This is a genomic window from Pedobacter frigiditerrae (genome assembly GCF_004331645.1).
GTDB lineage: Bacteria > Bacteroidota > Bacteroidia > Sphingobacteriales > Sphingobacteriaceae > Pedobacter > Pedobacter frigiditerrae.
In genome coordinates this window covers 230,685-410,715 of record NZ_SJSK01000006.1, presented here as the reverse complement: position 1 = coordinate 410,715, position 180,031 = coordinate 230,685, and the positions used below count along the sequence as shown (strand labels likewise).

The 180,031-nt window shown below is 35.7% G+C and carries 201 protein-coding genes and 2 pseudogenes (1 of these 203 running past the window's edge); 98 read left to right on the top strand and 105 right to left on the bottom strand.

Annotated features, from left to right (window positions below; genetic code table 11):
• The 19 genes from EZ428_RS24050 to EZ428_RS21125 all read left to right on the top strand — a co-directional run.
• A partial coding sequence (locus tag EZ428_RS24050; protein ID WP_165501728.1) for a hypothetical protein occupies positions 1 to 456 on the top strand: 456 nt, incomplete at its 5' end.
• Between the two features lie 109 nt (positions 457 to 565).
• Positions 566 to 1,567 carry a hypothetical protein gene (locus tag EZ428_RS21210; protein WP_131555282.1) on the top strand — a complete coding sequence of 334 codons (1,002 nt, stop codon included), beginning with the start codon at positions 566 to 568 and terminating at the stop codon, positions 1,565 to 1,567.
• A 228-nt stretch (positions 1,568 to 1,795) separates the two neighbouring features.
• Positions 1,796 to 2,257 carry a hypothetical protein gene (locus EZ428_RS21205; RefSeq protein WP_131555280.1) on the top strand — a complete coding sequence of 154 codons (462 nt, stop codon included), beginning with the start codon at positions 1,796 to 1,798 and terminating at the stop codon, positions 2,255 to 2,257.
• A gap of 177 nt (positions 2,258 to 2,434) precedes the next feature.
• A complete protein-coding gene (locus EZ428_RS21200; protein ID WP_131555279.1) occupies positions 2,435 to 2,950 on the top strand; it encodes a hypothetical protein in 516 nt (171 codons plus the stop codon).
• 110 nt (positions 2,951 to 3,060) lie between these two features.
• Positions 3,061 to 3,969: a leucine-rich repeat domain-containing protein gene (locus EZ428_RS21195; RefSeq protein ID WP_131555277.1), complete on the top strand. Its 909-nt coding sequence runs from the start codon at positions 3,061 to 3,063 to the stop codon at positions 3,967 to 3,969.
• Between the two features lie 150 nt (positions 3,970 to 4,119).
• Entirely contained in the window at positions 4,120 to 4,416 is a 297-nt protein-coding gene (locus EZ428_RS21190; protein ID WP_131555275.1) for a hypothetical protein, read from the top strand.
• A gap of 3 nt (positions 4,417 to 4,419) precedes the next feature.
• Complete coding sequence (locus tag EZ428_RS21185) at positions 4,420 to 4,875, top strand: hypothetical protein (protein WP_131555273.1); 456 nt, start codon at positions 4,420 to 4,422, stop codon at positions 4,873 to 4,875.
• 784 nt (positions 4,876 to 5,659) lie between these two features.
• Positions 5,660 to 6,049, top strand: a complete 390-nt coding sequence (locus EZ428_RS21180; RefSeq protein ID WP_131555271.1) for a hypothetical protein — start codon at positions 5,660 to 5,662, stop codon at positions 6,047 to 6,049.
• 212 nt (positions 6,050 to 6,261) lie between these two features.
• On the top strand, positions 6,262 to 7,116 hold the full coding sequence (locus tag EZ428_RS21175; protein WP_131555269.1) for a helix-turn-helix domain-containing protein: 855 nt from the start codon (positions 6,262 to 6,264) through the stop codon (positions 7,114 to 7,116).
• An 86-nt stretch (positions 7,117 to 7,202) separates the two neighbouring features.
• On the top strand, positions 7,203 to 7,619 hold the full coding sequence (locus tag EZ428_RS21170; RefSeq protein WP_131555267.1) for an OsmC family peroxiredoxin: 417 nt from the start codon (positions 7,203 to 7,205) through the stop codon (positions 7,617 to 7,619).
• 18 nt (positions 7,620 to 7,637) lie between these two features.
• Positions 7,638 to 8,129, top strand: coding sequence for a DUF2306 domain-containing protein (locus EZ428_RS21165; protein WP_131555265.1), 492 nt, complete (start codon positions 7,638 to 7,640; stop codon positions 8,127 to 8,129).
• Positions 8,130 to 8,297: 168 nt separating this feature from the next.
• Positions 8,298 to 9,563: a hypothetical protein gene (locus EZ428_RS21160; RefSeq protein ID WP_131555263.1), complete on the top strand. Its 1,266-nt coding sequence runs from the start codon at positions 8,298 to 8,300 to the stop codon at positions 9,561 to 9,563.
• Between the two features lie 209 nt (positions 9,564 to 9,772).
• Entirely contained in the window at positions 9,773 to 10,774 is a 1,002-nt protein-coding gene (locus EZ428_RS21155) for a metallophosphoesterase (protein ID WP_131555261.1), read from the top strand.
• Positions 10,775 to 10,846: 72 nt separating this feature from the next.
• Positions 10,847 to 11,254: a GNAT family N-acetyltransferase gene (locus tag EZ428_RS21150; protein ID WP_131555259.1), complete on the top strand. Its 408-nt coding sequence runs from the start codon at positions 10,847 to 10,849 to the stop codon at positions 11,252 to 11,254.
• Positions 11,255 to 11,422: 168 nt separating this feature from the next.
• The gene (locus EZ428_RS21145) at positions 11,423 to 12,529 is read left to right on the top strand and encodes a sensor histidine kinase (RefSeq protein WP_131555257.1); all 1,107 of its coding nucleotides are present in this window, start codon (positions 11,423 to 11,425) and stop codon (positions 12,527 to 12,529) included.
• An 86-nt stretch (positions 12,530 to 12,615) separates the two neighbouring features.
• Positions 12,616 to 13,239, top strand: coding sequence for a hypothetical protein (locus EZ428_RS21140; protein WP_131555255.1), 624 nt, complete (start codon positions 12,616 to 12,618; stop codon positions 13,237 to 13,239).
• A 61-nt stretch (positions 13,240 to 13,300) separates the two neighbouring features.
• Positions 13,301 to 13,999, top strand: a complete 699-nt coding sequence (locus tag EZ428_RS21135; protein WP_131555253.1) for a helix-turn-helix transcriptional regulator — start codon at positions 13,301 to 13,303, stop codon at positions 13,997 to 13,999.
• A 71-nt stretch (positions 14,000 to 14,070) separates the two neighbouring features.
• Positions 14,071 to 14,493 (top strand): VOC family protein, encoded by a 423-nt coding sequence (locus EZ428_RS21130; RefSeq protein ID WP_131555251.1) that lies wholly within the window; start codon positions 14,071 to 14,073, stop codon positions 14,491 to 14,493.
• A 4-nt stretch (positions 14,494 to 14,497) separates the two neighbouring features.
• Positions 14,498 to 14,872 carry a YdeI/OmpD-associated family protein gene (locus tag EZ428_RS21125; RefSeq protein ID WP_131555249.1) on the top strand — a complete coding sequence of 125 codons (375 nt, stop codon included), beginning with the start codon at positions 14,498 to 14,500 and terminating at the stop codon, positions 14,870 to 14,872.
• Here the strand turns inward: EZ428_RS21125 and EZ428_RS24145 are convergent.
• Positions 14,865 to 15,095, bottom strand: a complete 231-nt coding sequence (locus tag EZ428_RS24145; protein ID WP_205945776.1) for a hypothetical protein — start codon at positions 15,093 to 15,095, stop codon at positions 14,865 to 14,867. The genes EZ428_RS21125 and EZ428_RS24145 overlap by 8 nt on opposite strands.
• A 10-nt stretch (positions 15,096 to 15,105) precedes the next feature.
• Positions 15,106 to 15,567, bottom strand: coding sequence for a hypothetical protein (locus tag EZ428_RS21120; RefSeq protein WP_205945775.1), 462 nt, complete (start codon positions 15,565 to 15,567; stop codon positions 15,106 to 15,108).
• Between the two features lie 127 nt (positions 15,568 to 15,694).
• Between EZ428_RS21120 and EZ428_RS21115 the strand changes: the two genes are divergently transcribed.
• The 7 genes from EZ428_RS21115 (at position 15,695) to EZ428_RS21085 (ending at position 19,285) form a co-directional block, all read left to right on the top strand.
• Positions 15,695 to 16,285: a class I SAM-dependent methyltransferase gene (locus EZ428_RS21115; RefSeq protein ID WP_131555247.1), complete on the top strand. Its 591-nt coding sequence runs from the start codon at positions 15,695 to 15,697 to the stop codon at positions 16,283 to 16,285.
• Positions 16,282 to 16,785 carry a hypothetical protein gene (locus tag EZ428_RS21110; RefSeq protein WP_131555245.1) on the top strand — a complete coding sequence of 168 codons (504 nt, stop codon included), beginning with the start codon at positions 16,282 to 16,284 and terminating at the stop codon, positions 16,783 to 16,785. Before EZ428_RS21115 ends, EZ428_RS21110 begins: the two co-directional genes overlap by 4 nt.
• A gap of 155 nt (positions 16,786 to 16,940) precedes the next feature.
• Positions 16,941 to 17,267 carry an ArsR/SmtB family transcription factor gene (locus EZ428_RS21105; protein WP_131555243.1) on the top strand — a complete coding sequence of 109 codons (327 nt, stop codon included), beginning with the start codon at positions 16,941 to 16,943 and terminating at the stop codon, positions 17,265 to 17,267.
• A complete protein-coding gene (locus EZ428_RS21100; RefSeq protein ID WP_131555241.1) occupies positions 17,257 to 17,760 on the top strand; it encodes an SRPBCC family protein in 504 nt (167 codons plus the stop codon). The genes EZ428_RS21105 and EZ428_RS21100 overlap by 11 nt, the downstream gene beginning before the upstream one ends.
• A gap of 43 nt (positions 17,761 to 17,803) precedes the next feature.
• A complete protein-coding gene (locus tag EZ428_RS21095) occupies positions 17,804 to 18,223 on the top strand; it encodes a VOC family protein (RefSeq protein ID WP_131555239.1) in 420 nt (139 codons plus the stop codon).
• 40 nt (positions 18,224 to 18,263) lie between these two features.
• Complete coding sequence (locus EZ428_RS21090) at positions 18,264 to 18,764, top strand: SRPBCC family protein (RefSeq protein ID WP_131555238.1); 501 nt, start codon at positions 18,264 to 18,266, stop codon at positions 18,762 to 18,764.
• Positions 18,765 to 18,904: 140 nt separating this feature from the next.
• Complete coding sequence (locus EZ428_RS21085; protein ID WP_131555236.1) at positions 18,905 to 19,285, top strand: DoxX family protein; 381 nt, start codon at positions 18,905 to 18,907, stop codon at positions 19,283 to 19,285.
• 440 nt (positions 19,286 to 19,725) lie between these two features.
• Here the strand turns inward: EZ428_RS21085 and EZ428_RS21080 are convergent, their stop codons facing one another.
• Positions 19,726 to 20,229 (bottom strand): protease, encoded by a 504-nt coding sequence (locus EZ428_RS21080; RefSeq protein WP_131555235.1) that lies wholly within the window; start codon positions 20,227 to 20,229, stop codon positions 19,726 to 19,728.
• Positions 20,230 to 20,486: 257 nt separating this feature from the next.
• Between EZ428_RS21080 and EZ428_RS21075 the strand changes: the two genes are divergently transcribed.
• The 14 genes from EZ428_RS21075 (at position 20,487) to EZ428_RS21010 (ending at position 32,855) form a co-directional block, all read left to right on the top strand.
• Complete coding sequence (locus EZ428_RS21075) at positions 20,487 to 21,416, top strand: helix-turn-helix domain-containing protein (protein ID WP_205945774.1); 930 nt, start codon at positions 20,487 to 20,489, stop codon at positions 21,414 to 21,416.
• Positions 21,417 to 21,505: 89 nt separating this feature from the next.
• The gene (locus EZ428_RS21070; RefSeq protein ID WP_131555233.1) at positions 21,506 to 22,270 is read left to right on the top strand and encodes an SDR family NAD(P)-dependent oxidoreductase; all 765 of its coding nucleotides are present in this window, start codon (positions 21,506 to 21,508) and stop codon (positions 22,268 to 22,270) included.
• Positions 22,271 to 22,400: 130 nt separating this feature from the next.
• Entirely contained in the window at positions 22,401 to 22,577 is a 177-nt protein-coding gene (locus tag EZ428_RS21065) for a KOW motif-containing protein (protein ID WP_131555231.1), read from the top strand.
• A gap of 92 nt (positions 22,578 to 22,669) precedes the next feature.
• The gene (locus EZ428_RS21060) at positions 22,670 to 24,766 is read left to right on the top strand and encodes a tetratricopeptide repeat protein (protein ID WP_131555229.1); all 2,097 of its coding nucleotides are present in this window, start codon (positions 22,670 to 22,672) and stop codon (positions 24,764 to 24,766) included.
• Positions 24,767 to 25,001: 235 nt separating this feature from the next.
• Positions 25,002 to 25,364 (top strand): bleomycin resistance protein, encoded by a 363-nt coding sequence (locus tag EZ428_RS21055; RefSeq protein WP_131555227.1) that lies wholly within the window; start codon positions 25,002 to 25,004, stop codon positions 25,362 to 25,364.
• A 156-nt stretch (positions 25,365 to 25,520) separates the two neighbouring features.
• Positions 25,521 to 25,955, top strand: coding sequence for a DUF1801 domain-containing protein (locus tag EZ428_RS21050; protein WP_131555225.1), 435 nt, complete (start codon positions 25,521 to 25,523; stop codon positions 25,953 to 25,955).
• A 38-nt stretch (positions 25,956 to 25,993) separates the two neighbouring features.
• A complete protein-coding gene (locus tag EZ428_RS21045; RefSeq protein ID WP_131555223.1) occupies positions 25,994 to 26,920 on the top strand; it encodes a GNAT family N-acetyltransferase in 927 nt (308 codons plus the stop codon).
• A 19-nt stretch (positions 26,921 to 26,939) separates the two neighbouring features.
• Entirely contained in the window at positions 26,940 to 27,623 is a 684-nt protein-coding gene (locus EZ428_RS21040) for a CPBP family intramembrane glutamic endopeptidase (protein ID WP_131555221.1), read from the top strand.
• A 9-nt stretch (positions 27,624 to 27,632) separates the two neighbouring features.
• The gene (locus tag EZ428_RS21035; RefSeq protein ID WP_131555219.1) at positions 27,633 to 28,355 is read left to right on the top strand and encodes an SDR family NAD(P)-dependent oxidoreductase; all 723 of its coding nucleotides are present in this window, start codon (positions 27,633 to 27,635) and stop codon (positions 28,353 to 28,355) included.
• A 313-nt stretch (positions 28,356 to 28,668) separates the two neighbouring features.
• Positions 28,669 to 29,235 (top strand): DUF1572 domain-containing protein, encoded by a 567-nt coding sequence (locus tag EZ428_RS21030; RefSeq protein WP_131555217.1) that lies wholly within the window; start codon positions 28,669 to 28,671, stop codon positions 29,233 to 29,235.
• 1 nt (position 29,236) lies between these two features.
• The gene (locus EZ428_RS21025; protein ID WP_131555215.1) at positions 29,237 to 29,962 is read left to right on the top strand and encodes a DNA alkylation repair protein; all 726 of its coding nucleotides are present in this window, start codon (positions 29,237 to 29,239) and stop codon (positions 29,960 to 29,962) included.
• Positions 29,959 to 30,408: a DinB family protein gene (locus EZ428_RS21020; RefSeq protein WP_205945773.1), complete on the top strand. Its 450-nt coding sequence runs from the start codon at positions 29,959 to 29,961 to the stop codon at positions 30,406 to 30,408. Before EZ428_RS21025 ends, EZ428_RS21020 begins: the two co-directional genes overlap by 4 nt.
• A gap of 11 nt (positions 30,409 to 30,419) precedes the next feature.
• Positions 30,420 to 31,160: a hypothetical protein gene (locus tag EZ428_RS21015; RefSeq protein ID WP_131555213.1), complete on the top strand. Its 741-nt coding sequence runs from the start codon at positions 30,420 to 30,422 to the stop codon at positions 31,158 to 31,160.
• 243 nt (positions 31,161 to 31,403) lie between these two features.
• Positions 31,404 to 32,855: a glycoside hydrolase family 30 protein gene (locus EZ428_RS21010; RefSeq protein ID WP_131555212.1), complete on the top strand. Its 1,452-nt coding sequence runs from the start codon at positions 31,404 to 31,406 to the stop codon at positions 32,853 to 32,855.
• 52 nt (positions 32,856 to 32,907) lie between these two features.
• Here EZ428_RS21010 and EZ428_RS21005 read toward each other — a convergent pair whose 3' ends face one another.
• The gene (locus tag EZ428_RS21005; RefSeq protein WP_131555210.1) at positions 32,908 to 33,741 is read right to left on the bottom strand and encodes a DUF3667 domain-containing protein; all 834 of its coding nucleotides are present in this window, start codon (positions 33,739 to 33,741) and stop codon (positions 32,908 to 32,910) included.
• Positions 33,742 to 33,861: 120 nt separating this feature from the next.
• Between EZ428_RS21005 and EZ428_RS21000 the strand changes: the two genes are divergently transcribed.
• The gene (locus EZ428_RS21000) at positions 33,862 to 34,329 is read left to right on the top strand and encodes a hypothetical protein (RefSeq protein WP_131555208.1); all 468 of its coding nucleotides are present in this window, start codon (positions 33,862 to 33,864) and stop codon (positions 34,327 to 34,329) included.
• 62 nt (positions 34,330 to 34,391) lie between these two features.
• On the opposite strand, the gene EZ428_RS20995 is transcribed toward EZ428_RS21000, so the two are convergent.
• On the bottom strand, positions 34,392 to 35,090 hold the full coding sequence (locus EZ428_RS20995) for an RluA family pseudouridine synthase (RefSeq protein WP_131555206.1): 699 nt from the start codon (positions 35,088 to 35,090) through the stop codon (positions 34,392 to 34,394).
• Between the two features lie 228 nt (positions 35,091 to 35,318).
• On the bottom strand, positions 35,319 to 36,134 hold the full coding sequence (gene panB / locus EZ428_RS20990) for a 3-methyl-2-oxobutanoate hydroxymethyltransferase (RefSeq protein ID WP_131555204.1): 816 nt from the start codon (positions 36,132 to 36,134) through the stop codon (positions 35,319 to 35,321).
• A 326-nt stretch (positions 36,135 to 36,460) separates the two neighbouring features.
• Between panB and carA the strand changes: the two genes are divergently transcribed.
• From carA to EZ428_RS20945, 9 genes are all read left to right on the top strand, one after another.
• Positions 36,461 to 37,573, top strand: coding sequence for a glutamine-hydrolyzing carbamoyl-phosphate synthase small subunit (gene carA, locus EZ428_RS20985; RefSeq protein WP_131555202.1), 1,113 nt, complete (start codon positions 36,461 to 36,463; stop codon positions 37,571 to 37,573).
• A 294-nt stretch (positions 37,574 to 37,867) separates the two neighbouring features.
• Positions 37,868 to 38,632: an ABC transporter ATP-binding protein gene (locus tag EZ428_RS20980; protein ID WP_131555200.1), complete on the top strand. Its 765-nt coding sequence runs from the start codon at positions 37,868 to 37,870 to the stop codon at positions 38,630 to 38,632.
• A 57-nt stretch (positions 38,633 to 38,689) separates the two neighbouring features.
• Positions 38,690 to 39,823, top strand: a complete 1,134-nt coding sequence (locus tag EZ428_RS20975) for an ABC transporter permease (RefSeq protein ID WP_131555198.1) — start codon at positions 38,690 to 38,692, stop codon at positions 39,821 to 39,823.
• A 219-nt stretch (positions 39,824 to 40,042) separates the two neighbouring features.
• Positions 40,043 to 40,603 carry an NADPH-dependent FMN reductase gene (locus tag EZ428_RS20970; protein ID WP_131555196.1) on the top strand — a complete coding sequence of 187 codons (561 nt, stop codon included), beginning with the start codon at positions 40,043 to 40,045 and terminating at the stop codon, positions 40,601 to 40,603.
• Between the two features lie 66 nt (positions 40,604 to 40,669).
• A complete protein-coding gene (aqpZ, locus tag EZ428_RS20965; RefSeq protein WP_131555194.1) occupies positions 40,670 to 41,353 on the top strand; it encodes an aquaporin Z in 684 nt (227 codons plus the stop codon).
• Between the two features lie 26 nt (positions 41,354 to 41,379).
• On the top strand, positions 41,380 to 41,820 hold the full coding sequence (locus tag EZ428_RS20960) for a VOC family protein (protein WP_131555192.1): 441 nt from the start codon (positions 41,380 to 41,382) through the stop codon (positions 41,818 to 41,820).
• A gap of 210 nt (positions 41,821 to 42,030) precedes the next feature.
• Complete coding sequence (eno, locus tag EZ428_RS20955; RefSeq protein ID WP_131555190.1) at positions 42,031 to 43,326, top strand: phosphopyruvate hydratase; 1,296 nt, start codon at positions 42,031 to 42,033, stop codon at positions 43,324 to 43,326.
• A gap of 188 nt (positions 43,327 to 43,514) precedes the next feature.
• Positions 43,515 to 43,817: an FtsB family cell division protein gene (locus tag EZ428_RS20950; protein ID WP_131555189.1), complete on the top strand. Its 303-nt coding sequence runs from the start codon at positions 43,515 to 43,517 to the stop codon at positions 43,815 to 43,817.
• Positions 43,818 to 43,898: 81 nt separating this feature from the next.
• Positions 43,899 to 44,408, top strand: coding sequence for a hypothetical protein (locus tag EZ428_RS20945; RefSeq protein WP_131555187.1), 510 nt, complete (start codon positions 43,899 to 43,901; stop codon positions 44,406 to 44,408).
• Between the two features lie 83 nt (positions 44,409 to 44,491).
• Here the strand turns inward: EZ428_RS20945 and EZ428_RS20940 are convergent, their stop codons facing one another.
• Positions 44,492 to 45,106, bottom strand: coding sequence for a trimeric intracellular cation channel family protein (locus EZ428_RS20940; protein WP_131555185.1), 615 nt, complete (start codon positions 45,104 to 45,106; stop codon positions 44,492 to 44,494).
• The gene (locus tag EZ428_RS20935; RefSeq protein WP_131555183.1) at positions 45,106 to 47,190 is read right to left on the bottom strand and encodes a hypothetical protein; all 2,085 of its coding nucleotides are present in this window, start codon (positions 47,188 to 47,190) and stop codon (positions 45,106 to 45,108) included. Before EZ428_RS20935 ends, EZ428_RS20940 begins: the two co-directional genes overlap by 1 nt.
• A gap of 189 nt (positions 47,191 to 47,379) precedes the next feature.
• On the opposite strand from EZ428_RS20935, the gene EZ428_RS20930 reads away from it, so the two are divergent.
• Positions 47,380 to 48,081 (top strand): L,D-transpeptidase family protein, encoded by a 702-nt coding sequence (locus tag EZ428_RS20930; RefSeq protein WP_225871110.1) that lies wholly within the window; start codon positions 47,380 to 47,382, stop codon positions 48,079 to 48,081.
• A gap of 183 nt (positions 48,082 to 48,264) precedes the next feature.
• On the opposite strand, the gene fabG is transcribed toward EZ428_RS20930, so the two are convergent.
• The 4 genes from fabG to EZ428_RS20910 form a co-directional block, all read right to left on the bottom strand.
• A complete protein-coding gene (fabG, locus tag EZ428_RS20925) occupies positions 48,265 to 49,008 on the bottom strand; it encodes a 3-oxoacyl-[acyl-carrier-protein] reductase (RefSeq protein WP_131555180.1) in 744 nt (247 codons plus the stop codon).
• 103 nt (positions 49,009 to 49,111) lie between these two features.
• Positions 49,112 to 50,194: an agmatine deiminase family protein gene (locus EZ428_RS20920; protein ID WP_131555178.1), complete on the bottom strand. Its 1,083-nt coding sequence runs from the start codon at positions 50,192 to 50,194 to the stop codon at positions 49,112 to 49,114.
• A 151-nt stretch (positions 50,195 to 50,345) separates the two neighbouring features.
• Positions 50,346 to 51,221: a carbon-nitrogen hydrolase gene (locus tag EZ428_RS20915; protein ID WP_131555177.1), complete on the bottom strand. Its 876-nt coding sequence runs from the start codon at positions 51,219 to 51,221 to the stop codon at positions 50,346 to 50,348.
• A 372-nt stretch (positions 51,222 to 51,593) separates the two neighbouring features.
• Entirely contained in the window at positions 51,594 to 53,555 is a 1,962-nt protein-coding gene (locus EZ428_RS20910) for an SPFH domain-containing protein (RefSeq protein ID WP_131555175.1), read from the bottom strand.
• Positions 53,556 to 54,090: 535 nt separating this feature from the next.
• Between EZ428_RS20910 and EZ428_RS20905 the strand changes: the two genes are divergently transcribed.
• A complete protein-coding gene (locus tag EZ428_RS20905; protein WP_131555173.1) occupies positions 54,091 to 54,477 on the top strand; it encodes a hypothetical protein in 387 nt (128 codons plus the stop codon).
• Here the strand turns inward: EZ428_RS20905 and EZ428_RS20900 are convergent.
• The 6 genes from EZ428_RS20900 to sucD form a co-directional block, all read right to left on the bottom strand.
• Positions 54,474 to 54,692, bottom strand: coding sequence for a cysteine-rich CWC family protein (locus EZ428_RS20900; protein WP_131555171.1), 219 nt, complete (start codon positions 54,690 to 54,692; stop codon positions 54,474 to 54,476). The two genes, EZ428_RS20905 and EZ428_RS20900, sit on opposite strands and share 4 nt — an antisense overlap.
• A gap of 160 nt (positions 54,693 to 54,852) precedes the next feature.
• Positions 54,853 to 57,237, bottom strand: coding sequence for a ribonucleoside-diphosphate reductase subunit alpha (locus tag EZ428_RS20895; protein WP_131555169.1), 2,385 nt, complete (start codon positions 57,235 to 57,237; stop codon positions 54,853 to 54,855).
• Positions 57,238 to 57,396: 159 nt separating this feature from the next.
• Positions 57,397 to 58,368, bottom strand: coding sequence for a ribonucleoside-diphosphate reductase small subunit (locus EZ428_RS20890; RefSeq protein ID WP_131555166.1), 972 nt, complete (start codon positions 58,366 to 58,368; stop codon positions 57,397 to 57,399).
• Between the two features lie 376 nt (positions 58,369 to 58,744).
• Positions 58,745 to 59,122, bottom strand: a complete 378-nt coding sequence (locus tag EZ428_RS20885) for a septal ring lytic transglycosylase RlpA family protein (RefSeq protein WP_131555164.1) — start codon at positions 59,120 to 59,122, stop codon at positions 58,745 to 58,747.
• Positions 59,123 to 59,321: 199 nt separating this feature from the next.
• Positions 59,322 to 59,798 carry a methionine-R-sulfoxide reductase gene (locus EZ428_RS20880; RefSeq protein ID WP_131555162.1) on the bottom strand — a complete coding sequence of 159 codons (477 nt, stop codon included), beginning with the start codon at positions 59,796 to 59,798 and terminating at the stop codon, positions 59,322 to 59,324.
• Between the two features lie 420 nt (positions 59,799 to 60,218).
• Positions 60,219 to 61,091: a succinate--CoA ligase subunit alpha gene (sucD, locus tag EZ428_RS20875; protein WP_131555160.1), complete on the bottom strand. Its 873-nt coding sequence runs from the start codon at positions 61,089 to 61,091 to the stop codon at positions 60,219 to 60,221.
• A gap of 700 nt (positions 61,092 to 61,791) precedes the next feature.
• Here sucD and EZ428_RS20870 point away from each other — a divergent pair.
• Entirely contained in the window at positions 61,792 to 62,229 is a 438-nt protein-coding gene (locus EZ428_RS20870) for a cupin domain-containing protein (RefSeq protein ID WP_131555158.1), read from the top strand.
• 323 nt (positions 62,230 to 62,552) lie between these two features.
• Here the strand turns inward: EZ428_RS20870 and EZ428_RS20865 are convergent, their stop codons facing one another.
• Complete coding sequence (locus EZ428_RS20865; RefSeq protein WP_131555157.1) at positions 62,553 to 63,827, bottom strand: dicarboxylate/amino acid:cation symporter; 1,275 nt, start codon at positions 63,825 to 63,827, stop codon at positions 62,553 to 62,555.
• A gap of 283 nt (positions 63,828 to 64,110) precedes the next feature.
• Between EZ428_RS20865 and EZ428_RS20860 the strand changes: the two genes are divergently transcribed.
• Positions 64,111 to 64,545, top strand: coding sequence for a hypothetical protein (locus EZ428_RS20860; RefSeq protein WP_131555155.1), 435 nt, complete (start codon positions 64,111 to 64,113; stop codon positions 64,543 to 64,545).
• Position 64,546: 1 nt separating this feature from the next.
• Here EZ428_RS20860 and EZ428_RS20855 read toward each other — a convergent pair whose 3' ends face one another.
• From EZ428_RS20855 to truA, 3 genes are all read right to left on the bottom strand, one after another.
• Entirely contained in the window at positions 64,547 to 65,383 is an 837-nt protein-coding gene (locus EZ428_RS20855; RefSeq protein ID WP_131555153.1) for a cyanophycinase, read from the bottom strand.
• A 7-nt stretch (positions 65,384 to 65,390) separates the two neighbouring features.
• On the bottom strand, positions 65,391 to 67,181 hold the full coding sequence (locus EZ428_RS20850) for an ABC transporter ATP-binding protein (RefSeq protein ID WP_131555151.1): 1,791 nt from the start codon (positions 67,179 to 67,181) through the stop codon (positions 65,391 to 65,393).
• Between the two features lie 121 nt (positions 67,182 to 67,302).
• Complete coding sequence (gene truA, locus EZ428_RS20845) at positions 67,303 to 68,058, bottom strand: tRNA pseudouridine(38-40) synthase TruA (RefSeq protein ID WP_131555149.1); 756 nt, start codon at positions 68,056 to 68,058, stop codon at positions 67,303 to 67,305.
• Positions 68,059 to 68,190: 132 nt separating this feature from the next.
• On the opposite strand from truA, the gene EZ428_RS20840 reads away from it, so the two are divergent.
• The 10 genes from EZ428_RS20840 (at position 68,191) to EZ428_RS20795 (ending at position 77,465) form a co-directional block, all read left to right on the top strand.
• On the top strand, positions 68,191 to 68,649 hold the full coding sequence (locus EZ428_RS20840) for a DUF4293 domain-containing protein (protein ID WP_131555147.1): 459 nt from the start codon (positions 68,191 to 68,193) through the stop codon (positions 68,647 to 68,649).
• 111 nt (positions 68,650 to 68,760) lie between these two features.
• Positions 68,761 to 69,375 (top strand): hypothetical protein, encoded by a 615-nt coding sequence (locus EZ428_RS20835; RefSeq protein WP_131555146.1) that lies wholly within the window; start codon positions 68,761 to 68,763, stop codon positions 69,373 to 69,375.
• A 634-nt stretch (positions 69,376 to 70,009) separates the two neighbouring features.
• Complete coding sequence (locus tag EZ428_RS20830; RefSeq protein ID WP_131555144.1) at positions 70,010 to 71,515, top strand: YfcC family protein; 1,506 nt, start codon at positions 70,010 to 70,012, stop codon at positions 71,513 to 71,515.
• Between the two features lie 60 nt (positions 71,516 to 71,575).
• Entirely contained in the window at positions 71,576 to 71,908 is a 333-nt protein-coding gene (locus EZ428_RS20825; protein ID WP_131555142.1) for a 1-deoxy-D-xylulose-5-phosphate synthase, read from the top strand.
• Between the two features lie 147 nt (positions 71,909 to 72,055).
• Complete coding sequence (locus EZ428_RS20820) at positions 72,056 to 72,538, top strand: SRPBCC family protein (RefSeq protein ID WP_131555140.1); 483 nt, start codon at positions 72,056 to 72,058, stop codon at positions 72,536 to 72,538.
• 52 nt (positions 72,539 to 72,590) lie between these two features.
• Positions 72,591 to 72,995 carry a DUF3703 domain-containing protein gene (locus EZ428_RS20815; protein ID WP_131555139.1) on the top strand — a complete coding sequence of 135 codons (405 nt, stop codon included), beginning with the start codon at positions 72,591 to 72,593 and terminating at the stop codon, positions 72,993 to 72,995.
• 113 nt (positions 72,996 to 73,108) lie between these two features.
• Positions 73,109 to 73,888, top strand: coding sequence for a nucleotidyltransferase domain-containing protein (locus tag EZ428_RS20810; protein ID WP_131555137.1), 780 nt, complete (start codon positions 73,109 to 73,111; stop codon positions 73,886 to 73,888).
• A gap of 71 nt (positions 73,889 to 73,959) precedes the next feature.
• The gene (locus EZ428_RS20805) at positions 73,960 to 74,745 is read left to right on the top strand and encodes a hypothetical protein (RefSeq protein WP_205945771.1); all 786 of its coding nucleotides are present in this window, start codon (positions 73,960 to 73,962) and stop codon (positions 74,743 to 74,745) included.
• A 3-nt stretch (positions 74,746 to 74,748) separates the two neighbouring features.
• Positions 74,749 to 75,369 (top strand): hypothetical protein, encoded by a 621-nt coding sequence (locus EZ428_RS20800; protein WP_131555134.1) that lies wholly within the window; start codon positions 74,749 to 74,751, stop codon positions 75,367 to 75,369.
• 149 nt (positions 75,370 to 75,518) lie between these two features.
• Complete coding sequence (locus EZ428_RS20795; protein ID WP_205945770.1) at positions 75,519 to 77,465, top strand: DEAD/DEAH box helicase; 1,947 nt, start codon at positions 75,519 to 75,521, stop codon at positions 77,463 to 77,465.
• A 186-nt stretch (positions 77,466 to 77,651) separates the two neighbouring features.
• Here the strand turns inward: EZ428_RS20795 and EZ428_RS20790 are convergent, their stop codons facing one another.
• The 4 genes from EZ428_RS20790 to EZ428_RS20775 form a co-directional block, all read right to left on the bottom strand.
• Entirely contained in the window at positions 77,652 to 77,981 is a 330-nt protein-coding gene (locus EZ428_RS20790; RefSeq protein ID WP_131555132.1) for a hypothetical protein, read from the bottom strand.
• 404 nt (positions 77,982 to 78,385) lie between these two features.
• Positions 78,386 to 79,384: an NAD(P)H-dependent glycerol-3-phosphate dehydrogenase gene (locus EZ428_RS20785; RefSeq protein ID WP_131555130.1), complete on the bottom strand. Its 999-nt coding sequence runs from the start codon at positions 79,382 to 79,384 to the stop codon at positions 78,386 to 78,388.
• A 124-nt stretch (positions 79,385 to 79,508) separates the two neighbouring features.
• A complete protein-coding gene (locus EZ428_RS20780; protein WP_131555128.1) occupies positions 79,509 to 80,876 on the bottom strand; it encodes an efflux RND transporter periplasmic adaptor subunit in 1,368 nt (455 codons plus the stop codon).
• A gap of 30 nt (positions 80,877 to 80,906) precedes the next feature.
• The gene (locus tag EZ428_RS20775) at positions 80,907 to 82,268 is read right to left on the bottom strand and encodes a TolC family protein (protein ID WP_131555126.1); all 1,362 of its coding nucleotides are present in this window, start codon (positions 82,266 to 82,268) and stop codon (positions 80,907 to 80,909) included.
• An 82-nt stretch (positions 82,269 to 82,350) separates the two neighbouring features.
• On the opposite strand from EZ428_RS20775, the gene EZ428_RS20770 reads away from it, so the two are divergent.
• From EZ428_RS20770 to EZ428_RS20750, 5 genes are all read left to right on the top strand, one after another.
• The gene (locus tag EZ428_RS20770) at positions 82,351 to 82,995 is read left to right on the top strand and encodes a polysaccharide deacetylase family protein (protein WP_131555124.1); all 645 of its coding nucleotides are present in this window, start codon (positions 82,351 to 82,353) and stop codon (positions 82,993 to 82,995) included.
• A gap of 1,255 nt (positions 82,996 to 84,250) precedes the next feature.
• Positions 84,251 to 87,016, top strand: coding sequence for a bifunctional aconitate hydratase 2/2-methylisocitrate dehydratase (locus EZ428_RS20765; RefSeq protein ID WP_131555122.1), 2,766 nt, complete (start codon positions 84,251 to 84,253; stop codon positions 87,014 to 87,016).
• Between the two features lie 181 nt (positions 87,017 to 87,197).
• Positions 87,198 to 89,480, top strand: a complete 2,283-nt coding sequence (locus tag EZ428_RS20760; protein WP_131555120.1) for an aconitate hydratase — start codon at positions 87,198 to 87,200, stop codon at positions 89,478 to 89,480.
• 143 nt (positions 89,481 to 89,623) lie between these two features.
• Entirely contained in the window at positions 89,624 to 90,472 is an 849-nt protein-coding gene (locus EZ428_RS20755; protein ID WP_131555118.1) for an AraC family transcriptional regulator, read from the top strand.
• Between the two features lie 64 nt (positions 90,473 to 90,536).
• The gene (locus tag EZ428_RS20750; RefSeq protein ID WP_165501845.1) at positions 90,537 to 92,204 is read left to right on the top strand and encodes an alpha/beta hydrolase-fold protein; all 1,668 of its coding nucleotides are present in this window, start codon (positions 90,537 to 90,539) and stop codon (positions 92,202 to 92,204) included.
• Between the two features lie 72 nt (positions 92,205 to 92,276).
• Here the strand turns inward: EZ428_RS20750 and EZ428_RS20745 are convergent, their stop codons facing one another.
• From EZ428_RS20745 to EZ428_RS20735, 3 genes are read right to left on the bottom strand one after another with little or no spacing between them, the layout of a single operon-like run.
• A complete protein-coding gene (locus EZ428_RS20745; protein WP_131555115.1) occupies positions 92,277 to 92,510 on the bottom strand; it encodes a putative signal transducing protein in 234 nt (77 codons plus the stop codon).
• Positions 92,511 to 92,519: 9 nt separating this feature from the next.
• Complete coding sequence (locus EZ428_RS20740) at positions 92,520 to 92,915, bottom strand: hypothetical protein (protein ID WP_131555114.1); 396 nt, start codon at positions 92,913 to 92,915, stop codon at positions 92,520 to 92,522.
• A 37-nt stretch (positions 92,916 to 92,952) separates the two neighbouring features.
• Positions 92,953 to 94,287, bottom strand: coding sequence for a GH1 family beta-glucosidase (locus tag EZ428_RS20735; RefSeq protein ID WP_131555113.1), 1,335 nt, complete (start codon positions 94,285 to 94,287; stop codon positions 92,953 to 92,955).
• A 91-nt stretch (positions 94,288 to 94,378) separates the two neighbouring features.
• On the opposite strand from EZ428_RS20735, the gene EZ428_RS20730 reads away from it, so the two are divergent.
• The 3 genes from EZ428_RS20730 to EZ428_RS24045 all read left to right on the top strand — a co-directional run bounded on the left by EZ428_RS20730 (position 94,379) and on the right by EZ428_RS24045 (position 98,133).
• On the top strand, positions 94,379 to 97,423 hold the full coding sequence (locus tag EZ428_RS20730; protein ID WP_131555112.1) for a gliding motility-associated C-terminal domain-containing protein: 3,045 nt from the start codon (positions 94,379 to 94,381) through the stop codon (positions 97,421 to 97,423).
• Positions 97,424 to 97,448: 25 nt separating this feature from the next.
• On the top strand, positions 97,449 to 97,922 hold the full coding sequence (gene rlmH, locus EZ428_RS20725) for a 23S rRNA (pseudouridine(1915)-N(3))-methyltransferase RlmH (RefSeq protein WP_131555111.1): 474 nt from the start codon (positions 97,449 to 97,451) through the stop codon (positions 97,920 to 97,922).
• Between the two features lie 70 nt (positions 97,923 to 97,992).
• Positions 97,993 to 98,133, top strand: coding sequence for a hypothetical protein (locus EZ428_RS24045; protein ID WP_165501844.1), 141 nt, complete (start codon positions 97,993 to 97,995; stop codon positions 98,131 to 98,133).
• A gap of 59 nt (positions 98,134 to 98,192) precedes the next feature.
• Here the strand turns inward: EZ428_RS24045 and EZ428_RS20720 are convergent, their stop codons facing one another.
• Both EZ428_RS20720 and EZ428_RS20715 read right to left on the bottom strand, forming a co-directional pair.
• A complete protein-coding gene (locus tag EZ428_RS20720) occupies positions 98,193 to 98,726 on the bottom strand; it encodes a DUF5606 family protein (RefSeq protein ID WP_131555110.1) in 534 nt (177 codons plus the stop codon).
• Between the two features lie 63 nt (positions 98,727 to 98,789).
• On the bottom strand, positions 98,790 to 99,254 hold the full coding sequence (locus tag EZ428_RS20715) for a peptidylprolyl isomerase (protein ID WP_131555109.1): 465 nt from the start codon (positions 99,252 to 99,254) through the stop codon (positions 98,790 to 98,792).
• Between the two features lie 249 nt (positions 99,255 to 99,503).
• Here EZ428_RS20715 and EZ428_RS20710 point away from each other — a divergent pair, with 249 nt between their 5' ends.
• Complete coding sequence (locus EZ428_RS20710; protein WP_131555108.1) at positions 99,504 to 100,766, top strand: asparagine synthetase B; 1,263 nt, start codon at positions 99,504 to 99,506, stop codon at positions 100,764 to 100,766.
• Positions 100,767 to 100,833: 67 nt separating this feature from the next.
• Here EZ428_RS20710 and EZ428_RS20705 read toward each other — a convergent pair whose 3' ends face one another.
• The 3 genes from EZ428_RS20705 to lpxK are packed head-to-tail and all read right to left on the bottom strand — an operon-like array spanning position 100,834 to position 104,685.
• A complete protein-coding gene (locus tag EZ428_RS20705) occupies positions 100,834 to 102,846 on the bottom strand; it encodes a putative porin (protein WP_131555107.1) in 2,013 nt (670 codons plus the stop codon).
• Positions 102,846 to 103,661, bottom strand: coding sequence for a purine-nucleoside phosphorylase (locus tag EZ428_RS20700; protein WP_131555106.1), 816 nt, complete (start codon positions 103,659 to 103,661; stop codon positions 102,846 to 102,848). The genes EZ428_RS20705 and EZ428_RS20700 overlap by 1 nt, the downstream gene beginning before the upstream one ends.
• Entirely contained in the window at positions 103,633 to 104,685 is a 1,053-nt protein-coding gene (gene lpxK, locus EZ428_RS20695) for a tetraacyldisaccharide 4'-kinase (RefSeq protein ID WP_131555105.1), read from the bottom strand. The genes EZ428_RS20700 and lpxK overlap by 29 nt, the downstream gene beginning before the upstream one ends.
• Positions 104,686 to 104,818: 133 nt before the next feature.
• On the opposite strand from lpxK, the gene pruA reads away from it, so the two are divergent.
• Entirely contained in the window at positions 104,819 to 106,450 is a 1,632-nt protein-coding gene (pruA, locus tag EZ428_RS20690) for an L-glutamate gamma-semialdehyde dehydrogenase (protein WP_131555104.1), read from the top strand.
• Between the two features lie 439 nt (positions 106,451 to 106,889).
• Here the strand turns inward: pruA and EZ428_RS20685 are convergent, their stop codons facing one another.
• The 4 genes from EZ428_RS20685 to EZ428_RS20670 form a co-directional block, all read right to left on the bottom strand.
• Positions 106,890 to 107,549 (bottom strand): carbonic anhydrase, encoded by a 660-nt coding sequence (locus EZ428_RS20685; protein ID WP_131555103.1) that lies wholly within the window; start codon positions 107,547 to 107,549, stop codon positions 106,890 to 106,892.
• Between the two features lie 109 nt (positions 107,550 to 107,658).
• Positions 107,659 to 108,294 carry a carbonic anhydrase gene (locus tag EZ428_RS20680; RefSeq protein ID WP_131555102.1) on the bottom strand — a complete coding sequence of 212 codons (636 nt, stop codon included), beginning with the start codon at positions 108,292 to 108,294 and terminating at the stop codon, positions 107,659 to 107,661.
• 4 nt (positions 108,295 to 108,298) lie between these two features.
• The gene (locus EZ428_RS20675) at positions 108,299 to 109,903 is read right to left on the bottom strand and encodes a SulP family inorganic anion transporter (protein WP_131555101.1); all 1,605 of its coding nucleotides are present in this window, start codon (positions 109,901 to 109,903) and stop codon (positions 108,299 to 108,301) included.
• Positions 109,904 to 109,994: 91 nt separating this feature from the next.
• Positions 109,995 to 110,333, bottom strand: a complete 339-nt coding sequence (locus EZ428_RS20670; protein WP_131555100.1) for a hypothetical protein — start codon at positions 110,331 to 110,333, stop codon at positions 109,995 to 109,997.
• Positions 110,334 to 110,536: 203 nt separating this feature from the next.
• On the opposite strand from EZ428_RS20670, the gene EZ428_RS20665 reads away from it, so the two are divergent.
• The 8 genes from EZ428_RS20665 (at position 110,537) to EZ428_RS20630 (ending at position 118,905) form a co-directional block, all read left to right on the top strand.
• Positions 110,537 to 112,078, top strand: coding sequence for an acyl-CoA carboxylase subunit beta (locus tag EZ428_RS20665; protein WP_131555099.1), 1,542 nt, complete (start codon positions 110,537 to 110,539; stop codon positions 112,076 to 112,078).
• Positions 112,079 to 112,516 (top strand): GNAT family N-acetyltransferase, encoded by a 438-nt coding sequence (locus EZ428_RS20660; protein ID WP_131555098.1) that lies wholly within the window; start codon positions 112,079 to 112,081, stop codon positions 112,514 to 112,516.
• A 196-nt stretch (positions 112,517 to 112,712) separates the two neighbouring features.
• Entirely contained in the window at positions 112,713 to 113,831 is a 1,119-nt protein-coding gene (locus EZ428_RS20655; RefSeq protein WP_131555097.1) for a M42 family metallopeptidase, read from the top strand.
• Positions 113,832 to 113,954: 123 nt separating this feature from the next.
• A complete protein-coding gene (locus EZ428_RS20650; RefSeq protein ID WP_131555096.1) occupies positions 113,955 to 114,647 on the top strand; it encodes an HAD family hydrolase in 693 nt (230 codons plus the stop codon).
• Positions 114,644 to 115,270 (top strand): chloramphenicol acetyltransferase, encoded by a 627-nt coding sequence (locus EZ428_RS20645; RefSeq protein WP_131555095.1) that lies wholly within the window; start codon positions 114,644 to 114,646, stop codon positions 115,268 to 115,270. The genes EZ428_RS20650 and EZ428_RS20645 overlap by 4 nt, the downstream gene beginning before the upstream one ends.
• Before the next feature lie 57 nt (positions 115,271 to 115,327).
• Positions 115,328 to 116,899 (top strand): helicase HerA-like domain-containing protein, encoded by a 1,572-nt coding sequence (locus tag EZ428_RS20640; protein WP_131555094.1) that lies wholly within the window; start codon positions 115,328 to 115,330, stop codon positions 116,897 to 116,899.
• A 42-nt stretch (positions 116,900 to 116,941) separates the two neighbouring features.
• A complete protein-coding gene (locus EZ428_RS20635) occupies positions 116,942 to 117,841 on the top strand; it encodes a nucleotidyltransferase family protein (protein WP_131555093.1) in 900 nt (299 codons plus the stop codon).
• Complete coding sequence (locus tag EZ428_RS20630) at positions 117,832 to 118,905, top strand: phosphotransferase enzyme family protein (protein WP_131555092.1); 1,074 nt, start codon at positions 117,832 to 117,834, stop codon at positions 118,903 to 118,905. Before EZ428_RS20635 ends, EZ428_RS20630 begins: the two co-directional genes overlap by 10 nt.
• 307 nt (positions 118,906 to 119,212) lie before the next feature.
• Here EZ428_RS20630 and dnaK read toward each other — a convergent pair whose 3' ends face one another.
• Both dnaK and EZ428_RS20620 read right to left on the bottom strand, forming a co-directional pair.
• Positions 119,213 to 121,114: a molecular chaperone DnaK gene (gene dnaK / locus EZ428_RS20625; protein WP_131555091.1), complete on the bottom strand. Its 1,902-nt coding sequence runs from the start codon at positions 121,112 to 121,114 to the stop codon at positions 119,213 to 119,215.
• A 454-nt stretch (positions 121,115 to 121,568) separates the two neighbouring features.
• Complete coding sequence (locus tag EZ428_RS20620; RefSeq protein WP_131555090.1) at positions 121,569 to 122,753, bottom strand: class I SAM-dependent methyltransferase; 1,185 nt, start codon at positions 122,751 to 122,753, stop codon at positions 121,569 to 121,571.
• Between the two features lie 117 nt (positions 122,754 to 122,870).
• Between EZ428_RS20620 and EZ428_RS20615 the strand changes: the two genes are divergently transcribed.
• Positions 122,871 to 124,607, top strand: a complete 1,737-nt coding sequence (locus EZ428_RS20615) for a GMC oxidoreductase (RefSeq protein WP_131555089.1) — start codon at positions 122,871 to 122,873, stop codon at positions 124,605 to 124,607.
• Between the two features lie 2 nt (positions 124,608 to 124,609).
• Entirely contained in the window at positions 124,610 to 125,233 is a 624-nt protein-coding gene (locus EZ428_RS20610; RefSeq protein ID WP_131555088.1) for a gluconate 2-dehydrogenase subunit 3 family protein, read from the top strand.
• A 61-nt stretch (positions 125,234 to 125,294) separates the two neighbouring features.
• Here the strand turns inward: EZ428_RS20610 and rplQ are convergent, their stop codons facing one another.
• From rplQ to EZ428_RS20455, 31 genes are all read right to left on the bottom strand, one after another.
• A complete protein-coding gene (gene rplQ, locus EZ428_RS20605; RefSeq protein WP_131555087.1) occupies positions 125,295 to 125,885 on the bottom strand; it encodes a 50S ribosomal protein L17 in 591 nt (196 codons plus the stop codon).
• Positions 125,886 to 126,021: 136 nt separating this feature from the next.
• Positions 126,022 to 127,014: a DNA-directed RNA polymerase subunit alpha gene (locus EZ428_RS20600; protein WP_090992908.1), complete on the bottom strand. Its 993-nt coding sequence runs from the start codon at positions 127,012 to 127,014 to the stop codon at positions 126,022 to 126,024.
• A 78-nt stretch (positions 127,015 to 127,092) separates the two neighbouring features.
• Entirely contained in the window at positions 127,093 to 127,701 is a 609-nt protein-coding gene (gene rpsD / locus EZ428_RS20595; RefSeq protein ID WP_131555086.1) for a 30S ribosomal protein S4, read from the bottom strand.
• Positions 127,702 to 127,769: 68 nt separating this feature from the next.
• Entirely contained in the window at positions 127,770 to 128,159 is a 390-nt protein-coding gene (rpsK, locus tag EZ428_RS20590; RefSeq protein ID WP_025145207.1) for a 30S ribosomal protein S11, read from the bottom strand.
• A 108-nt stretch (positions 128,160 to 128,267) separates the two neighbouring features.
• The gene (rpsM, locus tag EZ428_RS20585) at positions 128,268 to 128,645 is read right to left on the bottom strand and encodes a 30S ribosomal protein S13 (RefSeq protein ID WP_131555085.1); all 378 of its coding nucleotides are present in this window, start codon (positions 128,643 to 128,645) and stop codon (positions 128,268 to 128,270) included.
• A 70-nt stretch (positions 128,646 to 128,715) separates the two neighbouring features.
• Positions 128,716 to 128,832: a 50S ribosomal protein L36 gene (gene rpmJ, locus EZ428_RS20580; protein ID WP_010599887.1), complete on the bottom strand. Its 117-nt coding sequence runs from the start codon at positions 128,830 to 128,832 to the stop codon at positions 128,716 to 128,718.
• Between the two features lies 1 nt (position 128,833).
• Positions 128,834 to 129,052, bottom strand: coding sequence for a translation initiation factor IF-1 (infA, locus tag EZ428_RS20575; protein ID WP_008244555.1), 219 nt, complete (start codon positions 129,050 to 129,052; stop codon positions 128,834 to 128,836).
• A gap of 71 nt (positions 129,053 to 129,123) precedes the next feature.
• Positions 129,124 to 129,909: a type I methionyl aminopeptidase gene (gene map, locus EZ428_RS20570; RefSeq protein ID WP_131555084.1), complete on the bottom strand. Its 786-nt coding sequence runs from the start codon at positions 129,907 to 129,909 to the stop codon at positions 129,124 to 129,126.
• An 8-nt stretch (positions 129,910 to 129,917) separates the two neighbouring features.
• On the bottom strand, positions 129,918 to 131,252 hold the full coding sequence (gene secY, locus EZ428_RS20565; RefSeq protein ID WP_131555083.1) for a preprotein translocase subunit SecY: 1,335 nt from the start codon (positions 131,250 to 131,252) through the stop codon (positions 129,918 to 129,920).
• A 3-nt stretch (positions 131,253 to 131,255) separates the two neighbouring features.
• Positions 131,256 to 131,702 (bottom strand): 50S ribosomal protein L15, encoded by a 447-nt coding sequence (gene rplO / locus EZ428_RS20560; RefSeq protein ID WP_131555082.1) that lies wholly within the window; start codon positions 131,700 to 131,702, stop codon positions 131,256 to 131,258.
• A gap of 103 nt (positions 131,703 to 131,805) precedes the next feature.
• Complete coding sequence (gene rpmD, locus EZ428_RS20555; protein WP_131555081.1) at positions 131,806 to 131,985, bottom strand: 50S ribosomal protein L30; 180 nt, start codon at positions 131,983 to 131,985, stop codon at positions 131,806 to 131,808.
• 4 nt (positions 131,986 to 131,989) lie between these two features.
• Positions 131,990 to 132,508: a 30S ribosomal protein S5 gene (gene rpsE, locus EZ428_RS20550; protein ID WP_055130468.1), complete on the bottom strand. Its 519-nt coding sequence runs from the start codon at positions 132,506 to 132,508 to the stop codon at positions 131,990 to 131,992.
• Positions 132,509 to 132,526: 18 nt separating this feature from the next.
• The gene (rplR, locus tag EZ428_RS20545) at positions 132,527 to 132,880 is read right to left on the bottom strand and encodes a 50S ribosomal protein L18 (protein WP_131555080.1); all 354 of its coding nucleotides are present in this window, start codon (positions 132,878 to 132,880) and stop codon (positions 132,527 to 132,529) included.
• 5 nt (positions 132,881 to 132,885) lie between these two features.
• Positions 132,886 to 133,443: a 50S ribosomal protein L6 gene (gene rplF, locus EZ428_RS20540; RefSeq protein ID WP_131555079.1), complete on the bottom strand. Its 558-nt coding sequence runs from the start codon at positions 133,441 to 133,443 to the stop codon at positions 132,886 to 132,888.
• A 15-nt stretch (positions 133,444 to 133,458) separates the two neighbouring features.
• On the bottom strand, positions 133,459 to 133,857 hold the full coding sequence (gene rpsH, locus EZ428_RS20535; protein ID WP_131555078.1) for a 30S ribosomal protein S8: 399 nt from the start codon (positions 133,855 to 133,857) through the stop codon (positions 133,459 to 133,461).
• Positions 133,858 to 134,016: 159 nt separating this feature from the next.
• Positions 134,017 to 134,286 (bottom strand): 30S ribosomal protein S14, encoded by a 270-nt coding sequence (gene rpsN, locus EZ428_RS20530; RefSeq protein ID WP_055130472.1) that lies wholly within the window; start codon positions 134,284 to 134,286, stop codon positions 134,017 to 134,019.
• A complete protein-coding gene (rplE, locus tag EZ428_RS20525) occupies positions 134,286 to 134,852 on the bottom strand; it encodes a 50S ribosomal protein L5 (protein ID WP_131555077.1) in 567 nt (188 codons plus the stop codon). Before rplE ends, rpsN begins: the two co-directional genes overlap by 1 nt.
• Positions 134,852 to 135,190 (bottom strand): 50S ribosomal protein L24, encoded by a 339-nt coding sequence (gene rplX, locus EZ428_RS20520; RefSeq protein WP_131555076.1) that lies wholly within the window; start codon positions 135,188 to 135,190, stop codon positions 134,852 to 134,854. The genes rplE and rplX overlap by 1 nt, the downstream gene beginning before the upstream one ends.
• A 1-nt stretch (position 135,191) precedes the next feature.
• A complete protein-coding gene (gene rplN, locus EZ428_RS20515; protein ID WP_041878524.1) occupies positions 135,192 to 135,560 on the bottom strand; it encodes a 50S ribosomal protein L14 in 369 nt (122 codons plus the stop codon).
• A gap of 1 nt (position 135,561) precedes the next feature.
• Positions 135,562 to 135,816 (bottom strand): 30S ribosomal protein S17, encoded by a 255-nt coding sequence (gene rpsQ / locus EZ428_RS20510; RefSeq protein WP_131555075.1) that lies wholly within the window; start codon positions 135,814 to 135,816, stop codon positions 135,562 to 135,564.
• A gap of 13 nt (positions 135,817 to 135,829) precedes the next feature.
• Positions 135,830 to 136,039, bottom strand: coding sequence for a 50S ribosomal protein L29 (rpmC, locus tag EZ428_RS20505; RefSeq protein WP_131555074.1), 210 nt, complete (start codon positions 136,037 to 136,039; stop codon positions 135,830 to 135,832).
• Between the two features lie 72 nt (positions 136,040 to 136,111).
• Positions 136,112 to 136,534: a 50S ribosomal protein L16 gene (gene rplP, locus EZ428_RS20500; RefSeq protein WP_131555073.1), complete on the bottom strand. Its 423-nt coding sequence runs from the start codon at positions 136,532 to 136,534 to the stop codon at positions 136,112 to 136,114.
• Positions 136,535 to 136,569: 35 nt separating this feature from the next.
• A complete protein-coding gene (rpsC, locus tag EZ428_RS20495; RefSeq protein ID WP_131555072.1) occupies positions 136,570 to 137,409 on the bottom strand; it encodes a 30S ribosomal protein S3 in 840 nt (279 codons plus the stop codon).
• A gap of 5 nt (positions 137,410 to 137,414) precedes the next feature.
• Positions 137,415 to 137,777, bottom strand: coding sequence for a 50S ribosomal protein L22 (rplV, locus tag EZ428_RS20490; RefSeq protein WP_131555071.1), 363 nt, complete (start codon positions 137,775 to 137,777; stop codon positions 137,415 to 137,417).
• Between the two features lie 7 nt (positions 137,778 to 137,784).
• Positions 137,785 to 138,051: a 30S ribosomal protein S19 gene (gene rpsS, locus EZ428_RS20485; RefSeq protein WP_131555070.1), complete on the bottom strand. Its 267-nt coding sequence runs from the start codon at positions 138,049 to 138,051 to the stop codon at positions 137,785 to 137,787.
• Positions 138,051 to 138,875: a 50S ribosomal protein L2 gene (rplB, locus tag EZ428_RS20480; protein WP_131555069.1), complete on the bottom strand. Its 825-nt coding sequence runs from the start codon at positions 138,873 to 138,875 to the stop codon at positions 138,051 to 138,053. Before rplB ends, rpsS begins: the two co-directional genes overlap by 1 nt.
• Before the next feature lie 23 nt (positions 138,876 to 138,898).
• The gene (rplW, locus tag EZ428_RS20475) at positions 138,899 to 139,189 is read right to left on the bottom strand and encodes a 50S ribosomal protein L23 (protein WP_131555068.1); all 291 of its coding nucleotides are present in this window, start codon (positions 139,187 to 139,189) and stop codon (positions 138,899 to 138,901) included.
• Position 139,190: 1 nt separating this feature from the next.
• Positions 139,191 to 139,820 (bottom strand): 50S ribosomal protein L4, encoded by a 630-nt coding sequence (rplD, locus tag EZ428_RS20470; protein WP_131555067.1) that lies wholly within the window; start codon positions 139,818 to 139,820, stop codon positions 139,191 to 139,193.
• 4 nt (positions 139,821 to 139,824) lie between these two features.
• Entirely contained in the window at positions 139,825 to 140,442 is a 618-nt protein-coding gene (gene rplC, locus EZ428_RS20465; RefSeq protein ID WP_131555066.1) for a 50S ribosomal protein L3, read from the bottom strand.
• A 182-nt stretch (positions 140,443 to 140,624) separates the two neighbouring features.
• Entirely contained in the window at positions 140,625 to 141,020 is a 396-nt protein-coding gene (locus EZ428_RS20460) for a DUF1634 domain-containing protein (protein ID WP_131555065.1), read from the bottom strand.
• On the bottom strand, positions 141,017 to 141,853 hold the full coding sequence (locus EZ428_RS20455; protein ID WP_131555064.1) for a sulfite exporter TauE/SafE family protein: 837 nt from the start codon (positions 141,851 to 141,853) through the stop codon (positions 141,017 to 141,019). The genes EZ428_RS20460 and EZ428_RS20455 overlap by 4 nt, the downstream gene beginning before the upstream one ends.
• 189 nt (positions 141,854 to 142,042) lie before the next feature.
• Here EZ428_RS20455 and EZ428_RS20450 point away from each other — a divergent pair, with 189 nt between their 5' ends.
• Positions 142,043 to 142,753: a hypothetical protein gene (locus tag EZ428_RS20450; protein WP_131555063.1), complete on the top strand. Its 711-nt coding sequence runs from the start codon at positions 142,043 to 142,045 to the stop codon at positions 142,751 to 142,753.
• Positions 142,754 to 142,832: 79 nt separating this feature from the next.
• On the opposite strand, the gene rpsJ is transcribed toward EZ428_RS20450, so the two are convergent.
• The 4 genes from rpsJ to rpsL all read right to left on the bottom strand — a co-directional run bounded on the left by rpsJ (position 142,833) and on the right by rpsL (position 146,369).
• Complete coding sequence (rpsJ, locus tag EZ428_RS20445; RefSeq protein ID WP_008244591.1) at positions 142,833 to 143,138, bottom strand: 30S ribosomal protein S10; 306 nt, start codon at positions 143,136 to 143,138, stop codon at positions 142,833 to 142,835.
• A 124-nt stretch (positions 143,139 to 143,262) separates the two neighbouring features.
• On the bottom strand, positions 143,263 to 145,377 hold the full coding sequence (gene fusA / locus EZ428_RS20440; RefSeq protein WP_131555062.1) for an elongation factor G: 2,115 nt from the start codon (positions 145,375 to 145,377) through the stop codon (positions 143,263 to 143,265).
• Between the two features lie 94 nt (positions 145,378 to 145,471).
• On the bottom strand, positions 145,472 to 145,939 hold the full coding sequence (gene rpsG, locus EZ428_RS20435; RefSeq protein ID WP_131555061.1) for a 30S ribosomal protein S7: 468 nt from the start codon (positions 145,937 to 145,939) through the stop codon (positions 145,472 to 145,474).
• Positions 145,940 to 145,955: 16 nt separating this feature from the next.
• Positions 145,956 to 146,369 (bottom strand): 30S ribosomal protein S12, encoded by a 414-nt coding sequence (gene rpsL / locus EZ428_RS20430; protein WP_008244597.1) that lies wholly within the window; start codon positions 146,367 to 146,369, stop codon positions 145,956 to 145,958.
• A gap of 514 nt (positions 146,370 to 146,883) precedes the next feature.
• Here rpsL and EZ428_RS20425 point away from each other — a divergent pair.
• The gene (locus EZ428_RS20425) at positions 146,884 to 147,510 is read left to right on the top strand and encodes a Pr6Pr family membrane protein (RefSeq protein ID WP_131555060.1); all 627 of its coding nucleotides are present in this window, start codon (positions 146,884 to 146,886) and stop codon (positions 147,508 to 147,510) included.
• A 12-nt stretch (positions 147,511 to 147,522) separates the two neighbouring features.
• Here EZ428_RS20425 and EZ428_RS20420 read toward each other — a convergent pair whose 3' ends face one another.
• Both EZ428_RS20420 and EZ428_RS20415 read right to left on the bottom strand, forming a co-directional pair.
• Positions 147,523 to 149,124, bottom strand: a complete 1,602-nt coding sequence (locus EZ428_RS20420) for a DUF4139 domain-containing protein (protein WP_131555059.1) — start codon at positions 149,122 to 149,124, stop codon at positions 147,523 to 147,525.
• 165 nt (positions 149,125 to 149,289) lie between these two features.
• Entirely contained in the window at positions 149,290 to 150,084 is a 795-nt protein-coding gene (locus tag EZ428_RS20415) for a hypothetical protein (protein WP_131555058.1), read from the bottom strand.
• 50 nt (positions 150,085 to 150,134) lie between these two features.
• On the opposite strand from EZ428_RS20415, the gene EZ428_RS20410 reads away from it, so the two are divergent.
• The gene (locus tag EZ428_RS20410) at positions 150,135 to 151,694 is read left to right on the top strand and encodes a hypothetical protein (RefSeq protein WP_131555057.1); all 1,560 of its coding nucleotides are present in this window, start codon (positions 150,135 to 150,137) and stop codon (positions 151,692 to 151,694) included.
• A 2-nt stretch (positions 151,695 to 151,696) separates the two neighbouring features.
• Here the strand turns inward: EZ428_RS20410 and EZ428_RS20405 are convergent, their stop codons facing one another.
• Complete coding sequence (locus EZ428_RS20405; RefSeq protein ID WP_131555056.1) at positions 151,697 to 151,879, bottom strand: hypothetical protein; 183 nt, start codon at positions 151,877 to 151,879, stop codon at positions 151,697 to 151,699.
• A gap of 104 nt (positions 151,880 to 151,983) precedes the next feature.
• Here EZ428_RS20405 and EZ428_RS20400 point away from each other — a divergent pair, with 104 nt between their 5' ends.
• A complete protein-coding gene (locus tag EZ428_RS20400; RefSeq protein ID WP_131555055.1) occupies positions 151,984 to 152,298 on the top strand; it encodes an MmcQ/YjbR family DNA-binding protein in 315 nt (104 codons plus the stop codon).
• Between the two features lie 56 nt (positions 152,299 to 152,354).
• On the opposite strand, the gene EZ428_RS20395 is transcribed toward EZ428_RS20400, so the two are convergent.
• The 6 genes from EZ428_RS20395 to EZ428_RS20370 form a co-directional block, all read right to left on the bottom strand.
• Complete coding sequence (locus EZ428_RS20395; RefSeq protein WP_131555054.1) at positions 152,355 to 152,546, bottom strand: hypothetical protein; 192 nt, start codon at positions 152,544 to 152,546, stop codon at positions 152,355 to 152,357.
• A gap of 121 nt (positions 152,547 to 152,667) precedes the next feature.
• The gene (locus tag EZ428_RS20390) at positions 152,668 to 153,402 is read right to left on the bottom strand and encodes a ThuA domain-containing protein (protein WP_131555053.1); all 735 of its coding nucleotides are present in this window, start codon (positions 153,400 to 153,402) and stop codon (positions 152,668 to 152,670) included.
• A gap of 132 nt (positions 153,403 to 153,534) precedes the next feature.
• A complete protein-coding gene (locus EZ428_RS20385; RefSeq protein WP_131555052.1) occupies positions 153,535 to 154,239 on the bottom strand; it encodes a hypothetical protein in 705 nt (234 codons plus the stop codon).
• Between the two features lie 55 nt (positions 154,240 to 154,294).
• Entirely contained in the window at positions 154,295 to 154,516 is a 222-nt protein-coding gene (locus EZ428_RS20380; protein WP_131555051.1) for a VF530 family protein, read from the bottom strand.
• 204 nt (positions 154,517 to 154,720) lie between these two features.
• Positions 154,721 to 156,979, bottom strand: a complete 2,259-nt coding sequence (locus EZ428_RS20375) for a M1 family metallopeptidase (RefSeq protein ID WP_165501843.1) — start codon at positions 156,977 to 156,979, stop codon at positions 154,721 to 154,723.
• Between the two features lie 372 nt (positions 156,980 to 157,351).
• A complete protein-coding gene (locus EZ428_RS20370; RefSeq protein ID WP_131555050.1) occupies positions 157,352 to 158,071 on the bottom strand; it encodes a hypothetical protein in 720 nt (239 codons plus the stop codon).
• A gap of 164 nt (positions 158,072 to 158,235) precedes the next feature.
• On the opposite strand from EZ428_RS20370, the gene EZ428_RS20365 reads away from it, so the two are divergent.
• The gene (locus EZ428_RS20365) at positions 158,236 to 158,535 is read left to right on the top strand and encodes a hypothetical protein (RefSeq protein ID WP_131555049.1); all 300 of its coding nucleotides are present in this window, start codon (positions 158,236 to 158,238) and stop codon (positions 158,533 to 158,535) included.
• Here EZ428_RS20365 and EZ428_RS20360 read toward each other — a convergent pair whose 3' ends face one another.
• Positions 158,536 to 158,715 (bottom strand): hypothetical protein, encoded by a 180-nt coding sequence (locus EZ428_RS20360; protein WP_131555048.1) that lies wholly within the window; start codon positions 158,713 to 158,715, stop codon positions 158,536 to 158,538.
• A 176-nt stretch (positions 158,716 to 158,891) separates the two neighbouring features.
• On the opposite strand from EZ428_RS20360, the gene EZ428_RS20355 reads away from it, so the two are divergent.
• Positions 158,892 to 159,251, top strand: a complete 360-nt coding sequence (locus tag EZ428_RS20355; RefSeq protein ID WP_131555047.1) for a response regulator — start codon at positions 158,892 to 158,894, stop codon at positions 159,249 to 159,251.
• Positions 159,252 to 159,286: 35 nt separating this feature from the next.
• Here the strand turns inward: EZ428_RS20355 and EZ428_RS20350 are convergent, their stop codons facing one another.
• From EZ428_RS20350 to EZ428_RS20320, 7 genes are all read right to left on the bottom strand, one after another.
• Positions 159,287 to 160,480, bottom strand: coding sequence for a GAF domain-containing sensor histidine kinase (locus EZ428_RS20350; RefSeq protein ID WP_131555046.1), 1,194 nt, complete (start codon positions 160,478 to 160,480; stop codon positions 159,287 to 159,289).
• 112 nt (positions 160,481 to 160,592) lie between these two features.
• Positions 160,593 to 161,375 (bottom strand): exodeoxyribonuclease III, encoded by a 783-nt coding sequence (gene xth / locus EZ428_RS20345; protein WP_131555045.1) that lies wholly within the window; start codon positions 161,373 to 161,375, stop codon positions 160,593 to 160,595.
• A gap of 58 nt (positions 161,376 to 161,433) precedes the next feature.
• Positions 161,434 to 163,152 carry an ATP-binding protein gene (locus EZ428_RS20340; protein WP_131555044.1) on the bottom strand — a complete coding sequence of 573 codons (1,719 nt, stop codon included), beginning with the start codon at positions 163,150 to 163,152 and terminating at the stop codon, positions 161,434 to 161,436.
• A gap of 10 nt (positions 163,153 to 163,162) precedes the next feature.
• Positions 163,163 to 163,477, bottom strand: a complete 315-nt coding sequence (locus tag EZ428_RS20335; protein ID WP_131555043.1) for a circadian clock KaiB family protein — start codon at positions 163,475 to 163,477, stop codon at positions 163,163 to 163,165.
• 10 nt (positions 163,478 to 163,487) lie between these two features.
• Complete coding sequence (gene kaiB, locus EZ428_RS20330) at positions 163,488 to 163,769, bottom strand: circadian clock protein KaiB (RefSeq protein ID WP_131555042.1); 282 nt, start codon at positions 163,767 to 163,769, stop codon at positions 163,488 to 163,490.
• Positions 163,770 to 163,787: 18 nt separating this feature from the next.
• A complete protein-coding gene (gene kaiC / locus EZ428_RS20325; protein WP_131555041.1) occupies positions 163,788 to 165,506 on the bottom strand; it encodes a circadian clock protein KaiC in 1,719 nt (572 codons plus the stop codon).
• 211 nt (positions 165,507 to 165,717) lie between these two features.
• Complete coding sequence (locus tag EZ428_RS20320) at positions 165,718 to 168,138, bottom strand: ATP-binding protein (RefSeq protein ID WP_131555040.1); 2,421 nt, start codon at positions 168,136 to 168,138, stop codon at positions 165,718 to 165,720.
• A 225-nt stretch (positions 168,139 to 168,363) separates the two neighbouring features.
• Here EZ428_RS20320 and EZ428_RS20315 point away from each other — a divergent pair, with 225 nt between their 5' ends.
• The gene (locus EZ428_RS20315) at positions 168,364 to 168,729 is read left to right on the top strand and encodes a response regulator (protein WP_131555039.1); all 366 of its coding nucleotides are present in this window, start codon (positions 168,364 to 168,366) and stop codon (positions 168,727 to 168,729) included.
• Between the two features lie 207 nt (positions 168,730 to 168,936).
• Here the strand turns inward: EZ428_RS20315 and EZ428_RS20310 are convergent, their stop codons facing one another.
• From EZ428_RS20310 to EZ428_RS20275, 8 genes and pseudogenes are all read right to left on the bottom strand, one after another.
• A complete protein-coding gene (locus EZ428_RS20310) occupies positions 168,937 to 169,713 on the bottom strand; it encodes a DNA-formamidopyrimidine glycosylase family protein (protein WP_131555038.1) in 777 nt (258 codons plus the stop codon).
• 3 nt (positions 169,714 to 169,716) lie between these two features.
• On the bottom strand, positions 169,717 to 170,004 hold the full coding sequence (locus EZ428_RS20305; RefSeq protein ID WP_131555037.1) for a DUF3606 domain-containing protein: 288 nt from the start codon (positions 170,002 to 170,004) through the stop codon (positions 169,717 to 169,719).
• A gap of 2 nt (positions 170,005 to 170,006) precedes the next feature.
• Positions 170,007 to 170,165 (bottom strand): DUF3606 domain-containing protein, encoded by a 159-nt coding sequence (locus EZ428_RS20300; protein WP_131555036.1) that lies wholly within the window; start codon positions 170,163 to 170,165, stop codon positions 170,007 to 170,009.
• Between the two features lie 48 nt (positions 170,166 to 170,213).
• Entirely contained in the window at positions 170,214 to 170,978 is a 765-nt protein-coding gene (locus tag EZ428_RS20295; RefSeq protein ID WP_131555035.1) for a DUF72 domain-containing protein, read from the bottom strand.
• 9 nt (positions 170,979 to 170,987) lie between these two features.
• Positions 170,988 to 171,608 carry a hypothetical protein gene (locus tag EZ428_RS20290; RefSeq protein WP_131555034.1) on the bottom strand — a complete coding sequence of 207 codons (621 nt, stop codon included), beginning with the start codon at positions 171,606 to 171,608 and terminating at the stop codon, positions 170,988 to 170,990.
• 10 nt (positions 171,609 to 171,618) lie between these two features.
• Positions 171,619 to 171,879, bottom strand: a complete 261-nt coding sequence (locus EZ428_RS20285) for a SemiSWEET family sugar transporter (protein WP_131555033.1) — start codon at positions 171,877 to 171,879, stop codon at positions 171,619 to 171,621.
• Positions 171,880 to 172,280 (bottom strand): annotated as a pseudogene (locus EZ428_RS20280) (low affinity iron permease family protein).
• A gap of 82 nt (positions 172,281 to 172,362) precedes the next feature.
• Positions 172,363 to 173,571, bottom strand: coding sequence for a DUF2252 domain-containing protein (locus EZ428_RS20275; protein WP_131555032.1), 1,209 nt, complete (start codon positions 173,569 to 173,571; stop codon positions 172,363 to 172,365).
• A 161-nt stretch (positions 173,572 to 173,732) separates the two neighbouring features.
• Between EZ428_RS20275 and EZ428_RS20270 the strand changes: the two genes are divergently transcribed.
• The 4 genes from EZ428_RS20270 to EZ428_RS20255 all read left to right on the top strand — a co-directional run bounded on the left by EZ428_RS20270 (position 173,733) and on the right by EZ428_RS20255 (position 176,057).
• On the top strand, positions 173,733 to 174,359 hold the full coding sequence (locus EZ428_RS20270; RefSeq protein WP_131555031.1) for an OmpA family protein: 627 nt from the start codon (positions 173,733 to 173,735) through the stop codon (positions 174,357 to 174,359).
• A 33-nt stretch (positions 174,360 to 174,392) separates the two neighbouring features.
• Positions 174,393 to 175,097 carry a PRC-barrel domain-containing protein gene (locus tag EZ428_RS20265; RefSeq protein ID WP_131555030.1) on the top strand — a complete coding sequence of 235 codons (705 nt, stop codon included), beginning with the start codon at positions 174,393 to 174,395 and terminating at the stop codon, positions 175,095 to 175,097.
• A 113-nt stretch (positions 175,098 to 175,210) separates the two neighbouring features.
• Complete coding sequence (locus EZ428_RS20260) at positions 175,211 to 175,567, top strand: response regulator (RefSeq protein ID WP_131555029.1); 357 nt, start codon at positions 175,211 to 175,213, stop codon at positions 175,565 to 175,567.
• On the top strand, positions 175,560 to 176,057 hold the full coding sequence (locus tag EZ428_RS20255; RefSeq protein ID WP_131555028.1) for a DUF892 family protein: 498 nt from the start codon (positions 175,560 to 175,562) through the stop codon (positions 176,055 to 176,057). Before EZ428_RS20260 ends, EZ428_RS20255 begins: the two co-directional genes overlap by 8 nt.
• Here EZ428_RS20255 and EZ428_RS20250 read toward each other — a convergent pair whose 3' ends face one another.
• The 3 genes and pseudogenes from EZ428_RS20250 to EZ428_RS20240 form a co-directional block, all read right to left on the bottom strand.
• Complete coding sequence (locus EZ428_RS20250) at positions 176,058 to 176,273, bottom strand: YtxH domain-containing protein (RefSeq protein WP_131555027.1); 216 nt, start codon at positions 176,271 to 176,273, stop codon at positions 176,058 to 176,060.
• An 87-nt stretch (positions 176,274 to 176,360) separates the two neighbouring features.
• Positions 176,361 to 176,776 (bottom strand): annotated as a pseudogene (locus tag EZ428_RS20245) (DUF1810 domain-containing protein).
• Positions 176,777 to 176,889: 113 nt separating this feature from the next.
• Complete coding sequence (locus EZ428_RS20240) at positions 176,890 to 177,327, bottom strand: Hsp20/alpha crystallin family protein (protein WP_131555026.1); 438 nt, start codon at positions 177,325 to 177,327, stop codon at positions 176,890 to 176,892.
• 306 nt (positions 177,328 to 177,633) lie between these two features.
• On the opposite strand from EZ428_RS20240, the gene EZ428_RS20235 reads away from it, so the two are divergent.
• Entirely contained in the window at positions 177,634 to 177,954 is a 321-nt protein-coding gene (locus tag EZ428_RS20235) for a hypothetical protein (RefSeq protein WP_131555025.1), read from the top strand.
• Between the two features lie 20 nt (positions 177,955 to 177,974).
• Here EZ428_RS20235 and EZ428_RS20230 read toward each other — a convergent pair whose 3' ends face one another.
• Both EZ428_RS20230 and EZ428_RS20225 read right to left on the bottom strand, forming a co-directional pair.
• A complete protein-coding gene (locus EZ428_RS20230) occupies positions 177,975 to 178,274 on the bottom strand; it encodes a hypothetical protein (RefSeq protein WP_131555024.1) in 300 nt (99 codons plus the stop codon).
• 14 nt (positions 178,275 to 178,288) lie between these two features.
• On the bottom strand, positions 178,289 to 178,573 hold the full coding sequence (locus EZ428_RS20225) for a hypothetical protein (RefSeq protein ID WP_131555023.1): 285 nt from the start codon (positions 178,571 to 178,573) through the stop codon (positions 178,289 to 178,291).
• Between the two features lie 382 nt (positions 178,574 to 178,955).
• Here EZ428_RS20225 and EZ428_RS20220 point away from each other — a divergent pair, with 382 nt between their 5' ends.
• Both EZ428_RS20220 and EZ428_RS20215 read left to right on the top strand, forming a co-directional pair.
• On the top strand, positions 178,956 to 179,576 hold the full coding sequence (locus tag EZ428_RS20220) for a hypothetical protein (protein ID WP_131555022.1): 621 nt from the start codon (positions 178,956 to 178,958) through the stop codon (positions 179,574 to 179,576).
• Positions 179,577 to 179,924: 348 nt separating this feature from the next.
• Positions 179,925 to 180,031 carry the 5' portion of a hypothetical protein gene (locus EZ428_RS20215; protein WP_131555021.1) on the top strand. The gene runs 484 nt beyond the window's last position, so the window shows 107 of its 591 coding nt (coding positions 1-107); its start codon is at positions 179,925 to 179,927; its stop codon lies beyond the right edge, outside the window.

Here is a 180,031-nt window from a genome sequence, read left to right as displayed (position 1 = left end):
GCAGCTCAGACATACATAGACCAAACAATAACAAAACTCAAGGACAACTGTGACATTGAAAGTTTTGACTTATTTACAAGCAGAATTGAGTATTACAAAGACTTTCAGAAAGTTGCAGGAATATTAAAACAAATCAAAGCGTTCATTTCAAAAGACACGGATACAGTTTGGGCGGGCTTTGATAATGCGGACAAGTTTTTAGACGAACTAAATCAAGACATTGAAAAAATTGAAAACTATAACTTTCAAACACTTGAAAAAGTACATGTTGAGTTTTTGCCAACTTGCACATATCAAGAACTTTCAATGTCAAACGGTTGGAGTGACAAGTATCTTGAACTATCGACAGAATTTGATAAAATATATGAACTAATGACCGAAAGAAAAACAGCACATAACAGCACCTTGCCAAAAACGGGGCAGTTGTGGTTAAAGAAACTTTTCGGCTTCGAATAAAAATTAGTAATAGCTTGAAAGGTTAGTGATATGAAAGCCCCGCCTTCGGCAAGCCCCGAAACGTTATAGCCAATTTTAGGACTACACACGAATACCACGAGAAGACAATATGACACAAAAAATATTACTACTTATTTTGACGGTTTTGACACTTCAAAGCTGTAACCTTGGGACATCTGGAACTTGGAGAAACGACAACATTGAAAAAGACAAAAAAGAACAAATTAAAATTTTAAATGACAAGTTATTTAAAGCAATTATAAGCAATGATGTTGCTGGCGTCAAGGCTTTAATGTCCGACAAGCTACTTGAAAAAGGAACTTCAGAATTGAACAAGTTCATTGGTCAAGTTAGCACTTCTTTCAAATCTGACAGTTATAGAATACTTGACGAATACTATGTTCATAATTCAACAACAGGCATTGGTAACACTTTGCCTTCAGGCATTTCTGGCGAAAATGACTATGTAATAAGATATCAAGCATTGAACAATGAAATGTACGTTTCCTTGTTATTGCCACAGGGACTTGACGATGAACTATTGATTACAGCAATTTATGGAAAATACAACAATCAGTGGAAAATAAATATTTTGCAATTCGGGCAGTATAGTTTATACAAAAAGACGGCCCCCGACTATTACAAACTAGCAAAGGAAAGCTACGACAAATCATACTTGATTGACGCTGTAAACTATATTGGATTATCCAAACAATGTCTAAGACCAGCTAATGACTTTTTTCAATATCAAAAAGAAAAAGACATTAATGAATTATATGACAAAGTAATGAAAGAAGTTAATTCTAAGTATGCATTCCCATTGACACTTCACAATGTTGAGACCAAACCGAAAATTTTTAGAATTTATCCACAAGAAATGAGTGAAGGTATTTTTCCTGCTGTTTTATATCTGACTAATATAAATCTTAAGGACACCACTGCTCTAAAAATTGAAAATGAAAAAGTTAAAATAGAAGTTGGGAAATTATTTCTGGGGATTGACAAAGAAAAAAAGGCGGTTTTATATCGAGCATTCAACGAGTTACCTAATAGCTCAAATACGAAAGTGGTGAAACATTATGGGTTTATTGATTTGCTGCAAAATAAATAACGACATATAACAGCAAATTTGAGCAAAAATGGCTGACGGTGGTTTAAGTTGATTCATCAGTTATTTACTTAATTTAGCACTGTACGACAATGTGTCTGCAAGCAATGCCATTTCTGCACAAATTTTCAAAACGTTAGCGATAATATTATGAAACGACTACTTTTAATAACCGCATTGAGTTTGACAATATGCAGTTGCTCATCATCAGGCACTAAAAATAAAGATACTATGGGTTTTTTTGACAAACTATTTGGTAAAAAAGGCAGTACAAATAAGCCTAAAAACCAAACATCAAATATTGACAAGACAAGTCAAATTTATATTGACTATCAAAATAAATTATTGGAGACAAAACAGTTTTATCCATTTGACAGATGGAGAGAAAGTTATAATGACGGCTTAACTCAATACACAAAACAGAACTGCGACAAAACAAAAAAGGTCTTTGACGACCTCATAGCATCTCTTATTGACCTTGGCGGAAATGGAAGCGAAGCACAAAAGAAAGAATTGTTTAAGACTGCAATTATTAAGACCAACAAACTTAATGACGAAATTGACGGCTTAATTGAAACAGGTGAAAGAGAAGACTTGTGTGAATTGACAGACAAAATAACTATTGCTTGTGGACTTGACCCACATAAATATGGAGATGGCGAAGGATTGGCAAGTGAATGGAGAGAATGGTAAAAAACTACTGCTAACAACAAATTTGTACAAAAATGGCTGACAGTGGTTTACATTAATTCATCAGTTATTTACATAATTTAGCACTGTACGACAATGGTTCTGCAAGCAATGCCATTTCTGCACAAATTTTCAAACCGTTATAGGTAACTTTAATGACCTTGACAAATTCATAAGACCTTGAAAAAAATACTTTTCTTGCTCGCGTTTACTGGTTGGGCAATTGCTTTGTTAGTCCATATTTTATCAATATTTGAAATTTATTTTTCAGATACCTTCCCCATTGAGGACTGGTTATTCCCAGGTCTTTTTGTTGTATGGATAGCCACAATATTTTATTTAAAAAGTGAAAAGGAATTAAAATCAGAGAATGCTATTGCGAACAATGAAGACAACTATTTCTCTCCTATGTTCGACAATATACCTAATTGGTTAAGAGTACTTGCTATATTTAGCTTCATTTACTCGCCTATCAACTTTTTTATGACTGCCAATGGGTATACCCCTGAAATTGATAATGGACAATTCATTTTGATGGAAAAAAGTACATTTATTAAAACATTAACCAAATTAGAATATATCCATTATAAGGCAAATGAAGTAAGGCTTTCTACAGGACACCTTTTAGCGTTTTATGGTATTTCTTCCGCATTTTTATATAGAAATATGAAGATGGGCTTAAAAGGCTATACCTAACAACATGGTTAAGTTAAGCCTTGGGCGAAGTTCGAACACAAGAATTTAAAGTTATTTAATTAGTTTACTGCTGTAGTGCTGTTAGTGGTAAGGCTATAACGATACACACAATGAGAACATACTTAATAACATTAATCGGCCTGTTTTCCGCTCTGACCTCATTTGGCCAAGTCAAAAAATGCTGTGAAACATACGTATACGAGGGCTATATTCTAACGAAACAGAATAAAAAGCTTACAATTAATCTCAATTTTCTGGTTCTTCTTGATTCAACAATTGTCGGTTCATATCATTATATTCCTAAAAATGGTTCGTTAAAATTAGTTGGACACCTAAATAAGGATAATTCATTTGAACTTGTAGAAAGAGATAATAATGAAACTGTAACAGGATTTTTTAAAGGCAACTTAACATCTGGAAAGTCAAACATTACTGGTATTTGGAGTTCTCCTAAAAAAGATAAAAACTTTAAATTCAAACTTGATAAAACAATAGGAAAATCATATTGGGATTACATTCATAAAAACAGAAGCCTTTATGAATACAAAGACATTCGACTTGCAATACTGGAAAATAAAAAGGTCTTAAGTATTGATGTTGCTGGCCAAGATATAAATAAATTACCCGGCGAAATTTTTAAGCTAAAAAATATAGTTTCATTTAATCTGCTTGGAAACAAGTTTAAAAAATTCCCTAAAGAATTAAGTAGTTTGAAAACTCTTAACGAAATTTCTATGAGTTCAAACGAGCTAGCTTTTGTAGGTCCCGAAATCGGCCGACTTGAAAACTTGAGAATATTAATATTGAATTTCAATCGGATCAAATCTCTTCCAAAAGAAATCGGACAATTGACAAACCTGCTTTATCTAGAACTTGGGCGAAATCAGTTGACAACACTTCCGGACGAAATCAGAAATTTAACAAGTTTACAAGAACTGCATATTGAAAACAATAACATATCTGAACGAGAAAAGAAACGCATCCAAAATCTTTTACCAAATTGCGTAATTCACTTTTGACAGAAAACCCTACTACTAACAGCGCCTTGGCAAAAGTGGCGGAAAATTCTTCTACAACCTTGCCAATCTTTTAGTAATTTTATCTTAACCGCCACCATTCGCCAAGCCGCAAAACGTTGTGCGTCATTTTAAAACGAAATCCTATACCAAATGAGTTTACAGGGACAGACAGTTAGAATTATAGTAAGCGAACCGTGGGATTGGGAAGGGAACTTATTTGGAACAATTCTTTCTGACAGAGGAGGACAAAAATTATTAGTAGAATTCACCAAACCAATAACAGGCAAGAAACTTACAAGTAATTTAATCGAACTTACACCAAGATATGAAAAGACAACTTTCAAACCGTTAACCCAGAATTACGCTGTAACAGTTGGAGGTGCATTGGTAACAAAAGAAACAGACGAATTTGACTATATTATTATTGGCAGTGTGATAATTGACTAAGTTATGAACAGGAATAATCAAAAAGAACCACTTTTCAGAAAAGTTAATACGAACGCAAGAAATGTACACCACAATTTCGGAGGGGATTTTAAATATTCAAGAAATAAAAAACAGGAAACATTAGAGCAGACAAAAGGAACAATGTATGGCAAGAAAGATAGAGGTTTAGATTATACGCCACTTTTTAGATTTTTACTGTCAAAAATCGGTTCAGAATGGAATGAAATATTTAGCGAAGCAAAATCAAGATTAGATAAAACAGAACCTATTTTTTGGGTAGTCGCATTAAATCAAAATGAAAAAGAGGACTTTGTTAGAATTGGCGAATCGACTTATTTTTCCGGAATGTATATTGACGATGAAGGGATTTTACAGTTGACAAACCCCACATTAAAATCAACAGACTTAAAACACTACTGCAACTGCTGTACACATACTTTTAATGGAACAGTATATTAACCAGAAGAAAAAAACGAACGTACAACAGGGGCTAAATAAGGGCTCAGGTTTTGTAATTCTATATATCTTTAGTGCTAGGTTCGGGCTGATTGCCTTGAATTCCAATAAATCGCCAAGCCGAGAGACGTTAGGCGTAATTTGGACACATACTACTATAACCAAAGTTTATTAAGCGATCATAAATAATCGAAAATATGAAAGTAAAAATCAAGAAATTAAAAACCTCAGAAACCTCGTTTAAAGCAGGGATTTACTTGGGATTTCTTATTTCTCTCGGTTTAACATTTTTCATCTATACTTCTGGTAACAAAACCCTAGAACTTATTTTCCAATTAACAATTGGAACAGGCTTTATTGGAATAATTTTCAATGTTCTAATAATGTGTCTTACTTCTATTCTTTTGTTTCTTTTTCCTAATCTTTTGACCAAATACACCAAAGAGAAGCTTTTTAATTTAGTAGTGCGAACACATATCCCCCTATTTTTAGGAATTATAATTGGACTATTTCGGCTAATTAATTTTGAAGTATCTAGAAGTATTATCTTTTGGACATTGGAATTAATATCGTTAACTCTATTAATATATAATTTAAATAAAACCTGTAATAACAACGCCTAACAAGAGGTTTAAGTTAAGCCTTGGGCGAAGCAAGATCACAATAATTTGAAGCTATTTATTAACTTTACTGCAATGGATACTTTGTACAAGAAAGTTTTAGGCTCAACTTAAACCTGCAAAACGTTAAACGTAATTTCCGACTTCAAACTAAAATTCGAAATTAAATGAGCCAAGAAAAGCTAGATACCGAAGAAATACTAGTTGAACTAGCAAAAAAAATCATTGGAGGAAATGAAGTCAATAACATACTGAATAACCCAAATGAGTTTCCCACTGAATTAATTGAAAATCTATCTCTTACTACTGCCCTAAAATACTGGAAAGGAGAAATAAATTACGTAGAAGGAGATTATATTATTAATAACCTTTATTCATTCTGGTTGACAAAAGATTATTATCTTAACTATGGTTTTTCAGAAATAGCCTGGGAATGTTATGAAGCCTTCGACGCCGGAGAATATTTTAGAAGTGATGATGACAGAAAAATTGACCCAGCTGAAAAATACACAAAACCTCTTATTGAAGAAATATTAAAAAGAAAGAACAAAATATAAAAACTACTCATAACAACAGGTTTAAGTTAGGCCTCGGGCGAAGTGCGAACAAAAGAATTTGAAGCCATTTATTTAGCTTAGTGCTGTGGGTAGTTAGTATAAGTAAATTTTAGGCTCAACTTAAACCTGCAAAACGTTTAGCTGCATTTTAACATACAACTTCAACCGACATAGCCATTAAATAAATTATATTTGATCATCCCCCACAATTAATGATCGGCGACCACGAAAGATATGACTTATTTGGCAAGACACTACTAGAAGTTTTAGTGTTAAAGCCACCCTTTAATTATGAAATGCCTGCAGCAGAAAATGCTTGTTTTCATTATATGCTAGAAAATGAAATGCAGTATAAAATTGATGAGAAAGAAGTAAGTATTGCAAGCAACGAATCTGTACTGCTTAATTGCAGAACCGTAGGCAATAAAATGAGCAGTATTAATACAGCAACTAAAAACAAATTGGTAATTGTTCATTTCCACCCAGATATCTTAAAGAAAATTTATGATAGAGAAATGCCAACATTATTGCAGAAACCAAAAAATGCGATTTCAAATAAAACCAGTGAAAGAATAAACAACGACTTTTTAATCCACAAATACATAGAAGGCCTTCTGTTCTATTTCGAAAATCCATCGCTGGTTAATGAAGATATCCTCATATTAAAATTAAAGGAAATCATCATTTTACTTTCGCAAACTAAAAATGCCGAAGCCATTCAGATGATATTGTCTCAATTGTTTTCGCCAACCATCTATTCTTTTAAACAAATTATAGCGGCCAATCTTTTTTCGGCCATTACACTAGACGAATTAGCAGATTATTGCAACCTCAGCTTATCTTCCTTTAAACGAGAGTTTGCAAAACACTATAACGATACCCCAGCCAACTACATCAAAACTAAACGTTTGGAAAAAGCGACTGAATTATTAACGATTTCCGACAAGCGTATTACGGACATTGCCTTTGAATGTGGCTTTAATGATTTGGCAAATTTCACCAAGAGTTTCCACGATAAATACAGTATTACTCCAAGTAATTACAGGTTGAACCAAATTGCCAAATAATTGAACTGATTCGCAAAAAGCCTTTCCATTTTCTATCCAATATTTGCATTGTCAATAACGACATCACATATTAAAAAATAGAAAACATGAAACGTACAGCAAAAGCACATTGGGCAGGTAACCTAAAAGAAGGTAAAGGCGAAATAACTACACAAAGTGGAATTTTAAACAACACAAACTACAGTTTTAAAACTCGTTTTGTGGGAGAAGAAACTGGTACAAATCCAGAGGAACTATTGGCAGCTGCACATGCAGGATGTTTTACAATGGCTGTTAGTGCTGCTTTAACAGAAAAAGGATTAAATCCATCAGCGTTAGATACAGAAGCAACCGTACAAATGGAAGGTTTGTCTATCACCTCAGTACATCTTCATATTACAGGGCAAGTAGCTGGTCTTAGTGCAGCAGAGTTTGAAGCCATTACCAAAGGAGCCGAGCAAAATTGTTTAATCTCTAAAGTACTGAGCATACCAATCAGTTCAGAAGCTCATCTTGTATCTTAATTGTAAAGGAACTAAATCATGGGATTATCAACGCTAGGGATTTTTCATACCATCATTGGTATTGCAGCCATTGTTGCAGCAGTGGTATCGTACATCAAATATGGCAAGATCAATTTGGCCGAATTATCAGGCAAAATATATTTATACAGCACTGTCATTACCTCGTTAACTGCCTTGGGCATCTCAAAGCATGGCGGTTTTAACCCAGGTCATATTTTTTCAATATTTATTTTGATTTTAGTAGTTGTAGCCTATTTACTTCACACCAAAAAAGGGGGAAATAACAGAAGTCGATATGTAGAAAATTTTCTTTTGTCCTTTAGTTTTTTCCTGTCTTGGGTGCCAACAATTAATGAAACCTTTACGCGAGTTCCACTAGCACAACCTTTTGCAAAAGGCCCAAGTGATCCCATCATAGCCCAAACATTATTGGCACTCTTGGTTCTGTTTGTTGCTGGCTCTATTTTCCAGTTCATAAAGCAAAAGAAAATGAATAAAACGGTTAATTAATAACAAGTTTCAGTATGCCTCATTAGGAAATAAAAATCCCTGTTCAAATTAAATTGGATAGGGATTTTGCAATCAATAGCAAATTTGTAATGGAGATGTTAATTCAGGAGTTAAATTCTATCAAACATTTGTGCTAAATTCACTCTAGAATTTTAAACCTACGCTCTCATGAAAAAAGTAATCTTCCGATTTTTCTTCATTCTATTTCTTTTAATTATTAGTCCTTGGTATTTTTTAAATGATATACCCGGCGTATCATTCCTGCTTGATTTTTATCACAAAGCCGAAGTATGGATAGTAGAGCTCTTTAATAAGCATTTATTACACGTTAAAGATACATTGAATGAAAATGGCGGTGGCAGCGGAGACACATCATACGCCTGGGCACAATTTTATACATTTATCCTCCTATCAGTATTATTGTGCATCGTATGGAGTATTATCGACCGTAAAAGAAAGAATGATTATTTAACACTTGACTTCTTGCTATATAATCTCGTACGTTACCATTTAGCACTGGTTTCCTTCAGCTATGGGATCATTAAAATTTTTGCGCTTCAAATGCCTTTCCCAAATTTAAGTCAGTTGGCAACACCACTTGGAGATTTTTTACCCATGCGCTTATCATGGATGTTCATCGGTTACTCCACTACATATCAAGTGTTTTCAGGGGTAATGGAAATTCTTGTTGGCGCATTGCTCTTAAATAGAAAAACTGTAACGCTTGGAGCGCTAATTGGCGTTGTTGTTTTTGCAAACGTATTTATGATTAACCTGAGTTATGATGTCCCAGTGAAGCTATATTCGCTGCAACTCTTGATGAATGCTAGCTTCCTGATTATAATGGATTGGGAAAGATTATCATCGTTTTTCTTGCTTAACAAGCATATTACACCCGCAGTCTTTTACGACATTCATTTTAAGAAAAAGTGGCAAAAGATTGGCAGGATCGTATTTAAAATTGCCTTTGTAATCGTTTTCGTTTTACTGCCTTTTAATAACTCTTGGAAAAGATTTAAAGCACAAGATGAAAATGATCAAAAGGCAATAAAAATGGGAGTTTATAACATTAAGGCGTTCACAAAAAACAATCAAAAGGTTACCAATGGTGATGAAATGATTTGGAAGGATTTCATATTTGACAAGGGAGGCTCAGGAAGTATAAAAACAACTGACACGATATTTAGACAAAGGTATGGTAGAGGATATTTTATCTATAGCCTTGACTCTGTTTCAAAGACCATTGCATTTAAAAAATATTTGGCAGACCAAAACGACTTATTTAAATTGAATTATAACATAGTTGATAAGCAAAACTTAGTTTTATGGGGTAAAGTGGGGTCAGACTCTTTGCGTTTTGAACTTCAAATGGCCAACAAGAATTTTCAATTGGCAGAGCGACAATTCCATTGGATTTCAGAAGCAAATAGGTAAGTACAAAAGCTAATAAACATATAGCTTTGCCAATTAAAACTGAGATGGCCTGTGGATTCTGTTTACCGAATTTCTCCAATTGGGAGCACAAAATTGATTGTAAGCTTCTTCTATTAAACTTTTGTACATTAGGCGAGCTGATTGCTTCGATTACCTTGCCTTCGTAAAACCGCAAAACCTTAGGCGCATATTAAACCACATTTTACAACATGAGAACATTTGTTATTGGCGACATACATGGTTGTTTTGATGAACTCATGGAGCTCACTGAAAAAATTGGATTAACTGAAAACGACCAACTTATTTCCGTTGGTGATATAGTTGACAGGGGAAATAAATCTAAGGAAGTGTATGAGTATTTTTTAAATAGACCCAATTCAAAAGTGTTGGTTGGTAATCACGAAAGAAAACACCAGAATAGAATTCTGAGCTATTCACAAGAAATTGTGAAACTTCAATTTGGTGCCGATTATGAAGATTTTCTAAAATGGATACGAACGCTAGACTATTACTACGAAACAGAAGACGCCATTATAGTTCACGCTTTCTTTGAGCACGATAAAGCATTAAAAGAACAAAAGCAGGAAGTGTTGTGTGGCTCAACCTCTGGCGACAGATATTTAGAGAAAAAGTATGCGCCTGAAACATTTTGGGCTGAATACTATCAAGGCAACAAACCCATAATTTATGGGCACCATGTTGTAGGCGACAAACCAAAGATTGTAAACAACACTTATGGCATTGATACTGGTTGTTGTCATGGCGACTATTTAACAGCGATCGAGCTTCCAACTTTTAAAATATTTCAAGTAAAAGCTAAAAAAGATTATTGGAAAGAAGAACAAAGAATATGGCAAATTCCAGTTCTAAAAGCTAAAGACTGGGCTAATATGCAATTTGCAGATATAGACAAACAACTTCATAAACTCGCTTTTATCCAGGAAGCTGAACTAGTTAATTACTTATCAGAAATTAGAATTTGGAAAGAAGAGCTAGTAAACTCTTACAGGGATATCCACCTAAAAATCGACAAGTTAAGCAAGTCGTTGATGAAAGAACATAAGGACAATTTCAGCGTTGAAGCTAATAAATTTCAATTCAAAGCTTACTTATTTAAAAGCAAAACCAATAACCTAACGATTGAATACTTAGAAAAAAGCTTGAATACACCCAACAAAGTGTTAGCATTAAAAAGCCAGTTAAAACTATAAAAAGCGTCCCCAGACTTGGGGTAACAATAAATTATACGCTGTAAGAAACCTAAAATGCTTTAATCAATCACCATGAACATTACCATTTCAGAAAGACGAGACATTTTACTTGATGACATTATTGATTTATATAAGGCAAACAAGTGGAGTGCTGCCAACATGCCAAATGAGCTGTACAATGCGTTAACAAGTTCTCATTCCTTATTTTCTGCTTGGGATAATGATAAGTTAATTGGTATAGGCAATGCAATTTCTGATGGATATTTAGTTGTTTACTACCCTCATTTACTTGTCCACCCAAACTATCAAGGTAAGGGCATTGGACAAATGATAGTAGAAAAAATGCAAGAAAAATATGGAAACTTTCACATGCAAATGCTTACAGCAGATGGAAAATCTATAGAATTTTACAACAAAGCAGGTTTTGTAAAAGCCGGCAATACCCAATCAATGTGGATTTACAAAGGAGACGAACACTAGATTAAAACCAATGCACAATTAAGGTTTTACCCCATTGCTCCCTATTTATTTAATTCTTATTTAATCAGCGGAAATTTTATCTTAGTAAAAGTTTAATTGTCCCCAAATTCTCAATAGTGATTTAGTTTGATAAGAATATTGAACCAGGGCAATCACCAATTTTTTAACATGATTCAATTTAAAGAAGAGCATTGGGAATTACTGTTCAATTCAATAGATGAGGGATTTTGCATCATTGAAATGATTTTTGATGAGCAGGAGAAACCAATTGACTATCGCTTTTTAGTCATTAATTCTTCTTTTGAAAAGCAAACCAAACTTAATAATGCAGTTGGCAAGCGAATGCGAGAATTTGCACCCAATCATGAAGAGCATTGGTTCGAGACCTATGGAAAGATAGCATTAACGGGCGAATCGGTGAGGTTTGAAAACTATGCCGAACAACTGAATTGCTGGTATGATGTTTATGCTTTTCGTTTTGGAGACCCAAAAAACCTTCAAGTAGCTATTCTATTTAATAACATTACAGAACGCAAGCAATCTGAAGAGCAAATCAAATTGCTGAATAAAGAATTAGCTGAAAGGGTTTGCCAATTAGAATTCGCTAACAAAGAACTAGATGCCTTCTCCTACTCAGTATCGCATGACTTACGAGCACCCCTAGGCATATTAAACAGCTTTATCAAAATATTGGCAGATGAACTGTCAGGAAACTTAACTGAAGAAATCAGCTATATTTTAGGGGTGATGAATAGTACTTCTCAAAAGATGGAAAATCTGATCAAAGACATGTTGGTTTTTTCTCACATCAGTAAAAGTGAAATTGAAAGAAAAGAGATTAACACACAACAAATTGTAAACAACATAGTAGAAGACTTCTGCAAACAACATTTTGTTGAAAAAACAATTTTTAAAATTGGTGATTTACCTCCCTCAAACGGAAATAGTTCGATGTTAAATCAAGTGTGGACAAACCTAATCTCTAACGCCTATAAGTATTCCAAAAAGAAATCGCCCCAGACAATAGAAATTGGATCAAAGCAAAATGTTGAGGAAACAACATATTATATCAAAGACAATGGAGTTGGGTTTGACATGCAATCACACCAAAAATTATTTGGAATATTCCAACGCTTACATAGTGATAGTGAATTTGAAGGAGCTGGCATTGGTTTAGCTATTGTTCAAAGAATCATTACGAGACATGAGGGCAAGGTATGGGCTGATGCAAAAGTGAATGAGGGGGCTACTTTTTATTTTACAATTCCGGCATAGGGAATTGACTGGTTGTACAGTCCCATTATTAATGGTTAAGGATAAATTAAAACATTCTTTTTGCTTTCATATAAATCATTACCCAAATGAGCATCATTCCAAAACTTGCATCTTCCCTCAGCCGCAGGGATGAGGTACCTAACCAAGAATTAGCAAAAGAAATAGCCAACCACAAGGATCAAAATGCAGTTCAAGAACTTGTTGAAAACCTAAAGAATAAGAATAAGGACATTCAAAATGACTGCATTAAAGTTATTTATGAAATTGGCGCCATTATGCCTTCTTTAATATCAGCCCATGCTGCAACATTTATTGAATTACTTGAGCATAAAAATAACCGAATACAATGGGGTGCAATGACGGCAATCAATACCATCACGCTCCAAAATCCCAAAATAATTTATGCTTCATTGACTAAAATCGTCGAAACAGCTGATAAAGGATCTGTAATTACAAAAGATCATGCGGTAAACATTTTAATCGATCTGTGTTCTTTGAAAGAATATGCCAACAATGCCTTTCCCTTGTTGGCAGCACAATTGCTAAGCAGTGCAACTAACCAATTGCCAATGTATGCAGAAAGGGCAATGCCGATTATCAATGCTAAAAACAAGACGCTTTTTATTAAAACACTCACTTCTAGACTTGATGACATTGAAAAAGACACCAAAAGAAAACGAGTAGAAAAAGTGATTAAAAAAATTAGTTAAGATTAAAAATGAACGATATAATTACAAACAAACAATTTGAATTAGCATAAACAGATTTTTAATGATTGATAACGATACTAGAAGACTTTCGCGACTCACTTCAATTTTAATTCAATTGCAAGCTAAACGATTGGTTACTGCAACTTCGCTTGCTGAAAAATTTAATGTAAGCGTAAGGACCATTTATAGGGATATTAGGGCATTAGAACAATCGGGTGTGCCAATTCTAACAGAAGAAGGAAAAGGTTATACCTTAATGGAGGGCTATCGAATTCCTCCTGTTACTTTTACTGAAACTGAGGCAAATGCATTAATTACAGCAGAACAATTTGTTTTAAAAAACAAAGATGCTTCATTTGTAAAAGATTATACGGACGCCATCATTAAAATAAAATCTGTGTTAAGACCAAGCACAAAAGAAAATGCCAACCTACTCTCAGACCGTATTGCCATTAGCCAGAATAACTCATTTGATACAACAAGTAATTACTTATCAAACTTGCAATTGGCACTCACCAATTTTAACCTTGCCACAATTGCCTATCAAAAACTTGATTCTACGGAAACAATTACAAGAACTATTGAGCCTTTTGCCTTATTGAGCACACAAGATAATTGGTTGCTGGTAGCTTGGTGTCATTTACGTAAGGCTTTTAGGCTTTTCAGACTCGATAGAATTAACAATCTTCAAGTTTTAGATGAAAGATTTGAGCCTCATCAAATGACTTTAAAAGAATATTTTGCAATGGCCGAAAAATAAAAACAACCCCTGACATAGGGCTGTCATAACCCCATTATATCTTTGTTTAAGCAAGTTAAAAGATAAACAAAATGGAAAAGAAACACGTTTTAAAAGGATTGGCAACTGTTAATTTTTATGCCACAGATCATCAGGCTGCAAAAAAATGGTATAGTGAGTTTTTAGGTATCGAACCCTACTTTAATGTACCAGGTTATACAGAATTTCGCATTGGCGATTACCAACAGGAATTAGGTATAATTGATGCCAGTTATGCACCAGCGGGATATACTGGAAATGCAGCAGGAGCAATAGCGCACTGGCATGTAGATGATTTAAAAGCTACGCTAGCTCAATTAATTTCGATGGGTGCAACTGAATATTTACCTATTACCGATCATAGCCAAGGAAAAGGCTCATTTGTAACCGCATCTGTAGTTGATCCTTTTGGAAATATTTTAGGTATCATGACCAACGTTCATTACCTCGACATCCTTAAACAAAAAAATGCCTAGCCTTATGGAAACAAAAGATGGTAAACAGGCTGTTTATGCAAAAAACAGAGCAGAATGGCGAAAATGGTTACAAGAAAATAGCCAGACGGAGAAATCTGTTTGGTTAATCCTATACCACAAAAAAAGTAAGGTAGAGAGTATTAATCTTATTGAAGGAACAGAAGAAGCCTTATGCTTTGGGTGGATTGACAGCTTGTGTAAAAAACGAGACGATCAAAGTTACTACCTCACATTTTCGCCTAGAAATGCCAAAAAAAGCAAGTGGAGCAAACCGAATATCGAAAGAGCAGAAAGAATGATAGCCGAAGGTTTAATGACTCCGCAAGGTCAGGCGGTTATAGCTATTGCCAAAGAACTGGGGAAATGGGAAACTATTTAACTTTCTTCTTTACAGTATCTGCAGGTGCTTTATCATATTCAGCCAAACAACTATCTAGCGTGTGTCCTTTTTGATGAATGCAATCGCAGAAAATTAAACAAGCCTTGGCTTTAGGATTATCCTTGCACTGCAGTTCGCAATCCTTTAAAGTGTTGCGAGGCATCATTTCGCAAGCCATTAAAGATAGCATTGCTAGCATTAAAACTGATTTTATTACTTTCATAGCATGATGATTAGTTTAAGGGAACTGGCATTTTATGCCAAGGAAAAATGTACTTCAACTTATCATAATCCCAGCAAAGCAGGTATAAGTTAGCCAACACCATTAATGGCGATGATACCCACGAGCCTTCAAAACGTACGGCTATAGAAAGAATGCAAATATTTAAGATGATGGGGAAATAGATCATTGCTCCCAACGTGGCAGTTCTAGGAATAAGCAGCAGTAGCGCAGCCAACACTTGCAAAACACCAATAAACGGATAGTAAAAGCCTGTTCTAGATAAGGCCTCTAAATAATGTCCCATTGGGTGATTGTTTGACAAATCCGTAAAACGTTCGCCCATGATTTTAACAAAACCTGCTGGTAAAAAACCTGCCGCCAAGCCTACACGGTTAAAGATGGCAAAATAACGAAACCATTTGTTTGTCTTTACTTGGGCGTGAACCCGATCGAGTGTGGTAGCTAGACTCATATTTATAAAAATTACTTCAATTAAAAGCACTTTGTTATTCAAAGTAAAAGTAAATTTATTAATTTAGCAAGCAGATAATTTAATTAATGAACCTGGGTTAAACATAAATGTTAGCGTACAATAGAAAATGAGCAAACAAACCGACAATTTCTATAATCATTTTTCTTTTTTTTATCCTGTGGTAGATTTGTTCTTGAAACCACAAAAACATAAACTGTTTCAAGAAATAAATAAACTTCCTGACGGACAATTATTAGAAATTGGCGTTGGCAATGGCAGCCATTTAAAGCTTTATAAAAAGCATCAAGTTACTGGCGTAGATACTTCTTTTAGCATGTTAAACATTGCCAAAAAGCAGCAAACAGCACACATTCAGCTGTTGCAAATGAATGGAGAAGCATTGTTATTTCCAGATCAAACTTTTGATTACATCATTCTCTCTCACGTTATTGCAGTGGTAGATGCTCCCGAAAAAGTACTGGCAGAAACCTACCGGGTATTAAAGCCCAATGGGCAAATATTTATCCTCAATCATTTTACCCCTAACAACTGGTTACGGCATATCGATAAGGCTTTTCAGCTGTTTTCAAAAGCATTTCATTTTAAATCTGAATTTCATATCAATAGCCTAACTACCATCAAAAAGTTTAGGCTTTTAAGGGAAATCAGCTTTGGTCAGTTCTCCTATTTTAAACTTTTAATTTACAAGAAGGCTTGAAAAGAAATCATTACATCATTATTCTATCCTTGCTTTTCAGCTTGTTTATTTATTTGTTTTATCGGACAGAAAAAACAGTAGTTACCAAAATATTTATTTCAATCATTTCATTAGACCAGTTTATTGCGTTAAGAAAAAGCATCACCCATAGTTTACCTTTACATGAGTTTATTATTTTTTCTTTACCAGAAGGTTTATGGGTATTCTGCATTACCCTGGCCTCAAAATTTAAGTTCATTAACATTGGCAAAAGAGAAATAAATCTTGTTCTTGCACCGCTCCTATTTTCAATTGGCTTAGAGATTTTTCAATTGTTTCATTTAACAAATGGACGGTTTGATTTTTTAGACATCGGTGTTTCTGTTCTATTTTGGGCAATCGCAAATTATCTCATTCCAAGTAAAAACTCAAGGCAAAACGTATTCAAACCCTTCAATTTCGAGAGCTTTATTTGTCTTTTCTGTTACCTCATTGTTTATTTAGCCCACGTTTGGCAATAATAAAAATCTATAATAACCTTCCATATAAGCTTCTTAAAGCAGGTTTTAGAAAAATACAACCTCTCTAAACAACATATTTGTTTAAAATTATTTGCGAAACCGAATAGTTGCGTATATATTTGCAACCAATTAGTTTCACTTATTGAATAACCAAAATGAGAAGAGATGTTTTTCAGGCTATAGCCGATCCTACCAGAAGGGCAATCATTGCATTAATCGCCCTGCAAGCAATGACACCCAATGCCTTGGCCGAGCATTTTGATACTACCAGACAAGCAGTATCTAAGCACATAAAAATATTGGCAGAATGTGAGCTGATTAAACAGGAGCAAAAAGGGAGAGAAATTTATTACCAACTGGAAATAGAAAGGATGAAAGACATAGATAAATGGCTAGAACAGTTCAGAAAGATTTGGGAAACTCGCTTCAATCAGCTTGACGAATTATTGTTGAACCTTCAAACCAAAAAGAATGAAAAGTAATTTATTGTTCGATTTTATTGTAAACAAAGAAGAGAAAACCATTGTGGTTAAACGTGAGTTTGCTGCCGAGCTTGAGTTGGTTTGGGAAGCGTGGACAAGTGCCGAATTTCTTGAACAATGGATAGCACCAAAACCTTGGAGAGCAGAAACCAAAACAATGGATTTTAAGGAAGGTGGTTTTTGGCATTATGCAATGATTAGTCCACAGGACGAAAAACATTGGAGCAGGTATGATTACCAAAGCATCGAACCACTAAAAAGCATTACCGAATTGAGAGGCTTTAGTGATGAAAGTGGAGCCATTAATCCAGATTTTCCGAGAACACTATGCACAAATGTTTTCGATGAGACTGAAGGAAATACATTCGTAACCGTTACTGCCCAGTACGGAAGCCTCAAAGTTTTGGAATACATGGTAACACACGGCTTTAAGGAAGGTATGTCTGCAGCCCTTGCAAACCTTGATGAATTGTTGTTAAACCTTAAAAAATAAACTAGCGAAAGTAAAATTAATTTAAACCTAAAAACCTATTATTATGGCACTTATTAACCCACACGTTAACTTCAATGGCAATGCCGAAGAAGCATTCAATTTTTACAAATCTGTATTTGGTGGAGAGTTCACAAAGATCATGCGCTTTAAAGACATCGCGAGCGATCAATTTCCAATAGCAGAAAAAGACGAGAATAAGATCATGCACATTGCTTTATCAATTGGCAACAATTCTTTAATGGGCAACGACGTTCCGGAAATCATGGGACGAGTAAATGAAAACGAAAACAGGTCTAAAATAGCTGTTAGTGCCGAAAGCATGGAAGAAGCTGACAAATTATATAAAGGACTTTCGGCAGGTGGAAATGTTGAAGTACCTAATGATAGCCCTGAGGGTTCGCATTTCTCTATGTTTAGAGACAAATTTGGCATAGAATGGATGATAGATTTTAACCAAGCGTAGCTGAATTATAATAAAATGAGTATCAATTAAAAATAAAAAGATGAAGACCAATTTATTATTCGATTTTATTGTAGACAAACCTTCAAAAACGGTATTTGTAAATAGAGAATTTAATGCAGCGCTCCCTTTAGTGTGGGATGCTTTTACCAAACAAGAAATTCTTGACCAGTGGTGGGCTCCAAAACCATTTGCTTCTAAAACAAAGGTCATGAATTTTGAAGTTGGTGGCAGAAGGTTTTATGCCATGGTAAGTCCAGAAGGTAATGAACATTGGGCAATTCAGAAATATACTTCCATAAGCCCAAAAACTAATTTTAAAATGCTGAATGCTTTTGCAGATGCGGATGAAAACCCTCAATTGCCTGGTTCTGATTGGGATTTTAATTTCAGCGAAGAGAACGGCATCACTAAAGTGAACATTATCATTAAAAATGATTCGCTTGAACGCATGGAGCAAATGATCGAAATGGGTTTCCAAGGTGGATTTACAATGACATTGAACTACTTGGATACACTGTTAGAAACGCTGTCCAAAAAATAAAGAGTGTTGTAAGCGCAAAACAAATTACAGCTCAAATGCCCATTTAACTTGTCGTATCTGCACCGCACATGAGCATTGATTATAACTTATTTTTGATTAAATTTATATCAAACCTCACTCCACAATTACAATCAAAAAATATGAAACAGAAAATCACATTCGTTTTAAGTCTATTATTCGGACTGTTCTTTATCAATGCGGGCTTAAATAAGTTTTTTAATTATATGCCAGCTCCAGAAAAAATGCCTGAGCAATTAATGAAGGCAATGGGTGCTTTTATGGAGATTGGTTGGTTAATGCCTTTAGTTGGTATTGCGGAGGTAATTGGTGGCATATTAATTATATTTCCTAAAACAAGAGCTTTAGGTGCAATCATTGTTTTCCCTGTAATGGTTGGTATAGTATTAACTAATACGGTTACCGATACTAGTGGTTTACCAATTACTTTACCGTTTGTTGCCATTTTATTATGGATAATTTATGATAACAGGGCGAAGTATTTACCGATGATTAGCGAGTAAATAAAAAGGTCGAGATTTGTAATCTCGACCTTTTTATGTTGTTCGTCATACCCAGCTCCCCGAAGTAAGGTCGGGGCAGGCTTACTGGGTATCCTAATGCGATTAACACTATTCAATAACATCGCGCTCCTTCCTAACACTTTAAGATTCCCACCTGCGTGGGAATGACGTACAAAAAGAGGGTCGTCGTGCGCTCTACTATGCGAGCGTCATACTCAGCTCCCCGAAGTAAATCCGATAGCTATCGGATCGGGGCAGGCTGACTGGGCATCCTAATGCGATTAACACTATTCAATAACACGCGCTCCTTCCTAACGCTTTAAGATTCCCACCTGCGTGGGAATGACGTACAAAAAGAGGGTCGTCGTGCGCTCTACTATGCGAGCGTCATGCTCAGCTCGACTGGGCATCCTAATGCGATCACAAGGTTTTTATCAAATCTACTTAACCGAAATCCTAACACTATCTGTTACACTCAAGCCGCTTATGCTTTGCGAATTGTAACGAACAACATAGCTACCTGGTTTAATATCATAAGCTTTACTTAAATCTACTTTAACTGACAAACTATCTTTTGGCTTAATGCTAACATAACTATCTGCAGGTGGTGGCATTATTCTTTTTGCCATTGGCCCCTTGTAAGCGGCTTCTTCTCCTTCTGTTGAAGTAATATCTAAATATTTACTCATTAAAGGTTCAAAAGGTGTATGCCATTTACAAAATGTTTTAACTGAATCGGTGCGATTGTATACCGTAAAAGTCATTTCTATTGGGGCGTTAGCTGCCGAAACTGCAGGGATAGACATGGTTGCAACCAATGTAGTATCTGTTGTGCTGTCGGCGTTAGCCGTAGCAGCAATCTTTTCGCTATTCTGTGTTGTAGGGCTACATGCTACAAATAGCAACAATCCTAGAGCGGGTAAAATAAGTTTAAATATTTTCATGTTTTAAGTATAGCAATATGCCTGCCACTTATAAATTTCATCAGCATTAAAATATGCTGTGCTCGTACGTGAGCGTCATACCCAGCTCCCCGAAGTAAATTCGGGGCAGGCTGACTGGGTATCCAAATGCGACCGCTAGGCTTTTATTTGATGCTAATTCCCATAACCTTCCTATCGCTTTAAGATTGCACGTATTCTGGCAACTTTCACATCTTCCATAATTTACACATATATTTGAATTTCGCAAACAAATCAAAATGGAAATAGCGTCACTTCAAGATTTTTATAGAGATATGGGTTTCGGTAACGATAACGAACTCGGCACCATTTTACCAGCAGGCATCAATAAGGATATTGGCCACTTTAATGTGTTTAGCATAGCCAGCGTAAGAAAGAAGTTAAAAGAAACAATGACAATGCCCTACAACAGGCGCACTTATTATAAGATAAGCTTAATTAATGGGCACAACCGTGCAGAATATGCCGACAAAATCATTGATATTAAAAAGAATGGTTTATTGTTTGCGTCTCCTAAAGTACCTTATAACTATATCCCTCAAGATGAAAATCAGTCGGGTTACTTTTGCATTTTTAGTCACGAATTTCTTACGGCCTCGCAAAGTGGAATTCAAATAGATAATCTTCCCATCTTTAAGCCAGGTGGTTATCCAGTTTTTCAATTGGAGGATGATCAAGTGAAGGAATTGACTTATTTATTTGAGAAGATGTTTAAGGAAATGGCCTCAGATTATGCTTTTAAATATGATTTATTACGCAATTATGTTTTAGAGCTTATTCATTACGGGCAAAAACTTCAACCAGATGTTGCACAATACACCACGCATAATGCCACCACTCGGGTAGTTAGTTTGTTTATAGAGTTGCTAGAGCGACAGTTCCCCATCACCACATCGGGGCAACAATTAGTATTACGCACCGCAAAAGATTACGCAGAACGATTAGCCATTCACGTAAACCACCTGAACAAGGTTTTAAAAGAGCAAACTGGTAAAACAACGAGCGATTTTATCAGTAGTAGGATTGCGCAGGAGGCAAAAATACTATTGAAACAAACGGACTGGAATGTTTCTGAAATAGCTTATGCCTTGGGTTTTGAGGAAGTAGCGCACTTTTCAAACTTCTTTAAGAAGCAGGCTTCGTTATCGCCATTGGCCTTTAGATCATAGATATTTGATTTACGCAAATAATGGATTGAAGTTTACAACAAAGCAAACCTATAATTGACTGACATTTGTGCTATTAAAAACATAAAGACATGGACACAGTAAATAAAATAGCATTAGTAACTGGCGGCAGTCGCGGATTAGGTAGAAATATGGCGATTGCCCTTGCTAAAAAAGGAATAGACGTGGTATTGACTTACCACAGCAACAAAATAGAAGCCGACAAAGTAGTTGCAGAAATTGAATCTATAGGGCAAAAAGCATTTGCTTTTCAGCTAGATGCAGGAAACATCAAATCGTTTGATGGTTTCTTAACCTCGGTAACAGATCATCTAAAGGAAAAAACTGGAAGTACAAATTTCGATTTCCTGATTAACAATGCCGGAACTGCACTTTATTCGTTATTTGCAGAAACAACAGAAGAGCAGTTTGACGATGCGATAAACATTCATTACAAAGGCGTATTTTTCTTAACCCAAAAATCATTGCCGTTTTTAAATGATGGTGGCGGTATCGTTAACATTTCATCTGGCTTGGCACGTTTTTCTTATCCAGGCTCATCGGCCTATGGCTCAATGAAAGGTGCTGTAGAAGTATTGACAAGGTACTTGGCAAGAGAATTAGGTGCTAGGGGAATTACAGCAAATGTGGTGGCTCCAGGTGCTATTGAAACAGATTTTGGTGGTGGCAGAACAAGAGACAACAAAGAAATAAATGCACACATCGCAAGCGCTACGGCATTAGGTCGTGTTGGTTTGCCCGATGACATTGGTGGCGTAGCTGCATTTTTATGTACTGATGATGCCAAGTGGATCAATGGACAACGGATTGAGGTTTCGGGCGGTATAAGTTTGTAGTTCCACAAACTAAATTTTGTTATTAAAGCGTGCGAAAAGAATAGTTTTCGCACGCTTTGTTTTTTGGTTAAAATCATTTTTGTAAACTAAGGACAGAAAATCATTAAATTTAAAATCAAATCAACCCAAAATGAGTACAACCCTAAAAGACGGCGATCAATGCAATGTTATTGCTGGAACGCATAAAGGTAAATCTGGAAAAGTGAGTGATATTAACCTCAGCAAAACTGGGCACATTACCATTACGGTTACCCAAGATAATGGGGTTCGTTTTAAAACGCTTGGCAAAAACGTAGAGGTAAATTAATATGACCTTTGAAATTCCTTGTTTGAACAAATAAATCTCTATCTTTCAATATTGTTTTAACCAATAACAATACGCCAAATTAATTGCTCACTATGCCTAATTCGATAAAACGACTAAAACAGCTTGCCCTATTCTGTTTTTTCATGTTTGCTATTGGCATTACTTCCTCTGCTCAAACCACTAAGGTTGATGAGTTATTAAGTCAGCTGAATAAAAACAGTCCAGATACCACTCAGATGAAAATCATGAGAAAATTATCTGTGGCTTATTCCTCAGTTGATCCAGCAAAAAAATTCTACTACGCCAATCAGTATAAACAGGTAGCAGAAAAGTATGGCATAGATTCTTTGGTTGCTAGCGCTTATCTGGATATGGGCAACTCTTACGTACTGAGGAGCAATTTAGACAGTGGCTTGTATTACTTTAAAGTGGGCCACGAAAAAGCTAAAGCGAGTAATTTTACAAATGGCATAGCTAGGGGCTATATCAACATTGGTTATGTTTACGACCGATTGGATAGAAAAAAAGAAGCGGCAGATTATTATGAAATTGCCTTAAAACTCTACACCAAACTTAACTTTAAGCGAGGCATTAATCAATGTATTACAAACCTAGGCTCAATATATTTCGATTTGAAGAAATATAAAACTGCAGATCTTTATTTCCAACAGGTTTTAGATAACGTGAAAGAAAACCCTAATGACGAGGTTGGTTTAGGTAACGCTTTATATTCTTTAGGTGGTTCGAGACAGCGCTTGGGAAAATTGAAGGAGGCCTTAGCTTATTACCAAAGGAGCTTAGCCACTAGAGAGAAAATTGGCGATTTAAATGGTATTGCCTTAAGTAATTGGGGAATTGGAGAGCTATATGTGGGTAAGGGAGAATATAACAAAGCATTAGACTATCTTAACATTGCCTTAAGAAATAACAGGACATTAAAAAACTTATACCAAGAGTGCGCTGTGCTGATGACTTTGGCAGACGCTTACCTAGGCTTAAAAAACTATAAAAATGCAGAAGCAGCGGCAGATTTAGCCATCACAAGAGCAAAGGAAACCGATTCGAAAATAGCAATGTCCTTATCGCTCGACAAAATGGCGAAAGTAAAGGCTGCACAAAAGAAATTTGATGAGGCTTTAATGTTTCAAGCGGCTTATAAAGCCATAAATGACAGTTTGAACAGTGATGAAACCACTAAGGAGATCATCACTAGCGACCTGCACAGAATTAACACGGATAACAAGGTATTAACGAAAGACAACAAAACCATCAAATCTAAAAACTCAGAGTATATAACTGTCATTTCTATCATCACCATCCTGTTAATTCTATTGGCCATTCTACTGGCACTTTACTATAAGAGAAATTTAGAGAAAAAGGCAATCAATGTATTGCTACAAAAACAGAAGCAGGAAATTGCAGAGGTAAATGAAGAACTGAGTGCTTTAAATGAGGAGTTAACCACGCAAATGGATATCGTTTCTGTTCAAAACATAGAATTAGAAAAGCTAAACATGGTGAAGAACAAGTTTTTCTCTATTGTTTCTCACGACCTAAGAAGTCCCTTGAATTCCTTAAAAATGATTTTTGAATTGTACCGAAACGGGGATTTGGATGAAAAAGAACTAGGCGAATTGTTAACCAGGTTAGAAGATACGATATATACCACGGCCAGTTTCTTGGATAACCTACTGGAATGGTCTAAAACTCAGTTGGAAGGGATGATTGTTAAACCAGCTCCTTTTGAAGTAAGCAAAATCGTATCAGATAACATTAAGTTGATGGATTCGCAAATAAAGCTCAAATCACTTAAGGTCGAGAACAGCATTCATTCGGATATCACTGCTTTTGCCGATCCAAATATGATTAACACGGTAGTTAGAAACTTATTATCTAATGCAATTAAGTTTTGCAACAAAGGAGATGAAGTTATTTTTGACGCTGAAATAAAAGGGGATAAATTGGTGTGTGCTATCCGCGATTCTGGCCCTGGCATAAGTGATGGCGATAAAGAAAACCTTTTCAATTTAGCACATACCATTAGTACAGGAACTTCTGGAGAAAAGGGGCATCATATTGGTCTTGTATTATGTAGGGACATGTTACTGCAAAACAATGGAGACATACAGGTTGAAAGTGAGTTGGGAAAAGGTACAACTTTTTATATTTCATTGCCGATTGGCGGCTAGTCGTTAGTAGTTTTTTTATATGTTGCGCGTCATACCCCTGCCTGTCCGGCAGGCGGGCAACTCGTCCCGAAAGCTATCGGGAGGGTATCTTAATGCACCAGAAAGGCAGATTGAATGGCTAACTCGCAGCATTTTCTCTTGTGGCTTGTTCCGACTAATTGATTTCCTTTACAAATACTTTAATTGAATTACGAACTGCCTTTGCTATATTTATAAATCACCTAGCAAAATCAGTATGCTTACAAACATCAACCCCAAACTCCCAATGCGCAATAAAGCCATTACTAGGGATTTTTACATCAACAAATTAGGTTTTGAACCATTAGCCAAGGCAGATTATGATGGCTACCTGATAGTGCAAAAAGACAATATAGAAATTCATTTTTTTGAGTTTGTAGACCTTGACCCATCTGAAAATTACGGACAGGTTTACATCCGTACCAATAATATAGAAGAATGGTATGACCTAGCTCTACTTAAACAATTACATATACCAACGGCTGGGCATTTACATGTTAAACCTTGGGGCCAAAAGGAATTCGCTTTACTCGACCCAGATAGTAATTCGTTAACTTTTGGGCAGGCCATACTGTTATAATTCATTAAAATTTGCCTTTTAATCTAACTACCTATAGGCAAATTATAATCACAGATAAAAAGGATAGACACAGATAATATTTAAGTTTTAAATCTGTGGGTATCTATGTCTATCTGTGGTTAAAAATCATTAACTTAATTGCATTAATCAACCACAATGAATAATGCCCGTCCAATTCATCCAGATTTCCAGAACTTTTTAAAGTTTAAAGAGCCAGATTTAATTGAACTGTTTACAGACTTGAGGTCGTTTATTCTAGAACTTCATCCTGATAGCAATGAAATGCTTTATCACACCCACGCCTTAACTTCGGTATTTTCTATTTCAGAAAAATTGGGTGATGCTTTTTGCATGATACCGATTTACACTAACCATTTAAACCTAGGTTTTAATAAAGGGACTTTATTGGATGACCCCCATCAACTATTAGTAGGGACAGGAAACTTAATAAGACATATTCCTATCAAAGAAAAAAGTGATTATAGGAATGATAAGATAAAGGCATTAATCATAGCAGCCATCAGCTTTGCGATTAAGGACATGGATAAACCTACAAAATCTGTGGGCAAAACCATCTCTAAGATTAAATAGCTTTTTTATATTTGGTTATAGCTTTAAACTATCCCCCAATGATTAAAACGATTAGAACCGACTCAGAGCACCCAGATTTTATTGAATTGGTTAAACATTTGGATGCCTATTTAGCAGAAATAGATGGAAATGAACACGCTTTTTATGCACAGTTTAATAAAATTGACAAGATAAAACACGTTGTTATTGCCTACGAAAATGATATCCCTTTGGGCTGTGGAGCCATTAAGGAACTTTCTCCCGTGGCAATGGAAGTAAAACGGATGTACACATCGCCCAATGGCAGAAAAAAAGGAATAGCCACCACTATTTTAAAAGAATTAGAGAGTTGGACTGGCGAGCTTGGTTATGAAAACTGTTTATTAGAAACTGGAATTAGACAAGCTGAAGCTGTGTCATTATATAAAAAATGTGGTTATAAACGCATCCCAAACTACGGCCAGTATATAGGTGTTGAGAATAGCGTTTGCTTTAAAAAAGAAGTTGAAGTAAATCCATTAGGAAAGATATGTTATACAGATTTTGATCAACTGAACTCATTTATCCAAGAAAAAAACACCGGGCAAATTTTAATAGATTACCGATTATTATCTGATTACGAGGGAATGGTTTTAGGCATTGGAATTATCTTTGGTGCTGCAAATGAAAGATATGCACTTGATGTAGAATGGATTTCTTTTGGACTAGATTTGTTAGGAGAAAATTTAACGATGAGTTATTCCTATCAATTCACAAACTTAAAATCGTTACTTGACTACTTAGCTATTACTTACAGCATCGACGTAACCGATATTCCAATAAAATATAAAATAGACAGCGAAAAATTCCCCAATCCATTTAAAGATGAAGAGCTTAAACCTGCCTTTGAAGAAAGTTGGGCTCGCTTTAAACAAGACTTTGCAGCTGGCAAATTTTTAGACCCTAGTCTGAAATTAGTCTACACAAGCCCTCCATTTACTGAATAATCAGTATCTTTCAACATTTATGCAAATAGCTCAAAAAAACAATCAATCCGTATTAATTGGATGTATTTTAATTATTTTATTGTTGTTTTTATTTCCATTTGCAGCAGCATCAATTCCTTCATTTTTTAGCATCCAAAAGACAAGCTTAGCCTACCTATCAAGATTTTCTTTTTGGCTTAGCTTATTGTGCATTTGGTTTTATGCCTTAAAGTTCGAAAACCAAAAATTACTGATTTGGGAAGAAAAGAAATACAACATCAGCTTCTATATCATATCTATCATCTTAATTTTCTTAACGCTTTTTATAGGTGTAATTACTATTCAATTGTTTTTCAAACTGTTAGGATTGGAAAACAAAAGTCTGGTGTTGCAAAAGATCATCCAGTTTTTAAAACATAGGCAACTACTATTATTCTTTACTGCGCTTACTGCTGGCGTTGTAGAAGAATTAATTTTTAGAGGTTATTTACAGCCACGTTTAACAAAGATTTTCAAGAATCCACATATTGCAATTTTCATATCTTGTTTGCTTTTCGGTTTAATGCACTATAAATATGGAACTGTAATAAACGTAATTGGGCCATTTTTTATAGGGTTAGTTTTTGCGTATTTTTATTGGAAATACCAGAACATCAAAATCTTAATCCTTTGTCACTTTCTATGGGATTTATTATTGCTGATAATTGCTGTATCAAGGAACTAAAAGATTTAAATGAATAAAATATTAATCATTACTGGTGGAAGCAAGGGAATTGGCAAAGGTATTATAGAAGCTTATTTAAGTGAAGGTTATGAGGTATTTTCCATCTCACGAACAAGCAACAAAGAATTTAAAGACGTAACACAAATTGAATTTGACCTTAGTAAAACTGATGGAATAGCAGCATTACTTACTGGTGTTTTTGAAAACTTTAAATCTACTGAAGTAGAGAAAATAACGCTAATCAATAACGCTGGCACCTTAGGCCAAATTGGTAAAATTGAGGCGATTGCTGACATTGAAAAAACTGTTCAACTGAATACTGTTGCTCCGCTAATCTTAACATCAACTTTTATCAGCTTAGCCAAAAACTGGGTTTGCGAAAAGAAAATCATCAATATTTCTTCGGGTGCTGCCTACAAACCCTATTACGGCTGGTCTATTTATGGCGCCACAAAAGCAGCTATTGATATGATGACAAAAACCGTGGCAGTTGAACAAGATAATGTGGAAAATGGAGTAAAGATCATAGCTATTTATCCAGGTGTAGTTGATACGGCAATGCAAGCGCAAATTAGGCAGAGTGATAAGGAAAGCTTTGCCAATATTGATAGGTTTTTGGGATTAAAAGCTACCAACTCCTTAGCAAATGCAGCAACTGTTGGAAGACAAATATTCGCCATAGACCAAGATAGCGGCATAGAGAATGGTGCATTAATTAGAGTTGAAGAATAGTTATTGATTTTTTTCGCTGATTAGTCGAACCAAGATTAATATATTCTATAAATTTATAGCATTCTTTTAAGATTTAGTTTTCTTTGGTCTGCAATATCTGCCTTTTTCTGCGAGAAGAACAGTGTAACAAATAGTTTTTCGCTGTTAATGCAGATCTAACCGCAGAAAAGTCGCTGACAGATAGGGATTGTATCACAATATATTTTATAAATTTATGGTATTCTTTTAAGATTTATTTGTCTTTAGTCTGCAAATATCTGCGCCCTTAAATTTGCGCCTTTTCTGCGAGAAATAAAGACATAGTTGAACTAAAATGGAAAACGATTATTTAGAAAGTGCTAAAAAGCAATTTGAATATTATAAAATGCTTGGCGATAAAACTTTTGCTCAATTGAACGAAGAACAATTGTTTTGGCAATTTAATGAAGAGAGCAATAGCATCGCCATGATTGTAAAGCATCTTTGGGGTAATATGCGATCTCGATGGACTGACTTTTTAACCAGCGATGGAGAGAAAGATTGGCGAAACAGAGATGAAGAATTTGAAAATGACATTGCAACTAAAGCCGAACTATTAGACAAATGGAATACAGGTTGGCAATGTTTGTTTGATGCCATTAATCCATTAACCGCCGCAGATTTAAATAGGGAAATTTACATTCGCAATCAAGGGCACACGGTAACAGAGGCTATTAATCGCCAGTTGGCACACTACCCCTATCACGTTGGCCAGATTGTATTTCTAGGCAAAATGCTTTGTAATGAAAACTGGCAATCGCTTTCTATCCCAAAAGGAAACTCTAAAACATTTAATGCCGAAAAGTTTGCACAGCCTAAACACAAACAGCATTTTACTGATGAATTTTTAAAAGACGAATAGCATGGAACTCACTGCCAAATCTTTCATTGCAACCCTAATGGCTAATCAATCTGATGAAGAGTTGAAGAAAATACTTCGTTATTTTAAATCAGAGGAAGGCGATTATGGTTATGGCGATGAATTTATTGGGGTAAAGATGGGCTTCATCTTCGACCTTGCCAAAAAATACAATCAAATGCCAATTGAAGAAATTGAGCTTTTGTTAGAGAGCAATATACATGAAGCTAGGGTTGGTGGCGTAAGCATCATGGACAAGGCCTCGAGAGAAAAGAAGATAGAAAAAGATAGGTTGGCAGACTTCTATCATCTTTACATGCGCAGGCATGATAGAATTAACAATTGGGATTTAATAGACCTAGGTTGTTTATACATGACAGGTTTATATCTTTTCGATAAGCCAAGGGATATTCTTTACCAAATGGCTAAATCTGAAAATATTTGGGAACGCAGAACGGCAATTTTAAGCACTTGTTATTTCATTAGAAAAAATGATTTGAATGATACTTATCAAATTGCAGAACTATTGTTAAACGACCAAGAAGATTTGGTTCACAAGGCTACAGGATGGATGTTGCGTTTTGCAGGTGATAAAGACAAAGCACTGTTAGTCTCTTTTTTAGATAAATATGCAGCAACCATGCCTCGGGTTTTACTTCGCAATGCGATAGAGAAATTTGATAAGACAGAACGGGAACATTATTTAGGATTGAAGAAAAATAAGATATGATAATTGAAAACCTAAAAATCATTTTCAATAGAGACCTCAATAGACTAAAAACAGAAATTGAGGCTTATCAAGATGAAGCCAATCTTTGGAAAATAGATGGGGATATTAAAAATTCAGCAGGCAATTTATGTCTGCATCTGATAGGCAATCTAAATACTTACATTGGAGCAGGGCTTGGGAATTCTGGTTATATCAGAAATAGAGAATTGGAGTTTTCTTTAAAAGACGTTCCCCAATCAGATTTATTAATGATGATTGAAGAAACAATTAAAGTTGTTGATGAATCATTGAGTGGATTAAAAGATGAAGATTTAGCAAAAGAATATCCTACCTTGGTTTTCGAAGAAAAAACCTCAACTGGCTTTTTCCTTATTCATTTAACCACGCATCTAACTTATCATTTAGGGCAAATTAATTACCATAGGAGGTTGTTAGCTCAATTATAATTTCAAATCTTATGAAATATTTTCTCTATCTAGCATTAATAATTTGTTCGTTCTCTTGTACTAGAGATGTAAAACAAAGAGTACAAAAGAACGTTGACAAAAAGGAACAAAATAAAAACACATTAAGCCTCAATTTTGGAAACCCAACTGAATTAGATAGCTCGACTTATGTTATTTATCCTTTAATTTTAAATGATGAAGAAGGGGAATCTGACTCATATGGCAGCAGTAGTGGCAGTAGAAGTACTACTTACTGGAACATGGCTTTTTACAATACCGCAAATGGAACTTATCACTTATTGGATGAAAACAGAAAGATGGTTATCTATCAATATGACCAGAAAGAATCAGGAAACAGTTCTACTTCAAATGATGAGGAAGGTACCACATATAGTGAAGTAAATAAATTCATTTATTACTCAATTAGAACGTTAGATTTTAATAAAGATGAACGCTTAGATTTTCTTGATCCGAACTATTTATTCATTTCAGATAAAAATGGCGAAAACTTTAAACAAGTATCTCCAGACAACGCAGATGTTAATGAATGGAAAAACATAACTAAAGCGAATAAAATATTAATGATGGTTATGTTTGACAGTAACAACGACAAAAAATTTAACAATGAAGACAAGGTAATCCCAATGGTTTATGACTTAACTACAAAAGCCATTTCAAAGGAAATATTTAAGGATGATTTTAAATCAAAAGCAGAAAAAATATTTAATCATGAATGGGCAATTAAGAAATAGCTTGGTTTATCACCATTAACTACCTGCATTTTACTACTACAAGCCAATGTTTTTTTAACGCAACATTTAAAATCAAATCGTTTCTAAAAACGCTATTCTAACTACTTTAAATACATTTAATAATTGCGATTAAAGCGTATTAATGCTTAAAATACAAGACCTCTCCTCAAAAATAGTATTGGTATTTTAACTTTTAAATAAGCTAATTTGGCATTCTATTCTAGAAACCAAATATAAATTCTGATGAGATCTTTATCTGCTGTTGCTTTTGCCTTTGTGCTAATTTTAATTTCTTGTGCCTGTAAAAAAAGCACCAAGAAAACAGAAGCACCTGTTATACCTATTCCGCCAGTTACAACGCCCATAACAAGCGATGTTAGTTTTTGGTTAACCAAAGGTGATAAATCTGTCTTGCTCCAGAAACAAAACGTTGCTTTAAACTTTAGCAATACGAATAATAGCAATACTACTATTGAGGTTGATGCCAATCAGGTTTACCAAACTATAGATGGCTTTGGCTACACCTTAACTGGTGGAAGCGCAACCTTGATGAATAGCTTAGGTGCTACTGAGAAAGATGCCTTGATTAAAGAGTTATTCTCAACTGAGGAAGGGGCAATCGGTGTTAGTTATTTGCGTGTTAGTATTGGCGCATCAGACTTAAGTGCAAATGTTTTTACTTATAACGAGCGACCAGCTGGTCAGACAGATGTTAATCAGGATAACTTCTCTATTGCTGCAGAAATGACTGATTTGGTTCCAATCCTGAAAAAGATTTTAGCCATTAATCCCAACATTAAAATTCTAGGTTCTCCTTGGACAGCCCCAACTTGGATGAAAACTAACAATGCCTATAAAGGTGGTAGTTTGAAACCTGAATATTATCAGTCTTATGCTAAGTATTTTGTGAAATATATTCAGGCAATGAAAGCACAAGGCATTACCATAGATGCAATCACTATTCAGAATGAACCTTTGCATCCGGGCAATACCCCAAGTATGTACATGGAAGCACCAGACCAAGCTATATTTATTAAATCTGCATTAGGCCCAGCATTTCAAGCGGCAGGATTAAGTACAAAAATTATTGTGTACGACCATAATGCAGATAAGCCAGAATATCCAATGGCTATTTTAGCTGACCCAGCGGCAAACCAATATGTAGATGGTTCGGCCTTTCATTTGTATGGTGGTAATATTTCTGCCTTAACTACAGTACATAATGCTTATCCAAATAAAAATGTATACTTCACCGAGCAATGGGTGGGCGGACCTGGTAACTTTGCTGAAGATTTAAAATGGCATGTTTCTACCTTAATTGTTGGCGCAACACGTAACTGGAGCAGGAATGTTTTAGAATGGAATTTGGCAGCAGATGCAAATTACAATCCACATACACCAGATGGTGGCTGTACCACTTGTTTAGGTGCCATTACCATTGCTCCTACTGTGACTAGAAATGTAGCTTACTATGTAATTGCCCATGCCTCTAAATTTGTGAGACCAGGCTCTGCCCGAATTGGTTCAACTTTAAACAGCACATTAGCTAACGTGGCGTTTAAAACACCAGATGGCAAAAAAGCACTGATTGTAATGAATACAAGCTCAACTGATCAAACTTTTAACATTAAGGATAATGGAAAAATTGTAACCACAACATTGCCTGCCGGTGCAGCGGGGACTTATGTTTGGTAAAAAACTTTGCTTATTGATTTAGTTAACCCCACCATTGTGTGGGGTTTTCTATTTATCTTCCACCCATGTGTTTAAAGTAATCCATAAAGTTTGTGTTTTGATACACATAGATGGCACTTATCATTTGTGTTAAAAATGCCCAAAGCATTATACCTATTAAAGTAGCTATAATGATTTTGAACATTGCCCCCAAACCTTTTAATTCTACAAAGCCTTTGTAAGCAACAACAAAGTAAATAAGCTGAAGTAACAAGCCCCATATCCACATCAATGGCTCCCAAGATGTCCCTTTGAATAGTGCATGAATTGGGTTAACTATGATTGAGAAGGCAAGATTTGCAAAACTTACAAACATTAGATTGGCAACTAAATGTTCTGAGTAATTATATCGTTTTCTGTAATAGATAAGCCAAAAGTACAGTGCAAAAAACGGAACTGCAATCATGGCCACAAAATTCGAATTTTTGGTGAAGAAATTTTTAACCACACCTACCCTATGATACATTGCCATCGCTTCTTCCTTTTTAATAGGATTTTCTATTCTTGAGATACCTTCTGGAATAGGTTTCTTATCTGCTGAAACCGAAGCACTGAAAGTACTAGACAACACATAAAACCCAGCTAACAGTAGAAAGAAAGTAAATGGATTATAGTATTTTTTTCTCTTTCCTGCTATATATTCTTTAGCCACAATCCCAGGTCTAATGGCCAGTTCTTTCAATAGGTAAAGCAAACCTTTATCTGCGTGCGTAAAGGCATGAAATGCTTCGTGAAAGAAATGAGAAAGGGTAAAACGATGAACAACCGCTGGCTGACCGCATTGAGAACAGAATTTTTGTTCCTTTACTAAATGGGTATCACAATTTAAACAGTGTTTGGAGTTCATGGTAGCTGAGGGTTAACTTATTGGCTAATGTCGTGAATTGAATTAAAAATTCAAAAGTAGTAGTTAAGCTTATCAAACTTTTTTAGCATCATTGTTGTTAGTATTATCAAAATCATACTAATGAAAAAATTATTCATCTCCATTTTCAGTTTAGCGGTTCTATTTACAGCTTGTCAAAGTAATAATTCAGAAAACACTGCCACAGATACCAATGCACCAGACACCAACATAGTTCCCGCTAGTGAGCAGCATTGTTATAAATACATTAAAGATAAAGACACTGCAACTTTAACCATGATGAGTAGTGGACCAATTACCACAGGAGAATTGAAATATAATCTTTACGAAAAAGATAAAAACTCGGGCATATTTGAAGGTGAATTAAGAGGTGATACGCTCATAGCCGAATATACTTTTAACTCAGAAGGAAAAGAATCAGTTCGCGAAGTTGCTTTCCTTAAAAAAGGCAATCAGTTAATTGAAGGTTTTGGCGATGTTGAAGACAAAAATGGAAAGATGATGTTTAAGGATAAATCGAAACTAAGCTTCGGCAATTCAATCGTTTTTAACAAGGTTGATTGTTATTAAAGAGGTTAATAGTTGATGGCTTTAAACGCTCAAACCAAAGACTCTTGACTAAGGATTCCAGATTATCGACTCACTTCAAAGTGCTCAAATCTTTCCCAAAAACCATCTACTGGTAATGGTGCAAATATTTTAACAGGTTCTTTTTGCACAGGGTGGACAAATTCTAACTGCCTAGCGTGTAAACAAATGCTTCCCTTTCTGCTACCACGAGGGTAACCGTATTTATTATCGCCAACTATTGGACAATCCATTGTAGACAATTGTACACGTATTTGATGCGAGCGACCAGTTAATGGATTTACCTGTAATAAATAAAATCCGCCAACCTCTCCTATTAATTTATAATCTAACTCAGAACGCTGACTACCTGTTACTTCCTTGTTATAAGCAGCAACTACATTTTTCTGCGGGTTTTTAATTAAGTAGTGAACTAAATTACCCTCAGTTCTTGTGGGCTTATTTCTTACTACAGCAAAATAGGTTTTACGAACTTCTCTATTCTTGAAAATAGCGTTCATCCTTTCTAAAGCCTTACTTGTTTTAGCAAATAAAATAACACCACTTACTGGTCTATCTAAACGATGTACCACACCTAAAAAAGCACCATTTGGCTTATTGTACTTAGCGGCGATGTATTTCTTCACCTTTTCATCTAAAGGCTCGTCTCCAGTTTCATCAACCTGTACAATATCGCCAGAGCGTTTGTTTATCGCTATTAAGTGGTTGTCTTCGTATAAAATATCTGCTTCGGTAATGGGCATTGTTTGGTTAACTGTATGAGGTGGTGAATTGGTTAACTGTAGAAATTGGTTAACTGTAAAAATTGTTTAACTGGTTAATTGTTATAGGCAATAAGCAAAGTTGGCTAATGTATCCGAAGAGCACTAAAACTGCTTTTCAAATCGCCAATCGCCAAAACTTAAACGACCATTATTATTTTCATTAATTTATTTTACCAAGTTCTAAAAAGCCCCTTTAGGGGTTTGGGGTTAATACTGCTCTTTCTCGTTCGGGAAATCTTTTGCTTTTACATCCTTAATATAAGATTGGGCAGCACCTAAAATCCCTTCGTATAAATCTAAATATTGACGTAAGAAACGTGGTCTAAAACCTTTTGTTAAGCCAATCATGTCATTAACAACTAAAACCTGTCCGTCGCAATCTGGTCCGGCACCAATACCAATAGTTGGAATATGAATACTTTTCGTTACCTCCTTGGCCAATTTAGCAGGGATTTTCTCTAATACCACTGCAAAACATCCCGCGTCTTGTAAGGCTAAAATATCAGTCTTTAATTTATTGGCTTCTTCTTCATCCTTAGCTCTAACGGTGTATGTTCCGAATTTATAAATAGACTGAGGAGTTAAACCCAAATGCCCCATAACCGGAATACCAGCTGTAATGATGCGTTGAATTGATTCAGTAACTTCTACTCCACCTTCTAACTTTACCCCATGCGCACCAGACTCTTTCATTATCCTGATAGCAGAATTTAAAGCTTCTTTAGAGTTACCTTGGTAAGAACCAAAAGGCAAATCTACTACCACAAAAGCACGACTAGCACCACGAACCACACCTTGTGCGTGATAAATCATTTGGTCTAGGGTGATAGGCAAAGTAGTTTCGTGACCAGCCATTACATTAGATGCGGAGTCGCCTACTAATAAAACATCTAAGCCAGCATCGTCTAAAATGGTTGCCATTGAATAGTCGTAAGCGGTTAACATGGCAATTTTTTCGCCACGTTGTTTCATCTCTTGTAAGATATGTGTGGTAATCCGCTTAATTTCTTTGTTTACAGACATGTTCTTTGTTTTGTTAGGCAAAATTAGGTTTTATTATTTTAATAATTGGAAATAGGGAATAGTAAATGGGAAATAGAGATTGAAAAAAACGCAGGATTAGAAAACTTATCTATTACCTATTTCTAAATTACATCTCAATACGCCTATCGCAATACGCAATACTTTTTTTTCAAAAAATATCTTGAAAAAACCGTTGAAAAACCTACCTTTGTATCCTGAAATGAATGAGTTCGGTCAGACTTCTTTAACATCCTTCAAAAACGGCATATCCGTTAAGAATTCCATCATTTTTTCTCTTTTTTTATCAAACCCTTATTGTAATACAAATGACTAACTACACCAAGTTACCTGCAATTTTATTATTAGCCGACGGCACTGTTTTTTATGGCAAAGCTGCCGGAAAAATCGGAACTACTACTGGCGAGATTTGCTTTAATACGGGTATGACTGGCTATCAGGAAGTGTTTACTGACCCATCTTACTTTGGGCAGATTTTAGTGGCAACCAATGCACATATTGGCAACTACGGTATTCATAAAGAAGAAATAGAATCTGGCTCTATCAAAATTGCTGGTTTGGTTTGTAAAAACTACAATATTTTATACAGTAGAAAAGAGGCTTCAGAATCTATACAAGATAATTTCCAGAATGAAAATATAGTAGGTATTTCTGAGATTGATACTCGTGCTTTAGTGCGCCACATTAGAAATAAAGGAGCGATGAATGCAATTATCTCATCTGAAATTACTGATTTACAAGAATTAAAAAAGAAATTGGCTGAAGTGCCTGACATGGATGGTTTAGAGCTTTCATCTCACGTTTCTACTACTGAGCCATATTATTACGGTAATCCGGATGCTAGTTATAAAATTGCTGCTTTAGATTTAGGCATCAAAACCAACATCCTACGCAACTTTGATGACAGAGATGTTTATGTAAAAGTTTATCCTGCTAAAACCACTTTCACAGAAATGAACGAATGGGGAGCAAATGGTTATTTCATTTCAAATGGCCCGGGTGATCCATCTGCAATGGCTTATGCTATTGATACAGTTAAATCTATTTTAGAAGCCGACAAACCTTTATTCGGAATTTGTTTAGGTCACCAATTATTGGCTGAAGCAAATGGCATTGGCACCATGAAAATGTTTAACGGTCATAGGGGATTAAATCACCCTGTTAAAAATATTATCAAAAACCACTGCGAGGTTACTTCTCAGAACCATGGTTTTGGCGTAATACCTGATGAGGTTAGAAAATCTGAAAAAGTAGAAATCACTCACGTTAATTTAAACGATGATTCGATTGAAGGAATTCGTGTAAAAGGTAAAAAAGCATTCTCGGTGCAATATCACCCAGAGTCGTCTCCAGGCCCACATGATTCTCGTTACTTATTTGATGATTTTGTTGACTTGATTAAAGGTGAGTTAGCCTGGTAGGTTTAGGGTTTAGGGTTTAGGGTTTAGGGTTTAGGGTTTAGGGACAGATTGGTTTAATTGTATTTAGTTCAGCTAAATTTTAATAAACTATTATCTTAAAAATCGGTTAATCCTGTAAATCCTGCTCCAGACAGTTTACCATTCATCTTGATAAATCATCATTTTATCGACATTTTACTGCCAGTCAGATAAAATTCATTTTCTATTCATCTAAACCTTATTACTTTAGATTTATAGAAACGGAAGGGCTATGTTGTTATCTTTAGCCTTTCGCTCTCAAAACAAAACTAAACAATGGAAAAGAAGAATGTCATTATCAGTGTGAAAGACCTGGTAAAAAACTATGATGACTTTAAGGCAGTACAAGGCTTAAGCTTCGAAGTTTATGAAAATGAAATTTTTGGTTTGCTTGGTCCAAATGGCGCTGGTAAAACTACTACCCTAGAAATTATAGAAACCTTACGCCAAAAAACAGCTGGTGAAGTTATTGTTGATGGTTTTTCGGTTGATACTGATGCCAATGCCATCAAACGTATTATTGGCGTACAGTTGCAAGCAGCAGGTTATTACCCAAACCTAAACTTAGTAGAGCTACTTGAATTGTTTTCTGGCTTATATGGCGTTAGCGTTAAACCAATGGAAATGTTGGAGAAGGTAAATCTACAAGACAAGGCTAAAGCAAAATACAAAGCTTTATCTGGCGGACAAAAACAACGCTTTTCTATTGCAACTACTTTAATTAATTCGCCAAAAATTATCTTTTTAGATGAGCCCACTACCGGCCTAGACCCACAAGCTCGTAGAAACCTATGGGATTTGATTATTGAAATTCGTAGGGCTGGAACAACCGTTGTAATTACTACTCACTATATGGATGAGGCAGAGCAACTTTGTGACCGTGTTGCATTTGTAGAACGTGGACAGATTATCGCCCTAGACACACCAGATAAATTAATTGACGATTTAGTGGCCAGTGGCTTTGAGCGTAAAAAAGAAGTTAAAAAAGCCAACTTAGAAGATGTATTTATTAACCTAACTGGCCAAGAATGGCGTGAATGACCCCCTAACCCCCTAAAGGGGGAATTTATCATTCAAACATTTAAATAACAACTCATTATGAATAATATACAATCTAATAAAAATTTAAACTCCCCTTCAGGGGCTGGGGGTTATAGTCATATAAAAGCTACCCTAGCCTTAGCAAAAGCTAGTTTCAGGTCAATCATGCGTAGTCCTTCCGCAGTAGTATTTACGCTAGCGTTTCCTTTAATATTTATCCTTGTTTTTGGCTTTTTAGGAGGCGGGGGAACAAAAATAGATCTAGCTGTAAAACCAGGATCAGACGTAAACAACCCAATCATTAAATCATTGCAAAAAATATCAGTAATTAGATTTTCTAAAAGCACAGACCTTGTCGCAATAAACAAGGGGCTAGAAAAAGGTGATTACGATGCGATTATCGATGTAGAGAAAAATCCAGCCGGAATGCCTGCCTTCATTACACATGTAAAATATACATCAGCCTCAATGGATAAGGGTAGCATTTTAAAATCGATATTAAATGAAGTTACTTATAACTTAAACACACAAAACTTAAAACCAACCATTACAGAAATACAGGCAACAACGGTAACAGCAAGAGTGTATCGTCAGATAGATTTTATTTTACCAGGTCAATTAGGTTTTTCTTTATTAAGTACTGGTGTATTTGGAACAGCTTTCGTATTCTTTAGTTTACGTCAGAATTTGGTGATTAAAAGATTCTTTGCAACTCCTGTTAGACGGTCGAGTATCGTTTTAGGTGAAGGTATTGCACGTATTGGTTTTGCATTACTTGGCGCTTTAGTAATTATTTTAATTGGCCATTTTGGCTTTAAGTTTACGCTTATACATGGTGCTACCACAGTTATAAACATGCTCATTTTAGCCACAATGGGCGTCATCGTTTTCATGGGTTTTGGTTTTGTGGTCTCTGGCTTAGCTAAAAGCGAAAGTACCATCCCCCCAATATCTAATATCATTACACTACCCCAATTCTTATTATCTGGAACGTTTTTCTCTGTAGATGCATTTCCAACTTGGCTACAACCAATTAGCAGGGCTTTACCACTAACCTATTTAAATGATGCGATGCGTCAAGTTGCCTTTGAAGGCGCAGGTCTTTGGGACGTAAAACACCAGATTTTGATATTGGTGTTATGGGGAATCGGGATTTATGCAGTGGCAGTTAAAACATTTAAGTGGGAATAAAAAATTGTATTAAATAGGCTTTTTAAGATTGAAGGATGATAGGATAGAGCTTATCATCCTTTTTTATTTAACATCATTTGGGATAAAACAACCTTATTCGAGTAAGAAAATCCCCGTATGGTTTAAATCTCATTTGGCGTAAAAATGCCTTTATAAAAATTTATTCACGTAAAAATCTAGCTTTATAGTTTTTGAGAAAATTAAATAATAGATTAGGGAATGAAAAATATTTCCATCCTATCCGCCAGTGTAAGAAATGGTCGAAATAGCCATCGCGTTGCACTTTATTTCAAAAACTACCTAGAAGAAAATCAATTGGCCAATGTTAAAATCATTGACCTAAAGGAATACAATTTTCCAATTTTTGAAGAACGTTTAAGATTCATTTCCAACCCTACTGAAGCCATGCTTTCATTTGCAGATGAGGTTACTAAAAGCGATGGTATTATCCTTGTAACTCCTGAGTACAATGGAGGATATCCAGCTAGTTTAAAAAATGCTATTGATTTATTGTATGCAGAATGGAAACGCAAGCCAATTGCAATTGCCACAGTTTCGGCTGGTGCATTTGCGGGTACTCAAGTTATCACTTCTATACAATTCAGTCTATGGAAAATTGGAGCATTAACAGTTCCGGCAATGTTTCCTGTGGCTACGGTAGAGAAAACATTTGATGAAAACGGCAAACCAAATGATGAGGAAGCAACCAATAAAAGAGCTTCTTCTTTTGTTAACGAACTCATTTGGTGGATAGAGGCTAAACAGAAAATGGACACCTAGCATTTTGCTAAATCATTTGAGTTTAGTTAAGCACTCTTACATTTTGAAAACTTAACTAAACAAAAAATGAAAAAATTAGTAGCAGAATTTATTGGAACATTCTGGTTGGTATTTGGTGGATGTGGCAGTGCCATATTAGCTTGTAATTTTCCCGGAAATGGTATTGCTTATGTAGGAGTTGCCTGGGCATTTGGCTTAACTGTAGTAACCATGGCTTATGCATTTGGGCATATTTCTGGCGCACACTTAAACCCAGCAGTTTCTATTGGTGCTTGGGTTGCCGGGCGCTTAGAAACAAAAAACCTATTGCCCTATATTGTTGCCCAAGTTTTAGGAGGTATAGCTGCTGCTGCATTGCTATATGTAATTGCAACAGGCAACGGTAGTGCTATAGGCAGTTTTGCAACCAATGGATATGGTGATTTATCACCGGGTAAATATGGTATGATTGCAGCATTGGTAATTGAAATTGTATTAACTTTTATTTTCTTGTTAGTAATTCTAGGTTCAACTGATGAACGTGCGCCAAAAGGATTTGCAGGTTTAGCAATTGGCTTATGCTTAACTTTAATTCATTTAATTAGTATTCCTGTAACCAATACCTCAGTTAATCCAGCAAGAAGCACCAGTCAGGCTATATTTGTAGGTGGAGAAGCCATTAGCCAATTATGGTTATTTTGGCTGGCACCAATAATAGGTGCTATTTTAGCGGGCTTAGTCTATAAGTATTTTTTAGCATTAAAAGATTAACTTTAAGAAAGCAAAACACAAACAATATGGCAACTATTAATCCTTACCTAACATTTAATGGTAATTGCGAAGCAGCATTTACCTTTTACAAATCAGTATTTGGCGGCGAATTTCCCTACATCGGAAGATTTAAAGATATGCCACCAGCAGAAGGTTGTGACCCAGTACCAGCAGAAGAAGGCGAAAAAATCATGCATGTTTCTTTACCAATAAGTGCAGAAACCATATTAATGGGCAGTGATAGTTCTGAAGCATTTGGCCAAACAACAATCGTTGGGAATAATTTTTCAATCTCTATCAATACAGATAGCATAGCTGAAGCCGACAAACTATTTGAAGGTCTTTCTACTGGAGGAACAGTTACCATGCCACTGGACAAAACATTTTGGGGAGCATACTTTGGGATGTTTACAGATAAGTTTGGCATTAACTGGATGATTAACCACGATGAAAACAGTCAAAAATAAAAAGCTGACTACCTTATTTTAAATTAAAAAAGCTCCAATATTGGAGCTTTTTTTTATGCAACTCATTGGCTTACTTTAATTAAGACCCTACTTTTTAAAAAAATAGAACTATCTATCACTTATAATTTAAAAATTATTTTAACTTTGGATACGCCCTAGCTAATTGTACTTTTTACACTAAGGGCAATTTTTAATCAAAACCAAAATAAAATGAGTTTAATAATTGATGTCCACGCAAGACAAATCCTTGATTCTAGGGGTAATCCAACAATAGAAGTTGAAGTAGTTACAGAGAATGGCCAAATGGGCCGTGCAGCTGTTCCATCAGGTGCAAGTACTGGTCAACATGAGGCAGTTGAATTGCGTGATGGCGACAAAAAAACCTATATGGGTAAAGGTGTTTTAAAAGCTGTTGAAAATGTAAACACTAAAATTGCTCAAGCTTTGCAAGGTGTTGATGTTTTTGAGCAGAATTTAATAGACAAGTTAATGATTGACTTGGATGGTACTGAAAACAAAGGAAACTTAGGGGCAAATGCTATTTTAGGTGTTTCTTTAGCAGTAGCAAAAGCAGCAGCAGCAGAAAGCAGACAACCTTTATACCGTTACATTGGTGGTGTAAATGCAAATACTTTACCTATTCCAATGATGAATATCATTAATGGTGGTTCTCACTCTGATGCTCCTATTGCTTTCCAAGAATTCATGATCATGCCAGTTGGCGCTCCTTCTTTCTCTGAAGCACTACGTTGGGGAACTGAGGTTTTCCATAACTTAAAAGCTATTTTACACGATAGAGGTTTATCAACTGCCGTTGGTGACGAAGGTGGTTTCGCTCCTACTTTTGATGGAACTGAAGATGCTGTTGAAACTGTATTAAAAGCTATCGAAAAAGCGGGTTACAAACCGGGAGTTGATATCTGTTTAGCATTAGATTGCGCTTCATCTGAGTTTTACAAAGATGGAAAATATGATTATTCTAAATTTGAAGGCCCTAATGGCGCAATTCGTTCAAGTGCTGAACAAGTAGAATATTTAGCTGAACTTTCTGCAAAATATCCAATTATCTCTATTGAAGATGGTATGGATGAAAACGATTGGGCTGGCTGGAAGTTATTAACCGAGAAAATTGGGGATAGAGTCCAATTAGTGGGTGATGATTTATTTGTAACTAATGTTAAGCGTTTACAAACAGGTATTGATACAGATACTGCAAACTCAATCTTAGTAAAAGTTAACCAAATTGGTTCTTTAACGGAAACCATTAATGCGGTTAGTTTAGCTCAAAACAGCGGCTATACCTCAGTAATGAGTCATAGAAGTGGTGAAACTGAAGATACTACAATCGCAGATTTAGCTGTTGCTTTAAACTGTGGTCAAATTAAAACAGGTTCTGCTTCACGTTCAGATAGGATTGCAAAATACAACCAATTATTACGTATAGAAGAAGAATTAGGTGAATCTGCACGTTTTATTGGCAAGAACTTTAAATACGCAAAAAAATAAACCCCTCCCAAAGGGATGCCTTTGGCATAAATCCGCTGAAGGGGACTTGAGATGTTAACAAGTTGAAAAACTTATTTGTGAAACATCCGGAGATTTTAAATCTTCGGATGTTTTTATTTTAATACTATCTTTGCAAAGATATGAGTAATCTCTCATCCCGATAGCTATCGGGACTCAAATCTCAAATTATGAAAAAACTGTTAGAACTTTTACGCAATAAATATTTCTTAGCCATTGTGGCTTTTGCAGTATGGATGCTGTTTTTTGACAAGAACGATATGCTTTCTCAGTATGAATATCGCACCGCAGTAAACAAGCTACAACAAGAGAAAGATTTCTATACTAAAGAAACTGCCGACGTAAAGAAAGATTTAGCAGAGTTAGATAGCAACCTAAATACTGCTGAAAAGTTTGCTCGTGAAAAATACTTTATGAAAAAGGACAATGAAGATGTTTTTGTTATTGTAAAGAGCGACACCGTAAAAAATTAAACCTTTTCGCTTATTTATTCTTAAAATTTTGTTCCAAAGCACTATATTCGCTTAAAAGGGACACTAATTGACATAACATATATGAAAAAAGTAATTTTACTTTTCTTGTTTTCTCTAAACATCTGTTATTCCTTTTCGCAAGAGCTTCCCCACCTAAAAAACATCAAATTAAATAAAAAATCACATTTTAAGGGAACTGAAACTTTGGTTTTTAAGGTAACTGATTATTTATTTCAGACACCTATCGATAAAAAAAACAAATCAAGAACAGAAGCAGGACAGTTTTTGCTGAAGTGGATGAATGGAACGCCCTATTACACCTTCTATTTAGAAGAAAAAGAAACCAACTTCTTTAATACAGATTCTGATTTAATGTTAATGTACATGGCTGGATTAACAAAGTTCACACTTGATAACCCAAGCATCAAAGACCAAAAAACATTGATTTTAGGAACAATGGGAATTGTACTTCCTTATTTAAATAAGCAAGAAAATAAAACAAACTGGTCTAAAGAACTTTGGCAATTGAATGATGCTAACCAAAAAGGTAAGCTGCAAGAATATCTATATCAGGATTTTAAGATTAATTGATTTACAAGCTTATAGTTTTACCAAAGTGACCTCTTGGAATACATACCATTCCATCTTTCATTTTCCCTCTTACATCTTCCATTTTATCCATACCCAAACTTCGGCAATGCCAATTTGTAGCGTACCACTATAATTCGTAAGGTAAAAATGAAAGCAATAACAATAACCTTGGCAACATCAGCTTTTAGGTTAAAATAAAGCAGGACGAAGTATAATATCCCTCCCAAAATACAAGCAGTTGCATAAATCTCTTTCCTGAAAATAAGGGGAATGGTATTTAAAAGTGTATCGCGAATTACCCCTCCGAAACATCCGGTAATAGTTCCTAGCGCTACGCAAATGCCTGGGTCTAACCCAAATACTATGCCTTTTTGTACACCTACTAAAGTAAATAAGCCAAGTCCGAGTGAATCAAAGAGAAACAAAGTGATTTTAAATTTTTTAATCTGACTTTTAAAGAAAATGGTGAGTAGTGATGTTACCAAAATCAGCAAACAATAGTTTACATCACGCATCCAAGCTACAGGAGTATCTCCAAGTAATAGATCTCTTACGGTTCCTCCACCAATAGAAGTTACAAAAGCAATGATGAGTACCCCAAAAGGATCTAATCGCTTCTGCATGGCAGCAAAAGTACCTGAGATGGCAAAGGAAATTGTCCCTAATATCTCAATTGCGTATGTAGTGGTTATTTCCATTATGCCTCACCATTACGTTTTCTCATGAACCATTCGGCAGTTAAAAGTATGATGATTAAAGCGAATAACCATTTCAAGCTGATCAATTCTTCATATTTCCTGTCTTCGTAGCTAATGGTTTTTACCTGCCCGCTTTTCTCCAATAAATCAGCTATGCTTAACAAATTGGCTGGCATAACCATTTTACCTCCACTTTGTTGCGCCATTGTGTATAATAACTGGTGATTAGCTGTGGTCTGCTGGTATTCTGCAATTAATGCATTTACGTAGAAAGCTCCTGATGCAGTGTATTTCTTATCTCCTAAACTTGTACTTGCTATGTAAGTATAATTCCCTTGTGGCAATGTTCCTGCGTCTAACCTGTAAGCGGCACCAAATTTCGAAAAGGTATAATTAAATACTTTACCATCACCATTTTTAATCTGAACATTTACATCTGGCGTATTTACAGCTTCATAAGCATCATTGTACAAAGTGGCATTCAGCACTACATTTTCATTTTCCTCGTAAGTATTTTTGCTACTGTAAACCTTAAACTTCCTTTTATCATCCTTAACAGATAGATATTGTACGGTTTTAGCAATCAATTCATTAACCAGCGGGAAACTTTGTTCATTCTTGGCTTCTTCTAATTTCCATTTCCAAATCCCCTCTCCTATTAAAAACCCAAGTTTTTTACCATTGTCATCTATAAAAAACAACAATGGTGTCTGCGTGTTAATCTTTCCTATTCTCTGATTTAAAGCAGCCGTATAATTTCCGTTGATACCCAAATTAGCAAAGGGCATTTGTAAGGGATCGTAATCATTCAATTGTTTTAATGCTGCAGCATCTAAATTAAAGCTTGTGAAATTTGGGTCAGGATATGGAAAAACTTCTTGTATAGAACCGTTTGCCCTACTAAAGCTTAACGATTTTTGCACTTGATTAAATGCACCTACATTACTTTGAGCGCCTAAAATATACCAAAGGGAAGTTTTAGCTTCTTGTAGCCTACCAATCAAGCTAGCTGCAACATTTGTATTGCCCGGTAATTGGTAAAGAATGGCTAAACTATACTTATTTGGCTCGGTGGTATTTAGTTCATCTGCCAATGCAACCGTAACTTCATAATGTTTATTAAGTTCTATGGCTTGTTTTAAAGTAGCTATATCTGGATGCGGAGCTGCAGCAGCTAATAACACCTTTTGCCTTGCATCTATCACCTCAACAAAAATGGTCTGACTGTTATTCTTCGTAGTAATTTCATTCTTTACCGAAGAAACATTAACTGTGTACTTCTGCACACCAATTTTATTGGCATTCAATTTTATCTGAACATCTTGCACAAAACTATTGGCGTTAATGGCAACATTTTGCTGCTTAACCTTAACCCCATTTTCAGCGACTGATAATTGTGTAGTTTCTCCCTTACTTTCAAAAGCTTGGACCTGAATATCTAATGTAAATTCATTATCTAAATAAACTAAGTTGTTGTAGTTTACATTGGCAATTAACACATCTCGTTTTGCAATGGTATCGCCCATGGCAATGGTATAAACAGGCGCTTTTATTTTATTGAGTTCGTATAAAGGATTACCACCACGATTAAAAATACCATCGCTAGCAATAATTACTGCACCAACATTTCTATTTAATAGCTCATCATTTAGCTGATTAATTAATCCTGATGCATTACTTAACTTTCCCTTTCCGGTAAAATCCAATCCCGCTTTAACACTATCGCTGAAACTGAAAGTTTTTACTTCATATTTACTAGAAAGTTGATCTTTTAATTGCTGTAAATCTTTCTGGTACTTCGCCTTATTAAAACCAGCTGGTTCAACTTCAGCAACTGAAATAGAGTTATCGTGTGCTAAAACAATGATTGGTTTTTCTGGAGTATAAGTAATTCGCTTAACCAAAGGTGCAAACAGTAACCAAGTAATCGTGGTAACCACCAAAATTCTCAGGGCAGCTAATGCATATTTTAAATTCTGATTTAAGCTCTTGTTTGTACCATATAAAACCCAAGCATACAAACCACCTAGCAGCAGGCAGGCTAAAAAAGTAAAAATGGAAGTCGCTGTAAAAAAATTACCCATAAGCTTAAACGTAAAGATGCTAATTTTCTAAAAAAATCATCGTAATTTGTTTGTGGATTATTGAATTAAAAATTACTTATTTCAAGGTATTTTAAGGAAATGGAGATTTAAGTAAATTGTCAGTCGAAATTCATCTACAAATCCAACAACAACATGGTTAAGCTCTTTAAAATAATATTGCTTTTAATAATGACTACTCCCGCATTGGCTCAAAATAATTTTAAAATCGCACAGTTAAAGTTCGAAAGAGTTAGAAATGCCTATGCTGAAAAATGGTCACCTCTACAAAAGAATTTGCAAAGTGCCGGATTTAATGGGCCATTTGAACTATATATTGCTGCTTACAAAACTGAAGGAAAACTAGAAATCTGGTTAAAAACAGCTAATCAATCTCAATACAAATTATTTAAAACATACGATTTCTGTGCACATTCTGGCACAATTGGGCCCAAAGTAATTGAAGGCGATGGACAAACACCTGAGGGGTTTTATAAAATCAATGTATTTAATCCGATTAGTAATTTTCACTTATCGCTGGGAGTAGATTATCCAAACAAAGTTGATGTGGCGAGAACTGGAAAAGGAAATAAAACCGGTGGAGATATTTACATTCACGGGAATTGTGTTACGATAGGCTGTATTCCCCTAACCGACGAGAAGATAAAAGAAGTTTATGTATTAGCCGTAGAGGCTAGAAATGCTGGACAAGGAGATATTCCGGTTAGCATTTATCCTTTTAAAATGACTGATGCTAATCTAAAAAATTATAGCGCTCAATACCCACAGCAACTGAGCTTTTGGCAAACCTTACAAAAAGGTTATGTTGCCTTTGAGAAGGATAAACAAATAGCAAAAGTTACACAGGTTAAGGGGAGTTATGTTGTGAAGTAGTTTTGATTGTTGGAAAGTTGAAATGTTGTAAAGTTCTAAGCCAACAACCTTAGTCTCATCGGCCGGTGTCTCCACCTGACAAAACACCAGCTAAATTTCAATCGTTGAGGCGCCAACCGATAGTTAAAACAAAAGGCGGAAAGTTACACCCTCCGCCTTTTACCTTTATACCTTCTAACTCTATTACAGCATTCCGCCGCAAACAGAAATAGTTTGTCCGGTTACATAAGCACTCATATCTGAAGCTAGGAACACACAAACATTGGCGATATCTTCAGTTTCACCCGCACGTTTAAGTGGAATACCTGCTTCCCAACCTGCAACAACTGCTGGGTCTAAAACATCAGTCATTTCTGTACGGATAAAACCTGGCGCAACCACATTTGCACGAATGTTACGAGAACCCAATTCTTTAGCTACCGATTTGGTAAAACCAATAATACCTGCTTTTGAAGCGGCATAATTTGCCTGACCAGCATTACCAGTTACACCAACAATAGAACTCATGTTAATGAATACTCCCTTACGAGCTTTCATCATGATCTTAGTTACTGCTCTAGTTACATTGAAGATAGATTTTAAGTTAACGTTCATCACATCATCCCAATTTTCTTCTGTCATGCGCATTAACAAACCATCTTTCGTAATACCAGCATTGTTAACTACGATATCAATCGAACCAAAGTCTGTCATGATATCAGCAATCAATTTTTCTGCTTCATCAAATTTAGAAGCATCTGAACGGTAACCTTTTACTTGAGTTCCAAAACTTTGTAATTCTTGTTCTAAAGCTTGTCCTTTTTCAACAGACGATAGATAAGTAAATGCCACGTTAGCACCTTGTTCTGCAAATTTTTCGGCTATTTTGCGACCTATTCCTTTTGATGCACCAGTAATTAGTGCTGTTTTTCCTTCTAGTAATTTCATAACCCCTAAATCCCCTGAAGGGGACTTTTATATAATGTAAAAATTTAAACTTCTGTAAAGTTAATATTAATTGGCAAATTCTTAAGCAGGATTTATTCCCCCTTTAGGGGGTTAGGGGGTCAGGTTCTTGTTGGCTTAAACAATGAAAACTACCTAATCCCCAAATAATATCTACAGAATTAATACCAATAACTGGTCTATCAGGGAAACATCCTTGAATAATATCTAAAGCTTTTTGGTCGTTTACATCACCAAAAATTGGAACAATAACTGCTGCATTTGCAATATAGAAATTGGCATAAGATGCTGGCAAACGGGTATCCTCGTAAATTACTGGCGATGGCATTGGCAATTTAACAATGTTTAATGGTCTTCCATCCGGTAACCTCATTTCCTTTAAAGCCTCGTAGTTCTCTTGCAATAAAATATGATTTTCATCAAAGGGATTACTTTCTAGAACAGTAAGTACAGTATCCTCATTCACAAAACGTGTGATGTCGTCAATGTGTCCATCGGTATCATCTCCAACAATTCCATCTCCTACCCACAAAACTTGCTCTGCACCATAAAACTCTTTTAAGTAAGTTTCAATTTGCTCTTTATTTAAATGCGGATTTCTGTTTTCATTTAACAAACAAGCTGTACTCGTTAAAATTGTACCAGCACCATTAAACTCAACCGAACCGCCTTCCATTACAATGTCTGGAGTAAACAATGGCAGGTTAAAGTGTTTGGCAATTTTAGTGGGTATCACATCGTCTAAATCAAATGGCGGATATTTTCCCCCCCAAGCATTGTAACCCCAGTCTACAACCGCCTTTTCATTTCCTTTAACAACAAACGCTGGTCCATGGTCGCGGCACCAAGCATCATTACTCTCATTAAAGTAAAACTCTATTTGAGTTAAATCAGCTTCAACTTTCTGCAATTCTGAAATAGCAAAAACTTTCATTTCTTCGTTCCTTACATTAATGCGGACTTTCTCTCCTGTTGCTACAATTTTGATGAACTGGCAATAAGGTTCATAAATCGTCTCGATCTTCCCAGGCCAAGATTCTTCTTTATGCGGCCAACTTAACCAAGTTGCTTCGTGTTTAGCCCATTCTGCAGGGAACTTGTATCCCTGTTTAAGAGGCGAGTTATCAAACTCTGGTTGCTCTGAAGTGTTTATTACTTTGATTGACATTATAATATCTTATATATAGATCCTTCGACAAGCTACCGATATAAAATCGGCACAAGTCAGGATGACAATATTTTAGGTTATGCTTTTGAGAAACTTCTTTCGGACTTTCGGACTAAAAACTTTCCGACTTTACTGACTTTCGGACTCTCTCTTAATCCCCATCAATATACCTCTTTGTAATTGGCTGATAAGAATCAATTCTTCTATCTCTTAAAAACGGCCAATGTTTACGGATATAATCACTTTGTTTAAGGTCAATATCCACTACTTGAGTTTCTTCTTTGTCATGCGATGCCAAGTATAACAATTTGCCTTGTGCATTTGTAGCAAAACTACCACCCCAGAATTTCATACGACCTTCTTGCTCAAAACCTACACGATTTACACTAATTACAGGTAAGCCATTGGCAACAGAATGCGAGCGTTGTATGGTTTGCCAAGCATTGTATTGGTCTTGATTAGTTTCTTCGTCTTGTGTTGTATCCCAACCAATTGCTGTTGGATAGAACATGATATCAGCACCCATCAAAGCAGTAATACGAGAAGCTTCTGGATACCACTGATCCCAACATATTAAAATGCCGATTTTAGCAAATTTAGTTTCGAAAACCTTATAACCTAAATCGCCAGGTGTAAAGTAGAATTTTTCATAATAAGCAGGGTCGTCAGGAATATGCATTTTGCGATATTTACCTAAATAAGAACCATCAGCATCTAAAACAGCAGTGGTATTGTGGTACAAACCTTCTGCACGTTTTTCAAACAACGAAGCAATGATAACCACACCCAATTCTTTAGCCACAACTTGTAAAGCATCTGTAGACGGACCAGGGATTTTCTCTGCCAAATCGAAGTTATCATAATCTTCTACGTCGCAAAAATATAGTGAGGTAAACAACTCTTGCAAGCAAACAATTTGTGCACCTTTTGCCGCTGCTTCCCTAACTTTTACAATCGCTTTGTCTAAATTTTCTTGTTTATCCTTAGTGCAAGTCATTTGCACCAAGCCAACTTTTACTTTGCTCATCCGTATAAAAATTTGAGTTGCAAAGTTAGGGAAAAAGGTTGAGGGTAGAAAGGATGAAAAAGCAAGGAACAAAGATTAAAGACCTGAAAAGACGGAATGTTAAGCTTTGTAAAATGATTTGAAAAGCACATGCTGTTCTAAGATTAAAGTTAGTCTGGCTATTCGTTGCAATCTTTTTGCCCTTCGACTCTCGAAGAAGTCGGAACAGGTACGCTCAGGGTGACAAAAAGTATTTCCACTACTATCCAGTTTAATTTACTCAGGTCTTTGCTACTATGAGAGGTTGCAATTTGCCGTAGCTGCTCATTAACCTAATAAAAAGCCCACCAAAACAATTGGCGGGCTCACCTTTAAATTATTCTACTATTCATTTCATGGATTTATATCATCCTTTTTTGTTTTTGGCTTTTCAATAATTTCAACCGCCTTAACGACTTCTTTTCTTTTTTCAGGATCCATTAACTCCATTAATTTCAAGCCTAAAAGCCCGTCCATAGCCGAACCACCATTGTTACCATTGCCTCCGATTAACACATCTGGGATTAATTTCACATTACCTTTAGATAACTCTTCGGTAATTTTATAACGGGTAAAGTTCTCGCCACCCAATGCTTTAACAGCCAACTCATAAGCTTCGGCAGTAGATTTACCCACAGCTAAAATTTTACCAGCCTCAGCAGAACCTGTCAAGGAAATTTGCTCAGCTTGAGCAGAGGCTCTCAATTTAATCGCTTCAGAATCTGCCTGTGCCCTTGCTTTAGTCGCCTCAGCTTCTGCGTGAGCTCTCATTTTTGTAGCTTCGGCTTCTGCACCAACCGCTAATTTCACGCCTGCTGCATCACCTTCAGATTTTTTAACGGTAGCACTTGCAGTACGTTCGGCAATCTCCACACTCTGTTGAGCCTTAACAATATCTTTCTGCATATCTGCAATCGCAGTTTCTTTTTCCATACCCTGACGCTGTTCTTGCGCCATTTTTTGGGTTTGGTAAGTCTTTTGCTCTTCTTCTGCTAGCTTACGGTCAGTTAATGTTTTCATTAATGATTCTGGCGGAACAATATCACCTATCAAAGTATCAACCGCATTTACGTTATACTCATCAAGCACTTTTCTAATGTGCTCTTTTGCAGACTCTTGTCGCTCTTTACGTGTGCTTAAAAAAGCAATTACATCACTATCTTGTGCCGAGTTACGGAAATAATTACCAATGGTTGGCTCCAAAACTTGAGAAACCAAGTTAACCATATTACCAAAACGGGCAATTACTTTAGGTGCTTCTGTAGTTGGAACGTGGATAATTTGAGCAACATCCAAATTGAAAGGGAAACCATCTTTAGAACGAACAGTTATGGTAGACAAATTCTTATCTAAGTTATGGGCCTCGCTCCTAGCAGATGCCCAGTTTAAAACCAAGTTTGTTGTTGGTACCAACTCTACTTTCATGATGTATTTGTTAATTGGGTATTTACCCGGACCAAGTGGTTCTAGCCAAACTCCTTTTGAACCTTTTCCAACAATGTTACCATGTTTAAAGTCTGCACCAGTTAGGTCATTACCATCCTGACCAATAAATGAAATAACTACCCCAACATAACCAATCGCAATTTCTGTCATTGGTATTTCTTCCATTTGAATTGCCCAGGGATTTAAGTTATACGAACCAGCCAAAATAACCTGCGGCTGCAAACCTCTATTACCCCCAGTTTTGATAAAGGCATCAAAATCTTGGAAATTATTATGTCCGTCTACCAACTTACCTGCTATTTGATTGGCTTCGATAGGTAAACCGTCTAAAGTAGTAACAATACCAACCATACTTTCCTGGATACGAATCATATTGGTTAAAGAAACCTGAAACAACATGGTATTGATACGGTATGAACCAGAAGTAATATATGCTGTTTGACGACCACGCTGCCCGCCGTTTTCTAAAAATTTAACAGCATCTTGGTAATTATCAGAATCTACCCGCTGACCTAAAATATTTCCTGTTGGTATCTCAGCCCCATCCTTTGCCATAATTAAACCAATTTGCCCTTCAGGAATAATGGTAAATTGTTCCATTGTAACGCTATATTGCCAAAACCACATCCCGAAGTATAAACCTGGCGCTAGTGTTTTACCTTGAAAACCAGCTTCGCCTTTAACAGCAATAATTCGTCCGTCTGGCAATTCTTTATCCGAACCAAACAATACAAACTTCTTTGTGATTAAGCCAATTCTATCTTCTGGAACAATCACCATCCCGAATAAGAAACGTAAAATATATTTGTATAAAACTATGCACATCAGTGCCACTAAAACCCACCAGTAATTTAAAATGAGCGATTCCATATTATATTTATTTTTATGTTTTTATACCAGATAATTCATTTATCAAGCATCATATAGAAACCAAATTAAATGCTTTGTTACACTATTTCACAACTATTTAGAATATATATTTCCATTGAGTTTAAGCCCTCAAAGCTGATCTAAGGAATACTTTTACAAAACCGCCACCTGTACTTGACATTTCTTTAAATGGCTTGTCTAAGTGTCAAAAAACCATAAAATTTGACATTTTAGAATTTGAGTTGCAAGTGCGGTAGATTAAAGTTCAAAATTGTTAATAACCTTTATTGGGAAAGGATTAGAAAGCTCAAAGGGAGTGTTTGGCACAAATACTGAAGTTAGATTAATGTTAGTCTGGCTATACGCTGTATTCCAGATGAAAAATCTGGAAATGTCACTTCAATGCAGTTTTTTTTACGCAGGTTTGTACCGCTATGATTTAAACTTACGAAGTCTTTATCAATGTCAAAATAAGCTTCGTAATTTTTTCTCTATATTTTTCATTATTTTTAAAGAAATATAATAACACGCTTTAATGAAAATTAAAATTCTTATTTACGCAGTTGTTACTGTGTCGGGGCTTACCACACTTAGTTTCATCAAAAAACAACGACTTATTTCAGAGGGCAATCCGGCTAAATTTGTCAGAGAAGTTCTTACTGGTAAACATCTTTTTGTGGTTTCGTTACAGCCAAATAAAAATAAAAAAAGTGCTAGTTTATTAGCCGAAAGCAGGAACAGTTTTATGGTTGTAAGTTATGAGAATGATTCGTCGAAAGTTATTATAGATTGGACAATGTGTCCGGACGGAAAGTGTCCAGAACCAAAGCTATACTATCCTGAGAAGCCAGATTACGACCAGCTAGATTCTCTAATTAATACCCAATTAAAACTTAAGGAAGCCGATAAAAAGGCTAACTAAACCAAACTATCTCTATATTCTTGCTGTAACTCAAATAAACATTTGGCGCACAAACAACCATCATACAATTCTGAGATATGCTGAACTTCGTTAATGCTTAGCTGAACAACGCTACATTGGCATTTGGTATAAGAATTTGCCTTACATTCAATAGCAGTTGCGCAGCGTTCGCAGGGAATGATTTCGTGTTTGCTATGGGAAGAAGAAGAGTTCATTGGTTCAATTGTTTCCCGATAAATCGGGATTTCGCTTCGCTCAACATTTGTGCATTAGCAGTTCACAAAAATAAGAACAAAAAATAAGGTTCTGAACTTTATGCCCAGAACCTTACATTAATATTGCGTTTCCAAAAGTCCCCTTTAGGGGATTTAGGGGTTATCCAGAGCAGCTAATGCAACCGTCTTCCATTGAACAAGTTGGCCCGTCCACAATTTCTTCTGCAACTTGGTCTTGCGTCATTTCTGCCGGAATTATAGCTTCTATTGCTTTACCACCTTGGTTTTCTACTGTAAATTTAACAGCTTGAGAAGCAGCTTGTGTACGTAAATAATACATGCCAGTTTTCAATCCTTTTTTCCAAGCGTAGAAGTGCATTGAAGTTAGCTTTGAAGTATTTGGCGCATTGATAAACAAGTTTAGCGATTGCGACTGACAGATATAAGCACCTCTATCGGCAGCCATATCTATGATGTTACGCATTTTAATCTCCCAAACTGTTTTGTACAATTCTTTAATGTAATCTGGAATTTCTGCTATGTCTTGGATTGAACCGTTAGCTAAGATAATTCTATCTTTCATTTGTGGGTTCCACAAGCCTAAAGAAACTAAGTCTTTTAACAAGTGTTTGTTAACTACCACAAACTCACCACTTAATACTCTACGCGTGTAAATATTTGAAGTATATGGCTCAAAACATTCGTTGTTACCTAAAATCTGAGAAGTTGATGCAGTTGGCATTGGTGCAACTAATAATGAGTTGTACACACCGGTTTTAACTACACGTTTGCGTAAAGCTTCCCAATCCCAACGATTGCTAGATGGTTTCACATTCCAAAGGTCGAATTGGAATTTACCTTTAGATAGCGGAGAACCTTTAAAGCTTTCGTAAGCACCATTTTTAGCAGCTAAATCAGCCGATGCTGTCATACCAGCAAAATAAATGGTTTCGAAAATCTCTTTGTTCAATTCTTTAGCAGCATCACTCTCAAAAGGTAAACGCATTAAGATAAATGCATCTGCCAAACCTTGTACACCTAAACCAACTGGACGGTGACGGAAGTTAGAGTTTTGCGCTTCTATTACTGGGTAGTAGTTATAATCGATGATTTTATTCAAGTTTAAAGTAGCTTGATAAGTTACATCATATAATTTTTGGTGATCAAACTCACCGTTGATTACAAATCTTGGTAAAGCCAATGAAGCTAAGTTACAAACCGCGACTTCGTCTTTAGAAGTGTACTCGATAATTTCTGTACACAAGTTAGAACTTTTAATAGTTCCTAAGTTCTGCTGATTAGATTTGCTGTTTGCAGCATCTTTATACAACAAATAAGGAGTACCCGTTTCTATTTGTGCATCTAAAATAGCGAACCAAAGTTCTTGAGCTTTGATTGTTTTACGAGCTCTACCTTCTTTTTCGTAACGGGTATATAGTTCGTTAAACTCTTCACTATGGCAATCTGCTAAGCCTGGTGCTTCATCTGGAGAGAATAAGCTCCAATCGCCATTATCTTCTACACGTTGCATGAACAAGTCGCAAATCCAAAGTGCATAGAATAAATCACGAGCACGCATTTCTTCTTTACCATGGTTTTTACGCAAATCTAGGAATGCGAAAATATCTGCATGCCAAGGCTCTAAATAAATAGCAAAAGCACCTTTACGTTTACCTCCACCTTGATCTACATAACGAGCTGTATCGTTAAACACCTTTAGCATTGGTACGATACCATTACTAGTTCCGTTTGTACCACCAATGTAAGCACCAGTAGCACGAATGTTGTGAATACTTAAACCAATACCACCAGCACTTTGAGAGATTTTGGCAGTTTGTTTTAAAGTATCATAAATCCCTTCAATGCTATCATCTTGCATGGTTAACAAGAAACATGATGACATTTGAGGTTTAGGCGTTGCAGCGTTAAATAAGGTTGGTGTAGCATGTGTAAACCAACGCTCGCTCATTAAGTTATAAGTTTTGATGGCGCTATCGATATCTCCTTTATGGATACCAACAGATACACGCATAAATAAATGTTGTGGACGTTCTACAATTTGCCCATTAACTTTTAATAAGTAAGATTTTTCTAAAGTTTTGAAACCGAAATAATCAAAACCAAAATCTCTATCATAAATGATGGTACTGTCTAAGATATCAGCATTTTCCTTAATCACTTCCCAAACATCATCTGCAATTAATGAAGATGGTTTGTCTGTTTTAGGATCGATATAGGTATACAACATTTCCATCGTTTTTGAGAACGACTTTAATGTGTTTTTATGCAAGTTAGAAACCGCTATACGCGATGCCAACAAGGCATAATCTGGGTGTTTTGTAGTTAGGGAAGCTGCTGTTTCTGCTGCAAGATTATCAAGTTCTGAAGTAGTAACACCGTCATATAAACCCTCAATCACTTTTCTAGCAACATCAATCGGATCAACTAATTCAGCATTAAAACCATAACACAACTTCTCAATACGAGCTGTTATCTTATCAAACTTTACCGCTTCCTGGCGGCCATCTCTTTTCAGTACAAACATATTTTCATCAAATTTTAGATTTGAGATGTGAGATTTGAAACAAATCGAACATGTTAAATCTTATAAATAGTATTTTATTATTTTGGTAAAACAGCTCCCTAACCTTCTGTTTTAACTTTATAGTATTCTTGCTTTAGTCTTTTGCCTTAAGCTTTCGGCCTAAAAATCATCATCTAATGAGAAAGCCGCAGCTTTATCTTCAGTTGAGGTTAGCACACCACTTTTTTGGTAATCGCCCACACGTTTCTCAAAGAAATTGGTTTTTCCTTGTAGGGAAATCATCTCCATAAAATCGAATGGATTTGTGGCGTTGTATATTTTGGTATAACCTAATTCTTGAACCCATCTATCTGCAACAAATTCAATGTACTGTTGCATTAACTTAGCGTTCATACCAATTAAGTTAACTGGTAGTGCATCGGTTACAAATTCTTTTTCTATTTCTACAGCATCTTTGATGATACCGTGAACTTGTTCTTGAGACAATTTATTCTCCAACATGCTGTAAAGCAAACAAGCAAATTCGCAGTGCATACCTTCATCTCTAGAAATTAACTCATTACTGAAAGTTAAACCTGGCATTAAACCACGTTTCTTTAACCAGAAGATAGAGCAGAAACTACCGCTAAAGAAAATTCCTTCTACTGCTGCAAAAGCGACTAAACGTTCTGCAAAGTTTCCATTATCAATCCAACGTAACGCCCATTCTGCTTTTCTTTTTACTGCCGGAACAGTATCAATAGCATGGAACAAACGATCTTTCTCATCTGGATCTTTGATGTAAGTATCAATTAACAAAGCGTAGGTTTCAGCATGGATGTTTTCCATCATGATCTGGAAACCATAAAAACAACGAGCTTCTGGCAATTGAACCTCACTCATGAAGTTTACAGCCAAGTTTTCATTCACAATACCATCACTTGCAGAGAAGAAAGCTAAAATGTGAGAGATGAAATGTCTCTCGCCACTGTTTAAGTTATCCCAATGTTTCTGGTCATCAGACAAATCAATTTCTTCTGCCGTCCAAAAACTTGCTTCACTTTTCTTATACATCTCCCAAATCTCAGGATACTTAATCGGTAAAAGAACGAAGCGGTCTTTGTTTTCCTTTAGTAATAACTCTTCTTGCATAGGTATGATTTTTAACTTTTAGAATGCTTCCCTTAAACTTTGTTCTTCAAAATATAGCCGCCAACAAAAAATATTTAGTTTTTAGGATTTTTGAAAAACGTTGAATTAACACGCTTTTTAATCAACTAAATATTAAGTACTTAAATAATATTTTGAGTGGTTTGTTTTAAAGAACTTTGTTTAACAAATATAGAAGTTGAACGATTTTTTGCGTTCTAAAGTTGTTAACATGTTGTGGGTATATGACGATTTTTTCATCAGAAATCTGTCATAAACAACTTAGAAAAAAGCTAATTATTTCTTTTTAAGCACTTAGCAAAAAAAATTGAGTGTTAATAATTTTAAAAAATGAGTTGTAACAGCCAATATTTCAGAATTATTTTGTTCGGGGATAACTGATCTCTACCCTCGCATAACCTAGCCTGTAAATACCTAAGGCTTTGGCTGCTGACTGTGATAAGTCTAAAGAAAACTTCTTACTAAATGGTCCACGATCATTAACCCTAACTGTTACAGTTTTACCAGAGACAATGTTCCTAACAGTAATCATTGTACCAAATGGAAGTGTGCGATGTGCTGCTGTAAATTTTGCTCCGCGATATCTTTCCCCACTTGTGGTTTTCCTTCCTTCGAACTTTTTTGCGTAGTAAGTTGTAAATATAATTTGAGAGGTACTGTCTGGTGCTTTTGTAAGTATGGCTTGCTGAGCACTAACTGAAAACGAGGCAAAAATTAAGAATAGAAAAAACTTCATAAGTAATATTAATATTTGGTTTAGCTATTGCAATAACGACGCCAAATATACAAAATGATTTTTTATCGGGATTTTAAGCAATTGTTACCTATAAATTCTTCGCTCTATTATCAATTTGGAATCGGCGCACATCAGAAACACAAACACAAAAAAATGCCCTAGTTTTCACTAAGGCATTTCCCAATCAATTCAATTGATTTTATTTTTTATCTGGCACAAACACCATTGAAATAGAGTTTACACAATGACGAGTGTTCTTGGCTGTTAAGCCTTCGCCAATAAATACGTGACCAAGGTGTGCATCGCATTTAGCACAAACGATCTCAGTACGTTGCCCATCAGCATCCGTATGTCTTTTTACGGCACCTTTAATTTCATCATCAAAAGCTGGCCAACCGCAGTGTGCATCAAACTTCGAATCTGATTTATACAATGGCGCATTACAGCGTTTACAGATGTAAGTTCCCTTTTCAAAGAACTTATCATATTTACCAGTACCAGCCCATTCAGTACCTTTACGAACAATTACGTCTTCTTCTTCTTTTGTTAATTTATTGTATTCCATTTTACTAGTTTTAGAGGGAGGTGTTTTTTCTTGTTTTTGTGCGCAAGCAATTACACTTGTTGAAACTAACAGGCATAAAGCTATTAATGTTTTATTAATCATGGTTTTCATGTGTGTTAAATTTATAAGTAGATATACGCTTTTTAACAACGCTTAGATTTACTTCTAACCTATACAAATATAATTAATAATTGGTTTTTGATTTTCATTTGAGCGTCAAGGTTTGAAGATAGTCTTTAGTCTAAAGTCTGCAGTCTTGAGTCTGGTTAACCGCGACGAAAAGAAGGTTCGCAAAGAAAAGCAAGTTGATGATTGAGAGACGATAGTTAATAGGGAAAGCGACTAAATTAACCCCGCAGATGAAAATGATTTACGCAGAACAAAAATAAATCTGCGCAATCTGTGTAATCAGCGGGAAAAACCTAATAAAATAGCTTTGTGTTCTTTGTGCCTTTGTGGTAAAACATCTACAAAACAAAAAAGCGCTCCACAAAATGTGAAACGCTTCTTAAATTATATTTGGTTAGAAATCTATTTCTTCAACAAGTTAGCCATTGCAGCACCAATTTCTGCAGGACTTTCAACCACAGTAATTCCGCACTCAGCCATGATTTTCATCTTTGCAGCAGCAGTATCATCAGCACCGCCAACAATTGCTCCAGCGTGACCCATTCTACGTCCCGGAGGCGCAGTTTGACCAGCGATGAAACCAACAACAGGCTTAGTACCATTTGCTGCAATCCACAATGCAGCTTCAGCTTCCATTCCCCCACCAATTTCACCAATCATGATGATACCTTCGGTTTCCGGATCGTTCATTAATAATTCAACCGCTTCTTTAGTAGTTGTTCCGATAATTGGATCACCACCAATACCGATAGCAGTTGTAATACCTAAGCCAGCTTTTACAACTTGATCTACCGCTTCGTAAGTTAAAGTTCCTGATTTAGAAACCACACCAACTGTACCTTTTTTGAAGATAAAACCTGGCATGATACCAATTTTAGCCTCATCAGCAGTAATTACACCCGGACAATTCGGACCGATTAAACGGCAATCTCTTCCTTTGATATAAGATTTTACAGCGATCATATCCTTTGTTGGGATACCTTCTGTAATACAAACAATTACTTTAATGCCACCTTCTGCAGCTTCCATGATTGCATCTGCAGCAAATGCAGGTGGAACAAATATAATAGACACATTAGCGCCAGCCTTATCAACTGCATCTTTTACCGTGTTAAACACAGGTTTATCTAAGTGCGTTTGACCGCCTTTACCAGGAGTTACCCCACCAACAACGTTTGTACCGTAAGCTATCATCTGCTCAGCATGGTAAGTACCTTCGTTACCTGTAAAACCCTGAACAATTACTTTAGAATCTTTATTTACTAAAACACTCATTATATCTATTTTTTGTGTTGCAAACTTAAGCTAATTGAAATAGAATGTCAACTGCAAAACACAGATAATTAAATAATTTATGTAAAAAATGGAAAACGGAAGATATGAGATGGAAGATGGGGTTAAAATGAGCGAATGAGATAGTCATCATTCTTGAATAAGAATGCATTAATCACCCTATTAAGGAACCACCTAAGCCACTTTTAAACAAATGAGTTATAACAACTATTAAGCAAAACCTATTTGATTAATGAAAGAATAATAACAGGTTTATATCAGCTTAACTAATAGCTTGCACTTCATTCGTACTTAAGACGCAGTTTGCTCGGATTCAATTGTCACAAGTCCGAACAAGGTCCGAACCAAGTCCGTCTAAAGTCCGTCGTAACTATTAACCTTTTATTACCTTTTTACGATGCTGAAGCGAAAGAGATTAGGAAGAAAACCACATGTCTTTTTGCTAAGAAAACACAGATGGAGTTATTTGTTTAAACATTTAACAATAGTAAACTGGTATAAATTTGAGATTTTGAAAAACAGTGTCAGTAATTCTTAGGGAAATGTAGTCCTGCTTTCAGCTTTAGTCTTTTCGCTTTCAGCTCAAGAGCTATCGCTTCAATCAGGTTTATATAACAAAGGTTGATGCTTTTGGCAAGTAAAAAACAAAATGCCTAAATTTATCGCAACCAAAATTACACCTATGAAAATTTCAAATGGCTTCTATTCTGTTTTATTCTTTGTAGCATTTCTATTTGCTTTTAATCTTTCAGCCAAATCACAAACCATAGATACCAGTAAATTTATTCTTCAAAATGATAAGGATGTTGCCAAGGAAGAACCTGGTACGCACAATGGTGGCGGGAAAACAATTGGGTTTAACTTTTTTGCAAATGCTAAAGGCTTAAAAACTGTTTTCAGGAAAAGGACATTAAAACCTGGTTCGTCAATAGGTTACCACCTGCAAAAGGAAGATGAGATTTATTATGTAATTAGTGGTAATGGCAAAATGAAAATGAATGGCGAGACATTTCCTGTAAAACCTGGCGACGCTATTTTAACCAGACCCGGAAGCTCTCACGGGATAGCGCCCAACCCAGATAATGATTTAGTTATTTTAATAGCTTACGAGAAAAAGTAGTTGGGTTTTGTTTACCACATAGAGACATAGGAAACATAGGGATAGGACATTGGTTGCTGAGCCACCAAACAAGGAAATAATAGTTGCACCAACCTAAGTTAACTAAATGGGTCCCGATATCTATCGGAAGCAGTGTAAATCCTTTTTTGTCATCCTGAGCGAGCTTGCACTGAGCGAAGTCGAAGTGAAGGACAAAAAAGATTGCAACGAACAGCCTGACTAACTTTAATCTGTGAGCTGCTCCTGCTTTTCTAACAAATTAAAAACTCAAAATAGTTATTGGTTGGTGAGGACACCAACCCAAGGAAGACTCAGGACTCTCTTTAAAAATGTTCCTCTTCTGCTTTTTCTATTGCTGCAGGGCTAATTGCTTTTAAGTATTTAGCTTGGTCAAATTCATTTTCGCTTTTGGCAATTACAATTGTTGCTATTCCATTTCCAATCATATTGGTAATTGCCCTTGCCTCGCTCATGAATCTATCTACACCCAACAAAATAGCAATATGTTCTACAGGCATAATTTTTAAGGCCGTTAATGTACTTGCCAAAACAATAAACCCACTTCCGGTAACGCCCGCAGCACCTTTTGAGGTAACCATTAAAACTGCCATGATAGAAATTTGCTGCATCAAGGTTAAGTCGATATTAAAAACTTGAGTTAAAAAGATAACCGCCATTGCTAGATAAATTGCAGTTCCGTCGAGATTAAAAGAATAACCTGTAGGGATAACTAAACCAACCACAGATTTATCACAACCTATATCTTCCATCTTCTTCATCATACTTGGCAGCACCGATTCTGATGATGAGGTGCCCAAGACAATTAAAATCTCTTGACGGATGTATTTTAGATATTGCCACAGACTAAACTTATAATATCGGCAAATGCCGTTTAAAACCACAAAAATAAACAGGAAACAAGTTAAGTAAACAGCCCCCATTAACTTCGCCATTGGCAATAAAGTACCCAAGCCGTATTTACCAACACTAAAAGCCATTCCGCCGAAAGCACCAATTGGCGCCACACGCATCACTACCTTCATGATGTTAAATAACACTTTAGAAATCTTATCAAATGTTGCAATAACAGAATGACCAGCCTCCCCCATTTTGCTTAATCCGTAGCCAAATAAAATGGCAAAAAACAAAATTTGCAGGATTTCACCTTTGGTAAAAGCTTCAAAAATATTCTTCGGGATAATGTGCGCTATAAATTCTAGCCAATTAATTTCTCCGGCTTGTGCGGTATAAGTCGCAATTTTTGAAACATCGCCTGCTGGCACATTTACACCAACGCCAGGTTTTAATAAGTTGGCCACCACTAAGCCGATGACAATGGCTAGTGTGGTTACAATCTCAAAATAAAGTAAAGCCTTGCCACCAACCCTGCCAACTTTTTTCATATCGCCCATATGTGCAATGCCTAATACGATGGTAAAAAATATGATTGGCGCAATGAGCATACTAATCATATTGATAAAACTTTTACTAATCAGCTCTGCATATGATGCAAAACCAGGATGTAAAACCCCTACCAAAATACCAAGTGCAATGGCTACTAAAACCTGAAAAGTTAAATTGGATAAAATATGCTTCATTTAATTGGGATTTGAAATTGAAATATAAATATTTTTTCACACCTCAACGATTTTTTGAGAAATAGCATCATCATTAGATAAGAAAAGTCAAGTTTTATTGTTGAATTGCTTAATTGTTAAATTGTTGCCAATACAAGATCCCCAATAAACAAGTGAAACGATAAACAAACCTATTGTTGGATTATTTTATTGCTGAGTTGTTAAAGTATCAAGCTCAATGAACAAATGGGCTATTGAACCAATGAACTAATTTCTATCTTTACACCTACAAACACCTTTTGAAATGTCTAAATCTAAAATTGCACCTATTCTTTTAGCTTTTACTGCCCTTGCATTTTATGCCTGTAAAAAAGAAGTCCTTACAGACAAACAAGCTGCCTTGCAACAATTAGTAGGTAGATGGCCGTTAAAGTACAAGATTAGAACCATAGAAGATGGTTTTGGCATAAGAAAGGACACAACAGCTTATAATCCTGTAGATACCTTGGTGTTTAGTGCTGATGGAAAATATATCCAAACGAATAAAACCGTTATAAAATCGGGAACATTCACTCTTGATGAAGCTGGAGAAAGCATTACCTTTTCGGGAACACCAGCCTTAACCCAGAAATTTAATTACATAAGGACCAATACCATTGGCTTAGTTGTTTCTGATGAAACGGATGCTACTGGATATGTCAAAGTTAGGACGTTAACAATAGATGAGTTAAGTAAATGATTTAAGGTTTTATTGTTATTACATCGCCTTCGGTAAAGACCCCAAATTCGGCATTGCTAAATTTTATTAATCCTTTTGAGGTAGTTTGTACATTTTTAGGCACTGCAAATCTTATCACCTGACTATCGCCAGCTACAGTTGCCTTATTACCATGTACAATAATTGCAGTGCCTTCATCAATACCAACACATACTAAATCTGGATGTGCAGCCAAGGAAGAAATCAATCTATTATACCTGTTTCGTTTTAAAAAATGTTGATCTATAATGGTGTTTTGTAACAAACCCAAACCTTGGGCAAACTCTACATTTTTATCCCAAAGTTTATTGAAAGTTTCCTTGTAAACGGTATCCAATAATTGTTTTCCGGTAATCATGTATTTACTCATTACCGCAGCACCTGCGCTTGTACCTGCAATGGTTGACCCATTGTTGTATGCTTTGTGAATAGCAGTATAAACTGGTGTGCCTAAAACCGACTTCATGAATCTGTTTTGGTCGCCCCCTAAAATGTAAATTAGCTTTGCTCCTGTTAAAGAATCAATCCATTTTTTATCGTTTACATCATGCTTATTGAAATTGAAGTTTTTGATGGTAAGATTAACCTGCTTTTTTAATTGTAATGAAATGTACTTAAATCCGGTATCTGGAATTTCACTCGCCATAGGCAAAACAATGATATAGTCATTTGCCTTAAAATTTGAAGTGGCTACCATTTGTTTAATCAAGGCATCAGAACGATCGCCACCACCAATGATAAACAAATTACCTTTTGCATTTTGAGCTTGAGCTGCTAATGTTAATGCAAAACTGATTACGACTAAAAATATCCTTTTCATCTATTGATTAATTTTTAGCTATCCCTACAGACGAAAACTGCAAATCGTACAACTTCTTGTAGTAACCATCTAATTTAAGCAAAGCTTGATGTGTGCCTTTTTCTTTAATTTCTCCCTTATCTAAAACGATAATCTGATCGGCTTTTTGAATGGTTGATAAACGGTGAGCAATAACAATTGATGTTCTACCTTGCATTAATTTATCTATCGCCTTTTGGATGAGCATTTCTGTTTCTGTATCAACTGATGAAGTGGCTTCGTCTAAAACCAAAATAGAAGGTTGGTAAACTAAAGCCCGTATAAAGGATATCAGCTGTGCTTGCCCTGCAGAAAGCGTGGCCCCACGTTCCATCACATTGTAATGATAACCACCTGGTAAACGTTCAATAAATTCATGAGCGCCAACTTTTTTGGCGGCATCTACCACTTCATCTAATTGAATAGCTGGATTGTTAAGTGTAATGTTATTGAAAATAGTATCAGAAAACAAAAACACATCCTGCAAAACAGTAGCAATGTTGCTTCTCAAATAACTGAGTTCGTAGTCTTTTATCGCGACGCCATCAACCTTGATGGTTCCCCTTTGTATTTCGTAAAAGCGATTTAAGATATTAATGGTTGATGATTTTCCCGCACCAGTTGCCCCTACCAAAGCTACTGTCTGTCCAGCTTTAACTTCGAACGAAATATCTTTTAATACATAACTTTCATCACTAACTTCTTCATCTTGATTATAGCTAAACCAAACATTTTCAAAACTGATGGCACCTTGTAATTTCTCTGGCGTATAAGTCCCTTTGTCCTCTGTTGTTTCTTGGGTATCTAAAACTTTAAAAACACGTTCCGCTCCTACCATTCCCATTTGCAGGGTATTAAATTTATCTGCAAGCTCTCTAATAGGTCTAAAAAGCATATTGATGAACATGATAAATGTGGTAATTGTTCCGGGTTCCACATCTAATGGTTTGTTTAAAATCATTTTAGAGCCATACCAAATTAATAAACCTAGCGACAACGCAGAGATTAACTCTACAACAGGAAAAAAGATAGAGTAATACCAGTTTGAACGGATATTTGCATCGCGATAGCGTTTGTTGATTTTAACAAACTTTTTATATTCTTGCTCCTCCCTAGCAAAATATTGGATGATAGAAATTCCACTGATGTGTTCTTGCAAATAGGTATTTAGGTTAGAAACCTCTGTCCTTATCTCTTGAAATGCAACTTTAATAGACTTCTGGAAAATTCTTGTGGCGACAATTAAAAAAGGAATAGGCAATAGAACAACTATGGTTAGTTCCCAATCGATCCACAACATACAGGCAATAATCACAACAACCTGTAGTAAATCACCAACCATTGCAATTAAACCCTCAGAAAAAATATCTGCAATGGTTTCTAAATCTGAAACAGTTCTGGTAATTAACTGTCCAATTGGCGTTTGATCGAAGTATTTTAAGCGCAGTTTAGTAATGTGATTAAAAACATTTATCCTTAAATCTTTAATGGCAGATTGACCTAAGGTATTAGTTGCCAAGGTCTGACTATATTGAATCAAAGTTTGCACTAACAGCAGAACAACCATCAGAATGGTCATCTCTACCAAACCTGTAAAGTTGTTTTTAAGAATAAACTCATTTAAGGTATAACCGATTAAAAATGGTCTAACAGGAGTAATTGCCGCTAACAAAATGGTTAAAACAATAGACAACCTAAAAGTAGCACGATATGGTTTTACATAATCGTAAACTCTTCTGAGCAAACCTACATTAAACGCATCTCCTGTTATTTTAGACATTCTTTAGTTTGATTGTTGTATTGCTAAATTGCTTTATTGTTAAATTGTTGGTCACCTAATTTGGCACTCCATTGTTATATTGTTGTTGGCTCAACCCTATCTAAATACTAACTACTATATACTAACTACTCACAAAAGGGTACTCCACCGCCACCAAATATAAGCCACAAGCCGGAACAGATTGCCCAGCCTTGCTTCTATTTTTTCCTTCAATTATGTTCGAAACTTCTTCTATTGCTATATCGCCTTTACCTACCAATATCAAGGTGCCTACAATTGCCCTTACCATGTTTCTTAAAAATCGGTCGGCCTTTATGGTAAAAACCAAACCATTTTCTACCTGCTCAAAAACAGCTTCGGTTATTTTGCAGTTATTGGTAAAAGTTTGGGTTTTAGACTTACTGAAACAAGAAAAATCTGTAAAGTTTAACAAAAGCTGAGCAGCTTTATTCATTTTCTCTACATCTAACTCTCCTTTGTACAACCAAGACCGGTCTAATTTAAAAGGATCTTTATCAAAATGAATATGGTATTTATAAGCTCTTGCTGTAGCATCAAACCTGGCGTGGGCTTCATCAGCCACCTCAAAAATCCGTTTTACGGCGATGGTATAAGGCAATAAAGAATTAATTCCGGTTATAGCATTTACCACTTTTTCTATAGGCAAATCTGCCACATTAAAATGAGCAAAAAATTGAGTAGCGTGAACACCCGCATCAGTTCTACCACAACCAAGTGAAACTATTTCTTGTCTAAAATAAACGCTCAAAGCTTTATCTAGGCATTCTTGCACAGTAATCCCGTTAGGTTGTGTTTGCCAACCATGAAATTCAGTACCGTTATAACTTAGTTCTATAAAATATCTATGCGAGTTCAATGCTGCAAAACTACTTAGAATGTTTGAATGTTAGCAAGTTTTAAATTCCAGATTGGTGTAACATTTCAAATTTCAACCATCTAACATCACAAACTTTAAATCTTTTACTAAGTTTGTTTAAATATTTAATTTATGATACAGAGAATACAATCTATATGGCTTTTATTAGCCACCCTAACCATTAGCTGTTTACTTTTTGTGCCTATGGTTACCACAACCGTTGGAAGTACTGAATACCAAGTCTTAGCCACAGGTTTATATCAAAAAACAGGAGAAGTAACCACCAAGGTTGAGGCATTTTTACCTTTATTAATTAGCACGATCGCAGTAGCGTTAATGTGCTTCATCAATATTTTTAATTTCAGGAAAAGAGCAATTCAAAAGAAAATCATCATTGCCAACGTGGTATTAATTATTGGTTTATCTTTTTGGTGTAGCCAGTATGCGAAAAAAATTCCTGGAGGTTTAGAAACTGCAAATGCAACCATTGGTATGTTTTTGCCCGTAATTGCTATTTTGTTTTGCATGTTAGCCATTAGAGGAATTAATAATGATGAGAAATTATTGAGAAGTGCAGATAGGTTGAGGTAATTAATCAAGCCTTTCAGTGAAAATAAAATGCCCTTAGTGAAAGTTAAGGGCATTTTTTATTGTGAGTGGTTTGGTATATATTTGGGTTATGTCTAATTTTAAAAAGACAATATGAAAAAATTAAACATCCTGATTCTGATGTTTACACTTTTAATCTTTGCAAGTTTCAGGGTAGAAAATGACGAGGTTAAAATTTGGACACAGCAGACAACAACCAACAAAGCAATTGACTTTGAAAAATCAATAAGCAAGAAAATCAAGTATCTTGAAATGAATGTTTCGCTTTCAAAGAGTATTTACCCATTAGTTGACAAATATAAAATAGCGAAGCCTATTATAATTCAAAGACATCAAACAGGATTTTTACCTCTGTATACTGAATACTTTTACTCTGAACCAGACTCGATTATTAGGTATATTAGTTATGATTGGGAGAAGGAGAAGTATGGAAACTTTTTTAAGAAACAGGAAATCTGGAAAGAGGAGAGTAAAAAGTTAAAAGAATATAATTCCGAGTATGAAAAAATTAAATCCACTTTAATTGTACAACTTGGTGAACCGACAACACAGGACACGGAGCCACAAAAGACAGAATCAACATCTGGAAGGGGGTATTACCTTTCAAGAAATACGGTTTGGGAGACAGACGAATATTATTCTAAATTGAATATGATTTTTGAATCAATGACTTACCGAATAAGATGGTACTACTATTGGAAAAAATAAAAACCCCGCTATTCCAGATTTGCAATCTGGAATTCCTATCATAGGATTTTTAATCCGTTTAAATTCACTTGACATAACTTAGTTATTATAAACCATAAGAGCAACCTACTTATCAAAAGACCTCAAGACATTCCAAATGAAAAGAATTATCATCTACATCGTCCTTGTTCTTTTCTTAGTGTGGTCATCGCTTTTGACTGTTGCATATATTGGGTTGGTCGTCGATAAGATTTTACGGCCAGAATTCAAAAACGCCAGCGTTGGCCTTTTAACTATTTCTGGAATTTTGGTTCTAGTATTTGTAATCTGCGACTACTATATTTTAAGATACTTCCTTCGTATATCAAAAAGAAATTGACAATTTAACCTCTGGTTGGTGTGATCACCAACTATAAGAAAATGAATTCTGCTCATAGATTCCTCTGAAAGCCTTCTATGGCATTAGGATTGCCAGTCAAGCTGGCACTGACGACTTAAAAGTAAAAGGTGTGTCAACACGATAGCTCAATGATGGAGACAGCATAGTTCAAAGAAGCAAATGTAAATAGGAGATTACAAGCTCATTCATCCCTCCTCTCCCCATTGCAAAAGCCCCTTTTTTCCATAACTTCGTTATAACCGACAACAACAAACGATGAAGAAAAAACTAACGCTCCCAACCGCCATCACCTTAATGATGTGCGTCATCATCATAGCAGCCATTAGTACTTGGCTTTTACCAGCTGGACAATACAGTAAACTAACAAACGACAACAATAAGACATTCATCGTTAACTCAAAATCAGGTTCGGTTGCGTTACCATTTACACAAAAAACCCTCGACAGCCTGTCCATTAACGTTAAATTAGACAAATTCATAAAGGGAGAAATTTCAAAACCAATTTCAATTCCCAATACCTACCAGCAAGACACCAAAAAACCTCAAGGTTTATTTTCGGTACTACAAGCACCCATCAAAGGCATAATTGATAGTATCGACATTGTATTGTTTATAATGGTTATCGGCGGATTCATGCAAGTATTCAACAAAACCGGTGCCATGCTTAATGGCGTAACCTACCTTGCCCATAGCATGAAAGGCAGAGAACGCTTGCTCATCATCATTTTAACTTTTATATTTTCATTTCTAGGCGGCTCTTATGGCATGGACGTCGAATCTATTGTTTTTTATCCTATCCTGGTCCCACTATTTTTGGCCGCAGGTTATGATTTAATTGTGCCTTTGGCAATCGTTTTTGGAGGTGCTGCAGTCGGGTATATTTCCAGTTTCTCCAACCCGTTCTCAACCATTATTGCCAGCAACACGCTTGGCGTTAACTGGCTAGATGGTTTTTACGAAAGGCTTTTATTCTTTGCTGTATCAACAACCCTATTCATTTGGTATTTATTAAGATATGCGGATAAGGTTAAGAAGAACCCAAAAGCTTCATTGGTTTATCAATCAGACGCTAATGCCCATTCAGCTTTAGAATTAGATGTAAACACAAAAACCGAAAATCCGACTTTATCATTAAAAGCAAAAGCCTATCTGCTTATATTCCTTTGCACTTTTGTGGGTATGATTTGTGGCATCATCTATTTCAATTGGTGGTGCATAGAAATGGCCGCATTATTTTTAGGCTCTTCTATTTTAATTGCCATCATTGATAGAGCCGATGAAAAAACCTTTGTACATGAATTTATCAAGGGAATGGAATCCCTCTTAAGCGTAGCAGTAATTGTGGGTCTGGCCCGTGGGGTAACTATTATTTTAAACGATGGAATGATAAGCGATTCTATTCTCAATTATGCATCCCATATTGTACAACACTTAAATCCAGTGGTGTTTATCGTCATGACCATGGTATTCTATTTTTTCTTTGCCATTCCAGTTAGCTCATCATCAGGCATGGCTGTGTTAACCATGCCAATTATTGGTGCATTAGCAATTCTGTTAAACATCCCCGGTAGAGAAGTCGTAAACTCGTATATATATGGCATGGGCATTATGTTTTTAATTACACCAACCGGCTCGGTATTCCCTGCACTTACCATGGTAAATGTTAGCTACAATGCCTGGATGAAGTTTATCATGCCCTTTGTATTTGGATTATTAATTTTGGGAGGTTTGTTTTTAACGATAGGCATTCATTTCAAATAGTTGATTTGGATATGGGAATGAGCGGTCCGTTCCTAGTAGAAACTCTAGAAAAATAACAAAATGTTGAAAACACGCATAATGTACATTGAGCATAAAGAGGATTTGACAGGCAATGCTAGAATCGGAAGAGTTACATTCTCAAAAACTGGCAAATCTATCCACTTTGATGGAAAAACCTTCCAAACCTTAAATGGAAGTGGCTTTAAGGAAAATTATTTCGATGTTGAAACAGGTGATTATTACTGGATTTCTGGCTGCAAAAAAGATGGTGGAGACAGGCTGTATGGAGAACGCAAACCGATATATATTGACGAAGATACAAGAGAAGAATATTGGATTGAAATTCGCAATCTTCCAAATCAGGTTGATAAAAAAGTTATAAACGGAAATTGATTTCATCTCTTTGTTAGAGATTTGTACCACTATCCTTGGATTTACAATGCAAGCTTCAACTCTTGTCCAAACCACACCGCTACAAAGTCCGTTTTACACCCTAAGTAAAATTTATTTAAGCCATATATTTAATCAAATAATTAACCTATGGAAAATCAAGATTTTACTACTGCAATATTAGTAGCCCAGACACCAGAAGAAGCATATAAAGCCGTAAACAATGTTCGTGGCTGGTGGTCGGAAGAGGTTGAAGGTGCTACAGATAAATTAGATGCTGAGTTTAACTATCATTACGAGGATGTTCATCGCTGTAAAATGCACATCATAGAAATGATTCCTAATCAAAAAGTGGTTTGGCTGGTGAAAGAGAACTATTTCAAGTTTACCGAAGATACCACTGAATGGACAGGCACAAAGATAGTTTTCGATATCTCTACAGTAGATGGCAAAACCCAAGTTCGCATGACCCATCAAGGCTTGGTTGCCGATTACGAATGTTTTGAGATTTGCCGAGATTCTTGGACAAATTATATCCAAAATAGCTTACGCAGCTTAATTGAAACTGGAAAAGGAAAACCAAATGGAAAAGGAAAACCTCAAACTGAAAACGAAAAGAACCTGACTTCTTAACTTAATACCGTAAATAATTTGCATTAAGACTTTCCCTATATTTGTTTTACCAATGCCAATCATTGCAAAAAACAGAGTTGATATGAATACGATGATGCCAAAGATTCTTAAAAATTATTATGCCATTGAATTAGCGCATTACAGCAGCCATTTAAAAAGAGGGGATTTTCAGCAATCATGGCATCATTTAGAAAGAGCACATGTAATTGGTCAGGCCTATCCTTATCAGCATACCTATGCGCATTGGAAAATGTTAAAATTTGGCTTTCGCACTAAAAGTGTCAATGAAATTATTGGTCAAATTCCCCGATTGCTGGTTGGCGGCATCAAATCATTTGTAGGAAAAATACCCGTAGGCAATACAGGAGGTTCAAATATTGCACCACTAAAAAATTTACCTATTGAAAATGACATCTTAGGAATGTTCAAGGAAGCTCAATTAAAAGCCTACAAATAAGTTTTTATTCTTCCTTGGTTGGTGAATTACCAAGAAATTGCTGAATAGATTTAACCATCACTTCTAAAGAAATATCGTTTCTTGTATATTTACAAAGCAGGAAACGATAAAAAATGATACAAGAAGAATTTGCTGAAAGAGCAGTTGAAATATTAAAATCAGACCAATCTGTAATCGGTTTAGCAGTAGTTGGTTCTTGGTTAACCAATGAAATAGATGAATTCTCAGACCTCGACCTGATCTTGGTAACTGACAAAAAAATTGCTGATGATAAGGATAAAATGCTTGCCTATGCTAATCGCCTAGGTAACCTTTTATCAGGCTTTACTGGAGAACATGTTGGTGAGCCAAGAGTTTTAATCTGTCTTTTCGACAAGCCCTTATTACATGTTGACATTAAGTTTTTGACACTTGAGGAATTCGGACAAAGAATAGAAACCCCTACTATCCTACTGGATAGGAACAGTAAACTTCAAGACATAATTCATCATACTGAAGCTAAATTCCCGTATCCAGATTTTCAGTGGATAGAAGATCGTTTTTGGATCTGGGTTCATTACGCATTATTAAAAATCGGCAGAGGAGAATATCTTGAAGCACATGACTTTTTTGGTTTTTTAAGGATGGTTGTTTTTGGTCCCTTACTTCATATTCAAAATAAAAATTTACCTCGTGGAGTTAGAAAAGTGGAAACTCAGTTAAAACAAGCTGATTTCGAAAGTCTAAAAGCTACCATACCCAGCTATTCAAAAGTTTCACTATTAGAAAGTTTAGAAAACTCGATAGTGCTTTATAAGAAATTGCGAGTTAATCTTTTTAAGGCAGACATCAACTTGCAAGCCAAAACAGAAAATAAGGTAATGCTTTACCTTAAAGAAATTAAGGAGAAATAGGATTTGTTAGTCGAGATTTGCGATTTCGATTCTTACCTGTGTTTTTTTTAATCTACATTAAAAACTAAATTTTGACAACAGTAATCCCTTTCTTTACTCATTTTATAAAACCTATTGGAGATTATGCTGTGCCTTCCCAATTTGCTTTAATGCAAGGCGATGAAAAACCTCATCCACTTTGTGTTTTAGCAGCAGAAGAATTACAAGATTACCTGCAAAACCAGAATGAATGGCAGCACAATTTTGGCTTAGTAGCTGAAAAAGGAAGGGTGATTGGCAAAATGTTCGGCGTCTTAGTGGTGCAAAACAATGAAAACGAAATTGGTTATTTGGCAGCTTTTTCTGGGAAATTGGCAGGATCTAATAATCACACAAAATTTGTCCCTCCAGTATTCGATTTATTAACCGAAAACAGTTTCCTCAATAAAGGAATGGAAGAGTTGACGGTGATGAACCAAGAAATTAAAAAGCTAAAAGATTTAGATCTGGTTGTAAATAAAGAATTGATTAATCAATTAAAAACTAAACGCAAACAATATTCCATTGCCCTGCAAAATGAAATATTTAATCATTATCATTTTCTAAATGAAGCTGGCGAAGAAAAAAGCTTAATTGATATTTTCGAGATAGCTGGATATAAAAACCCTCCAGCAGGTGCTGGCGAATGTGCCGGACCTAAACTGTTGCAATATGCTTTTCAGCATCAATTAAAACCATTGGCTTTAACAGAATTTTGGTGGGGACTATCGCCTAAATCCACTACTTGGAAACATAAACAGTTTTATCCTTGCTGTAAAGAAAAATGCGAGCCTATATTGGCACATGTGCTGAATAGAATTGATTTTAAATATGAATAATTTATGGAATTCCATATGGTTAGACATCATTATTTTACTAAAATGATGATGATGATGAAATATTTTCCAATACTAACATTGCTTTTCCTTTCAATAGGCTGTTCCCTTAAAAAACCTGATAACGACCAGGTTTCAACTATCGACTCTACGAAAAATGCATATATCCAACTCACCACTGAGTTTATTAATGCCGTTGTTAAAAAAGAAAAATTCTTACTTGCTGATGAACCATTTAATTTTAATGCATTTGATTGTTTAGTTGAACTTAAAAACGATACCTTAACTTTTACCAAAAGTGAGATTAACTATATTTTAAAAGAACAATCACTAAAACCAATAAAAAAATGGACAAAAGATTTACTGCCAAATTCAAAGATAATCGCTCAAGATTCCATTAACAATATATTCAAAGATAGAACCAAAGGCTGGAACTACTTTTATAAAAATATTGGACAAAGTTTTGAGACCTTCTCTAACCCTATCTTTGTTAGAAACAACACCTATTGTATCTTTTATAAATCTAATTCATGTGGTTGGTTGTGTGCGGGAGGAAATCTATCAGTTTATAAAAAAGAAGGGAACAATTGGATTGTAATTAAGTCTTATTGCAATTGGGTTAGTTAAAGATGAAAATTCATGAATCAAAAAAAATCGGCAAGTCATTCAACATCAATTATTTCCACACTTAGGGGGCTTAAAAAACTATTTACTTGACATACAATAAAATACCAATTATTAACTGTACCTTTGCGGCTTAATTAAAAAATGTTATAATGATAAACCCATTTAGTAAATTGGGGATAAGTGATGACGTTGTTAATGCCGTAAAAGAGCTAGGATTCGAAAATCCTACGCCTATTCAGGAGCAATCTATTCCTGTACTGTTAGAAGGTAGTAACGACTTTGTTGGTTTGGCCCAAACAGGAACAGGAAAAACAGCCGCATTTGGTTTGCCGCTGTTAGAATTAATAGACTTTAAGAGCAATAAGCCGCAAGCACTAATTTTGTGCCCTACGCGTGAGCTATGTCTGCAGATTACAAACGACATCAAGAATTTCTCAAAAAACACGCCTAATGCACACGTGGTTGCCGTTTACGGTGGCGCTAACATTATGCAACAACTACGTGAAATACGCAATGGCGTACAAATTGTAGTGGCCACGCCCGGCCGTATGTTAGATATTATTGGCCGTAAAGCCATAGATTTTTCTAGCGTTAAATATGTAGTATTGGATGAGGCAGATGAAATGTTAAACATGGGCTTCCAAGAAGACATTAACGACATTTTATCGACTACACCAGACGATAAAAAAACATGGTTATTCTCTGCAACTATGCCTCCTGAGGTTCGTCGCATTGCTAAAAACTACATGGAAAATCCTGTAGAATTAACCATGGGCACAAAAAATACAGGTAACGTAAATATCGAGCATGAGTACTATATTGTAAAAGCTCGTGATAAATACGCAGCCCTTAAACGAATTGTAGATTTTAACCCTGAAATTTTTGCCGTAGTATTCTGTAAAACTAAGTTAGATACACAAGATGTTGCCGAGCATTTAATTAAAGACGGTTACAATGCAGATGCATTACACGGAGATTTATCTCAACAACAACGTGATAAAGTAATGCAACGTTTCCGCGATCGTAACATGCAATTATTAATTGCTACAGATGTTGCTGCTCGTGGTATAGATGTTAGTGGCGTAACTCACGTAATTAACTATGCTTTACCAGATGAGATTGAAAGTTATACTCACCGTTCTGGCCGTACTGGTCGTGCTGGTAAAACTGGTATTTCTATCTGTATCATTAACTCTAAAGAAACTGGCAAAATCCGTCAGATTGAAAGAATTATTGGAAAACAATTTACAAAAGCAGAATTACCTACAGGTTTTGATGTTTGCGAAAAACAACTGTTCTCTTTAATTCATAAAGTTCACAATGTGGAAGTAAATACTGATCAAATAGACCAGTACATTCCTAGAATTATGGATGAGTTTGCTGAATTAAGCAAAGAAGATATCATTAAAAAATTCGCTTCATTAGAGTTTAACCGTTTCTTGGATTACTATGCTAACGCACCGGATTTAAATGCTAGTGCAGATGACCGTAGTGATAGAGGTGAGCGTGGAGAACGTGGTGAAAGAGGCGAACGTGGTGCTAGAAACTTTGATAACAGCAACTACACTCGTTTATTTATCAATGTAGGTTCGGTAGATGAATTTACCAGAGGTGATTTATTAGGTTTTGTTTGTAATAACGGTAAAATCAGTGGTAAATCTGTTGGTAAAATAGACTTAAAAGGTGTTTTCTCTTTCATTGAAGTAGAAAACGACGCGGTAGATTCTTTATTTACCAACTTTAAGGACATTAAATTCAACAATCGCGATGTAAGAATCGAAAAAAGCGGTGATGCACCAGTTGGTGGTAGAGGTGATGGTGGAGAAAGAAGAAGTGGTGGCGGTGAAAGAAGAAGCGGTGGCTACGGTGGTGGAGAAAGAAGAAGTGGTGGCGGTGGTTTCGGCGGTGGCAGAAGTGGTGGCGGTGAAAGAAGAAGCGGCGGTGGCGGAGAAAGAAGAAGCAGCGGCGGTGGCAGCACTGGCGGTGGTTTCAGAGATTTCTCTGGTCGTAGTCGTGATGATAAAGGTGGTAACACTGGCGGTAGCGGAAGACGCGAAGGCGGTGCTGGTAGTGGCGAAAGAAGACGTCGTTCTTAATTCTCACAAAACCTTATATAATAAAAAGCCTCGACAAATTGTCGAGGCTTTCTTGTTTACGTCATATCGAACGGAGCGCAGCGAGGAGATATCTCTTTCTAACAACCACCAATAGACAGTCTTGCGCTAATAAAACTAGAGATTTCTCAATCGAGAAAAGCTCATTTCGAAATGACGGTTAATAAATTAGTTTCCAGCAGGTTTAACCCTAATCTCACTAGCCTTTAAGTAAATCTTAGCTCCTTTGCTATTGATATAATATTTATTGTTTTTACCATCAATATAAACATCAGAACCATCTGGTGCTATTTTACCTTTATATTTTGCATCTACAACTTTTGCGGTTCCCTTTACAGCAACCTCAGCTGTTTTATTGCCGACACTTTTAGCTGCTTTTCCTGTTTTCTGTATTGCTTTACCCGCAACTGTTTTTTTCTCCTGTGCTGCAGCGGTAAATGTTACCGATGCTATCATTGCCATTGATGCTAGGCCTATTAAATATTTTTTCGTTTTCATAATGCTAGATTTTTATGAATAACAATAGATGAGTAATTATTGTTTCTTTTATTTGAAAAGCAGGTGCAGTAAATCTTTTGAAAATTCAGTCCTGCTATACGTTACATTTTTTTGTGCTTCGACTACGCTCAGCATGACAAAAAAATTTCACTGCTATCAGGGTTTAGAGAAATTGGGTCTGTGCTGCTGTGTACAGTTTCCTTGCACCAGCCTAACATTTCTAGCCGCTATTGAACCGCCATCTCCCGATTTAAGCATTGTTGTCTATTGTTTTTAATTGAATGCTTGCTTGTTTCACAGGTTTCATCGGGAATATAGCGAAAAGAGGGACTTGCCTTTAAAACCTACACGAACCTTGCGCTCCTAAAAATTAGACATAAAAGATTTTATTGATAGTATAAATATTAATTCAATTGCTCGGTAAGCAATCTCATTTCTCTAGCTGGCGATGCATTTTCATATAAAATATGATAAACTGCTTCACTAATTGGCATAGAAACTTTATACTTCTGATTAATGTGATGCATACAACTTGCTGCATAATAACCTTCGGCAATCATGTTCATCTCTAGCTGCGCAGATTTTACGGTGTAGCCCTTCCCAATCATGTTTCCAAAAGTTCGGTTACGACTAAATTGAGAATAGGCAGTTACCATTAAATCGCCCAAATAAGCCGATTCCATGATATCTCTATCAATTGGATGAACGGCATCTACAAAACTTTTAATCTCTCTAATGGCATTAGAAATCAACACAGCCTGAAAATTGTCTCCATATCCTACGCCGTGGCAAATACCGCTTGCAACTGCATAGATATTTTTAAGAACTGCAGCATATTCGGTACCAAAAATATCATCAGAAACGTTTGTTTTAATGTATCTGGTATTAAGCACATTAGCAAAATCACTCGCCAACTCTACATCCATACTGGCTATGGTTAGGTAAGAAAGTTTTTCTAGTGCAACCTCTTCTGCATGGCATGGTCCACTAATTACCACGATATCATTTAAGGGCACATCGAATTTCTGATTGATGAACTCGCCAATGATTAGGTTTTCATCAGGCACTATCCCTTTAATGGCAGATATTATTTTTTTGCCCTTTAAATCGGCAGATTTAATATCCTTTAAAGTTTCTTTTAAAAACGCAGCAGGAACGTTTAAGATTAAGTAATCTGCTGCGGCTATGATTGAGCTAATATCATTGGAGATGTTAGCATCTGGCAATTTAATCTCTACAGAGCTTAAATAATTGGGATTATGCTTAAATGCCTTAATATGAGCAATTGCTTCTTCATTACGCATCCACCAAAAAATCTCTTTCTCGATTGTATTGTCAGCCAACATTTTGATGATTGCCGTAGCCCAACTTCCGCCACCAATCATTGCAATTTTAGGTATCATATCAATTAGTTTAGGTATAATCTTAAAGATTAAAACCGTTAAAAAACCAAAAGGTTTAATTAATGCTTTACGCAATAATTAAACCTTATCTGGCCTCAAAAATACTTAATTATTATGATTTGGTTTATTTCTTTTTAGCATCAGCGCTAAACAACTTATCCTTAGTTGTTTTCTCTACTTTTGCTCCGTCTTTTAGCTTGTTCTGAACAGCAGAATATGGGCCTGAAACAATTTCTTGACCAGGTTTTAAACCCGTTTTGATGATGATATATTGGTCATCTTGAATTCCGGTTGTTACCTCTGCTTTTTTAACTGTGCTTGTTTTGCTATCAAATAAGTAAACATATTGTTTTACTTTTTTATCGTTCAACTTGCTTTTTTGTTTTTCTTGGTTCTGGTCGTTGCCGCTAGTTGCATTTTTCGCTGGATCGGTAGAGTCTTTATCACCAGTAAATACAGCTTGAATTGGAACTGCTAAACTATTAACAGATTCACTTTCTATATCTACAGTTGCAGATAAACCTGGTCTAAATGGAGAGGGCAAATCTTTTGCACCACCTTTAACAGTACTGTATGATTCGGCAATTAAACGGACCTTTACCGAGAAGTTAGTAACCTGATCAACAGAAGTTGTAGTAGTACCTACACTTGTAGAAGAACTTGCAATCTCAGTAACCACACCTTTAAATTTCTTGTCGGCAAAAGCATCTATTTCAATTGAAGCGCTATCGCCAACATTAACGCGATTAATATCGTTTTCGTTAACTTCTACATTTACTTCCATTGTAGTTAAGTTAGAGATACGCATGATTTCTGTACCTGCCATTTGCGAAGTACCTAGAATACGGTCACCTAACTCGATAGATAATTTTGAAACGACTCCATCTACTGGAGAGAAAATTGTTGTTTTGGCTAAGTTAGCACCAGCTTCTTTAACATTTGCACCATTTTGCTCTAAGCTGAATTTTGCACCTGTAACGTTTTCTTTTGCACTAGCTAAATTTGCTTTTGCCGTTAAGTAAGCTGCTTTTGCTGCATCAAATTCTGATGCTGAAATTACTTTTTTGTTATACAACTCTACATTACGTTTGTAAGTAGCTTCTGAGTTAACAAAGTTTGCTTGTGTTTGAATTAGCTGTTGTTGAGAAGCCGCAACACTTGCTTTTTGAGAGTTGTAAGAAGCAACTGCTCTTTCGTAACCTGATTGTAAAACATCTGGTCTAACTTTACAAAGTAGTTGACCTTTTTTAACCACGTCTCCTTCTTTTACCAAAAGTTCGGTAACCTCACCAGATACTTCAGAACTTAATTTCACTTCTGTTTCTGGCTGTATTTTTCCACTAGCTGTAACAGTTTCTACTACTTTTTTATCACCAGCTTTATCTACAGTTACCTTTTCTAGTTGTTCGCCACCAATAAGGCCAGCAAATTTTGCACCCAAAATAAGTACAAGTAATACACCAGCGCCAATTAAAATGTGTTTAAGTTTCATAATTATGTTAAGTATTGTTTTGTTTTTTTATTAAAATATGATTTGCTTGCCTAAATAATAGTCGATCACTTTTGCTCTAAAGATCAAGTCATATTTTGCTTGAATATAATCTATTTCTGCTTTATTCCTATTTGTTTGTGCAGTGCTATAATCTAACGAGTTAACTAAACCAACCGCATAACGTTGTTCTATTACGTAAAATGCATCTTTTTGAGCTGTAAAAGCATTACCTGTTGATTGAAAGCGGCTTTCTGCTGCTTTTAAATCGGCAACTGCCTGATAAATGATCTTATTTAAGTTGTTTTTTGCCAACTGTTCTTGAGTTTCAGTTTGCATCAAGTTAATCCTGGCTCTCTTGACACCAGATTTAGCCTGTAATCCATTAAATATTGGAATTGAAAGATTTAAGCCTACACCCTTTGATATATTGTTTTTTAACTGAGTTTGGAATGCATCATTAGGTAAGGTAGAGTTAAAGTTGTAAAAATAACTTGTCCTGTAACTTCCATTGAAAGATAAACTTGGATATAAATTACCTTCAGCAACCTTTACTCCGATTTTAGCCGCAGCTGTATTTAAACCCGCTAATTTAATATCTGGAAATAAGTTAAGCGCATTATTATACACCTCTTCTGCATTATAACTTGTCGATGGATTTTTAAAGCTATCGATTACTGGCGCTTGCACTTCATACACAGAAGATGAAGGAATATCCATTAATTGAGCTAATGTTAAATATGAAATCGATAATGCATTTGCTGCATTGGTAACATTTAACTCTGCAGTAGCCACTTGAGATTTAGACTGTGATAAATCTGCCAATGTTTTATTACCAACATCTAATAACTGTTGTTGTTGGTTAAGTTGCTGCTTTGCAACAGTAAGTTGATCATCAGCAGCTTTTAAGAAATCCTTATTATAAAGAATTTGAAGATAAGAGGTAATTACAGATAGGATTAAATCATTTTTAACCTTTTCTGTATTTGTTTTACCAGCATCTAACAACAATTTATTTTGCTTAATTTGATTAATTTTCGAAAATCCATTAAACACGTCTATACCAGAACTAATACTTGGATTTAAGTTATAATTTTGGATATTTTGATATAAACCCGAGGCAACTTGGTTACGACCCCAACCCATACTTTGATTAATACTTGCATTTAAGTTTGGATATAATGCCAATTTAGATTGCTGCAAAGTAACATCTGATAAGCTTTCACTTAACTTAGATTGTTTTACTTGGAGGTTATTAGTTAAGGTTTTATCTATTGCCTGTTGTATGGTAATTAACTCTTGCCCAAAGCTTGGTTGGCTAAATGTTATGATAACTACAAACGATAAAATAAAAGAAAGCTTCGTTACAAAGCTATAATTGGCAACTTGTTTCATAAAAATTTGTTTCGCAATAATAAATAAACAATTAATTGGTTTTTTAAATTTCTTAAGTGCAACCTAAATATTACTTTTGGTTATGTACTTAGTTAAATCTCCACTTTTACTCAAATGGTATTATTCTGATTTAATTTGGAATAAGTCCCGCTCGGAAAAAATTGTTTATTTAACCTTTGACGATGGACCTATACCCAATGTTACAGACTTTGTATTAAATACTTTAAAAACTTATAATGCTAAAGCTACATTTTTTTGCATTGGCGATAACATTTTAAAACATCCTGACGTATTTGAAAGCGTTAAAAACGATGGACACTCTATCGGAAACCATACTTTTAATCACTTAAAAGGATGGACAACTGAAGATGAAACCTACGTTAGCAACACGTTAAAATGCCAAGAGCTTACCAAAACTAACCTTTTTCGACCACCATTTGGAAGAATTAAGAAAAGCCAAATAAAGAGTATAAAGTCTAAAGTCCAAAGTCTAAAGTCAAACTCACAAGACTCAAGACTAGACATCGTCATGTGGGACGTGCTAAGTGGCGACTTCGACCTTAATCTCGCTCCTGAAAAATGTTACCAGAACGTTATCAAAAACACTACAAATGGCTCCATCATTGTTTTTCACGACAGTTTAAAAGCCTTTGAGCGTCTTGAATATGCTTTACCTAAAGTTTTAAAGTACTTATCTGAAAAAGGGTACAAATTTGGCACACTTTAACATTTGCCTAGAAGGCTAAGTTTGTGCCAAAGCAATCTACATCAATAATCAGCTATAAAACAAGTAATTAGTACGTATTTGATTTAATTAGTGTTCATTAATGCACAAAACTGTTCGGTAACGAACAATAAAATCATTGATCTCCACTTCAAAATGCATGTTTGTTGATGTCAACTGTACGGTTCGTTTTTTAAATGGACAAGCAAAAATTTGTGTGGAATTATAGTCACCCATTCTTTTTCAAGCAAATAGGTCATTTAAAAAATAATGCTTTCAACGCTTTCATTTTTCATCTCTAATGCCCTTTATCCTCACTTTGGTCCTTGCAAAACCGCGTTTCTAGCGTCCCTGTAGGATAAAATGAGCCAAAATCTACCAAATTACCTACTTCAGTGCGGTTTTATAGGCTTTTTATCGAAGCAGTACCCTACTTGTACCCTACCTAGTGCATACTTGGCACCGAGCTGTTATAGGCACTTGCAAGTGGAGAGTTGGACCGCGATAAGGCTTAAGTTGTTTAATTGTTTGGAGCTAGGATTTGGGCGAAAATTGAATAAAAAAAAGCTCAAGGAAAAAAAACAACCAGGAACTAAAGCTCAGGACATAGAATGCAGTGCAAGAGCGCTAGCCATACATAAGTATAGCCTTAGCATTAACAGTATCATCCTACGTTAACCCTTCGTTCATCTTACATCTTTATAGGCGCTCATGTTTAGCTTTATTAGACTTAGCATTATTGTTTAAGTGTTACGTTTAACGACCAAGACAATAGAACAACAAAGTTTTTCAAGCGGAATAAAAGTGGATATAAAGTTCTTCATGTTCAGCGATTAAAATCTAGGCCTATAAATTGCAGCCATTAAAGTTTTCGCTTAATCCTTAAAAACCTTGACAAGATTCAATTTTCTTCAAAAGTCTATTTTAATTTCTCTTACTAAGAAATCACTTTACAAAGAGTTTTAAAATTATAAAAAAGTTTAATTAAAATCGGCAGCAACTTAACACAATACACTTATTAACAACATATTGTCAATTAAAATTAATATCCTTCGTCTCTATTTAGAATAATTCCAAATTAATTAATCGCTGGCGCAAATTATATTTAAACATTGTTTTTTATTATTTTTGGTTTGACCAAAAAACGGATTTTTTTGATCAATAGACACACTTAACACACAAAAACCCATATTTTTTTTAGTTAAGAAGCGGTGTATATTCGATACACAACTTATAGCCAAAAAAATTAACCATCAAGATGAGTATTTATAACGATTATATCCAGGAAATTGAAGAAAGAAAAGCTCAAGGTCTTCATCCTAAACCTATTGACGGAGCCGAACTAACAAGCGAAATCATCAATCAAATTAAGAGTGTAAATAATATTAACAGACCAGATGCTGTTAATTTTTTTATTTACAATACTTTACCAGGCACTACGGGCGCAGCTGGCGTAAAAGCAGAGTTCTTAAAAGAGATTATTTTAGTCGGCTCTGTTGTTGCAGAAATCACTCCTGATTTTGCTTTCGAATTGTTATCTCACATGAAGGGTGGACCTTCTATCAAAGTTTTGCTAGACATTGCTTTGGCCGACAATGGTGATAAAGCTCATAAAGCTGCGGAGGTACTTAAAACACAAGTTTTCTTATATGATGCAGATACGGATCGCCTAAAAGAAGCTTACCAAAATGGTAACGCTATTGCGAAAGAAATATTAGAAAGCTACGCTCAAGCCGAATTCTTCACCAAACTTCCTGAAGTTGCAGAAGAAATAAAAGTAGTAACTTTTATCGCAGGTATTGGCGATATCTCTACGGATTTATTGTCTCCAGGTAATCAAGCACACTCTCGCTCAGACCGTGAATTGCATGGCAAATGTATGATTACACCAGAAGCGCAAGAGCAAATTAAAGCTTTGCAAGTACAGCATTCAGATGCTAGCGTAATGTTGGTGGCAGAAAAAGGTACCATGGGCGTAGGCTCTTCACGAATGTCGGGTGTAAATAACGTGGCGCTTTGGACAGGTAAACCATCTAGCCCATATGTTCCATTTGTAAACTTCGCTCCAATTGTTGGTGGAACCAATGGTATTTCTCCAATTTTTTTAACAACTGTTGATGTAACTGGTGGTATCGGTATCGACCTTCAAAATTGGGTAAAGAAAACTGATGAGAATGGCAATGTTCTGCGTAATGAAAACAATGAACCGATTTTAGAGCAAGTATATCCTATTGAAACTGGAACTGTTCTAACGATCAATACAAGAACTAAAAAATTATATAACGGCGAGCAAGAGTTAATCAATATTTCGAAAGCATTAACACCGCAAAAAATGGAGTTTATCAAAGCTGGTGGTTCTTATGCTATCGTTTTTGGTAAAAAAATCCAAACTTTTGCTGCTAGAATTTTAGGAATTGAAGCTCCTTTAGTTTATGCTCCTGCTAAAGAAGTATCTATCGAAGGGCAAGGTTTAACTGCTGTAGAAAAAATATTCAATAAAAATGCTGTAGGATTAGCACAAGGCCAGGTGTTACATGCCGGTTCTGATGTTCGTGTCGAAGTAAACATCGTAGGTTCTCAAGACACTACAGGTTTAATGACCGCTCAAGAATTAGAGGCGATGGCTGCTACAGTTATTTCTCCAATTGTTGATGGCGCTTATCAATCAGGTTGCCATACAGCTTCCGTTTGGGATAAAAAAGCACAAGCAAACATTCCAAAACTCATGAAGTTCATGAATGACTTTGGCGTTATTACTGCTCGTGACCCTAAAGGCGAATATCATTCTATGACAGACGTTATTCACAAAGTACTGAATGACATCACGATTGACGAATGGGCAATCATCATTGGAGGCGACTCGCACACACGCATGTCTAAAGGAGTAGCTTTCGGTGCAGATTCTGGCACTGTAGCATTAGCATTAGCAACAGGCGAGGCTTCTATGCCAATTCCTGAGTCAGTAAAAGTTACGTTCAAAGGCCAAATGAAAGAACACATGGATTTCCGTGATGTAGTACATGCGACACAATTGCAAATGCTGCAACAGTTTGATGGTGAAAACGTATTCCAAGGCCGTATTATTGAAGTACACATTGGCACTTTATTAGCTGACCAAGCCTTTACTTTTACAGACTGGACCGCAGAAATGAAAGCAAAAGCATCTATCTGTATTTCACAAGATGACACTTTAATCCAATCTTTAGAAATTGCTAAAAATCGTATTCAAATTATGATAGACAAGGGTATGGACAACCATAACCAAGTTTTACAAGGTTTAATCAATAAAGCAAATAAACGTATTGAGGAAATTAAAACAGGTATCAAACCAGCTTTAATGCCTGATACAAATGCCAAATACTATGCAGAAGTAGTTATTGATTTAGATATCATTAACGAACCAATGATTGCCGATCCAGATGTGAACAATGTAGATGTTTCTAAACGTTATACACACGATACAATCAGAGACTTAACTTACTACGGTGGCGATAAAAAAGTAGACCTTGGTTTCGTAGGCTCTTGTATGGTACATAAGGATGACTTGAAAATTGTTTCTCAAATGTTGAAAAACATAGAAACGCAAACTGGTTCGGTATCATTCAAAGCACCGTTGGTAGTTGCGGCTCCGACCTACAATATTATTGATGAGCTGAAAGCAGAAGGAGATTGGGAATATTTACAAAAGTATTCTGGCTTCGAGTTCAGCGATGCGCTTCCTAAAAGCGCAGCACGTACTGAGTATGAAAACATCATGTATTTAGAGCGCCCAGGCTGTAACTTATGCATGGGTAATCAAGAGAAAGCAGCCAAAGGAGATACGGTAATGGCGACCTCTACACGTTTGTTCCAAGGCCGTGTGGTAGAAGATAAAGACGGCAAAAAAGGAGAATCTTTATTGGCATCTACACCTGTAGTAGTTCTATCTGCTATCTTAGGTCGTATTCCAAGCATAGAAGAATATAAAGAAGCGGTAGAAGGTATCAACTTAACAAAGTTCACCCCTATATCTACAAAACAATAAGAAACAAATAAATATATAGTTTGTTAAAAATAAGAGGCTATCCGATATATCGGATAGCCTCTTTGTTTATCATAGAATAGTTTTAAATTACAGAATTTGACAAATCTCAAAAACAAGTCTGTTAAAAATTGTTTAATTTTAGATAATATCGTTATTGATAATAATTATTAAAAAATAAAGTATGGCTTTTGATATAGAAATGATCAAAAAGGTGTACGAGAACTTTAGTAGCCGTGTAGATGCTGCACGTAAAGTTGTTGGCAGACCTTTAACACTTTCAGAGAAAATATTATACACACACCTGTGGGATGGCAATGCAAAAACAGCATTTATCCGCGGTACTGACTATGTAGATTTTGCACCAGATAGAGTTGCCATGCAAGATGCAACTGCACAAATGGCGCTATTACAATTTATGCAGGCTGGTCGCCCACAAGTTGCTGTACCTTCTACCGTGCACTGTGATCACTTAATCACTGCTAAACTTGGCGCAGATATAGATTTACCACACGCCAACACAGAAAGCAAAGAGGTATTTGATTTCTTGGCTTCGGTTTCAAATAAATATGGTATTGGTTTCTGGAAACCAGGTGCAGGTATCATTCACCAAGTTGTATTAGAAAATTATGCTTTCCCAGGCGGAATGATGATTGGTACTGATAGTCACACTGTAAACGCAGGTGGTTTAGGTATGGTTGCGATTGGTGTTGGTGGTGCTGATGCTTGTGATGTAATGGCTGGTTTACCTTGGGAGCTTAAATTCCCGAAATTAATTGGCGTAAAATTGACAGGCAAGTTAAATGGTTGGACTTCTGCTAAAGACGTAATCTTAAAAGTTGCTGGTATTTTAACCGTAAAAGGCGGCACTGGTGCAATTGTAGAATATTTTGGCGATGGCGCTATCAACTTAAGCTGTACGGGTAAAGGTACTATCTGTAACATGGGTGCAGAAATTGGCGCTACGACCTCTACTTTTGGTTACGATGAAAGCATGGAGCGTTATTTACGTGCTACTAACCGTGCTGATGTTGCTGACGCTGCCAATGCTATAAAAGAACACTTAACAGGAGATGATGCCGTTTATGCAGAGCCTGAAAAATATTTTGATCAAGTTATAGAAATTAACTTAGACGAGTTAGAACCATATTTGAATGGTCCATTTACGCCAGATTTGGCCACACCTATTTCACAAATGAAGGAGGTTGCTGCTGCTAACGGGTGGCCATTGAAAGTAGAATGGGGTTTAATTGGTTCTTGTACCAACTCATCTTACGAAGATTTATCTCGTGCTGCTTCAATCGCAAGACAAGCAATTGATAAAGGCTTAGGTATTAAAGCAGAGTTTGGCATTAATCCAGGTTCTGAGCAAGTACGTTATACAGCAGATCGCGATGGTTTATTGGGGACTTTCGAAGATTTGAACGCAACGATTTTCACTAATGCCTGTGGACCATGTATTGGTATGTGGGACAGAACTGGTGCTGAGAAAGCTGAGAAAAACACCATCGTACACTCGTTTAACAGAAACTTTGCTAAACGTGCCGATGGCAACCCGAATACTTTTGCTTTTGTAACTTCTCCAGAAATTGTTGCAGCCATTGCAATTGCTGGAAATCTTGGATTTAATCCATTAACAGATACATTAACAAACGACAAAGGTGAGCAGGTTAAATTAGATCCACCAATTGGTGACGAATTACCTGTAAATGGTTATGCTGTTGAAGATGCAGGTTTCCAAGCACCAGCTGAAGATGGCTCTGGTGTCCAGGTTTTGGTATCTCCTACTTCGCACCGTTTACAATTATTAGACCCATTTGCTGCTTGGGAAGGTACTGACTTAAAAGGGTTAAAATTATTAATTAAAGCTAAAGGAAAATGTACAACTGACCATATTTCTATGGCCGGTCCTTGGTTAAAATTCCGTGGCCACTTAGATAACATTTCTAACAACATGTTAATTGGTGCGGTTAACTATTTTAACGATAAAACAGATACCGTTAAAAACGAATTAACTGGCGAGTATGGACCTGTACCAGCAACTCAACGTGCTTATAAAGCAGCTGGACTAGGTTCTGTGGTAGTTGGTGACGAAAACTACGGAGAAGGTTCATCTCGTGAACATGCAGCTATGGAGCCTCGTCATTTAGGTGTGCGTGCTGTATTGGTAAAATCTTTTGCTCGTATCCATGAAACTAACCTTAAAAAACAAGGTATGCTAGGCTTAACGTTTGCTGACAAAGATGATTATAACAAAATACAGGAAGACGATACTTTAGACATTTTAGGTTTAACAACCTTTGCTCCAAATGTTCCTTTAGAAATGGTTTTACACCATAAAGATGGTTCTAAGGAAACTATCGTTGTTAACCATAGTTACAATGCGCAACAAATTGACTGGTTTAAAGCTGGTGGCGCATTAAATATCATTAGAAGGGAAGCTGCCTTAAAAGCTGCAGGCTTGTAAAAAGTCCGCAAGTTTTTAGACCGAAGTCCGAAAGTTTGGATGCTTAGATTAAGAAAATCCTATTTTGAGTAAAATCAGAATGGGATTTTTTATTTAATTTTAACATTGAGCAACATTTATCATTTAAACTTGTCTTTTATAAGATGGAAAATCATTTTCACACAATAGAGCCTTGCGAGAAATTAAAAGAATATGTTGCTTGTTATTATTTTATTAAAAGTGATGACCAGGATTTTACTAGTAAACATTACTCCTTTCCACATACTTATAATGCATTGAGCATATATAAAGATAGTAGCTTCGATTCCAAGCCATCTAACTTTAGTGTAAGACAAAGCTTAAATCCAAACTATCAAATATTTGTACAGGTAAAAAAGCAGGCGCCATTAATGGTTAATATTTCAGGAAAGGTAAATAGAGTTACTATTCTATTCAAAGATTTTGGTATTAACCATTTTATCAACGAGCCTTTATCTAAAATTATGGGCTATGAAAAAGATCAATTTAACTCATGGAAAGATGACCCGCATTTTCCTGAATTTATGGTAAGTTTATTTAGTATAGATGACGAGCAGGAGAAGGGGAGAATTATCGATAAGTTTCTTTTACAAAGATTTGCACCTATACCATTATCTTATCTAGAAAGTGCTGTTGCCTTACTATGCAACTTTGAAAAAAACTTATCAATAGAAAAAATTGCTGCTCAATTTAATGTTTCCCTGCGGTCATTCAACCGAAATTTTAAAGACGTATTGGGCGTATCACCAGTTGAATATCGCAGGATTGCTCAATTTAGGTACTCAATTGAAAACAAATTTTTCCAAACTCAGTTTAAGCGTTTAACAGATATTGGATATGAAAGCCATTTTTATGATCAAAGTTACTTTAATAAAATATACCATAAACTTACTGGCTCCAATCCTAAAACGTTCTTTAAATCTATTGAGAGAATTGGCGATGATAAATTAATATTTCAATTTATTAAAAAATAAGCTTGGCTGAAAAGTACAATTTTTAAAATTTTAAATGCTGTTATTTTGTGTAAAACAACAGCACATGAAAAAAATAATTATTGGTTTAATTTTCTTAATGACGGGCTCTTTTTTGAATGCCCAAGAGAAAGCTTTTAAGGCTATCGACTCTGCCTATTATTACTACGTAAAGAAAGACCTGAAAAAAGCGGCTTATTTTTACGACCTCTATTATTTAGTACAAAAAAATACGCAGAGTAATTATGACACCTACCGTGCTGCGGTTGCCTCTTCGTATATAGGAAATATGGAAAATGCCAAGTACTATATTAAAAGATCTGGAGAAATTTTTTATGATTATTCTGGATTTTATGAATTTCCCAGCTATGATACGTTTGTGAACGATACCATCCACAGGTACCTACGTAATTTGCCAGAATGGAAAAATTTCATTACGGTACTGAAGTACAAAGCCGATTCTGCACAAATCTCAATAGATAAAATCACAATGGCTTTGAAAGATACGAGCAATCGGGCAAATCAATCTGTTTTAAGCAATACCGATTATTGGAACACGGTGGCTAAAAAAGAAAGTACTGCAAGTCTTATCCAAAAGATCAAAAATTTTAAGGCCTTTAAACCAGTTAAAAAAACTGATTTCTGGACTATGTATTACATCAAGGTAAATGACACATTAACTGTTCCCTTTTTGGTATATATCCCTAAAAATTATCAGCCTGTCAAAAAAACGCCTTTATATGTTTATCTCCATGGCGCAATTGTTGGCAGAACAAATTTCAGTAATCCTGCGTGGATCGAAAAGGGCAGGGAAGTAAAAATTATGGATAAAGCCAAGTCGCAAAATGCCTTTATCATCTATCCATTTGGTAAAAAAAGTTTTGGCTGGATCTACCAACAACAAGCGTTTGAAACTATATTGAGAGAGATTGAAATGATAAAATCTATATATAATATTGATGACAATAAAGTTTACATTGGTGGGCATTCTAACGGTGGAAGCGGTGCATTTTGGTATGCAGTGAATAAACCAACTACATTTGCTTCATTTCTCGGATTAAACTATTTACCGAAAGTTTACGCTAGCAATACTAGTTTAAGAAACCTAAAAAATAGCCCCACATTTTATGGCATAAGCGGCTCCGAAGATGCAACGTTTCCGCTGCCAGTTGTTGATGGGATTTATAAGCTTGGGATTGAAAATGGTGCAAACTGGAAAAATTTTGTTAAACAAGGAGGCCATGGTTTACCTATTGATAGTAAAGATTCGATCAGCTTTATTTTCGACACTTTGATTACAAAGACAAGAAATCCCTTTCCCAAAAATATACAATGGGAAACAGACAATATTAGAAATGGAAGAAATGCCTGGCTTGAAATTATCGAATTAGATACACTAGCAGAAAAGGCCAGTTGGCATACCTTGTTAAATCCTACCGTTACGCAAAATGGGAAAGCTGGAATTTTAGATTTCAGCAAAAATAAATCTGGCGCCATCATTGCAAGTGTACAAGGAAATACCATTGACATCCAAACATCAAGAGTAAAAAGAATTAAAATCTATATTTCTACAGACATGTTCGATCTTAGCCATCAAATTAAGCTAATTATAAATGGTAAAGATTTTATCAATATGAAGTTAGATGCAGATAAAAATGTAATTCTGGAAGAATTTCTAAAAACAAAGGATAGAGATTTTATCGTCGCCAATAAAATTGAGCTAGCAGTTAAATAAAACTAAAATCCCATCCTGAGTAAAATCAGGATGGGATTTTTATTTGAAATGTAATTGCAATCTATTCAAAATCTACTCGTCGCCTAGTAAGGGCTCTTCTGCTAAAAGCTTGCTTATCTCTTCCACTTCATTTTCAAATACATGTAGTTGTATTCCACTTATTGAAGTATCAAAAACAGGGTATACAAGTGCTGTATTCTCGCCAGTTAAAAAACAATTAAAACCAGCATCTTTCAACCTCAACATTACCACATTTGCCTCCATTGGGTTTTCGTAGGTTTTATAAACAACTATTTTATCTTCCATATTGCAAAGCTAGTAAACAAACTTTGGTTTACCATTAATACATTCAACTGCTTTTGGCGGCATTATTAAAGAACAGTCAGATACAACCCCCCATTTAATATTAAAGGCTTTTTGTTTCTGCGTATATAGGTCAACCTTATCTAAAAATAATTTTTCATCAATTTTTACAGAATAAGCAACATAACCACTAGCTCCTCCACAAGCTTTTGAGCCAATGGTTACAAATTTCCAATCTATTGCTTGGTCGCAACTAACTTGGCTAGACATTTTATCAATCTCGATTTTTAGGCTGCTCATTTCTATTTCATCCTCAGATTTTGAGCTATATAAATCTTTCTCTTCACAAGCTATAAACAATAAACAGAAAGTAAAAACAAAACAGAATTCAAATAAAGCTATCCTCATACTAATCATTAACATCCCTAAATTTAATCAAATATATTTACTTGGTTAAAAAATCCTTCCACCAAAAACCAGAATCCTTTATGGTTCGTTGCTGAGTTTTAAAATCATTATGTACCAAACCAAAACGAGCGTGATAACCTTCTGCCCATTCAAAATTGTCCATTAAAGTCCAGGCCATGTAACCGGTAATGTTTATGCCTTCATTTTTGGCTTTAAGCAACGCTGATAGATACAATTTGAAATAAGCTATCCTATCTTCATCCATTACTTTCCCATCCTTTAAAACATCTTTAAATGCAGCTCCATTTTCTGTAATCATTATATTCTTGATTGGATAAGCCGCAAATTGTTTAATGATGTTATGAAAGCTATCTGCATTTATCTCCCAGCCCATTGCGGTATGTGGTTTTCTACGAGACTTAGCCTTAACTTCCCAAGCTTGTATAACAGGAATAAAAGCATTGAACTTAACAACCAATGGGAAGTAATTTTGCAGGCCAATGAAATCGAAATCGAATGTCATTCGCTCATTATGACGCCAGGTAGAGTGACTTACCGTAAATTTCTCCAACACATCCCAATCCGCAGTTGGAAAACCCATGCCCAAAGTTGGTTCGACAAATAGACGGTTCATTAAACAATCAATTCTTTTAGCAGCTAGTATGTCTGCATCACTCTGTGTATAAGGAATAATCTCTGAGCAAGAGAAAGTGGTACCAATATTTGCCTTGCCAACCTCAGCCCTTAAAATCCTACCACCATCTGCTTGTGCAATTGCGGTATGTTTAACAGCAGAAAAGAAGTTTGTTAAACCTGTTTCTCCCGGTGCGTGTACACCTAACATATATCCAAGTGAGGTAAAGCCAAAAGGTTCGTTAATTACGATCCAGTTCTTAACTTTATCACCATAAGTTCTGGCACATAACATCACAAATTCGTTAAACTCGGAGTTGATGCTGTAAGATGTCCAACCTCCATTTTTTGATAGTTCTTCGGGCAAATCCCAATGATATAATGTAACATAAGGTATAATTCCTTGTACTAAACATTCATCTATCACATGGTGATAAAAACTTATCCCTTCTTCATTAACCAAACCTTTACCTAGGGGCAAAATCCTAGACCAAGAAATAGAAAAACGAAATACTTTGAAGCCCAGCGTTTTTACTAAAGCAATATCACTTTTGTACTGATGATAAAAATCGCAGGCGTTTACAGGTTGATGCCCATTTTTTACCTTTCCTGTACGCTTAGAAAAAATATCCCAAATAGACATTCCTTTGCCATAGGAATTTGAAGCTCCTTCTATTTGTGTGGCAGCTGTTGCAACTCCCCATAAAAAATCACTCCCAAAATCTGCTGCTTTAAGCATTTAATTCATTTAACTTTACGAAGATTGAAAATTACTATTAACTTAACATTAATAATTATCAATAGTTAATTTTGTTTTTATATACTATTAAATGATACGCTGGCTAACTCTCTTACTATTGCTTTTTGCTCTAAATGTGAGTGCTCACAAAGTTCCGCCAGTAAATGACGATTTAATAAATGCCATTAACATATCTAATACTGATGCTTTTTGTTCTTTAGACCAAGCTTATAACAATTGGGAGGCAACCCCAAGTTTTAATGGTTCACCAAACAACTGGAATGGAACGGTAGGCAAAGATGTATGGTTCAAGTTTACTGCTTTAAAATTTGAGGTAGCCATAACGGCTAGTGGTAAAGTAAATGCGGCTAGTCCTAACACTTTGGTTAACCCATTAGTAGCGCTTTACACGGTAGACCCGATTACTGGTACGCTAGGAGAAATGTTCAGCACCATGTTAAGTTCAAGCAATGTTACAACATTAAACAAAGGGGGACTAACCATCGGCCAAGTATATTATATTAGAATAAGTGCATCAAGCAATAATGAAGGTAGTTTTAAGCTTTGCGTAGATAACTATTTTCCACCACTACAACCTGGTCAAGATTGCAGCACGTTTTCCATTTTATGTAGTATGGAAAAATTTACGCAGCTAAATGTTACTGGTCCAGGAACAAGTAATACTGAAACTGTAGGAACCTGTCTAGGTGTAGAATCCAATTCAGCATGGTATAGATGGACAGCTGGAAAAACTGGTCCACTAACTTTTCTTATTACACCAACTGTTACTACAAATGATATTGATTGGGTTTTATATGATTTAGGACCTGGAGGGAATTGTGGCCAAATCACTGCTGCAAATGCCATTAGATGTGCAGTTGGAAGTGGTGTAACTTGCAACCCCTCTTATTACATTACTGGTTTAAGCATGACAGAGACTGATTTAACTGAACAATCTGGATGTCCTCCTGGTATACCACAAAATGGTTTGGTTAGATATGTTGATGCAATTGCGGGGCATAATTATGCCTTATTGGTAGATAATTTCTCAGGAGGCCTCAATGGTTTTAGTATAGAATTTGGTGGTGACACAGAATTTGCTGGACCGACATCAGAAATTCAATTGGAGAAATTAGATTCTTGTACACCTCAACAGACCTATGCTTTTACAAGTCTTGCCACAAACTATAATACACTTAAATGGACATTTGGTGAAGGAGCAAGTATGGCAAATGCAACAGGAGTTGGCCCTTACAATATTACCTTTTCTACTTCTGGCGAAAAAACTGTGGTGCTAGAGGCAAAAACGGCTAGCGGTTGTAATGTGGTTGCCACAAAAACATTCTTTGTTGCGCTAAAACCAGCATTGCCTACTATAACCACTACAACGGTAAAATTTTGTCCGGGTAACGAAGTAACTTTAAATACGCCAAAAGTTGATTTTGCTACTTACCATTGGTCTGGACCGAATGGATTTACTTCAACCGACCAGAATGCCAAGGTGAATATAACTGGGCCTGAAAATTCTGGAGATTATCAATTATACATTCAGGTTGGAGATTGTTTGAGTGATGTAACCACCATAAATATCCCTTCCATCGACCCAAAACCGGAAGCACTTTTTGATATAGTAACCAATAATTTTTGCCAAACAAATTTGAGTTATACTTTTAAAAACACTTCATTAAATGCCATTAACCCAGTTTGGGATTTTGGCATAGGTGCCACAGTTACAAATGCCCCAAATGGGGACAAAACAGTTGTTTACTCAATCGAAGGGCCAAAAGACATCACCTTAACCGTTAATAGCCCAAGCGGTTGTATTTCAACAGTTACTAAAACATTATTAGTTGAATTTAGACCAGTAGCTCCAACAATCACATCAAATGGAACTAAATTTTGTGCAGGAGATATTTTGCAATTAAATGCTAATACCGTTAATTCGGCTACATACAATTGGTCTGGACCAAATGGATTTACCTCAACTTTGCAAAACCCGCAAGTAAATATTACTGGACCAGAAAATGCTGGAGATTATAAACTATTTGTGCAAGTTGGCTCCTGCCCTAGTGATGTGGTTATTTTTAAATTACCAGTGGTAGATGCCAAGCCAGAAGCTTTATTCGATATAGTGATTAACAATCCTTGTTTGGCCAACCAGAGTTTCACTTTTGTAAATAAATCTTTAAATACAACGGGAGCAGTTTGGGATTTTGGGACTGGAGTTTCTTTTACAACACCTGCTCCAAATGGCAATACAAACGTATTTTATGCAACCCCTGGCTTAAAGGAAATTACTTTAACAGCAACTACACCAAATGGCTGTCCTTCTATAATCAAGAAAACAATTGATGTTCAACTTAAACCACAAAGGCCTGTAATTACCGCAAATCAAACTAAGTTTTGTTTAGGTGAAGTTTTAAAATTTTCAATCCCCGAATATGACGGATTAACTTACGAATGGATTGGGCCTAATGGTTTTACTGCAAGTACTTCCTCAATAGAAATTCTGATTAACAGCTACGACCAAGCAGGTACTTATTTTGTTAGCACCAAAATTGGTGATTGCAAAAGCGATGTTGTATCGATAAAAATTCCACCTATAGCTAAAGTTCCTGAAGCTATATTTTATACAGACCCAAAAATTACAGGCAAATATGAAGCCCCATTACCGATAGTTTTCAGTAACTATTCAAAAGACGCTGATAGCTATTTATGGGATTTTGGAGACGGAACAACCTCTACGGCAACTAACCCAACACACACTTTTACTCAAAATGGAATTTACAAAATTACTTTAACAGCATTTGCTGAAGAAGGATGTTCGCATTCATTAACAATGGGAGATTTAATTTTAAAAGATGCCTCTCTCTTCGTTCCTAATGCTTTCTCTCCCAATGGAGATGGGATAAATGATGTGCTAAACATAACCATACTTAACTTAAAAAAATACCAGTTATTCATCTATAATCGTCTTGGCGAAAATGTATTTCAAACTACTGACATTTTTAATAACTGGGATGGAAAATACAAGAATAAAGACGTAAGTGTTGGTGTTTATTATTATGTTATTATGGGTAAAACTGTTGGCAATAAAGATGTAAAATATACTGGTTCTGTTACCTTAATTAGGTAATTTTAACTTTCTAAACTTATAAGAATTGAAAATAACATTACTAGCTGTTGGCAAAACCGAAGACAAGTATTTGATTGTAGGAATAGACAAATATTTGAATAGATTGAAACATTATATCAATTTCAATATTGTTATTATCCCTGATATTAAAAACACCAAGAATTTAACCGAGCCGCAACAAAAAACAAAAGAAGCAGAATTTATTGCTAAACAAATCAATCCCACAGATGTAGTTGTTTTATTAGACGAGAAAGGCAAAAAGCATAGCTCTGTTTCTTTTTCTGAATATTTGAACAAACAAATGATTGGAAGTGTGCAGAACTTGGTTTTTATAATTGGCGGCCCTTATGGTTTTGATGAAAGTATTTATAAAAGGTCTAATACAAGCCTTTCACTTTCAGACATGACTTTCTCACACCAGATGGTTAGGCTATTTTTTGTAGAGCAATTATATAGGGCATTTACAATTTTAAAAAATGAACCCTATCATCATGCTTAAAAACTTTCCGTTCAAAAATTACGTTATGGAATTTTAAAGCACTAAACATCATAAATAAAAAGGAGGAATTATGGTCCCTGATTATAAAAGAAAGTATCGTTTCAAATCAGATACTTCAAAAGAGAAAAAATACATTAATATTGCCATTTGGATTTCTGTAATCATAATTGTTGCATTAGCAATCTTAATGTACAGACCATTTGGTCATTAAAACGAAAGCACCAGCCTCTCTAATGAAACTGGTGCTTTTTTATAAAGTACTTGAAATAACTAAACTCCTTTTTTGCTAGTCATACTTGCTTTTTTAGCAGGTGCTGATTTTGCAGTTGGTGCTTTAGCATTGGTTGGTTTTGCTTTTGGAGTAGCTTTTGGCTTCACTTCTAAATCTCCTTTGGCACCTTCTTCTTCTGTACCTGGAGCTGCCTCAGTAAATAAAGGCATATCTTTTATAAGGTGATACCAAGTTAAAATCTTCTTCATATCTGAAGCATACACTTTTTCTTGATCATGGCTTGGAGCAACTTCAATAAAGAAACTTCTTAGCACGTTGTTATCAGCCTTAGCGTCTGGAGCAGTAGCTTTTTTAGCATCAATATTTGCTAAAACATCAATTAACTTTAAATCCTCATCTTCACCATAAATGGTAATATCTTCTAACGAAGCTAATTTTGTGTTAGAAATATTTGCAACAATCTTTAATTTTTGTGCATCTAAGCTTTCTAAAACGTAACCACCTTTATTTTGTCCAACAAGTTTAAATAAACCTGGTCTGCCAGAAACGGCAACAATTCCTCTTAAATTCATAATTTGTGCGTTAAGCGCAGGGCGATGGGCGTTAGACGTACAAGACGTCAGCCGCTAGTCGCTTTACGCGTTTTCTTCTAAAACTTCAATCGTCAAGATTTTATCACCTTGTCTAATATCGTCTACAATATCTACATTTTCTGTCACCTTACCAAAAACAGTGTGTACGCCATCTAAATGAGCTGTATTTGCTCTACTATGGCAGATAAAGAACTGACTTCCACCAGTGTTTCTACCAGCATGCGCCATAGATAAAACACCGCGATCATGATATTGGTTTCCTCCACTTGTTTCACAATCAATTTTGTAACCTGGACCACCAGTACCAGCCATACCGCTTGCACCATCTTTAGAGTTAGGACAACCACCTTGAACCATAAAATTAGGAATTACACGGTGAAATGCGATTCCATCATAAAAGCCTTCGCTAGCTAATTTTTTAAAATTGGCAACTGCTTTAGGAGCATCATTATCATAGAACTCAACGGTCATGTCACCTTTTTCGGTTTTTATTATTGCTTTACTCATTTTATATTTTTTCTTTGAAATGTTTTTAACGGTTAGAAACTAGAGTGTTTCTTTTATATATTAACTATAAATCATTCTAGTTTGCGGGGAGCAAATTTAACAATTTGAAACGATTAGCTATAGTATTAGCGTATATTTCCTGTCAAGAAATTATAAATCTATATCAATTGCTTTAATTTAACGTTTTAATGAACGTAAATATTTTTAAATGGCCTACAAAAAATATACATTCGTAATAAGCATCAAATTATGTTTCTGAAAAAATATATTTTATTATTTACAATTCTTCTCCTTTCTGTGGCCGCCAAAGCTTCATCTATATTAATTTATATGGATGAAGGTCAGAAAAACCACTTAAAGGCTTATGGCATTGCCTATTGGAGTATTAAACAGCAAGCAGATGTAGACTGGTTATTAAATTACCGAGGCGGAAGTTTTTTAGTTAAATATACTAAGATTGTTGAGGATGAATGTAAGGTTCGTGGTGTTTCTTACGAGATTTTAGCCGATGGAAAAGTGAATGCAATTTTAAATGAGATCAATAATCCAGATGTAAATATGGAAATGGTAAAGTTGGAGAAAACTCCCAAAATTGCCGTTTATTCTCCAAAAAGCAAACTACCGTGGGATGATGCCGTAACTTTAGTATTAACCTATGCCGAAATTCCTTACGAAATTATTTACGACGATGAAATTTTAAAGGATAAGTTAACCAGTTACGATTGGTTGCACTTGCACCATGAAGATTTTACTGGTCAATATGGGCGCTTTTGGAGTTCTTTTAGAAATGCAACCTGGTACAAGGATGATGTGAAATACCAAGAAGCAGCAGCCAAAAGAAATGGATTTAAGAAAGTATCTGAAATGAAATTGGCAGTAGCAAAACACATTAAGGAATTTTGTGCAGGTGGTGGATTTCTTTTCGCTATGTGTTCTGGAACTGATAGTTTTGACATTGCTCTTGCTGCAGAAGGCATAGACATTGCAGAAAGTATGTTTGATGGTGACGGAACTGATGTCAATGCACAACAAAAGTTAGACTATAATAAAAGTGTTGCCTTTAAGGATTTTAAATTAGACATGAATCCTGAGCGATATGAATTTTCTGATATTGATGCAACCCAAACCAGAAATTTTAATGAAAGTAATGACTATTTTACTTTGTTTGACTTTTCTGCCAAATGGGATTTAGTACCTACTATGCTTACACAAGACCATGACAAAGTGATTAAGGGTTTCATGGGGCAAACTACCGCCTTTAAAAAGAATTTGGTTAAACCTAACGTTACGGTTTTAGGAGAAAATAAAGGTGGTAATGAAGTGCGTTATCTGCATGGTGAAATAGGCAAAGGGCAATTTACTTTTTATGGCGGCCACGACCCAGAGGATTACCAACACCAAGTAAATGACCCACCGACAGATTTAAGCTTACACCCAAATTCAGCAGGCTATCGTTTAATACTAAATAATGTTTTATTTCCTGCCGCTAAGAAGAAACCACAGAAAACTTAGTCTTGAGGCCCGAGTCTTTTTAATACCTACTCAAGACTACCGACTGTAGACTACTGACTCTCTTACTCTAATCATAGAAGTTCCAACTTACCCCAAACTTCAGTAACCTATCTGGCATTGGATATTTATTTACCGTATAAAAACCTCCATTAAACAACCCCTGATTAACATAATCGTATTTTAAAAATAAATTAGCCCTACGCAATCCTGCTTTAACCCAAACATCAACTACTGGTTTTGTTCCCAAAATTGTAGCGTTGCTGTTATAAAATTGGCTTGCGGCAGGAGAATAAGAAAGGTTGTTATAAGGCGTATTATACCTCACATCGATACCCAATTGCGTTTTAAACACCTTAAAAAATGTTTGGTCTTTATACAAACTATTGAAAGTATATACTTCTGGGGTTCTCAAGATATTTTTGCTGTCGGTTTTTTGATAAACCACATAAGCATCTAGGTGAAAGCTTTTGTAAGTAAACTTCTTACCTACACTTATTTTAAGCAAATTGATATCTCCGCTGGCTTGTGTTGGTTTAATACTATTTGTTCCATCTTGAGCGAAGTATAGATAATCGGTAATAAGGTAATAATTTACAGCTGCATCAAACTTGTATTTATCATTTACATAACCGAAAGACGCACTAGCAGTTTTTGTTCTATCTAATGTACTATCTAATCTATTTGTAAAATCCCATCTGTAATGATTCCCATAATATCTTCGGTAAACTTCTTCTGGGCTTTTATTTTGAAGATATGCCCCTAAAATAATTCGACCGAATTTATTACTTAGCAGCAAATTGCTTTTTGCTTCGTATAAAAAATCTCCAGCATTTTCACCTTGGAAAATCTGTTGTACATCTAAATTTAAATCCAATCGATTACTAAATCTATAACCCAAAGTACCTAATAAAGTAATGTTTTGGAAAGCCGATGTATGAGCATAATAATTACTAGAATCTTTTAAGATTCCATATTGCTTATAATCGTAAAAATCGTGTCTGACACCGGCATCAATTTTTAATTCGTTTTTAATAAACGAACTACCTTTTGCACGTAAAAAGAAGCTATAAATAAATTCATTTTGCACGTGCATAACGTTAGTAGAGTCGTTAGTAAAAATAGAATCTACCAAACCTTTTGGCAAGACATGATAAGCATCATCTTCATCCTTTTTAAAGGAATAAGCATTTTTTGTATAGGTTAAGGTATAAGTTATCTTATTTGTAGGTAAGATATTTTGAGCTGAGTTTAATCCAGTACTGTCTATTCTGCCAACAAAATAGGTTTGTTTTAACATTAAAGATGTTTTTCTCCAAAGCTGTTTTGCTGTTCTTAAACGTGTAGGTTCTGCCAGTTTATCAACCAATGTTTCTCCAGTAGGCTCAAAAATACCTTCTTTTAGTATTGACCCATTTTCTTGTGCCTTCAATGTATTAAAGACAGCATCTGCCCAAAGGTTATATCGTTTGTTTGTAGATTGATACCAAGTAAAAACCGAAGCATTTAAGTCATCTCCTCTTTGATGAAAGTAGTCTCCATTTGCCCCAATTCTATTAAACTGTGCACCCGCATTCCAATTTTTCTTGATGTTTTGCGTATGAATTATCTTTAACATTTGTTCTTTATCAGAACCGCTCATGTAATATAAACTAGTAAAAGGTGAACGAGCTTGATAAAACTTAATGTCTTCATGGTTTAAAGTATAAAAATCTAGAGAATGAAAGCCTGCATCAAAACCTATTGTTTTTGAGGGCTCGAACAACATTGATGTTGCAGCTAAACCTAAAAGTCCTGTCCCTACAGTTGGCCTGCGAGGTTGAGCAATTGGGCTAAAATTCTGAATTCCTGTTAGGCCAGTATCAATAGGAATTGTCCTGATGCTGTCTTTAGTTAATTTATAAGTAGTGTACCTTACAAATTTCGAGTTAAAGACTACAGAATCTGAGCCAGCTTCTTCCTTTTTTCTTAAAGAATCCAATTCTTTATTGTTATTGATATTGGTTTTTAAATCTTGTGCAAAAGAATTTGCAAAGCAAAAAAGCAAAAAACAAAAAATGATGGATGCAATTATTTTACGCATTATAATGTAGAGATAAGCTGGCTAAGGATTTGTGTCATTTTTGGTTCTGCTTGTGAAGCGGTTTCTAAAATCTCTTCTAAATTAAATGGCTGTAAGTCTTCTGGAAAACCTTCATCCGTTAATACAGAAATAGCGAAAACTGGCAACCCCATATGGTTTGCGACAATAACTTCTGGCACAGTACTCATTCCCACAGCATCACCACCAATAATTCTTAAGTACTTATACTCTGCCTTGGTTTCTAAATTGGGGCCAGTTACGGCACAATAAACACCTTGATGACAAGTTATATTTTCTGCTTTAGCAATATTTAATCCTTCAGCAATTAAGTTACGATTATAAGGCTGACTCATATCTGGAAAACGAGGGCCTAAATCTGAATCGTTTAAACCTCGAAGTGGGCTTTCTGGTTGCAAGTTAATGTGGTCATTAATAATCATCAAATCACCCTTTTTGAAATCTGAATTTAATGAACCTGCAGCATTGGAAACAAATAATGTTTTAATGCCCAAGGCATTTAATACTCTTATTGGAAAAGTAATTTGTTGCATCGAATAACCTTCGTAATAGTGTAATCTGCCTTGCATAGCGACTACTTTTTTACCTTTTAAAGTTCCAAAGATTAATTTTCCTGAGTGAAATTCTAATGTAGAAATTGGAAAATTAGGAATGCTAGAATACATGATACTGTGCACAACCTCAATATCTTTCACTAAACCACCTAGTCCGGTACCTAATACAATTCCAACTTCAGGTTCAAACTCTCCTATTTTACGTTTTAGGTACTCAACTGATTCTTTTATGGTTTGCAACATAGTCTAATATATTTTTATCAAAGGTAAATTTATCTTTTGGTGCCAATTCTATTTCTATTGGCAGGTAGTATATTGGCAAATTTAGCAGTAAATCTTTTAAATTATCACCTAATAAACGTTGACTGTCTTTTTCTGTTGTAATTATTATTTTTTGCTTAGCAGGATGATTGTAAAACGCATTAATTAGGGTATTAATATTTTCACTGCTAAAATTATGATGATCGGGGTATTCAAATTGCTGAATTTCTGTAGAAAATCCCTCTAAATAACTTTTTAATGGCTTTGGATTAGCAATTGCAGTTAAAAGAAAAATAACATTACCAGCTTTAACCTCTTCAGTTTCTTCGGTGTGTAAATGAATCAGGTTACCATATTTTATTGAGGAAAAAGATATACGTTGATCTATTCTAGTATCTATTTTTCTTCGTACCTCAATTTGATCCATCATGTTTAATGGCAGTGGCGTTTTGGTTACTAATACAGCTTGTGCCCTATCGTAATTTCTCCAAGGTTCTCTTAAATTACCTGCAGGCAGCATAAATTGAAATTTCTTGGTGCTGGCATAATCAAAAAGAAGTAAATTAAAACCAGCTTTTACAGCTCGGTGTTGATATGCATCGTCTAGCAAAATCACATCATGGCTGTTTTTTAATTGATTGATACCAAAAACCCTATCCTCACAAACGGCAACAGTTACATTTTTAAATTTCTGAAAATATTGCATCGGTTCATCGCCTACGGTTTTGGCTGTTGCATTTTTATCCGCCAGTAAAAAACCTTTTGTTTCACGACCATATCCCCTACTTAAAATAGCAATTTTATAATCTGCCAAAAGCCTAACTAAATATTCTGTAGTAGGTGTTTTTCCTGCTCCACCAATCACCAAATTACCAATACAAATTACAGGCAAGTCGAATTTTGTAGATTTTAAAAAACCCCAATCGTATAGTTTATTCCTTAACAGAATGATAAAACCATAAATTACAGAAAAAGGCAGTAAGAAAAGTCGTAAGTATTTAATCATCTAGGTTTCAAAAATAGGGATAATTGTTAATATTTAAATTCCAGTTTTATTACAAATCCATTTCATTTGAAGCGTTTTTTATTTTAGCTGCTTAGTGTAAAAACCTATCTTTGCGCAAACAAGAATTTAATTTATGCTTAAAGGATTTTTTAACGTACCAGCACCTGTTAATGAGACCATTTTGGGTTATGCACCAGGAAGCAAAGAACGCGAATTATTAAAAGAAGCATTGGCTGATAGTCGCTCAAAAGTGATTGAAATTCCAATGTACATTGGCGGACAAGAAGTTCACACCGAACAAAAAGGAAGAATTACTCCTCCACATGACCACCAACATTTGCTAGCCAACTACAGCAAAGGAAACAAGAGTCACGTTAGTCAGGCAATTGATGCGGCCTTAGCTGCAAAAGCAGATTGGGAAAATTTAGCTTGGGAACACAGAGCTGCTATATTCTTAAAAGCTGCCGATTTAATTGCTGGTCCTTACCGCTATAAATTAAATGCTGCAACTATGTTGGGGCAAAGCAAAAATGCATATCAGGCAGAAATCGATTCAGCTTGCGAATTGATTGACTTTTTACGTTTCAACGTAGAATATATGTCTCAAATTTACAAACAACAACCACCAGTTTCGCCTCGTGGTAGTTGGAATAGATTAGAGCAACGCCCATTAGAAGGATTTGTATTTGCATTAACTCCATTTAACTTTACTGCAATTGCAGGAAATCTACCTACTTCTGCTGCCATGATGGGCAATGTTGTAGTTTGGAAACCAGCAAACACACAAATTTTTGCAGCTAATGTTTTGATGCAAATTTTCCGCGAAGCAGGATTACCTGATGGTGTAATTAATTTAGTTTATGTTTCTGGTCCAGATGCTGGAGATGTGATTTTCTCACACCCCGATTTTGCAGGAATTCACTTTACGGGTTCTACTGGTGTATTTCAAGACATTTGGAAAACGATTGGAAACAACATTCATAAATTTAAAACCTATCCTCGTATAGTTGGCGAAACTGGCGGTAAAGATTTTATCTTAATCCACGGTTCGGCAGATGCTGAAGTTTCTAGCACAGCAATTATTCGTGGTGCTTTTGAATATCAAGGACAAAAATGTTCTGCTGCAAGTAGAGTTTATATAGCAAAAAGTGTTTGGCCAGAAGTTAAGAAATTCATGCAACGCGATTTGGCGACATTTAAAATGGGCGGAACAGAAGATTTCAGCAATTTCATTAATGCAGTTATTGATGAGAAATCATTTAACAGTTTAGCTAAATATATTGATGCAGCTAAAAAAGATAAAGGTGTAGAAATTATTGCTGGCGGAAACTATGACAACAGTAAAGGTTATTTCATTGAACCAACTGTTTTAGTGGTTGATGACCCGAAATACACCACAATGTGCGAAGAACTTTTCGGCCCAGTTTTAACCATTTTCGTTTACGACGATAAAGATTTTGACAAAACATTAAATATTATTGACAGCACTTCTATTTATGCTTTAACCGGCGCTGTAATTGGTAAAGATAGATATGCATTAGAAAAAGCAACTCACCGTTTACGCAACGCTGCTGGTAATTTTTACATTAATGATAAATGTACTGGTGCAGTTGTTGGTCAACAGCCATTTGGTGGTGCTAGAGGAAGTGGTACAAATGATAAAGCTGGCTCGATGATTAACTTGTTACGTTGGGTTTCTCCAAGAACAATTAAAGAAACTTTCGATCCACCTAAAGATTACCGTTATCCATTTTTAGCTGAGTAATATTACAATAAACTACAAAAACCGTCCAAATTTATGTTTGGACGGTTTTTTTTGCATTACTATTTAATTCTCTTTTGAAAGCAAGTCCTGCAAAACTATTTAAGCAAGTCGTGCCAATGCTACAATTCCTAAAACATCCTATTCCCGATGAAATCGGGGAAGTTTCAGGAGATTTTCGCGTATGTCAGGTTTAAGAAACTTCGGCAATCTGCTACTATGTACGGTTTACTTGCAATACCGCTAAATTTAGCCTGATTGAAACGATATCTTCTAATTATTTTGTTTAAAAATAATTAGAAATAAAGTGGAAAGCAGGATGAATGTAAATAAAAAGCAGTTCTTCTGCGCTTCAATCCTTTATTAAATTTTTAAGCTATAAAAAAGTAGTTCAAAAAAACCAAATCTAAGCTTGGTATTTTACTATTGTTAGTTTTTAAAATCATAAACTTACCTTAAAAACTGGGGAAACATCATCAACACTATGGCTGCTTACTTTTAAATCTTTAATTAAGCCTGTCTTTAAACTATAAACCCATGCATGAACAGACAGTTCTTGTCCGTTTGCCCAAGCATTTTGTACAATTGAAGTGTTGATTACATTCGCTGCACCTTCAATAGCATTCAATTCTACTAATCTGTTAGATTTTGCTTCGGGATCTTTGATAGTCGCCATTTCTCTTTCGTGCATACGATAAACGTCTCTGATATTCCTCAACCAGTTATCGATAATACCAACTTGCTTATTACCTAAAGCAGCGTTAACACCACCACAGCCATAATGTCCGCAAACAATTACATGTTTTACTTTTAATACATTAACAGAGTAATCTAATACACTTAGCATATTCATGTCTGTATGTACAACTACATTAGCAATATTTCTATGTACAAAAATATCGCCAGGCAAAGTATTTGTAATTTGATTAGCTGGCACACGACTATCAGAACAGCCTATCCACAATACTGGTGGAGTTTGACCAGCTGATAATTTATCGAAATAGGTAGGGTCAGATTTAATCATATCCTCAACCCAGTCAACATTGCCTTGTAATAGGCCTTTATATGTAATATCTTTTGTTTCTATTGTTTTTGCACACATAATTCTAATTATTAACCTCTGGATACTTTTATCTCAAATAAACAACAAAGCCTCCAAAACATCATGAAGGCTCTGTTATTCTTATCTGTTTTTAAATGGCTTTAAAAAATTATAACCAGCTTACAACACCAGTTTCTACATTATAATTTGCACCTACAATTTTTATTTTTCCATCTTTTTCCATTTGGTTTAAAGTGGTACTTTGGTTGCGGATATCAGCCATGGTTTGTTTTACATTTTGCACGTTTAATCTTTCCAACAAATCATTATTTTTAGATGAACGTTCTTCTCCTTCGCTAATAATTTCATCAATAATTGGGTTAAAATGATCTACTAAATGGCTAAGGTTTTTCATTCCTGTCTCACGGATTGCAGCAGCATCCAATCCTCCCTTTAAAGCACCGCATTTAGAGTGTCCTAAAACTACAATTAATTTAGACCCAGCAACGTTACAGCCAAATTCCATAGAACCCAAAATGTCTTGGTTTACAAAATTCCCAGCAATTCTTACACTAAAGATATCTCCTAGCCCTTGGTCAAAGATCAATTCTGCAGAAGTACGACTGTCTATGCAGCTTAATATTACGGCAAATGGCCATTGTCCTGCCCTAGTATCATTTACTTGTGCTAATAAATCCCTATTCGTTTTTAAATTTTGTACAAATCTTTCATTACCTTCTTTTAGTATTTCAAATGCTTTTTCAGGGGTAATTGATGTTTGTGTTTCTAAAGTATGTGCCTTCATCCTTCTATTTATTAATTTCTTCTACAATCTTGTTATTTAATTTAGGAACAACATAATTACTCTTTATGTGCTCCAAAGTTACGATAATGCCTTTAGTATAAGCATTATGCTTGTAATTAAAAATGGTTTCTAAAACATCAGGATCTATATATCTAGCGTTTGAACCATCGATAATTACGTTTGTTTCTTTTGGTATTCCTGTTAATAATACCTGAATTGCTGCCTTATTTAGAAAGGACACCTCTTCTGCCAATTTAATTCTAATATTCTTTTTATTGCCTTCTTCTTGAACTTTATAGAAGAATGGATTTCGCATATTGGTACGCAATAAATAAAATATAGAAAATGCCATACCTATTGCTACCCCTTTTAATAAGTCGGTTAATACAACTGCTAAAACTGTTACTAAAAATGGAATAAATTGATCCCAGCCTTTTTGATACATATCCTTAAACAAGGAAATTTTTGTTAACTTATAACCTGTAAACAATAAGATTGCAGCTAAACAAGCTAGAGGAATCATATTAATGATTCCAGGAATCAGAATAAGTGACAATAGCAATAGCAAACCATGGAAGATGGCCGACATTTTAGTCCTGGCTCCTGCATTAACATTTGCAGAACTTCTTACAATTACTGATGTCATTGGAAGCCCACCAAGCATACCACTTGTAATATTACCAAGTCCTTGAGCTATAAGTTCACGATTAGTTGGAGTAACTCGTTTAATAGGGTCCATTTTATCTACTGCCTCTATTCCAAGCAAGGTTTCCAAACTTGCTACAACAGCAATTGTAGCAGCAACAACCCAAACGTCCCATCTACCAACCGCCGAAAAATCTGGAGCGGTAAATAATCCTTTAAATTCTTGCCAACCACTAAACATTGGAATATTAACCATGTGTTCTTGTGCAAGTGCATAATTAGTATTTTTAGATACAATTGCTAAAGTAATACCCAAAGCAACCACGACAAAAGGTGCAGGTACTACATTTAGTTTTTTGATTTTTGGCCAATAAATAAGTGTCAAAAGAGACAATACACTGATTACAGTTGCGGTTAAGCTAATTGAATTTAATGCATTCCCGATAGCTGACATTGCATTCTCTGCTCCTTTTTCACTAATGCCTTCATCTAAAAAATAATCTTTATCGTATCCCACTGCGTGTGATAATTGCTTACGGATAAGCAACAATCCAATTCCAGCTAGCATTCCGGTAATTACACTCGAAGGAAAATAATTTCCAATTGTGCCGGCCTTAATAAGACCGAGCACTAATTGAAGAACTCCTGCTAAAACCAACGCAAGCAGAAATACCTGATAATTACCCAAACTAGCAATTGCACCTAATACAATAGCGGTTAACCCTGCCGCCGGACCACTAACACTTAATTGCGAACCACTTAAAAAGCCCACAACAATACCGCCAACTATACCTGCAATTAAACCTGCAAATAATGGTGCTCCAGAGGCCAAAGCAATACCTAAACATAGAGGTAACGCTACCAAAAAGACAACTACACTTGATGGCAAGTCTTTCTTTAAATTCTTTTTTAATATATATTTTTTTACTTCGAACCTAGAAGAGGTCGAATTCTCATTTCCCATAACTCACTGCGTTAAATTTTTATAAATTTTAAATACAAGGCATCTCTATGCGAAAAATTAATTTTGCATAACAAGGTGACAATAATAAAAATTATGAAAAGTTAGGTGGTGGTGTTGGTACAGAAGGGTGATAAGGGTCTACATATCGCCGAGAGTGGTCTATAAAACTATTTGTTATACCTTGATTTATCAATAAAGGCACATAAGTTAAATCGTAATGATGAATCATTAATTTATGATCAGCAAATTTAATATTGCCTTTACCTGAATCCTCTCCATTGTTTTCTGCTTCAAGCTGCATGATCACAGCATTCATTAAGCATTTATCTAAATGAGCAAAAAAAACAGGTGCACCAGAAATTACCATCTTTGCAGTAAAGATGCCCATAAAGGCAATTACTATTAGCACACGGTATTTTCTAAGAAACATAAATCATTTACAATTTTCTTTCGTTTGCTTCAAAAATAGCTCCAAAAGAATGAGATTATCAAATATATAAGTAATAAAAATGTAATTTAAAACGAGATTTTTACAAACCAATTCACTACCAATTATATAAAAATGAAAATCTCTGTACAAAAAACAAGCTAATAACCGTAATTTGACTGCGTTAAATTTTATTGAATTTTGAGATGAAAAATAAGATTGAAATCTTACAGGATAAAATACAAAAGGCTCACCTTGGTGGCGGTCAGGCTCGTATTGATAGCCAGCATAAAAAAGGGAAACTAACTGCAAGAGAGCGTATTCATTTTTTAATGGACGAAGGAAGTTTCGAAGAAATTGGGATATTGGTTATACACCGTAGCACCGATTTTGGAATGGAGACAGAAAAGTATTTGGGCGATGGGGTAGTTACTGGTTATGGCACTATCAATGGCAGATTAACCTATATTTTCTCTCAGGATTTTACGGTATTTGGAGGTTCACTTTCTGAAACTCACGCAGAAAAAATTTGCAAAATAATGGAAATGGCCACCAAAAATGGTGCTCCATTAATCGGTTTAAATGATAGTGGTGGTGCAAGAATTCAAGAAGGGGTGGTTTCTTTAGGTGGTTATGCCGATATCTTTTATCGTAACGTTCAGGCATCTGGTGTTATTCCACAGCTTTCGGCTATTATGGGGCCCTGTGCTGGTGGGGCTGTTTATTCTCCAGCCATTACAGATTTTATCCTAATGGTAGAAAACACATCTTATATGTTTGTAACTGGACCAAATGTGGTTAAAACAGTTACACATGAAGAAGTAAGCTCTGAAGAATTAGGTGGTGCGGTAACCCATGCTACAAAATCTGGCGTAACCCATTTTGCTTGTGCAAACGAACTAGAAGCGATAAGTCATGTTAAAAAATTGTTGAGTTATATGCCTCAAAATTGCGAGGAAACACCAGCAAGTTTAGTTTACGAAATGGCAGATGAAAGTCGGCCCATTTTAAACGAACTATTGCCACAAAATGCAACGCAACCATATGACGTTCGTGAAATCATTTCAGCAGTTGCTGATACAGATAGTTTTTTAGAAGTACATAAGGATTACGCAGAAAACATAGTGGTTGGCTTTGCTCGTTTAGCGGGAAAAAGTTTAGGGATTGTTGCCAATCAGCCTGCCTATTTAGCTGGAGTTTTAGATAGCAATTCGTCTACAAAAGCTGCTCGTTTTGTTCGTTTTTGCGATTGTTTTAACATTCCTCTTTTAGTATTGGAAGATGTTCCTGGGTTTTTGCCTGGCACCGACCAAGAGTGGAATGGCATCATTACCAATGGCGCAAAATTATTATATGCTTTTAGTGAAGCTACAGTTCCACGTATTACGGTTATTACTCGTAAAGCTTATGGTGGTGCTTATGATGTAATGAACAGTAAACACATTGGTGCAGATATGAATTATGCTTGGCCTACTGCAGAAATTGCCGTTATGGGTGCAAAGGGTGCAGCAGAAATTATCTTTAAAAGAGAAATTACATCTGCAGAAAACCCTCAAGAGAAATGGATTGAGAAAGAGAAATTATATTCAGATATTTTCGCAAACCCTTATCGTGCTGCAGAACGTGGTTTTGTTGATGAGGTTATCGAACCGTCTCAAACTCGTATAAAACTGATAAAGGCTTTTAAAATGCTAGAAAATAAAGTAGTAAACAACCCAAGAAAAAAACACGGTAACATACCTTTGTAAATGGCGGTAGTAGAACAAATATTCCCTGCATTAACTTGGCGCATTAGGCATATTGCCATGTACCCAGACCATCCTTATGAGTTTGTAAAATTAGCTAACGATTTTGATGGTGTCCATTTCGGAATTTATGTAGACTATGAATTAACTGGCGTTGTTTCTTTATTTACGCAGGGCAATGTTGGTCAATTCCGAAAACTAGCAGTTTTACCAGAAGCGCAAAACCAAGGTTTGGGCAAACAATTAATGGATTATCTTATAGATTTTTGCAAGATTCAAAAACTGACAAAACTTTGGTGCAATGCAAGAGTAAATGCAAAAGAATTTTATACTAAATTTGGCTTCTACGAAACAGATAAAACTTATTCCGCAGATGGGTTTGATTTTGTAATTATGGAACTAGAAATTAAGCACAAAGACACTAAGAACACCAAGTGTTAAAATACATATATAAATCTTAATGTATTTTGTGCCTTGGGGCGCTCAAACGAATAAATATGAAACCATTAATTAACCACGAAGACACAAAAAGCACTAAAAAAATATTGCAAGCTTTGTGTTCTTTGTGCCTTGGTAGTTCAAAAGAATAAATATTAAAAATCTGAGTAATCACTTTAACAGTGTAATCATATAACATATGGCAAAGAAGAAAGAAGAAGAAAACAAGAAAAAACACGTTCCAGTAGTAACTAAAAAATCTATACAATTTTTAGAAAAATATATAAACAACCCTGCCCCAACTGGCTATGAGTGGGAAGGTCAAAAACTTTGGTTAGATTACCTGAAACCATATATAGACGAACATTTTATCGATAACTATGGTACAGCAGTTGGTGTAATCAATCCAAAAGCTAGTTATAAAGTGGTTATTGAGGCACATGCCGATGAAATTTCATGGTACGTGAACTACATTACTAGTGATGGTTTAATTTACGTAATTCGTAATGGTGGTTCAGACCATCAAATTGCACCATCAAAACGTGTAAATATTCATACTGAAAAAGGTCTGGTTAAAGCTGTTTTCGGGTGGCCAGCAATACATACTCGTCATGGCGATAAAGAACAAGCTCCAGAATTAAAAAACATCTTTTTAGATTGCGGTTGTACAACTAAAGAAGAAGTAGAAAAATTGGGAATCCATGTAGGCTGTGTGATTACATATGAAGATGAATTTATGGTATTAAATGACCGTTATTACGTTGGTCGTGCTTTAGATAATCGTGTAGGTGGTTTTATGATTGCCGAAGTTGCTCGTTTATTAAAAGAAAACAAGAAAAAATTGCCGTTTGGTTTATATATCGTTAACTCAGTGCAAGAAGAAATAGGGTTACGCGGTGCTGAAATGATTGCTCAACGTATTAAGCCAAATGTTGCTATTGTAACAGATGTTACACACGATACCACCACTCCAATGATTAACAAAATCATACAAGGTGATTTATCTGCAGGTAAAGGCCCTGTTGTTTCTTATGCACCAGCTGTACAAACCAACTTGAACAAATTGTTAATTAAAACAGCAGAGAAAAACGACATCCCTTTCCAGCGCCAAGCTTCTTCTCGTTCTACAGGAACAGATACTGATGCTTTTGCTTATTCAAATGGTGGGGTTCCATCTGCGTTAATTTCATTACCATTGCGTTACATGCACACTACTGTAGAAATGGTGCACAAAGAAGATGTAGACAATGTAATCAGCTTAATCTATCAAAGCTTGTTAAACATAAAAGCAGACCAAGATTTTAGGGAATTCTCTTAGAGAAAGGTTGAAGGCACAAAGGCAGAAGGTTGAGGGTTTTCCCCTCGACCTTTTTTTATGAACATATCCTTAAATTCTTAATGGTTAAAAAATTCTTATTTTTACCAATAAACAATATCCAAAATGACCAACATTAAAGTTATCGCATTTGATGCAGATGACACCTTATGGGTAAACGAACCGTATTTCCGCGAGGCAGAAGATAAGTTTTGCGCTTTATTAGAAGATTACCTTCCATTGCATAGCGTAGCCGCAGAATTATTTAAAATAGAAATCAGAAACCTTCCTTTATACGGTTACGGCATTAAAGGCTTTATGCTTTCGATGATAGAAACCATTTTAGAAGTTACCGAAGGAACAGCAAGCTTAGAAATGATTAGCAAAGCAATAGAGTTTGGTAAAGAACAACTAAATAAACCAATTGAATTATTAGACGGAGTTGAAACCGTTTTAGAAGCTTTAAAGGGAGAATATCGCTTAGTTGTTGCTACCAAAGGTGATTTATTAGACCAGGAAAGAAAACTACAAAAATCTGGCTTGGAGAAATATTTCCACCATATTGAAATCATGAGCGACAAACAGGAGAAGGATTACCTTAAGCTCTTAAAACATTTAGATTGCAAACCCAAAGACTTTCTAATGATTGGCAATTCCTTAAAATCTGATGTTTTACCAGTTTTACAGATTGGTGCACATGCCATTCACGTTCCCTATCATACTACTTGGGCTCATGAGGTTGTAGAAAATAATGTGGCACATGAAAATTTTTCTGCCATAACCTCAATAGATGAAATTTTAAGTATCCTTAAAAAATGAAACAACTGTTTGATTTAGAAAATTGGGTCAGAAAGGACCACTTTAATTTCTTTAATCGGTTTGAAGAACCTTTTTTTGGTGTAGTAGTAGATATTGATTGTACTATTGCCTACAATAAATGTAAAAAAGAAGGCATCAGATTTTTCTTATATTATTTACATCAAGCTTTATCATCAGCTAACGCTATAGAAAATTTCAGATTAAGAATTGAAGATGACCAAATCTATATTTACAACCAAGTTAATGCTTCGGCAGTTATCAATCGTCCAGATGGCACATTTGGCTTTTCTTACATAGACTACTCACCAGATTTTGAAGAATTTCAATCAATTGCAAAAAAAGAAATAGAACGAGTTCAAAACTCAACAGGTTTAGTTCCTGCTGGCTCAGGCGATAATGTAATTCATATTTCGGCTATGCCATGGTTAAAATTCACCTCTTTATCTCATGCTCGTAGTTTTTCATTTAAAGATAGCTGTCCAAAATTTTCCTTTGGCAAAATGACAGAAATCGAAGATAGAAAATCTATGCCAGTTTCTATTCATATAAATCATGCATTGGCAGATGGTTATCACGTAAGTTTATTTGTAGATGAATTTCAAAAGAGAATGAATAAAGCTTAAACTATTATTTCAATTCCGATATATCTTTCTTAATTTGAGGTCGAAAAACATCTTACCATGAATGATAAAAAGACTTTATTTACAGAAAAAATTAAAACTTCGTATGCACCAACTGGCGCATCGATATATTTAGGAGCAGGGATTTTAGAAGGCGAAGTATTAGCAGAAGCCGAAGTAAATTTGCCTTTGCGAATGATGAACCGCCACGGCTTAATAGCCGGAGCAACCGGAACAGGAAAAACAAGAACCCTACAACTATTGGCAGAACAACTATCTGATGCTGGCGTACCTGTATTTATGTTAGATGTTAAGGGAGACTTATCTGGGTTAAATCAAGTTGGGACCACAAACTCTAAAATTGAAGAAAGAAGTACACAATTAAACAAACCTTTCACTCCTACTGGTTTTCCTATTGAGCTTTATTCGCTTAGTGGAAAAAGTGGTGCACAAATGCGAGCAACTGTTACCGAATTTGGACCAGTCTTATTAGCAAAAATTTTAGAGCTGAATGATACTCAAACAGGTGTTTTGGCTGTAATTTTTAAATATGCAGATGACAACAAAATGCCAATTGTAGACTTAAATGATTTAAAAAAATTATTGGGTTATTTATCTGAAGGTGATGGTGCTGCAGAGATTAAAAATAGTTATGGTTCTATTTCGGCATCTACTTCAAGTACAATATTAAGAAAGATTGTAGCCATTGAGCAGCAAGGTTTAGGTGGAATGTTCGGCGAAACCTCTTATGACATTGAAGATTTATTTAATCGCGTTGATGGCAAAGGAGTTATCTCTCTTTTAAATATTGCCGATGTGCAAAATCAGCCTGTTTTATATTCTACTTTTTTATTAAGCCTATTGGCAGAAATATATCAGGCAATGCCAGAAGCTGGAGATTTAGACAAACCAAAATTGGTTTTCTTTTTTGACGAGGCACATTTACTCTTCAACGATGCTCCAAAAGCTTTCTTAGAACAAGTAAATACAATAATCAGATTAATTCGCTCTAAAGGAATTGGTGTTTTCTTTTGTACACAATCGCCAATGGACATTCCTGAAACCGTTTTGGCACAACTTGGGAATAGAGTGCAACACGCTTTAAGGGCTTTTACACCAAATGATGTTGATGCTTTAAAGAAAACCGTTAACACTTATCCCAAATCTGATTTTTACGAAATCGACAAATTGTTAACTGCATTAGGAACCGGACAAGCATTAGTTACTGTGCTAAATGAAAAAGGCATCCCTACCGAAGTTGCTGCTACAATGTTAACACCTCCAAGGGCTGTAATGGGGCCAATGGCAGCCATTGATTGTGAAAAATTAATGCAAGCCAGTCCATTATTCACAAAATATCAAAAAGCAATTGATCCTGTAAGTGCATTCGAAATGTTAACAGATAGAATCAATGTCAAATTAGCAGAAGACAATAAAATTAAAGCCGCTGCAGACGAGCAAAAACGAGTTGAAGAAGAAAGCAAACCTAGATCAGGAGAAAAAAGCATTGTGGAACAAGTAATGGGAGCAACTATAACTCGTCAAATTGGCAAAGAAATTGTCCGAGGTCTGTTTGGAATGCTAACTGGCAAAAAACCTAGGTCAAGAAGTGGTGGTATTTTTGGCTTTTAAAACTTATATTTGAAAAAATCCTAATCAAAAAAATTTATTTTAATGAAACCTACCTTACTAATTCTGGCTGCAGGTATGGCAAGCCGTTACGGAAGCATGAAACAAATAGATGGCTTTGGCCCAAACGGCGAAACCATTATCGATTATTCTATATATGATGCAATTAAAGCTGGTTTTGGCAAAGTTGTATTTATTATTAAAGAAGAATTTGTAGAAAACTTTAGAAGTATTTTTGATGCTAAACTCAAAGGCAAAATAGAAACAGATTATGTTTTCCAAAATTTCGATTTAAAACAATTCGGTATTGAAGAAGAAATCTATAGAGAAAAACCTTGGGGCACCGCTCATGCAATTTTATCAGGAAGAACAGTGGTAAAAGAACCTTTCTGTGTTATTAATGCTGACGATTTTTACGGCTTTGATGCCTATAAAAAAATGTTTGATTTCTTAAATGAAGAGGCAAATGATAGCAATTTCTCAATTATAGGTTACCAAATTGGCAAAACATTATCAGATTTTGGCGCTGTTTCTCGTGGTGTTTGTAAAGTTGATGATGCTGGTAACTTAAGTGAAATTGTAGAACGTACTAAAGTCTTTCAAGATGGTGATACGATCGTATATGAAGAAGAGGATAAAAAATATCCTTTAGATTTCGAAACACCTGTTTCAATGAATTTCTGGGGTTTTACTCCTGCTGTTTTCAAAATAACTGAAGAATTATTTAAAGAATTTGCTTTGGCTAATAAAGACAAGCCTAAGGCAGAATTTTTTATTCCATTAATCGGAGAAAACTTAGTAAAAAATAATACTGCAGCTTTTAAAGTAGTACCTACTTCAAATCAATGGTTTGGTGTTACTTATAAAGAAGATAAGCCTTTTGTACAAGCTAGTATTGATCAGCTTGTAAAAGATGGAGCTTATCCAGAAAATTTATGGAGCTAAGTATTGATGAAAATATATTAAAAGCTTACGGTTATAATTTTGAAACTGTTGCTTTACACCAAATAGGTTCGGGTCATATAAACCGAACCTATTTGCTTTCTACACATAGCGATGAAAAGTATATCTTACAAAACATCAATACTCAAGTTTTTAAGGATCCATTTGCCATAGCAAATAACATTAAACTAGTTGCAGATTATTTAAAATTAAATTTTCCAGATTATTTATTTCCTGCCCCAATTGCTGCTTTAAATGGGGAACTAATGTTTCAATATCAAAATGAATATTGGCGCTTATTACCATTTGTTCAAGACACCATTGCTTTTGATACTTTATCTGACTCGAAGCAGGCTTATGAAGCTGCCAAACAATTTGGAAAATTAAGTAGGTTGTTAAATAATTACGATGCTTCAACTCTAAAACCAACTATTCCTGGCTTTCACGATTTAGCTTGGAGATATGAGCAATTTACTTTTGCTTTAAGTAAATCGACAACAGTATTTAAAGAAAAAGCGAAACAAGAAATTGAAACCGCTTTACATCATCACTTCATTATAGCTTATTATCGTTCTTATGAGCATCGCCAAGATTTTCCGAATCGTGTAATGCACCATGATACCAAAATCAGTAACGTTCTTTTAAAAGAGAATAATTTTGAAGGCGTTTGCGTAATAGATTTGGATACTTTAATGCCTGGTAAATTCATATCTGATTTAGGAGATATGATGCGAACTTATCTTTGTGCATTCTCTGAAAATGAAAAGGATCTAAGTAAAATTAACATCCGATTAGATTATTTTAAAGCAACAATTAAGGGTTATTTATTTGAAATGGCCAGCACATTAACAGGAACTGAAAAAGAATTGGTTTTATTTTCTGGAAAGTATATGATTTATATGCAAGCGTTAAGGTTCTTAACAGATTATTTAAATGGTAGTGATTATTACCCAATTTCTTATCCAGAACAAAATCTAGATAGAGCAAAAAACCAATTCAAATTATTAAGTGAGTTATTTGAAAATGAAAAAACTCTTCAAGATATAATTGAAGAGTGTTTATCCTAGGTTTGTCATTCAGAGCGCAACGAAGAATCTATCTATTTTTATTAAAAATTTCCTAAAAGCACTTTCCTTTGCTAAATAAACCCGATAGCAATGAATCCCGATTTTTCATCGGGAGAAACGAATAGCGGGACCACTCTAGCCATAGAACACTACCAATCATTTTCAAATCATCGCTTTAAGATTACTTCGTCGGCTGAAAAAGCCTTCTCACAATGACGAAATAAATTAAAAAAGCGTCACTGAACTTAATCAGCAACGCTTTTTATATCAACCCAAGACTCTCGACTTAGGGCTTGTGACTAAAGACTTATTTCTTCTCTTCGTCTTTTACTTCTTCAAAATCAACATCAGTAACAGTATCGCCACCTTGTTGTGCATCAGCTTGTGGTGCAGCACCTTGAGGTTGCTCACTAGCTTTGTACATTTCTTCTGAAGCTACGTTCCATGCATTTTGTAATTCTTCTTGAGCTGCATCGATATCTGCAAAGTTACGAGACAAATGAGCTGCTTTTAATTTCTCTAAACCAGCTTCAATTGGCGCTTTTTTATCGTCAGATAATTTATCACCAAATTCTTTCAATTGTTTCTCAGTAGAGAAAATTAAAGCATCAGCACCGTTAATTTTATCTGCTTCTTCTTTTTGTTTAGCATCAGATTCCGCATTTGCTTCAGCTTCTTCTTTCATTTTCTTGATTTCTTCATCAGTTAAACCAGAAGATGCTTCGATACGGATTTTTTGCTCTTTACCAGTAGCTTTATCTTTAGCACTTACGTGTAAAATACCGTTAGCATCAATGTCAAAAGCAACTTCTACTTGAGGCACACCACGAGGTGCTGGTGGAATACCATCTAATATGAAACGACCAATTGTACGGTTTTGAGCAGCCATTGGACGCTCACCTTGTAAAATATGGATTTCTACCGAAGGCTGATTATCAGCAGCTGTAGAGAAAGTTTCTGCTTTTTTAGAAGGGATAGTTGTATTTGCTTCAATTAATTTTGTCATTACACCACCCATAGTTTCAATACCTAAAGAAAGTGGAGTAACATCTAATAACAATACATCTTTAACCTCACCAGTTAAAACACCACCTTGAATAGCAGCACCAATTGCCACAACTTCATCAGGATTTACACCTTTACTTGGCTCTTTACCAAAGAAAGCTTTAACAGCATCCTGAATTGCAGGAATACGAGTTGAACCACCTACTAAGATGATTTCGTCGATATCACCAACTTTTAAACCAGCATTTTTCAAAGCAGATTTACAAGGGTCAATCGTACGTTTAATTAAATCTCCAGCCAATTGCTCAAATTTAGCACGGCTTAAAGTTCTAACTAAGTGTTTTGGACCGCTAGCATCAGCAGTAATATATGGTAAGTTAATTTCTGTTGAAGTAGTGCTAGATAACTCAATTTTAGCTTTTTCAGCAGCTTCTTTTAAACGTTGTAAAGCCATTGGGTCTTTAGCCAAATCCATTCCATTTTCAGTCAAGAATTCTGAAGCTAACCAATCGATAATTACGTGGTCAAAATCATCACCACCTAAGTGAGTATCACCGTCAGTAGATTTTACTTCAAAAACACCGTCACCTAATTCTAAAACAGAAACATCATGTGTACCACCACCACAGTCAAACACAACAATTTTCATGTCTTTGTGTGCTTTATCTAAACCGTAAGCTAAAGCAGCTGCAGTTGGTTCGTTAATGATACGTTTTACAGTTAATCCAGCAATTTCACCAGCTTCTTTAGTAGCCTGACGTTGTGCATCGTTAAAATATGCCGGAACAGTAATAACTGCTTCAGTAACTTCATGTCCTAAGAAATCTTCAGCCGTTTTTTTCATTTTCTGCAAAATCATAGCAGAAATCTCTTGTGGAGTATATTTACGGTCGTCAATTTCAACACGAGGCGTGTTGTTATCACCTTTAACAACTTTATAAGGTACTCTACCAACTTCTTTCGAAACTTCAGCAAAGCTAGAACCCATAAAGCGTTTAATAGAATAAATTGTTTTTGTAGGGTTCGTTATCGCCTGACGCTTAGCAGGTTCACCCACTTTACGCTCGCCGTTTTCTGCAAAAGCAACAATAGATGGCGTTGTACGTTTACCCTCACTGTTGGCTATAACTACAGGTTCGTTACCTTCCATTACAGAAACGCAAGAGTTTGTTGTTCCTAAGTCTATACCAATTATTTTTCCCATTTTATTATGTATTTCTTTTAAATTTTATTGTTTACTCGTTAATAACAAGCAATGTGCCAATTGGCTTTTGGCAGAAATAACATCTAAATATCTGTTAAAATGTATTAATTAAGGCTAATATTGGCTGACACGTTGGCAGAAAAAAAGCAAAAGGCAGAAGGTCTAAAGGTTGAAGGTATTTTAGAAAACGAATGTCAGTAATTCTTCGGATTTGCAGCCCTGCTGTTCGCTTTACATGCCTTCGGCTTCGTGCTCGCTACCATCAGGTTTAAATAACAAAAACTTATGCTAAAATGTAAACCTGTGGCTAAAGCCCAATAAAAAACATAAAAACGTCAGTTAAAACAGACGGCAATGAAATGAACTAGATAAATATCTGAATAGATAGAACTTTAACTTCATTGCCGTTGGCTTCAGCCAACGGAATAATGGCAACATATTGGCTTTAGCCACATTATAAATTCAATAACCGCTCCAAATGATGGTAATCAATCCCAAAATAAGCTTTAGTTTCTTTTATCTTTTGTAAAATCACTTTTTGCTCCTCAGACTTCGGACTTTTTTTCACTCCCACCACCAAAACATTTTTCGGCGTATGTGCATCTGAAATAAATTCAAATACCTTAGTTTTATAGCCAAAGTATTCTAAAATTAAAGCTCTAATTCCATCAGTTACCATTTCAGCTTGGCGTTCTAAGAAAATTCCATACTTGGTTAAAAAAGAAACATCGTTTTTAACGTTATGCTTTTCAATTTCTCTTCTAATCTGTTTATGGCAGCAAGGTGCAACAACAATTAATTCTGCACCAGCATTTATCCCTTTAAAAATGGCATCATCAGTTGCAGTATCACAAGCGTGTAGTGCAATTAGTAAATTAATTTCTTTTACTTTATAATCTTCAATAGTTCCTTCAACAAAATGCAATTGCTCAAAATTAGCTTGTTTGGCAATGTCGTTGCATAAATTCACTAAATCTTCTCTAAACTCAACGCCTGTTACCTTTGCTTTTAATTTCAATTGTTGGTGCAGGTAGTCGTACAAAGCAAAAGTTAAATAACCTTTACCCGAACCCATATCTACAACATTCTTAATAGTTCCTTCCGGTAATTCTTTAATTAATGAGTTTAAAATTTCAATGTACTGGTTAATCTGTTTATACTTATCCTGCGCATTTTTAAAAACATTTCCCTCCGCATCAGTAATTTTCAAAGAATGAAGATAACTATTAGCCGTCGGCTTAATCAATCTTTTTTTCTCCTTATCGTGAGTAAGTTTCGGCTCTAATTTCACATTCATTTCTCTTTCACGTAGCTTAATCAAACCTTTTTTATCGTGTTCAATTATCACCTCCTTGTTTGTAGTGAATAAAGTGGCAATCTTAAAATCATTGCTTAAAAGATTGATAATTAAACCTGAACCTTCATCAAGTGCTAAATTTTTAAATATATCTCTAGTTTTATATCGATAATTAAAAGATAGCATATCAACTCTTTTAATTTTAACCAACTTCACATACAGATTTTTCAACTCCTTGTCATTCCCCTGATAATTACCAAGAGATAATTTCACTAGTTTTTTTTCGGCTATGCTAGTTTTTAAAAGGTTTGCAAACTTTAATAGAATATCGCTATTGCTCATATAAATAAATCGATTTACCTAACATTAAGGCTACATAATTAAAATAGTAGGCTCAACGTTTCCATTTCACAAAATTAAGCTTTAAATTAGGATAACGATAAATTCTAACCATTTATAATGAGTGACTTTCAAATTAAAAAGTCTTCCACCGTGTATGACGCCATTGTTGTTGGCTCTGGTGCTGGAGGAGGAATGGCTGCCTATGTTTTGGCAAATGCCGGACAAAAAGTTCTAATGCTTGAAGCTGGTCAGTATTTTGACCCAAGAATTGACGCCCAACAAATGAAATGGCCTTGGGAATCTCCCCGTCGTGGAGCTGGCACAACCCGTCCCTTTGGAGATTTTGATGCTTCTTATGGTGGCTGGCAATTAGAAGGCGAGCCCTATACAACTAAAGATAAAACAGAATTTGAATGGTTCAGGTCCCGTATGCTCGGTGGTCGTACCAATCATTGGGGCAGAATTTCTTTAAGAATGGGCCCAATAGATTTTAAACCTACTGATGGTTTAACGGACCCTTGGCCAATAACATATGCCGATTTAAAACCATTTTACGACAAAGTTGATAGAATGATAGGCATCTATGGCACTGCAGAAGGCATAGAAAATGAACCTGACGGGATTTTTATGAAGCCACCAAAACCTAGATTACATGAACTTTTAATTAAAAAAGGTGCAGAAAAAGCTGGCGTACCTGTAATTACTGGTCGCGGTGCCGTAATGACTGAAGAAATTAAAGGGAATAAAGACCGTGCACCTTGTTTCTATTGTGGCCAATGTGGTAGAAGTTGTAAAGTTTATGGAGACTTTTCTGCTTCATCATGCTTAGTAATTCCTGCGGTTAGCACAGGTAATTTAACAGTAATAACCGATGCAATGGTTAGAGAAGTAATTACTGATAAAGATGGGTTGGCAAAAGGTGTTTCTTATGTTAATAGAAAAGATTTACAGGAATATCAGGTAAATGCAAAATTAGTGATTTTAGGCGCTAGCGCATGTGAATCGGCTAGAATTTTATTAAATTCAAAATCATCTCATCACCAAAATGGATTAGCCAATAAAAGTGGTGTTGTTGGAAAATACTTACATGACTCTACTGGAGCGAGTGTATCTGGCTTTTTACCTCAGTTAATGGATAGAAAGCGATATAATGAAGACGGCCTTGGTAGTGTTCATATTTACTCGCCTTGGTGGGTAGATAATAAAAAATTAGATTTCCCTAGAGGTTATCATATTGAATATGGAGGCGGAATGCGTATGCCATCTTATGGTTTCAGTGGCGGTGTACCAACACAAAATGGAATGGTGCCTGACCGAAATGGAAAAATGAAAGAAGCCGGAGGTTATGGCACTTCCTTAAAAGATGATTATCGCCGTTTATATGGGACCGGGGTAAGTATGGCTGGCCGTGGGACCGCGATAGCTAGAGAAGATAATTATTGTGAAATTGACCCAAATGTAGTAGACAAGTATGGCATTCCAGTGCTAAGGTTTCATTATAAATGGGCAAAGGAAGAAGTTCTTCAAGCCAAACACATGCAAGAAACGTTTCTGTCTATTATGAAAGAGATGGGGGCTATTGTTACTTCAAAAATTGAAGGTGCAGAAAATAATTATGGATTAGAAGCTCCTGGAAAGATTATTCACGAAGTTGGTACAATTAGAATGGGCGATGACCCAAAAAAATCTGCCTTAAACAAATATTGTCAGGCACATGATTGTAAAAATCTATTTGTAGTCGATGCAGCACCATTTGTACAACAAGGTGATAAAAATGCAACTTGGACAATCCTAGCCCTAGCAATGAGAACAGCGGAATATATTTTAGCAGAGAAGAAAAAACAAAACATTTAATCATGAACAGACGTGATTCATTAAAGGCAATTGGCCTTACCGCTTTAAGCACAACAGTATTGGTAGGAGCTTGTAGCCCTTCGGAAGAAAAAAAGGAAGTTGTAGCTTCGGAAAAAGAAGCTGGTAGAGAACAATGGGAAACAGATAGAGACCAAAAATTAAAGGCTGAAACTTTTTTCACTAAGCATGAAATAGCCACAATTTCAGTATTGGTAGATATCATTATTCCAAAAGATGATTTCTCAGGAAGTGCAACTGAAGCCAAAGTTCCAGAATTTATCGAATTTATTGTTAAAGATATTCCCGAACATCAAGTACCATTGCGTGGAGGACTTAAATGGTTAGATATCCAATGTTTCAATAGATATGAAAGTTCCTTTATCGAAGCTACACCCAAAGAACAAATAAGCATTATTGATGAAATTGCTTATCCCAAAAAGGCAAAGCCAGAAATGTTAGCGGGAGTTGCTTTTTTCAATAGAATGAGAAGTCTTACGGCATCTGGATTTTATACCACCGAAATGGGTGTAAAAGATATTGGCTATGTTGGAAACGTACCAAATCAATGGCCCGGAGTTCCAAGTGAGGTATTGAAGCAATATGGATTAGAAGGAATAAAAATCTAGTTAAAAAAAAGCCCTTTAGGAATACCTAAAGGGCTTTTATATTTTATAGTTAATTTAAAAACTATGCTTTTGGAGCTTCTTCTTCTGTAGAGCTTGCTTCTGGAGCAGCTTCTTCAGTAGCAGGAGTTTCTTCAACCGCTGGTACTGCTTCTTCAACTACTTCAGTTTCTTCAACTACAGCTTCAGCTTTTGGAGCTTTAGCCACAGCAGCAGGAGCATCAGCTTTTTTAGCTTTACTTCTACCTCTACGTGTAGTTTTCTTTTCTTCAGCTGCAGTATCTTTACCGTAAACTTCGTTATAATCAACTAACTCAATTAGTGCCATCTCAGCATTATCACCTAAACGATTGTTTAATTTGATAATACGAGTGTAACCACCTGGACGGTTAGCAACTTTAGCAGCTACATCACGGAACAATTCTGTAACCGTTTCTTTGTCTTGTAAGTAAGCAAATACTGTACGACGAGAGTGTGTAGTATCGTTTTTAGATTTTGTAATTAGAGGCTCAACATAAACGCGTAAAGCTTTTGCTTTAGCTAAAGTAGTTGAAATTCTCTTGTGTTTAATCAACGATGAAGCCATGTTTGCTAACATCGCTTTTCTGTGCGATGTAGTTCTGCCTAAATGGTTGTGTTTTTTACCGTGTCTCATTTTTTGTTTTGTAAAGTGTATACCGTCTCTTTGAACTTAATCTGAGGGAATTATACACAGTGAATATTTAATTAATATTATATTCCGAGCCTTGAGCACAATTTCACAACTGCAAACTCAAAACTGAAAACTGTTTTTATTCTTCGTCTAACTTGAATTTAGAAAGGTTCATTCCAAACGATAATTGTTTAGATTTTACCAATTCTTGAATTTCAGTTAAAGATTTTTTACCGAAGTTTCTGAATTTTAACATATCAGCAACATCATAAGAAACTAAATCAGCTAAAGTGCGAATATCCGCTGCTTTTAAGCAGTTTAAAGCACGAACTGAAAGATCTAAATCAACCAATTCTGTTTTAAGGATTTTACGCATGTGTAAAATTTCTTCATCAACTTCTTTAGTTTCCTCTTTCGCTTGAGATTCTAATACTAGGTTCTCATCAGAGAATAACATAAAGTGTTGGATCAAAATTTTAGCTGCTTCTTTTAAAGCTTCTTCTGGGTGGATAGATCCATCAGTAGAAATATCTAAAATTAATTTCTCGTAATCTGTTTTTTGCTCAACACGATAGTTTTCAATCGTGTATTTTACATTTTTCATTGGGGTGAAAATCGAATCGATAGCGATTACACCAACAACTGTATCAGTAATTTTATTCTCTTCTGCAGGAACATAACCACGACCTTTATTGATAGTTAATTCTACCTCTAAAGTTACTGATTTCTCCATGTTACAGATAACAAAATCAGGGTTTAAAACCTCAAAGTTGTTAGAGAATTTTGTAATGTCTCCAGCCAAGAATTGATCTTGACCGTTTACAATAATGAATACTTTTTCTGAATCTCCAGAATCACCAACTTTTTTAAAACGAACTTGTTTTAAATTTAAGATGATTTCTGTTAAATCTTCTACAACACCTTTCATTGTAGAGAATTCGTGAGAAACGCCTGAAAAACGAATACTTGTAATAGCAAAACCTTCTAAAGAAGAAAGTAAAATTCTTCTCAAGGCGTTACCAATTGTTACACCGAAACCGGGCTCTAAAGGACGAAATTCGAATTGACCATCGAAATCCGTTGATTTCTGCATGATTACCTTATCTGGTTTCTGAAATGCTAAAATTGCCATTTATAATGTTTTTAGATCGTTATATGAATAATGTGTAACGTAAAAAAGTTAAAGCCACTTGGGCTTTAACAAAATTTATTACTTAGAGTATAACTCTACTATAAGATTCTCTTTAATGTTTTCTGGGATCTCATCACGGTTAGGATAAGCTAAAAACTTACCTGATAACTCACTTGCATTCCAATCTAACCAATTGAACTTATTGATTACTCTTCCCGCAACAGAAGTAGTGATTGCCTCTAATGATTTAGATTTATCACGTACTGCAACTACATCACCAGCTCTTAATTGATATGATGGAATATTTACAACCTCACCATTTACAGTTACGTGTTTGTGGCTAACCAATTGACGTGCACCTGAACGGGTTGGAGCAATACCTAGTCTGTATACTGTGTTATCCAAGCGTGCTTCTAACAATTGCAACAAGTTATCACCAGTAATACCTTCGCGAGATGAAGCTTTAGTGAACAGGTTACGAAATTGTTTTTCTAATACACCATAAGTATATTTTACTTTTTGTTTCTCCATTAACTGTACAGCATACTCAGATTGTTTTCCTCTTCTTTTAGAAGCGCCATGTTGGCCTGGAGGATAATTTTTTCTGTCTAATACTTTGTCAGGGCCGAAAATTGGCTCTCTGAACTTACGGGCTATTTTGGACTTTGGTCCGGTATATCTTGCCATTGTTGTTTTTGATTTTAAAGTATCTTCCCAACTTAAATCGGGAGACTCTTAGCTTTAAAAATAATTAATTAAACTCTTCTTTTCTTAGGAGGACGACATCCATTGTGTGGAAGCGGAGTGATATCTTTAATAGAAGTCACTTCGATACCTGCAACTTGTAAAGTTCTGATTGCAGACTCACGGCCTGAACCTGGACCTTTAACAAATACCTCTACCTTACGTAGACCTAAGTCAAATGCTACTTTACCGCAATCAGATGCAGCTTGGCCAGCAGCGTATGGAGTGTTCTTTTTAGAACCTTTAAATCCCATTTTACCTGCAGACGACCATGAAATAGTCTGACCGTTATTGTTTGTTAAAGTAACAATGATGTTGTTGAACGTAGCATTGATGTGAGCCTGACCTACAGACTCAATAACAACTATACGTTTTTTGGTAACTTTTTTACTTTTAGCCATTTTGCTTTAATAATAAGTTAGTGAATTACTGGATTAGCGAATAACCCGGACCCATTAACCATTTAAATTAATTTGTTCCAAATAACCACAAGGGTTATTTATCATTTATTATTTAGTAGCTTTTTTCTTATTAGCAACTGTTTTTCTCTTTCCTTTACGAGTACGAGAATTGTTTTTTGTACGTTGACCACGAACAGGTAAACCTTTTCTGTGACGTAAACCACGGTAACAACCGATATCCATTAAACGTTTGATGTTTAATTGAACCTCAGAACGTAAAGCACCTTCTACTTTAATTCCATCGTTAATGATTGTACGAATAGCCGACAATTCGTCATCTGACCAGTCTTGTACTTTTTTGTTAAAATCGATACCTGCCTCAGTTAAAATGTTCTGAGCAGTTTGTCTTCCTATACCGTAGATATAAGTTAGTCCGATTTCACCTCTTTTGTTTCTTGGTAAATCAATACCTGAAATCCTTGCCATATTTATTTATAATTTTAAGTAATTCCGAACGGCGGGCCACCGTTGTACGGTACATTACAATATTTCTTAATTACCCTTGACGTTGCTTATATTTTGGATTTTTTTTGTTAATCACGTAAAGTTTACCTTTACGACGAATAATCTTACAATCAGCGCTACGTTTTTTAATTGATGACCTAACTTTCATTTTATTTATATCTATAAGTAATCCTGCCTTTTGATAAATCGTAAGGCGACATCTCTAATTTAACTTTGTCTCCAGGAAGAATTTTGATGTAATGCATCCTCATCTTTCCTGAAATGTGAGCAATAATCTCGTGGCCATTTTCAAGTTCTACTCGAAACATAGCATTAGATAATGCTTCTCTTATTACTCCGTCTTGTTCAATTGAGGCTTGTTTAGCCATATAATATTGATTTTTACTTAATTAGCTTGTATTAAACAGGGTTGCAAAATTAAATAAAAATTTTTACTTTTTTACTTTTTTTCTTTTAAAACTTCTTCAATCAGTGAAAAGGTCGATAATACATCTGCTTTCCCCTTTTTGATAGCAACCGTGTGTTCAAAATGTGCAGAAGGTTTGTTGTCTCTGGTGGTAACTGTCCATCCATCAGACCAAAACTTAACAGCAGCAGTTCCTGCATTAATCATTGGTTCAATAGCAATAACCATTCCTTCCTCTAACTTTGCGCCGTTCCCTCTTTTACCATAATTTGGTACTTCAGGTTTTTCGTGAAGCTTAACCCCAACACCATGTCCTACTAGTTCTCTAACTACTCCAAACCCATTGCTTTCTGCGTGATGTTGTACAGCAAAAGCTATATCACCAATTCGCATTCCAACTACAGCTTTTTCAATTGCAAAGTTTAAGCACTCTTGTGTTACTTTGGTTAGCTTTTGCTTTTCAGCATCAACCTCTCCAATAGAAAAAGTGTAAGCAGAATCTCCGAAGAAATTATTCTTGATCACTCCGCAATCAACAGAGATTAAATCTCCTTCCTTGATTACATATTCATTTGGAAATCCATGTACCACTTGATCATTAGGCGAAATGCACAATGAATTAGGAAAACCACCATAGTTTAAAAAAGCCGGCACTGCGCCATTATCACTAATAAACTCATAAGCTAACTTATCTAATGCAATAGTGGTTACACCTGGTGCAATAATCTTAGCAACTTCAGCTAAGGTTTTTGAAACAAGTAAAGAACTTTCTCTTATTAATTCTATCTCCTCCGGAGATTTATAATAAATTTTTGACATGCTTTATTTTACAATGCAGCTCCACCGCTCGCAGGAATTCCTGTACGCCCAGTAACTCTACCTGTTTTCATTAATCCATCATAGTGACGCATTAATAAATAACTTTCTACTTGTTGCAAAGTATCTAATACAACACCTACTAAAATTAGTAGTGATGTACCTCCAAAGAAATGAGCGAACTCTTGTGCAATACCAACCTTAACAGCAAATGATGGCAAAATTGCGATAATTGCCAAGAATAACGATCCAGGGAAAGTAATCTTAGAAATAACATCATCAATAAAAGATGAAGTAGCTAATCCTGGCTTGATACCTGGAATAAAACCACCATTCTTTTTCATGTCATCAGACATTTGAGTTGGGTTAACAGTAATTGCAGTATAGAAGAAAGTAAATGCAATAATTAAAAAAGCAAATGTTAAGCTGTAAGTTAATGAGGTGATATCAGTATACTGATGTAACCAACTGTCAGCTAATTTTTCAGGGAATAAACCAATTAAAGCATTTGGCACAAACATTAATGCTTGAGCAAAAATAATTGGCATCACACCAGCTGCATTAACTTTTAACGGAATGTATTGTCTAACACCGCCAACTTGCTTATTACCAACAATTCTCTTTGCGTATTGCACAGGCACTTTACGTACACCTTGAACAATAAGTATTGTGAACATGATGATTGCAAACAAAGCAACGATTTCTAATACAAAACGGATTAAACCACCGTCGTTACCAGCAAATACAGAGCTAAACTCTTGTGTAATTGCTCCTGGTAAACGAGCAATGATACCTACCATAATGATTAATGATGTACCATTACCAATTCCTTTATCGGTTATTTTTTCACCTAACCACATTACAAACAAAGTACCTGCCGTTAATACAAATCCAGACAATACATAAAATAATGTAGGATCAATAATAATTGCGGCTGGTGTAACTTGTGTTTTAACATATCCTACGGCCTGAACCGCAGTGATAGCAACTGTTAGGTAACGAGTAATTTGCGTTAATTTTTTTCTGCCACTCTCTCCTTCTTTTTGCATTTTCTGGAAAGTAGGCACTGCAATACCCAATAACTGAACTACAATAGATGCAGAGATATAAGGCATTACACCTAAAGCTACAATTGATACTTTAGAAAAAGCACCACCTGCAAACATATCTAATAAACCTAAGATACCAGTTTTTTGAGTATTATCTAATTGAGCTGGGTCTACACCAGGTAGAACCACTTGACAAACAAACCTGTAAATAACAAGAATCATTAACGTAAAAAGAATACGCTCCTTTAATTCTTGTATTTTCCAAATATTACTTAAAGTAGTAAATAGCTTCTTCATTAATTATAATTTTACAATTGAGCCACCAGCAGCTTCAATAGCTTTTTGTGCAGTTGCAGAAAACGCATGAGCTGTAACTTCTAATTTAGCTTTAACTTCACCACGACCTAAGATTTTCACTAGATCATTTTTAGAAGCTAAACCGTGCTCTTGTATAGCAGCAAAATCAATTGTAGTTAAGTTAAATCTTTCTGCCAAACCTTGTAAAATATCTAAGTTCACACCTACATATTCAGTACGGTTAATTGGTTTGAAACCAACTTTAGGCACACGACGTTGTAATGGCATCTGACCACCCTCAAAACCAATCTTAGTTTTGTGACCAGAACGTGAACCAGCTCCTTTATGACCACGAGTAGATGTACCACCACGACCAGAACCTTGACCACGACCAATTCTTTTAACTTTTTTTACAGAACCTGCTGCAGGTTTTAAATTACTTAAGTTCATTTTTTAAACTTGTTGTGTTGCCCTTCGCTTTCACTAATCAGGGACAACGATAAATAAATAAAGATATGTTGACACAAAATATTGCGCTAACATATCTTAATAATTAAATAGTCTCTATAGCTACTAAGTGATTAACTTTTCTTACCATCCCAATAATGGCAGCGTTAGCCTCAACTTCTACACTTTGGTTCATTTTCTTTAAACCTAAAGCTTGCATAGTTCTTTTTTGGCGTTCGCTTCTATCGATAATGCTTTTTATTTGGGTAATTTTAATTTTAGCCATGATATTATCCGTTAAAAACTTTATTTAAATCTACACCACGGTGCTGTGCTACTGTATAAGCATCACGCATTTTAGTTAAAGCATCTACTGTTGCTTTTACCACGTTGTGTGGGTTAGATGAACCTTTTGACTTTGCTAGTACGTTATGAATACCAGCACTCTCTAATACAGCACGCATTGCACCACCAGCAATTACACCAGTACCTACTGCTGCAGGTTTGATTAAAACAAAACCTCCAGAGAATTTACCGATTTGCTCGTGAGGAACAGTACCATGTAAAATTGGAACTTTAACCAAGTTCTTTTTTGCATCGTCAATTCCTTTAGCAATTGCTTCAGTAACCTCTTTAGCTTTACCTAAACCGTAACCAACAACACCTTGCTCATCTCCAACAACCACAATGGCCGAGAAGCTGAAAGTACGACCACCTTTGGTTACTTTGGCAACACGTTGTATGCTAACTAAACGATCTTTCAATTCGATTTCGCTAGTCTTAACTCTTTTTATATTGATAGTTGACATCTTATCCTATTTCTTAGATTAAAATACTAAACCAGCCTCGCGAGCACCTTCTGCCAACGATTTAACACGACCATGGTATAAGTAACCATTTCTGTCGAAAACAACTTCTTTAACACCAGCTGCAATTGCTTTTTCAGCAATTAACTTGCCTACTGCGATCGACTGATCAGATTTGTTTCCTTTACCAGTAAAATCTTTAGATAAAGATGATGCTGAAACTATTGTACTACCAGTTACATCATTAATGATTTGAGCATAAATACCTTTATTGCTTCTATAAACCGATAGACGTGGACGGCTTTCAGATCCAGTAAGTCTTTTTCTGATACCTTTTTTTATACGATCTCTACGAGATAATTTTTTTCCTGCCATTTTAATTATTTTTTAGAAGCTGATTTACCTGCTTTTCTTCTTAATATTTCACCAACAAACTTGATACCTTTACCTTTATATGGCTCTGGAGTACGTAACGAACGGATTTTTGCTGCTACTTGACCTATCAATTGTTTATCAATACTCTCTAAAATGATTTTAGGAGTCTGACCTTTTTCAGATGTGGTGGTTACTTTAATCTCTTCTGGTAACTGGAATACGTAATGGTGAGAATAACCTAAAACTAGATCCAAAGTATTACCTTGGTTAGTAGCACGGTAACCCACACCAACTAATTCTTGTTCTATTTTAAAACCATCTGTTACACCAACAACCATGTTATTGATTAAAGAACGATATAAACCGTGTAAGGCTTTATGTCTTTTTTGCTCAGTTGGACGACTTACCGTAAATACGCCATCTTCTTGAGATAAAATGATATCAGCATCTACTGCTTGAGTTAATTCTCCTTTTGGGCCTTTAACTGTTACTAAGTTCTCTTTGGAAACTGTTATAGTTACACCTGCAGGTACATTAATTGGATTTTTTCCTATTCTTGACATTGTGCTATCCTCCTATTAATAAACGTGACACAATACCTCACCACCAATGTTTAATTTGGCTGCTTCTTTATCGGTCATTACACCTTTAGAAGTAGATAAGATTGCTATACCTAAACCATTTAATACTCTTGGCATGTTTTCTACACCAGCATATTGTCTTAAACCTGGCTTGCTGATACGAGTTAATGTACGGATAGCCGAGATTTTAGTAATTGCATTGTACTTTAAGGCAATTTTGATAACGCCTTGAGTAGTTGTGTCTTCAAACTTGTAGTTTGCGATGTAACCTTTGTCAAAAAGAACTTTTGTGATTTCCTTTTTAAGGTTTGATGCAGGAATCTCAACGATTCTATGATTTGCCTTAATGGCATTTCTTACCCTTGTCAGGTAATCTGCTATTGGATCTGTATTCATTATTATATAATTGTGATAGTGGTATCCTTTCTGCCACCCAGCTTTGGGACCTGCTATCGGTTAAAATTCTAATCTTTGCTATACGCTAAAGAGCTATAAGCTGTAAGGGCTGCAAAAATACAACTTACAACTTATAACTCCAAACTTATAACTTCTTTATTACCAGCTAGCTTTTCTAACTCCAGGAATTTTTCCTGCTAAAGCCATATCGCGGAATAATACCCTTGATATACCGAAAGTACGCATGTATCCACGAGGACGACCAGTTAACTTACAACGGTTGTGCAAACGCACAGCTGAAGAGTTTTTTGGTAACTTATCTAATCCTTCGTAATCACCTGCAGCTTTTAATTCTGCACGCTTGTCTGCATATTTAGCAACCAATTTTTGGCGCTTAATTTCGCGAGCTTTTACACCTTCTTTTGCCATTATTGCTCTGTTTTTTGATTTTTAAATGGTAATCCAAATTGTTTTAAAAGTTCCAATGCCTCAACATCAGTAGTAGCAGACGTTACAAACGTAATATCCATACCTAAAATCTTATTGATTTTGTCGATGTTAATCTCTGGGAAAATGATTTGTTCAGTAATACCTAAAGTATAGTTACCTTTTCCATCAAATCCTTTATCATTGATACCTTTGAAATCACGGATACGAGGCAAAGCTACAGAAATTAATCTGTCTAAGAACTCATACATGTTGTTATCACGTAAAGTTACTCTTACACCAACTGGCATACCTTTACGTAATTTAAAGTTTGAGATATCTTTTTTAGATTTTGCACCTACAGCTTGTTGACCAGCAATTGTACTCATTTCTAAGATAGAGCTATCCATAACTTTTTTGTCAGTTACAGAATAACGACCAACACCTTGGTTGATGGCAATTTTCTCTAATTTAGGAACTTGCATTATGCTTTTGTAATTGAACTTATCTTTTAGAGCAGTTACAATTTCCTCTTTATATTTGCTTTTTAATCTTGGTACGTATGCCATTATTTGATTTCCTCCCCTGATATTTTAGCAACTCTAACTAATTTTCCGTCAGCGTTTAATTTACGACCAACACGAGTAGTTTTACCAGATTTTGGATCAACTAACTGTACGTTAGAAATATGAAGAGCAGCTTCTTTTTTAATTATACCACCATTTGGTGTAGCAGCATTTGGTTTAGTATGTTTTGATACAAGGTTAATACCTTCTACAATAACTCTACTTTTGGCAACAAGCACTTCTTGTACTTTACCTTGTTGGCCTTTTGAATCGCCAGCTATAACCTTTACTAAATCTCCTTTACGGATTTTTACTTTGGCTTGTGTTACTTCTTTTTTCATATTATAATACCTCCGGTGCTAATGATACAATTTTCATGAATTGTTTTTCACGCAGCTCTCTTGCAACCGGGCCAAAAATACGTGTACCACGTGGCTCGTCTTGTGCATTTAACAATACTGCTGCATTGTCATCAAAACGAATATAAGAACCATCCTTACGTCTGATTTCTTTTTTGGTTCTTACTACAACTGCTTTAGAAACTGTTCCTTTTTTAATGTTACCAGATGGCAAAGCGCTTTTTACAGTAACAACAATTTTGTCACCTATAGAAGCATATCTTTTGCCAGTTCCACCAAGCACACGGATAACCAGTACTTGTTTTGCGCCGCTATTATCGGCTACGTTTAATCGTGATTCCTGTTGTACCATCTTATTTAGCTCTTTCTAAAATTTGTACTAATCTCCAGTTCTTGTTTTTACTCAGCGGACGAGTTTCTTGTATTAATACAGTATCACCGATACCACATTCGTTTTTCTCGTCATGAGCCATAAATTTGGTAGTTTTCTTAACAAACTTACCATAGATCGGGTGTTTCACTTTACGCTCAACCGCCACAACAATAGATTTTTCCATTTTGTTGCTTACCACCAACCCGGTTCTTGTTTTTCTTAATTGTCTTTCCATTTCGACTCTAAAGTTATTTAGTTTCAGTTGCAGACTGAGCTTTAAGCTTAGTCAATTCAGTGTTTAATCGGGCAATATCTTTTCTTACCTTATTGATACGGGTAGGATTTTCAATAGCCGAAATTGTATGTGCAAATTTTAACTTTACCAAGTTTTCTCTTTCTTCTGCAATCTTAGCTACTAGTTCTTCTTGTGAAAGCCCTATGATTTCTGAGTTCTTCATTTTATTAATTTTTATGTTCGGGTCTAGCGGTTATAACAACAAGTTATTTACAACATTGATCCCTAAACTTTTTTATGCTTCTACGTAATCTCTACGTACTACAAATTTTGTTTGAATTGGTAATTTTTGAGCGGCAAGTCTTAATGCTTCTTTGGCAACTTCCATTGGAACACCTTCTGCTTCAAAAATTATACGTCCTGGTCTAACAACGGCTACCCAATATTCTGGAGCACCCTTACCTTTACCCATACGTACCTCAGCTGGTTTTTTAGTTACCGGTTTATCCGGGAATATTCTAATCCAAACTTGACCTTCACGTTTCATGAAACGAGTTACCGCAATACGGGCTGCTTCTATCTGGCGACTTGTAATCCAAGTTGCCTCTAAAGATTTAATCCCGAAAGAACCAAATGATAATTCAGCACCACGAGTTGCTAAACCTTTCATTCTGCCTTTTTGCATCTTTCTGAACTTCGTTCTTTTTGGCTGTAACATTTTATTTTAATATTATCGTTAAACGATCTTGTTAACTATTTGCGTGGACCTCTGTTGGCACCACCACCTTTATTATCTCTTCCTGCACCAGCACCGCCTTGACCCGGACGACCACCACCTGGGCGTTTGTCATTCCTTCTGTCTCCGCCAGCACCTCTGTTATCTCTACCGCCGAAAGCGCCTTGAGGTCTGTCGCCACCTTTACCTGGAGCATTGCTCGCAGCACCGATGTTTGGAGAAAGATCACGTTTACCGTAAACTTCACCTTTACAGATCCATACTTTAACACCTATTTTACCATAAGTAGTTAAAGCTTCTGCTAATGCATAATCAATATCAGCACGGAAAGTATGCAAAGGAATTCTTCCTTCTTTATACTGTTCGCTACGAGCCATCTCAGCACCACCTAAACGACCTGAAGTCATAATTTTGATACCTTCTGCACCCATACGCATTGTTGATGCGATAGTGGTTTTCATTGCTCTACGGAAAGAAATTCTAGCTTCTAACTGTTTTGCAACACCTTCTGCAACTAATTGTGCATCAAGTTCTGGGCGTTTAATCTCGAAAATGTTAATTTGAATTTCCTTTTTAGTCAATTTCTTTAACTCTTCTTTGATTTTATCTACCTCAGCACCTGCTTTACCAATTACAATACCTGGACGAGCTGTATGGATAGTAACAGTGATACGTTTTAACGTACGCTCAATTACTACTTTAGCTACACCACCTTTTGCAATACGTGCAGAAAGATATTTTCTTATTTTTTCGTCTTCAACTAATTTATCAGCATAGTTGTTGCCTCCGAACCAATTAGAATCCCATCCTCTGATGATTCCTAACCTGTTACCTATTGGATGTGCTTTTTGTCCCATTTCTGTTAATTAGTTTTAGTTTCAACGTTCTTACTATCTACTACCAAGGTTACGTGGTTTGAACGCTTACGTATTCTATAACCGCGACCTTGAGGAGCTGGTCTTAATCTTTTTAATTGACGACCACCGCCTACCATTATCGTTTTCACGAATAATTGGTTTTCTTCAGGGCGAGAACCTTCATTTTTAGCTTCCCAATTTTTAATAGCTGATAATAAAAGTTTTTCAACTCTTATTGCTGCTTCTTTATTGGTAAACTTTAAAATGCTTAATGCTTTCTCTACACGCTCACCTCTGATTAGATCTACAACCAAACGCATTTTACGTGGTGAGGTTGGACAATTGTTTAATTTCGCTAATGCTTCCATCTCTTAATTATTTTCTTTTATCAGAGTGACCCCTAAATGTTCTGGTTGGAGCAAACTCTCCCAGCTTGTGACCAACCATGTTTTCTGTTACGTATACCGGTATAAATTTATTACCGTTATGTACTGCAAATGTATGACCAACAAAATCTGGTGATATCATTGATCTACGAGACCAAGTTTTGATCACAGACTTCTTGCCTGAATCATTCATAGAGACTACTTTTTTCTCTACGTTATGGTCAATATAAGGTCCTTTTTTTATCGAACGAGCCATTATTTCTTCCTTTTCTCTATGATGAAACGATTTGAGTATTTTTTAAGTGAGCGGGTTTTGAAGCCTTTAGAGTAAACACCGTTTCTTGAACGAGGTTGACCACCTGAAGAGCGACCTTCACCACCACCCATTGGGTGATCCACTGGATTCATCGCTACTGGACGAGTTCTAGGGCGACGACCTAACCAACGGCTACGTCCTGCTTTACCTAATACTTCGTTAGCGTGATCAGAATTAGAAACTGCACCAATCGTAGCTAAACAAGTAACTAAGATAGATCTTACTTCACCTGATGGCATTTTAATAGTTGCATATTTACCATCTCTAGCCGCAAGCTGTGCATAAGCACCTGCGCTACGTGCCAATTGAGCACCTTTACCTGGATGAATTTCTAAATTGTGTACAATAGATCCCAAAGGAATATTTGCCAATTTCATAGTGTTACCTACTTCTGGAGTAGCTTTGTCACCCGAAAGCACTGTCTGTCCTACTTGCAATCCCTCAGGAGCAATAATGTAACGCTTCTCGCCATCTACGTAGTGCAATAATGCAATACGAGCGGTACGGTTTGGATCGTACTCAACAGTAGCTACTGTTGCAGGGATATCAAACTTATCACGTTTAAAATCAATTAAACGGTAAGATTTTTTGTGACCACCGCCCATGTAGCGCATTGTCATCTTTCCTGTATTGTTACGACCTCCCGATTTCTTAGAAGATACAACCAATGATTTTTCGGGCTTGGTTGCTGTAATCTCCGAAAAGCTTGCGCCCACCCTAAAACGGGTTCCCGGAGTGACTGGTTTAAATTTTCTTAAGCCCATAGTTATAAATTATTCAATTCTTATTAAATATTCGCGTAATAATCTATTGTTTCGCCATCTTTCAATGTTACAATAGCTTTTTTATATTTCGGGCTACGACCCGATACGATACCACCTTTAGTGTTTCTAGATTTTAACTTACCTACAACAACCATTGTGTTTAAGGCAATAATGTTAACTCCGTACATTTTTTCGATGGCCGATTTAATCTGCAACTTGTTAGCTCTGTGATCTACTCTGAAAGTAAAACGGTTAGCTTTTTCAGTTAATGCAGAAGCTTTTTCGGTTAATATTGGTTTTTGTAAAATTTCCATATTACTTGGCAAATGCCTCCTCCAATGTTTTAAGCGAATCTGCAGTGAACAAAAGTTTACCTGCGTTTAATACATCATAAGTATTTAACTGATCCGCAGTAGTAACTTTAGTTTTCTGAATGTTTCTGCTTGATAAATAGATATTATTATTTTGTGCAGGCAAAACTAACAATGTTTTCTCTCCAGCTAATTCTAATGCATTAACCAAATTGATATAGTTTTTAGTTTTAATGCTATCAAAAGTAAAATCTTCTAATACTACCACGTTGTTATCAATTGCTTTATATGATAAAGCTGATTTACGTGCTAATGATTTTAATTTCTTATTCAATTTAAAACTATAGTCTCTTGGCTGTGGACCAAAAACACGACCACCACCATTGAACAATGGAGATTTAATGCTTCCGGCACGTGCACCGCCTGTACCTTTTTGTTTATATAACTTGCGGGTTGAACCAGCAATTTCGTTACGTTGTTTAGATTTGTGAGTTCCTTGACGTTGGTTAGCCAAATACTGTTTTACATCTAAATAAATCGCGTGGTCGCTTGGTGTAATACCAAATACCGACTCAGGAAGTTGCACCTTGGCACCTGTCTCTTTTCCTGCAATGTTTTTTACTTTAACTTCCATCTGCTTACTTATCTAAGATTACGTAAGAACCTTTAGCTCCTGGAATGGAACCACTAACTACAATAAGGTTTTGCTCAGCATAAACTTTCAACACTTGTAAGTTTTGAACTTTTACTCTGTCTCCACCTGTTCTACCCGCCATACGCATTCCTTTGAATACACGAGCTGGATAAGACGCAGCACCCAATGAACCTGGTGCACGCAACCTGTTATGCTGACCGTGAGTTTGACCACCCACACCACCAAAACCGTGACGTTTAACTACACCTTGAAATCCTTTACCTTTTGAGGTACCAACAACATCAACGAAATCGCCTTCAGCGAATACATCTACAGTTACTGTATCACCTAAACTAAGTGACTCAGGGAACTGAGGGAATTCTACCAACTTGCGTTTTGGAGTTGTACTTGCTTTCGCAAAGTGACCTTTTAAAGGCTGAGTAGTGTTTTTTTCTTTGGCTTCATCATATCCCAGTTGGACTGAAACATAGCCATCTTTCTCTTCGGTCTTAACTTGTGTTACAACACAAGGTCCAGCTTCGATCACCGTACAAGGAATATTCTTTCCTTCGGCGTCAAAAATGCTGGTCATTCCTACTTTTTTTCCAATAATACCTGACATTTTCTATTTTAAATTTAACACCCATCGAAGCAGTAGGGCTTCGTTCAAGGTGGATATACATTCCCGTTAAGGGAGGGCAAAAATAGGAAAGAATTCTTAATATTCAAATAGTTAGCTCAAAATAATTTCAAATAATTGCGATTATTTTTCTTAGCATTAGAGTTAAAGTCTTAAAAAGTGCTTTAATGAGCTATATCTAGATATAAACTGGTGATAATCACACACAATACGATTATGCCAATGAGCACATACATGTAATCTTTTTCCATCAAGAAGCTAAAAATGGAAAAAACTACTCTAGCAATTGGCGTGAAGATCAATAACAGTACTCCAAATTGAATAATGGCGAGACCATCTACGCTCTTCAAACCATTAAAAATTTCTGCAACTGAAGAAAATTTTGCTTGTTCGGGCTTAAAACTTTCAAAAGACACGATCTGATTTGTTTGGGTCGATAAAAAAACAACACCCCCAATAATTACAATTGCCGTAGACACCAACACACCAACACGAAGCAGGGTTCCGAGTATGAGTTGAACATCTCTATCACCTAAATAATGTTTTATCTGTTTACTCATGCTACGCCGGTTAATCCTTTATAAATCATTTGTAAAGCCAAAAACACCACCACTACTGCGAAAACTAATTTCAACTTATCAGTTTTGGTTCTAATTAAAATTTTAGCACCAATAGTTGCCCCAGTTATTACGCCTATTGTTACCGGCATTGCAATAGTAGGGTCAATCTGACCTTTATGTAAATAAACCAACGCACTCGCAGCGGCCGTTACACCCATCATAAAGTTACTGGTTGTGGTAGAGACTTTGAAAGGGATTTTCATAATGTTGTCCATCCCTATAACTTTTAATGCGCCAGAACCTATTCCCAACAAGCCAGATAAGGTACCAGCAACAAACATCATTGCAAAACCACCAACCACGTGGTGAACTGCATATTGCTTTTGTTGGCCATCTACAGGGTAACTGCCATTTAACTTAAAATAGTTAGCAAGAACGCTGGTTTGTTCATTGTTTGAGTGGTCTATCTTTTTTCTAAGCATCATAAATGCAGAAAACAATAAAATCAATCCAAAAATAACAATGATATAATCTGCCTTGATATAAGTTGCAATTACAACCCCTACAATGGCACTAATAGTTGTTGCTATTTCCAAGAACATTCCTATCCTAATATTAGTTATACCTTCCTTTACATAGGCAGCAGCAGAACCTGAAGAGGTCGCTATTACAGAAATAATTGAAGCTCCTATGGCGTAATGAACATCAACACCCAAACCTAAGGTTAATAAAGGGATAATGATTACACCACCACCCAATCCTGTTAGTGAACCTAATAGTCCAGCAACAAATGCTCCTAGTAAAACAATAATGGTAAATAGTAAAACCGTCATCGCTGCAAATATACCTCCTTACTTTGCTTAACCTAAATAAATTTTCATTTAGTAAACTACCAAAAAGGTGTATTTAATAGATTTAAGAGCGATTTTTACTATCAAAAATATTGTTGTTGCACCATCAATCAATGTGAAAACACAATATTTTTTCATTATAATTGTTAAATTAACAACGTAACAATTGCTATGAAACAAAGGTTAATTACCATTACAAGTATTTTAGTTTTGAGTTTACTCACTCAAAATACCTTCTCACAGGGGCCCATCACTTCTCCTCAAAGTGCAGCAAAGACACAACAAGTTCCAGTAAAAAAACAAACTCCAGTAAAAAAATACATATTACCACGCAGATATGTGGACACTGTTAAAAACACAGACTTTAGCTTAAATGGACAATACCAATTTATGCTATCACGGTCTAAATCTATAAATGGCTATAAACTGATTAACCCTGGTCGTTTAGCCACAGTTTGGCAAAGTGCCCTTGACACTTTGAAAAAGGAAAGAATAGAACTAAACAAGGTAAAAACTCAAGCGGCAGATCACGAAAAGACAATAACAACCTTACGAACTGAAGTTGATGGAAAGGAAACTACGCTTAATAACACTAACGCCAAGATTGACGAAATTAACTTTTTAGGTTTATCGTTTACAAAAGGAACTTACAATATCATTGTTTGGTCCATAATCCTTGTACTTGCCATAGCATTATTTGTGGTTGTAGCTAGGTCTGCTAAAAACATTTTAGAAGCTAAACATAGAACACAACTTTATGACGAAATCTCTACTGAATTTCAAGCTTACAAGGCCAAATCAAATGAACAACAAAGAAAGCTAGCTAGAGAGCTCCAAGATGAGCGCAATATTATTGAAGAAATGAAAAGTAAGGGAAAATAAGATTTCAGACTTAAAAAATCATTTCGCATAAAAAAGGTCCTTGAAAATTTCAAGGACCTTTTTTTTGACTATAAAATCATTAAACTTTGATTTCTACTTCAACACCGCTAGGCAATTCAAGTTTCATCAATGCATCAACAGTTTTAGAGTTAGAGCTATAAATATCTAAAAGACGTTTATAAGCACACAATTGAAACTGCTCACGTGCTTTTTTGTTTACGTGTGGTGAACGCAAAACAGTGAAGATTTTCTTTTCTGTTGGCAACGGAATTGGTCCGCTAACTACTGCACCCGTAGGTTTAACAGTTTTAACGATTTTCTCAGCAGATTTATCTACCAAGTTGTAATCGTAAGATTTTAATTTAATTCTGATTCTTTGGCTCATGTTCTATTTTAATTATGATTACCTGTTAGAGCTATTAATAACAAGCAATCGGATTTATTTTTGAGTAGTTAGTATTTAGTAGTTAGACAAATTCATTTAACTACTAAATACTAATATCTATGTACTAATCTTCAGATTTTACTTTTCCTTTAGATTTAGCAATTACCTCATCTTGCACGTTTTTAGGTGCTGCTTCATAATGATCAAATTCCATTGTTGAAGTTGCACGTCCAGAAGTGATTGTACGTAACTGAGTTACATAACCAAACATTTCTGACAAAGGCACAGTTGCTTTAATTACTTGAGATCCATTACGAGTATCCATACCTAAAAGTTGACCACGACGGCGGTTCATGTCACCGATAACATCACCCATATTTTCTTCTGGGGTTAGGATTTCGATTTTCATGATTGGCTCCATCAAAGTTGGCTTACATTTAGGTAAAGCCTCACGATATGCCATTCTAGCAGCAAGCTCGAATGATAAAGCATCTGAATCGACTGCGTGGAATGAACCATCAATCAAACGTACTTTCATGTCAGGAAGTGGATAACCAGCTAACACACCATTAGACATTGCTGATGCAAAACCTTTTTCTACTGAAGGGATAAACTCACGTGGAATTGAACCACCTGTAATTTCGTTTACGAATTGTAAACCACCTTTTTCGTAATCAGCATCAATTGGTGAAATAACAACTTGGATATCCGCGAATTTACCACGACCACCAGATTGTTTCTTATAAGTTTCACGGTGTTGAGTTGTACCGAAGATAGCTTCTTTGTAAGCCACTTGTGGCGCACCTTGATTAACCTCTACTTTAAATTCACGCTTTAAACGATCAATTAAGATATCTAAGTGAAGCTCACCCATACCAGAAATTACTGTTTGACCAGTTTCTTCGTCAGTTTGAACTCTAAATGTAGGATCTTCTTCAGCTAATTTAGATAAGCCCATACCTAATTTATCAACATCCGCTTGAGTTTTAGGCTCAATTGCTAAACCAATTACTGGCTCAGGGAAGTTCATCGACTCAAGGATGATTGGGTTTTTCTCTTCACAAAGTGTATCTCCTGTTTTGATATCTTTAAAGCCTACAACCGCAGCAATATCACCAGCACCTACATTAGGAATTGGATTTTGCTTGTTTGCATGCATTTGGAAGATACGAGAAATACGTTCTTTGTTTTCTGAACGAGCATTGTAAATGTAAGAACCTGCCTCTAGGTTACCCGAATATACACGGATAAAACATAAACGACCTACGAAAGGATCTGTTGCAATTTTAAATGCTAAAGCTGCAAAAGGTTCTTTTTCACTTGGTTTACGTAAAACCTCTAAACCTGTATCTGGGTTAGTTCCAATTACACCTTCGCTATCCATAGGCGACGGCAATAATTCCATCACATAATCAAGCATAGTTTGTACACCTTTGTTTTTGAAAGATGAACCACAAACCATAGGTACAATTTTAGCATCTAATACAGCTGCACGTAAAGCATCTAAAATTTCACGCTCAGTAATAGAGTTTGGATCTTCGAAGAATTTCTCCATCAAAGACTCATCGTAATCTGCAACAGATTCCAATAATTTCTCTCTCCATTCAGCAACCTCATCTAACATATCTTCTGGAATTGGCACTTCTGTAAAGGTCATACCTTTATCATGCTCATTCCAAACAATACCACGGTTGTTAATTAAATCAACAACACCTGTAAATGAATCTTCAGCACCGATAGGTAATTGCAATGGAACTGCATTACTACCTAACATATCTTTAACTTGTTTAACAACTTTTAAGAAGTCTGCTCCAGAACGATCCATTTTGTTAACGAAACCGATACGTGCAACACTATAGTTGTTAGCTAAACGCCAGTTAGTTTCAGATTGAGGCTCAACACCATCAACCGCCGAAAACAAAAACACCAAACCATCTAATACACGTAACGAACGGTTTACCTCTACGGTAAAATCTACGTGCCCCGGTGTATCGATAATGTTGATATGATAATTTTGGTTTCTATATTTCCAATTAACAGTTGTAGCAGCAGAAGTAATGGTAATACCACGTTCTTGCTCTTGTGCCATCCAGTCCATTGTTGCAGCACCTTCATGCACCTCACCAATTTTGTGACTAACACCAGCATAATAAAGAATACGCTCAGTTGTTGTGGTTTTACCCGCATCAATGTGAGCAGCAATTCCGATATTTCTTGTAAATCTTAAATCTCTTGACATTATTTTTAAATGATTACTGCGATTTTTAAATGATTACACCGATTATTAATATTGCAAATAATCGGTGTAGTCTTTATATCTATGTTACTTTAGATTAAAATCTGAAGTGTGAGAACGCTTTGTTAGCCTCAGCCATTTTATGCGTATCTTCTTTTTTCTTAACTGCTGCACCTTCACCCTTAGCTGCTGAAACAATTTCACCTGCTAATTTTTCTTTCATGGTTTTTTCACCACGTTTACGAGCGTAAGTGATTAACCATTTCATGCCTAAAGCAATTTTACGATCTGGCCTTACCTCAGTAGGTACTTGGAAGTTTGCACCACCAACTCTACGAGATTTAACCTCTACTGCTGGGCTGATATTTACTAAAGCACGTTTAAATATTTCTAATCCGTTCTCACTTGTTTTTTTCTCAGCTATTTCAACTGCATCATAAAAAATAGAGTAAGCGATAGATTTTTTACCGTCAAACATCATATTGTTTACAAATCTTGTAACCTGAACATCGTTAAACTTAGGATCAGGAAGAATAATTCTCTTTTTTGGTTTTGATTTTCTCATTTCTGTTTCCTCCTAATTATTTTTTCTTTCCTTTAGTTGGCGCTGCAGCTACTTGTCCTGGCTTAGGACGCTTAGTGCCATATTTACTACGACGTTGGTTACGACCAGCTACACCTGATGTATCTAATGCACCACGGATAATGTGGTAACGTACACCTGGTAAATCTTTAACACGACCACCACGAATTAACACGATCGAGTGCTCTTGTAAGTTGTGACCTTCTCCAGGAATATAGGCATTCACCTCTTTTCCATTGGTTAAACGTACACGGGCAACTTTACGCATTGCTGAGTTTGGTTTTTTAGGGGTAGTAGTATATACACGTGTACATACACCTCTTCGCTGTGGACAGCTGTCCAACGCCGGAGACTTACTCTTGAACTCCAGTGCTACTCTACCTTTTCTAACTAATTGTTGAATGGTTGGCATTTCTTGCTTTTTGTTTTTTCTATTTTATTTAAAAACTTCCCATAATGGCCAGCCTATAACAAGGCCACATTAAGGGACTGCAAAAGTAGGAACTTAATTTGTGATAATCAAGGCTTTGACAGAGATTTTTTTATTTCTCTATTTCGTCATTGCAAAGCATAAAGCAATCTCATTCAAAAAATGGCAAAACAAAAGGTGTTCAATAAGTTATAAGCGGTAAGTATTACTTATAAGCTCAAGTAAACGACCCAAGACTATTGACGTTAGACCCAAGACTTTTTTTAGAAAATGATTGTCAGCAACTAATGGCTTATGCAGTCCCGCTAATGTTCCAAGCTCGTGAAGTCTTCGACAACCTGCCCGTCCGGCAGGCGGCGCTCAGACCGACACTTCACTTTCCACGTATATCGGGTTTATAAGTGAAAGCCAGTTCCTGTCAAATTTACAAAACCTTAATCCATCAAAGTTTTAAAATATAAAATAAGATACCGAACTTAGGTATTCATCATTCATTATGCAAAACAAACCCACAAACCCAATAGAGAAATTTTTCAAAGCTTTTTTAAGCTTAATTACCTGGTTTGCAATCATACTTCAGCTTTATTTAACCAATGGAAGCTTTTTTAATTTCATCAGTTATTTTACCATTTTAAGCAATATTTTAGTAGCTCTCAGTCTTACCTCCTCTTTGTTCTTCCCAAACACCACCCTAGGAAAATACTTTTCTTTGGTTAAAGTTCAATCAGCAATAGCACTTTATATTTTTATAGTAGGGTTGGTTTACAATTTGGTTTTAAGAGGAATCTGGTCGCCCACAGGTTGGCAATTGGTAGTGGATAATTTATTACACGTTGCAGTACCTGTTGTCTATGTTGTGTATTGGCTAATTTATATTCCAAAAGGCCTATTGAATTGGGTAGATGGTTTAGTCTGGGCGTATTTCCCACTGGCTTACCTAATTTACTCTTTAATAAGAGGTCATGTCGTAGGCTGGTATCCTTATCCGTTCTTAGATGTCAATAAAATAGGTTATCAAAAGGTTCTTATAAATTCTGGTTTTATGGTGATTGCGTTTTTTGTAGTTGGTTTATTTATGATTGCATTTAATAAGCTTACCAAGAAGAACAAGTCTACAATTTAGTGCTATAAAAATCTAAAGATTTTCTATCGTCTGATCTTTTGGATATTTAACTGAATAGCTAATTCTTACTTTTTCCGTAACACCAGGCTTTAAGGTTAATTTCCAAGTCAAAACTCCTGTCTCAGTATTAATGCTAGCACCATCAGCGCTTATCAATTCTATTTCAATACTCTTATCTGTAGAAACAGGATACTGATCCTTTAGTAATAAATTCACCGCCTCGCTTTTGCCATTTCTTAACCTAATTTCATAAGTAAAAGTTTGTTTTTTACTAGAGCCTAATAGTTTTGTTCCACTTTGTTCTGCAACCTTTTCACGTTTAACTACTATTTTCTTATCTCTACCCATACTTAAATTTAAAGTATCGGTAGTTGCGTTAGGATTTATGAAAGACTTGCCAACATAAGTATTCTCAAAAATGATGTTCGCATCACCAGGTAATAAATTAAGTTTTTCATAATTAGCAATTTCCGCTAGTAAAAAAGCATCGCTTTCTAACTTAGGTACACTATAATACTTATAATTTACCGGCTGATTATAAGTATTTAAAGTGACACTATGCGCCTTACTATTTGATAGAATGTCATAAGGAATATCTAAATCAAATGATGTGTTTAATATATTATTGTTTGCGGTTGCTAAATTTCTATCTACATCATCTGCTGTTTGTCTATTGCTAGCAGTTTTCATGGGCGCTCTACTTTCCATCGTTTGAACGGTATTTTGCATACTTTGATTTCTGTAAGTGTTGGGAGAACCAAATCTTAAAAACCAAGCAGAAAGCAAGGGCGCCGTTCCGTTTTGTGATGGAGTAGCCGTTGATAAGCTAAGCTTAACCTTCTTCCAATCCACACCTGTGTATTGAACCACATTAGCTTTATAAACAATTTTTAATGGTGTAGCAGTATTCTCTGCTCTCAAATCATAAAATGGAACCCATGATGCACTTGGCGAAAGATAGCTTAAGTTAAAAACCGCAGTGGTTGCTTCCTTAGTAACAACTTGTAATAACAATTGTCCCTTTGTTCCAGACTTATCTGTACTTAATTCATTTAACTGTTGTTGAAGCTTACTTATTTTAGCTTGCTGTTTCGTTTCTAAAACCTGATATCCATAAATACTATTCTTTAGATCTAACTGTTTTGTCTTATAATAATCAGCCATTTTAATAAGCTCAGCTACACTCAAGCCACTACTAACACCCCCAACGGTTTGGTTTTTATCTAACAAAACAAGTAAATTTTCATCAACCGCTTTTTTATTTTGAATAGCGTTTAAATCCTTTTTTGCAATAGTTAAGCTGTCTTCAACTTTAACATAAGCGGCACTTTTATTTTCGGTCTTTAAATAATCCCTAACAAAAGTTGTAGAAAGAATAGTCACATTTACAGGTGCACTTAACTGAATGCTATTTTGATCAATTGTATTTGCAATATTTCCTAAAATAATTTCACTTGACCCTGCAGGCAAATTAACCCTAACGGTATGATTTAGTTCAGCTCCAGACCTGTAAACTGTTACGGTTTCTAAAGAAGTATTAAAAAGAACTTGACTTTGAGCGTGTGCAAAAACAATCGTTAACAAAAACAGTAAGCTTAAAAAAGATTTTTTCATAATAATATTTATTAAGGATGTATTTAACGAATAAATATAAATCAAAAATGAGCGGAAACAGAATACCTAGTTCTAGGTAAATTTATTGGATAAGTCTCTGGAAAATAGGCAAAAAAAACCTTTGTACTCCATTGAATACAAAGGCCATACAATTTAATTAAGTTATTATAACTGAAATCCAAGTTTAAAACTTATTTCAAAATTCACACCAGTTTTTTTTGAATAACTGCTAAGTGACTCATAAAAACTACCATTAGAGCCTCCTGCACGATATTTCACTCCATCTACTTTCCTAAGCCCAATACCAGTAGAATATTCTAAACTGAGTCTGTCATAAAGCCTTTGCCAACCAAAATATACCGTAACATCTTTAATGTTTTCATATTCATTTTTTGCCGAACCAGTTAACGTATTACCAGATGAACCCTTCACCAAGCCAGGCGTGCTAAAATTAAATCTAGCCATATTTAATCCCAGGCCAAAAAAAGAACCCTCCAATGCTTCCTCACTAATATAAACACGAGGCTGTAAGCCAATCGTGTAACCTAAAGAAGCCGTTCTATGATCAAAATTATATAACCCGTCAGTTTCATCTTCAAATCCAGAGGGTGCCGCATCGTCATAGGTGTAATTGCTTCCAGCTGGTTCTGTAGAACCTTCCTCCCAAACTGAGCGAAGATAATTCTTAGAAGTTATACCAGCACTTAACTGAACGCTGAATAAATCGGATAGTCTTCTCTCATAAGAAATCGGGATCTTACCAAAAATGAATCCAATTGGGTCTATTTTAACGATATTATTACCTGCAGAATAGCTTTTTTTGGGAATAGAAGAAGATCCATTATTAAAGATAATTACTGTTTTTGTTGTATCCTTCGTAGCTTGTTTTGTTTGTGCGAAACCTGTGATAACACAGCAAGGAGCAACAATTAATAGGGTTGAGAGTATTTTTTTAATCATGTTAATTTATTTGCAACGAAAGTAGTAGTTTTACCCAACAAACAAACTAAATGCTAAAAAAATTTATCACGCTCTCGTTCATTGCCGTAGCGGCACTGTCAGCTCACGCCCAAAATGTTACCCTTACTTGGGGCCAAGAAAGTAAAAGTGAAGTCACTTATAATTCTTTTGTTAGAGGAAGTTCAAATGAACTTATTAAACTCTGTTTCGAACAAAAAGGCAGAGATATTAGTCCAATTATGACTGGCTATAACAGTAACCTCACTGAAATAGCTAATAACACCATCTATGTAGATCAAGACAATGTTAAATTTGACAAGCTGCTTAGTATTAAAGAGAACTTGTATTTCTTTACAAATATTTATGATAAAAAGTCAAAAACCACAAGCTTTTACTGTCAGCCACTAAACATCAAAACATTCAAAAATCAAGGTGCAAATATTCCATTAGGTACAATGGAGGCAATCAAAAAATCTGAACAATCAAGTGTATCTTATCAATTATCAGAAGATTCGACTAAGGTTTTAATGATGGGCTTATCTCCTTACAGCAAGGCCGAAGCCGAAAAATATTACTTAGGCGTGTACGATTACAAAATGGCAAAACTTTGGGATAAGACAATCCAACTTCCCTATCAAGATAAAGACATCATTATTTTCGGGCAGCTCATTACAAACGATGGCAAAGTAGCAGTATTGATTAAACACTTTGATAGCCAAACCAATAAAGAGGATATCCGGAAAGCCGGAAAAAAAGTACCATCTTATAAAACAAAACTTTTACTTTATAGTAAAGACGAAACTACTCCACATGAATTTTTAATCAGTATTGGTGATAAGTTTGTGCATTCATTGACGATTGCTAGTGAAAAAAATAATGAGCTCACATTGTTTGGCATGCATCAGCAAAAATCTGATGGGAATGTAAATGGATACTTCCTTACTAAAATAAATACAACAACCAAAACAATATCATCTACCAACATTAATAATTTTCCAGAAAATTTATTAGAAATCATTAAAAAAGATAAACAAGGAAGCGATAGCGAACGTGATGGCGGCCTAGGTGCCTCATTTGATTTTGTTAAATGGGTAACAAGGGAAAATGGAGATCAAGACTTTCTATTGGAATATAAACGAGTATACTGGGTAAGTTCAAAATATGGCTCTTATTATGTATTTGAACACGGAGATATTATAGACATCAATGTAAAAACAAATGGAACGAATGTAATTACAAGAATTCCAAAATTCCAACAATCATTAGTTAACAGCAATGCCTCTAGTTTTAAAACATTGGCCTATAAGGATAAGCTTTTGTTATTTTATAATGATAGAGATGACAATCTGGAACAAAGGCTTGATGAACGCCCAAAAGAAACCAAACTTGGCTCTGGTGGTCAAACCATATTAGGGGGCACTGCCGATGCTTTTTTCACTATGGGAACTATTGACAGCAATGGTAATCTAACAAGAACAGTATTAATGGATAAAAAACAAAGTAAATACGTTTCCTTAATTAACATATCGCTGCCAATTGACAAGAATAAAATAGCCCTTTATGCAGTTAGGGGAAGAAAGGACATGATTGGTTATTTGGAAGTAAAGTAAGATTATCTCTTTGTGGTAATTACTCTTCCTGTATTTAAGTAAAACTCATAGATTTTGTACAACCCATCATCTGTAGTTTCTATACTTTCTACCAAGCCAGTTTTACTAAACCCATCAGTAATTAAATTACCAACATTAATATCTTGTAATACCTCAGTTGGCGTTTCATCATTTACTCTAATCATTAATTGTTAGTTTTAGGAAATGTAAAGATTGGCAAATAAATTTGCTTATTTATTTGCGTTATACCAATAGAATCTGTTTAGAAGAAATTTTTGTAGTTTTAAAAATGGTAACCTTAGAATTATTTAGAGAATTAGCGCTATCATTTACAGATGTAAATGAACAGGCTCATTTCGAAAAGCCTTCATTTAGAATAGGAAAAAAGATTTTTGCTACTTATGATGCAAAAAATAATCAGGCTTGCTTAAAATTAAATGAAATAGACCAATCAGTTTTTTCTGCTTACGATCCCTCTATAATTTTCCCTGTACCAAACAAATGGGGCAAACAAGGTTGGACACTCTTCAGTTTAGATAAAATTAGAGAAGATATGTTTAACGACGCACTAACAACAGCTTATCAGAACGTAGGCAAAAAATAATTGCAAAAAAAACGCCAGCACAAAATGCCAGCGTTTTATCTAACCAAATTCGCTAATTATTTTTTTGATTTCTTAGCTTTTTTAGCAACCTTTTTTGCCGAAGTTGTATCTGCTTTTTTCTCAATTTTAGCTGCCTTTTTTGCTGCTTTTTCTGTTTTTGGGGTTTTAGCTGGTGCAGTTTGTGCGTTTACTGTGTTTACTGTGAATGCTGCTACAAGAGCGATCATTAAAACTTTAATTGCTTTCATTTTTTTATGGATTTAGTGATTATTAAAATCGTTTAACAATACTAAAGTCCAAATACTATATGAAGATTTAATGAAGCTAGAGAAACAACTATAAACTGAAAATTGACAACTATAAACCGCCTTACTTCATTGTCCATTTTATACCCGCAAGCAAATGCTTTAAGAAGAATACATCTGTGTAACATTCCTTTGTATGTCCTAAAGCTGTATAGAAAACCTTTCCCCCATCATATTCATGATACCAACTAATAGGATGATCATTTTTCATTGTCCCACCAGTATAAGAGCTTTCATCAACCTTAATTAATACTTTTACCGCCGGGTTAAAATCCTTAAAGTTATACCATTCATCTTTATGTAACCAAGAATTTGGTAAACCCTTTACAATTTTATTTTTTGGTGTAATGACATTTAATTTAGCTTCTTGGGTTTTTGGATGACTCTCAAAATAACCACCCACCATTTTTCCATACCATTCCCATTCATAGCAAAAATCACTGGCTGCGTGAACACCCACAAAACCGCCACCATTATTAATGTATTGTTTTAATGCTGCTTTCTGTATATCATTAAATACATTAGATCCTGTTGGACTTAAAAAAATTAGCGTTTTGTATTTTTTTAGATTCTCTATCTCAAATACTTTCACATCATTACTGGTATCAACATCAAATCCATTTTCAGTACCTAACTTTTTAATGGCAATTATTCCATCAGCAATTGATGCGTGATGAAATCCTTTTGTTAGGGAGAAAATTAAGACTGATTGTCTTTTAGACTTCTCTACTTTAGGCATAAAACCAAAAGACAAAGCAATACCTAAAAATAGGGTAAGATAAATTGCAACTCGTTTCATTCATTCATATTTGAATGCCTAATTTACAAAATGTATTCCATGTTTACTTAAATTAAATAATTTATGTTGCTTCCAGCTTAAACATAATAAAGTAACACCTATAACTAGTAAAAAGACAAATACAATAATTACCTAAAAAGGGTTTTTTAGGTTAGGTAAAACCTTTTGGTCTGGTGGAAGTGCTTTAAATCGCTCGTAAGCCTCCAACAAATAGAACTTAAAGTCATCAGCATCTGAATTAACTACAAACTTAAGATCTGGACGATAAAGCATTAAAAAAGCATCAAGCTCCGGTTGCTTCAAAGGCAATAGGTTTGTAACAGTTACAGCATTAAATTTTTTATCAATCTCTTTTTCTGCTTGGTCGCTTTCAATCAATTTTTTAAGTCTACGGGCATCCTTACCCTCTTTACCAAAAAAAGTAGATGGATAAAATCGCAACCCTCTACCAGGTGTTAGCAAGACAGGATTCGCTTTATTATAAATATCGGCATATTGCTTTTTGCTATCTACTTGTCCAGAGATACTTACCGTATTTAAGGTATTAGATAAAGGATGTAGAAATCTTCTAATCTGTTTCAAATCTATAATTAAAGCTGTATCAGTATCGTAACCAGCTAAACGATAAATAATTACATCGCCAACTTTAGCTTTAATGATAAAATCACCCTTGGTGTCGGTTTGGGCAGTCATGCGTCTTGATGTATTGAGTATCTCAACGTTCTCTAAGCCTTTTCTGGTTACTTGATCTAAAACCTGCCCCTTGATTTGGATTTGTGCAGTAGCGACTAATTGAAATAAAAGGATAAATGAAAATATAAAAACAACTAGCTTCATATGCTTAGGGAGTTAAATTAAACTATTTAATTAACTTAATTAAACAGCCAATGTTTTAATGAAATGTATTTAAATACAATTTTTCCACTTTCTTTCTGGCCCAATCAGTTTTACGCAAAAACTTAAGGCTCGACTTTAATGATGGATCGTTTTTAAAACAGGCAATTTTAACCAGATTACCCAATTCTTCCCATCCATAGTGAAAAAACAATTGCTTTAAAATAAACTCTAGGGTTAAACCATGTAAAGGATTGTTTTTTTGTTCTGGAGTTTGCATATTACAAAACTAAACATTGAATGGCGATAATCAAAAAGCATCTAATTTGAACTGCATTTTAATTTACCATTCTCATTCGCTTAATAATAAATTACAGCTATAACAGCCAAAAAAAATCCTGCAAAATTAATTTGCAGGATTTTGTCAACTTTAACTTACAAAGTCTATCAACATTCGTCGATTAAACTTCGCAAGCAAGACTACTTATTTATCTTTTGTAAAAACGAATTCTTGTCCTTGCGCAGATAAAGTCATTTCGCTCTTAGCAGTATTAAAAGTAAATTCTAAATTTCCTTGCTCAAATACAAATGTTGTGCCTGAAGAGAATTTCAAAGGAAAAGCAGGCTGCGCCCCTAATTGTGCCGATAAGCCACCGTTAGCTTTGGTTATAGCAACTTTTATTGGTGCCTCAGGGTTTGAATAATTACCTAAAAACACATCTAAATTAGCTGGTGGCGTGGCAGAAGCTGCTGCTGCACCATCTGCATTCCAAGTATTGTTATCAGGGTTTCCATCAGGTAAAACCTTATCAGGATCAATTAATACACCAGTAATTTCTTCTGTAGTTGCATAACGAACTAACCAAGTGGTGTTTTTCATCCAAACATCTACAGGTACTTTTACGATATCTTTTTTACCGCTTTTGGTAGTAATCTGTAAAATGATAGGCATTGGTAATTTTTCTAAATTCTTAACTTGAATGGTATAACCTGATAATTTGCCATCTTTCATTACTGGTTTTACATCACCTAAACCTTGGTCGCTTTTCCAGTTGTTTAAGAACCAACCTCTCCAGAACCAGGCTAAGTCTTCACCTGCACCATTTTCCATTGAACGGAAAAAGTCTGTAGGTGTTGGGTGTTTAAATGCCCAGTTTTTAATGTATTGTCTAAAGGCATAATCAAAACGGTCTTTTCCCAAAATTTGATCTCTCAAAATGTTTAGTCCCCATCCTGGTTTGCTGTACAAGTTAATACCGATGTTACCTTCTTGCATACCATCTGGCATTAGCATGATGTTTTCATAACGTAAATTACCAATGTTATTTTTACCAATGGCATTCATGTTAGTTGGACGAGCAGGCTTATATTCTCCATTGTTAAATTCTGCTTGAGAAATACCATTAATGAATGTATTAAAACCTTCATCCATCCAACCGTATTTACGTTCGTTAGAACCCACAATCATTGGGAACCAAGTATGACCAAATTCGTGATCAATTACACCCCAAGCACCGCTTTTCTTTGCAGTCCAACCACAAAACACAATACCTGGATATTCCATACCACCAATATTGGTTGCTACGTTAACAGCCATTGGATATGGGTATTCGTACCACATTTTTGAATAATGCTCAATTGTAGTTTTTACATATTCTACACCTCTACCATAAGCGTCCATTCCATCACTTTCAACTGGATGTGCATCAACAGCTAAAGATTTTTTACCGCTAGGTAAATTGATACGAGCAGCATCTAAAATAAATGATTTTGATGAAGCCCAAGCAGCATCACGAGCATTGGTGATTTTAAATTTCCAAGTTAGTTTGGCAACAGCCGGACGAGACTTAGGATCTAAAACCTCAGCGGCAGAGCGGATGTGAACCGTTGCATCGCTTAATTTTGCTGCATTCCATCTTTTTAATTGCTCTGGAGTAAATACTTCTTGTGGATTTAATAGCTCTCCTGAACCCATTACAATATGACTTGCAGGAGCTGTAATAGCGAAATTGATATCACCATATTCGCAATAGAACTCGCCACCACCCCAATAAGGCAAAGTATTCCATCCAATTACATCGTCATACACGCACATACGAGGGAACCATTGTGCAATGGCATAGATCTCTCCATTTTTAGTAGTTAGATGACCCGTCCTGTCTGACCCTTCTTTAGGAACTACATAAGAATAATTCATTTTAACAGTAACCACATCGCCATTTGCTGCCATTGGTTGGTCTAAACGAATTTGCATACGCGTATCTTCTACCAATGAAGTAAATTTAACTGGTGCTGCTTTTTGTGAAACAGTTATACCATCGATTTTATAACCACCATCAAATTTTTCGCCTTGCGCACCATAACGACTGCGTGCTGGAGTTACCTGGTAACCACGAGAAGTTTCTTTGAAGGTATTTTGGTCTAACTGTAACCATAAATAAGGTAACTTATCTGGACTGTTGTTTTTATAAGTGATGGTGATGGTACCACTTACCATGTTTTTTGCAGTATCTAAATTGGCAGTGATGTTATAATCAACTCTGTTTTGCCAATATTTAGCACCTGGGGCACCACTGGCTGAACGAAATTCATTTCCGTTTTGGGTATAAAATAATGGCCCGAAAGCATCAGACGGAACATAATTTGTAGCTGGAGGTGTTGTAGTAGTTTGTGCAAAGCTAGTTAAGCTACACATACCAAGCACCACAGCCATTAAAAATTGTTTGGTTGTAATTTTAAGCATGTTTATTTATTTTGTGATAAAGGTAAATGGTAATTGAATAATTTCAAATAAATGAGCAATATTGTTACTGGTAGGTTCAATAGTCATTAGCATCATTGGTTCATTAGTTTCCCTAGTTCATTGGGTGATAAAGAAATTGTTGGATTGATGAATTGTTAAATTGTTACCGGCTTAGTCGTTGAGTTGTAAAGATGTTGAGTTGAATGTTAATACCTGGTGATTCCAGTTAATACAAGTCTACAAGTTAACCGATTAAACAATTAACCGCTTAAACAATTTATACAGTTAACCCTTTAAACAGTTAACCAACTATTCGCTTCTCGACTCAACAACTCCACCCCTCCCCAACTCAACAGTTAACCATCTTTAAAGCTAATTCCCTTTTAACTTAGGCAAAGGTGGCAATTTCCGCTGATCTGCTGGCAATTTAAGCCAAGCACGGTAAGCCGTGGCAGTATAATAAGAATAATTAAATGGCTTTTCTGCTTTAACTTGATCTACTGTTGGCCTGTAGAGGGATAAAAAATCCTTTACATCTGGCCCTTCAAACTTAAGTATTTCTTTTACGGTTTCGGCATTAAAGTTTTTGGTTATTTCTTGTTGAATGCGATCATTCTCCTCTAGTTCTTGGATTTTAGCTTGGTCTTTACGCCATCTGCCATAACCCAGATTTAATCTTAAGCCTCCTTTTTCCTTACTGTAATCTAATGTCTTAACGGGAGGTTTATTATCTGGATTGCCTAGCCCATTAAGCATTGGAGAAATTTTAACACCTTTAATATCAACCGCGGCTAGGGTGTTTACTTCTACTCTTAGGTATATATTTTTTGGAAAAAGATTAACTAGATAAACCGTATCGGTTTGAAAACCAGGCATTCCGAAAGAAACCAAATCGCCTATTTTTGCCGTAATGGCAAAATGACCATCTTTATCTGATAAGGTAAAAGCCTTAGTAGTTAAGTTTTTTATTGCTGCCCCTTCTATACTTGTAGCCCTATTTTCATTGTCAAATACGTTTCCAGTTAAGAAATTCTGTGCCAGTAATTGAAATGGTGCTAAAATGAGCAGTAGAAGGATTATTCTTTTAGTCATATTCAAATTTAATTCTCTTTTGTGTTAAGCATTGGCTTTTAACAAAATTTAACAATAATAAGACTCTCATTTTTAATAACAACCGCATAACTGATCCAGTATTAGAAATAAAATTATTTATCGAACAAGAAGTCCTAAAATTTGTTTGCAGTTAAAACAGCGCTATGGAACCATTTAATATAAAAATCAGAGTTACTGAAAAGGTAATTACATTGACCATTTTACCAAAGGATAATCAATACAAGATCATTTATTTTGGAGGAATTATTGGTGGACTGAAGCAAGAAAACAATAACCTTATCTTTATAAAGCCTGAAAATATTGTACCGGGCAGTTTACCTTTGTATAATTACAAACAGGCAGATTCTACCGCATCAGAAACCCAGTTAAGATTAACTAATGAGGTTTTGCAAGACATTAAAATCGAAGTACAAAAAACGTTAAAGAATTTACCTGTCGGTTAGTTATTTGCTGTCATCTTCTTTCCCTTCACCGCTTTCTTCTTGCTCATTGTTTTGATCTAACGGTTGTCTTTCATTAGAAGGTTGTTGAGGCCTACTTTTGTTCCCATAGCCACTGGTTTGAATTGAACTCCCATAACCTACAGGTTTTTCATCTGGGTTAATTTCATCTTGTTTTGCCATCACATTAAATTTATCTATTGCTCATTTTAAATAACTAACAATTGGCAAATACACAAGTTTCAAAAAATATTAATTGTACCTACTCTTTTTTGGTTTATGATAATTAAAACAATAAGACACTTAACTAGTTAGATTAATAGATTTAGGGCTTACTAACAGAATTAAAGGAGAATAAAATGAAAAAATGCGTTTATATCTTGGAGGATAATGATGATATCAGGGAATTAATTTCTTTTCTATTAACGGAAGAAAATTACGATGTGAAGGCCTATCCTACTGTTAAATCTTTCCAAAGCAAAATGCGATCATCACATCCTGATATGGTGATATTAGACGTCATGTTAACTGATGGAAATGGAATTGAGGTTTGCGATGAGCTAAAAGCGAACAAAAGAACCAACGATATTCCCATATTAATGATGTCGGCACATAGTTATGTACATGAAATTAAACAAAAATGTGATGCAGAAGATTTTATTAGCAAACCGTTTGATATTGATGATCTAGTGAAAAGAGTTGATCATTATTTGCACTAAATATATTGGTTCAATAGTTCATTAATGCAATGAGCTTACCTAGTAGGCATACTAAATGTAAAACAAGTTTTATCTACTAAAGAATCTACCTTTATTTGCCCTCGGTGAGCCTTCGCAATTTCTGAAGAAATGTATAACCCTAATCCCAATCCTTGTTTCTCATTTTTTGCTGCTCCCCTAAAAAAAGGCTGAAACAACTTTACCAAAATCTCCTCAGGTATTATTTTACCTTGATTGATAATACATAAAGTAAATAGCCCATCACCACTTGTTGCATTAACTATAATAGGGACGTTATCCTCACCATGAGACAATGCATTGCTTAATAAATTAGAAAACAGTTGAGCTATTCTTTTCCCATCAAAAACCACCTTTTCTTTTAAATCTATACTTACCTCAATAGCACTATTTGGCCAAATTAATTTCAATTCGTTAATTACTTGATTAATAACTTCAATCAAGGGCTCACTTGCGCTTAAATCAAGCTTAATGCCTCCACCAAGCCTACCTCTGGCAAAATCTAATACATTTTCAATAAGGCCATTGATTCTGTAAGAAGATTTTTGAACAATTTGAGCTAATCTTTTAACCTTTTCGTCGGTAGCTATCTTTAGCAAAAGCTGAGCAGCATTTAACGAAGCACCAACTGGATTACGCAAGTCATGACCTAATATGGCAATAAACTGCTCCCTCAATTCTGCATTTTCTCTTTCTTCCAACAAGTTAAATTCACTCTCTTCCAATTCAATGACCGAATCAAGATGAAAAGCAATCAGCTCTGCGAATAGCTTAAACATACCAATCGTTTGGGGGGTATTTAAAACATTTGGATTGGGGTCAATAGCACACAAAGTTCCAAAAAAAGCACCACTTTTAAGCATTATTGGCAAAGAGATATAGCTTTGAAAGCCATACATTAATGGGGTATGGTGTTTCGAATATTGCTCGTCTAGAGCTACATGGTCTATTACAACTGGATTTTTATGTTGGCGAATTTCATTACAGATAGTGGTTTCTAATTTAAGCTCTCCACCAGGTATCAAGCCAAAACTTATTTTATCATTTACTGCACAAGCAATCCATTTATCTTCGGTAACCCTAGCCACTGCAGCAAAACCCATTCCTGTAGAATTACACACTACTTCTAATATGTGTGCAACTGAAGGAATACTATTAATTACACTGATATCATTAAGGATACTTTCTGCGCTTGGGGATCTTGAGGGCATTGGGTATTAAATTTAGAAACTAAAATTAACCATTAATTTTTTAATAAACCCGGATGTATTCCCTAAAGCGCTAAACGAGGTTAATTTCACAAAAACTCTTAATATTTAAAATCTATTGTGTTACCTCAGCTATTTCTATCCAAACAGGACAATGATCACTTGTCTTTTCCCAACCCCGCACATGACGATCAACCGCTGCTGCTTTTAACAAGGGCTTTACTTGCGGACTTAATAAAAAATGGTCTATTCTTAGCCCGGCATCTCTAGCATAAGCGTTGCGGAAATAATCATAAAACGTATAGATTTTTTGATCTGGATAAAGTGTGCGAATGGCATCTGTCCATCCTTGGTCTACTAGATTTTTAAATGCTTGGCGTACTTCTGGTCTAAATAAAGCATCTTCTACCCAACGTTCTGGTTTGTAAACATCCAACTCTGTTGGCATTACATTGTAATCGCCAATTAAAACAACAGGCAAATTATAGGATAGTAATTTTTGTGCATGATCTGTTAATCGTTGAAACCAACGCATTTTATAATCTAATTTCGGACCAGGAGCCGGGTTTCCATTTGGCAAATACAAGCAGCCAATTACAACACCACCCACCATTGCCTCTATGTACCTGCTGTGCAAATCATCCTCCTCACCATCTAAGCCCCTGCGTGTTTCCTTTATTTCTAAATTACGAGTTAAAATAGCCACACCATTCCAGCTTTTTTGCCCATGCCAAATGGCGTTATATCCAGCCTCATTTATGGCTTGTAATGGGAATTTTTCATCGGGTGCTTTTAGTTCCTGTAAACAAACCACATCAGGCTGCGTTTCTACTAACCACCTGAGCAAAACTGGCAGTCTTCCGTTTACACCATTTACATTGTAAGTAGCTATTTTCATTTGATGATAGATTTAAGACAGACTAATATCGCTATAAAACATGAAGTGATATCAAATTCTATTCAATTGGCAAAGTAAACCAGAAAGAACTGCCCTTACCTAACTCACTAATGGCACCAATTTCGCCATTGTGTTTTTTGATGATCTCTGCAGATATATATAAACCCAAACCTAGTCCAGAATATTGAGCACCCCCATCATCAACACGATAATAACGTTCAAAAAGGTGAGGTAACTTATCAGGATGAATACCAGGGCCATCATCTGTTACCGTTACTTTAGCAATATTGTCGTTTTTTTCTAAAAGAATTTCTATTGCTGTAGCGTTGGGCGCATATTTAATGGAGTTATTGATAAAATTAACGATTACCTGTTCAATACGATTGGGATCGCCATTAACAATTAGATCTAAATCGCCATGTATTTTTAATTTAGACTTAAAATTTTCATTTACGTTTAACAAGCATTCTTCTATTAAGTCTGTTAACTTAAACAATTGGGCTTTTAAGTGCATTTGCCCTGAAGTAATTTTACTTGCATTTAAAAGTTCCTCAATTAGGTTACTAACCTTGTTCATACTTCGGTTTGCCTGCGCTATTAATTTCGGCAAATGTGTACTAGGATTTTCCTTAATTCTATCTAAAAGTTGCAGTGCTGCTTTTAAACTTGTTATTGGCGTTTTTAGCTCATGGCTGGCTACACTAATAAAATCATCCTTCTGCTGAATTGCCTTTCTCCTATGCGTAACATCTACAAAAGTTCCAATACCACCAGTTAATTTTTTGTCTTCATCAAAAATCGGAACGGCATTTACAGCAACATAAAAAAGCGCTCTACCTTGAGCCTGTAAAGCTATTTCAAAATCATATACAGCTTTACCTGTTTTCATAGCCCTATAGATTGGATTTTCTTCCGCTTTTAGTGGCTCCCCATCTAACTTATAGGTTTGCCATTTAAGATTATGGTATTCTTTATTTTGATATTCACTTTCATTAACACCTAAAAATTCTTGTGCCATCTTGTTGGCATAAGTCATTCTACTATTCACATCAACAATCATTACTCCTTCGGCCATAGTTTCTAGCACCCTACTTAACTGTTGTTGGCTTTTATACAATTCTTGTGTTCTGGCTTTTACGGCCCTCTCTAAATTGGTATTTAATTGGGAGGCTAATTGTTCTGCAATGAGTAACTCTTCGTTCTTTTTTAGCAGTAATCTTTGACTTAATTTCTGCTCACTTAAATCAGTTAAAATAATACTTAAAGAAATACCCTCATCAAGATTTAGTGTTTTAAGGGAAAGTAGAACAGGTACTTCTCCATTATTTCCTTTCAGCCTCAGCTCTCCCCTAGTTGTAATGTCTTGCCATGCACTGCCTACTAACTCCTTACACAAAGCCATATCAGACTCCATAAAATATTTATAGAAAGATTGCCCAATTACCTTTTCAAGTGGCTGACTGATTAAAGAAGCGAACTGGGAATTGCTATAGAGTATGGTACCAGATTGATTAATGGTGATGGCACCTTGGCTCATTTGTTCTATAAATATACGATAGGTTTGATCGGCACTTTTTAGCGTATAAACTTGATGCCCATCGGCACCATTTATAACCAAAGCATCTACTTCACCTGTTCGTATAGCCTCTAGTGTATCATTTGCCTCTTCTAATTGATTGGTTAAACTAGTTAAGGTTTCACGCTGCTGCCTTTCTTGAAATCTTAATCTTTCAAGCTCTGCTAATAATTCCTCATGTGTTTTTGGATCCTCTGCCATACTATTTCAATTACTCCAATCCTAAACCTTTAAGCACCTTTGCCTTATCAGACATATCGCCAACTAATCTTTTTATTGGCGATGGCAGTTTTTTAATTAATAAAGGCACTGCAAAAATATTTTCTTCTTTAACCAATAAGGGTTGCTGATGGATATCTATAATTTCCAATTCATACCTATCCTTTAGATGTTCATCTAGAATAGATTGCAAATTACTAATTGCCCTTATAGATATGGATGAAGCCCCAGCTACAAATAACCGAAGGCTGAATTTCTCATCCGCTGCAATACCCCAATCTTGCAGTGAGCTGCCTTCTGTACTCATTTGTTTATATTTATAATTTAGGTCTGATGTCTAAACCGACTAAAACTTTCTCCTGATTAGAAAGATCTCCAATGATTTTTCTAACCGGTTCTGGCACTTTTTTAACCAATGTTGGTATAGCCAAAATCTGATCACCTTCTGCCAACTGAGGCTGTTCTAATAGGTCTATCACCTCAATAACATACTCGCCCTTTAAATGTTCTTCACAATATTGTTTTAGATTATTTAAAGCGGTAACTGATTTAAGCGTTTTACCAGCTACATACAATCTCAATTCATATTTCTTACTCACAAGCTTTTCTTTTTACTGCTAAATATCCTTATTTCCTGACCTTAGATCTGTCATTTGTTGGCGTGTTTTATTCAACACACCACGTTTGATTTCATCTTCGATATAGATTTTATTTAATTCTTCTTCGGCCGATTCAAATTCTGTTTTTAAGCTTTCAATTTTAGCTTCCAGCAATTTGCGTTTTCTTAAAACTTCTCTATCTTTCCTTCCTAGGGCATTGCGATGTAAAACTTGGCCCGTTTCCTCCATCAGCATTTGGGTTTCTCTTGCAGAACCCGTTAAAATTCCATCTGGGCCTAAGTATACATCTACTAAACTTAAGCCCTTATTGGTAATTACAAATTCCCTAATCTGATTAGAGTGTTGCATACCCCTAGCCTTCATGACATATAAACCTCTGTTTCTTTCGCCATTCATCTCAATATCCTTAATGCACAGCCATGAATCTACTAAAGAAGACACCCCATCATCCGTTTGATCATTAATTACCGTACTTAAGGTTAGAGCCGTAAACATGACTGTAATTTGGTTTTCTTGTAAAAAATCAATCATCCTTACCAACATGGATTTTACTTCACTAAAACTACCAATGGTAATTAAGTTAGTAATCGGGTCCAACACCACCACATTAGGTTTAAATTTTTGTATGGCCTTATGTATAGCCACCAAATGCATTTCTAGACCATACATGGTCGGCCGTGAGGCATAAAATTTTAATAACCCTTTATCAACGTGCTTTTGCAAATTAAGATCAATAGATTTCATGTTTCTAATGATTTGCGCTGGCGATTCTTCAAATGCAAAATACAAACACTTTTCTCCTCGTTTACAAGCTGCATCTGCAAAACTAACCGCAATACTCGTTTTTCCCGTACCAGCCGTGCCAGAAGTTAATATGCTACTGCCTTTATAAAAACCTCCAGTAGGAAACATTTTATCTAAAGAAGGAATGCCTGAATTAATGATTTCTGCTGAAACTGGTTTATCTAACTTTAATGACGTAACGGGCAACACCGAAATACCATCTTCATCAATCAAAAAAGGATATTCATTGGTGCCATGTAAAGAGCCACGATATTTAATGATCCTTAACCTACGGGTTGAAATCTGATTAACCACCCGATGATCTAAAAGAATCACACAATCAGACACATATTCTTCCAAACCTTGCCTGGTTAGTGTTTTCTCTCCACTTTCTCCCGTAATGATAGCGGTAACACCCTTGTCTTTTAAAAACTGAAATAGCCTTCGCAATTCTGCCCTTAAAATACCTTCATTGGTTAAGCCAGAAAATAGATTTTCTATAGTATCTAAAACAACTCTTTTTGCGCCAATAGAATCTATGGCATAACCCAAACGAATAAATAATCCCTGTAGGTCATATTCTCCAGTTTCTTCTATTTCACTTTTATCTATATGAATATAATCGATACGCAGTTTTTTTTCATCTTGTAATTTCTTTAAATCAAAGCCTAAAGAAGTTACATTTAAAGCTAGTTCATCTGCCTTTTCTTCAAAAGCAATAAAAACCCCTGGCTCATTAAATTCTTCGACACCTTTAACCAAAAACTCTAGTGAAAATAAGGTTTTACCACAACCTGCTGCACCACAAATTAGTGTAGGTCTTCCCTTTGGAAAACCTCCCAACGTAATTTCATCTAAACCATTTATTCCGGTGGGGGTTTTGAGAAATGTTAAATTATCTGCTGCTTTCGCAGTGGCCTTTTTCTTTGCCATATTTTAAGCTTTAAATGAGCGTTTAACATATTTACAATTAAGCCTAACTGTAAATGATTTACCAATTTTTGCCCCATCACAGATGAAACCATATCTTAAATCATTTTCTAAAACAACAACTTTGCCAAAATGTTTAAACCACTCTAAGGAATAATAAAATTGTTACTAACATCTTTAGTTAATGAAGATTTGGTAAGTAATTAAGAATGATTTACTTACTATCTAGCCAATTTCTCGCCAACCCTAAATCAGTAAAAAACTGAGTAACAATACCTCCTTGTGCAATATCAACTGTTTTTTTAGCCGATAATTTATTGAAAACACTATCTGGGTAAATCCAGGCCAAATGTTTTAAACCTGCTTCTTCTAGCATTGGGAAAAACTCTTTTCCTGCCCAATCTACCGCTTCAGACCAAGTGCCCAGCACATTGGTATTGTCATTACACGCTTTGGTACATTGATGTCTTTTTAAGAATGCTATGATTCTTGCACCGCCATTTTGTACCGATGCTAAATCTTGAAAGCCCCTCCAATCTACATCAACACGGGCATTTGCAGCATCGTAAGAAATAACTATCGATTCATCCTGATAAAGATCATTTGTATTGATAATGGTTTTAGCATCATCTTGCATCTCTATTGGCAGCCTAAAGTAAAAAGTAGAACCCTTGCCTAATTCGCTCTCTAGCCAAAAACTACCTTGATGGCGCTTTAATATTTCAGAAGAAATAAACAAACCTAATCCCAAACCTTCAAAACGCATGGCTGTATTATCTACCCTGTAATAACGATCAAATAATTTATCGAGGCTATGCTCTTCAATCCCAACTCCAAAATCTTTAACAGACACAATAATATTGTTATTTTCCAGCTTACAATTAACCAGAACTTGATTACCCTCCGGAGAATATTTGATGGCATTGGTTAAAAAGTTATTCATCACTTGTTCTAGCCTAAAGTGGTCTCCATGATATTCAATGGCATCGGCCTGCTCTAAAACAATTTGATGTGTATTAGTGCCATGTTGTACATTATCTATACTTTCCTTAACCATTGCAGTGAAATCAAAGGCTTGCATCGTATAATTCATTTTACCTGCATTTATTTTAGTAACGTCTAATAAATCGGTAATTAACTTTTCAAGCTTGGTAATGTGTTCGGCAGATTTAGAAATATATTTAGTTAGCTTTTCTGGATCATTAGTTCTCGACATTAATTGATTAAAAGCCTTTACACTGGTTAATGGCGTTTTTAATTCATGGCTTGCAATAGAAATAAATTCATCCTTTTTCTGCTCATTTTCCTTTTGAACATCAATATTGGTATTGGTACCAATCCATGATTTAATTTGTCCGTCTTCTACAAAAGGCAAAGCTCTAGCCAAATGCCATTTGTAACTTCCATCAGCAAATAATAACCTAAATTCTACTAAATATTCAGTACCAGTTTCCAAAGCGTTTCTCCAATGGATCAGCGCTTTAGGCAAATCTTCAGGATGAATATATTTTTGCCAACCATTACCTACAATTTCTGCTGTACTATCTCCAAAATCAGCACATATAACGTCATTCACATAATCTAATGCCCCATCTGGCGTAGCTGTCCAAACCTGTTGCGGAATGGCGTTGAGCATGAAACGAAATCTTTGTTCGCTTTCTTCAATTACTTTTCTGGCTTTAACTTGTTCTGTAACTACGTTGGCAACCAACATGATACTTGTTGTGCTACCTGCATCATCTTTTAAGGGATGATAAACAAAATTAGAGTAGACTTCTTCTATTACGCCATTTTGTTCTATTAATGCCCTCACTTCATTTCCATAAAAAGGTTGCGAACTTGTAAACACTTCATCTAGAATGGTTAGAAAATCTTGACCTACCAACTCTGGCACCCCTATATGTAATGGTTTACCAATTATTTCATCGGTTTTACCCCAAGCCTCTAATACTTTTTTATTGGCAGATTCGACCACTAAATCTCTTCCACTAAATACTGCAATGGCAACAGGCGCATCTGCCAACATGTAACGTAAACGAGCTTCGCTATCAGCTAGTTCCTTAGTTCTTGCATTTACCCGTTCTTCCAATTCTGAGTTCAGGCTTTGTAACTTTTCCTGCAAGTCGTTTAATTCTTCATTTATGGCTGCCAACTCTTCATTTGAAGCAGCCAGCTCTTCATTTAATGCCTGTTCGTTATACAAGGCAGTTTCTTGTTTTCGGGCCAACTCCATGGCCTGCATACCCAATACCTTTTCTGTAACATCTGCTGCAGTGTGGAAAATGCAATAAGTTTCTCCCAATTCATTTTTAATGGCTCGGTATTCATAATCGAAATAAGAAGTCTGTAGTTCGCCATCTATTAAAAGTTCGGCTGGTATGGCTAAACCAGAATCTGTTATGCCTGTTTGTAAAACTTTTTGTAACATGCCAATAAAAGGCTGGCCTTTTAATTCGGGCAACGCAGTTTCTAGCGGTAAACCAATTATACTTTTATCCCTTCCCCAAAATGCCAACATCGCATCGTTTGCCATTTCTATAACAATATCTTGAGTGGTATAAATGGCCATTGCCTCCTTTGAGAAGGATAAAATTTCTAAAAGTTGGTTATTACTTAAGCTTGGGGCCTTGTGCATGAGCGTTAGTCTAAAAAATATGATATTAAAAGCTAACACCTAAAAAGCACAAAAGTTCTAGGTCTATTAAATAAAATCTAACAGACAAAAAAAATGCATCATTAAAATAGAATTAACACCGCTTTAAAAGCGGAGAACTACCACAATAAACAACTATCTTTAGCAATCCAGAAACTGTGACTTCTCCCGTCAACTTGCTTTCCTTTTTTGGTTAATACTCAAAAAATGGAAACAATCATCATTCAGGATACTGACATTGCCATATTGGACATACTTACCCTTGCATTAGAAATAGAAAACTTTCAGGTTTATGCCATCATGGAGCCTGAACACGATTTTCTAGATTTAATAGCTAAAGCCAGGCCCCATGTAGTTATGCTCGACTTTAAAATTAATGGCGCAGCAGCATTATCAATTCTAAACAAAATAAAAGAAAAACATCCTTATTTACCGGTAATTGCTATCAGCTGTAACCACAATATTCACGGCATTGCCATTCAAGCTGGTTTTGATGATTATATTGCCAAGCCTTTTGATCTTAATTTGTTATATAAAATAATCAGGAAGCACATTAAAGAATTAGGCTATTGATTAATAAAAAAATAAAGGCTGTATCCAAATTGATTTTTTTCATTTGTTAGTATAAATATTCTGAAAGATCGTCATGCTCAGCTTGACTGGGCTATTTTATTCCTTTATAACGTTTTAGGATTAGTTAGCTTCGCTGAGCATTCGCCGGTTTCCCAACTACATGAGAAGGACAAAACCTAAAAATTTTATTTCAAATGATTGCATATTTTAAATATATAAGTGTTGTTCTTCAGTATAATAACTTTTTCTACCGCCAATCGTTTCAGATTTGATGGCTGCCCCTGTCGGACTCTTCTTTAGCCCCGCACCATGCACCTGCATAAAATCCCTTAGCTCTCCCTTCAATTCATCCCCATTTTCCTTTTCTATTGCCTTAATCGCTTTTTTAAGAACAACTGTTAAGCTTTTATACAAGGTTTTAACCGCAGCTTCGGGTATCGCATTAGCAATTGAAAAAGGAGAAATGCTAGCATCCCATAAAATTTCATCACCATAAGAGTTGCCAATGCCCCGTATCCAATGCTGGTCCATCAACAATGTTTTAATGGTTGTTCTTTTTTTAGCTAAAAGCGATGAGAAATAATCTAAATCCATAACTAGTGCATCTGGCACTTTTGAAATGGCCGGATTTAAAGTTGGTGTAGCTTGTTTTTGCAAGTCGACCAATGCAAAACCTTCACCTCCCGTAAAATGAAAGCCTAAGATTTGATATTTTGGATTTGTATTTTCTTGATCTAGCAGCACCAGTTCTCCTCGTAACATTAAGTGAAGTCCCAGCACCTGATCATCAGAAAAGTGCATTTGCAATGTTTTTCCTTCTCTAGATACCGACAAAAGTTTTTTCCCTTCCAAGGCTTTTTTAAGTTCCTTTTCGCTCGCATTGATTTTATTGGCAACCACCACATCCAGTTCTTTTAAAGTTTTTCCTTTAAACCTGCGGTTCAAGATGCCGGCAAATACGGTTAAGTCAGGTAACTCTGCCATAATTTAGATACTTAAGTACTTCTTAACTTCACGTACCGAATTACCATTTAAAACAATGGCAGCTTTTAAATCTGCTACACTAATTTGAAATTCGCTTGCCCAGTAGAACATGTCAGCTGCATCATCAGTATTAATCAGCCGATGTTCTGCCTTATCATCAAAAGGCTCCAAGGTAGCTGCATCACTTTCTATCTCATGCTTTTGATTTCCATCTGCGCCAGCAAAACTAAGCGTACGCTGCAAATCCTGATTAGGATCTTCGGCAGCTGAATGATTTTGGCTCGTTTCCATCTTTATTTTTTTAAAAACAACTTTACAGCCCTAACAGACTTGCCAACAGTTAAGACTGCTTTTTTCAATCTCTCTGCACTCACGTGTAATTCTGCTGCCCAATCCCAAAGCTCGTAGGGTTTCTCAATGTTAATTTGTGGTTCGTTATTATTTGGTCTCATCCTTATGTTATAATGGTGTGAGCTTAAACACAAGAAGTGCGAAAATGTTTACAAATAAGTATCTCTAACAATTTGCCTTAACCTATTTAGGTTGCCATGTGCATTTCCCATGGTGTTGTTAAAATAAACAAATACCTTTTTCCCCTCATTAAGCCAATCGCTTACATAACTGGCATATTCATATAGCACATCATCAGCATAACTGCCTCGGTAATTACCACCTGGCCCGTGAAAGCGTAAATACACAAAATCTGGATGTGTTTCCATGATCGGAGCATTGGCAGGCGATTTATCATGCAATACCATTCCCATTTGTTGGTTTTCCAATAACTCATAAACTTCATCTACATACAAGGAAGGGTGACGAAACTCCAAGGCAATTTTCCATTCCATCAATGGGTTATTATCCCGCAATACGCTAATTAACCTGCCTATTTGCATTAAATGATTAATGCGAATGCTAGGTGGAAATTGCACCAATAAACATCCTTTTTTATCGCCCACATGGGAGATCACCTGCATGAATTTTTCTATCAATGTCCTATCAAATGCCAAATCTTGGTGATGGGTAATCTCCTTGAAAAGCTTAAAGGTAAAAAGGAATTCATCAGGCACATCTGCTGCCCATTTTTTTAGGGTAGCCGCTTGTGGGATTTTATAAAACGAACTATTAATTTCAATGCTATCCATTAAAGAGGCGTAGTAACAAAGCCTGCTCTTATCCTGAAATTCTTCAGGATAATAAAGCTTGTTAGGAACTGGTAACAGCAGCCCACTTGTGCCCGAATAATAGTTTTGAAAATCAACGCCCATACTAAATTTCTAACTGGTGCTACCTGCTAGCTCTTCCTGTTTAACCAAACCATCTACCAATAATTTCCATTGCGGATAAGACAATCCAATTTTGGCAGTATAACCTACCGTCATATTCCTTAAGCCATCAAAAAAACTGGCATCTTCAGTATTTGGCACTTCGTTTCGCCCATGCATTTCTGCGTAAACCGTGTTTTGGGAAAGTCGAATCAAAAATGTAGATGTAGCTGTGTCTTTAAAAAAGTGAGCAGTGCCGGCTGTTGGTTTTTCGGGATTAGCACATGGCCTTACCCTAAAGCCAAAGTATTGCTCATTCAAGGTCTCCCCCGATTCTATCTTTTCAATTTTAACCCAATCATAACCACTGCCCACTCCTGTACCTGGCCCAGGGATATCAATCTTAATTAAATTGCCTTCCCCTAATTCGGCTGGTGCCGAACCTAAAGCATTTAACAACTCGAAAGTAGTGGCATCAGTGCCGCATACTTTAGCCCAGTTACTTACAGCTGCCAATCTCTGTTTGGCAAGGATATAAAATGTGATGGCCTCTTCTAAAGTTTCAAATGAAATTGATGAAACTGCGTCCATCTCACTTCCAATTTCTTGTTTTGGTATCAGTTGATTTTCCATAATTTAAAATTTATTTCTTTGCATATTTATAATTCAGCACAATCATCAAGATATCACATAAAACAGAAAATGCATTGGTAATGATAATTGGCCACTCTTTTAAAAACAGCCCATACCAAACCCATAACGCATTACCCGCCAGCAACACAAAAAACATAATGGGCGATATGGCCTGAGCCTTTTTCTCTTTTATTATTTTTACAATTTGCGGTAAGGTTGATACGGCTGTTAAAACTCCTGCCGCAATGCCGATGATGGTTTTTGTATCCATTTAGTTTTTGGCTTTAGTATTCCTTTTTGTGTTCTTTTTCTCCAATGCACTTTTTAGGTGACTTTGCCTTTCTGCAGCATCAATCGAATGCGAACAATGGATATCATCTTCCTCTTCTGCCTTGTCTGCCAATGCTTCATAATATTGATGCAGCACATCCAACTCTTCCTCTGTTAAGTCTTCAATATCTACCATCCTGTTGCTGGCATGCCTACTGGCTGCAATTAATTCATTCAGTTTTAACTGTATGCCTTACCATCTTTATTCTGTGCTTTTTGTATTAAAAACACCATTAGAAAAGTAATGATGGTGGTACCTGTATTAATAACCAATTGCCAGGTATCAGAAAACTTAAATATAGGTCCCGAAATTCCCCAAATTAAAATTACACCAACAGCCATCCCAAAAGCATAACTACTGCCCGTCCAACTGGTAATGGCATTGGCTATGGTTTCAAACTTACTCTCCTGCTTTTTTTTCATTTTATTTCTGATTAGCGAAAACTCCATTTTTATAATCCTTTATAAAAGCGTTATAATCTTGTTCATTTTGTAAGGCAGCGTTTTTAGCAATGGCAATTACTTCATCACGCCACTCATGTACTTTAGCACCAAACGCCTTTAGTGCATCAATGGTGGCCGAGCCATCCATACCACCACTGCGCAATTGAGAAGAAGCAGTAAGTATGGCCATGTCATCAATGGCCTGCAACATGTTTCTATAATTACCATTCACCATCTTAAAATCGAAGGTATCTTCCATGGGTTGTAGTTCTTGCAACACATAACAATCTCCGTTAAAATTAGTTCTGCCCAATAAAGAAGCCGTCACGTTTTGCATGCGCTCTTGTATCGCTAAAATCCGATCAGCCGCATCTTTCCATTTAGGCTGCAACTCATTTACACATGGCATTAACGAACTCTCAAAACTTTGTTTCATGTCCAACAAAAGGAAATCGTTTTTGGCATTGGTGCTTTTCAACAAAAACAAGTATCGTTTTACGCCCACACTTCCGGTTCCCGCAAAACGAAAAACCACGTCTTTAACCTTGTAATTATAAGGGCTCTCATTGCTAGTGGCAATCCAAGTATCAATGTGATCCATCAATTCCTTTTTTAAGGTTTTGTCTAACTTGAAATGACGTTCATGGGTTAGTGACAAGATGATTTTTTTACCCTTTATTTTTGTCCGCTTTTCTAAAAGCTCGTTATAGTTTCTCGTTTGTGCATGCTTTAAAAACTTTTTTACAATGCCTTTGGCGGTTCGGGGTTCAATGCCTATCGCTTTTCCCTTGCATAAGGTGCCTGCATAACTGTTTACGTAAAGCAAGGCCAAGTTGGTAGCTTGTTCTTCACCAATCTCCAAAGCGCCAAAAGCCACAAAAATACTGGTTACCAAACGAATCACCTCCCATAAGGCAGGGGCTAAAATACCTTCATCAAAATCATTTAAATCAAAATAAACCAAATGGTTACTGCCTTTAAAACTCCCAAAATTTTCCAAGTGTAAATCGCCACAAATCCATGCTAAAGGAGATGCAGGGAAGTTTTTAAGGGCAGCCAGCCTCTCATAAAACAGGTGGCAAGTACCCCTAAAAAACCTAAAGGCATTTTCGGTCATGACCTCATACTTTAATTGGATCATTTCTGGTAAACGTCCCTTGTTAAAACTGATCAATTGTTGGTTAAGCATCTGCTAAAAAATTTGCGCTTATAACAAGGTATTGTTGTGTTTGTTTAAGATTAAATACAAATTCAATAAAATAATTCCCCATGGTTTTAGCTAAAACATTTTTACCATAGCCGTGTTGTGAGTTCGATTGCCAATTGGCAACATTTACCTAAAAACAAAACATGGCACATTTAGAAGTAGAAAGAAAACCAGCTCGCCCTTGGTGGGTTTGGCTATTGTTAGTAATCGTTTTAATTGCCTTGGCGGCATTGTTGTTTAAAAACTGTAACACAGAAAACAAAGACGGAAATCCTGATTCAACGGGAATGGATACCTCAAAAACGCCATTGGCCAAAACTGTACCCGATTGGAACAATGTCGACTTTAACGCTGCCACTACTACAGATGCAGACATTACTGATACAGACATTGCCACTCGAAGCAACGGAACCTATACCATTTATACTTTAGGTGAAAACATCCTTTTCCCTACCGATGGTAATGATGTATCTGCAACCGGCATACAGAAACTAGAAATGATCAATGCAGTTTTAGCTAAAAGATTTGAAGGCGCAACCATTGGCGTGTATGGCAGTACCGATGCCACCGGGCCAGCTGCCGAAAATAAAGAGCTCGGCAAACAACGTGCAGAAGCCGTAAAAACTTGGTTAAGCACATCTGGCAGTGTACCTATCGAAAACATAACCGTACAGTCATTAGGAGAAACCACACCTGTTGCCACCAACCAAACCAAAACAGGCAGGCAACAAAATAGAAATGTATCTATCGTGGTTTTCCCGAAACAATAATTAAAGACCATACATCAACCTAAAAATTACAACATGGAACAAGAACAACATACCTACAGATACCTGCAGGAACTAAACGGAAGCGATTACCAAATTGTAGATGGCGAACCCAACATTATTGGATGGGAAGTTAAAAGCGAAGCCAATGCTTACCTGGGTAAAATAAAGGACTTACTTTTCGATCCACAAACCAATGCCGTTCGTTATTTGATTATTGATTTAACCCACAACGGAATGAATCTGGAAGATAAAAAAGTAATGATCCCCATCGGCATTGCCAACCTCCATGTTAGTGCAGATGAGGTGACTTTACCCAATGTGCACATGGAGCAATTTAACGCTTTACCAGCTTATGAAAAAGATGAAATCGGTCCAGCAACCGAGGTGAACATCAGGTCTATCATAGGTAGTCCAGCAGCCCTACGCATAGAAGAGAGCATAAGTGAGTTTGACCAGAACCAGTTTTATACCCATCACCATTTTGATAAGGATAAATTTTACCAAGGCAGAAGGTCAAGTGAAAGCTTAACCAGTCAGGAAATTGACGGAACCGCATCGATGGCAGGGCGTGAGGAAGAAAAAAACACCATTCATCAGATGGTAGAAAATTCTTATCAAAACGATCTACACGCCGCCGATGAACAAACGGGGGTTAATACGCATCATAACGAACACAAGGCGATTAACGATGATGAAGAACACGAGGAAACCGATAGGACAAAGCCGCCTTATCAATAGAGAGAAAAGGGATGCTTAGGCGTCCCTTTTTTATAAAAGTAATCCTATTAGGAATATCCCAAAACAAAGAATCTCCTAAAGGGTTAGGTATTTAGTCATGAAGATAATTAGCTATGAAAAAATGTGTATTAGTATTGGAAGACGATGAATCCTTAAGGGAATTATTAACCATCTTGTTAGAAGAAGAGCAATACGAGGTTAAAACTTATGGCACTGTAAATAGTTTTAAGCAGCACCTTGAACAAGAGCAACCTGACCTCATCATGATGGATGTCATGTTGCCAGATGGAGATGGTGTTCAAGTTTGTAATCAAGTTAAAGAAAATGCCGCTACCCAGCACATCCCTATCATCATGATGTCGGCACATAGAGATTTTTCTTTAGTGAAACACCTTTGCCCTGCCGAGGCCTTTATCAATAAACCTTTTGATATTGATTATTTAATCGAAAAAGTGAATAAGTATGCCTAAAGCACCACTAAGCCCGCAAGAGATCTTACTAAAACATTTTGCAAAATGCTTATTGGAGCTGATGGAGTTTGAAAAACAATTGTTAAAACTTTACCCTAAATTGGAAAAGGCTGCACATACGGCCGAGTTAGTTAAGGCACTTAACCCAGAAGTAGCAGATCAGGTAAAACACATCAATAGGCTAAAACTAATCACCAATTCGCTCAACGAGAAAAAACCAAAAGGGACATTAAACCAAGTTAACATCCCCTTATTGCCTATAAAAGCTAGTATTAAAAGTGCCGAGCAAGACTTAATCCTTATTAGCTTTGCGTTACAAATTCAAAACCTTAAATTAGGCTATTATGAGTTTCTACATCCACTAGCGGCAGCCTTGCAAATGGAAACCGAAGCAGCTTTGTTAGAACAAACCATAACCGACAATCGCAATACCAATACCTGGCTGCGTCAAATCATACAAAACATCATTGCCCCTAGCTTAAAAAACTAATTAATAAGAGGCCGGTATAATGGGCTCTTGGGGCATTGGCGCTTCCACTTTAATCTCTACCTCTTTGGCATAAATTTTTGCCTTTTCAATGTATTCTGGTGCTCGTTCCAAAATATCATCTAAGATAGACCTACCTGTTAACACATCCTTTTTTGTAATGTATTGCACTGCTGCATAAACTGCTGCACCTATCAGTGCCGATTTAATAAATCCCATAATGTTTCAATTTTATTAGGCAACAATATTGAGGCAAAATAGTTTTACTGAATCTTTTAATGAGCCCTTAGTTTTAGCTTTTATCGTTTACTTATCCAATAGAGCTAGCGTAACTTGACCTAATTGTCCATTAAAATATTGTTTAAGCACAGCTTCAACAACAAGGTTTGCCATTGGCACTTGCGCAAATAACGTCATTGATGATTGGAGCTTAAGGTGATCTGGATAACCAAATATTTTTAAGGGATCATTTTGATTGAGTTCAATTAATACCTTGCTTATTCCTATTAACCTATTACCTAACACCGGATGTGCTAGATATTGGCTAGCCTCCGCAAGATCACTGATACCATAAAACTTGGCAGTTTCACTATGGCCCAAACCTAACAATTGTGGAAAAACATACCACTCCAATGCGTTTGCTTTTTACCACGCTCTATTGCTAACAAAGCAGTATGGAAGGTTGTCTGTTGGGCTTGTAAAAACCGATTTAAATTGGGCATAAGATCATCAATCTATTTAATAAATCGTCCTGGTCAGCTTCCCTAATGAGAACCCTTTCAATTCATAAAAAAAGAGCTACCTTTTGGGCAGCTCTTTTTTGAATGTTTAGCAATTACTTAATTTCAATTTGTCGGCTCAATGTTTTAGCCTCTTCCTGTTTTGGAATATGGAGCTGCAAAACACCATCGGTATAGGTGGCCTGAATTTCATTTATATTGGCACTTTCTGGCAGTGTAAATGTGCGTAAAAAAGAACCGTAATAAAATTCACGTTTTGCATAATTCCTTTGCTCCTGCTCGCCTTCGGCAACCTGTGTTACACTTACTGTGAGTACATTACGCTCAAGGTTAATTTTAAAGTCTTCTTTTTTTAAACCCGGAGCAGCCAAATCTACGTGAAAGGCATCTTGTGTTTCGCTAATGTTAGCTGCTGGAACTCTTGTTGTTACTCGATCTGTAAAAAAAGTGTCGTTAAAGATGGAATCGAATACGTCAGTAAGACCTGGCACTAACATCTTTCTTGCTTCTGGATTAAATTTAACCAATGTCATGGGTTGTCCTCCTTAATTTTTTAATTTTAATGATTAAACAAATAACTAATTAAACGTTTTGAACTTCTAGTTCGAATAAACATTCACAAGTGAGATGCCAAAGGCTTTTCAACCGATTTTCACTGAAAAAATTGCACTGTCTACTGCAAATATTTCAGTCCAACTGTCAAAAATTCACAAACTTATCTCAATTAAAAAGATTAACAGTTGTAATATAACTGGAGGTTGTAGCAACCCAATAAAATCTTCAAACAATGCCATCCATTTGCTGTTATAAGCCAAATCAAAAACAGCAATTCATCCCCAATGTCAATTTTATTAAAAACACTGAGCATTAGCTTCATTACCTTAGCAGCCTTAAATACCAAGGCACAAGATAGAGATACCCCTACTGAAACAATTATAACTACACCTCATCTCGAAAATGTAACCCTACCTGCTTCAGATACGGCAGCCGTATATCTTTTGGTTTCTGACAAGCGTTTTGCCAGAACACCCACTTCACAACTGCATGGTTTTGTAGTAAACAAAAAGAACACTAAAGACCATCCGGCTTACTATTTAGGGCCAGATAAAAAGCCTTTAAGTAAATGGTATAACGTGTGGACTTATATCTTAAGAAATTAAGGCTTTATAGCCACCAAGGCTTAATTGGCTGCACTCATGCCCATGGTGGTAGCTATGGCATGACCAATCATGGTAATCATTTCTTGCTCTTGCAATAAGCCTTCACAATCTACAGATTCATCACAAGGGTAATTAGGATAAGTGCCTGCTAAAAGCTCCCTTGCCGTTAAGGCACCCCAAACCTTACCTGTATCATCCAAGAAAACTTCTCCCACTAAAGACCCCTCAAACAAAACCATGTATCCAACATCATCTTTAGGATGTATGTTGAGTCCTATTTGTTTACCGGCTCTTCTAATTACAATATTAAATGGATCCATTTGATGGTATTAATTTATGAGTTTCTTAACTCTTGATGAAACTTAATCTGATCCCTTATCGCTTGCAATATCGGCAAGTCTAACTCACAACCCTGGCTTTCGCAATGGGCGTGGTCTTTCTCATCTAATTGCACCGTACCAATGGTATCTTCCTCATCCAATATTTCATAACGTTCATGCCCTAAGGGTTTAATGTAAAAAAACCTACCAAAATGGCCATCAGCTATCTCTATTCTAAATTGTTGATCGTTTTCTTCTGCCCCAGTAAACTTTGGCTTAAAGTCATTTTCATTTTCCATAGCATAGTTATTTACCCCTTTAAACAAACAGATTGATATTTTGTTGCTGAAATTGTAGTAGATAGTTCAGGGTATCATTTAGAAATCTGCAAGTTAAAACATCTTCACTGATCTCCCCTATCTTCGAGGACTGGCATTAGGGATAATGTGAACCATTTGATAATACCGTCATTTCGACCGCAGCGCAGCGAGGAGAAATCTGCAAGTTAAAATATCTTCGTAGACCTCTCCTATCGGCGAGATGATGTTCAAAAACTCCTTGCCTACCTGCACAAAATATTTTCTTAGCTAAGAAATTTAATCTATTATTAATTGTTTTAACCATCAACTTAAACTTTAGGTAATTATTTGGAACACTCGTTTTTATCACTTAGATTCCTAAATGAAAGCGACCAAACCAAGCGACCATTTCGATTTAAAACATTGCCTAAAGGGCTTAGGCTTGTTTATGATCATGTCTTATACCCAAGCCTATTATTTCTGCTTTTATCTCACCTTTAAGAAAAGCTTAAAATCATTAGCAAATGAATTTAAGGATGCTGAAGACCATCAAATAACAGATTACGATTTTTTTAAGGATATCGATGACCCTTTGGTAAGGCATGCCCATAGCTTGTTCTCTTTGTTAAGCACTTATTTTAGAGTTTACGAATTAAGAAATGGATTAAATGATGTGGAGTTAGTGGAGTGGGATGACACGGTAGAAAGCAATCGCTACTCGCCCTCTTTGTTTTATTTTGGTCGTAAAACAAGTTACGTTAAAATCGCTTTTGCTTATGAAAGATATGTAGAAGAACTAGAAAACTCATTCTATTATTACTGCTGTGCACTTTCCTTAAAAAGCTATCAAATCCCATTGAACATGAGAACCCGGCTCGACTACTCTGCCACGGGGAGCTTTAGGTATTTAAATGTTGAGGATTACGAGGTGAATAGCATGATAGAATTGATTGGGCAATTGCAAGAGCAGCATAAGTTGTTGAAGGAGTTGATGAGGAAATGAAATCTATCACGGCGATTGTCATTCCGAGCCTGCGAGGAATCTCTTGCAAAATCGTCATTTCGAACCAGGCACGAGGAGAACCCCGAAGGGCTCAGCGCAGCTAAATCTACTAGTTGCTTTCGTATAGATATCTCCTGTCGTCGATATGACGCTCATTTCTTCCTCGCTCTACCCACTCATCCACTACCCTTCCTCTGAGATAATATCCCCACTAAGACAAATCAGCAGCTCCTTAAAAATTGATTGTCGCCCTTAATTTAACGTTTTCTTAATAGGCTGACAATAGTTTAACACCGCATATCCCATATATTTGGAATTTGAATAAGCTATTGATAAGCGCCTAAAACAATGAAGAAACTGATCTTTTTATTTACCGTTTTACTGAATATTTCTGCTAGTGCACAAAATTTATCCTCACTTAATGATGTGAGTGATACCGACACGCTATCCAGTGG

Bases quoted from the DNA above. Each gene is read 5' to 3' on its own strand.
- EZ428_RS21210 (WP_131555282.1), top strand. From the start codon at position 566: ATGACACAAAAAATATTACTACTTATTTTGACGGTTTTGACACTTCAA.
- EZ428_RS21205 (WP_131555280.1), top strand. From the start codon at position 1,796: ATGGGTTTTTTTGACAAACTATTTGGTAAAAAAGGCAGTACAAATAAG.
- EZ428_RS21195 (WP_131555277.1), top strand. From the start codon at position 3,061: ATGAGAACATACTTAATAACATTAATCGGCCTGTTTTCCGCTCTGACC.
- EZ428_RS21190 (WP_131555275.1), top strand. From the start codon at position 4,120: ATGAGTTTACAGGGACAGACAGTTAGAATTATAGTAAGCGAACCGTGG.
- EZ428_RS21185 (WP_131555273.1), top strand. From the start codon at position 4,420: ATGAACAGGAATAATCAAAAAGAACCACTTTTCAGAAAAGTTAATACG.
- EZ428_RS21180 (WP_131555271.1), top strand. From the start codon at position 5,660: ATGAGCCAAGAAAAGCTAGATACCGAAGAAATACTAGTTGAACTAGCA.
- EZ428_RS21175 (WP_131555269.1), top strand. From the start codon at position 6,262: ATGATCGGCGACCACGAAAGATATGACTTATTTGGCAAGACACTACTA.
- EZ428_RS21170 (WP_131555267.1), top strand. From the start codon at position 7,203: ATGAAACGTACAGCAAAAGCACATTGGGCAGGTAACCTAAAAGAAGGT.
- EZ428_RS21165 (WP_131555265.1), top strand. From the start codon at position 7,638: ATGGGATTATCAACGCTAGGGATTTTTCATACCATCATTGGTATTGCA.
- EZ428_RS21160 (WP_131555263.1), top strand. From the start codon at position 8,298: ATGAAAAAAGTAATCTTCCGATTTTTCTTCATTCTATTTCTTTTAATT.
- EZ428_RS21155 (WP_131555261.1), top strand. From the start codon at position 9,773: ATGAGAACATTTGTTATTGGCGACATACATGGTTGTTTTGATGAACTC.
- EZ428_RS21150 (WP_131555259.1), top strand. From the start codon at position 10,847: ATGAACATTACCATTTCAGAAAGACGAGACATTTTACTTGATGACATT.
- EZ428_RS21145 (WP_131555257.1), top strand. From the start codon at position 11,423: ATGATTCAATTTAAAGAAGAGCATTGGGAATTACTGTTCAATTCAATA.
- EZ428_RS21140 (WP_131555255.1), top strand. From the start codon at position 12,616: ATGAGCATCATTCCAAAACTTGCATCTTCCCTCAGCCGCAGGGATGAG.
- EZ428_RS21135 (WP_131555253.1), top strand. From the start codon at position 13,301: ATGATTGATAACGATACTAGAAGACTTTCGCGACTCACTTCAATTTTA.
- EZ428_RS21130 (WP_131555251.1), top strand. From the start codon at position 14,071: ATGGAAAAGAAACACGTTTTAAAAGGATTGGCAACTGTTAATTTTTAT.
- EZ428_RS21125 (WP_131555249.1), top strand. From the start codon at position 14,498: ATGGAAACAAAAGATGGTAAACAGGCTGTTTATGCAAAAAACAGAGCA.
- EZ428_RS24145 (WP_205945776.1), bottom strand. From the start codon at position 15,095: ATGAAAGTAATAAAATCAGTTTTAATGCTAGCAATGCTATCTTTAATG.
- EZ428_RS21120 (WP_205945775.1), bottom strand. From the start codon at position 15,567: ATGAGTCTAGCTACCACACTCGATCGGGTTCACGCCCAAGTAAAGACA.
- EZ428_RS21115 (WP_131555247.1), top strand. From the start codon at position 15,695: ATGAGCAAACAAACCGACAATTTCTATAATCATTTTTCTTTTTTTTAT.
- EZ428_RS21105 (WP_131555243.1), top strand. From the start codon at position 16,941: ATGAGAAGAGATGTTTTTCAGGCTATAGCCGATCCTACCAGAAGGGCA.
- EZ428_RS21100 (WP_131555241.1), top strand. From the start codon at position 17,257: ATGAAAAGTAATTTATTGTTCGATTTTATTGTAAACAAAGAAGAGAAA.
- EZ428_RS21095 (WP_131555239.1), top strand. From the start codon at position 17,804: ATGGCACTTATTAACCCACACGTTAACTTCAATGGCAATGCCGAAGAA.
- EZ428_RS21090 (WP_131555238.1), top strand. From the start codon at position 18,264: ATGAAGACCAATTTATTATTCGATTTTATTGTAGACAAACCTTCAAAA.
- EZ428_RS21085 (WP_131555236.1), top strand. From the start codon at position 18,905: ATGAAACAGAAAATCACATTCGTTTTAAGTCTATTATTCGGACTGTTC.
- EZ428_RS21080 (WP_131555235.1), bottom strand. From the start codon at position 20,229: ATGAAAATATTTAAACTTATTTTACCCGCTCTAGGATTGTTGCTATTT.
- EZ428_RS21075 (WP_205945774.1), top strand. From the start codon at position 20,487: ATGGAAATAGCGTCACTTCAAGATTTTTATAGAGATATGGGTTTCGGT.
- EZ428_RS21070 (WP_131555233.1), top strand. From the start codon at position 21,506: ATGGACACAGTAAATAAAATAGCATTAGTAACTGGCGGCAGTCGCGGA.
- EZ428_RS21065 (WP_131555231.1), top strand. From the start codon at position 22,401: ATGAGTACAACCCTAAAAGACGGCGATCAATGCAATGTTATTGCTGGA.
- EZ428_RS21060 (WP_131555229.1), top strand. From the start codon at position 22,670: ATGCCTAATTCGATAAAACGACTAAAACAGCTTGCCCTATTCTGTTTT.
- EZ428_RS21055 (WP_131555227.1), top strand. From the start codon at position 25,002: ATGCTTACAAACATCAACCCCAAACTCCCAATGCGCAATAAAGCCATT.
- EZ428_RS21050 (WP_131555225.1), top strand. From the start codon at position 25,521: ATGAATAATGCCCGTCCAATTCATCCAGATTTCCAGAACTTTTTAAAG.
- EZ428_RS21045 (WP_131555223.1), top strand. From the start codon at position 25,994: ATGATTAAAACGATTAGAACCGACTCAGAGCACCCAGATTTTATTGAA.
- EZ428_RS21040 (WP_131555221.1), top strand. From the start codon at position 26,940: ATGCAAATAGCTCAAAAAAACAATCAATCCGTATTAATTGGATGTATT.
- EZ428_RS21035 (WP_131555219.1), top strand. From the start codon at position 27,633: ATGAATAAAATATTAATCATTACTGGTGGAAGCAAGGGAATTGGCAAA.
- EZ428_RS21030 (WP_131555217.1), top strand. From the start codon at position 28,669: ATGGAAAACGATTATTTAGAAAGTGCTAAAAAGCAATTTGAATATTAT.
- EZ428_RS21025 (WP_131555215.1), top strand. From the start codon at position 29,237: ATGGAACTCACTGCCAAATCTTTCATTGCAACCCTAATGGCTAATCAA.
- EZ428_RS21020 (WP_205945773.1), top strand. From the start codon at position 29,959: ATGATAATTGAAAACCTAAAAATCATTTTCAATAGAGACCTCAATAGA.
- EZ428_RS21015 (WP_131555213.1), top strand. From the start codon at position 30,420: ATGAAATATTTTCTCTATCTAGCATTAATAATTTGTTCGTTCTCTTGT.
- EZ428_RS21010 (WP_131555212.1), top strand. From the start codon at position 31,404: ATGAGATCTTTATCTGCTGTTGCTTTTGCCTTTGTGCTAATTTTAATT.
- EZ428_RS21005 (WP_131555210.1), bottom strand. From the start codon at position 33,741: ATGAACTCCAAACACTGTTTAAATTGTGATACCCATTTAGTAAAGGAA.
- EZ428_RS21000 (WP_131555208.1), top strand. From the start codon at position 33,862: ATGAAAAAATTATTCATCTCCATTTTCAGTTTAGCGGTTCTATTTACA.
- EZ428_RS20995 (WP_131555206.1), bottom strand. From the start codon at position 35,090: ATGCCCATTACCGAAGCAGATATTTTATACGAAGACAACCACTTAATA.
- panB (WP_131555204.1), bottom strand. From the start codon at position 36,134: ATGTCTGTAAACAAAGAAATTAAGCGGATTACCACACATATCTTACAA.
- carA (WP_131555202.1), top strand. From the start codon at position 36,461: ATGACTAACTACACCAAGTTACCTGCAATTTTATTATTAGCCGACGGC.
- EZ428_RS20980 (WP_131555200.1), top strand. From the start codon at position 37,868: ATGGAAAAGAAGAATGTCATTATCAGTGTGAAAGACCTGGTAAAAAAC.
- EZ428_RS20975 (WP_131555198.1), top strand. From the start codon at position 38,690: ATGAATAATATACAATCTAATAAAAATTTAAACTCCCCTTCAGGGGCT.
- EZ428_RS20970 (WP_131555196.1), top strand. From the start codon at position 40,043: ATGAAAAATATTTCCATCCTATCCGCCAGTGTAAGAAATGGTCGAAAT.
- aqpZ (WP_131555194.1), top strand. From the start codon at position 40,670: ATGAAAAAATTAGTAGCAGAATTTATTGGAACATTCTGGTTGGTATTT.
- EZ428_RS20960 (WP_131555192.1), top strand. From the start codon at position 41,380: ATGGCAACTATTAATCCTTACCTAACATTTAATGGTAATTGCGAAGCA.
- eno (WP_131555190.1), top strand. From the start codon at position 42,031: ATGAGTTTAATAATTGATGTCCACGCAAGACAAATCCTTGATTCTAGG.
- EZ428_RS20950 (WP_131555189.1), top strand. From the start codon at position 43,515: ATGAAAAAACTGTTAGAACTTTTACGCAATAAATATTTCTTAGCCATT.
- EZ428_RS20945 (WP_131555187.1), top strand. From the start codon at position 43,899: ATGAAAAAAGTAATTTTACTTTTCTTGTTTTCTCTAAACATCTGTTAT.
- EZ428_RS20940 (WP_131555185.1), bottom strand. From the start codon at position 45,106: ATGGAAATAACCACTACATACGCAATTGAGATATTAGGGACAATTTCC.
- EZ428_RS20935 (WP_131555183.1), bottom strand. From the start codon at position 47,190: ATGGGTAATTTTTTTACAGCGACTTCCATTTTTACTTTTTTAGCCTGC.
- EZ428_RS20930 (WP_225871110.1), top strand. From the start codon at position 47,380: ATGACTACTCCCGCATTGGCTCAAAATAATTTTAAAATCGCACAGTTA.
- fabG (WP_131555180.1), bottom strand. From the start codon at position 49,008: ATGAAATTACTAGAAGGAAAAACAGCACTAATTACTGGTGCATCAAAA.
- EZ428_RS20920 (WP_131555178.1), bottom strand. From the start codon at position 50,194: ATGTCAATCAAAGTAATAAACACTTCAGAGCAACCAGAGTTTGATAAC.
- EZ428_RS20915 (WP_131555177.1), bottom strand. From the start codon at position 51,221: ATGAGCAAAGTAAAAGTTGGCTTGGTGCAAATGACTTGCACTAAGGAT.
- EZ428_RS20910 (WP_131555175.1), bottom strand. From the start codon at position 53,555: ATGGAATCGCTCATTTTAAATTACTGGTGGGTTTTAGTGGCACTGATG.
- EZ428_RS20905 (WP_131555173.1), top strand. From the start codon at position 54,091: ATGAAAATTAAAATTCTTATTTACGCAGTTGTTACTGTGTCGGGGCTT.
- EZ428_RS20900 (WP_131555171.1), bottom strand. From the start codon at position 54,692: ATGAACTCTTCTTCTTCCCATAGCAAACACGAAATCATTCCCTGCGAA.
- EZ428_RS20895 (WP_131555169.1), bottom strand. From the start codon at position 57,237: ATGTTTGTACTGAAAAGAGATGGCCGCCAGGAAGCGGTAAAGTTTGAT.
- EZ428_RS20890 (WP_131555166.1), bottom strand. From the start codon at position 58,368: ATGCAAGAAGAGTTATTACTAAAGGAAAACAAAGACCGCTTCGTTCTT.
- EZ428_RS20885 (WP_131555164.1), bottom strand. From the start codon at position 59,122: ATGAAGTTTTTTCTATTCTTAATTTTTGCCTCGTTTTCAGTTAGTGCT.
- EZ428_RS20880 (WP_131555162.1), bottom strand. From the start codon at position 59,798: ATGAAAACCATGATTAATAAAACATTAATAGCTTTATGCCTGTTAGTT.
- sucD (WP_131555160.1), bottom strand. From the start codon at position 61,091: ATGAGTGTTTTAGTAAATAAAGATTCTAAAGTAATTGTTCAGGGTTTT.
- EZ428_RS20870 (WP_131555158.1), top strand. From the start codon at position 61,792: ATGAAAATTTCAAATGGCTTCTATTCTGTTTTATTCTTTGTAGCATTT.
- EZ428_RS20865 (WP_131555157.1), bottom strand. From the start codon at position 63,827: ATGAAGCATATTTTATCCAATTTAACTTTTCAGGTTTTAGTAGCCATT.
- EZ428_RS20860 (WP_131555155.1), top strand. From the start codon at position 64,111: ATGTCTAAATCTAAAATTGCACCTATTCTTTTAGCTTTTACTGCCCTT.
- EZ428_RS20855 (WP_131555153.1), bottom strand. From the start codon at position 65,383: ATGAAAAGGATATTTTTAGTCGTAATCAGTTTTGCATTAACATTAGCA.
- EZ428_RS20850 (WP_131555151.1), bottom strand. From the start codon at position 67,181: ATGTCTAAAATAACAGGAGATGCGTTTAATGTAGGTTTGCTCAGAAGA.
- EZ428_RS20840 (WP_131555147.1), top strand. From the start codon at position 68,191: ATGATACAGAGAATACAATCTATATGGCTTTTATTAGCCACCCTAACC.
- EZ428_RS20835 (WP_131555146.1), top strand. From the start codon at position 68,761: ATGAAAAAATTAAACATCCTGATTCTGATGTTTACACTTTTAATCTTT.
- EZ428_RS20830 (WP_131555144.1), top strand. From the start codon at position 70,010: ATGAAGAAAAAACTAACGCTCCCAACCGCCATCACCTTAATGATGTGC.
- EZ428_RS20825 (WP_131555142.1), top strand. From the start codon at position 71,576: ATGTTGAAAACACGCATAATGTACATTGAGCATAAAGAGGATTTGACA.
- EZ428_RS20820 (WP_131555140.1), top strand. From the start codon at position 72,056: ATGGAAAATCAAGATTTTACTACTGCAATATTAGTAGCCCAGACACCA.
- EZ428_RS20815 (WP_131555139.1), top strand. From the start codon at position 72,591: ATGCCAATCATTGCAAAAAACAGAGTTGATATGAATACGATGATGCCA.
- EZ428_RS20810 (WP_131555137.1), top strand. From the start codon at position 73,109: ATGATACAAGAAGAATTTGCTGAAAGAGCAGTTGAAATATTAAAATCA.
- EZ428_RS20800 (WP_131555134.1), top strand. From the start codon at position 74,749: ATGGAATTCCATATGGTTAGACATCATTATTTTACTAAAATGATGATG.
- EZ428_RS20795 (WP_205945770.1), top strand. From the start codon at position 75,519: ATGATAAACCCATTTAGTAAATTGGGGATAAGTGATGACGTTGTTAAT.
- EZ428_RS20790 (WP_131555132.1), bottom strand. From the start codon at position 77,981: ATGAAAACGAAAAAATATTTAATAGGCCTAGCATCAATGGCAATGATA.
- EZ428_RS20785 (WP_131555130.1), bottom strand. From the start codon at position 79,384: ATGATACCTAAAATTGCAATGATTGGTGGCGGAAGTTGGGCTACGGCA.
- EZ428_RS20780 (WP_131555128.1), bottom strand. From the start codon at position 80,876: ATGAAACTTAAACACATTTTAATTGGCGCTGGTGTATTACTTGTACTT.
- EZ428_RS20775 (WP_131555126.1), bottom strand. From the start codon at position 82,268: ATGAAACAAGTTGCCAATTATAGCTTTGTAACGAAGCTTTCTTTTATT.
- EZ428_RS20770 (WP_131555124.1), top strand. From the start codon at position 82,351: ATGTACTTAGTTAAATCTCCACTTTTACTCAAATGGTATTATTCTGAT.
- EZ428_RS20765 (WP_131555122.1), top strand. From the start codon at position 84,251: ATGAGTATTTATAACGATTATATCCAGGAAATTGAAGAAAGAAAAGCT.
- EZ428_RS20760 (WP_131555120.1), top strand. From the start codon at position 87,198: ATGGCTTTTGATATAGAAATGATCAAAAAGGTGTACGAGAACTTTAGT.
- EZ428_RS20755 (WP_131555118.1), top strand. From the start codon at position 89,624: ATGGAAAATCATTTTCACACAATAGAGCCTTGCGAGAAATTAAAAGAA.
- EZ428_RS20750 (WP_165501845.1), top strand. From the start codon at position 90,537: ATGAAAAAAATAATTATTGGTTTAATTTTCTTAATGACGGGCTCTTTT.
- EZ428_RS20745 (WP_131555115.1), bottom strand. From the start codon at position 92,510: ATGGAAGATAAAATAGTTGTTTATAAAACCTACGAAAACCCAATGGAG.
- EZ428_RS20740 (WP_131555114.1), bottom strand. From the start codon at position 92,915: ATGAGGATAGCTTTATTTGAATTCTGTTTTGTTTTTACTTTCTGTTTA.
- EZ428_RS20735 (WP_131555113.1), bottom strand. From the start codon at position 94,287: ATGCTTAAAGCAGCAGATTTTGGGAGTGATTTTTTATGGGGAGTTGCA.
- EZ428_RS20730 (WP_131555112.1), top strand. From the start codon at position 94,379: ATGATACGCTGGCTAACTCTCTTACTATTGCTTTTTGCTCTAAATGTG.
- EZ428_RS24045 (WP_165501844.1), top strand. From the start codon at position 97,993: ATGGTCCCTGATTATAAAAGAAAGTATCGTTTCAAATCAGATACTTCA.
- EZ428_RS20720 (WP_131555110.1), bottom strand. From the start codon at position 98,726: ATGAATTTAAGAGGAATTGTTGCCGTTTCTGGCAGACCAGGTTTATTT.
- EZ428_RS20715 (WP_131555109.1), bottom strand. From the start codon at position 99,254: ATGAGTAAAGCAATAATAAAAACCGAAAAAGGTGACATGACCGTTGAG.
- EZ428_RS20710 (WP_131555108.1), top strand. From the start codon at position 99,504: ATGTTTCTGAAAAAATATATTTTATTATTTACAATTCTTCTCCTTTCT.
- EZ428_RS20705 (WP_131555107.1), bottom strand. From the start codon at position 102,846: ATGCGTAAAATAATTGCATCCATCATTTTTTGTTTTTTGCTTTTTTGC.
- EZ428_RS20700 (WP_131555106.1), bottom strand. From the start codon at position 103,661: ATGTTGCAAACCATAAAAGAATCAGTTGAGTACCTAAAACGTAAAATA.
- lpxK (WP_131555105.1), bottom strand. From the start codon at position 104,685: ATGATTAAATACTTACGACTTTTCTTACTGCCTTTTTCTGTAATTTAT.
- pruA (WP_131555104.1), top strand. From the start codon at position 104,819: ATGCTTAAAGGATTTTTTAACGTACCAGCACCTGTTAATGAGACCATT.
- EZ428_RS20685 (WP_131555103.1), bottom strand. From the start codon at position 107,549: ATGTGTGCAAAAACAATAGAAACAAAAGATATTACATATAAAGGCCTA.
- EZ428_RS20680 (WP_131555102.1), bottom strand. From the start codon at position 108,294: ATGAAGGCACATACTTTAGAAACACAAACATCAATTACCCCTGAAAAA.
- EZ428_RS20675 (WP_131555101.1), bottom strand. From the start codon at position 109,903: ATGGGAAATGAGAATTCGACCTCTTCTAGGTTCGAAGTAAAAAAATAT.
- EZ428_RS20670 (WP_131555100.1), bottom strand. From the start codon at position 110,333: ATGTTTCTTAGAAAATACCGTGTGCTAATAGTAATTGCCTTTATGGGC.
- EZ428_RS20665 (WP_131555099.1), top strand. From the start codon at position 110,537: ATGAAAAATAAGATTGAAATCTTACAGGATAAAATACAAAAGGCTCAC.
- EZ428_RS20660 (WP_131555098.1), top strand. From the start codon at position 112,079: ATGGCGGTAGTAGAACAAATATTCCCTGCATTAACTTGGCGCATTAGG.
- EZ428_RS20655 (WP_131555097.1), top strand. From the start codon at position 112,713: ATGGCAAAGAAGAAAGAAGAAGAAAACAAGAAAAAACACGTTCCAGTA.
- EZ428_RS20650 (WP_131555096.1), top strand. From the start codon at position 113,955: ATGACCAACATTAAAGTTATCGCATTTGATGCAGATGACACCTTATGG.
- EZ428_RS20645 (WP_131555095.1), top strand. From the start codon at position 114,644: ATGAAACAACTGTTTGATTTAGAAAATTGGGTCAGAAAGGACCACTTT.
- EZ428_RS20640 (WP_131555094.1), top strand. From the start codon at position 115,328: ATGAATGATAAAAAGACTTTATTTACAGAAAAAATTAAAACTTCGTAT.
- EZ428_RS20635 (WP_131555093.1), top strand. From the start codon at position 116,942: ATGAAACCTACCTTACTAATTCTGGCTGCAGGTATGGCAAGCCGTTAC.
- EZ428_RS20630 (WP_131555092.1), top strand. From the start codon at position 117,832: ATGGAGCTAAGTATTGATGAAAATATATTAAAAGCTTACGGTTATAAT.
- dnaK (WP_131555091.1), bottom strand. From the start codon at position 121,114: ATGGGAAAAATAATTGGTATAGACTTAGGAACAACAAACTCTTGCGTT.
- EZ428_RS20620 (WP_131555090.1), bottom strand. From the start codon at position 122,753: ATGAGCAATAGCGATATTCTATTAAAGTTTGCAAACCTTTTAAAAACT.
- EZ428_RS20615 (WP_131555089.1), top strand. From the start codon at position 122,871: ATGAGTGACTTTCAAATTAAAAAGTCTTCCACCGTGTATGACGCCATT.
- EZ428_RS20610 (WP_131555088.1), top strand. From the start codon at position 124,610: ATGAACAGACGTGATTCATTAAAGGCAATTGGCCTTACCGCTTTAAGC.
- rplQ (WP_131555087.1), bottom strand. From the start codon at position 125,885: ATGAGACACGGTAAAAAACACAACCATTTAGGCAGAACTACATCGCAC.
- EZ428_RS20600 (WP_090992908.1), bottom strand. From the start codon at position 127,014: ATGGCAATTTTAGCATTTCAGAAACCAGATAAGGTAATCATGCAGAAA.
- rpsD (WP_131555086.1), bottom strand. From the start codon at position 127,701: ATGGCAAGATATACCGGACCAAAGTCCAAAATAGCCCGTAAGTTCAGA.
- rpsK (WP_025145207.1), bottom strand. From the start codon at position 128,159: ATGGCTAAAAGTAAAAAAGTTACCAAAAAACGTATAGTTGTTATTGAG.
- rpsM (WP_131555085.1), bottom strand. From the start codon at position 128,645: ATGGCAAGGATTTCAGGTATTGATTTACCAAGAAACAAAAGAGGTGAA.
- rpmJ (WP_010599887.1), bottom strand. From the start codon at position 128,832: ATGAAAGTTAGGTCATCAATTAAAAAACGTAGCGCTGATTGTAAGATT.
- infA (WP_008244555.1), bottom strand. From the start codon at position 129,052: ATGGCTAAACAAGCCTCAATTGAACAAGACGGAGTAATAAGAGAAGCA.
- map (WP_131555084.1), bottom strand. From the start codon at position 129,909: ATGTCAAAAATTTATTATAAATCTCCGGAGGAGATAGAATTAATAAGA.
- secY (WP_131555083.1), bottom strand. From the start codon at position 131,252: ATGAAGAAGCTATTTACTACTTTAAGTAATATTTGGAAAATACAAGAA.
- rplO (WP_131555082.1), bottom strand. From the start codon at position 131,702: ATGAACTTAAGTAATTTAAAACCTGCAGCAGGTTCTGTAAAAAAAGTT.
- rpmD (WP_131555081.1), bottom strand. From the start codon at position 131,985: ATGGCTAAAATTAAAATTACCCAAATAAAAAGCATTATCGATAGAAGC.
- rpsE (WP_055130468.1), bottom strand. From the start codon at position 132,508: ATGTCAACTATCAATATAAAAAGAGTTAAGACTAGCGAAATCGAATTG.
- rplR (WP_131555080.1), bottom strand. From the start codon at position 132,880: ATGGCAGGAAAAAAATTATCTCGTAGAGATCGTATAAAAAAAGGTATC.
- rplF (WP_131555079.1), bottom strand. From the start codon at position 133,443: ATGTCAAGAATAGGAAAAAATCCAATTAATGTACCTGCAGGTGTAACT.
- rpsH (WP_131555078.1), bottom strand. From the start codon at position 133,857: ATGAATACAGATCCAATAGCAGATTACCTGACAAGGGTAAGAAATGCC.
- rpsN (WP_055130472.1), bottom strand. From the start codon at position 134,286: ATGGCAAAAGAAGGTGTAAAAGCTCGCGAAATTAAGCGCCAAAAATTG.
- rplE (WP_131555077.1), bottom strand. From the start codon at position 134,852: ATGGCATACGTACCAAGATTAAAAAGCAAATATAAAGAGGAAATTGTA.
- rplX (WP_131555076.1), bottom strand. From the start codon at position 135,190: ATGAAAAAAGAAGTAACACAAGCCAAAGTAAAAATCCGTAAAGGAGAT.
- rplN (WP_041878524.1), bottom strand. From the start codon at position 135,560: ATGGTACAACAGGAATCACGATTAAACGTAGCCGATAATAGCGGCGCA.
- rpsQ (WP_131555075.1), bottom strand. From the start codon at position 135,816: ATGGAAAGACAATTAAGAAAAACAAGAACCGGGTTGGTGGTAAGCAAC.
- rpmC (WP_131555074.1), bottom strand. From the start codon at position 136,039: ATGAAGAACTCAGAAATCATAGGGCTTTCACAAGAAGAACTAGTAGCT.
- rplP (WP_131555073.1), bottom strand. From the start codon at position 136,534: ATGTTACAGCCAAAAAGAACGAAGTTCAGAAAGATGCAAAAAGGCAGA.
- rpsC (WP_131555072.1), bottom strand. From the start codon at position 137,409: ATGGGACAAAAAGCACATCCAATAGGTAACAGGTTAGGAATCATCAGA.
- rplV (WP_131555071.1), bottom strand. From the start codon at position 137,777: ATGGAAGCATTAGCGAAATTAAACAATTGTCCAACCTCACCACGTAAA.
- rpsS (WP_131555070.1), bottom strand. From the start codon at position 138,051: ATGGCTCGTTCGATAAAAAAAGGACCTTATATTGACCATAACGTAGAG.
- rplB (WP_131555069.1), bottom strand. From the start codon at position 138,875: ATGGGCTTAAGAAAATTTAAACCAGTCACTCCGGGAACCCGTTTTAGG.
- rplW (WP_131555068.1), bottom strand. From the start codon at position 139,189: ATGGAAATTTTACAAAAACCAATATTAACCGAAAAAGCTTCTGCATTA.
- rplD (WP_131555067.1), bottom strand. From the start codon at position 139,820: ATGGAAGTTAAAGTAAAAAACATTGCAGGAAAAGAGACAGGTGCCAAG.
- rplC (WP_131555066.1), bottom strand. From the start codon at position 140,442: ATGTCAGGTATTATTGGAAAAAAAGTAGGAATGACCAGCATTTTTGAC.
- EZ428_RS20460 (WP_131555065.1), bottom strand. From the start codon at position 141,020: ATGAGTAAACAGATAAAACATTATTTAGGTGATAGAGATGTTCAACTC.
- EZ428_RS20455 (WP_131555064.1), bottom strand. From the start codon at position 141,853: ATGACGGTTTTACTATTTACCATTATTGTTTTACTAGGAGCATTTGTT.
- EZ428_RS20450 (WP_131555063.1), top strand. From the start codon at position 142,043: ATGAAACAAAGGTTAATTACCATTACAAGTATTTTAGTTTTGAGTTTA.
- rpsJ (WP_008244591.1), bottom strand. From the start codon at position 143,138: ATGAGCCAAAGAATCAGAATTAAATTAAAATCTTACGATTACAACTTG.
- fusA (WP_131555062.1), bottom strand. From the start codon at position 145,377: ATGTCAAGAGATTTAAGATTTACAAGAAATATCGGAATTGCTGCTCAC.
- rpsG (WP_131555061.1), bottom strand. From the start codon at position 145,939: ATGAGAAAATCAAAACCAAAAAAGAGAATTATTCTTCCTGATCCTAAG.
- rpsL (WP_008244597.1), bottom strand. From the start codon at position 146,369: ATGCCAACCATTCAACAATTAGTTAGAAAAGGTAGAGTAGCACTGGAG.
- EZ428_RS20425 (WP_131555060.1), top strand. From the start codon at position 146,884: ATGCAAAACAAACCCACAAACCCAATAGAGAAATTTTTCAAAGCTTTT.
- EZ428_RS20420 (WP_131555059.1), bottom strand. From the start codon at position 149,124: ATGAAAAAATCTTTTTTAAGCTTACTGTTTTTGTTAACGATTGTTTTT.
- EZ428_RS20415 (WP_131555058.1), bottom strand. From the start codon at position 150,084: ATGATTAAAAAAATACTCTCAACCCTATTAATTGTTGCTCCTTGCTGT.
- EZ428_RS20410 (WP_131555057.1), top strand. From the start codon at position 150,135: ATGCTAAAAAAATTTATCACGCTCTCGTTCATTGCCGTAGCGGCACTG.
- EZ428_RS20405 (WP_131555056.1), bottom strand. From the start codon at position 151,879: ATGATTAGAGTAAATGATGAAACGCCAACTGAGGTATTACAAGATATT.
- EZ428_RS20400 (WP_131555055.1), top strand. From the start codon at position 151,984: ATGGTAACCTTAGAATTATTTAGAGAATTAGCGCTATCATTTACAGAT.
- EZ428_RS20395 (WP_131555054.1), bottom strand. From the start codon at position 152,546: ATGAAAGCAATTAAAGTTTTAATGATCGCTCTTGTAGCAGCATTCACA.
- EZ428_RS20390 (WP_131555053.1), bottom strand. From the start codon at position 153,402: ATGAAACGAGTTGCAATTTATCTTACCCTATTTTTAGGTATTGCTTTG.
- EZ428_RS20385 (WP_131555052.1), bottom strand. From the start codon at position 154,239: ATGAAGCTAGTTGTTTTTATATTTTCATTTATCCTTTTATTTCAATTA.
- EZ428_RS20380 (WP_131555051.1), bottom strand. From the start codon at position 154,516: ATGCAAACTCCAGAACAAAAAAACAATCCTTTACATGGTTTAACCCTA.
- EZ428_RS20375 (WP_165501843.1), bottom strand. From the start codon at position 156,979: ATGCTTAAAATTACAACCAAACAATTTTTAATGGCTGTGGTGCTTGGT.
- EZ428_RS20370 (WP_131555050.1), bottom strand. From the start codon at position 158,071: ATGACTAAAAGAATAATCCTTCTACTGCTCATTTTAGCACCATTTCAA.
- EZ428_RS20365 (WP_131555049.1), top strand. From the start codon at position 158,236: ATGGAACCATTTAATATAAAAATCAGAGTTACTGAAAAGGTAATTACA.
- EZ428_RS20360 (WP_131555048.1), bottom strand. From the start codon at position 158,715: ATGGCAAAACAAGATGAAATTAACCCAGATGAAAAACCTGTAGGTTAT.
- EZ428_RS20355 (WP_131555047.1), top strand. From the start codon at position 158,892: ATGAAAAAATGCGTTTATATCTTGGAGGATAATGATGATATCAGGGAA.
- EZ428_RS20350 (WP_131555046.1), bottom strand. From the start codon at position 160,480: ATGCCCTCAAGATCCCCAAGCGCAGAAAGTATCCTTAATGATATCAGT.
- xth (WP_131555045.1), bottom strand. From the start codon at position 161,375: ATGAAAATAGCTACTTACAATGTAAATGGTGTAAACGGAAGACTGCCA.
- EZ428_RS20340 (WP_131555044.1), bottom strand. From the start codon at position 163,152: ATGGCAGAGGATCCAAAAACACATGAGGAATTATTAGCAGAGCTTGAA.
- EZ428_RS20335 (WP_131555043.1), bottom strand. From the start codon at position 163,477: ATGAGTACAGAAGGCAGCTCACTGCAAGATTGGGGTATTGCAGCGGAT.
- kaiC (WP_131555041.1), bottom strand. From the start codon at position 165,506: ATGGCAAAGAAAAAGGCCACTGCGAAAGCAGCAGATAATTTAACATTT.
- EZ428_RS20320 (WP_131555040.1), bottom strand. From the start codon at position 168,138: ATGCACAAGGCCCCAAGCTTAAGTAATAACCAACTTTTAGAAATTTTA.
- EZ428_RS20315 (WP_131555039.1), top strand. From the start codon at position 168,364: ATGGAAACAATCATCATTCAGGATACTGACATTGCCATATTGGACATA.
- EZ428_RS20310 (WP_131555038.1), bottom strand. From the start codon at position 169,713: ATGGCAGAGTTACCTGACTTAACCGTATTTGCCGGCATCTTGAACCGC.
- EZ428_RS20305 (WP_131555037.1), bottom strand. From the start codon at position 170,004: ATGGAAACGAGCCAAAATCATTCAGCTGCCGAAGATCCTAATCAGGAT.
- EZ428_RS20300 (WP_131555036.1), bottom strand. From the start codon at position 170,165: ATGAGACCAAATAATAACGAACCACAAATTAACATTGAGAAACCCTAC.
- EZ428_RS20295 (WP_131555035.1), bottom strand. From the start codon at position 170,978: ATGGGCGTTGATTTTCAAAACTATTATTCGGGCACAAGTGGGCTGCTG.
- EZ428_RS20290 (WP_131555034.1), bottom strand. From the start codon at position 171,608: ATGGAAAATCAACTGATACCAAAACAAGAAATTGGAAGTGAGATGGAC.
- EZ428_RS20285 (WP_131555033.1), bottom strand. From the start codon at position 171,879: ATGGATACAAAAACCATCATCGGCATTGCGGCAGGAGTTTTAACAGCC.
- EZ428_RS20275 (WP_131555032.1), bottom strand. From the start codon at position 173,571: ATGCTTAACCAACAATTGATCAGTTTTAACAAGGGACGTTTACCAGAA.
- EZ428_RS20270 (WP_131555031.1), top strand. From the start codon at position 173,733: ATGGCACATTTAGAAGTAGAAAGAAAACCAGCTCGCCCTTGGTGGGTT.
- EZ428_RS20265 (WP_131555030.1), top strand. From the start codon at position 174,393: ATGGAACAAGAACAACATACCTACAGATACCTGCAGGAACTAAACGGA.
- EZ428_RS20260 (WP_131555029.1), top strand. From the start codon at position 175,211: ATGAAAAAATGTGTATTAGTATTGGAAGACGATGAATCCTTAAGGGAA.
- EZ428_RS20255 (WP_131555028.1), top strand. From the start codon at position 175,560: ATGCCTAAAGCACCACTAAGCCCGCAAGAGATCTTACTAAAACATTTT.
- EZ428_RS20250 (WP_131555027.1), bottom strand. From the start codon at position 176,273: ATGGGATTTATTAAATCGGCACTGATAGGTGCAGCAGTTTATGCAGCA.
- EZ428_RS20240 (WP_131555026.1), bottom strand. From the start codon at position 177,327: ATGACATTGGTTAAATTTAATCCAGAAGCAAGAAAGATGTTAGTGCCA.
- EZ428_RS20235 (WP_131555025.1), top strand. From the start codon at position 177,634: ATGTCAATTTTATTAAAAACACTGAGCATTAGCTTCATTACCTTAGCA.
- EZ428_RS20230 (WP_131555024.1), bottom strand. From the start codon at position 178,274: ATGGATCCATTTAATATTGTAATTAGAAGAGCCGGTAAACAAATAGGA.
- EZ428_RS20225 (WP_131555023.1), bottom strand. From the start codon at position 178,573: ATGGAAAATGAAAATGACTTTAAGCCAAAGTTTACTGGGGCAGAAGAA.
- EZ428_RS20220 (WP_131555022.1), top strand. From the start codon at position 178,956: ATGAAAGCGACCAAACCAAGCGACCATTTCGATTTAAAACATTGCCTA.